Origin of the sequence: Variovorax sp. 54 (assembly GCF_002754375.1) — a bacterium.
GTDB lineage: Bacteria > Pseudomonadota > Gammaproteobacteria > Burkholderiales > Burkholderiaceae_C > Variovorax.
On record NZ_PEFF01000001.1, the window covers coordinates 1,249,207 to 1,472,864 of the forward strand.

General features: G+C 68.1%; 211 protein-coding genes and 1 pseudogene (1 of these 212 running past the window's edge). 117 read left to right on the forward strand and 95 right to left on the reverse strand.

The window, feature by feature from the left end:
- On the forward strand, positions 1-767 hold the 3' portion of the coding sequence (locus CLU95_RS05530) for a sulfatase family protein (protein ID WP_099791167.1). The gene continues 565 nt to the left of window position 1, outside the view; only the last 767 of its 1,332 coding nucleotides appear in the window; its start codon lies beyond the left edge, outside the window; the stop codon is at positions 765-767.
- A 270-nt stretch (positions 768-1,037) separates the two neighbouring features.
- Positions 1,038-6,200, forward strand: coding sequence for a hypothetical protein (locus CLU95_RS05535; RefSeq protein WP_099791169.1), 5,163 nt, complete (start codon positions 1,038-1,040; stop codon positions 6,198-6,200).
- 371 nt (positions 6,201-6,571) lie between these two features.
- Here CLU95_RS05535 and CLU95_RS05540 read toward each other — a convergent pair whose 3' ends face one another.
- The 8 genes from CLU95_RS05540 to CLU95_RS05575 form a co-directional block, all read right to left on the reverse strand.
- On the reverse strand, positions 6,572-6,841 hold the full coding sequence (locus CLU95_RS05540) for a hypothetical protein (protein WP_099791171.1): 270 nt from the start codon (positions 6,839-6,841) through the stop codon (positions 6,572-6,574).
- A 489-nt stretch (positions 6,842-7,330) separates the two neighbouring features.
- Positions 7,331-8,992, reverse strand: coding sequence for a sensor histidine kinase (locus tag CLU95_RS05545; protein WP_099791173.1), 1,662 nt, complete (start codon positions 8,990-8,992; stop codon positions 7,331-7,333).
- Between the two features lie 296 nt (positions 8,993-9,288).
- Positions 9,289-9,759: a hypothetical protein gene (locus CLU95_RS05550; protein WP_099791175.1), complete on the reverse strand. Its 471-nt coding sequence runs from the start codon at positions 9,757-9,759 to the stop codon at positions 9,289-9,291.
- A complete protein-coding gene (gene bamE / locus CLU95_RS05555) occupies positions 9,735-10,178 on the reverse strand; it encodes an outer membrane protein assembly factor BamE domain-containing protein (protein ID WP_099791177.1) in 444 nt (147 codons plus the stop codon). Before bamE ends, CLU95_RS05550 begins: the two co-directional genes overlap by 25 nt.
- 66 nt (positions 10,179-10,244) lie before the next feature.
- Positions 10,245-11,492, reverse strand: a complete 1,248-nt coding sequence (locus CLU95_RS05560; protein ID WP_099791179.1) for an HlyD family efflux transporter periplasmic adaptor subunit — start codon at positions 11,490-11,492, stop codon at positions 10,245-10,247.
- Positions 11,489-13,681, reverse strand: coding sequence for a type I secretion system permease/ATPase (locus CLU95_RS05565; protein ID WP_099791181.1), 2,193 nt, complete (start codon positions 13,679-13,681; stop codon positions 11,489-11,491). The genes CLU95_RS05560 and CLU95_RS05565 overlap by 4 nt, the downstream gene beginning before the upstream one ends.
- Entirely contained in the window at positions 13,678-15,012 is a 1,335-nt protein-coding gene (locus CLU95_RS05570) for a TolC family outer membrane protein (RefSeq protein ID WP_099791183.1), read from the reverse strand. The genes CLU95_RS05565 and CLU95_RS05570 overlap by 4 nt, the downstream gene beginning before the upstream one ends.
- Before the next feature lie 58 nt (positions 15,013-15,070).
- On the reverse strand, positions 15,071-21,364 hold the full coding sequence (locus tag CLU95_RS05575) for a tandem-95 repeat protein (protein WP_099791185.1): 6,294 nt from the start codon (positions 21,362-21,364) through the stop codon (positions 15,071-15,073).
- Between the two features lie 693 nt (positions 21,365-22,057).
- Between CLU95_RS05575 and CLU95_RS05580 the strand changes: the two genes are divergently transcribed.
- The 4 genes from CLU95_RS05580 to CLU95_RS05595 all read left to right on the forward strand — a co-directional run bounded on the left by CLU95_RS05580 (position 22,058) and on the right by CLU95_RS05595 (position 26,733).
- Positions 22,058-22,840 carry a response regulator transcription factor gene (locus CLU95_RS05580; protein ID WP_306512262.1) on the forward strand — a complete coding sequence of 261 codons (783 nt, stop codon included), beginning with the start codon at positions 22,058-22,060 and terminating at the stop codon, positions 22,838-22,840.
- A gap of 6 nt (positions 22,841-22,846) precedes the next feature.
- Positions 22,847-25,174 carry a sensor histidine kinase gene (locus CLU95_RS05585; protein WP_099791187.1) on the forward strand — a complete coding sequence of 776 codons (2,328 nt, stop codon included), beginning with the start codon at positions 22,847-22,849 and terminating at the stop codon, positions 25,172-25,174.
- Positions 25,175-25,291: 117 nt separating this feature from the next.
- The gene (locus CLU95_RS05590; RefSeq protein ID WP_099791189.1) at positions 25,292-25,879 is read left to right on the forward strand and encodes a PadR family transcriptional regulator; all 588 of its coding nucleotides are present in this window, start codon (positions 25,292-25,294) and stop codon (positions 25,877-25,879) included.
- Positions 25,880-25,893: 14 nt separating this feature from the next.
- The gene (locus CLU95_RS05595) at positions 25,894-26,733 is read left to right on the forward strand and encodes a siderophore-interacting protein (protein WP_099791191.1); all 840 of its coding nucleotides are present in this window, start codon (positions 25,894-25,896) and stop codon (positions 26,731-26,733) included.
- A 139-nt stretch (positions 26,734-26,872) separates the two neighbouring features.
- On the opposite strand, the gene corA is transcribed toward CLU95_RS05595, so the two are convergent.
- The 3 genes from corA to CLU95_RS05610 all read right to left on the reverse strand — a co-directional run bounded on the left by corA (position 26,873) and on the right by CLU95_RS05610 (position 28,823).
- Positions 26,873-27,856 (reverse strand): magnesium/cobalt transporter CorA, encoded by a 984-nt coding sequence (corA, locus tag CLU95_RS05600; RefSeq protein WP_099791193.1) that lies wholly within the window; start codon positions 27,854-27,856, stop codon positions 26,873-26,875.
- 33 nt (positions 27,857-27,889) lie between these two features.
- Positions 27,890-28,459: a hypothetical protein gene (locus CLU95_RS05605; RefSeq protein WP_257214541.1), complete on the reverse strand. Its 570-nt coding sequence runs from the start codon at positions 28,457-28,459 to the stop codon at positions 27,890-27,892.
- 142 nt (positions 28,460-28,601) lie between these two features.
- A complete protein-coding gene (locus CLU95_RS05610; protein ID WP_257214542.1) occupies positions 28,602-28,823 on the reverse strand; it encodes a polysaccharide deacetylase in 222 nt (73 codons plus the stop codon).
- 222 nt (positions 28,824-29,045) lie between these two features.
- On the opposite strand from CLU95_RS05610, the gene mutS reads away from it, so the two are divergent.
- Genes mutS through CLU95_RS05625 form a run of 3 tightly spaced genes read left to right on the forward strand, consistent with a single transcriptional unit; the run spans position 29,046 to position 33,389 of the window.
- Positions 29,046-31,712 carry a DNA mismatch repair protein MutS gene (gene mutS / locus CLU95_RS05615; RefSeq protein ID WP_180288553.1) on the forward strand — a complete coding sequence of 889 codons (2,667 nt, stop codon included), beginning with the start codon at positions 29,046-29,048 and terminating at the stop codon, positions 31,710-31,712.
- Between the two features lie 28 nt (positions 31,713-31,740).
- On the forward strand, positions 31,741-32,580 hold the full coding sequence (locus CLU95_RS05620; protein ID WP_099791202.1) for a proteasome-type protease: 840 nt from the start codon (positions 31,741-31,743) through the stop codon (positions 32,578-32,580).
- 2 nt (positions 32,581-32,582) lie between these two features.
- Positions 32,583-33,389: an alpha/beta fold hydrolase gene (locus CLU95_RS05625; protein ID WP_180288720.1), complete on the forward strand. Its 807-nt coding sequence runs from the start codon at positions 32,583-32,585 to the stop codon at positions 33,387-33,389.
- Between the two features lie 7 nt (positions 33,390-33,396).
- Here the strand turns inward: CLU95_RS05625 and CLU95_RS05630 are convergent, their stop codons facing one another.
- Entirely contained in the window at positions 33,397-33,927 is a 531-nt protein-coding gene (locus CLU95_RS05630; RefSeq protein WP_099797132.1) for an MOSC domain-containing protein, read from the reverse strand.
- A 122-nt stretch (positions 33,928-34,049) separates the two neighbouring features.
- Between CLU95_RS05630 and CLU95_RS05635 the strand changes: the two genes are divergently transcribed.
- From CLU95_RS05635 to CLU95_RS05660, 6 genes are all read left to right on the forward strand, one after another.
- A complete protein-coding gene (locus tag CLU95_RS05635) occupies positions 34,050-35,357 on the forward strand; it encodes an RNA polymerase sigma factor (RefSeq protein WP_099791206.1) in 1,308 nt (435 codons plus the stop codon).
- Positions 35,339-35,719: a YciI family protein gene (locus CLU95_RS05640; protein WP_099791208.1), complete on the forward strand. Its 381-nt coding sequence runs from the start codon at positions 35,339-35,341 to the stop codon at positions 35,717-35,719. Before CLU95_RS05635 ends, CLU95_RS05640 begins: the two co-directional genes overlap by 19 nt.
- Positions 35,720-35,814: 95 nt before the next feature.
- Positions 35,815-36,627 carry an SDR family NAD(P)-dependent oxidoreductase gene (locus CLU95_RS05645; protein WP_099791210.1) on the forward strand — a complete coding sequence of 271 codons (813 nt, stop codon included), beginning with the start codon at positions 35,815-35,817 and terminating at the stop codon, positions 36,625-36,627.
- A gap of 114 nt (positions 36,628-36,741) precedes the next feature.
- Positions 36,742-37,443 (forward strand): response regulator transcription factor, encoded by a 702-nt coding sequence (locus CLU95_RS05650; RefSeq protein WP_099791212.1) that lies wholly within the window; start codon positions 36,742-36,744, stop codon positions 37,441-37,443.
- Positions 37,353-39,278, forward strand: a complete 1,926-nt coding sequence (locus CLU95_RS05655) for a sensor histidine kinase (protein ID WP_099791214.1) — start codon at positions 37,353-37,355, stop codon at positions 39,276-39,278. The genes CLU95_RS05650 and CLU95_RS05655 overlap by 91 nt, the downstream gene beginning before the upstream one ends.
- Positions 39,279-39,410: 132 nt before the next feature.
- Entirely contained in the window at positions 39,411-39,815 is a 405-nt protein-coding gene (locus CLU95_RS05660; protein ID WP_099791216.1) for a group III truncated hemoglobin, read from the forward strand.
- A gap of 30 nt (positions 39,816-39,845) precedes the next feature.
- Here the strand turns inward: CLU95_RS05660 and azu are convergent, their stop codons facing one another.
- The 3 genes from azu to CLU95_RS05675 all read right to left on the reverse strand — a co-directional run bounded on the left by azu (position 39,846) and on the right by CLU95_RS05675 (position 43,741).
- On the reverse strand, positions 39,846-40,298 hold the full coding sequence (gene azu, locus CLU95_RS05665; protein WP_099791218.1) for an azurin: 453 nt from the start codon (positions 40,296-40,298) through the stop codon (positions 39,846-39,848).
- Positions 40,299-40,398: 100 nt separating this feature from the next.
- Positions 40,399-42,747 (reverse strand): cytochrome P450/oxidoreductase, encoded by a 2,349-nt coding sequence (locus CLU95_RS05670; protein ID WP_099791220.1) that lies wholly within the window; start codon positions 42,745-42,747, stop codon positions 40,399-40,401.
- Between the two features lie 10 nt (positions 42,748-42,757).
- A complete protein-coding gene (locus CLU95_RS05675) occupies positions 42,758-43,741 on the reverse strand; it encodes a Bug family tripartite tricarboxylate transporter substrate binding protein (protein WP_099791222.1) in 984 nt (327 codons plus the stop codon).
- 112 nt (positions 43,742-43,853) lie between these two features.
- Between CLU95_RS05675 and CLU95_RS05680 the strand changes: the two genes are divergently transcribed.
- Positions 43,854-44,663 (forward strand): IclR family transcriptional regulator, encoded by an 810-nt coding sequence (locus CLU95_RS05680; protein WP_099791224.1) that lies wholly within the window; start codon positions 43,854-43,856, stop codon positions 44,661-44,663.
- A gap of 10 nt (positions 44,664-44,673) precedes the next feature.
- Here the strand turns inward: CLU95_RS05680 and CLU95_RS05685 are convergent, their stop codons facing one another.
- Positions 44,674-45,498 carry an undecaprenyl-diphosphate phosphatase gene (locus CLU95_RS05685; RefSeq protein ID WP_099791226.1) on the reverse strand — a complete coding sequence of 275 codons (825 nt, stop codon included), beginning with the start codon at positions 45,496-45,498 and terminating at the stop codon, positions 44,674-44,676.
- 182 nt (positions 45,499-45,680) lie between these two features.
- Between CLU95_RS05685 and CLU95_RS05690 the strand changes: the two genes are divergently transcribed.
- Positions 45,681-46,538 carry a hypothetical protein gene (locus tag CLU95_RS05690; RefSeq protein ID WP_099791228.1) on the forward strand — a complete coding sequence of 286 codons (858 nt, stop codon included), beginning with the start codon at positions 45,681-45,683 and terminating at the stop codon, positions 46,536-46,538.
- On the opposite strand, the gene CLU95_RS05695 is transcribed toward CLU95_RS05690, so the two are convergent.
- From CLU95_RS05695 to CLU95_RS05705, 3 genes are all read right to left on the reverse strand, one after another.
- On the reverse strand, positions 46,530-47,174 hold the full coding sequence (locus tag CLU95_RS05695; protein ID WP_099791230.1) for an aspartate/glutamate racemase family protein: 645 nt from the start codon (positions 47,172-47,174) through the stop codon (positions 46,530-46,532). The two genes, CLU95_RS05690 and CLU95_RS05695, sit on opposite strands and share 9 nt — an antisense overlap.
- A 182-nt stretch (positions 47,175-47,356) precedes the next feature.
- Complete coding sequence (locus CLU95_RS05700) at positions 47,357-48,274, reverse strand: transporter substrate-binding domain-containing protein (RefSeq protein ID WP_099791232.1); 918 nt, start codon at positions 48,272-48,274, stop codon at positions 47,357-47,359.
- A gap of 45 nt (positions 48,275-48,319) precedes the next feature.
- Positions 48,320-49,654, reverse strand: coding sequence for an aspartate aminotransferase family protein (locus CLU95_RS05705; RefSeq protein WP_099791234.1), 1,335 nt, complete (start codon positions 49,652-49,654; stop codon positions 48,320-48,322).
- Positions 49,655-49,856: 202 nt separating this feature from the next.
- On the opposite strand from CLU95_RS05705, the gene CLU95_RS05710 reads away from it, so the two are divergent.
- Entirely contained in the window at positions 49,857-50,723 is an 867-nt protein-coding gene (locus CLU95_RS05710; RefSeq protein ID WP_099791236.1) for a MurR/RpiR family transcriptional regulator, read from the forward strand.
- A 9-nt stretch (positions 50,724-50,732) separates the two neighbouring features.
- Here the strand turns inward: CLU95_RS05710 and CLU95_RS05715 are convergent, their stop codons facing one another.
- From CLU95_RS05715 to CLU95_RS05730, 4 genes are all read right to left on the reverse strand, one after another.
- The gene (locus tag CLU95_RS05715; RefSeq protein WP_099791238.1) at positions 50,733-51,464 is read right to left on the reverse strand and encodes a GntR family transcriptional regulator; all 732 of its coding nucleotides are present in this window, start codon (positions 51,462-51,464) and stop codon (positions 50,733-50,735) included.
- Between the two features lie 164 nt (positions 51,465-51,628).
- Positions 51,629-52,096: a (2Fe-2S)-binding protein gene (locus CLU95_RS05720; protein ID WP_099791240.1), complete on the reverse strand. Its 468-nt coding sequence runs from the start codon at positions 52,094-52,096 to the stop codon at positions 51,629-51,631.
- A gap of 27 nt (positions 52,097-52,123) precedes the next feature.
- Positions 52,124-54,403: a xanthine dehydrogenase family protein molybdopterin-binding subunit gene (locus tag CLU95_RS05725; RefSeq protein ID WP_099791242.1), complete on the reverse strand. Its 2,280-nt coding sequence runs from the start codon at positions 54,401-54,403 to the stop codon at positions 52,124-52,126.
- Between the two features lie 60 nt (positions 54,404-54,463).
- A complete protein-coding gene (locus tag CLU95_RS05730; protein WP_099791244.1) occupies positions 54,464-55,048 on the reverse strand; it encodes a TetR/AcrR family transcriptional regulator in 585 nt (194 codons plus the stop codon).
- Between the two features lie 146 nt (positions 55,049-55,194).
- Between CLU95_RS05730 and CLU95_RS05735 the strand changes: the two genes are divergently transcribed.
- Positions 55,195-55,560, forward strand: a complete 366-nt coding sequence (locus CLU95_RS05735; protein ID WP_099791246.1) for an SPW repeat protein — start codon at positions 55,195-55,197, stop codon at positions 55,558-55,560.
- Between the two features lie 137 nt (positions 55,561-55,697).
- Here CLU95_RS05735 and CLU95_RS05740 read toward each other — a convergent pair whose 3' ends face one another.
- The 4 genes from CLU95_RS05740 to CLU95_RS05760 all read right to left on the reverse strand — a co-directional run bounded on the left by CLU95_RS05740 (position 55,698) and on the right by CLU95_RS05760 (position 66,004).
- A complete protein-coding gene (locus CLU95_RS05740; protein WP_099797133.1) occupies positions 55,698-57,197 on the reverse strand; it encodes an efflux transporter outer membrane subunit in 1,500 nt (499 codons plus the stop codon).
- A gap of 11 nt (positions 57,198-57,208) precedes the next feature.
- Entirely contained in the window at positions 57,209-60,472 is a 3,264-nt protein-coding gene (locus tag CLU95_RS05745; protein ID WP_099791248.1) for an efflux RND transporter permease subunit, read from the reverse strand.
- A 754-nt stretch (positions 60,473-61,226) separates the two neighbouring features.
- Complete coding sequence (locus CLU95_RS05755; RefSeq protein ID WP_099791252.1) at positions 61,227-64,352, reverse strand: efflux RND transporter permease subunit; 3,126 nt, start codon at positions 64,350-64,352, stop codon at positions 61,227-61,229.
- Positions 64,349-66,004, reverse strand: a complete 1,656-nt coding sequence (locus CLU95_RS05760; protein ID WP_099791254.1) for an efflux RND transporter periplasmic adaptor subunit — start codon at positions 66,002-66,004, stop codon at positions 64,349-64,351. Before CLU95_RS05760 ends, CLU95_RS05755 begins: the two co-directional genes overlap by 4 nt.
- A gap of 291 nt (positions 66,005-66,295) precedes the next feature.
- Here CLU95_RS05760 and CLU95_RS05765 point away from each other — a divergent pair, with 291 nt between their 5' ends.
- From CLU95_RS05765 to CLU95_RS05790, 6 genes are all read left to right on the forward strand, one after another.
- Positions 66,296-66,817: a DUF6622 family protein gene (locus CLU95_RS05765; RefSeq protein ID WP_099791256.1), complete on the forward strand. Its 522-nt coding sequence runs from the start codon at positions 66,296-66,298 to the stop codon at positions 66,815-66,817.
- Positions 66,818-66,865: 48 nt separating this feature from the next.
- Positions 66,866-67,813 (forward strand): sterol desaturase family protein, encoded by a 948-nt coding sequence (locus CLU95_RS05770; RefSeq protein ID WP_099791258.1) that lies wholly within the window; start codon positions 66,866-66,868, stop codon positions 67,811-67,813.
- Between the two features lie 19 nt (positions 67,814-67,832).
- Positions 67,833-68,423, forward strand: coding sequence for a protein-S-isoprenylcysteine O-methyltransferase (locus CLU95_RS05775; RefSeq protein ID WP_257214543.1), 591 nt, complete (start codon positions 67,833-67,835; stop codon positions 68,421-68,423).
- 24 nt (positions 68,424-68,447) lie between these two features.
- Complete coding sequence (locus CLU95_RS05780; protein WP_099791262.1) at positions 68,448-68,747, forward strand: 2TM domain-containing protein; 300 nt, start codon at positions 68,448-68,450, stop codon at positions 68,745-68,747.
- 71 nt (positions 68,748-68,818) lie between these two features.
- On the forward strand, positions 68,819-69,838 hold the full coding sequence (locus tag CLU95_RS05785) for a sensor histidine kinase (RefSeq protein ID WP_099797134.1): 1,020 nt from the start codon (positions 68,819-68,821) through the stop codon (positions 69,836-69,838).
- A gap of 25 nt (positions 69,839-69,863) precedes the next feature.
- The gene (locus tag CLU95_RS05790) at positions 69,864-70,709 is read left to right on the forward strand and encodes a LytR/AlgR family response regulator transcription factor (RefSeq protein ID WP_099797135.1); all 846 of its coding nucleotides are present in this window, start codon (positions 69,864-69,866) and stop codon (positions 70,707-70,709) included.
- An 81-nt stretch (positions 70,710-70,790) separates the two neighbouring features.
- On the opposite strand, the gene CLU95_RS05795 is transcribed toward CLU95_RS05790, so the two are convergent.
- Complete coding sequence (locus CLU95_RS05795; protein ID WP_099791263.1) at positions 70,791-71,150, reverse strand: hypothetical protein; 360 nt, start codon at positions 71,148-71,150, stop codon at positions 70,791-70,793.
- A 137-nt stretch (positions 71,151-71,287) separates the two neighbouring features.
- Here CLU95_RS05795 and CLU95_RS05800 point away from each other — a divergent pair, with 137 nt between their 5' ends.
- The 5 genes from CLU95_RS05800 to CLU95_RS05820 all read left to right on the forward strand — a co-directional run bounded on the left by CLU95_RS05800 (position 71,288) and on the right by CLU95_RS05820 (position 75,386).
- The gene (locus tag CLU95_RS05800; RefSeq protein ID WP_099791265.1) at positions 71,288-73,102 is read left to right on the forward strand and encodes a glutamine--tRNA ligase/YqeY domain fusion protein; all 1,815 of its coding nucleotides are present in this window, start codon (positions 71,288-71,290) and stop codon (positions 73,100-73,102) included.
- A 97-nt stretch (positions 73,103-73,199) separates the two neighbouring features.
- Positions 73,200-73,763: an rRNA large subunit pseudouridine synthase E gene (locus CLU95_RS05805; RefSeq protein WP_099791267.1), complete on the forward strand. Its 564-nt coding sequence runs from the start codon at positions 73,200-73,202 to the stop codon at positions 73,761-73,763.
- Between the two features lie 43 nt (positions 73,764-73,806).
- Entirely contained in the window at positions 73,807-74,706 is a 900-nt protein-coding gene (locus CLU95_RS05810) for a peptidoglycan DD-metalloendopeptidase family protein (RefSeq protein WP_373668326.1), read from the forward strand.
- A gap of 33 nt (positions 74,707-74,739) precedes the next feature.
- On the forward strand, positions 74,740-75,030 hold the full coding sequence (locus CLU95_RS05815) for a nucleotidyltransferase family protein (RefSeq protein WP_099791271.1): 291 nt from the start codon (positions 74,740-74,742) through the stop codon (positions 75,028-75,030).
- The gene (locus CLU95_RS05820; protein WP_099791273.1) at positions 75,027-75,386 is read left to right on the forward strand and encodes a HepT-like ribonuclease domain-containing protein; all 360 of its coding nucleotides are present in this window, start codon (positions 75,027-75,029) and stop codon (positions 75,384-75,386) included. The genes CLU95_RS05815 and CLU95_RS05820 overlap by 4 nt, the downstream gene beginning before the upstream one ends.
- Before the next feature lie 67 nt (positions 75,387-75,453).
- Here the strand turns inward: CLU95_RS05820 and CLU95_RS05825 are convergent, their stop codons facing one another.
- The gene (locus CLU95_RS05825; protein ID WP_099791275.1) at positions 75,454-76,389 is read right to left on the reverse strand and encodes a succinylglutamate desuccinylase/aspartoacylase domain-containing protein; all 936 of its coding nucleotides are present in this window, start codon (positions 76,387-76,389) and stop codon (positions 75,454-75,456) included.
- Positions 76,390-76,529: 140 nt separating this feature from the next.
- On the opposite strand from CLU95_RS05825, the gene CLU95_RS05830 reads away from it, so the two are divergent.
- Complete coding sequence (locus CLU95_RS05830) at positions 76,530-77,687, forward strand: Fic family protein (protein WP_257214545.1); 1,158 nt, start codon at positions 76,530-76,532, stop codon at positions 77,685-77,687.
- 29 nt (positions 77,688-77,716) lie between these two features.
- On the opposite strand, the gene CLU95_RS05835 is transcribed toward CLU95_RS05830, so the two are convergent.
- Positions 77,717-78,919, reverse strand: coding sequence for an ammonium transporter (locus CLU95_RS05835; protein WP_099791279.1), 1,203 nt, complete (start codon positions 78,917-78,919; stop codon positions 77,717-77,719).
- A gap of 170 nt (positions 78,920-79,089) precedes the next feature.
- The gene (locus tag CLU95_RS05840) at positions 79,090-80,052 is read right to left on the reverse strand and encodes a LytTR family DNA-binding domain-containing protein (protein WP_099791281.1); all 963 of its coding nucleotides are present in this window, start codon (positions 80,050-80,052) and stop codon (positions 79,090-79,092) included.
- Between the two features lie 156 nt (positions 80,053-80,208).
- On the opposite strand from CLU95_RS05840, the gene CLU95_RS05845 reads away from it, so the two are divergent.
- Positions 80,209-81,462, forward strand: a complete 1,254-nt coding sequence (locus CLU95_RS05845; protein WP_099791283.1) for an acyltransferase family protein — start codon at positions 80,209-80,211, stop codon at positions 81,460-81,462.
- On the opposite strand, the gene CLU95_RS05850 is transcribed toward CLU95_RS05845, so the two are convergent.
- The gene (locus tag CLU95_RS05850; RefSeq protein WP_099791285.1) at positions 81,383-81,826 is read right to left on the reverse strand and encodes a PaaI family thioesterase; all 444 of its coding nucleotides are present in this window, start codon (positions 81,824-81,826) and stop codon (positions 81,383-81,385) included. The genes CLU95_RS05845 and CLU95_RS05850 overlap by 80 nt on opposite strands.
- A 237-nt stretch (positions 81,827-82,063) precedes the next feature.
- On the opposite strand from CLU95_RS05850, the gene CLU95_RS05855 reads away from it, so the two are divergent.
- Entirely contained in the window at positions 82,064-83,695 is a 1,632-nt protein-coding gene (locus CLU95_RS05855; RefSeq protein ID WP_099791287.1) for a DUF4139 domain-containing protein, read from the forward strand.
- A 282-nt stretch (positions 83,696-83,977) separates the two neighbouring features.
- Here the strand turns inward: CLU95_RS05855 and CLU95_RS05860 are convergent, their stop codons facing one another.
- From CLU95_RS05860 to ylqF, 7 genes are all read right to left on the reverse strand, one after another.
- Positions 83,978-86,164: a TonB-dependent receptor gene (locus CLU95_RS05860; protein WP_099791289.1), complete on the reverse strand. Its 2,187-nt coding sequence runs from the start codon at positions 86,162-86,164 to the stop codon at positions 83,978-83,980.
- A 37-nt stretch (positions 86,165-86,201) separates the two neighbouring features.
- Positions 86,202-87,677 (reverse strand): ABC transporter permease subunit, encoded by a 1,476-nt coding sequence (locus tag CLU95_RS05865; protein ID WP_099791291.1) that lies wholly within the window; start codon positions 87,675-87,677, stop codon positions 86,202-86,204.
- Between the two features lie 15 nt (positions 87,678-87,692).
- Positions 87,693-89,093 (reverse strand): ABC transporter permease subunit, encoded by a 1,401-nt coding sequence (locus CLU95_RS05870; protein ID WP_180288554.1) that lies wholly within the window; start codon positions 89,091-89,093, stop codon positions 87,693-87,695.
- A gap of 4 nt (positions 89,094-89,097) precedes the next feature.
- Positions 89,098-89,802, reverse strand: a complete 705-nt coding sequence (locus tag CLU95_RS05875) for an ABC transporter ATP-binding protein (RefSeq protein ID WP_099791293.1) — start codon at positions 89,800-89,802, stop codon at positions 89,098-89,100.
- Positions 89,803-89,920: 118 nt separating this feature from the next.
- Complete coding sequence (ykgO, locus tag CLU95_RS05880) at positions 89,921-90,070, reverse strand: type B 50S ribosomal protein L36 (RefSeq protein WP_013542562.1); 150 nt, start codon at positions 90,068-90,070, stop codon at positions 89,921-89,923.
- Positions 90,071-90,171: 101 nt separating this feature from the next.
- Positions 90,172-90,636, reverse strand: a complete 465-nt coding sequence (locus tag CLU95_RS05885; protein WP_099791295.1) for a Fur family transcriptional regulator — start codon at positions 90,634-90,636, stop codon at positions 90,172-90,174.
- A gap of 54 nt (positions 90,637-90,690) precedes the next feature.
- Entirely contained in the window at positions 90,691-91,668 is a 978-nt protein-coding gene (gene ylqF / locus CLU95_RS05890) for a ribosome biogenesis GTPase YlqF (protein ID WP_099791297.1), read from the reverse strand.
- 217 nt (positions 91,669-91,885) lie between these two features.
- On the opposite strand from ylqF, the gene CLU95_RS05895 reads away from it, so the two are divergent.
- From CLU95_RS05895 to CLU95_RS05905, 3 genes are all read left to right on the forward strand, one after another.
- Positions 91,886-92,488, forward strand: coding sequence for an outer membrane protein assembly factor BamE (locus tag CLU95_RS05895; RefSeq protein WP_099791299.1), 603 nt, complete (start codon positions 91,886-91,888; stop codon positions 92,486-92,488).
- Positions 92,489-92,660: 172 nt separating this feature from the next.
- Positions 92,661-93,089 (forward strand): CBS domain-containing protein, encoded by a 429-nt coding sequence (locus CLU95_RS05900; RefSeq protein ID WP_099791301.1) that lies wholly within the window; start codon positions 92,661-92,663, stop codon positions 93,087-93,089.
- Positions 93,090-93,195: 106 nt separating this feature from the next.
- Positions 93,196-93,555 carry an HPF/RaiA family ribosome-associated protein gene (locus CLU95_RS05905; RefSeq protein WP_099791303.1) on the forward strand — a complete coding sequence of 120 codons (360 nt, stop codon included), beginning with the start codon at positions 93,196-93,198 and terminating at the stop codon, positions 93,553-93,555.
- A gap of 67 nt (positions 93,556-93,622) precedes the next feature.
- Here the strand turns inward: CLU95_RS05905 and CLU95_RS05910 are convergent, their stop codons facing one another.
- The 5 genes from CLU95_RS05910 to CLU95_RS05930 all read right to left on the reverse strand — a co-directional run bounded on the left by CLU95_RS05910 (position 93,623) and on the right by CLU95_RS05930 (position 97,967).
- Positions 93,623-94,549 carry an SDR family NAD(P)-dependent oxidoreductase gene (locus CLU95_RS05910; protein ID WP_099791304.1) on the reverse strand — a complete coding sequence of 309 codons (927 nt, stop codon included), beginning with the start codon at positions 94,547-94,549 and terminating at the stop codon, positions 93,623-93,625.
- Between the two features lie 122 nt (positions 94,550-94,671).
- Positions 94,672-95,052: a response regulator gene (locus tag CLU95_RS05915; RefSeq protein ID WP_099791306.1), complete on the reverse strand. Its 381-nt coding sequence runs from the start codon at positions 95,050-95,052 to the stop codon at positions 94,672-94,674.
- Between the two features lie 151 nt (positions 95,053-95,203).
- On the reverse strand, positions 95,204-96,760 hold the full coding sequence (gene gshA, locus CLU95_RS05920) for a glutamate--cysteine ligase (protein WP_099791307.1): 1,557 nt from the start codon (positions 96,758-96,760) through the stop codon (positions 95,204-95,206).
- Positions 96,761-96,925: 165 nt separating this feature from the next.
- A complete protein-coding gene (locus CLU95_RS05925) occupies positions 96,926-97,243 on the reverse strand; it encodes a putative quinol monooxygenase (RefSeq protein WP_099791309.1) in 318 nt (105 codons plus the stop codon).
- A 61-nt stretch (positions 97,244-97,304) separates the two neighbouring features.
- Positions 97,305-97,967, reverse strand: a complete 663-nt coding sequence (locus CLU95_RS05930; protein WP_099791311.1) for an alpha/beta hydrolase — start codon at positions 97,965-97,967, stop codon at positions 97,305-97,307.
- Positions 97,968-98,133: 166 nt separating this feature from the next.
- On the opposite strand from CLU95_RS05930, the gene CLU95_RS05935 reads away from it, so the two are divergent.
- Positions 98,134-98,610 carry a Fur family transcriptional regulator gene (locus tag CLU95_RS05935; RefSeq protein WP_099797137.1) on the forward strand — a complete coding sequence of 159 codons (477 nt, stop codon included), beginning with the start codon at positions 98,134-98,136 and terminating at the stop codon, positions 98,608-98,610.
- A gap of 16 nt (positions 98,611-98,626) precedes the next feature.
- Entirely contained in the window at positions 98,627-99,280 is a 654-nt protein-coding gene (locus CLU95_RS05940; RefSeq protein ID WP_099791313.1) for an FMN-binding negative transcriptional regulator, read from the forward strand.
- Positions 99,281-99,293: 13 nt separating this feature from the next.
- Here the strand turns inward: CLU95_RS05940 and zigA are convergent, their stop codons facing one another.
- Positions 99,294-100,487, reverse strand: coding sequence for a zinc metallochaperone GTPase ZigA (gene zigA / locus CLU95_RS05945; RefSeq protein ID WP_099791315.1), 1,194 nt, complete (start codon positions 100,485-100,487; stop codon positions 99,294-99,296).
- Positions 100,488-100,600: 113 nt separating this feature from the next.
- On the opposite strand from zigA, the gene CLU95_RS05950 reads away from it, so the two are divergent.
- The gene (locus CLU95_RS05950; protein ID WP_099791317.1) at positions 100,601-101,017 is read left to right on the forward strand and encodes a hypothetical protein; all 417 of its coding nucleotides are present in this window, start codon (positions 100,601-100,603) and stop codon (positions 101,015-101,017) included.
- A 25-nt stretch (positions 101,018-101,042) separates the two neighbouring features.
- Positions 101,043-101,621: a GNAT family N-acetyltransferase gene (locus CLU95_RS05955; RefSeq protein ID WP_099791319.1), complete on the forward strand. Its 579-nt coding sequence runs from the start codon at positions 101,043-101,045 to the stop codon at positions 101,619-101,621.
- 6 nt (positions 101,622-101,627) lie between these two features.
- Here the strand turns inward: CLU95_RS05955 and CLU95_RS05960 are convergent, their stop codons facing one another.
- Positions 101,628-102,539 carry an SDR family oxidoreductase gene (locus CLU95_RS05960; RefSeq protein ID WP_099791321.1) on the reverse strand — a complete coding sequence of 304 codons (912 nt, stop codon included), beginning with the start codon at positions 102,537-102,539 and terminating at the stop codon, positions 101,628-101,630.
- A 65-nt stretch (positions 102,540-102,604) separates the two neighbouring features.
- A complete protein-coding gene (locus tag CLU95_RS05965; protein WP_099791323.1) occupies positions 102,605-103,477 on the reverse strand; it encodes a helix-turn-helix transcriptional regulator in 873 nt (290 codons plus the stop codon).
- Between the two features lie 91 nt (positions 103,478-103,568).
- Here CLU95_RS05965 and CLU95_RS05970 point away from each other — a divergent pair, with 91 nt between their 5' ends.
- Positions 103,569-104,228 (forward strand): glutathione S-transferase, encoded by a 660-nt coding sequence (locus CLU95_RS05970; protein WP_099791325.1) that lies wholly within the window; start codon positions 103,569-103,571, stop codon positions 104,226-104,228.
- Here CLU95_RS05970 and CLU95_RS05975 read toward each other — a convergent pair whose 3' ends face one another.
- Together CLU95_RS05975 and CLU95_RS05980 are read right to left on the reverse strand one after the other, a co-directional pair.
- Positions 104,229-106,637, reverse strand: coding sequence for a PepSY domain-containing protein (locus CLU95_RS05975; protein ID WP_099791327.1), 2,409 nt, complete (start codon positions 106,635-106,637; stop codon positions 104,229-104,231).
- Between the two features lie 74 nt (positions 106,638-106,711).
- A complete protein-coding gene (locus CLU95_RS05980) occupies positions 106,712-108,823 on the reverse strand; it encodes a TonB-dependent siderophore receptor (RefSeq protein ID WP_099791329.1) in 2,112 nt (703 codons plus the stop codon).
- A gap of 256 nt (positions 108,824-109,079) precedes the next feature.
- Here CLU95_RS05980 and CLU95_RS05985 point away from each other — a divergent pair, with 256 nt between their 5' ends.
- A complete protein-coding gene (locus tag CLU95_RS05985) occupies positions 109,080-109,397 on the forward strand; it encodes a hypothetical protein (protein WP_099791331.1) in 318 nt (105 codons plus the stop codon).
- A 19-nt stretch (positions 109,398-109,416) separates the two neighbouring features.
- Here the strand turns inward: CLU95_RS05985 and CLU95_RS05990 are convergent, their stop codons facing one another.
- Positions 109,417-110,319 carry a LysR family transcriptional regulator gene (locus CLU95_RS05990; protein ID WP_099791333.1) on the reverse strand — a complete coding sequence of 301 codons (903 nt, stop codon included), beginning with the start codon at positions 110,317-110,319 and terminating at the stop codon, positions 109,417-109,419.
- A 130-nt stretch (positions 110,320-110,449) separates the two neighbouring features.
- On the opposite strand from CLU95_RS05990, the gene CLU95_RS05995 reads away from it, so the two are divergent.
- Both CLU95_RS05995 and CLU95_RS06000 read left to right on the forward strand, forming a co-directional pair.
- Positions 110,450-111,781, forward strand: coding sequence for an MFS transporter (locus tag CLU95_RS05995; protein ID WP_099791335.1), 1,332 nt, complete (start codon positions 110,450-110,452; stop codon positions 111,779-111,781).
- Between the two features lie 46 nt (positions 111,782-111,827).
- The gene (locus tag CLU95_RS06000; protein ID WP_099791337.1) at positions 111,828-112,931 is read left to right on the forward strand and encodes a M14 family metallopeptidase; all 1,104 of its coding nucleotides are present in this window, start codon (positions 111,828-111,830) and stop codon (positions 112,929-112,931) included.
- Positions 112,932-112,950: 19 nt separating this feature from the next.
- Here the strand turns inward: CLU95_RS06000 and CLU95_RS06005 are convergent, their stop codons facing one another.
- Positions 112,951-113,748 carry an enoyl-CoA hydratase/isomerase family protein gene (locus tag CLU95_RS06005; protein ID WP_099791339.1) on the reverse strand — a complete coding sequence of 266 codons (798 nt, stop codon included), beginning with the start codon at positions 113,746-113,748 and terminating at the stop codon, positions 112,951-112,953.
- Positions 113,749-113,826: 78 nt separating this feature from the next.
- Complete coding sequence (locus CLU95_RS06010; protein WP_257214547.1) at positions 113,827-114,261, reverse strand: hypothetical protein; 435 nt, start codon at positions 114,259-114,261, stop codon at positions 113,827-113,829.
- Positions 114,262-114,397: 136 nt separating this feature from the next.
- Here CLU95_RS06010 and CLU95_RS06015 point away from each other — a divergent pair, with 136 nt between their 5' ends.
- On the forward strand, positions 114,398-114,613 hold the full coding sequence (locus tag CLU95_RS06015) for a hypothetical protein (protein WP_099791341.1): 216 nt from the start codon (positions 114,398-114,400) through the stop codon (positions 114,611-114,613).
- Positions 114,614-114,635: 22 nt separating this feature from the next.
- On the opposite strand, the gene CLU95_RS06020 is transcribed toward CLU95_RS06015, so the two are convergent.
- Positions 114,636-115,550, reverse strand: coding sequence for a DUF808 domain-containing protein (locus CLU95_RS06020; protein WP_099791343.1), 915 nt, complete (start codon positions 115,548-115,550; stop codon positions 114,636-114,638).
- Positions 115,551-115,640: 90 nt separating this feature from the next.
- Positions 115,641-116,159 carry a GNAT family N-acetyltransferase gene (locus CLU95_RS06025; protein WP_099791345.1) on the reverse strand — a complete coding sequence of 173 codons (519 nt, stop codon included), beginning with the start codon at positions 116,157-116,159 and terminating at the stop codon, positions 115,641-115,643.
- Between the two features lie 87 nt (positions 116,160-116,246).
- On the opposite strand from CLU95_RS06025, the gene CLU95_RS30850 reads away from it, so the two are divergent.
- The 3 genes from CLU95_RS30850 to CLU95_RS06035 are packed head-to-tail and all read left to right on the forward strand — an operon-like array spanning position 116,247 to position 116,967.
- The gene (locus CLU95_RS30850) at positions 116,247-116,393 is read left to right on the forward strand and encodes a hypothetical protein (protein WP_180288555.1); all 147 of its coding nucleotides are present in this window, start codon (positions 116,247-116,249) and stop codon (positions 116,391-116,393) included.
- Positions 116,390-116,686 (forward strand): VF530 family DNA-binding protein, encoded by a 297-nt coding sequence (locus CLU95_RS06030; RefSeq protein ID WP_099791347.1) that lies wholly within the window; start codon positions 116,390-116,392, stop codon positions 116,684-116,686. Before CLU95_RS30850 ends, CLU95_RS06030 begins: the two co-directional genes overlap by 4 nt.
- Complete coding sequence (locus tag CLU95_RS06035; RefSeq protein ID WP_099791349.1) at positions 116,683-116,967, forward strand: 2Fe-2S iron-sulfur cluster-binding protein; 285 nt, start codon at positions 116,683-116,685, stop codon at positions 116,965-116,967. Before CLU95_RS06030 ends, CLU95_RS06035 begins: the two co-directional genes overlap by 4 nt.
- A gap of 7 nt (positions 116,968-116,974) precedes the next feature.
- On the opposite strand, the gene CLU95_RS06040 is transcribed toward CLU95_RS06035, so the two are convergent.
- On the reverse strand, positions 116,975-118,234 hold the full coding sequence (locus tag CLU95_RS06040) for an MFS transporter (protein WP_099791351.1): 1,260 nt from the start codon (positions 118,232-118,234) through the stop codon (positions 116,975-116,977).
- 62 nt (positions 118,235-118,296) lie between these two features.
- Here CLU95_RS06040 and CLU95_RS06045 point away from each other — a divergent pair, with 62 nt between their 5' ends.
- Positions 118,297-118,977 carry an RluA family pseudouridine synthase gene (locus tag CLU95_RS06045; RefSeq protein WP_099791353.1) on the forward strand — a complete coding sequence of 227 codons (681 nt, stop codon included), beginning with the start codon at positions 118,297-118,299 and terminating at the stop codon, positions 118,975-118,977.
- On the opposite strand, the gene CLU95_RS06050 is transcribed toward CLU95_RS06045, so the two are convergent.
- From CLU95_RS06050 to CLU95_RS06065, 4 genes are all read right to left on the reverse strand, one after another.
- Positions 118,964-119,404 carry a universal stress protein gene (locus CLU95_RS06050; RefSeq protein ID WP_056579296.1) on the reverse strand — a complete coding sequence of 147 codons (441 nt, stop codon included), beginning with the start codon at positions 119,402-119,404 and terminating at the stop codon, positions 118,964-118,966. The genes CLU95_RS06045 and CLU95_RS06050 overlap by 14 nt on opposite strands.
- A gap of 130 nt (positions 119,405-119,534) precedes the next feature.
- Positions 119,535-120,284 carry a 2OG-Fe dioxygenase family protein gene (locus tag CLU95_RS06055; RefSeq protein ID WP_099791355.1) on the reverse strand — a complete coding sequence of 250 codons (750 nt, stop codon included), beginning with the start codon at positions 120,282-120,284 and terminating at the stop codon, positions 119,535-119,537.
- Complete coding sequence (locus CLU95_RS06060; RefSeq protein ID WP_099791357.1) at positions 120,281-120,565, reverse strand: DUF427 domain-containing protein; 285 nt, start codon at positions 120,563-120,565, stop codon at positions 120,281-120,283. Before CLU95_RS06060 ends, CLU95_RS06055 begins: the two co-directional genes overlap by 4 nt.
- Before the next feature lie 140 nt (positions 120,566-120,705).
- Positions 120,706-121,632, reverse strand: a complete 927-nt coding sequence (locus tag CLU95_RS06065; protein ID WP_099791359.1) for a LysR family transcriptional regulator — start codon at positions 121,630-121,632, stop codon at positions 120,706-120,708.
- Between the two features lie 235 nt (positions 121,633-121,867).
- Between CLU95_RS06065 and CLU95_RS06070 the strand changes: the two genes are divergently transcribed.
- From CLU95_RS06070 to CLU95_RS31400, 11 genes are all read left to right on the forward strand, one after another.
- Positions 121,868-122,644, forward strand: coding sequence for a 5-oxoprolinase subunit PxpA (locus CLU95_RS06070; RefSeq protein ID WP_099791361.1), 777 nt, complete (start codon positions 121,868-121,870; stop codon positions 122,642-122,644).
- Positions 122,645-122,684: 40 nt separating this feature from the next.
- Positions 122,685-122,933, forward strand: coding sequence for an acetyl-CoA carboxylase (locus tag CLU95_RS06075; RefSeq protein ID WP_070062539.1), 249 nt, complete (start codon positions 122,685-122,687; stop codon positions 122,931-122,933).
- Positions 122,934-122,944: 11 nt separating this feature from the next.
- On the forward strand, positions 122,945-124,336 hold the full coding sequence (locus CLU95_RS06080; protein WP_099791363.1) for an acetyl-CoA carboxylase biotin carboxylase subunit: 1,392 nt from the start codon (positions 122,945-122,947) through the stop codon (positions 124,334-124,336).
- 61 nt (positions 124,337-124,397) lie between these two features.
- Entirely contained in the window at positions 124,398-125,294 is an 897-nt protein-coding gene (locus CLU95_RS06085; RefSeq protein ID WP_099791365.1) for a 5-oxoprolinase subunit B family protein, read from the forward strand.
- Positions 125,284-126,261, forward strand: coding sequence for a biotin-dependent carboxyltransferase family protein (locus CLU95_RS06090; protein WP_099791367.1), 978 nt, complete (start codon positions 125,284-125,286; stop codon positions 126,259-126,261). The genes CLU95_RS06085 and CLU95_RS06090 overlap by 11 nt, the downstream gene beginning before the upstream one ends.
- Positions 126,262-126,311: 50 nt before the next feature.
- Positions 126,312-127,394, forward strand: a complete 1,083-nt coding sequence (gene torT / locus CLU95_RS06095) for a TMAO reductase system periplasmic protein TorT (RefSeq protein WP_099791369.1) — start codon at positions 126,312-126,314, stop codon at positions 127,392-127,394.
- Between the two features lie 7 nt (positions 127,395-127,401).
- Positions 127,402-128,910 (forward strand): sugar ABC transporter ATP-binding protein, encoded by a 1,509-nt coding sequence (locus CLU95_RS06100; RefSeq protein WP_099791371.1) that lies wholly within the window; start codon positions 127,402-127,404, stop codon positions 128,908-128,910.
- Complete coding sequence (locus CLU95_RS06105; protein ID WP_099791373.1) at positions 128,907-129,953, forward strand: ABC transporter permease; 1,047 nt, start codon at positions 128,907-128,909, stop codon at positions 129,951-129,953. The genes CLU95_RS06100 and CLU95_RS06105 overlap by 4 nt, the downstream gene beginning before the upstream one ends.
- A gap of 35 nt (positions 129,954-129,988) precedes the next feature.
- The gene (gabT, locus tag CLU95_RS06110) at positions 129,989-131,260 is read left to right on the forward strand and encodes a 4-aminobutyrate--2-oxoglutarate transaminase (protein ID WP_099791375.1); all 1,272 of its coding nucleotides are present in this window, start codon (positions 129,989-129,991) and stop codon (positions 131,258-131,260) included.
- Positions 131,261-131,272: 12 nt separating this feature from the next.
- Positions 131,273-132,736: an NAD-dependent succinate-semialdehyde dehydrogenase gene (locus tag CLU95_RS06115; RefSeq protein ID WP_099791377.1), complete on the forward strand. Its 1,464-nt coding sequence runs from the start codon at positions 131,273-131,275 to the stop codon at positions 132,734-132,736.
- Positions 132,737-132,756: 20 nt separating this feature from the next.
- On the forward strand, positions 132,757-133,137 hold the full coding sequence (locus CLU95_RS31400) for a GFA family protein (protein ID WP_099791379.1): 381 nt from the start codon (positions 132,757-132,759) through the stop codon (positions 133,135-133,137).
- 19 nt (positions 133,138-133,156) lie between these two features.
- Here the strand turns inward: CLU95_RS31400 and egtD are convergent, their stop codons facing one another.
- Complete coding sequence (egtD, locus tag CLU95_RS06125) at positions 133,157-134,053, reverse strand: L-histidine N(alpha)-methyltransferase (protein ID WP_257214794.1); 897 nt, start codon at positions 134,051-134,053, stop codon at positions 133,157-133,159.
- Between the two features lie 132 nt (positions 134,054-134,185).
- Positions 134,186-135,451, reverse strand: a complete 1,266-nt coding sequence (gene egtB, locus CLU95_RS06130) for an ergothioneine biosynthesis protein EgtB (protein ID WP_099791381.1) — start codon at positions 135,449-135,451, stop codon at positions 134,186-134,188.
- Between the two features lie 311 nt (positions 135,452-135,762).
- On the opposite strand from egtB, the gene CLU95_RS06135 reads away from it, so the two are divergent.
- The gene (locus tag CLU95_RS06135; RefSeq protein WP_099797140.1) at positions 135,763-137,109 is read left to right on the forward strand and encodes an NAD(P)/FAD-dependent oxidoreductase; all 1,347 of its coding nucleotides are present in this window, start codon (positions 135,763-135,765) and stop codon (positions 137,107-137,109) included.
- Between the two features lie 22 nt (positions 137,110-137,131).
- On the forward strand, positions 137,132-137,383 hold the full coding sequence (locus CLU95_RS06140) for a hypothetical protein (protein WP_099791383.1): 252 nt from the start codon (positions 137,132-137,134) through the stop codon (positions 137,381-137,383).
- Positions 137,384-137,414: 31 nt separating this feature from the next.
- On the opposite strand, the gene CLU95_RS06145 is transcribed toward CLU95_RS06140, so the two are convergent.
- Together CLU95_RS06145 and CLU95_RS06150 are read right to left on the reverse strand one after the other, a co-directional pair.
- Positions 137,415-137,981 carry a thermonuclease family protein gene (locus CLU95_RS06145; protein WP_099791385.1) on the reverse strand — a complete coding sequence of 189 codons (567 nt, stop codon included), beginning with the start codon at positions 137,979-137,981 and terminating at the stop codon, positions 137,415-137,417.
- Positions 137,982-138,078: 97 nt separating this feature from the next.
- Entirely contained in the window at positions 138,079-139,110 is a 1,032-nt protein-coding gene (locus tag CLU95_RS06150) for a LacI family DNA-binding transcriptional regulator (protein ID WP_099791387.1), read from the reverse strand.
- Positions 139,111-139,240: 130 nt separating this feature from the next.
- Between CLU95_RS06150 and CLU95_RS06155 the strand changes: the two genes are divergently transcribed.
- The 6 genes from CLU95_RS06155 to CLU95_RS06180 all read left to right on the forward strand — a co-directional run bounded on the left by CLU95_RS06155 (position 139,241) and on the right by CLU95_RS06180 (position 144,235).
- Positions 139,241-140,107, forward strand: coding sequence for a dioxygenase family protein (locus CLU95_RS06155; protein ID WP_099791389.1), 867 nt, complete (start codon positions 139,241-139,243; stop codon positions 140,105-140,107).
- A 31-nt stretch (positions 140,108-140,138) separates the two neighbouring features.
- Positions 140,139-140,903, forward strand: coding sequence for an SDR family NAD(P)-dependent oxidoreductase (locus CLU95_RS06160; RefSeq protein WP_099791391.1), 765 nt, complete (start codon positions 140,139-140,141; stop codon positions 140,901-140,903).
- Entirely contained in the window at positions 140,900-141,808 is a 909-nt protein-coding gene (locus tag CLU95_RS06165) for a 3-keto-5-aminohexanoate cleavage protein (protein ID WP_099791393.1), read from the forward strand. Before CLU95_RS06160 ends, CLU95_RS06165 begins: the two co-directional genes overlap by 4 nt.
- On the forward strand, positions 141,805-142,800 hold the full coding sequence (locus tag CLU95_RS06170) for a quinone oxidoreductase family protein (protein ID WP_099791395.1): 996 nt from the start codon (positions 141,805-141,807) through the stop codon (positions 142,798-142,800). The genes CLU95_RS06165 and CLU95_RS06170 overlap by 4 nt, the downstream gene beginning before the upstream one ends.
- A 22-nt stretch (positions 142,801-142,822) precedes the next feature.
- Complete coding sequence (locus tag CLU95_RS06175) at positions 142,823-143,179, forward strand: cupin domain-containing protein (RefSeq protein ID WP_099791397.1); 357 nt, start codon at positions 142,823-142,825, stop codon at positions 143,177-143,179.
- A gap of 66 nt (positions 143,180-143,245) precedes the next feature.
- A complete protein-coding gene (locus CLU95_RS06180) occupies positions 143,246-144,235 on the forward strand; it encodes a Bug family tripartite tricarboxylate transporter substrate binding protein (protein WP_099791399.1) in 990 nt (329 codons plus the stop codon).
- An 18-nt stretch (positions 144,236-144,253) separates the two neighbouring features.
- Here the strand turns inward: CLU95_RS06180 and CLU95_RS06185 are convergent, their stop codons facing one another.
- The 4 genes from CLU95_RS06185 to CLU95_RS06200 all read right to left on the reverse strand — a co-directional run bounded on the left by CLU95_RS06185 (position 144,254) and on the right by CLU95_RS06200 (position 148,509).
- On the reverse strand, positions 144,254-144,616 hold the full coding sequence (locus tag CLU95_RS06185; RefSeq protein ID WP_099791401.1) for a DUF3325 domain-containing protein: 363 nt from the start codon (positions 144,614-144,616) through the stop codon (positions 144,254-144,256).
- Complete coding sequence (locus CLU95_RS06190; RefSeq protein ID WP_099791403.1) at positions 144,613-146,238, reverse strand: PepSY-associated TM helix domain-containing protein; 1,626 nt, start codon at positions 146,236-146,238, stop codon at positions 144,613-144,615. The genes CLU95_RS06185 and CLU95_RS06190 overlap by 4 nt, the downstream gene beginning before the upstream one ends.
- The gene (locus tag CLU95_RS06195; protein WP_099791405.1) at positions 146,235-146,537 is read right to left on the reverse strand and encodes a DUF3649 domain-containing protein; all 303 of its coding nucleotides are present in this window, start codon (positions 146,535-146,537) and stop codon (positions 146,235-146,237) included. The genes CLU95_RS06190 and CLU95_RS06195 overlap by 4 nt, the downstream gene beginning before the upstream one ends.
- Positions 146,538-146,811: 274 nt before the next feature.
- Positions 146,812-148,509: a long-chain fatty acid--CoA ligase gene (locus CLU95_RS06200; protein ID WP_099791407.1), complete on the reverse strand. Its 1,698-nt coding sequence runs from the start codon at positions 148,507-148,509 to the stop codon at positions 146,812-146,814.
- A gap of 312 nt (positions 148,510-148,821) precedes the next feature.
- Between CLU95_RS06200 and CLU95_RS06205 the strand changes: the two genes are divergently transcribed.
- Positions 148,822-149,271 carry a CHRD domain-containing protein gene (locus CLU95_RS06205; RefSeq protein ID WP_180288556.1) on the forward strand — a complete coding sequence of 150 codons (450 nt, stop codon included), beginning with the start codon at positions 148,822-148,824 and terminating at the stop codon, positions 149,269-149,271.
- A 16-nt stretch (positions 149,272-149,287) separates the two neighbouring features.
- Here the strand turns inward: CLU95_RS06205 and CLU95_RS06210 are convergent, their stop codons facing one another.
- Positions 149,288-150,010: a Crp/Fnr family transcriptional regulator gene (locus tag CLU95_RS06210; protein WP_099791411.1), complete on the reverse strand. Its 723-nt coding sequence runs from the start codon at positions 150,008-150,010 to the stop codon at positions 149,288-149,290.
- A 142-nt stretch (positions 150,011-150,152) separates the two neighbouring features.
- Here CLU95_RS06210 and CLU95_RS06215 point away from each other — a divergent pair, with 142 nt between their 5' ends.
- The 9 genes from CLU95_RS06215 (at position 150,153) to CLU95_RS06255 (ending at position 157,887) form a co-directional block, all read left to right on the forward strand.
- On the forward strand, positions 150,153-150,653 hold the full coding sequence (locus tag CLU95_RS06215; RefSeq protein WP_099791413.1) for an ester cyclase: 501 nt from the start codon (positions 150,153-150,155) through the stop codon (positions 150,651-150,653).
- Positions 150,650-151,423 (forward strand): SDR family NAD(P)-dependent oxidoreductase, encoded by a 774-nt coding sequence (locus CLU95_RS06220; RefSeq protein WP_099791415.1) that lies wholly within the window; start codon positions 150,650-150,652, stop codon positions 151,421-151,423. Before CLU95_RS06215 ends, CLU95_RS06220 begins: the two co-directional genes overlap by 4 nt.
- A 229-nt stretch (positions 151,424-151,652) precedes the next feature.
- A complete protein-coding gene (locus tag CLU95_RS06225; RefSeq protein ID WP_099791417.1) occupies positions 151,653-152,726 on the forward strand; it encodes a hypothetical protein in 1,074 nt (357 codons plus the stop codon).
- 45 nt (positions 152,727-152,771) lie between these two features.
- Positions 152,772-154,106: an MFS transporter gene (locus CLU95_RS06230; RefSeq protein WP_099791419.1), complete on the forward strand. Its 1,335-nt coding sequence runs from the start codon at positions 152,772-152,774 to the stop codon at positions 154,104-154,106.
- 88 nt (positions 154,107-154,194) lie between these two features.
- Positions 154,195-154,956, forward strand: coding sequence for a GntR family transcriptional regulator (locus CLU95_RS06235; RefSeq protein ID WP_099791421.1), 762 nt, complete (start codon positions 154,195-154,197; stop codon positions 154,954-154,956).
- On the forward strand, positions 154,953-155,759 hold the full coding sequence (locus CLU95_RS06240) for a transporter substrate-binding domain-containing protein (protein ID WP_099791423.1): 807 nt from the start codon (positions 154,953-154,955) through the stop codon (positions 155,757-155,759). Before CLU95_RS06235 ends, CLU95_RS06240 begins: the two co-directional genes overlap by 4 nt.
- Before the next feature lie 15 nt (positions 155,760-155,774).
- Positions 155,775-156,437 (forward strand): amino acid ABC transporter permease, encoded by a 663-nt coding sequence (locus tag CLU95_RS06245; RefSeq protein WP_099791425.1) that lies wholly within the window; start codon positions 155,775-155,777, stop codon positions 156,435-156,437.
- 18 nt (positions 156,438-156,455) lie between these two features.
- Complete coding sequence (locus CLU95_RS06250) at positions 156,456-157,109, forward strand: amino acid ABC transporter permease (protein ID WP_099791427.1); 654 nt, start codon at positions 156,456-156,458, stop codon at positions 157,107-157,109.
- Positions 157,093-157,887 (forward strand): amino acid ABC transporter ATP-binding protein, encoded by a 795-nt coding sequence (locus CLU95_RS06255; RefSeq protein WP_099791429.1) that lies wholly within the window; start codon positions 157,093-157,095, stop codon positions 157,885-157,887. The genes CLU95_RS06250 and CLU95_RS06255 overlap by 17 nt, the downstream gene beginning before the upstream one ends.
- 31 nt (positions 157,888-157,918) lie before the next feature.
- Here CLU95_RS06255 and CLU95_RS06260 read toward each other — a convergent pair whose 3' ends face one another.
- A complete protein-coding gene (locus CLU95_RS06260; RefSeq protein WP_099791431.1) occupies positions 157,919-158,239 on the reverse strand; it encodes a LysR family transcriptional regulator in 321 nt (106 codons plus the stop codon).
- 366 nt (positions 158,240-158,605) lie between these two features.
- Positions 158,606-159,151 (reverse strand): isopentenyl-diphosphate Delta-isomerase, encoded by a 546-nt coding sequence (gene idi, locus CLU95_RS06265; RefSeq protein WP_099791433.1) that lies wholly within the window; start codon positions 159,149-159,151, stop codon positions 158,606-158,608.
- A gap of 481 nt (positions 159,152-159,632) precedes the next feature.
- Between idi and CLU95_RS06270 the strand changes: the two genes are divergently transcribed.
- From CLU95_RS06270 to pabB, 14 genes and pseudogenes are all read left to right on the forward strand, one after another.
- Complete coding sequence (locus tag CLU95_RS06270; protein ID WP_099791435.1) at positions 159,633-160,145, forward strand: AAA family ATPase; 513 nt, start codon at positions 159,633-159,635, stop codon at positions 160,143-160,145.
- Positions 160,146-160,156: 11 nt separating this feature from the next.
- Positions 160,157-160,645, forward strand: a complete 489-nt coding sequence (locus tag CLU95_RS06275) for a GNAT family N-acetyltransferase (protein WP_099791437.1) — start codon at positions 160,157-160,159, stop codon at positions 160,643-160,645.
- A 72-nt stretch (positions 160,646-160,717) separates the two neighbouring features.
- Positions 160,718-161,299 carry a DUF1439 domain-containing protein gene (locus CLU95_RS06280; protein ID WP_099791439.1) on the forward strand — a complete coding sequence of 194 codons (582 nt, stop codon included), beginning with the start codon at positions 160,718-160,720 and terminating at the stop codon, positions 161,297-161,299.
- Positions 161,296-162,303, forward strand: a complete 1,008-nt coding sequence (locus tag CLU95_RS06285) for a glycerophosphodiester phosphodiesterase (RefSeq protein ID WP_099791441.1) — start codon at positions 161,296-161,298, stop codon at positions 162,301-162,303. The genes CLU95_RS06280 and CLU95_RS06285 overlap by 4 nt, the downstream gene beginning before the upstream one ends.
- Entirely contained in the window at positions 162,300-162,575 is a 276-nt protein-coding gene (locus CLU95_RS06290) for a hypothetical protein (RefSeq protein ID WP_099791443.1), read from the forward strand. The genes CLU95_RS06285 and CLU95_RS06290 overlap by 4 nt, the downstream gene beginning before the upstream one ends.
- 39 nt (positions 162,576-162,614) lie before the next feature.
- A complete protein-coding gene (locus CLU95_RS06295; protein WP_099791445.1) occupies positions 162,615-163,025 on the forward strand; it encodes a hypothetical protein in 411 nt (136 codons plus the stop codon).
- Positions 163,026-163,102: 77 nt separating this feature from the next.
- Positions 163,103-164,605 carry a TolC family protein gene (locus CLU95_RS06300; protein ID WP_099791447.1) on the forward strand — a complete coding sequence of 501 codons (1,503 nt, stop codon included), beginning with the start codon at positions 163,103-163,105 and terminating at the stop codon, positions 164,603-164,605.
- 1 nt (position 164,606) lies between these two features.
- Complete coding sequence (locus CLU95_RS06305; protein ID WP_099791449.1) at positions 164,607-165,995, forward strand: multicopper oxidase family protein; 1,389 nt, start codon at positions 164,607-164,609, stop codon at positions 165,993-165,995.
- Positions 165,996-166,026: 31 nt separating this feature from the next.
- Positions 166,027-166,545, forward strand: a complete 519-nt coding sequence (locus tag CLU95_RS06310; protein ID WP_099791451.1) for a cupredoxin domain-containing protein — start codon at positions 166,027-166,029, stop codon at positions 166,543-166,545.
- A 40-nt stretch (positions 166,546-166,585) separates the two neighbouring features.
- Positions 166,586-167,035, forward strand: coding sequence for a DUF411 domain-containing protein (locus tag CLU95_RS06315; RefSeq protein WP_099791453.1), 450 nt, complete (start codon positions 166,586-166,588; stop codon positions 167,033-167,035).
- 53 nt (positions 167,036-167,088) lie between these two features.
- Complete coding sequence (locus CLU95_RS06320; protein ID WP_099797141.1) at positions 167,089-167,382, forward strand: copper-binding protein; 294 nt, start codon at positions 167,089-167,091, stop codon at positions 167,380-167,382.
- Positions 167,383-167,475: 93 nt separating this feature from the next.
- The gene (locus CLU95_RS06325; RefSeq protein WP_099791455.1) at positions 167,476-168,525 is read left to right on the forward strand and encodes a P1 family peptidase; all 1,050 of its coding nucleotides are present in this window, start codon (positions 167,476-167,478) and stop codon (positions 168,523-168,525) included.
- Between the two features lie 27 nt (positions 168,526-168,552).
- Positions 168,553-169,932: a TAXI family TRAP transporter solute-binding subunit gene (locus tag CLU95_RS06330; RefSeq protein ID WP_099791457.1), complete on the forward strand. Its 1,380-nt coding sequence runs from the start codon at positions 168,553-168,555 to the stop codon at positions 169,930-169,932.
- Positions 169,919-171,720: pseudogene (gene pabB, locus CLU95_RS06335) on the forward strand (aminodeoxychorismate synthase component I). The gene CLU95_RS06330 and the pseudogene pabB overlap by 14 nt, the downstream one beginning before the upstream one ends.
- A gap of 126 nt (positions 171,721-171,846) precedes the next feature.
- Here pabB and ettA read toward each other — a convergent pair.
- Positions 171,847-173,508, reverse strand: coding sequence for an energy-dependent translational throttle protein EttA (ettA, locus tag CLU95_RS06340; RefSeq protein WP_099791459.1), 1,662 nt, complete (start codon positions 173,506-173,508; stop codon positions 171,847-171,849).
- 289 nt (positions 173,509-173,797) lie between these two features.
- On the opposite strand from ettA, the gene CLU95_RS06345 reads away from it, so the two are divergent.
- Both CLU95_RS06345 and CLU95_RS06350 read left to right on the forward strand, forming a co-directional pair.
- Positions 173,798-175,630 (forward strand): DEAD/DEAH box helicase, encoded by a 1,833-nt coding sequence (locus CLU95_RS06345; protein ID WP_099791461.1) that lies wholly within the window; start codon positions 173,798-173,800, stop codon positions 175,628-175,630.
- Between the two features lie 113 nt (positions 175,631-175,743).
- Positions 175,744-176,796: an endonuclease/exonuclease/phosphatase family protein gene (locus CLU95_RS06350; protein ID WP_099791463.1), complete on the forward strand. Its 1,053-nt coding sequence runs from the start codon at positions 175,744-175,746 to the stop codon at positions 176,794-176,796.
- A gap of 12 nt (positions 176,797-176,808) precedes the next feature.
- On the opposite strand, the gene CLU95_RS06355 is transcribed toward CLU95_RS06350, so the two are convergent.
- The 5 genes from CLU95_RS06355 to CLU95_RS06375 all read right to left on the reverse strand — a co-directional run bounded on the left by CLU95_RS06355 (position 176,809) and on the right by CLU95_RS06375 (position 181,857).
- Positions 176,809-178,008 (reverse strand): mandelate racemase/muconate lactonizing enzyme family protein, encoded by a 1,200-nt coding sequence (locus CLU95_RS06355; protein ID WP_099791465.1) that lies wholly within the window; start codon positions 178,006-178,008, stop codon positions 176,809-176,811.
- A gap of 83 nt (positions 178,009-178,091) precedes the next feature.
- Positions 178,092-179,102, reverse strand: a complete 1,011-nt coding sequence (locus CLU95_RS06360) for a TRAP transporter substrate-binding protein (RefSeq protein WP_099791467.1) — start codon at positions 179,100-179,102, stop codon at positions 178,092-178,094.
- A 78-nt stretch (positions 179,103-179,180) separates the two neighbouring features.
- Complete coding sequence (locus CLU95_RS06365) at positions 179,181-180,482, reverse strand: TRAP transporter large permease (protein WP_099791469.1); 1,302 nt, start codon at positions 180,480-180,482, stop codon at positions 179,181-179,183.
- Complete coding sequence (locus CLU95_RS06370) at positions 180,479-181,024, reverse strand: TRAP transporter small permease (RefSeq protein ID WP_099797142.1); 546 nt, start codon at positions 181,022-181,024, stop codon at positions 180,479-180,481. The genes CLU95_RS06365 and CLU95_RS06370 overlap by 4 nt, the downstream gene beginning before the upstream one ends.
- 83 nt (positions 181,025-181,107) lie before the next feature.
- Positions 181,108-181,857 carry a FadR/GntR family transcriptional regulator gene (locus CLU95_RS06375; protein WP_099791471.1) on the reverse strand — a complete coding sequence of 250 codons (750 nt, stop codon included), beginning with the start codon at positions 181,855-181,857 and terminating at the stop codon, positions 181,108-181,110.
- Between the two features lie 201 nt (positions 181,858-182,058).
- Between CLU95_RS06375 and CLU95_RS06380 the strand changes: the two genes are divergently transcribed.
- The 5 genes from CLU95_RS06380 to CLU95_RS06400 all read left to right on the forward strand — a co-directional run bounded on the left by CLU95_RS06380 (position 182,059) and on the right by CLU95_RS06400 (position 186,860).
- On the forward strand, positions 182,059-183,798 hold the full coding sequence (locus tag CLU95_RS06380; RefSeq protein ID WP_099791473.1) for an IlvD/Edd family dehydratase: 1,740 nt from the start codon (positions 182,059-182,061) through the stop codon (positions 183,796-183,798).
- Positions 183,799-184,085: 287 nt separating this feature from the next.
- The gene (locus CLU95_RS06385; protein WP_099791475.1) at positions 184,086-184,997 is read left to right on the forward strand and encodes a 2-dehydro-3-deoxygalactonokinase; all 912 of its coding nucleotides are present in this window, start codon (positions 184,086-184,088) and stop codon (positions 184,995-184,997) included.
- Positions 184,994-185,635: a 2-dehydro-3-deoxy-6-phosphogalactonate aldolase gene (locus CLU95_RS06390; protein ID WP_099791477.1), complete on the forward strand. Its 642-nt coding sequence runs from the start codon at positions 184,994-184,996 to the stop codon at positions 185,633-185,635. The genes CLU95_RS06385 and CLU95_RS06390 overlap by 4 nt, the downstream gene beginning before the upstream one ends.
- Before the next feature lie 17 nt (positions 185,636-185,652).
- The gene (locus tag CLU95_RS06395; protein ID WP_257214795.1) at positions 185,653-186,417 is read left to right on the forward strand and encodes an aldolase; all 765 of its coding nucleotides are present in this window, start codon (positions 185,653-185,655) and stop codon (positions 186,415-186,417) included.
- A 113-nt stretch (positions 186,418-186,530) separates the two neighbouring features.
- A complete protein-coding gene (locus tag CLU95_RS06400; RefSeq protein ID WP_099791481.1) occupies positions 186,531-186,860 on the forward strand; it encodes a hypothetical protein in 330 nt (109 codons plus the stop codon).
- Between the two features lie 9 nt (positions 186,861-186,869).
- On the opposite strand, the gene CLU95_RS06405 is transcribed toward CLU95_RS06400, so the two are convergent.
- From CLU95_RS06405 to CLU95_RS06420, 4 genes are all read right to left on the reverse strand, one after another.
- Positions 186,870-187,577 carry an SDR family oxidoreductase gene (locus CLU95_RS06405; RefSeq protein WP_099791483.1) on the reverse strand — a complete coding sequence of 236 codons (708 nt, stop codon included), beginning with the start codon at positions 187,575-187,577 and terminating at the stop codon, positions 186,870-186,872.
- 35 nt (positions 187,578-187,612) lie between these two features.
- Entirely contained in the window at positions 187,613-189,034 is a 1,422-nt protein-coding gene (locus CLU95_RS06410) for an MATE family efflux transporter (RefSeq protein WP_099791485.1), read from the reverse strand.
- Positions 189,035-189,049: 15 nt separating this feature from the next.
- A complete protein-coding gene (locus CLU95_RS06415) occupies positions 189,050-190,366 on the reverse strand; it encodes an MFS transporter (RefSeq protein ID WP_099791487.1) in 1,317 nt (438 codons plus the stop codon).
- A gap of 130 nt (positions 190,367-190,496) precedes the next feature.
- Positions 190,497-190,952 carry a MarR family winged helix-turn-helix transcriptional regulator gene (locus tag CLU95_RS06420; protein ID WP_099791489.1) on the reverse strand — a complete coding sequence of 152 codons (456 nt, stop codon included), beginning with the start codon at positions 190,950-190,952 and terminating at the stop codon, positions 190,497-190,499.
- A gap of 75 nt (positions 190,953-191,027) precedes the next feature.
- Here CLU95_RS06420 and CLU95_RS06425 point away from each other — a divergent pair, with 75 nt between their 5' ends.
- The 9 genes from CLU95_RS06425 to CLU95_RS06465 all read left to right on the forward strand — a co-directional run bounded on the left by CLU95_RS06425 (position 191,028) and on the right by CLU95_RS06465 (position 199,344).
- Positions 191,028-191,594 carry a PaaI family thioesterase gene (locus tag CLU95_RS06425; RefSeq protein WP_099791491.1) on the forward strand — a complete coding sequence of 189 codons (567 nt, stop codon included), beginning with the start codon at positions 191,028-191,030 and terminating at the stop codon, positions 191,592-191,594.
- Between the two features lie 113 nt (positions 191,595-191,707).
- Positions 191,708-192,583 carry a methyltransferase, TIGR04325 family gene (locus tag CLU95_RS06430; RefSeq protein WP_143605965.1) on the forward strand — a complete coding sequence of 292 codons (876 nt, stop codon included), beginning with the start codon at positions 191,708-191,710 and terminating at the stop codon, positions 192,581-192,583.
- A 182-nt stretch (positions 192,584-192,765) separates the two neighbouring features.
- A complete protein-coding gene (locus CLU95_RS06435) occupies positions 192,766-193,827 on the forward strand; it encodes a Fe(3+) ABC transporter substrate-binding protein (RefSeq protein ID WP_099791495.1) in 1,062 nt (353 codons plus the stop codon).
- A 34-nt stretch (positions 193,828-193,861) separates the two neighbouring features.
- A complete protein-coding gene (locus CLU95_RS06440) occupies positions 193,862-195,547 on the forward strand; it encodes an ABC transporter permease (protein ID WP_099791497.1) in 1,686 nt (561 codons plus the stop codon).
- Positions 195,544-196,227, forward strand: a complete 684-nt coding sequence (locus tag CLU95_RS06445; RefSeq protein WP_099791499.1) for an ABC transporter ATP-binding protein — start codon at positions 195,544-195,546, stop codon at positions 196,225-196,227. Before CLU95_RS06440 ends, CLU95_RS06445 begins: the two co-directional genes overlap by 4 nt.
- Positions 196,228-196,241: 14 nt before the next feature.
- Positions 196,242-197,498, forward strand: coding sequence for a hypothetical protein (locus CLU95_RS06450; RefSeq protein WP_143605966.1), 1,257 nt, complete (start codon positions 196,242-196,244; stop codon positions 197,496-197,498).
- 102 nt (positions 197,499-197,600) lie between these two features.
- Positions 197,601-198,281, forward strand: a complete 681-nt coding sequence (locus tag CLU95_RS06455; protein WP_099791503.1) for a glutathione S-transferase family protein — start codon at positions 197,601-197,603, stop codon at positions 198,279-198,281.
- A 57-nt stretch (positions 198,282-198,338) separates the two neighbouring features.
- Positions 198,339-198,752 carry a lactoylglutathione lyase gene (gloA, locus tag CLU95_RS06460; protein WP_099791505.1) on the forward strand — a complete coding sequence of 138 codons (414 nt, stop codon included), beginning with the start codon at positions 198,339-198,341 and terminating at the stop codon, positions 198,750-198,752.
- A gap of 28 nt (positions 198,753-198,780) precedes the next feature.
- A complete protein-coding gene (locus tag CLU95_RS06465; RefSeq protein WP_099791507.1) occupies positions 198,781-199,344 on the forward strand; it encodes a DUF1697 domain-containing protein in 564 nt (187 codons plus the stop codon).
- Between the two features lie 16 nt (positions 199,345-199,360).
- Here CLU95_RS06465 and CLU95_RS06470 read toward each other — a convergent pair whose 3' ends face one another.
- The 7 genes from CLU95_RS06470 to CLU95_RS06500 all read right to left on the reverse strand — a co-directional run bounded on the left by CLU95_RS06470 (position 199,361) and on the right by CLU95_RS06500 (position 206,122).
- Entirely contained in the window at positions 199,361-200,089 is a 729-nt protein-coding gene (locus CLU95_RS06470) for a haloacid dehalogenase type II (RefSeq protein ID WP_099791509.1), read from the reverse strand.
- Positions 200,090-200,091: 2 nt separating this feature from the next.
- Complete coding sequence (gene eda / locus CLU95_RS06475; protein ID WP_099791511.1) at positions 200,092-200,727, reverse strand: bifunctional 4-hydroxy-2-oxoglutarate aldolase/2-dehydro-3-deoxy-phosphogluconate aldolase; 636 nt, start codon at positions 200,725-200,727, stop codon at positions 200,092-200,094.
- 55 nt (positions 200,728-200,782) lie between these two features.
- Positions 200,783-202,609, reverse strand: a complete 1,827-nt coding sequence (gene edd / locus CLU95_RS06480; protein WP_099791513.1) for a phosphogluconate dehydratase — start codon at positions 202,607-202,609, stop codon at positions 200,783-200,785.
- A 115-nt stretch (positions 202,610-202,724) separates the two neighbouring features.
- A complete protein-coding gene (locus CLU95_RS06485) occupies positions 202,725-203,732 on the reverse strand; it encodes a TRAP transporter substrate-binding protein (protein ID WP_099791515.1) in 1,008 nt (335 codons plus the stop codon).
- A gap of 59 nt (positions 203,733-203,791) precedes the next feature.
- Complete coding sequence (locus tag CLU95_RS06490) at positions 203,792-205,072, reverse strand: TRAP transporter large permease (RefSeq protein WP_099791517.1); 1,281 nt, start codon at positions 205,070-205,072, stop codon at positions 203,792-203,794.
- 10 nt (positions 205,073-205,082) lie between these two features.
- Positions 205,083-205,598 carry a TRAP transporter small permease gene (locus CLU95_RS06495; protein ID WP_099791519.1) on the reverse strand — a complete coding sequence of 172 codons (516 nt, stop codon included), beginning with the start codon at positions 205,596-205,598 and terminating at the stop codon, positions 205,083-205,085.
- A complete protein-coding gene (locus CLU95_RS06500; protein WP_099791521.1) occupies positions 205,595-206,122 on the reverse strand; it encodes a gluconokinase in 528 nt (175 codons plus the stop codon). Before CLU95_RS06500 ends, CLU95_RS06495 begins: the two co-directional genes overlap by 4 nt.
- 227 nt (positions 206,123-206,349) lie before the next feature.
- Between CLU95_RS06500 and CLU95_RS06505 the strand changes: the two genes are divergently transcribed.
- Positions 206,350-207,378, forward strand: a complete 1,029-nt coding sequence (locus CLU95_RS06505) for a LacI family DNA-binding transcriptional regulator (protein WP_099791523.1) — start codon at positions 206,350-206,352, stop codon at positions 207,376-207,378.
- 52 nt (positions 207,379-207,430) lie between these two features.
- On the opposite strand, the gene CLU95_RS06510 is transcribed toward CLU95_RS06505, so the two are convergent.
- A complete protein-coding gene (locus CLU95_RS06510; RefSeq protein ID WP_099791524.1) occupies positions 207,431-207,982 on the reverse strand; it encodes an OmpA family protein in 552 nt (183 codons plus the stop codon).
- 135 nt (positions 207,983-208,117) lie between these two features.
- Here CLU95_RS06510 and CLU95_RS06515 point away from each other — a divergent pair, with 135 nt between their 5' ends.
- The 3 genes from CLU95_RS06515 to CLU95_RS06525 all read left to right on the forward strand — a co-directional run bounded on the left by CLU95_RS06515 (position 208,118) and on the right by CLU95_RS06525 (position 211,523).
- On the forward strand, positions 208,118-208,810 hold the full coding sequence (locus tag CLU95_RS06515; RefSeq protein ID WP_099791526.1) for a gamma-glutamylcyclotransferase: 693 nt from the start codon (positions 208,118-208,120) through the stop codon (positions 208,808-208,810).
- A complete protein-coding gene (locus CLU95_RS06520) occupies positions 208,807-209,346 on the forward strand; it encodes a superoxide dismutase family protein (RefSeq protein ID WP_099791528.1) in 540 nt (179 codons plus the stop codon). The genes CLU95_RS06515 and CLU95_RS06520 overlap by 4 nt, the downstream gene beginning before the upstream one ends.
- Positions 209,347-209,414: 68 nt before the next feature.
- The gene (locus CLU95_RS06525; RefSeq protein ID WP_099791530.1) at positions 209,415-211,523 is read left to right on the forward strand and encodes a DUF6630 family protein; all 2,109 of its coding nucleotides are present in this window, start codon (positions 209,415-209,417) and stop codon (positions 211,521-211,523) included.
- 47 nt (positions 211,524-211,570) lie between these two features.
- On the opposite strand, the gene CLU95_RS06530 is transcribed toward CLU95_RS06525, so the two are convergent.
- The gene (locus CLU95_RS06530; RefSeq protein ID WP_099791532.1) at positions 211,571-212,140 is read right to left on the reverse strand and encodes a nucleotidyltransferase family protein; all 570 of its coding nucleotides are present in this window, start codon (positions 212,138-212,140) and stop codon (positions 211,571-211,573) included.
- 29 nt (positions 212,141-212,169) lie between these two features.
- Here CLU95_RS06530 and pdxH point away from each other — a divergent pair, with 29 nt between their 5' ends.
- Positions 212,170-212,826 carry a pyridoxamine 5'-phosphate oxidase gene (pdxH, locus tag CLU95_RS06535; RefSeq protein WP_099791534.1) on the forward strand — a complete coding sequence of 219 codons (657 nt, stop codon included), beginning with the start codon at positions 212,170-212,172 and terminating at the stop codon, positions 212,824-212,826.
- Positions 212,827-212,931: 105 nt separating this feature from the next.
- Here the strand turns inward: pdxH and CLU95_RS06540 are convergent, their stop codons facing one another.
- The 4 genes from CLU95_RS06540 to msrA all read right to left on the reverse strand — a co-directional run bounded on the left by CLU95_RS06540 (position 212,932) and on the right by msrA (position 217,199).
- A complete protein-coding gene (locus CLU95_RS06540; protein ID WP_099791536.1) occupies positions 212,932-213,882 on the reverse strand; it encodes an AEC family transporter in 951 nt (316 codons plus the stop codon).
- A 163-nt stretch (positions 213,883-214,045) separates the two neighbouring features.
- Positions 214,046-216,148: a TonB-dependent receptor gene (locus CLU95_RS06545; RefSeq protein ID WP_099791538.1), complete on the reverse strand. Its 2,103-nt coding sequence runs from the start codon at positions 216,146-216,148 to the stop codon at positions 214,046-214,048.
- 84 nt (positions 216,149-216,232) lie between these two features.
- Entirely contained in the window at positions 216,233-216,595 is a 363-nt protein-coding gene (locus tag CLU95_RS06550; protein WP_099791539.1) for a hypothetical protein, read from the reverse strand.
- A gap of 52 nt (positions 216,596-216,647) precedes the next feature.
- Positions 216,648-217,199, reverse strand: a complete 552-nt coding sequence (gene msrA / locus CLU95_RS06555; protein ID WP_099791541.1) for a peptide-methionine (S)-S-oxide reductase MsrA — start codon at positions 217,197-217,199, stop codon at positions 216,648-216,650.
- A 104-nt stretch (positions 217,200-217,303) separates the two neighbouring features.
- Here msrA and CLU95_RS06560 point away from each other — a divergent pair, with 104 nt between their 5' ends.
- The 4 genes from CLU95_RS06560 (at position 217,304) to CLU95_RS06575 (ending at position 220,677) form a co-directional block, all read left to right on the forward strand.
- The gene (locus CLU95_RS06560) at positions 217,304-217,981 is read left to right on the forward strand and encodes a TetR/AcrR family transcriptional regulator (RefSeq protein ID WP_099791543.1); all 678 of its coding nucleotides are present in this window, start codon (positions 217,304-217,306) and stop codon (positions 217,979-217,981) included.
- A gap of 94 nt (positions 217,982-218,075) precedes the next feature.
- Complete coding sequence (locus tag CLU95_RS06565; RefSeq protein ID WP_099791545.1) at positions 218,076-218,753, forward strand: protein-L-isoaspartate O-methyltransferase family protein; 678 nt, start codon at positions 218,076-218,078, stop codon at positions 218,751-218,753.
- 16 nt (positions 218,754-218,769) lie between these two features.
- Positions 218,770-219,123, forward strand: a complete 354-nt coding sequence (locus CLU95_RS06570; protein ID WP_099791547.1) for a rhodanese-like domain-containing protein — start codon at positions 218,770-218,772, stop codon at positions 219,121-219,123.
- A 24-nt stretch (positions 219,124-219,147) separates the two neighbouring features.
- A complete protein-coding gene (locus tag CLU95_RS06575) occupies positions 219,148-220,677 on the forward strand; it encodes a TolC family outer membrane protein (protein ID WP_099791549.1) in 1,530 nt (509 codons plus the stop codon).
- A 60-nt stretch (positions 220,678-220,737) separates the two neighbouring features.
- Here the strand turns inward: CLU95_RS06575 and CLU95_RS30580 are convergent, their stop codons facing one another.
- Entirely contained in the window at positions 220,738-221,178 is a 441-nt protein-coding gene (locus tag CLU95_RS30580; protein ID WP_143605967.1) for a hypothetical protein, read from the reverse strand.
- 11 nt (positions 221,179-221,189) lie between these two features.
- Complete coding sequence (locus tag CLU95_RS30585; RefSeq protein ID WP_143605968.1) at positions 221,190-223,577, reverse strand: M23 family metallopeptidase; 2,388 nt, start codon at positions 223,575-223,577, stop codon at positions 221,190-221,192.
- Positions 223,578-223,658: the final 81 nt, after the last annotated feature.

The window sequence follows — 223,658 nt, forward strand, 5'->3', positions numbered from 1 at the left end:
TGGCCACGCAAGAGGCGCCCTTCTTCCTGAGCCTGCACTACACCGCCCCCCACTGGCCGTGGGAAACCCGCGACGACGCCGACAAGGCGCCGCTCGTGAAGGACAACCTGTTCGACCTGTCGGGCGGCAACATTCATGTGTACCGCCGCATGATCCATCACATGGACGAAGGCATCGGCTGGATCATGGCCGCGCTCGAAAAGCACGGCATGGCCGACAACACGCTCGTCGTGTTCACCAGCGACAACGGCGGCGAGCGTTTCTCGGACAACTGGCCGCTGGTCGGCGGCAAGATGGACTTGACCGAAGGCGGCATCCGCGTGCCATGGATTGCGCACTGGCCGAAGGTGATCGCCAAGGGCAGCGAGAGCACCCAGCTGTGCATGACCATGGACTGGTCGGCCACCATGCTCGACGCCGCCGGCGTGAAGGGCGACGCCGCGTACCCGCTCGATGGCGTGTCGCTCATGCCCGTGCTGAAAGACGCCACCCAAAGCTTCCGCCGCCCCCTGCACTGGCGCATGAACCACCGCGGCCAGGAAGCGATGCGCGACGGCGACTGGAAGTACCTGAAGGTCGACGGCAACGAGTACCTGTTCAACATTCCGGCCGATGAGCGCGAGCGTGCGAACCTGGGGAAGAAGGAGCCGCAGCGGCTGGAGGCGATGCGGGCGCAGTGGCAGGCTTGGAACGCGACGATGCCGGGGATTCCGGAGGATGCGACTGTGAGCCTTGGGTATTCGGTTAAGGACATGCCGCAGAGGTGAAGCGCGAGTGCAGGAAATCTATCGGGTGCGCGCCGTAGCACCTCGGAATACTCTTGGTGTGGCCGGGTGTCGACGCAAGCGGTTCCAGGGTAGGGACTCACCGAGCGGCGCTATCCTCCCAGGATGACTTCCGCCGCTCCTACGCCCTCTCCTGCACAGAAGCCCGACGAGCCCAAGCCGTTGGGAGAGCTACTGCCATCCGCGGCAAGCCCCGAACTCACTGGGGGCGCTGGATTCACCTACGAAGACGGAGTCGCAGCGTCCTACGTCGTGGCGTTGTTGGCCGAGGCGACAGCTCAAGGGGTGCCCGGCCGCATAGTCAAGAAGGTATCGATTCAACAGGGGGCAGTGGGCCAGCCCCTTGACGATGTGATCGTTGAAGCGGAGGGGCAGGATAGCGTCGGCATGCGCTTGAGTCTCCAGGTCAAGCGCAGTCTGCGAATCAGCGATGCCAGGACGAACTCGGACTTCCGCGAAACAATCATCCGTGCGTATGCCACTGTGGTCTCGAATGGTTTTCAAGCCACGATAGACCGCGTCGGCGCTATCACGGACGAGATTGCCGAAGGCGCCAGACGTGACTTCGAGACACTCTGCGAGTGGGCGCGGATGGATCCAGTCCCTGCCAGTCTTGCGACCAAATTGAACACGGAGGGAGTCGGAGGGGCGAAAACTGGTCAGTACGCCGCTGTCAAGAACATCCTATCTGGCATCGCCGAAATATCTGACCTTGATGCAGCAACGCACAAGCTTCTCGCTCACTTCGTATTAATGCGAGTGGACATGCTCCATGAGGGCTCTGCGACCCAGGCTAGCGCCGTCGCATCGCTGGCAAACGTATTGCAACCGCAGGACCGCGCACGAGCTGATGACCTCTGGCAACGACTTCTCACCCTCGTCAGGGCGAGCGAGGGTGGAGCGGGCGTGTTTGATCGCAAGACGCTCGTTAGCAGGCTCAATGGGTCATTCAGACTCTCTGGCTCAGCAGTTCTACAGAGCACGCTCGCGTTTATTCGGGAGGAGTCTGTCCGTGGAGTGGCCGAAATCGGCAACCAAGTAGATGGCTTTGGGGTCGCACGTGCGCATCTGGTGGCTGAAGCGACTACGGCGATTGGTGCACATCTGTTCGTTCAACTTACCGGTATGCCCGGCACCGGCAAATCAGCAGTCCTTCGAGCGCTAGTAGAACGGGCGATCACCCAAGGGACGACGCTTTTCTTGAAAGCCGATCGCCTTGCGGGAGGAACTTGGACGCAGTACCTCGCCGCGAACGGGATTGCACCGTCCTCCATCGAGGACCTGCTTGTTGAAATCGAGGCGTTGGGGGTTCCGACGCTTTTCGTCGACGGGCTAGATCGAATTGAAATCGAAAATCGAGGCATCCTCACCGATCTTCTGAAGGTCATCCTTCAGTCACCACTACTCAAGGGCTGGAAGATCGTGGCCGCGTTGCGGGACAACGGCATTGAGCCGTTGAGAACTTGGCTACCTCCAGAACTACTTAGGAAGGGTGCAGCCACTCTCTCCGTCGGGGAGTTTAGCGAGGAAGAATCCGAAGCCTTGGCGAATGCCCGCCCCTCGCTACGACCGATGCTTTTCGGGTCACCCGACGTGCGAGCCATCGTCAGGCGGCCGTTCTTCGCCGCCGTCCTAAGCGCTGGGCACACCGATGGCGATAGTGTGCCGATGTCTGAAATCGAGCTAGCAAGCGCTTGGTGGGAACGCGGTGGGTACAGTGCAGAAGCCGCGGCGGCCGGTCGCAGGCGACAGGCACTGGTGCAACTCGCTCGCAAAGGTGCATTTGCATTGGGGCGCAAGATCCCTGCTCTAGATGTTGATGCTCGGGCACTGCATGAGCTGCAAATAGATGGGGTGGTACGGCCATTACGAGCTGGCCAGACCTGGCGATTCGCGCACGACATCTTTTTTGAATGGGCGTTCTTGCAGCTCCTCATCTCAAACGGTGAGGATTGGCTGACTACGGTTCAGGAAGCAGGGGAGCCGCCAGCACTTGGCCGAGTCGTCGAACTGCTCTCGCAATCCGAGATCAAGGACGGGGATGATTGGGCGAAGCAACTTGAGCGGCTCGAGGAGGTCAGTGGGGCTCGGACTCAGTGGCTCCGTGCGTGGATGACAGGGCCACTGGGCCTACCTCAGTTCACCTCAGTTCAGGCTACCTACGAGGCAGCCATGCTAGTCGACGGCGGCAGGCGCGTCTCGAAGCTCTCTGTCTGGTTCCAGGCAGAGAAAAGCAAGGCCAATCCGAACTTTCTCGATGCGGCTCAGTTTCCACAGTTGAGTCCGGAACAGCGCCTCCGATACGCCGATGCCATGGCTTGGCCGTCAGACGTCGACACTTGGCGAAGACTCTGCAACTGGCTCTTGACATGCGTTGAGAGCCTTGACCCCAAATACTGGGGCAACGTCTTGACAGTATTCGAGGTGTGGCAGAACCTGGGGCGGGACTTCAGGAATAAGGTCTCGAAGAGCATTGTCGACATCGTCGCCAAGTGGACTGTTCAGATTGATGCGGGAGAAGAGGACTGGCGACGACTCCGAGGCGAAGCGGATCTAACGAAGGCACCAAGACCACCATCTTCGCTATCCGAGCGGCTTCGATCGTTGATATTGATTGCTTCCCCGGCCTATCCAGAGGTAGCGAAGGCCTACATGAGACATCTACTGGCGCTGGAGCATCTTCCACAAGGGGCTTTCGAGGGAATCTTGACGTTTAGCCCGAGGCTAGGCGCATCGTGTCCTAAGGAACTCGTCGATTTCATCATTGTGACCACGAAAAACGATCTGCCGAAGGAAGAGAAGCGACACGAGTTTTACAGCGGTCCGGACACCCAGGCCTGGCACGACCTGGGCCTTGATGACCATCAAGCTTACTTGCCGCCAGCCCCATCTCGTGAGCCATTTCCGTCAGTCTTTAAGGCCGCCCCGGGTGAAGGACGGCGCTTAGTGCGATCGTTGGCGAATCGCGCTATTGAAGCTTGGCAACAGCTCTGCGAATTCGATCGACAAGGCCCTCGAAAACCACTGTCTCTGAAGCTGATCTTTCCCTGGGGAGAGCAAGAGTTTTGGGGCGATGGCCAAGTCTATCAATGGTTCAGGGGCGCTCATGGCTCCTACTTAGCGGACTCCGCGTTGATGGCGCTCGAGTCTTGGGCGTTCGAGCACGTAGATGCAGGCACTTCAGTTGACGAGGTTATTGCCCTGGTGCTGGATGGTCATCACTCCGTCGCTGCCCTAGGCATTGCGGTTTCCATCGCTCTCGAGAAGAACCATGTGTCCGCGACCACTTTGCCGCTAATTACTAGCCAGCGACTTTGGAAGTGGGACATCAAGAGGATGGTCTCCGAAAACGGTTTCCTACTAGGCGCCGGAAGTTTTAATTCGGCTGATGAAAGGCACACGCAGGCAGCGCATGAGACAGGCAAGAGGCGCGCGCGAAAGGTCGAGTTGCGATGGCTCGCCTCTTTGGCCGTTCTGCAGGGTGGGGAATTCGCACAACAGGCCTCGAAGGAGATCGCGGATTTTCCGCATGCCCTTCCTTTCGACTACGTCGACGAAACGAAGAATGCAAGTCTCATATCAAGTCTGCGAAGAACGGCTGAAATCTGGGCTGAGGTCGGAAAGGCCGAGAACTACGAGGCGAAGACAACGGACGATGGCAAGGGAGCGCTGATCTCCCTGAATAACCCAAAGGCAGTCGGGCCGGACATTGATGCCATCAACGAGCGTCAGGCCACCATGGTCTTGCACATGAGAGTGAATCAATGGGCAGAGAAGACCTTGGAGGCAGGCGTCATAGATGATGAAGCAGAGTTTATAAATGCACTCAATACGGCTAGACAGCTAGACGCGGCCGATCTGTTCAGCCAAGGGTACGACCACATCAGCTCTGAGCACTCGCGACAGTCGCTGGTCGCAGGCGTCGCAGCGGTCATTCTTTCGCTTCCAACCTCCATCGATGTGGACACGCGCGAGTGGGCCTCGAATGTGTGCTTTCGCGCTTGGCGGACTGCGGAAGTGGGGAGCAATTACACGTACCGAGACTCACAGTTGGTATTTCATCCGGTGTTGTTCGCAACCCAAGGGCTCGCCGGCATTTTGCGAGCGGATCGCTCTCGTCATGACGCGCTAGAGGCGCTGCTGCAGCTATTTAGCCACCCATATACTCAGATCGAAGGGGTAGCGATGCAGGGTCTAATCGGACTCTGGGATGCTGCGCCCGATGCTGCATGGCTGGGACTTCGACTTGGGATATCCCTGTCGATCCTTGAACGTTCGCAGTACATGGTGGTCAAGAAGGATCGCCTTCAGCACGAGCAAGATCGCATCAACGCGAGCGTGCGTTGGGCCTTGGATGAAATCGCGGAGCTCGACGCACCTCCAGTTGCCCTGCCGGCGGTCCCCGATGCATGGGATCAGGTCGAGCCAAGCGGCTCAGACGTCGCTGAGGAAGGCGGCCAACCTGCGAAATGGCGACCGGCCGAGCGTGATCTCGACTGGCGTCATCTGTCGCGAGTGATAGCAGCGATTCCCTTGGAAGCCGTGGTGAATGACGAACACCGGTTCCGGTTTGTTCTGGATTGGCTCGAAGGCCTTGAACGATGGACTATCGATCGGTTCAATCCGCCTTCGACTCGAGACCGCCCCGGAAAGAGACCTCGTGATGAAAAGCCCACGGAGTTGTATCAGTGGCGCATCACGCTCTTTTCTTTCCTCGCTCTGGTCAGTGCCCGGTTGGAGCCGACCGAGGCCCTTCGGCGCTTCGTGAATCCGATTCTTTCCTTGGACGACGAGACCTTCGTTTCGTTTGCTGATCCATTCGCATCGCCTTTGGTGGCAAACATTGTGGATGCACCGGATCTCCCCGCAAAAGTCCTCGAGTTGCTTGCTGCCTTGATGCCCAGAGTTACGAGCCATTCCGCATGGAAAAGAAGTTCTTGGCGTGATGAAGGAATGAGAAATAACGAACTTGAAAGAATCCTCCGATCCGTGTTTTTTATTAAGTGGGGAGACCTTCCTAGAACCGCGCGGTTCGCCAACGGTAACTGGCAAGAACTGGGTCAGGTTCTTGATCTGGTCGCTCCTCTTCTTCGCGCGCATGGAAGCGATGCAACATTGGCTGCGATCTGGGCAACCTTGTGCGAGCGCGCGTTCGAACACTACCCGATTGAATCTTTTGTTGAGCACCTGGAGCTGGTTCTGCATAGCACAGCCGCGCCGACTGGCTGGAATAGCGCGCTCGTGCCGCCGCGGGTCGCGAGTCTCATCCAGCGTTTCTCAGAGCGAGGCGTAGAGCTTCCCGAACCCATCGCACGAAAATTATTGCGAGCGCTCGATAGCCTCGTCGATATGGGTGACAGACGTGCTGCTGCGATTCAGACGAGCGAGGTCTTCCGGCGAGTCAAGCTTGCTTAGCTCGGAATGAGGCTCGGATGTGACGTACTCCTGTGTTGCCTTGCGGCAATCCGAAGTACTGCGATGGGGCGACAGCACCAGTTCGCGCCTCAACACAGCGGACGTTCACGAAGCAACCGCACTTCGGCGCGCCGCCGATTTCAGGTACGCATCTAGAACCCGTCATCGGTGCGGCGACGATACTTTCGCCTGAATGACCGGTTTGGAGCTGAGACCGCAAGCTCTATCTCTGAGGGCCACCGACCGCAACCTCTGCAAAGCGGTCAACCCCTGATCGGGAAGCCGACGACACCAGCCCTTTGCCATATTGCTGGAGATAAGAAAATGAACCGCCGCCGGTCACAAAGACACGGCGGCGGACCAGCAATCCCCTACCCCCTCCCACTCTCCCCCAACAACCTCTCCGCCTCCCTCGCCAGATCCGCCGCGATCCACAGCATGTGATCCCGGTGTTTCTCTCCGGCTTCCTCGAACCATCCGTTGCCGTCGCCGTAGCAGCACCACAGCAGGGAGTTCAGCTGGGCCAGTTTGATTTCGAGGAGGTCTCGGGCGTCTTCGCCCGTGGGAGTGACAGAGGCCGCGCCGCTCTTGCGGCGGGAAGATTTGGGCGTTGAATGCCCAGCGATAATTTGCTCAGCCATTTGGTGTGCTCGCTTTCGAAAGTTAGTGCACGTCATGTGGTTAGACGGTCAGGGTGTTCACGCACCCTGGCCGTCGCCTTTTGTGCCTCACATTCGTGTCTCTGCTTCACAAAGAGGCATCGACACCCGCCGTGAGGCAAGGCGGTTCATTCACTCGCTCGTCAATCGATCAATGGATGCATGGGAGAAGGCGTTTCCTTTCACGGGGTTCGTCGGCCGCTACAGCGGGCCGTCTTGTCGCGGGGGCATTCACTGTAGAGAAGCGAAGCCGCGCAAGAGAAAAGAATTCGTCGAGGATTCCTCGAATCGACGAGATATCTGAGGTGCGCCGGTTTTTGGGCTTCACCGGAGACGAGGCGAAGCGAGGTTCGGCTCGGGGCCGACCGCCAAGGAGGGCCTTATATGGGCGCCGCCCTAGGTCTCGGCTTGCGCCTCAGACAGAGCACCTTCGGCACATGCTCCGGCGAGTCATGGAGGCGCATGTCTGATTCATGTATTCGGATCACTTCTGCCACTCAACGCCAACCCGTGAATCCCGCGGAAGTCCAACCGCTCCAGCAAGTCAAGAAGCCGGGCAATGAACGCAGCATGGGCGACTTGATCGGCATGGTGGGCAACCCAATGCTCAATATCGGTGAAGCGTCCCTGGAGCGCCAGGCCTGCGAGCTCGTCCAGAGCTCGATCCTCCGGCATGAGATTTCGGGGCATAGCGGGCATCGATGAAGACCCAACGGGTTCTATCTCCCGCTGCTCGACGACGACCCAATCTGCGTCAGCTTCGTCGGCAGGAACCGAGAGCACGAAAGAAAACGTAGCACCTTCGCCGTAGACACTGGTCACGCTCAGAGACCCACCCATGGCCTCGACAATGCGCCGCACGATGAACAGGCCCAGCCCGCTGCTGCCACTTGCGGCTTGTACTTGCTGGAACGCGGAAAAAATATCGGCATTCTGGTTCAGGTCGACGCCAATGCCTGTGTCACTGACAGCGAAATTCAAGGCACAGGTTGCCCCCTCTTTCCGGGCCGTGACCGAGAGAGTCACCAGACCATCGCGCGTGAACTTGGCGGCGTTGGACAACAGATTCAACAGCACCTGCTGCAAGCGCTTCCCGTCTATGTTGATCCGTTGGGGAATTTGAGTTGAGGGCTGATAGCGGAAGCCGTTGTTCTGTTGTGAACACAGGGCGACTCCGTATTCGGAGATGTTGTCCAGCAGGAGCGGCAGGTCGGCAGTGACAGGTTGAATAGCCAAAGGTTGCAGTTCGGCCTTGGCATATCCCAGCAGTTCGTCAATCAGGTTGAGTTGATATTTGACGCCGCGCTGGATGGCTAGCAGATGCTTGCGTTGCCCTTGGTTCGCGTTGGCGAGCAAGAGCGAGGAGTAGCCGCTGATCGTCGCAAGCGGTGCGCGCAAGTCATGGCTGACGTAGCCCAAAATTTCAACTTTCTGTCGGCCCTTTGCCTCGGCGTCCGCGAGTGCCTTTCGCAGTTCTTCATGCAACGCGGACGCGTGCATGTTGCCGAACGCAATGGCATACCCAACGTGAATCAACTGAAGACCGAAGGCAAACAAGACCTGGAAATCCCCTGCTGCGAGAAAATCTTGCGGCACAGGAAAAAATGGCGTACCGACCAAGCGTGTGCTGTGAGCCACCAGTGCCGCCAATGCCACCAAAGCTACAGCGGCGACTTCCGGCTTGAAGCGCTCTCCTCGTCCACGATTCACTGTGAACAGTGTCTGAAGCGTCATCAGGGCGATCAGTACCTGGGCCGCTCCATACGCGTACACACGTGCCGAGGTGTCGTATGTAACGTAGGAGTAGTAAGCCAGCAGTGCGGTCTCCAAGATCAATATTCCGACCATCCACGGCAGCCACGCCCGGCGTCGATCGAAGAACACGCAGATACCTGCGTAGAGCAGGACCGAGCTCAGTGTTGTGCAGAGATTCCCGACAAGGATCGAGAAGAAATCCGGGATTCTTCCCCGCAGCGTGAGCAGCAAAGCGCCGACGCCGAAGACGAAGAATCCGAAGCCCCAATGAATGAGATAGCGGGCTCTTCCCCTCGCCCACAACGCCCACATGCCGGCGGCAAGGACAGCTTCCAACAGCGCAGTGAAGAAGGCCGCGGTTCCCAGACTCAAGTTCATTTTTTTCTTTTCCGATCGGCTAGTCGTTCATATGAGGGACTCAGCCTGGCCAGATAGCCAGCATGATCGGTACTTCAGCCCATCAGCACGCCAATCGCCAGGGCAGCGACGAGACCGAGGAACAGCCACAGCGCGATGCTGCTCAATCGGTAAAGGTTTCTGCGAAAGCGCTTCGTGCGGCGGATCACGGCGCGCCTCCCGAGGCGGCCGTGCGGGCGTCGTCGTCGTTCAACGCAAGAAGAAGACACAGCCCCCTGCAGCGGGCCGCATCCACCGCGACGGCCGCGTCGTCCACGTCAGCCATGGGGCATGCGGTGGTACAGGCCCGGCAGAAAGCCGCCGGGCGCGGTGAGGCGCGACTTGAGCCGCACGACCAGGTGCAGGTCGTCCACCAGATGAATGTCGCCGCCGCGGTTGGTGAGCTGCAGCTTCACGGCCAGCAGGCCCTGCAGTTTGGCGCGGTGCCATTCGGCGGCGTCGGTGATCTGCGCGCGCGTCATGGCCGGGATGCCGATGCCGTGTTCCAGCTCGGCGGCGCGCAGGCAGGCCACGACGCGGTCGACGCTCTTCAGCGTGCCCTCGATCACCTCCAGGCAACGCTCGGCCAACCGCGTCGGCTCGTCGGCGGAGTTGCCGTACACGAAGGCCTCGTAGGGACGGGGCGTGCGCGTGGCGTCGCGAAGCATGGGCTGCTGCTGACCAATGTTGCTGTTGTTGTTGCTGCTGCTGTTGCCGATGGGGCTCAGCGCGGCAACAGGTCCAGGCATTGGCGGCGGCGCCACACGGCGCTGCGCACGGCCTGGCTGTCGTCGAACACGACCTTGTACTGGCACACGAGGTAGTTGGCCGACTGGGGCATCTGGAACTTGAAGTGGTAGTCCCACTCGGTGCCGAGCGCACCGCGCTGCTGCTTCAGCGCTTGGCCGAGCACGGCGAGCACCTGGGCCTGGTTGAGGCCGGGCTTGATCTCGCGAAAGCGCTCGGGCCGCGACACGACGCCGTCGCGCAGAAAGGGTTCCTTGAAGTCGGGGCGGCGCGCCTCGACGTCGCGGTAGTCCAGCTTGTCGGGGTTGCTGACGGGGTCGACGGGGTTGTCGCGGGCCACGGCGGTGGTGGCGGCGCCGAGCAGCGCGGCGGCGAGCACGAAGGTGGCAACGGCGGGTGATGCGTGCGGGGTCTTGGTCATGGCTAGCGTCCTCTTGGGTCAGATGGGTGTCGGATGGGCTTGTGGGGAAAGATGAGCGCGCGCGGGTCAGCGCTCGCGCATGGCTTCGCGCGCCTTGTTCAGCGGCTTGGTCAGGTAGTCCCACACGGTCTTGCGGCCGGTGCGGATGTCGGCGGTGGTCACCATGCCGGGCACGATGGGCATGCGGCGGCCGGCCTTGTCGGTGAGTGCGTCGGAGTCGGTGCGCACGAGCACGGGGTAGTACACGATCTCGGGCTTGACCTCGTCGCGCTGGGTATCGGGCGCGATGGTCACGACGCGGCCCTTGAGGCCGCCGTACACGGCGTAGTCGTAGGCGGTGATCTTGATCTGCGCCTCCTGCCCGGGCCGCATGAAGGCGATGTCGCGCGGCGAGATGCGCGCCTCGACCAACAACTGGTCGTCCAGCGGCACGAGGGTCAGGAGCGAGCCGTTGGGCGGCACGACGCCGCCGATGGTGGTGACCTGCAAGCTCTTGACGATGCCGCGCACGGGCGAGTTCAAGGTGAGCCGCTCGAGCGAGTCGGCGCGCCCGCGCACCACGGACGACAAAGACTTCACCTCGGCATCGGCCTTGGCGAGTTCTTCGCGGCTGCGCACCATGTAGTTCGATCGCGCCTCGGAAATCTTCAGCTCCAGGTCGGCGGCCTGGCGTTGCAGGCGGATGAGTTCGACATTGCTGGCCGCGCCGCTCACCTGCAGCGAACGCGTGATGTCGAGCTCTTTGCGCACGAGCGAAAGCGCCTGGCCCAGGCCGGCCGTGGTGTCGCGCAGGCTGCCCTGCCGCGAGCGGAAGAACGCGCTTTCGGAGTCGACCAGCTGCGCGTGCGCCTTCAGCTCGGCGGGGAACTGCAGGCTGCTGCGCCCTTCGACCTCGGCGCGCAGGCGCACGCTGCTGGCCAGTGCGGCGCGGTAGCGCGCGGCGGTTTCTTCCACGCTCGATTCGCCGCGTGTCGGGTCGAGCTGCGCGAGCACCTGGCCCTTCTCGACGATCTGGCCTTCGTGCACGCGCAGCTCGGCGAGGATGCCGCCTTCGAGCGACTGGATGCGCTGCTCGCGCGAGCTGGGAATCACCTTGCCCATGCCGCTGGACACTTCGTCGATCTCGAAGCACCAGGCCCACACGAAGAACACGAGCAGAAAGAGCGCGACGAACCACACGACGCGCGCGGAGCCGCTGGCGCGGGCTTCGTCGAAGTCGTCGGCGCCGCCGGGGCCCCACACGGTGGCGGTGGATACGGCGGGTGCCTGCACCGGTGCCTGCGCTTGTGCCTTGGTCAATGTCACGGCGTTCATGCCTGCGTCTCCTTGCCACGGCCTGCGGGGGCGGTGGTCTCGCGCGATGCCGCCGCGCCCTGGCGCAGCCGCGCCATCACCTGCTCGCGCGGCCCGTCGAGCACGACGGTGCCGCCGTCCACCACGAGGATGCGGTCGACCGCTTCGAGCACGGCCGGACGGTGCGTGGCCAGCACCAGCGTGCGGCCTGCGGACAGCGCGCGCAGGTGTTCGATCACTTCGCGTTCGGCCACTTCGTCGAGCGAAGCGGTGGGCTCGTCGAGCAGCAGCACGCAGGGGCGGCGCAGCATGAGCCGCGCGAGCAGCAGGCTCTGACGCTGTCCGCCCGAGAGGCCGCGCCCGCCTTCCAGCAGCGGATGGTCCAGCCCGGTGGGCAGGCGGCGCACGAAGGCCCAGGCGCCGGTGGCTTGCAGGGCGGTGATCAGTTCGGCGTCGGTGGCGTGGGGCGTGCCCATCTGCAGGTTCTCGCGCAGGGTGCCGTGGAACAGGCGCGCGTCTTGCGCGAGCAGCCCGACGTCGCGGCGCACGTCGGCGGGGTCGATGTGCGCCATCGACACGCCGTCGAGCAGCACGCTGCCCGCACGCGGTTCGAGGAGGCCCGACAGCGCCTGCAGCAGCGTCGACTTGCCCGCGCCGTTGCGCCCGAGCACGGCAATGCGTTCGCCGGCGCCGATGTGCAGCGCCTTCACGTGCAGCGCGGTGGTCTGGCCGTCGTGGCTGAAGACGGCGTCGCGCAGCGTGTAGTCGCCTTGCACGGCGGGCCGGTGCACGCGCGTCTCGTGGGGCGGGTGATCGACCGGGAGCTTCATGAGCTGGTCGAGCGACTCGCCGGCCACCTTGGCCTGCTGCCAGCGGTTGAGCACCTGCGTCACGCCGGCCAGTGGCGCGAGCATGCGGGTCGACAAGATCGATGCAGCCACGAGCACGCCGGTGCTCATGTGGCCGTCCATCACCAGCGGCGCGCCGAAGAACACGACAAAGGCAAAGGCGCCGCCCTGCACGGTCTGCGTCCAGTTGCTCAGGGTGTTGAGCAGCGCGCGCAGTTGCAGGCCCGAGTCGGCGTTGACGGCGTTGTAGTGGTTCCACTGGTTCTGGAACCGCGGCTCGGCCTGCAGCACCTTGATGTCGTCGATGCCCTGCACGGCCTCGACCAGCATGGCGTTGCGCAGCGACGATTCGCGCATGCCCGCCTGGGCCAGCGCGCGCAGGCGCGGCTGCGCCAGCAGGCTGGGCACGAGCAGCAGCACGCACGCGGCCAGCGGCACGAGCACGAGCCAGCCGGCAATGAACCAGAAGAGCACGCAGAACACGAAGAAGAACGGCAGGTCGGCCACGGCCGCCACGGTGGTCGACGTGAGCATTTCGCGCACGGGCTCCAGCTCGCGCAGCTGCGAGATGAAGGTGCCGGTGGCGCGCGGGCGTGCCGAGCCGCGCACGCGCAGCGCGTGGCCGAACACGCGGTCAGAAATGCGCAGATCGGCACGCTTGCCCACCACGTCGGTGATGCGCATGCGCGCACCGCGCATGACCCAGCTGAACGCGATGGACAGCAGCACGCCGCCGAACAGCACATGCAGCGTGGGCAGCGACTGCGCGGGCACGACGCGGTCGTACACCTGCATCGAGAACAAGGTGCCGGCCAGCGCCATCAGGTTGTAGGCGAGCGACGCGACAAGGATGTGCGCGTAGGGCCGCCAGTCGGCCAGCACGATCTGGCGCAGCCAGTGCGGCTCGACGGGGCGGATGTAGGCATCGACGCGCGAGTCGGGTGCCGATTGCGCGGGCCGCAGCACGGCCATGGTTTCGAGCGCGGGTTGCAGCTCGTCGATCGTGCAGACGGTTTCTGCGCCCTGGTCGCCACCGAGCATCACGCGCAGGCCCTGCGCCGAGATGGCGGTGACCACGGCCACCTGCCCGTCGCGCAGTTGCAGCACCACGGGCAGGCGCCAGGGGCTCAGGGTGTCCAGGCGCGGCGCGACCTGGCGCACGGTGAGCCCGGCCTGGCGGGCCATCTGTCGCACGCGCTCGCCGATGTCTTCGTGGTCGCTCCATGCGGCAGCGCCGCGGATGCGCTCGCGCGAGGTGTCGAGGTGGTAGTGGGCGGCCACGGCGAGCAAGGCATCGACCCAGCCGCTCAGCAGTTCGGGGCCGCGCGCGGCAGAAAGCTCGGGCATGGTAGTGGCGGTCATGGCTGGCCTCCGGCGACGAGGTCGCCCGCATCGACCAGCCCGAAGGCCTCGCGCAGACGGCCCGACTGGTACAGGCACTCGACCGCGAGCCGCTGCACTTCGTGCGCACTCTCGGCCTGCTCGAAGCGCGCGCCGTGGAACTCTTGCTCGGCATTGAGCAGGTCGAGCAGCGAGCGCGTGCCCAGCTGCAGGTACTGCTCGCGGTACAGGTCGCGCGTGCGCTGGGTGCTGTGCACGCGCGCGGCGAGTACGGGCAGGCGCTGCGCGTGGCCTTGCGATTGCACGCGCGCGTCTTCGAGCCGCTGCCGCACGCTGAGCTGTGCATAGCCCAGCGCGGCCTCGGCCGCTTCGACGGCGTGCACGGCGGCGCGCTGGCGGGCCTGGCTGCGCCCGCCTTCGTACAGCGGCGCAGAGAAGTTGACGGTGAGCGTGCTTTCGGTGGCAGGCTGGCCGGCAAGCCGCGCGCCCGATTCGAGCCCCCGGTTGACGCCGGCGTTGAGCGACAGCGTGGGCAGCAGTTGCGCATCGGCACCGCGCAGCGCGGCCTGTGCCATGTCGCGCTCGGCCTGTGCCATCTGCACGGTCGGTGCGGGCAAGGCCGTCTGCGGGTGCGCGGCGCAGGCGCTCGCGAGCGGCGCCGACGCTTCGCCGGCAATGTCGGCCGGCATCCGGCCCTGGGTCAGATGCATGAGATTGAGGCGCCAGCGCTCGGCCTGCGACGCGGTGTTGAGTTGCTGGGCGCGCGCGGCCTCCAGGCGCGACTGCGCCTGCGCCACGTCGGACTGGCTGGTGGCGCCCTTGGCCTGGCGCTCGCTCACGAGGCCGGCCAGCGACTGCACGCCCTTCACCTGGGCCTGCGCAATCTCGCCGAGCGCCTGCTGGCGATGCACTTCGATCCATGCCTGCGCGGTGTCGCGCACCACGTCGTCGACCGCCACGAGCAGCTTGGCGCGCGCGGCCGTGGCCGAAGCCTCGGCCTCGTTCACGGCGCTCGACACCTTGCCGAAGTCGTACAGCAGCTGGGTCACCGACAGCGAGGCCTGGTGCACCTGGCGGCGACCGTCGGCCTGCAGCTGGCGGTTGCCCGTGCGCGCGCTGACGCCGGCGCTGACCTGCGGGTAGTAGCCCGAGCGCGCGGCCGCAATGCCCTCGCCCGCCTGCAGGGCCTGCCCGACCGCGTTGCGCACGGTCGGGTGCGAGGTGGCGGCCAGACGCACGGCCTCGGTCATGCCCAGCGGGGTGGCGGTGCTTGCTTGCGCAAGCGCCGCCGTGCCGGCGAGCAGGAAGAAAAGGCCCGCAGTGGCGGACGGAAGATGACGAGAAAGAAGCATGCGTGAAGGCTTGCGAACAAGGTGCCGACGCCACCAACGGCGCCGACACTCAGGTCACTCAGTGGTGAAGCGCGAGGCCCTGGTGAAGCTCGTCGTCGAGCGAAGGGGCCACGGGCGGTGCGTAGGCCGCGAGCGAGTCGGCCGACGACGCCAGGGCCAGCACCGAAGGCGATGCCTGCGCGGCTGCGAAGGGCGGCGGGAACGCAGCCTGCAGCAGCGCATGCAGCGACTCGGCAGCGCCGAAGCCCTGCAGCATGTCGGACAGCTGCATGCCTCCCCATGGGCTGTCGCCGAAGGGGAAATGCGGCGCATCGTGCTGTTGTTGCTGCTGCTGCTCGATCGACACCGTCACCTCGTCGACACCGGCCAGCCCCAGCGAATCGGGCGAGGTGAAGAGCGCCGCCACCCCTGCTGCAGGCGTGTAATTGACGTGCAGCGTCTGCGTGGCCACGTTGCTCGCGTCGCCGTCGCGGTCGACCACCTGGTAGCTGAGGGTCTCGTCGTAGTTGTGCGAGCTGCTGGTGCGCGGTGCCACCTGGTAGCTGAACTCGCCCGAGTCGAAGTCCACGACCAGCTTGCCGCCCTGCGCCGTGGCAATGGTGACCTGGTGCGTCGCCGGGTTGTAGCTGTAGTCGCTGCCGGTGGCGGGGCCGGTCTTCGTCATCAGGCCCGCGCTGCTGTCGAAGGCGTAGGTGGTGCCGTCGATGCTCAGCGTGGACACATGGCCGCCGTCGGCGCCAAAGCCCGACGAGCCACCGAGGCCGCCGGTCAGCAGGTTGCTGACCGTGGGCGGCACGCTGATCGTGCCTTGCAGCATGTCGTTCAGCTGGCTCGTGTCGGTGACGATCTGGCCGTGGGTGTTCGTGCCGGTGTTGCCGTTGTAGGCGATGGGGTCGATGAAAGCTTGCGCCGCCGCGTTCAGGCTGGACCCCAGGCCCAGTGCGAACGAGTTGATCTGGTGGGTGGTGAGGAAGTTCTTCCAGAGCGTTTCTTCCGCTGCCTGGATACCGTTGTCGGACGAGTTGTTGTTGTTCTGGTTGTTCAACTGGCCGGTGTTGCCGTCACCCTGGGTCGGCTCGCCGTCCGTGAGGAAGTACGAGACGTTCTGGGCACCCTGCAACTTGCCGGTCGCCGAGAAGCCACTCATCGCTTGCGCCAGGGCAGCGTCGTAATTGGTACCGCCCCCAGCCTGCAGGTTCTGCACCAGCGTCTTGGCCTCTGCCGCCGTCATCCAGGCCTGCTGCGCCGCCCCGGTGCTGCTGAAAGTGACGAGCTGCACTCTCACGTCCCCGTACAGGTCGTAGCCGTCGATCAGGTTCTGGACAGCCTCTTTCGCACGGCTGAGGCGTGTCGGGGTTTCCTGCCCCATGCTCCCGGAAAGGTCCAGGATCACCATCAGGTTCGTGTTGATCGGCGCCACGTCGACGGACTGCTCGCCGTTCACGAGCACCGGCGCATCGTCCTTGACGGGCACATCGAAGCTCACTGGCGCAGCAGCGGTCTGGCCGTCGGTCACATGCGCCTGGAATTGCAGGTTCGACACGCCCTCGCCGTTGCCAGCCGGGTGGTCGATCGGCGCCTTCAGCGTGACGGTGTAGCCCGCCTCGAACTGCCCCGCGCCCGTGGCGGTGACGTTGCCCACGGCCACGGTCATCACATCGGTGGTGACGCCGCCGACGGTGACGCTGCCCGTGAGGGTGTGCGTGCCCGCGTCCCAGGTCCACGTCACCGGCTGGCCGCCGGAGGTGACGCCGTTGGGGCCGCTGAGCGACACAGCCAGATCGCTGGCCGCGCTGTCCGGGTCCGCGATGGAAATGGTGCCGGTCGATTGCACCGGCGGTTCTCCTGCAGCCGGAATGCCGCCGGGCAGGCTGCCTTCGGAGACGGCATCGGGCGCGCTCACCGTGACCGACGGCGCATCGTTCACCGGAGTGACGGTCACGTTCACCGTGCTGGTGGTCGTGCCGCCGTGGCCGTCGCTCACCGTGACGGTGAAACTGTCGGTGCCGTTGAAGTTGGGGCCGGGAACGTAGGTGTAGGTGCCGTTGGCGTTCACCGTCACCGTGCCGTTCGACGGGTTGCTGCCCTTGGCGTAGGTGAGCGTGTCGCCGTCGACGTCGCTGCCGACGATCTGGCCGCTGACCGGCGTGTCTTCGTTCGTGGTCTTGGTGTCGTCGGGCGCCGTTGGTGCTTCGTTGACGTTTTGCTCGTTGAGCGTGACGGGGATGTTCGTCGTGACCGTGCCGTCGCTCGCGCCGACCACCAGCGCGTGCGCGTTGGCGCCTGCTTCGTAGTCGTTGACGAAGGCTGCAGCGCCTGCCGGCGTGAGGCTGATCGCGCCCGTGACCGGATCGATGGCGAAGTAGCCGTTGTCGTTGCCCGAGAGGATGCTGTAGGTGACGTTCGCGCTGTCCACATCGGTGGCGCGGACGGTGCCAAGTACGGTGCCTGCGGGGCGGTTTTCGTCGTAGCCGAAGACGTAGCCGTCGGCTGTGTTCACCGGTGTTCCGCCGCTATCGACGAACACGGGGGCGTCGTTGACGGGGTTGATCGTCACGTTCACGGTGCTGGTGGTCGTGCCGCCGTGGCCGTCGCTCACCGTGACGGTGAAGCTGTCGGTGCCGTTAAAGTTGGCGCCGGGCGTGTACGTGTAGGTGCCGTCGGCGTTGACCGTGACCGTGCCGTGCGCTGGGTTGCTGCCCTTCGCGTAGGTCAGTGCGTCGCCATCGACGTCGCTTCCGATGACCTGGCCGCTGACGGGCGTGTCTTCGTCAGTCGTCTTGTTGTAGTTGGGCACCGTCGGTGCGTCGTTGATGTTCTGCTCGTTGAGCGTGACGGGGATATTCGTCGTGACCGTGCCGTCGCTCGCACCGACCACCAGCGAGTGCGCGTTGGCGCCCGCTTCGTAGTCGTTGACGAACGCCGCAGCGCCTGCAGCCGTGAGGCTGATCGCGCCCGTGACCGGGTCGATGGCGAAGTAGCCGTTGTCGTTGCCCGAGAGGATGCTGTAGGTGACGGTCGCGCTGTCGACGTCGGTGGCGCGGACGGTGCCGAGTACGGTGCCTGCGGGGCGGTTTTCGTTGTAGCCGAAGACATAGCCGTCCGCTGTGTTCACCGGTGTTCCGCCGCCATCGACGAACACGGGGGCGTCGTTGACGGGGTTGATCGTCACGTTCACGGTGCTGGTGGTCGTGCCGCCGTGGCCATCACTCACCGTGACGGTGAAGCTGTCGGTGCCGTTGAAGTTGGCGCCGGGGACGTAGGTGTACGTGCCGTCGGGGTTGACCGTGACCGTGCCGTGCGCTGGGTCGCTGCCCTTCACGTACGTGAGCGTGTCGCCGTCGACGTCGGTGCCGACGACCTGGCCGCTGACGGGCGTGTCTTCGTCGGTCGTCTCGTTGTAGTCGGGCACCGTGGGCACGTCGTTCACGGGGTCGATCGTGACCGTCACGGTGCTCGTCGTCGTGCCGCCGTGACCGTCACTGACCGTGACGGTGAAGCTGTCGGTGCCGTTGAAGTTGGCGCTCGGCGTGTAGGTGTACGTGCCGTCGGTATTGACCGTGACGGTGCCGTGAGCTGGATCGCTGCCCTTCGTATAGGTCAGTGCGTCGCCGTCCAGATCAGTGCCAGTCACCTTGCCGCTGACCGGGGTGTCTTCGTTCGTGGTCTCGGTGTAGTTCGGGACCGTGGGCGCATCGTTCACCGGATCGACAGTCACCGTGATGGTGCTCGTCGTCGTGCCGCCATGGCCATCGCTCACCGTGACGGTGAACGTGTCGGCGCCGTTGAAGTTGGGGTTCGGGGTGTACGTGTAGGTGCCGTCGGGGTTGACGACCACGGTGCCATTTGAGGGATTGCTGCCCTTCGTGTAGGTCAGCGCGTCACCGTCCAGGTCAGTGCCCGTCACCTTGCCGCTGACTGGCGTGTCTTCGTTCGTGGTCTCGGCGTAGTTCGGGACCGTGGGGAGATCGTTCACCGGATCGACGGTGACCGTGATGGAGCTCGTCGTCGTGCCGCCGTGGCCGTCGCTGACTGTGACGGTGAACGTGTCGGTGCCGTTGAAGTTGGGGTTCGGCGTGTACGTGTAGGTGCCATCGGGGTTGACCGTGACGGTGCCGTTCGCTGGATTGCTGCCCTTTGTGTAGGTCAGAGCGTCACCGTCCAGGTCAACGCCCGTCACCTTGCCGCTGACTGGCGTGTCTTCGTTCGTGGTCTCGGTGTAGTTCGGCGCCGTCGGTGCGTCGTTCACCGGGTTGACGGTCACGTTCACCGCGCTGGTGGTCGTGCCGCCGTGGCCGTCGCTCACCGTCACGGTGAAGCTGTCAGTGCCATTGAAGTTGGCGCCCGGGACGTAGGTGTAGGTGCCATCAGCGTTGACCGTCACAGTGCCGTGCGCCGGATCGCTGCCCTTCGCGTACGTCAGTGCGTCGCCATCGACGTCGCTGCCGATCACCTTCCCGCTGACGGGCGTGTCTTCGTTCGTGGTCTCGGTGTAGTTCGGCGCCGTCGGCGCGTCGTTCACCGGGTTGACAGTCACGTTCACCGTGCTGGTGGTCGTGCCGCCATGGCCGTCGCTGACCGTCACGGTGAAGCTGTCAGTGCCATTGAAGTTGGCACCGGGGGTGTACGTGTAGGTGCCGTCAGCGTTGACCGTCACCGTGCCATGCGTTGGGTCACTGCCCTTCGTATAGGTCAGCGCATCGCCATCAACGTCGCTGCCGATCACCTTCCCGCTAACCGGCGTGTCCTCGTTCGTGGTCTCGGTGTAGTTCGGCGCTGTCGGTGCATCGTTCACCGGGTTCACGGTCACGTTCACCGTACTGGTGGTCGTGCCGCCGTGGCCGTCGCTCACCGTCACGGTGAAGCTGTCGGTGCCGTTGAAGTTGGCGCCAGGGACGTAGGTGTACGTGCCATCGGGGTTGACCGTGACCGTGCCGTGCGCGGGATCACTGCCTTTGGTGTACGTCAGCGTGTCGCCATCGATATCGCTGCCGATCACCTTGCCACTGACGGGCGTGTCTTCGTTCGTGGTCTTGCTGTAGTCAGGCACCGTGGGCACGTCGTTCACCGGATCGACCGTCACGGTCACCGTGCTCGTCGTCGTGCCACCTTGGCCATCGCTCACCGTCACGGTGAACGTGTCGGTGCCGTTGAAGTTCGGGTTCGGCGTGTAGACGTACGTGCCATCGGGATTGACCGTGACCGTGCCGTTTTCCGGATCGCTGCCCTTCACATACGTCAGCGCATCGCCATCGACGTCGGTGCCGACCACGCTTCCGTTGATCGGCGTGTCTTCGTTCGTCGTCTCGGCGTAGTCAGGTGCCACAGGTGCGTCATTGACGGGTGAGACCGTCACCGTCACCGTGCTCGTCGTCGTCCCACCATTGCCATCACTCACCGTCACCGTAAAGCTGTCCGTGCCATGGAAGTCCGGGTTCGGCGTGTACGTGTACGTGCCATCGGGATTGACCGTGACCGTGCCATGCGACGGATCAGTGCCCTTGCTGTAGGTCAACGTGTCGCCGCTATCAATGTCGCTGCCGGTCACGCGACCGCTCACGGGCTTGTCTTCGTTCGTGGTCTCGGTGTAGTCCGGCGCCGTAGGCGCGTCGTTGACGGGCGAGACGGTCACGGGCACCTTCACGGTGGTGGTGCCGCCCTTGCCGTCGCTGACGGTCACTTCGAAACTGTCGGGGCCTTCGTAGCCGGGCTTGGGCGTGTAGACGAACTGGCCCGTGGACGGATCGACGGTGACGGTGCCGTGCTCGGGGCCCTTGGCGACGGTGTAGTTCAACGTGTCGCGGTCGGGGTCGGTGGCCTGCACCTGGCCCTGCACGGGCTTGTCCTGCTCGGTGACGACGGGCTCGGCCTTGCCTTCGGGGCCGCGGTTCTGCGGGGGGAGCAACGGCGGGATGAAGGCCGGGCCACCACCGCCGCCGCCGCCACCACCGCTCGCGGCGGCGCCGACGCCCAGCACGCCGAGCGCGCCCAGCAGCCAGCCGGGGACACCGTCGGGCAACAGCGCGCCGCCGGCGTCGTTCCATTCGATCTCGGTGAAGTGGAAGTCTTTCCAGGGCGCGGTGTACTGGCCCCACCACTGCACGCCGGCGCCGTCTTCGAGCACGAGGTCGTTGCGGCCGCCGTCGGGGTACTCGGCGAAGAAGCCGCGCACGGCGACTTCCTGGCCGTCGCGCATCACGAGCACGAGGTCGTCGCCGCGGCGCTCGAACTTGAGCACGCTCTCGGGCGCGATCTTCAGCGAGACGATCGACGGGCGATCCAGAACCAGAGGGGTCTCTGCTGTCGCCGCTTTGCGGGACGACGCGCCACCAGACTTGTAAACAGCTTCCATGATTTGCCTTTGCTCCTTGACTCCGGACCTCGGGCGCGCCGTCGCTCTCGACGAACAGCCCGGGCCGCACACAGTGGGAAATCTCGAGCGCTGTGGGTGCCTCTCGAGGACTTGCCGGCGAGACCCGGTGCGCGGGTCTCACACAGGCTTGCGCTTGCATGGGGCGGGATTCTTGGTGCGGGGGGCGGCCCGGGCTTTTGCCGGACAGGCCGTGGCCTTTGCCGTGGCAGACAACTGTTCACAAACGTGTGCGAACGTCGAATACTTCACACGAATGGCGAGAGAAATTCGTTAATTCGCGGGTTAGGGAAAGCGGGCAAGGGCGGCCTTTTGACTTATTGGCCTTTGCCAGACCGTCCATTTCTTTTGATGGACGGAATCGGCTTGGCTATTTCCGGCAATGCCGGAAATACCGGATCCGCCCGCTTCCAGCGCCCCGTTTTCCCTCTGACAGAGGCCGTTTCAGAGGCCGCCTCATGGCGCGCGTTGAGGGCCATCGGCGCGAATGGCAAGCAACCCAATCAGGAATGAATGGCAGTCATTGGATGAATTTGCAATTTTTGTGACAATGATTACCAAATTAATTCCTTGGTTACATTGATTCGATTGCAGGGCGTGCCAAACGCCGTGCTGTCGTTCTTTCCTTTCATGTCCTATTGGTCCTCTCCGGAGCCCCGGAGCGCTCATCTTCTGGTGGTCGACGACAACGTCGACGAGCTCAAGCTCTTGCTGGAAACGCTGCGGGGCACCGGCTACCGCATCACGCTCGCTTTCGACGCGATGGAGGGCTACCGGCGCGCGACGACGCTGCAGATGGACCTGGTGCTGCTGGACGTGCGCCTGGGCGGCACCGACGGGTTTGCTGTCTGCCGCCTGCTGAAGGCCGACCCGGCCACGGCGGACATTCCGGTGATCTTCGTGACCTCGTCGGCCAGCGTGGAAGAGCGCCTGACGGGCCTGCGGGCCGGCGCGGTCGACTACATCGTGAAGCCCTTCGACCCGGCCGAGGTGATGGCCCGCGTCGAGATTCACCTGGCGCTAGCGGAATCCCGCAGGGCGCGCACCGCGCCTGCCACGGAACCTGCGCCCCCGCCCGACCGCCCTGCGGCCAACGACGGCGGCGCGCCGGGCTCGGGCATGGACCGCGCGCTCATGCAGGCGGCGGAACGACTCATCCTGGCCGACCTGAGCCGCGTGCTGCCGCTGCGCGAGCTGGCGGCGCGCGTGGGCACGCACGAGAAGCGCCTGTCGCGCGTGTTCAAGGAGCTGGCGAACCGCACGGTGTTCGAGTTCGTGCGCGAGGCGCGGCTGCACGAGGCGCAGCGCCTGCTGCTCGAATCGGCGATGCGCATCGAAGAGATCGCCGCGGCGGTGGGGTTCTCGAGCGCCGCGAATTTTGCGACGGCGTTCCGCGAGTACTTCGACTGCACGCCCTCGGCCTGCCGCCAGGCCGGCGTGGGCCGGTCGGGCACCTGACGCGCGATGCATCCGGTGCGCGTGCCCCGATGGGCGAGCTGCTGGCTGCTCGGCCTGGCCTTGTGGCTGTGGGCCTTCTCGGCCAGCGCAGTGGAAGCGGTCAAGTTCAGCGCGCTGGCCCGAGGCAACATCGCCGTCGCGCAAGCCGTCGAGGTGCTGGAAGATCCCACCGCCCGCCTGTCGGCCAGCGAGGTGCTCGCCCTGCCGACCGGCGGTGCGAACGGGTTCGTGCCCGCCACGCCCGACCAGCTGATGCGCGGGTTCTCGACATCGGCGGTCTGGCTGCGCCTGTCGCTGGTCAACGATGCGCAAGAGACGCGCACGGCGCGGTTCGGGCTCAACGTGACGTGGCTGCGGCATGTCGAATTTCACCTGCTGCGCACGCGCGACGGGCAGCCCGCGTGGACGCATGCGCAGGCCGGCGTGTCCGACCCGATGGACGCCACGCACCGCTACGACCGCGTGCCGCAACTGAAGATCGACCTGCAGCCGGGCGAGTCGGTGCAGGTGCTGGTACGCGTGATGAGCACGGGCCAGATCAAGCTGGTGCTGGAGCTGCACACCGACGAGGCCTGGCATCACATCGAACGCAACCATGCGCTGCTCAGCGGCCTGCTGATCGGCGGGCTGCTGGCCTTCGCGGTGTATTCGGCCGCGCTGTGGTGGATTTCGCGCGCGCCGATGCTCGCGTTCCAGGCCGGGAGCTTTGCGCTGCTGGCGCTGTACGAGGCCACGTACCGGGGCTATGCACGCATTGCGCTGTGGCCAAACAGCACCGACTGGAGCTACCGCGGGCACAGCGTGATGGTGGCGGCCACGGTGCTGTGCCTGCTGCTGTACTTTCACGAGCGCAGCCGCCAGAGCCCCGTGCGCGTGCCGGGGCGCCCGCTGCTGTACGTGCTGGCCGGTGTCGAGATCGTCGTGCTGCTGGGCACCTTGCTCGGGCCCTACGCGACCTTCGCGTCCATCGGCATCGTGAACGCGCCGCTGATCGTGCTCACGCTGACGGTCTGCACCTTCATCTACCAACGGCGCGCCGGCCCGGGCGGACGGCTGTCGCTGCTGGTGATGCTCGTGATCTGCGTGGGCGCGCTGATGCGCATGTCGGCGCTGATGTTCGCGGAGCGCTCGATGTCCGACTTCGACCACTATGCGCTGGCGTTCCCGGGCATGCTGGTCGGCGCGTTCGCGATCACGGCGTGGTCGTTCCAGGAAACGCGCCAGCGCAACGCGGCGCAGCAGACGCTGCTGGCGTGGCAGGCCCAGGAGCAGCTGCGGCTCGAAGAAGAAGTGGTGCGCAAGACCCGCGCCCTGAGCGAGGCACTGGGCCAGGCCGAACAGCGCACGCGCGAGCAGAAGGAGCTGCTGGCCTACATCAGCCACGACCTGCGCGCGCCGGTGGCCACCATCCTCGGCAACCTGAGGCTCATGCAGGACGCCGGCGACACGCCCGCGCCCACGCGGCTCGCCACCATCGAGCGCAGCGCGGCCTACCAGCTGGAGCTGATCGATGACCTCGTCGACTACGCCAAGGGCGAGCTGGCGCCGCTGGCCGTCGAGGCGCAACCGGTGCAGCTGCGCACGCTGGTCGACAACATCGCACAGTACGCGGACGCGCTCGCGCAGCGCCAGCACAACAGCTTCGAACTGACGATCGACGGCGCGCTGCCGGCCATGGTCCACCTGGACGGCAAGCGGCTGCAGCAGGTGGTGCTGAACCTGCTGTCGAACGCGGCCAAGTTCACGCGCAATGGAACGATCGCACTGCGCGTGCACGCCCTGCCCGCCGCCGTTGGCGATGCCTGGCAGCTGCATTTCGAGGTGACCGACAGCGGCACGGGCATCGATACAGACACGCTCGACCGCATGACCCGCCTGCTAGCCGACAACGCCCCCAGCATGGCGGGCGGCGGCCTCGGGCTGGTGATTGCGCAGCGCATCGTGCAGCGGATGGGCGGGCAGTTGGCAATCCACAGCGGCATGGGCACGGGGACGCGGGTGGTCTTTTCGCTGTCGACCGAGCCGGCGCCTTCGTCGGATGCGCCGTCTGCGCCGCCGCCACCGGAACCCATCGCCGCGCCCGCCCCGCGTGCGAAGCCCCGGGCGCGTGGGCGGCCGCTGCCGGTGCTGACGCCGCTGTCGCCGACGCAGAAGGACGAGCTCGAAGCGCTGGCCCGCGACGGGCGATGGAGCGACCTGCACGAATGGGTGAACCGGCTGGCCACGGACGCGCACAGCCAGCCGATGGTGCTGACGCTTCGCCAGGCGCTGGACCGGCTGGATTTCGAGCAGATCCGCCTGATGGCGCGCGCGGCGCCCGTGCGCGCGCTGTAGCCCGCCGGGCTGCGTTGCCAGAGCCCATGCGACCGCCAGGGTCGTCTCAGCGGGTGGCTATCGCTTTCTATTTCGATATATCTAGAATAGTCTCGACACCTTCCAGAAAGACAGCCCATGCGCCACCTTCACCACGCTCCGCACCACCATCACCACCGCCACGCCCCGCGCGGCGAACACGAAGACGGCCTCTCGGGGGGCGGTCGCGGGCTGCGCGGCGGGCGCGGTGGCGGCGCGGGCCGGGTGTTCGGCCACGGCGGTTTGCGCTTCGTGCTGCTCCAGCTCATTGCCGACAAGCCCTCGCACGGCTATGAACTCATCAAGGCCATCGAAGACCGCCTGGGCGGCACCTACGCGCCGAGCCCCGGCGTGGTCTACCCCACGCTCACGCTGCTGGAAGAGCTGGGCTACCTGAGCGTGGAAACCGCCGACGTCGGCGGTCGCAAGCGCTACAGCATCACGCCGAGCGGCCAGGAGTTCCTGGCCGCCAACCGCGAGACGGCCGACGCCATGATGGCCCGCATGGCGGGCGGCGTGGACGGCGCCGGCCCGCGCGCCGGACGGCCCCCGCAAGTCACCCGCGCCATCGAGAACCTCAAGCTCGCGATGCGCCTGCGCCTCGGCGGCGCCCCCCTCACCGAACAACAAGCCCACGAATTCGCCGCGGTGCTCGACAGCGCCGCACAACAGCTGGAACGCATCTGAACCCAACTCTGCAAATGACTGACTTCACTACGACTCCTTCTTCCAACACGCCCGACCGCACGCCGCGCCGCGTGCGCCACGAACTGCGCTTTCGCCAACTCACGGTGAAGACCGTGCAGCGCGTGACGCCGCACCTGATTCGCATCACGCTGACCGGCGACGCGCTCGAAGGCTTCACGAGCCCCGGCTTCGACGACCACGCGAAGCTGTTCTTTCCCGACGCCGCCACCGGCCAGCTCACGCTGCCGACCGCCGGTCCCGACGGCCCGGTGTGGCCCGAAGGCGGGCGCCCGGCCATGCGCGACTACACGCCGCGCCGCCACGATGCGCAAGCGAACACGCTCGAGATCGACTTCGCTCTACACGACGCCGGCCCCGCCACGCAGTGGGCCGAGCAGGCCAAGCCCGGCGACATCGTCGGCGTGGGCGGTCCGCGCGGCTCGTTCATCGTGCCGACCGAATTCGACTGGCACCTGCTGATCGGCGACGACACCGCCCTGCCCGCCATCTCGCGCCGCCTGGCCGAACTGCCCGCCGGTGCGCGCGTGGTGGTGCTGGCGGAAGTCGACAGCAAAGCCGACGAGATTCCCTTCGAGACGCAGGCCGACCTCACGCTGCGCTGGGTGCACCGCCAAGGCGCCGCGCCGGGCCTGAGCCCGGTGCTGGTCGACACGCTGAAAGCGATGACGCTGCCGGCCGGCGACTTCCATGCGTGGGTGGGATGCGAATCGGCGATTGCGAAGGCGCTGCGCGCGCACCTCGTGGGTGAGCGCGGCGCGAACCCGAAGTGGGTTCGGGCGTCGGGTTACTGGCGCCGCGGTGCCGTGGCGACGCACGACACGCACGACGAGTAAACGTCGCGGATGGTATTGCTCCTTCCCCTCCCGGGGGAAGGCTGGGATGGGGGCAAGCGGCCTCAAGAAAGCCGCTGATGGTTGAGAGGCCGCGAGCCCCCACCCCCGCCCTCCCCCGGAAGGGGAGGGAGAAAGTCGCTCAAAGCCAGCCGACGCGCTTGAACCGGTAATACAGATAGCCGCAGGTACTGACGATCAGCCCCAGCGCCATCGCATACCCATAGCGGAATTTCAGCTCAGGCATCTGCTCGAAATTCATCCCCCAGATGCCCGCGAACGCAGTACACACCGCAAAGATGCTGGCCCAGGCGGCCAGCCGCTTGGTCACTTCGCTCTCTTCGATGGTGACCATCGAAAGATTCACCTGCACTGCCGTGGCGATGGTGTCGCGCACCGCATCGATCGAGCCGTTGATGCGCACCAGGTGGTCGCCCACGTCGCGAAAGTACTCCTGCGTGCCCATGCAGATCTGCGGCACCCGCCCGCCGTGCAGCTTGCCCCCCGCCTCCACCAGCGGCGCCACCGCGCGCTTGAGCGTGAGGCTGCGGCGCTTCAGGTCGTACAGCTGCTTGATCTTGTCGCGCGCCGCGCCACCCTGCGCAAAGATTTGCTGCTCGATGGATTCGAGTTCCACTTCGAGCGCATCGATCACCGGAAAGTAGCGGTCGACCACCGCGTCCATCAGCGCATACAGCACAAAGCCCGCGCCGTTGCGCAGCAGGTCGGGCTCGCGCTCGCAACGCTCGCGCACGCCCAGGAAGCCCTGCTGGCTGCGGTTGCGCACCGACAGCACGTAGTTCTTGCCGACGAACACGTTGACCTCGCCCACGTTCACGCTGTGCTCGCCGTCGGCTTCGGTCGAAGGCTCGACCAGGTGCATCACGACGAACAGCGAGTCGCCGTACTCCTCCACCTTGGGCCGCTGGTGGCCGTGCTGGGCGTCTTCAACGGCCAGCGGGTGCAGGTCGAACTCCTTCTGCATCTCGGCCAGCTCTTCGGGCGTGGCGTCGCTCAGCGCCACCCACACGAAGCAGCCGGCGCGGGAGATGTACTCGCTGATGTCCTCGACGGGAATGTCGGCGAGCTTGGCGCCGTTTTCATAGGCCACGCAGTTGATCAGCATTGGGACGCTTCCCTCTTCGAACTTGGAATGAACTCAGGCCGACGCATCGGTCGATGCGGTCGCGGCCAGGGCGGCGGTCTCGACCAGCGAGGCCTCGATGGCCTGCGTCTCGCGGCCAAGCAGGGCCAGCCCCTGGTCGGCCAATGCGCGGTGGCTGGCCACATCGGCCCACAGGCTCGCCGCGGCTTCGGCGCACGTCAGCGACGTGAAGCGGATGCGCCCCTTGGCCAGCGCGACGAAGCGCTGCTCGCGCAACGGGTCGGCCCGGTCCCAGGCGCCGCCGATGAGCACGCGCTTGCCGCGCTTGATGCGGGGCTCGCGCTCGGCGAAGAAAGGCAGCTTGGCGCTGACCCAGCCGAGCAGGCCGGTGTTCAGCGCAGTGTCGAAGGCGGAGGGGGCCGCGTTCGCCTTGGCAAATTCGCGCAGCGTGCCGAGCTGGTAGAGCGCCGGGTCCTTGGCGCCGCCTGTGCCTTCCACGGGCCGGATGACGGACGGGCCGCTGTTGCCCGTGCCCGGGCGCCCTTCGGGCCGTTTCGACTTGCGCAGGTCCGCCAGCTGGGCGGGCGACATGCACAGATACAGCGCCGCGAGTTCAGCGGGCAAGGTGGCGGTGTCCGGGAGCGCGTCCGCTGCAGGGCCTTTGATTTCATCCGACGGGGCCATGGGCGCCTTTGTTCTTCACGCGGGGTTTGCGCCGGGGGATTTTAGGAGGGGCCGTGCAGGCCGCCGCCCGCGCCCGGCCGCGTCAGTGCCCAGGGCCGGCCTGCCCGTCCGGCTCGGGCGCCTGGGCCGGCAGCCATTGCAGCTCGTCCGGCAGGTAGGGCCGCGACCAGTTCATGCCATCCAGCCGCACGCGCAGCGTGAGCCCTCGCACGGTGGTCACGGTGCCGGGCTGCCCGTGCACCAGCACCCTGGCGCCCTTGCGGGCAGGCACATGAAATCGTTTCCGGATGTCCTCGTAGCTCACTGGGGTCTCCATCAAGAAAAAGTCGCGTGCGCTCGCGTAGTCATGCGCATGCGCATGACTACGCGCGGGGGGAAGCTTCTGGATTCAAGGCAATGCGGCCAAAGTGGACGCTGCGGGGGATTCGGTGCGAGGAGGCCGGCGCACACGCCGATGGCCGTCCCCGATAATGACCCGATCCCCGGGATGCGTAACGCGCACCCTCTTTTCTTCTCCACGGATTCAATGACCTTACCGGTGAAAAGCACCAAAGATCAAGCCCCCTCGGCTGGCGACTTCGCCGGGCACACGCCCATGATGGCGCAATATCTAGGCCTCAAAGCCGACCATCCGGACACCCTGCTGTTCTACCGGATGGGCGATTTCTACGAACTGTTCTGGGCCGACGCCGAAAAGGCCTCGCGCCTGCTCGACATCACGCTCACCCAGCGCGGCCAGTCGGCCGGGCAGCCGGTGCTGATGTGCGGCGTGCCCTTCCACTCGGTCGACACCTACCTCGCGCGGCTCATCAAGCTCGGCGAATCCGTGGCCATCTGCGAGCAGGTGGGCGAGGTCGGCGCCAGCAAAGGGCCGGTCGAGCGCAAGGTGGTGCGGGTGGTCACGCCCGGCACACTGACCGATTCGGAACTGCTCAACGACAAGAGCGATTCGCTGCTGCTCGCCGTGCATGCGGGCACGCGCAATTTCTGCGGCCTGGCCTGGCTCAGCGTGACGGGCGCCGAGCTGCGGTTGGCCGAGTGCCCGGCCGATGCGCTCGAAGCCTGGATCGCGCGCATCGCGCCGAGCGAGCTGCTGTACAGCGCCGAGGTCACGCCCGCTTTCGAGCAGCGCCTGAAGGCCGCGCGTGCGGCCGTGCCGTTCACGCTGTCGCTGCGTCCGGCGTGGCAGTTCGATCCCGGCCTGGGCGAGCGCAAGCTCAGCGAGCAGATGGGCAGCCACAGCCTCGCGGCGTGGAACGCCGAATCGCTGGGCAATGCGCACGCCGCCGCCGCCGCGCTGCTGGGCTATGCCGAGCACACGCAAGGCCGCGCGCTGTCGCATGTGCAGCGGCTGTCGGTGGAGCGCGACGGCGACCTGATCGAGCTGCCGCCCACCACGCGCCGCAACCTCGAGCTGGTGCAGACGCTGCGCGGCGAAGACTCGCCCACGATGTTCTCGCTGCTCGACACCTGCATGACGGGCATGGGCAGCCGCCTGCTCAAGCGCTGGCTGCTCTCGCCGCGCCGCGACCGCAGCGAAGCCCAGGGCCGGCTCGACGCCATTGGTGCGCTGCAATCCCCCGGGCCCGGCGCCACCGCCGCGCCCTGGCGCACGCTGCGCGAGCAGCTCAAGAACACGAGCGACGTGGAACGCATCGCGGCGCGCATCGCGCTTCGCCAGGTGCGCCCGCGCGAACTCGTGGCGTTGCAGCTCGCGCTGTCGAAGGCCGAGCAGCTGGCGCCGCTGCTGCCGGGCGCCGCGGCGCTGCTGGCACAGATCACCGAACGCCTCGCACCGCCGCCGGGCTGCGCCGACCTGCTGGTGCGCGCGGTCAAGCCCGACCCGTCGGCGCTGGTGCGCGACGGCGGCGTGATTGCCACCGGCCATGACGCCGAGCTCGACGAGCTGCGCGAGATCAGCGAGAACTGCGACGACTTTCTGCTCAAGCTCGAGATCAGCGAGCGCGAGCGCACCGGCATCAGCAACCTGCGCGTGCAGTTCAACCGCGTGCACGGTTTCTACATCGAGGTGACGCAAAGCGCGCTCTCGAAGGTCCCCGACAACTACCGCCGCCGCCAGACGCTGAAGAACGCCGAGCGCTTCATCACGCCCGAGCTGAAGACCTTCGAAGACAAGGCACTGAGCGCGCAAGACCGCGCACTGGCGCGCGAGAAGTGGCTGTACGAACAACTGCTCGACGCACTGCAGCCGTCGGTGCCCGCGCTCACGCAGCTGGCCGGCGGCATCGCCGCGCTCGACGCGCTCTGCGCGCTGGCCGAGCGCTCGCACACGCTGAACTGGCGCGCGCCGACGTTCGTGTCGCACCCGTGCATCGAGATCCAGCAGGGCCGCCACCCGGTGGTGGAGGCGCGGCTGGCCGAGAAGTCGTCGGGCGGCTTCATTGCCAACGACACGCAGATGGGGCCGCAGCAGCGCATGCAGATCATCACCGGCCCGAACATGGGCGGTAAGTCGACCTACATGCGGCAGGTGGCCATCGTGGTGCTGCTGGCGTCCATCGGCTCGCACGTGCCGGCCACGGCCTGCCGGCTCGGGCCGATCGACGCGATTCACACGCGCATCGGCGCGGCCGACGACCTGGCCAACGCGCAGTCGACCTTCATGCTCGAGATGACCGAGGCCGCGCAAATCTTGCACAGCGCCACGGCGCAGTCGCTGGTGCTGATGGACGAAATCGGCCGTGGCACCAGCACCTTCGACGGCCTGGCGCTGGCGGCCGGCATCGCGGCGCAGCTGCACGACCGCAGCAAGGCCTTCACGCTGTTCGCGACCCACTACTTCGAGCTGACCGAGTTCCCGGCCACGCACCACGGCGCGGTGAACATGCACGTGAGCGCCACCGAGTCGGGTCGCGACATCGTGTTCCTGCACGAGATGCAGCCAGGCCCGGCCAGCAAGAGCTACGGCATCCAGGTGGCACGCCTCGCAGGCATGCCCGCTGCGGTGGTCAACCATGCGCGACAGGCGCTCGATGCACTCGAATCGCAGCATGCGCAAACGCGTGCACAGGTCGACCTGTTCGCGCCCCCGCCCGCCGCCGAAACCCCCATGGTCAGCGCCGTAGAATCCGCGCTGGCTGCCCTCGACCCGGACACCATGAGCCCGCGCGAAGCCCTCGACGCGCTCTATGCCCTCCAGAAACTGAACGCACGTGAACGCAGTACCGCATGAGCGGGCCCAGTTCCTGCAAGGCGAACCCATGACTTATTGCGTAGGCATCAAACTCAACGCCGGCCTGGTGTTTCTCTCCGACTCGCGCACGAACGCGGGCGTGGACCACATCAGCACCTTCCGCAAGATGATCGTCTACGAACAGCCGGGCGACCGCGTCATGGTGCTGCTGTCGTCGGGCAACCTGAGCATCTCGCAGTCGGTGCGCGAAATTTTGCAGATCGAAGAGCTGCGCGAAACGCGCGAAGACGGCTCGCAGGGCGACCCCATCACCATCTGGAACGCCAAGAGCATGTTCGACGCCGCGCGCGTGCTGGGCTCGGCCGTGCGCCACGTGTACGACCGCGACGCCGAGGCGCTCAAGCATGCGGGCCTGGACTTCAACGTGTCGTTCATCTTCGGCGGACAGGTCAAGGGCGAAGGCATGCGCCTGTTTTTGGTCTACGCCGCGGGCAACTTCATCGAAGCGACCACCGAGACGCCCTACTTCCAGGTGGGCGAATCGAAGTACGGCAAGCCCGTGCTCGACCGTGTGCTCACGCCCGAGACGCCGCTCGACGAAGCCGCCAAGTGCGCGCTGGTGTCGATGGACTCGACCATGAAGTCGAACCTGTCGGTGGGCCTGCCGCTCGACCTGGTGGTGTACGAGGCCAACAAGCTCGAGACCGATCGCGTGATCTGCATCGATGCCGACAACCCCTACTACCGCATGATGCACAACAGCTGGGGCCAGAAGCTGCGCGAAGTGTTCGACAGCATCGAAGACCCGGTGTGGGACGGCAGCGCCACCGACCACCCGCTGCGGATGCCGGCCACGCGCCACAGCCCGTTGCGAAAAATCTCGACCCCCGACGAAAAGCTCATCTGAAACTGTCCGTGCCTCCTGTCATCTTTTCGCACGGCAACAGCTTCCCGGCGAGCACCTACCGCGTCGTTCTCGACAGCCTTCGCAACCGGGGCTTCGAGGTCGACGCCATCGAAAAATTCGGGCACGACCCGAAGTACCCCGTCACCGACAACTGGCCGCACCTGGTGCAGCAGCTGGCCGACTTCGCCAAGCTGCGCGCCGACCGCGCGGGCGGCCCGGTGTTCCTCATCGGCCATTCGCTGGGCGGCTTCCTGAGCCTGATGTGCGCGGCGCGCCACCCCGAGCTGGCGCGCGGCGTGCTGCTGATCGATTCGCCGATCCTCGGCGGCTGGCGCGCGAACACGCTCAACGTGGTCAAGCGCACGCCGTTCATGAAGAGCATGTCGCCCGGCGCCACCAGCCGCAAGCGCCGCAACAGCTGGGAGCACCGCGAAGCCGTGTTCGAGCACTTCCGCAGCAAGAAGGCGTTCGCGAAGTGGGACGAGCAGGTGCTGCACGACTACATCGACCACGGCACCTTCGACAGCGAAGACGCGCGCGCCCTGAGCTTCGATCGCGACGTGGAAACTGCCATCTACAACACCCTGCCCCACACGCTGGGCGGGCTGCTGCGCCGCCATCCGCTCAAGTGCAAGGTGGCCTTCATCGGCGGACGCCAGTCGGTCGAGATGAAGCAGGTGGGCATGGCGATGACCGAGCAGGTCACCAAGGGCCGCATCACGATGCTCGACGGCAGCCACCTGTTTCCGATGGAAAAGCCGCTGGCCACGGCGGCAGCCATCGAAGCTTCGCTGCGCAACCTGACGTAGGGGGCGCTCAGGCGGTGCTGCTGCTGCTGCCCACGCGGCAGGCGACCGCGTCGCCAACACGCAGCACACCGCCGCGCAGCACCCGCGCCGTCACGCCGCCATGCCCGCGCATGGCGTTGTAGCCACCGGCGCCCAGCAGTTCTTCCATGCGCGAGCAGGACTCGCAAGGCCCGGTGATCTCGAGCAGCACCTCGGGCCCGAGCGCGAGCACCAGCGGCTGGTCGCGAAACAGCGAGCGCGCCGCCAGCAGGTTGAGGCCCGACACGACGAGGTTGCGGCGCAGCAAGCTGGCGTCGACACCTTCCACGCGCTGCGCGAGCGCCGCGACAACCGGCAGGTGCTCCGCCTGGATCAACGTGACTTGCCGCTTGCCACCACCGCGCCCGGCGCTGCTGCGGTCGCCCGCCAGGCCCTGCGCTTCGATCGCCAGCACCTCCTCCACCGACTCGACAGGTGTGCGCCGCGCGGGGCGCAGCAGGAGGGCGTCGAGGCGGCCGGGGTGCGGGAACTGCCGGGTCAGGGCGTGAAGGTCGGGCATGCGCCGCATTGTCCACGCGGACTTTTTTTGCGCGCCGCTGTCGGCCCGCCGCATACTGGCGCGTCCTTGGGGTTGAACAGACCTCCGTCGAAGGAACAGAAGCGACACGCACCGCGCCGACGATGACCACCACCGAGCTGAGCTGGATCGCCACCACGCTGATCGCCGCGCGTCCGCGCGCGGTGGCCGCGCTGCTGCGCTACTTCCGCGACCTGGACACGGCCGAGGAAGGTTTCCAGGAAGCCAGCCTGCGCGCGCTGCGCCACTGGCCCGAGCAGGGCCCGCCCGACGATCCGCTGGCATGGCTGATCCTCGTGGGACGCAACGCGGCGCTCGACGAACTGCGGCGGCGCGACCGGCACGATCCGTTGCCTGAAGGCGATGACGGCGACGCGGACGCTGCCCTCGATACAGACCTCGCCGAACAGCTCGACCAGTCGCACTACCGCGACGACGTGCTGCGCCTGCTTTTTGTCTGCTGCCACCCCGCGCTGCCGCTCGCGCAACAGATCGCACTCGCGCTGCGCATCGTCTCGGGCCTGTCGGCGCCGGAGATCGCGCGCGCCTTTCTCGTCGGCGAGCGTGCGATGGAACAGCGCATCACGCGCGCCAAGCAGCGCGTGGCCGCGGCCGGCCTGCCCTTCGGTGCGCCCGGGGTGCGCGAACGCGGCGAGCGGCTGGCGGCCGTGGGCGCGGTGGTCTACCTGCTGTTCAACGAAGGCTATGCAGCCAGCGGCGGCACGGCGTATGTGCGCGTCGCGCTATGCGAAGAGGCGATCCGCCTCGCGCGCCTGCTGTGCGAACTGTTTCCCGACGAACCCGAGCCCGCCGGCCTGTGCGCCCTGCTGCTGTTGCAGCACGCGCGCGCCGATGCACGGCTCGACGCCGATGGCATGGTCGTGCTGCTCGAAGACCAGGACCGCACGCGCTGGCACCGCGCAGCGATCGACGAAGGCCTGGCCCTGCTCGATGCCGCGCTGCGCCAGCGCCGCATCGGGCCGTACCAACTGCAGGCAGCCATCGCGGCCACGCACGCACGGGCCGCCTGCGCGGCCGACACCGACTGGGCCGAGATCGATCGGCTCTACGCCGGGCTCGAACGGCTGCGGCCCTCGCCCGTGGTGACGCTCAACCGCGCGGTGGCCGTGGCGAAGGTGCGCGGACCCGAGGCGGCGCTGGCGATGGTCGATGCACTGGCAGGGCCGCTGTCGGCGTACTTTCATTTCCACGGCCTGCGCGGCGGCCTGCTGACGCAGCTGGGCCGCGCCGACGAGGCGCGCCGAGCCTTTGCCGACACGCTCGCGCTGGCCCGCACCGCCGCCGAGGCCGCGCACATCCGCCTGCTGCTCGACCGCCTCGAAGCCCACGGCAATGGTGCCTCTTCCGACACCCTCCACGCAAAGGACGAACGATGCTCTATTCCATCCTGATCTACGGTTCCGAAGCTGCGGCGGCCGGCTGGGCGCCCGAGGTCGAAGACGAGATGCTCGAGCGCCACACCGACCTGCGCGACGAGCTGCAGGCTGCCGGCCGGCTCGGCACCGTGCTGCGCCTGATGCCCGACACCGCCACCACGGTGCGGCACGCCGGCGCTGCCCATCCGCTGGTGACCGACGGGCCCTTCGCCGAGACGAAGGAACAGCTGATGGGCCTCTACATCGTCGAGTGCGAGTCGCTCGAAGAGGCGCGGCATGCGGCGCGGCGGCTGGACTTCGAGGGCGGCGTGTTCGAGATCCGCCCGGTGACCTGGTACGACCCGGGCGTGATCGCGCCGCGCATTCCGCAAGTCTGAAAAAAGCTCGCCGCACTGTCGGATCGGTGGGGCCTGCGCCGTCCTTGGAACGAGCGCCTGCATGTCGCAGGTCGCCACGCCAAGGAGAAGCGTCCATGCCCTCGACCATTCAGTCTTTGAAAGACCGCTGCGCCGTGATCCACGGCGGCAGCGGTGCCCTCGGCGGCGCGGTGGCCCGCGCCTTTGCGCGCGAAGGCGCCCGCGTGTTCGTCACCGGCCGCAGCCGCGACAAGCTCGATGCGGTGGTGCAAGACATCACCGCCGCCGGCGGCCGCGCACAGGCCGCGGTGGTCGATGCGCTGGACGAAACCGCGATGCTGCGCCACGCGGCCGAGGTCGCCGAACAGGCCGGCGGCATCGACCTCGCGTTCAACGCCGTCGGCATCTTCCACGTGCAGGGCCGGCCGCTGGCCGAGCTGTCGCTCGAGGACTACTTCCTCCCGGTCCACGCCTACACGCGCAGCAACTTCCTCACCGCCAAGGCCGTGGCGCCTCACATGGCGGCGCGCGGCGGCGGCGTGATCCTGTCGGTGTCGACGCCCGCCTCGCGCCTGCCCGGCCCCGGGTACCTCGGCCATGCCGTGGCCTGCGCCGGCGTGGAGGGGCTCGCGCGCCACATGGCGGGCGAGCTGGCGGCCTTTCGCATCCGCACCGCCTGCATCCGCTCGCACGCGATTCCCGAAGCGGTGGCTGCGGGCTCGCACAGCGGCGAGGTGTTTCGGCCGGTCGCCGAGCGCATGGGGCTCACGGTCGAGCAGATGCTGGCCGAGCGGCCCGAGGGCCTGCTGGTGGAACGCCTGCCCTCGCTGGACCAGTTCGCGGCCACCGCCGTGTTCCTGGCCTCGCCGCTGGCCGGCGCCATGACCGGGGCAATAGTCAACCTCAGCGGTGGGGTCATCCTCGACTAGGTCCGGCTCGCGCTTTGAATTAACATCAAGATACAAATAGGAACTTTAGAAACAGTCGTTTCATTTAAGAAAAAACGTTGCACCACGTACACCACGGCTCAAAAATGTCGCCCTATGTCTGCCCCTCTCCTGGAAGACGTTGAAGCTGTCTCGCTGAGCCCTGCGCTGGTGGTCGAAGACGATCCGGCGATGCGGGAGCGCCTGGCGTACGTGCTGTCCACGCTCGGCTGCGACGAGCCGCAGATCGCCTGGGCCGACAGCGTGGCCGCGGCCCGCTCGCTGCTGGAGCAGCAGCATTTCGGCGTCGCGCTGGTCGACATCGGCCTGCCCGACGGCAGCGGCGTCGACCTGATCGAGTGGATGCATGTGCACCACCGGCTGGTGCCCGCGGTGGTGATTTCGGCCTGGCGAACCGAAGCCGTGATCTTTGCCGCGCTGCGTGCCGGCGCCATCGGCTACCTGCTGAAGGAACGCGACGACCTCGAGCTCAGCATCGCGCTGCGCAGCATCGAGCAAGGCGGCGCGCCGATCGACCCGGCCATCGCGCGCCGCATCCTCGGCTGGGTGGCGTCGCAGCTGCCCGCCGCACCGCCGCCCTCCGACGATCCGGCACCGGCCCCCGTCGCGCTGACGCCGCGCGAGCGCAAAATCCTCGAGCTCGTTTCGCAGGGGATGAGCAACCGCGACATGGCGGAGGCACTGTCGATCTCCAGACTGACCGTGGAATGCCACACCAAGAACATCTACCGCAAGCTGGCCGTCAACTCGCGCACCGAGGCCATCTACCAGGGTCGAAGGCAAGGCCTGCTGCGCTGAGGTTCGTCTTTGCGGGCCTCCTGCTGTGGGCCCTGTGGCTGCTGCTCTCGACGGGCAGCGCGCACGCACAAACCCCTGGGGTTCCTGAACTGCGCGCCGAAGCCGCACGCGGCACCGGCTGGGACGACACGACCCCACCCGCCGACGGCTGGACGCCCGTCACCCTGCCCGACAGCTGGGCCACGCGCTGGCCCGGTTTCGACGGCGTGGTCTGGTACCGGCTCACCTGGGAGCAGCCCGTGCCGGTGACCGAATCCGGGCTGCTGCTGCACTACCTGAACATGGCCGGCGAGGTCTCGCTCAACGGCACGACGATCTGGCGCGACCGCAGCCTGATCGAGCCGCTCACGCGCGCGTGGAACTCGTCGCGCTACTGGTTGTTGGCCGCGCCGCAGCTGCGCGCCGGCACCAACACGTTACTGGTGCGCGTGTCGGGCCTGTCGGCCTACCAGGCCGGGCTGGGGCCAGTGAGCCTGGGCACGCCCGCCGCCCTGCAGGCGGAGTTCGACCGCGAACAGCTCATGCGGCGCGACCTGCAGGTGTTCGGCCTGGCGACCAGTGCGGCGGTGTCGGCCTTCTTCGCGGCGTGGTGGCTGCTGCGCCGGCGCGAGACGGCCTACGGCTGGTTCGCCGCGATGTCGGTGCTGTGGCTGTTCTTTGGCTACAACCAGATCGCCACCAGCCCCTGGCCCTTTGCCAGCAACCACAGCTGGCAGGCGCTGAACACCTCGCTGCTGCTGTTCTTCAGCGTCTCGTATGGGGTGTTCGTGCTGCGCTTCGCGGGGCGGCGCCTGCCGCGCCTCGAAATCGCGGCGTTCGCGCTGGCGGCGATCGGCGTGCTCGACCTGTGGTTCGCGGGCACCGCGAACCTGCCCACGCACCGCGCGATCTGGACCCTGGTGGGCGGCCTCACGATCATCGTCGTGAACAGCAGCGGCATCGTCCACGCGCTGCGCCACCGGGGCAGCCCGATGCGTTCGCTCGCGCCGTTCATGGCGCTGTCGGCGCTCACGGGCGCGCACGACCTGCTGGTGTTCACGCAGGTGATCGACAGCAACATCTACTACACGACCATGTCCTCGTACGTGCTGCTGCTGGGCATGGCGCTGACGCAGGCCGGGCGCTTCGTGCAGAGCCTGCGGCGCATCGAGAACTTCAACACCGAGCTGATCGAGGAAGTGAACGCCGCCAAGGCCGAGCTCGCGGCCACGCTCGCACAGCAGCACGCCCTCGAGCTTGCGCACGCGCGCATCGGCGAGCGCGTGAACCTCGTGAGCGACCTGCACGACGGCCTGGGCGGCATGCTGGTGGGCAGCATCGCGACGCTGGAGCGCACACCCGACCATCTCAGCGCGCCGCAGCTGCTGGCCATGCTCAAGAGCCTGCGCGACGACCTGCGGCTGATCATCGACGCCACCGGCCGCGACGACGGTGCGCGCGCACTCGGCGAGCTGCTCGCGCCGCTGCGCTACCGCAGCGCGCAGCTGCTGGACGCGAACGGCATCGACTGCCGCTGGAAGGTCTCGGGCATCGACACGCTCGAACTCGCACCCTCGCAGAGCCTGGACCTGATGCGTTTCCTGCAGGAGGCGCTGACCAATGTGCTCAAGCACAGCGCGGGCCGCCGCGTGGACGTGACGGTGGCGCGCGCAGGCGCCGAACTGCAGCTCAGCGTGCGCGACGACGGCCGCGGCTTCGCGGTGGCCGGCGTGAGCGGCGGCGCGGGGCTGCGCAACCTGCACACGCGGGCGCGCCGTTTGGGTGCTGAACTGCAGCTGCAATCGCGCCCCGGCGACACGCAGGTGGTGCTGCGCATGCCGCTCGCCAGCCGGTGACGCGCACAGCGCCCCCGGGATTTGACGCAGATCAATCGGCCCTGCACCTCGGGTGGCGATATTGCGGAACCGACAAGGCATTCGACTTCAAACTCTTGAAGTCTGTCGTCGGCCAGCCAGGAGTGACCATCGATGGCCAGCAAGGCGTTGTGCAGCGAGGACGAAATCTCTCGCCTGGTTCATGCGTTCTACGCGCGGGTGCGCAAGGACGAGGTGCTCGGCCCCTTCTTCGACAGGCACATCAGCGACTGGGATGGCCACCTGGTGAAGCTGGTCGACTTCTGGTCGTCCATGCTCCTGCGCACCGGACGCTTCAGCGGCGCGCCCATGCCCAAGCATGTGGTCTTGCCCGGTTTGACGGCCGAGTTGTTCCAGCACTGGCTGGTCTTGTTTCGCGAGACCGCCGCCGCCCAGCCGAATCAGGCGATGGCCGGGCAAGCGGTGGTCATGGCCGAGCGCATCGCGCGCAGCCTGTGGATGGGCTACCAGATGAGCCGCCATCCCGACGCGCCGCCCGCCACGCTTGTTCACGGCTGAACCGCTGCGCGCCGGCGTGGCCGGGCAGGACTACTTGACCAGCGTCAGCGTGCCCTTCATGAGCGATGCGTGGCCCGGGAACGAGCAGAACCACGCATAGCTGTCTCCCGCCTTGAGCTTGGCCACGTCGAAGCTCACGGCATCGGTCTCGCCGCCGCCGATGACCTTCGAATGGGCAATGACACGGGCATCGCCCGGTTTCACATAGGCCTTGTCCAACCCTGCGCCGATGCCGTCCGTCGCCACGCCTGGTGCGTCAGCGGCCTTGCTCAACACCCAGTTGTGGCCCATCGAAGCCTTGGGCAGCTTGCCGACGTGCTTGAGCTTCACGGTGAACTGCTTGCAGCTGGCCGGCACCGCGATGGCAGTCTTGTTGAACTGCATCGCGTCGTTGCCTTCGATTTCGATGTCGCAGGTGGCGGCCAGCACGGGGCCGGCGAGCAGCGCCGTGAAAAGCAGGGCCGCGGTGGTTCTCGTCTTCATCACATGGTTCCTTCGGTGAGGTGCCGATTCGGCACGCCCCACTGTGCGATGGGCGTGACGCGCCACACTTGCGATGGATCAATGCGCCCTGCGAAAGGACTCAAAGTTCGAGCACCAGCCGCCCGTCGCACGCGCGAGAACAGCAAGCCATCATCTTCGTGTTCGCATCCCGCTCGCTGCGCGTGAGCACCACGTCGCGGTGATCGACCTTGCCGGCCAGCACACGCACTTCGCACGAGCCGCACAGGCCCTCTTCGCAGTCGCTCTGCACATCGACATTCGCCGCGCGCAGCGCCGTCAGCAAGGTCTGGCCGGGCGGCACGGTGATCACGAGGCCGGAGTCTTTCAGCTCCACCTCGAAGGCATGTTCCTTCGACGGGTCGAGCGTGGCCAGCGTCGATTCGAAATGCTCGACGCGCAACGCGCCTTCAGGCCATGCGGCGCAGCAGTCTTCGAGCGCTTCGAGCATGCGCAGCGGGCCGCAGGCATAGACCTGTGCGCCGGGCACGGGCGTTGCCAGCAACGCACGCAGGTCGTTGCGTCGGCCTTCATCGGCCGCATGCACGTGCAGGCGCTCACCGTGCATCGCGGCCAGCTCGTCGACGAAGGCCATGGTGGCGCGGCTGCGACCGCTGTAGTGCAGCGCGTAGTCCATGCCCAGCGCCTTCGCGCGCCGCGCCATCGCGCTCACGGGCGTGATGCCGATGCCGCCGGCGATGAAGATCGCCTTCGGCAACGACTCGTCGAGCCGGAAGTGGTTGCGCGGGCCGCGGATGCGCAGGCGGTCGCCCACCTTCACGTTCGCATGCACCCAGGCCGAACCGCCGCGGCCTTCGGGTTCGTGCAGCACGGCGATCTCCAGCGCGTGGGCTTCGTCGGGGTCGCCGCACAGCGAGTACTGGCGCGACAGCTCGGGCGTGCCGCATTCCACGTCGATGTGCGAGCCCGGCGTCCAGCGCGGCAGCGGCTTGCCGTCGGGCGACACCAGGCGCAACCGCACGATGCCGTCGGCCACCGGCGTCACGCGCTCGACCACCACGGGCCGCGCGATGGCGTGCGCCGACGGCTCGCCGATGCGCACCGGCACCTGCACGTCGCGCAGGCCCGCGTTGGCGCGCTCGGGGTTGGCGCGCGCGTCCCACTCGACCCACAGGTGCTCAGGGCCGCGGAACGAGGTGTTGGGCACGTAGCTGAAGCGCTGCTCCGACAGGCGCATGTGCGGCAGGCGGCGCGTGAACTCCTCCAGGAAGATCTGCATCTCCATGCGCGCCAGGTTCTTGCCCATGCACTGGTGCGAGCCGTAGCCGAAGGTCAGGTGGTCGCTGGCGTTGTCGCGGCGGATGTCGAACAGGTCAGCATCGGCGAAGTGGCCTTCGTCGTGGTTGGCCGACGAGGTGACGATCAGCAGGCGCGAGCCCGCCGGCAGGTCGACGCCGCCGACCTGCGTGTCTGTCGTGACGAGCCGGCGCCAGGCGGCCACCGAGCCGTTGTGGCGCAGGCACTCTTCCACCGCGTTGGGAATGAGGCCCGGGTCGTCGCACAGCTCCTGCCACACCTGCGGGTGCTGCAGCAGCAGCTTCACGGCGTTGGCGGTGGCGTTGGCGGTGGTCTCGTGCGCGGCGACGATGCCGGCCATCATCATCGAGTGCAGGTACGAGTCGGTGACGACCTCGGGGTGCTGCATCTGCTTGCGGATGCCGTACTGCATCCAGCCGGGCGCGTCGGGGTCTTGGCGCATCTTGTCGAGCACCTTGCCGGCGTACTGCCAGAAGTTGCCGACGGCGTGCGCCACGGCCACCTGCTCCTCGGGCTTGGGGCGGCCCCAGGTGTTGACGGTGTGCGCGATGGAGTATTTGCGCAGCGTGTCCATGTCTTCCTCGGGCACGCCAAGAAAGTGCAGCGCCACGGTGAGCGGAATTTCCCACAGCATCTGGTCGACGAGGTCGGCGCGGCCGTCGTCGATGAAGCGGTCGACATAGCTGCGCGCGAGTTCGCGCACGAGCGGCTCGTGGTGCTTCAGCGCCTCGGGCGTGAACGGGTCCATGAGCGCGCGGCGGCGCGGCATGTGGGCCGGCTCGTCCTCGTTCACCAGCGTGCGGTTGAGCGCAAAGCCGTAGCTTGCGAGCACGGCGTTGGCTTCGTCGCCGGTGGGCGTGATCTTCTCCAGCGCGTTCGACGGGCTGAAGGTGAGGTTGTCGCGGAACACCGCCTTGATGTCGTCGTAGCGCGTGATCACCCAGTAGCCCAGCTTGGGGCTGTAGAAGATCGGCTCCTGCTCGCGGGCCCAGCGCACGTACTCGGGCGGGTCTTGCTGGTAGCCGTCTTCGAAGGGATCGAACTCGGCGGCGCGCTGGCTCACGGGGCAGCCGGTGGGCGTGCTGTGCGAGGACAAGGCTCCGTGCGCGACGGGGCAACCTGAAGTGCGCGATGGCATGGCGGTATCGGACATGGCAGCAGACTCAGTCGAGCGTGATCTTCAGGTCGCGGATCAGCTTGTGCCAGCGCGCGGTCTCGGCCTTGAGCAGCTCGGTGTACTGCGCGGGCGTGTTGCCCACGGGCTCGACACCGAAGTCGACCATGCGCTTGTTCACCGAAGGCTCGTGGATGGCGGCCACCAGTTGGCGGTTGAGCGTGTTCACCACGTCGGCCGGCGTGGCTGCGGGCACCACCACGCCGACCAGCGCGGCGGCTTCGACGTTCTTGTAGCCGAGCTCGGCGAAGGTGGGCACATCGGGCAGTTGCGGCAGGCGCGTGGGGTTGGCCACGGCCAGCGGGCGCACCTTGCCGCCCTTGATGAAGCCGGCGCCGGCGGCCATGTCGACCATCATGGCCGGCAACTGCCCGCCGACCACGTCGGCCAGCGCGGGCGCTGCGCCGCGGTACGGCACGTGGACCATGAAGAGCTTGGCCTCGACCTTCAGCAGCTCCATCGCCAGGTGGTGCGGGCTGCCCGCGCCGGCCGAGGCGTAGTTGATGCCGCCCGGCTTGGCCTTGGCCTGCGCTATGAAGTCCTTGGCGGTGGCAAAGCCCGAGTTGGCGCCGACCACCAGGATCATGGGGAACTTGCCCATCAGCGTGACGGGCGCCAGGTCTTTGGTGGGGCTGTAGCTCAGCGACTTGTACAGCGCCGGGTTGAACACCAGCGTGCCGTTGTCGGCCGAGAGCACGGTGTAGCCGTCGGCCGGGGCGCGTGCGGTTTCGGCGGCGGCCAGCGCGGTGTTGCCGCCCGGCTTGTTGTCCACCAGCACCGGCTGGCCGACCTGGGTCGACAGCGTCTGGGCGACGGTGCGCGCGAGGAAGTCGGAGCCGCCGCCGGCCGCATAGGGCACGAGCCAGCGGATCGGCTTGGCGGGGAATGCGGTCTGGGCAGTCTGGGCGCTGGCGGCGGTGGCCAGGGCAGCGAGGGACAGGACCGCAAGGCCGCGGGCGAAGTGCATCTTCATCGGGTGTCTCCGGAGTGGATATTGTGTATTGCGTAATTATCATACGCATTGCGTAATCACCAATCCACGGGTTTACCCGGCCACCTGGGCCGCCACCTAAGATGCCGACGACATGACCTCCCCCGCCGAAGCACCTTCTTCCCCTCCCCGCGAGCGCCGCCAGCGCGTGCAGTCCGCCGAGACCGGCATGGCCGTGCTCAAGGGCCTGGCGCACTTGGGCGGGCGCAGCAGCCTCACGGCCCTGGCCACCCACGTGGGCGAGAGCCCGGCCAAGGTGCACCGCTACCTCGCGAGCCTGATGGAAGAAAGCCTGGTGCGCCAGGACACCGCCTCGCAGCACTACTACCTGGGCCCCGAGGCGATCCAGATCGGGCTGGCCGCCATGCGCCAGGCCGACCCGATCCGCGCGGCCGAGCCCTGCCTGATCCGCCTGCGCGAATCGCTGGAGGTGACCTGCTTCGTCGCGGTGATGGGCAACAAGGGCCCGACCATCGTGCGCTTCGAGGAGCCGGGCCTGCCGGTGACGGTGAACGTGCGCGCCGGCTCGGTGATGTCGATGCTGTGGTCGGCCACCGGCCGCGCCTTCCTGGGCCTGCTCGACGAGTCGCGCGTGGTGGCGCTGGCCGAGCAGGAACTGGCCGACGCCACCGAGGACATGCGTGCGCTGCTCGACGCGGCCGACCCCATCGGCACCCTGCGCCGCGAGGTGCAGCAGGCGCACTGCGCCATCGTGAAGGACACCTACCTGCGCGGCATCAGCGCCGTGGCGGCGCCGGTGTACGACTACGCGGGAAGGGTGTGCGCCGTGATCACTGCACTGGGTGCCACGGGCGGGTTCGACCCGTCGATCGACGGGCCGATCGCCATCGCCGTGCGGCGGGAGGCGAAGGCCGCCGGCGCGCTGCTGGGCGCGGCGGCCTGAAGCTGCGGGCTTATTCCGCCCAGACCACCGCGCCGGTCCACGCCGTGGCCAGCACCACGATGCCGAAGGCGATGCGATACCACGCGAACGGAATGAAGTTGTGCGTGCTGATGTACTTCAGCAGCCAGCGCACACACAGCCACGCGCTGATGAACGAGAAGGCCAGGCCCACCGTGAACAGCGGAATGTCGGCCACCGACAGCAGCGCGCGCTCCTTGTAGAGGCTGTACACGCCCGCGCCGATGAGCGTCGGAATCGCCAGGAAGAACGAGAAGTCGGTCGCCGCCTGGCGCGACAGGCCCAGCAGCATGCCGCCGATGATGGTCGAGCCGCTGCGGCTGGTGCCGGGGATCATCGCGAAGCACTGCACCAGGCCGACCTTGAGCGCGTCCCAGGGTGTCATGTCGTCCACGTGCTCGACGCGCACCGAGCCCGGCGGGCGCTTCTCGGCCCACAGGATGATGAAGCCGCCGATGATGAAAGTGCTGGCCACCACGGTCGGAATGAACAGGTGCGCCTTGATCATCTTGCCGAACAAGAGGCCCAGCACCACCGCGGGCAGGAAGCCGATGACGATGTTCAGCGCCAGGCGGCGCGCCTTGGGCTGGCGCGGCAGCGCCACCACGGTCGAATGGATCTTCTGCCAATAGACCAGGATCACCGCGAAGATCGCGCCGGTCTGGATGGCGATGTCGAACACCTTGGCCTTGGCATCGTCGAAGCCCAGCAGCGAGCCCGCAAGAATGAGGTGGCCGGTCGACGAGATCGGCAGGAACTCGGTCAGACCCTCCACGATGCCCATGACAGCGGCCTTGGCCAGCAAAACGATATCCACGCGTACTCCTTGAAAGAGCGGCAATTATGGCGAGCCCCTCGGTCAGGCCCTGTTCAGGCGCCGTTCAGCCGACGGAACACAAGGCAGCCGACCCACGGAAATACCTAGTTCAGGTGATGTTCGACCCCGGCGCGTTAATACATATTGATAACAGTTATTCATCTGCGTCCGAAGGAGCATCCATGTCAACGTTCACCACCGGGAGTGAACTCGAGGCGTGCGTCGCTGAAGAACGCCCCTCGACGCTCGACGACCATGTCGAAGACCGTCTCAAGAGCCCCTGCCAGCGGGAGCGGGAGCAGTGCCACGGCATGCTGCGCGTGGCCGAAGCCACCGGCGCCTCGACCCACGAGCTGCGCCAGCTGACGCAGCGCCTGGCCGACATCGACCACTGCGGCGCCAGCGCCTGCATCGTCGCGCAGGGCCACGTGGAGGCCGACCGCATGGCCTCCGGCCTGCAGGCCGACGCCGCCCTGTGCATCGACTTCCGGCTGCTGGAGCCGCTGGGCCCCGCCCACGACAAGAAATGGTTTGCGCGCTGGAAGTTCTGGAGCTTCCTGCTCGGCGCGGCCGGCCCGGTGGCCGCGCTCACGCTGCAGGGCCTGGCGCTGCGCCCGGCCGAACCGCACGACGCGCACGCCGACCTGGTCGCCAAGTCGCGCAAGGTGCTCGAAAGCTGGCGCCGCACCTCCGACACCCTCTTCTGGCACGCGGTGGAAGACTACGTGCGCCAGCAGGCCTTCTCGCTCGAGACGCAGGCCTACCTGATGCACTGCGTGGCGTCGGTTTTCGCCGCCGATGCACCCATGCTGACTGACGCGCAGCGCGAACGGCTGGCCGCCGTGCTCACCGACACCTACTGCGACGCGCTCGGCACCGCGGCGACCATGCCCTCGTCGGACATCTACCGGCGCCTGGCGCAGGGCCTGGAAACCGACAGCGGCAACGCCGGCCCGGGCCGTCCGCTGGGGCGCGGCGAAGCAGCCCAGGTGGCGATGACCACGCTGGTCACGGTCGTCGGCAACGGCGGCTCACACTGAGGCACGGCGGCGCAGCGCGCGCACCGCGCTGTCGACCGTCGTGAGCACCGGCAGGCCGCTCGCCGCCTCGCAGGCGCCACGCGCCCGCGCCATGCTGAACTGAGCCAGGGCGATGCGCGTGCAGCCACGCGCACGCAAGGCGGCCGCCTGTTCGGCGATGAGCGCATCGTGGCGCTGCGTGTCGCCCGCATCGAGCGCGGCCAGCGCGCCCTCGGCCATTGCCAGCTCGAGCGCCATGCCCGAAGGAAACTCCGGTGGCATCGATTCCAGCGTGCGCGCAAAGGTCGCGATCAGGCCCAGGCGGCCTTCGCCCTGCACGGCCTCTTCGATCATGGCCTCGTTGGGCTTGAGCACCGGAATGCCCGCGTGCCGCTGCGCCACCGCCTCGATGCACGGCCCGAAGGCCGAGCAGGTGAAGAGGATGCCGCGCGCACCCGTGTCCACCGCGTACTGCGCCAGCCGCTGGAAGCGCTCGTGCATCACTGCGTCGAGCCCCTTGCCGTCGCGCGCAAGGTCGGCCGAGAGGCTGTCGTCCAGCAGGTTCATGCGCACAGCCTCGGGCCAGTCGCGTGCGAAGGCTTCGTTGATGGGGGCGACGGAGTGCGAGAGGGCGTGGATGAGGGCGATGCGTGTCATGAAGTCAGAAATCGAAACGCTCAGAAGGTGTGAATGAATCCGGCGTGGCCGAGCAGCCCGCCCAGGCGCGTCCCCTCAAGGCGCAAAGCGCAGGCATAGCTTGGGCTATGGCGAGCATTTGCAACGCCGAGGGGGCGTGTCTGGGCGGGATGAGCGGACATGGCGGGTTCGTTCGCACCTTCTCATATGCCTTTGGACGACGGGTTGGCGAACGCCTCCTTCGTCTCGGCATTGAGCGGGTAGTTGATGTTGATGCCCTTGGGCGGAATCGGCGACATGAACCACTTGCTGTAGAGCTTGTCCATCTCGCCGGACTTCATCATGCCCGAGACCACACGGTCCACCAGCGCCTTGAAGGCCGGGTCGTCCTTGCGGAACATCAGCGACTGGTTCTCGGTGCGCAGGCTCTCGCCGGTGATGACGAAATCCTTCGGGTTGCGGGCGTTGGCGATCTGGCCCGCGAGCAGGATGTCGTCGAGCACGAAGGCCTGCGCACGGCCGCTCTCGACCAGCAGGAACGAGTCGGTGTGGTCCTTGCCCGAGAGCTGGTTGACCTCGAGGCTGCGGCCCTTGTCGGCCGCGCGCAGCAGGCGGAACGACGTGGTGCCGGCGGTGGTGACCACGGTCTTGCCCTGCAGGTCGGCGATGCTCTTGATGCCCGAATCGGCCTTCACCAAGGTGCGCACGTTGTAGCGGAAGATGTCCGGTGAGAAGGCCACCTGTGACTGGCGCTCGACCAGGTTGGTGGTGGAGCCGCACTCGATGTCCACCGTGCCGTTCTGCACCAGCGGAATGCGGTTGGCCGAGGTCACGGCCTGGTACTTGATGTCGAGGGCGGGCAGCTTCAGCTCGGTCTTCACCGCCTCGACGATGCGGTTGCAGATCTCGATGCTGTAGCCCACCGGCTTCAGGTTGCCGTCCAGGTACGAGAAGCCGAACGAGGCCTCGCGGTAGCCGAAGGTGATGGCGCCGCTGGCCTTGATTTTGGCGAGCGTGTCGTTGGCGGCCTGCGCCTGCGCGGCGGTGGTCGGCAGCAATGCGGCAAAGGCCAGCGCGAAAGCGGCGGCGGCGATGGAAAGCGACGGACGAAGCTGGGGCATGGAACGCTCCTCGGAACGGCGGTTGAAGAAAAAGGGGGCGGTGGCTCAGCGCGTCGCGCCGCGCGTGACCGCATCGACCGAGGCCGTGAGCCGCGCGACGATCTCCTGCAGGTGGTCGCGCGTCGCGATATACGGCGGTGCCAGCAGCACGTGGTCGCCCTGGCGCCCGTCCACCGTGCCGCCGAAGGGGTAGCACAGCAGGCCGCGCGCCATCGCGTCTTGCTTGAGGCGCGCGTTGACGGCCAGGGACGGATCGAAGGGCCGCTTGCTCGCGCGGTCGGCCACCAGCTCGACGCCCCAGAAGAAGCCGCGCCCGCGGATGTCGCCCACGTGCGGGTGGTCGCCCAGCGCCGCGGCCAGCATCGCGCCGAAGGCGACGCCGTCGTCGCGCACCTTGGCGACCAGGCCGTCGCGGCGGATCACCTGCTGCACCGCGAGCGCCGCCGCGCAGGCCATCGGATGGCCCAGGTAGGTGTGACCGTGCTGGAAGAAGCCGCTGCCCTTGGACATGGCCTCGACGATGCGGCGCTGCGCCAGCACCGCGCCGATCGGCTGGTAGCCGCCGCCCAGGCCCTTGGCGATGGTCATCAGGTCGGGCGCCACGCCCTCCTGCTCGCAGGCATGCAGCGAGCCGGTGCGGCCCATGCCGCACATCACCTCGTCGAGGATCAGCAGCACGCCGTACGTGTCGCACACGGCGCGCACCGCCTTGAAGTAACCCGGCACGGGCGTGAGCACGCCGGCGGTGGCGCCGCCCACGGTCTCGGCCACGAAGGCGATCACGCGGTCGGCGCCCTGCGCGACGATAGCCGCCTCCAGCTCGGCCGCCAGGCGAAGGCCGTACTGCTCGGCGCTTTCGTCGGCGCGCTGCTCGCGGTACGGATAGCACGGCGACACATGCGTGGCCGGCACGAGGATGGGCGCGAAGGGCTCGCGCCGCCAGGCGTTGCCGCCCACCGCGAGCGCGCCCAGCGTGTTGCCGTGGTAGCTCTGGCGGCGCGCGATGAAGTGGGTGCGCTGCGGCTGGCCGATTTCCACGAAGTACTGGCGCGCCATCTTCAGCGCCGACTCCACGGCCTCCGAGCCGCCGCTCACCAGGTACACGTGGCTCATGCCGCCGGGGGCGGAACCGATGAGCTCGTCGGCCAACTGCTCGGCCACCTCGCTCGTGAAGAAGCTGGTGTGGGCGTAGGCCAGCCGGTCGATCTGCGCGTGCATGGCGGCCATCACCTCGGGGTGGCCATGGCCGAGCGAGGACACGGCCGCGCCGCCCGAAGCGTCGAGGTACTCGCGCCCGTCGGCGTCGCGGATGAACATGCCCTGCGCGCTGGTGGCAACGGGCGGGGTCTGGCGAAGGTGGCGGTGGAAGACGTGCGTCATGTCGGCTGGCAACTGGATTCGGTTTTGGAACTAACGTTTCGGCCGAATTATTGTTTGGAACATTTGTTCCGTCAACTCCCGGGGTTTCCCTGCTCCGGTACATTCGTTCCAGACACCGCACGAAAAGAGACACCGCCATGAGCGCCGCGCCGGGCCGCCCCAAGCAAGCTCGCACCGCAGTGCGAAGCACGAAGGTATTTGGATGAACACCCGAGAACTGATCCGCCAACGCTTCAACGACCTGAGCCCTGCCCTGCAGCAGGTCGCGCGCTACGTGCTCGACCACCCCAACGAAGTGGTCACGGGCTCGATGCGCAACGTCGGCACGCGCGCGCAGAGCACGCCGGCCACGCTGGTGCGCTTCGCCCAGCACCTGGGCTTCGACGGCTGGCCGCAGCTCAAGGAGGCCTTCGCCGCCGACATGGGCCTGGGCACCGAAACGTATGGCGTGCGCGCCAAGCAGCTGGTGGGCCGCGCCGCCGACCAGGGCCTGACGGGCGAGATGTTCGAGGTGCAGCGGCGCAACCTGGAACTCACGCACCAGCAGAGCGGGCCGGCGCTGCTCAAGGCCTGCGTGCTGCTCGAGAAAGCGCCGACCGTGCATGCGGCGGGCTTTCGCGCGTGCTTTCCGATCGCGTTCTCGTTCGTGTATGTGTACCGGCTCTTTCGCACCAGCGTGCACCTGGTCGACGGCCAGGGCGGTTCGCTCGAGATGCAGCAGCGCGCTTTCGCCAAGGGCGACGCACTGGTGGTGGCGAGCTTTGCGCCCTACTCGCGCGAGGCGCTGCAGGTGGCCGAAGCCGCGAAGGCGGCCGGCTGCCGCATCGTGGCGATCACCGACAGCGTGACCTCGCCGCTGTCGCTGCTGGCGGACGAGACGCTGCTCTTCACCATCCACAGCCCGTCGTTCTTCCCATCGGTGGCGGCCGGCGTGGCCGTGACGGAAGCGCTGGTCGAACTGCTCGCAAGCCGCGCGGGCAAGCCGGTGATCCGGCGCATCGACCAGGCCGAGGCGCAGCTGTTCGAGTCGGGGGCGTACCTCATGGCGCCGGTGGCGCGCGGCGGCTAAGGGGCTGGATCAGGCCAGCGCGCGGGTGCGACCGGCGCTCTGGCGCAGGTAGAGCACCAAGAGGTCGCGGTTGGCGTTGATGTGCTCGCGCATGGCCGCTTCGGCGCTGGCGGCTTCCTGCCGGCCCAGCGCCTCGACGATGCAGCGGTGCTCTTCCAGCGCCTGCAGGGCCTGGCCGTGCCGGTACATCAGCATGGCGGCGTCGCGCTTATGCGGACGCGCGCGGCTGTCGAAGATCACGGGCAGCTGGCAGGCGCGCTCCACGGCCTCGCTGAGCCAGCGGTTGTCGGCCAGCGACAGCAGCTTGCGGTGGAAAGCCTGGTTCAGGTCCTGCCACTGGTCGGCCCGCTCGTCGGTCCAGTCGCCGTCGGCGTGCAGCAGCGCGTGCTGCTCGTCGACCATGTCCGTCAGGTCGGCCAGCGCCTCGCCGCCCAGACCGCGCTCGCTGAGCAGGCGGCAGCCCATGCCTTCAAGCGTGGCGCGCACGCTGAAGGCGTCGAACACGTCCTTGGCGTCGAAACGGCGCACCTGGAAACCCCGCTGCGGGTGGTAGACCAGCAGCCCCTCGTCGGCCAGCCGCGCCATCGCGCCGCGCACAGGGGTGCGCGACACGCCAAGCTCGTTGGCGAGCGAAATCTCCATCAGGTGGGCGCCGGGGGCAATCGCACCATCGAAGATGCGGGTGCGCAGCGTGTCGGCCACGGACAGCACGCGCGTCCGCGAGGGATCTGGGGGGGTCATCGAACGTCGGAAACAGGGGACGGCCCGAAGCGGGCCGCGCGCATGGTACGGCGGCGTATCGAAGCTTCATATCCCCGATTTCCGTAAAAATACCGTTCTGGCGACTTTTTCGAGAATTACGGCAAAATTATTAACTTCTGTAAACAAACACCCCGGTTTCCGCGTTACCGCCCCGCCGTTTCGGCCGCCAAGTGGATCGCGGCGCGAATCCGGGGGTAGGTGCCGCAGCGACAAATGTTGCCGCGCATGGCGTCCGAGACCTGGTCGTCGCTGGGTTGGGGCGTGGCCTTGAGCAGTGCGCAGGCCGACATGAGCTGGCCGCTCTGGCAGTAGCCGCACTGCACCACGTCGACCTCGGTCCAGGCCTGGCGCAGGGCGTCGGCCTCCCGGCCCTTCAGGCCCTCGATGGTGGTGACCTCACGCGTGCCCACGGCTTCGAGCGGGGTGACGCAGGAGCGCACGGCCTGGCCGTCCAGGTGCACGGTGCAGGCGCCGCACAGCGCCTTGCCGCAGCCGAACTTGGTGCCGACGAGCTTCATTTCGCCGCGCAGCACCCACAGCAGCGGGGTGTCGGGCTCGGCGCTCACGGTGGCGGTCTGGCCGTTGATCTTCAGCGTGGTGGTCGTGGTCATGGGGATGTCCTTCTAGTTCTCGAGGGGTCAGGCCAGCCGCAAAGGCAGGCTGCGCAGGCGCTGGCCGGTCAGCGCGAACACGGCGTTGGCCACGGCGGGCGCGATGGGCGGCGTGCCCGGCTCGCCGACGCCGCCGGGCGGCACCTCGACGCCGGTGCCGGCGAGGATGTCGACCTCGATGACCGGGCACTCGTCGATGCGCAGCGGCGTGTAGTCGTGGAAGTTGCTCTGCTGCACCTGGCCGCGCACCACGGTGATCTCACCGCGCAGCGCCGCCGACAGGCCGAACACGATGCCGCCTTCCATCTGCTGGCGGATCAGGTTGGGGTTCACCGGCAGGCCGCAGTCGATCACGCACACCACGCGGTGCACGCGGATCTGCCGCTCGGGCGTCACCGACACCTCGGCCACCTGCGCCACGATGCTGCCGAAGGCGCGATGAATGGCCACGCCGCGCGCGCGCTTCGTGCCGTCGGGCCCGTCGGCCAACGGCTCGCCCCACTTCGAGAGCTCGGCCACGCGCTTGAGCACCGCCAGGTGGCGCGCGTCCTTGGCGAGCAGGCCGGCGCGGAAGGCGACCGGGTCCTTGCCGGCGGCCACGGCGCATTCGTCGATGAAGCTCTCGACGAAGAAGCCGTTCTGCGAATGCGCCACCGAGCGCCAGATGCCGGTGGTGACCGCCGATTCGACGGGCACGTGCGCCACGCGGGCCTGCGGGAAGTCGTAGGCGGTGTTCCAGGCGCCGTCGGTCGAGTTGTCCATGAACGACGGCGCGCCCAGGCTGGAGCCGGCGCTGGTGGTCTGCCACGCGACCAGCGCGCCCGCCGCGTCGAAGCCGGCCTTGCACAGCGCCACGTAGGCCGGGCGGTAGAAGTCGTGCGTCATGTCTTCCTCGCGCGACCAGATCAGCTGCACCGGTGCGCCGCCGGCCTCGCGCGCGAGCTGCGCGGCCTGCACCAAGAAGTCGATGAAGTAGCGCCGCCCGAAACCGCCGCCCAGGTAAGTCACGTGCAGCGTGACCTTCTCTGCGTCGATGCCCAGCGTCTTGGCGACCGCGGCGCGCGCGAAGCCCGGCGCCTGCGTCGGCGCCCAGACGGTGGCGGCGCCGTCCTTGAACTGCACGGTGCAGTTCATCGGCTCCATGGTGGCGTGCGCCAGGAAGGGCACGCGGTACTCGACCTCGATCGTGTGCGCGGCGGACTTCAGCGCCGCCGCCACGCCGCCGGTATCGAGGCGGGCGTTGCCCGCGTCGGCGTCGAGCGTGCGCGCGAGGCGGTCGATCATCTCGGCGCTCGACAGGCTCGCGGCCGGGCCGTGGTCCCAGGTGATGTCGACCTTCTTCAGCGCGCGCATCGCGTGGTACGGCGTGTCGGCGATCACGGCCACGCCGCCCGCCGTGCTGCCGGTGCCGACGAGGCTCGCGGCCACGGGCTCCAGCGCCATCACCTTGCGCACGCCGGGCAGCGCCTCGGCGGCTTTGCCATCGAAGTTCGCGACGCGGCCGGCCAGCGTCGGGCACATGGCGATGCTGGCGTACAGCAGGCCCGGCGGCAGCACGTCGATGCCGTAGGTGGCGGTGCCGTTGAGCTTGCCGGCGTTGTCGATGCGCCGCTGCGGCTGGCCGATGACGCGGAAGTCGGCTGGCGCCTTGAGCTTCACCGCCGTGGGCAGCGGCTGCTGCGCGGCCTGCGCCGCGAGTTCGCCGAAGCGCGCGCTGCGGTTCGAAGCCGGGTGCAGCACGCGGCCGGCCTCGGTGCGGCATTCGCCCGCGGGCACCTGCCACTGCGCCGCCGCCGCGCCCACCAGCATGAGGCGCGCCGAGGCCCCGGCCTCGCGCACCGGGCCCCACTGGTCGGTGACGCTCGACGAGCCGCCCGTGCCCGAGAGCCCCGGGATCGTGCGCAGCAGCTTGCCCACCACCTGGTGCGCCGCGCGCTTGCCGAAGCCCTCGTCGCCGGGCTTGAAGGGCAGCGCGTCGAGGATCACGGCCTGGTTGTTGTAGATGGCATCGAAGCCGGCCTGCTCGAGCCGCACCTGCGACATCGAGGCGTCCATCTCTTCGGCCAGCAGCATCGCCAGGCCGGTGTGGGTGCCCTGCCCCATTTCCGATTGCGTCATGACCAGCGTGACCGTGTCGTCGCTGCCCACCTTGACCCAGCCGTTGAGCGCGACCTGCCCGTTGCCCGCCGGCAGCGGCGCACCGGGCACGAGGCGCGACGCGGCCGGTGTGGCAGCCCAGCCGACGACCAGGGCGCCGGCGGCCCCGAGGGTGCCGAGCACGAAGTGGCGGCGTTTGAGTTGAGGCATGGTGGTCTTTCTTCGGTGGGGTCTTGCTTGTCGTTCGCGCGGAAAAAGTCGTCGCCGTCGTCAGGGCGGCACGGCGATGCCTCGCCAGAAAATCTCGAAGCCGGCTTCGGCGTAGTCGAAGGCCTCTGGGTCGTCACCGGCCTGCGCGATGTAGCCGACGGTGGTCTCGGCCATGGCGGTCAACATCGCGCCCAGGAACTCCATCGGACGCTCGACGACTTCGCCGCGCCGCATGCACTCGTGCGCTGCCGCCTCCAGCCGCGCGAACGGCGCCATGCCGGCGACGCGGCTCTCGTTGCTCAGTTCGTCGGACACCTTGAGTTGCGCGAGCACGCGCAGCTTGCCGGGGTGCGCCACGCCCCAGCGCACGTAGCGGTCCCAGATGTGGTGGAACTGGGCGCGCGGGTCGGCCGCTTCGGGCCAGTCGGCCAGCATCACGCCGGCCAGCTCGGTCTTCAGCACGCGGTACAGCGCGTCGGTCAGCAGCGCCTTGCTCGCGAAGTAGGTGAACAGCGTGCCCTCGGCCACGCCCGCGGTGCGCGAGATCGCCGAGGTCGGCGTGGCCCACACGCCGCGCCGGCCGAACTCGACCAGCGCCGCCTCGAGGATCGCGTTGTGCTTGTCTGCGCTGCGGGGTCGGGCCATGCGTCGATGGTCTCCATCGTTCGTTTAAATGAGTGCGCACTCAAGTATAGGAACGCAGCGCCGATCCGCAAGCCCCGTGGAACCACGGTGTAACGCGGTAGTCCAACCAGCGTCGTGGCGTCGTGCTGCGACAGGAGGTAACGACCATGAAGCATGTGAAGCATTGGCAGGACCCCGTCAACGCCGTCGCCGGTGTGTGGCTGATCGTCTCGCCATGGGTACTGGGCTTTCAGGGCAATTCGCTCGCCATGTGGACCATGGTGGCGACCGGCATCCTGCTGGGCGCCGTGGCCTTGGGCGCGACCTTCGTGCCGCACCAGTGGGAAGAGTGGACCGAAGTGGCGCTGGCAGCCTGGCTGGCGGTGTCGCCCTGGTTGCTCAACTTCCGCATGGTCGAGCCGGCGCTGGTCAACGCGGTGCTTGTCGCCGCGCTGATCATGGTGCTCGCCCTCTGGGTCCTGGTGACCGACAAGGACTACCTGGGCGGTGCCATCGACCGTCCGGCGCACTGATCACTGATGGGGAGAGAGCGATAGTGTGAGCCGAGCGGCGACCACCGCCGCGAAGCGACGACGCCCGGTCCGGTGTTCGCGCCGGACCGGGCCGACGGGCCAGGCAGGTTCCCATGCCCGCCCGCGACGCCCGCCCCTTACGGTGTGCGGGAAGCGGCGTTGTTGTTTGAAGTGCTGTTGCCGGCCGGGCGGGCATCGCCCATCCAGTCGGCCTGCCAGCCGCCGCCCATGGCCTGGATCAGCGCGATTGCCGCGGCCTGGCGATTGACCTGAAGCTGCACGAGCGCGCGCCGCGCGCTCAGTGCAGCGGCCTGCGCCTGCACCACATCGGTGTAGCTCACCTGCCCCGCACGATACCGGTTGAGCAACTGCTGCTCGGTCTTGTCGGCCGCTGCCGTGGCCTCGCGGCGCAGGCCTTCCTGCTGCGCCAGCGTGGCGCCGGTCGTCAGCTGGTCTTCGACGGTCTGGAACGCGGCCAGTACGGTCTGCCGGTAGCGCGCCACGCTGGCCTCGTGGCCGGCCTTGGCGGCATCGACGCTGGCGCTGATCGCCCCCGCATCGAACACCACCTGCGCCACCGACAGGCCCAGCCCCCACAGCGTGTTGGCCGAACCGAAGAGGTCTTTCACGCGGCTCGCGTTGCTGCCGACCGAGGCCGTGAGCGAGATGTTCGGGTAGTAGGCCGAACGCGCCACGCCGATCTGCGCATTGGCCGCGGCCACCGCGCGCTCCGCCGCCGCGATGTCGGGCCGGCGCTGCAGCAGCGTCGAAGGCACGCCGGTCGGCACGCCGGGCACCGTGGGCGTCCAGCGCGCGGGCGGCAGGCTGAAGTCGGCCGGCGCCACGCCCACCAGCATCGCAATCGCGTGCTCCAGCGTGGCGCGCGTGCGCTGCAGGCCCACGCGGTCGGCCTTGGCGTTCACCAGCTGCGTCTGCGCCTGCAGCACGTCGGTCTGCGCGGCGATGCCGGCGGCGTAGCGGTTGCTCGTGATCTCGAAGGCGCGCTGGTAGCCGAGGATGGTTTCGTCGAGCAGCACGATCTCGGCGTCGGCCTCGCGCAGAGAAAAGTAGTGGGTGGCGAGGTCGCCGACGGCCGACAGCCGCGCCGAGGCCAGGTCGGCCTCGCTGGCCTGTGCATTGGCCTGCGCGCTGTTCACGGTTTCGCGCAGGCGGCCCCACACATCGGGCGTCCAGCTCGCGCCCAGTGTGGCGCCGAAGGCATTCGACGGGCTGGCCGAGGCGTTGCCGCCCAGCGTGCCCGAGCGCTTGCCGCTGCCGTCGAACGACACCGACGGGAACAGCCCCGCGCGCTGCTCGCGCACCAGTGCCTGGGCCTGCGTGTAGTTGGCGACGGCGGCGGCGATGTTCTGGTTCGACACTTGCACGCGCCCCGCGAGCTCGTCGAGCGTGGCGTCGCCGAAGAGCTTCCACCACTCGCCGCGGTCGAGCGCGTCGGCCGGCGCGGCGGGCAGCCAGCCGTCGGCGGCGGGCTGTTCCTTCCAGCCGGCGGGCGCAGCGGAGGCGGGCAACTGGTAGGTCGGGCCGACGGCGCAGCCGGCGAGCACGGCGGCCAGCGCGAGCGTGCTCAGCGCGAAGAAGCGCCGTGAACTGTCAAAGGGAAAAGCAGAGGCATTCATGGTCATGGGTCTCAGACGGCCGGAGCGCGGCTCAGCGCGTGTTCGTTCTTGCCGCGGCGGCGCAGCTTGTCGAGCAGCAGATACACCACCGGCGTGGTGAGCAGCGTCAGCAGCTGGCTCGCGATGAGCCCGCCGATGATCGCCACGCCCAGCGGCCGGCGCAGCTCCGCGCCCTCGCCGAAGCCGATGGCCAGCGGCAGCGCGCCGAGCGCGGCGGCCAGCGTGGTCATCAGGATCGGACGGAAGCGCAACAGGCAGGCCTCGCGCACCGCCTCGAGCGGGCTGAGGCCGCGCGAGCGTTCGGCCTCCAGCGCGAAGTCGATGATCAAGATGGCGTTCTTCTTCACGATGCCGATCAGCAGGAACACGCCGATCAGCGCGATGATGGAAAACTCCATGCGGAACATCAAGAGCGCCAGCACCGCGCCCACGCCGGCCGAGGGCAGCGTCGACAGCACCGTCACCGGATGCACCAGGCTCTCGTACAGGATGCCCAGCACGATGTAGATCACCACCAGCGCCGCCACGATCAGCATCGCCTGCTGGCCCTGCGACTGCTGCGCGCTCAGCGCGGTGCCAGCAAAGGCGCCGCGCACATTCGTCGGCATCGCGATGTTGGCCTCGGCCTTGGCGATGGCCTCGCGCGCGTCGCCCAGGTTGGCGCCTTCGGCCAGGTTGAACGAGATGGTGGTGGCCAGCTCGCCGTCTTCATGGCTCACCGAGGTCGCGACCGATTGCTCCTCGAATTTCGCCACCGCCGACAGCGGCACCAGCGTGGTCGCCGTGTTGCTCAGCACATTGCCCGTCGAGGCGTTGCGCAGGCCGGCGTTGGCCGACACCGGCACCGTCGCGGCGGCGCTGGTGGAGGCCGCCTTGCTGCCCGTGGATGTCGTGGTCGTTGCCGCCACCTGCGTGGTCACGGCCTGCCCCCCGATCACCGAGGTCTTGGTGGCGGGCACGTACACGTCGCGCAGCGCGTTCGGGCTGCTCGTGTAGGCCGGCGCCCACTCCATCACCACGTGGTATTGGTTGAGCTCGGTGTAGATCGTGGCCACCTGCCGTTGGCCGAAGGCGTTGTACAGCGCGTTGTCGATGGCGGTGGACGTCAGCCCCAGGCGCCGCGCGCTGTCGGGGTCGACCTTGGCCACTGTCTCCACGCCGTTCTGGTCCTGGTCGGTGTCGATGTCGGTCAGCGTGGGCTGCTGCTTCATCTCGTCGGCCAGCTTCACGGCCCAGGTGCGCAGGTCGGACAGGCTGTCGCTCTTGAGCGTGTACTGGTAGGTGGAGTTGCTGGAGCGCCCGCCCGAGCGCACGTCCTGCACCGGGCCGAGGAACACGCGCAGCCCCGTCACCTGCGCCAGCTGCGGGCGCAGCCGCGCGATCACCGCCAGGCCGCTGTCCTTGCGCTGGCTGGCCGGCTTCAGGTTGACGAACATGAAGCCGCCCCCCGCACGCCCGCCGCCGGTGAAGCCCACCACGGTGTCGACCGCCTCGTCCTTGCGGATGATGTCGACCACCTCGCGCAGCTTGGCGCCCATGGCCTGCGACGAAATGCTCTGGTCGGCGCGCAGGCCGCCGTTTAGCTGGCCGCTGTCCTGCTGCGGGAAGAAGCCTTTCGGCGCCGCGCTGAACAGGTAGACATTGAGCCCCACCACCGCCAGCAGCACGAACATGACGATCGCCTTGCTGTCGAGTGCCCAATCGAGCGCGCTTTCGTAGCGCTTGAGCATCCAGTCGTAGCTGCGCGCCGCCGCGCGGCCGAGGCGACCTTGCGGCTTGTTCTTGTCGTGCTCGCCGCCCGGCTTGAGCATCCACGCGCACATCATCGGCGTGGTCGTGAGCGAGATGACCAGCGAGATCAGCACCGCCGCCGACAGCGTCACCGCGAACTCGCGGAACAGCCGCCCCACCTGCCCGCCCATGAACAGCAACGGAATGAACACCGCCACCAGCGACACGCTGATCGACAGCACCGTGAAACCGACCTCTTGCGCGCCGAGCAGCGCCGCCTTCATGCGCGACATGCCCGCCTCGATGTGGCGGCTGGTGTTCTCGAGCACCACGATGGCGTCGTCCACCACGAAGCCCGTGGCCACCGTGAGCGCCATCAGGCTCAGGTTGTTGAGGCTGAAGCCCAGCAGGTGCATCACCCCGAACGTACCCAAGAGCGCCACCACCGTCGCCACCGCCGGCACCACGGTCGCGCGCACGCTGCGCAGGAACAGGCTGACCACCAGCACCACCAGCAGCACCGCAATGACCAGCGTCATCTCCACCTCGCGCAGCGAGCTGCGGATCGAGTTGGTGCTGTCCGACGCGACCTGCAGCGTCACGTCCGGCGGCAGTTGCGCCTGCAGCTCGGGCAGCAGCGCGCGCACGTTGTCGACCGTCTCGATGATGTTGGCCGAAGGCTGCCGCGTGATCAGCACGATGATCGCCGGCTCGCCGTTGAACAGGCCCAGCGTGCGCGTGTCTTCCACGCCATCGATCACGTCGGCCACCTCGCGCAGCCGCACCGCCGCGCCGTTGCGCCAGGCCACGACCATCGAGGCGTAGTCGCTTGCGCGCAGCGCCGGGGTCTGGGTGTAGATCTGCAGCTTGCGGCCATCGCCTTGCACCATGCCTTTGGGGCGGTTGGCGTTGGACGCTTGAATTGCGGCGCGCACGTCGTCGGTGCTGATGCCGTAGCGGTTGAGTGCGAAGGGGAGCAACTCGATGCGCACGGCGGGGAGCGAGCCGCCGCCGATTTCCACGTCGCCTACGCCGTCGACTTGGGACAGGCGCTGGCTGACGATGTTGGAGACGGCGTCGTAGATCTGGCCCGGGGTCTTTGTCTTTGACGTGAGGGCCAGGATGATGACGGGGGAGGCTGCGGGGTTGGCTTTGCGGTAGGTTGGGTTGCTTCTTAAGGTGGCAGGCAGGTCTACGCGGCTGGCGTTGATGGCGGCCTGGACTTCTCTGGCGGCGCCGTCGATGTTGCGGCTTAGGTCGAATTGCAGCGTGACGCGGGATGAACCCACGGAGCTGGTGGACGTCATTTCGTTGACGCCGGCGATTGTTCCCAGGTGTCGTTCCAGCGGGGTTGCGACGCTGGTTGCCATCGTCTCGGGGCTTGCGCCTGGGATCGAGGCTCTTACTGAGATGACTGGGTAGTCGACTTGGGGGAGCGGGGAGACTGGGAGGACGAAGAACGCGGCTATGCCTGCCAGGGCGATGCCTATGGTCAGGAGGACTGTGCCTATGGGGCGCCGGACGAAGGGGCGCGACAGGTTCATCGCAGTGCCTCTTTTTGCTTCCCGAGGCCGGGTCTCGCCCCGGCGGGCGACCTACTTTTCTTTGCTTCGCCAAAGAAACGTAGGCAAAAGAAAGGCGACCCTGCTGTCTGCGTCCCTCCGCTTCGCTGCGGGCAACCTGCGGTGCTCACGTTTCGCGGGGTCTCGCCCAAACTCGCTCCGCTCAAACAAGGGCGAGCCCTGATCCGCGAAACGCTGCGCTCCTCGGCGCATACAGAAGGGCTTTGGATACCAACGGGCCATCGCTTCGCTCGGCACCTGAACACCTCACGAGCCTTCGCTTCGCTCGGCTTGCATTGCTCCCTCTCCCCTTGGGGAGAGGGTTGGGGTGAGGGTCCGCGGCACAGAAACACCGCCTCGCGCGCATGAAGGCCGATGCCCTCACCCCCGCCCTCTCCCCAAGGGGAGAGGGAGCAAGTCCGCCCGCCGAGCGAAGCAAAGGCCCGATCCCAGGCCGAGCGAAGCGACGGCCCGCCCGGTATCGAAGCCCCTCTGTATGCGCCGAGGAGCGCAGCGTTTCGCGGATCAGGGCTCGCAGCTGTTTGAGCGAAGCGAGTTCTGCAAGACCCCGCGAAACGCGAGCACCGCAGGTTGCCCGTAGCGAAGCGGAGGGACGCAGACAGTGGGGTCGCCTTTCTTTTGCCTACGTTTCTTTGGCGAAGCAAAGAAAAGTAGGTCGCCTGCCGGGGCGAGACCCGGCCCCGGAAAACAAACAAGCAACAGGAGATGAACCAGATCAAGCCGTCTCCTCCTCAAGCTCCGAAGAAGACCGCCGACCACTCCCCCCACCCAACCGATCAAACGCCAAATAAATAACCGGCGTAGTAAACAAAGTCAGCAGCTGACTAACGATCAACCCACCAAAGATGGCAAGCCCCAGAGGACGCCTCAACTCAGCCCCATCCCCAAAACTCAACATCAAAGGCACAGCAGCAAACAAAGCCGCCAGCGTAGTCATCAAGATCGGACGAAACCGCAACAGAGCAGCTTGATGAATGGCTTCACGCGCTGACTTCCCCTGCGTCCTCTCAGCATCGATAGCAAAGTCGATCATCATGATCGCGTTCTTCTTCACGATGCCGATCAGCAGAATGATCCCGATGATCCCGATCACCCCCAGGTCATTGCCGGTAATCATCAGCGCCAACAAAGCCCCAACCCCAGCAGAAGGCAACGTAGACAAAATCGTCAACGGATGCACATAGCTCTCGTACAGCACCCCCAACACGATGTACACGCAAACCACCGCCGCCAGAATCAACCACAGCTGATTCGACAAAGACTTCTCATAAGCCCCCGAAGCCCCCAGAAAAGTCATCGTCACACTGCCCGGCAACCCGATCTCTTTCGCAGCCGCGCGAATCGCCGCAACAGAACCACCGAGCGCCACCCCCGGCGCCGTATCGAAGTTCAACGTGCTCGCCGGGTACTGCGCCACGTGCGTGATCTGCAACGGCGCCTGCCGCTCGCTGATCTCCGCAAAGGCCGACAGCGGCGTCGCCGTGCCCGAGCCCGCAATGAGGTTCAACTGCCCCAGCGTCTGCGGCGTGTTCACCATGCCGGGCTGCGCCTCCAGAATCACGCGGTACTGATTCGTCTCCGTAAAAATGGTCGACACGATGCGCTGGCCGAAGGCGCTGTACAGCGCGTCGTCCACCGAACTCGCAGTGATCGACAGCCGCGATGCCGTGTCGCGGTTCACGTTCACATACGCAGCCAGGCCTTGCGCGCCGGCATCGCTGCTCACGTTGCGCACCTTGTCCGACTCCTGCAGCTTCGCCACGAGCTTCTGCATCCACTCGGTGACGAGCGCGCTGTTCACGCCTTCCAGCGACACGCGGTACTCGGTCGGGCCGGTCTCGGCATCGATGGTCAGGTCTTGCGTGGGCTGCAGGTACAGCGTGAGGCCTGCCACCTTCTGCACGCGCTCGCGCAGGCGGCCCATCACCTCCTGCTGGTTGTCGTGGCTCTTGGTCAGGTTGATGAGCATGCTGCCGGTGTGCAGCATCGTGTTGTTGGCCGCGTCCACGCCGACAAACGAACTCAGATTCTCGACGTCATGGTCTTCAAGAATGGCGCGCGCAGCTTGCTGCTGTAGTTGCGCCATGCGCTCGAAAGAGACGTCTTGCGCGGCCTGCACGCGGGCCTGCAACTGGCCGGTGTCCTGCGTGGGGAACAGGCCCTTGGGAATCGTGAGGTACAGCACCACGGTCAGCACCATGGTGAGCAGCGCCACCAGCAGCGTGAGCGGCTGGTGCGCGATCACCCAGTGCAGCGAGCGGTCGTAGCGCACCATCACGCCGTCGAAGAAACGCTGGGCGCGCGCGCCGAAGCCGGTGCCCGACGCGTCTTTCTTCGGCTCGTGCTTGAGCCAGCGCGCGGACATCATCGGCACCAGCGTGAGCGAGACCACGCCCGAGATCAGGATGGTGATCGCCAGCGTCACGGCGAACTCGCGGAACAGGCGGCCCACCACGTCGCCCATGAACAGCAACGGGATCAGCACGGCGATGAGCGACACAGTCAGCGAGATGATGGTGAAGCCGATCTGCGCCGCGCCCTTGAACGCGGCCTGCAGCGGCTTCTCGCCCTCCTCGATGTAGCGCGCGATGTTCTCGATCATGACGATCGCGTCGTCCACCACGAAGCCGGTGGCGATGGTCAGCGCCATCAGGCTCAGGTTGTTCAGGCTGTAGCCCAGCAGGTACATCAGGCCGAAGCTGCCGATGAGCGAGATCGGCACGGCGATGCTGGCGATGACGGTGGCGCGCAGGCTGCCCAGGAACGCAAAGATCACCAGCACCACGAGCACCACGGCCAGCACCAGTTCCATCTCGACGTGCTGCACCGACGAGCGGATGCCGGCGGTGCGGTCGCTCAGCACCTCGATCTGCAGGCCCGCGGGCAGGCCGGCCTGCAGTTCGGGCAGCTGCTTCTTGATGGCGTTGACGGTGGCGATCACGTTGGCGCCGGGCTGGCGCTGCACGTTCAGGATGATGGCCGGCGTGAGCTGCACTTCGCCATCGACCTTGCGCCCGGACCAGGCGCCCAGCTGTGCGTTCTCGGCGCTGTTGACCACGCGCGCCACATCGACCATGCGGATCGGCGCGCCGTTCTTGTAGCTGACGATGAGGTTCTTGTAGTCGTCGACCGTGAGCAGCTGGTCGTTCGAGTTGATGGTGTAGGCGCGCTTGGGGCCGTCGAAGCTGCCCTTGGCGCCATTGGAGTTGGCCGCGCTGATCGCGGTGCGCAGCGAATCCAGCCCGATGCCGTTGGCCGCCAGCGCCTGCGTGTTGGCCTGGATGCGCACGGCCGGGCGCTGCCCGCCGCTGAGCGACACGAGGCCCACGCCCGAGACCTGGCTGATCTTCTGCGCGAGCCGGGTGTTCACGAGGTTCTGCACCTCGGTGAGCGGCAGCGTGTCGGAGGTGATGGCCAGCGTGAGCACCGGCGCGTCGGCCGGGTTGACCTTGGCATACACCGGCGGCGCGGGCAGGTCGGCCGGCAGCAGCGAGCCGCCGGCGTTGATGGCGGCCTGCACTTCCTGTTCGGCGACGTCGAGCGTCTGGCCCAGCGAGAACTGCAGCGTGATGATCGACACGCCCGCCGCGCTGGTCGAGCTCATGCGGTCGAGCCCCGACATCTGGCCGAACTGGCGCTCCAGCGGCGCGGTGACGGTGTTGCTCATGACCTCGGGGCTGGCCCCGGGGTAGAGCGTCTGGACCTGGATGGTCGGGTAGTCGACCTGCGGCAGCGCCGCCAGCGGCAGGAAGCGAAACGCCACCAAGCCGGCCAGCACGATGGCCAGCATCAGCAGCGAGGTGGCGACCGGCCGCAGGATGAACGGGCGCGAGGGGCTCATGGACTGCGCCGTCCCTCACCGCCGCGTTCGCCGCCGGCACCGCCGCGCTCGGACTGACGTTGCCAGCGCTCCAGCGCGGCGGGGTCGCCGCGGTCGAGGGCTTCGAGGAAACGCTTGCGGCGTTCAAGCTGTTCGGGGTCGTCCTTGGCCGCGTCGAGCATGCGCTGGCGCTGCTCGGGGGTGGGGAGCTTGGCGGGTGTGGCTGCGGGTGCAGGGGCTGCTGCAGGTGCAGGCGTTGTTGCCGCTGGCGCTGCAGCCGGCGCCGCCGCTTCGGCCGGACGGGCACCGCCGCCTTGCGCACCACCCGCACCGCCGGCGCCTTCCTGCCGACGTCCTCCACGCCGTCCACCCGGCGCTGCTGCGCCGGAGGCCGCACCGGCCGGCCGGTCGACCGTGGTCTGCACGCGTGCGCCGTCCTTCAGGCGGTCGCCGCCTTCGGTCACCACGGTTTCTCCGGGCTGCAGGCCCTTGGTGATCGAGGCGAATTCGACGCTCGATTCACCGCGCGTCACCGGCCGCTGCGACGCCGTGTTCTCGGCCGTCACCACGTACACGTAGTCGCCGTTCGGGCCGTACCGCAGCGCCGTGACCGGCACCACCACCGCGCTGCTCACGGTGCGCAGCAGCAGCCGCAGGTTGACGAACTGGTTCGGGAACAGTGCGCCGTCGGCGTTGGTGAAGCGCGCCTTGGCCTTCACGGTGCCGGTCTGCGTGTCGACCATGTTGTCGAGCGTGGAAAAACTGCCCTCGGCCAGCCGGCGTGTGCGCGTGCGGTCGAAGGCGGTGGTAGCGAGCGTGGCGCCCTGCCCCAGCCGCTCCTGCACCTCGGGCACGCGGTCTTGCGGAATGGCGAACTCGACGTCGATGGGCGCGATCTGCGTGATGGTGGCCACGCCGCCCGTGCTGCCGGTCGAGATGTAGTTGCCCGCGTCCACCGGCCGCAGGCCGATGCGCCCGCTCACCGGCGCCGTGATGCGGCTCCAGGTCAGGTTGAGCTTGGCGGTGTTTTCGTTGGCGCGGTCGATGGCCACGGTGCCTTCGAGCTGCTTGACCAGCGCGGCCTGGGTGTCGACGTCCTGGCGGGCGATGGAGTCTTGCCCGAGCAGCGTCTGGTAGCGCTGCAGCGTGACGCGCGCCGCGGCCAGCTGCGCCTCGTCGCGCTGGCGTGCACCGGCGGCCTGCGCCAGCGCGTTCTCGAAGGGCTGCGGGTCGATGGTGGCGAGCACGTCGCCCTTCTTGACCATCTGGCCTTCCTTGAACAGCACGGCCGTGAGCACGCCCGACACCTGCGGCTGCACCGTCACATTGGCCAGCGGCGTGACCGTGCCCAGCGCTTCGAGCTGCACCGGAATGTCGGCCTGCCGCGCGATGGCGGTGCCGACGGTGCTGGAGGCCGCGCCGCCGCCGCCACCACCCGCTCGCCCACCCGGACCACCGCCGCCGGGCCGTCCTGCGCCACCACCTGGTCCTCGAGGTCCACCCGCGCCGGGCGTCGGTGCTTTGGAACGCTGGATCAAATACCAGGCACCGCCCCCGAGGGCCACCAGCAGAAGCAGGGCCATCAGGCTCCCGAACCAGCGGCGCCGGCGCGCCGGAGGATGGGTCGGCGACACGACGGGTGGCAGGGGCTCGGGGGGCGTTTGGGAATCCATGGGCGGTGCGTGCGAAGGGGTGCGAAAAGGCAGCCGGAAGGGAGGCGGTCTAGAGTACAGCGCGAAATATCACTCCCCAAGTTTTCCGTGCCGTAAAGCGACGGTAAAGCTTCCGTTTGCATACATCTGTCGCGACCTTCCGCCCGCCATTCACGCCGGCGGCCGGCACTTCACGCCGCCCACCCGCATTTCGTCGCATGGCCGTGGCGGGGGCCGGACGGCATCGGCACAGTCCGCTCCATCGATTCCCTGCCCCCTTTGTCTTCTTCTTCCAACCGAACGGAGCCTCCCATGCTGATGCAAATCCTTCTTCACACCCCGAAGTGGGTGTTCGCCGTGTTCGTCCTGCTGGCCTGGCTCGGCGGCCGGCAGCTCGTGGCCAACCGCCTCGGCCTGAACCGCGTGCTGGTGATGCCGGTCGCGATGGCCGGCCTGTCGTTCTTCGGCGTGGTGTCGGTGTTCGGCGACTCGGCCGGCGCCCTGCTCGGCTGGGCCGTGGCGGCGCTGCTGCTCGTGGCGCTGGTGCTGCGCCGTCCGTTGCCTGCGACCACGCGCTACGACGCGGCGGCCCGCCAGTTCGAGGTGGCCGGCACCGCGGTGCCGCTGATGCTCATGATGGGCATCTTCTTCACCAAATACGTGGTGGGCGTGTCGCTGGCCATGCACCCCGAGCTGCGCCACCACGTGGCCTTCGCCCTGGGCGTGCCCGCGCTGTACGGCGCCTTCAGCGGCATCTTCGCGGCCCGTGCCGCGCGCCTGTGGCGGCTGGCCGCGGCGTCGGGTGCGATGGTCAGCGGCGCCCGCGCGGCCTAAGATTCCGCCCAACTCAGCCCCGCCTGCCCTTAGACGCCAGGAACCGCCATGACCGTGCTCGTGTTGATCCTCAAGATTTCCGTCACGGTGGTGCTGCTCGCCTCGCTGGCCGAAGCGCTGGTGCTGTCCTGGCGCAACGGCTGGCGCAGCTACGACTGGAAGGCGGCCGGCATTTCGGTGTTCGACTTTCTGGTGCGCGAATACCCGCTGCGCTGGCTGCTGCCGCTGGCCTTCTGGGTCGGCGCGATGGACTGGCTCTACGCCCACCGGCTCTTCACGCTGCCGATGGACCACTGGACCGGCTGGCTCGCCTGCTTCATCGGGCAGGAGTTCTGCTACTACTGGTACCACCGCGCCGCGCACCGCGTGCGCTGGTTCTGGTGCACCCACGCCGTGCACCATTCGCCGAACGAGCTGAACCTGTCGGCTGCCTACCGCTTCGGCTGGACCGGCCGGCTCACCGGCACCCTGGCCTTCTTCCTGCTCGCGCCGCTCCTGGGCATGCCGCCGCGGATCATCTTGCTGATGCTCACGCTGAACCTGCTCTACCAGTTCTGGATTCACGCGACCTGGATTCCGAAGCTCGGCCCGCTTGAATGGGTGCTCAACACGCCCTCGGCCCACCGCGTGCACCACGCCTCGAACCTGGAGTACCTGGACGGCAACTACGGCGGCGTGCTGATCGTGTTCGATCGCCTGTTCGGCACCTACATCCCCGAGCGCGCCGACCTGCCCTGCCGCTACGGTCTGGTGAAGCCGATCACCTCGTACAACCTGTTCGAGATCGAGTTCAGCCAGTGGCGCGACCTGTGGCGCGACCTGCGTTCGGCGCGTTCGCTGCGTGCCTTCGTCGGTTATCTGGTGAAGCCGCCGGGCTGGCGGCCGGACGGGCCGGGCGAAACCACCGAAGAGCTGCGCCAGCGCGCGGCATTGACCGCGGAACCCGAGCCTGCCGACGGCCCACTCGTGGCCGGCCTGGGCATCGAGCGCTCCTGAGAACGACCGAAAGACGTCCGTGAACCTTCAACCCTCTCATCTGGCATTTGCCGCCGGCACCGTCGCCTACATGGTGATCCGCGCCATGTTCCAGCGCCACGGCGCATCCGGCGCCAAGGCGCACAGCCGGGCCGATGCACGCGACCGCCTGCTGATCGTGACCGTGGGCCTCGGCCAGATCGGACTGCCCGCCGTCCTGATGCTGACGCCCTGGCTGGATGCCGCCCACTACGCCCGGCCCGAGGCGCTGGCCTGGGTCGGCGCCGTGGTGATGGCGGCTGGACTGTGGCTGTTCTGGCGCTCGCACGCCGACCTGGGCGCCAGCTGGTCGGTCACGCTGGAACTCAACCCCAACCACCGCCTCGTCACACAGGGCGTCTACCGCCGCATCCGGCACCCGATGTACGCCTCGTTCTTCGCCATGGCGATCGGCCAGGCCCTGCTGCTGAACAACTGGATCGCCGGCGGCGCCGCGCTGCTGGCCGTCGGCCTGCTCTACGCCGTGCGTACGCCGCGGGAGGAGCGAATGATGCTCGAGTCCTTCGGCGACGAATACCGCACCTACATGCGGCGCACCGGCGGCATCCTGCCGCGCGCCACCACATCCTGACCCGCCCACATGAGGAGAACTGTCATGAACACATCCACCCCGTCGAACCGCGCCGACGCCGACCTTGAAAAGCGCGCCCGCCGCCGCGCCGGCGCCAAGATGGGCTGGTTCATCCATGCTTTCGTCTACGTGGTCGTCAACGTCGGGCTGGTCGGGCTCGCCGCCTCGCGCGGCCACAACTGGGCCGTCTACCCGCTCATGGGCTGGGGCCTGGGCCTGCTGATCCATGGCGCCGTGGTCTGGCTCATTGCGCCCGGTGGCGGCCTGTACGACCGGCTGCTGGAACGCGAGCGCCGCGCGCTGGGCGGCGGGGACCGCCGGTGAGCCTGAGCCCGTCGCTGTCGCCCCTTGCCACCGGGTTCAGTGCCCGGTTCAGCGCCACCAACGTCCAGTCCATGCTGCGGCATGGGCTGATCACCGCCGTCTTCAACTGCCTCATTGCGAGCGCGCTGACCATCGCGGGCGCCGGCGACTGGGCCGACAACCTGGTCTATTCGCTGGCGATCGGCACCGCGAGCTGGCTTTTCATCGATGGCGGCCGGCTCCTCATCACCGGACACCGCGACGCCCTCTGGCCGAAATCGCCGTGGGGCCCGCTGCTGGTCGTGGCGGGTGTGACCTTCGGCTTCTTCATCGGCAACCTCATCGGCGACGCCTGGCGCGGTGCGCCCGCCTTCACCTTCCTCGACCTGCGAGGCCACAAGCTGGCCACGGGCGTCGTCATCACGATCATCGCGGGGTCCGTCATCTGCTTTCTCTTCTACAGCTTCGGCAAGAGCAAGTACATGCAGAGCCAGGTCGAACTGGCCCAACGCAATGCCACCGAAGCGCGGCTCAAGCTGCTCGAAACCCAGCTCGAACCGCACATGCTCTTCAACACGCTGGCCAACCTGCGCGTGCTGATCACCGTCGACCCGCCGCGTGCTGTGGCCATGCTCGACCGCCTCAACAGTTATCTGCGCATGACGCTCAGCGGCTCGCGCGCGTTGTCGCATCCGTTGTCGGCCGAGTTCGATCGGCTGGGTGACTACCTCGAACTGATGTCGGTGCGCATGGGCGAACGCCTGCGCTACACGCTCGACCTGCCCGACGACCTGCGCGACACGCCGGTGCCGCCGCTGCTGCTGCAGCCGTTGGTCGAGAACAGCATCCGCCACGGGCTCGAGCCCCAGGTCGAAGGCGGCGAGATCGCCGTGCGCGCGCGCCGCGAAGCGGGCCAGTTGGTCATCGAGGTGAGCGACACCGGCGTCGGGCTCGATGCGACACAGCAGCCCTCGGAAGGCGGCGGCTTCGGACTCGAACAGGTGCGCGAGCGGCTGGCCACCGTGTACGGCGAGCAAGGCCGCCTGAGCTTGCGCCCCGCGGCCTCGGGCGGCGGTACGTGCGTCACCCTGAACCTTCCCCTGCCTGCCTGACATGCCCCAAGACGACAAGAAGACGATGCCCCTCACCGCCCTCATCGCCGAAGACGAACCCCTGCTGGCCCAGGCCCTGCAGGCCGAACTGGCCGCCGCCTGGCCCGAGCTGCGCGTGGTCGCCATCGCCCGCGACGGCCACAGCGCCGTGCGCGAGGCGCTGAGGCTGCTGCCGCAGGTGCTGTTCTTCGACATCCGCATGCCCGGCCTCGACGGCCTGGCCGCCGCCGCCGAACTGGCCGACAGCTGGCCCACCGACGAGGCGCCGATGCCGCAGCTGGTGTTCGTGACCGCCTACGACGAGTACGCCGCACGCGCCTTCGAGGCCGAGGCCATCGACTACGTGCTCAAGCCCGTGCAGCCCGAGCGCCTGCGCAAGACCGTGGCGCGGCTGCGGCAGGCATTGGCAGCGGCTGCGCCGTCGATGACGCCACCTGTTCCGGCCGACGAGGCGCTGGAGCGCACCCTCGCCCAGTGGCGCCAGGTGCTGGGCGCTGCTGGTGGGACGGGCGGGGCCCCGTCGGCCTCGTCGTCGTCAGCGCCGCTGCGCATGATTGCCGCCAGCGACGCCGGCGGCGCGACCGTGCGCATGGTGCCGATCGACGAGGTGCTGTATTTCGAGGCCGCCGACAAATACCTGCGCGTGCTCACCGCCACGCAGGAATACCTGATTCGCACGCCGCTCAAGCAGCTGCTGCCCCAGCTCGACCCCGACACCTTCTGGCAGGTGCACCGGGCGGTGGTGGTGCGCAGCGCGGCCATCGAGGCGGTGCACCGCGACGAAGTCGGCAAGCTGCACCTCGCGCTGCGCGGGCGGGCCGAGAAGATCCCGGTCAGCCGGCTCTACGCCCATCTGTTTCGCGCCATGTGAAATTTGCGCACCCAGCGCCCAGCAAAAAGCCGGCCTTTTCGGGGCCGGCTTTTTTCATTCAGTCACGAATGGCGTTGTAAATCAGCGCCAGTGGCCGTGCCCATGGCCATGACCGCGGTAGTAGCCGCGACCGTAATAGCGCGGGCCGTAATAGGCCGGCGGCGGTGCGTAGTAGACCGGTGCCGGGCGGTAGTACACCGGCGGCGGCGGGCGGTAGTAGACCGGGGGCGGCGGTGCGTAATACACCGGGGCCGGCGGTGCATAGACCGGGGCCGGGTAGTAGGCGGGAGCGCCCACGCCGACCGCCACGCCGGGCACGCCGACGCCGATCGACCAGCTCACGTCGCCGCGGGCGCTGGCCGAGGTGGCCGCAAACAGGGCACCGAAGGCCACCGCACCGGCGGCGGCCCATTTGAAGAGGGTGGAACGTGTGACGCTCATGATGTGGAACTCCTTGTTGAGGGGGCGTTGTGGGCCCATGTGTGTATTGAACGCCCCAAATGCAAACCGCGTGGACGCTGCAATGTGAAGAGCGTTGCCAAAAGTAACCCCCGCAGGCCCCCCTCTAGAATGACGCGATGACCTCCCCGACCGACAAAAGCGGCACCAAAACGACCGCTGCACCGAGCAATTTCCTGCGCCATGTGATCGAGAACGACCTCGCACAGGGTGCCTACGCAGGCCGCACCTGGGGCGGTTCCCCGGGCGACGCCGCCCACCACGCCCAGGGCATGCCCGACCCCGCCAAGGTCCGCATGCGCTTTCCGCCCGAGCCCAACGGCTACCTGCACATCGGCCATGCCAAGAGCATCTGGCTGAATTTCCAGCTGGCCAAGGAATACGGCGGCGTGTGCCACCTGCGCTTCGACGACACCAACCCCGAGAAGGAAGAGCAGGAGTACGTCGATTCCATCCGCGACGCCGTGAAGTGGCTCGGCTACGAAACCTACCTGGCCGACCGCCCCAGCGCGCCCGGCACGCTGCAGGAACACGAGTACTTCGCCAGCAACTACTTCGACTTCATGTACGAAGCCGCCGAGTACCTGATCGGCGCCGGCCTGGCGTATGTCGACGAGCAGACGCCCGAAGAAATGCGCGCCAACCGCGGCGACTTCAACACGCCCGGCACCGACAGCCGCTTTCGCAGCCGCAGCTCGCAAGAAAACCTGGTGCGTTTTCGCGAGATGCGCGATGGCAAGCTCGCCGACGGCGCCGCCATCCTGCGCGCCAAGATCGACATGGCGAGCCCCAACATCAACATGCGCGACCCCGCGCTGTACCGCATCCGCCGGGCCACCCACCACAACACGGGCGACAAGTGGTGCATCTACCCGATGTACACCTACGCGCACCCCATCGAAGACGCGCTGGAGCAGATCACCCACTCCATCTGCACGCTCGAATTCGAAGACCAGCGCCCCTTCTACGACTGGCTGCTCGACCGCCTGGCCGAAGGCGGCCTGGTCGCCAGCCCGCACCCGCGCCAGTACGAGTTCGCCCGCCTGAACGTGACCCACGTGATGACCAGCAAGCGCAAGCTGCGCCAGTTGGTCGAAGAAAAGCACGTCGACGGCTGGGACGACCCCCGCATGCCCACCATCGCCGGCCTGCGCCGCCGCGGCTACACGCCCGCCGCGCTGCAGCTGTTCTGCGAACGCAGCGGCACCACCAAGTCGGGCGGCTGGATCGAGTACGCCAGCCTCGAGGCTGCGCTGCGCGACACCCTCGAGCCCGTCGCGCCGCGTGCGATGGCCGTGCTCGACCCGGTGAAACTGGTCATCACGAATTGGGGCGAGCTGATGGGCGGCGACGACGTTCTCGACGACTGCTCCGCCCCCGTGCACCCGCACCACCCTGAGATGGGCAAGCGCGAGTTCAAGCTCGGCCGCGAAGTCTGGATCGAGCGCACCGACTACGAAGACGTGCAGCCCAAGGGCTTCTTCCGCCTGTTCCCCGGCAACAAGGTGCGCCTGAAGTACGGCCACGTCATCGAATGCACCGGCGCCACGCGCGACGCCGACGGCAAGCTCCTCGAAGTGCAGGCCACGCTGGTGCCCGACACCAAGAGCGGCACGCCGGGTGCGGACGCGATCAAGGTGAAGGGGAACATCACCTGGGTGGCCGCGGCCGATGCCGTGCAGGCCGAGGTGCGGCTGTACGAGCGCCTGTTCGCCGAAGCCAACCCGGGCAGCGGCGAGCTGCTGGATGAGCTGAACAAGCACAGCCTCGAGGTGTGCACGGCATTCGTCGAGCCGTCGCTGGCGAAGGCGGAAGCTGGCGTGGGCATCCAGTTCGAGCGGCATGGCTACTTCGTGCGCGACGCGAAAGGCGGCGCAGAAGGCAAGCCCGTGTTCAACCGCGCGGCGGGGATGCGGGACAGCTGGGCCAAGTAAGGCCGCTTGCCGCGTTCTCCCGCGAAGCCGGGGCCGTTGTGGCTCCGGCTTTTTTCATGCGCCGGGCGCTTGCAGACCCCGGCTATCCTGTCGGTTCATGAACGCTCCGAGCTCTTCTTCCCGCCTCATCCGCTTCAACAAACCCTACGGCGTCCTCAGCCAGTTCACGCCCGAGGGCCGTTGGCGCGGCCTGAAGGACTTCATCGACCTCCCCGGTGTCTACGTCGCCGGCCGGCTCGATGCCGACAGCGAAGGCCTGCTGCTGCTCACCGACGACGGCAAGCTCCAGGCGCGCATCGCCGATCCGCGCTTCAAGATGGAGAAGACCTACTGGGTGCAGGTGGAGGGCGTGCCGACCGACGAGGCGCTGGCGGCGCTGCGCAACGGCGTGCAGCTCAACGACGGCCCCACACGCCCCGCAACAGCGCGCCTGCTCGATCCGCCGCCCGCCGTGTGGAACCGCGAGCCCCCCATCCGCGAGCGCAAGCTCATTCCCACCGCGTGGCTGGAGCTGGCGATCAGCGAAGGCCGCAACCGCCAGGTGCGGCGCATGACGGCGGCCGTGGGGCTGCCGACGTTGCGCCTCATCCGCGCCGCCATCGGGCCTTACACGCTCGACGGACTGGCGCCCGGAACCTGGCTGGAACAGAACGGCGGCTGAGCCGCCGCACCACCAACTCTTCATTCGAATCCTGTCCATGCACATGAACCTTCCTTTCTCCGACCTCCCCTCCTCTGCCGCATTGAACCGTCGCAGCGCCGTGCTCGGCGCCCTCGGCTTGCTGGCGCTGCCGGCCGGTGCCGCGACCCCGGCCAAGAAAAACAACAAGCCGCAGTCGCCCGACGTCTGGCCGCATGCCTTGCTGGTGCCCGGCGGCGTTGCCCGCCTGTCGCTCGGCCCGGCGGCCACGCGCCCCAAGGCCTTTGCCGGTGACGTGCCCGTGTTGGTGCTCGGCGATCCGATCGAATGGACCGCGCTGGTCGGCATTCCGCTCGCCACCTCACCCGGCGAAGCCAGCATCAGCGTGCGCGCCGAGGGCAAGCCCGATCGCCAGATCGCCTACACCGTGGCCCCGAAGCAGTACCGCGAACAACGCCTGACGGTGGCGCCGCGCAGGGTCGACCTGTCGCCCGAGGACCAGGCCCGCTACAACAAGGAGCGCGATCACCTGACCGGCGTGATGGCCACGCTCACCGACCTGCGCCCCGACACCGCGCTGCAGATGCGCGTGCCCGTGCCGGGCCGCCGCTCCAGCTCGTTCGGCCTGCGCCGCGTGTTCAACGGCCAGTCGCGCAATCCGCACAGCGGCATGGACATCGCGGCCGGCACCGGCACGCCCGTGCTCGCGCCGCTGGCCGGCAGGGTGATCGACACCGGCGACTACCTCTTGCCCGGCGGCACCGTCTGGCTCGACCACGGCGGCGGCCTGCTGACGATGTACTGCCACCTGAGCCGCTGGGACGTGAAGGTCGGCGACGTGCTCAAGGCCGGCGAGCCGCTGGCCGCTGTGGGCGCGACGGGACGGGTGACCGGGCCGCACCTGCATTGGGGGGTGATGCTGAATCGGACGATGGTGGACCCGGCGTTGTTCGTTGCGGGTTGAGACTGAAGAATCACCGGCACTACACTGCGCAAGATGCGCCCCTCCGAAGCTCTGTCCCGCCATCGCGATCGCATTCGCGAGATTGCGCTGAGCCACCATGTCAGCGACGTCCGGGTCTTCGGATCGGCCCTGCGAGGTGACGACGGGGTCGACAGCGACCTCGATCTGCTGGTGGAGCCCACGGCGCAGACCACGCTCATGGACATCGGGGCCATCCGCCATGAGCTGAAGTGCCTGCTGGGCATGGAAGTGGATGTGCTCACGCCCAACGGCTTGCCGCCGAAGTTTCGCGACCAGGTGCTGCGCGAGGCTGTGCCCGTATGAGTCGGGGCGATCCGCTGCGGGTGCCGGACTACCTAGGCCACATCCTGCAGGCCATCGACAACGCCCAGGACTACACGCAAGGTGCCACACTCGATGGCTACCTCGCGGATCGCCGAACACAGGATGCCGTGGTGCGGAACCTGGAAGTCATCGGTGCTGCGTGCAACAACGTCGTCAAGCACCATGCCGACTTCGCCGCAGCGCATTCAGACATCCCGTGGCGCTTCGCCTACGAGATGCGCAATGCGCTCGCGCACGGCTACTTCACGGTCGATCACGCCATCGTCTGGCAAACCATCCTGCGCGATCTGCCGCCGCTGCGGGAACAGATCGAAAAACTCCTGACGTCTTCGTAGCGCCGGGGGCGACAGCACCGCGGAAACACCGCGGCACCTGCTGATCTGCTGAAGAAGAACGCCGCCCTCAGAGTGGCTTGGTCAGATACACCGCCTCGCGCCCCACGATCGTTCGCTGCGCCGGCATGAAGATCGTGCAGTCGTCGCACGGCGCGCGGATTTCGTCCGGGCCGTTGGTGGCGATCAGCTCGCCCTTGGCAAAGGTCTCGAAGCCGATCAGCGGGCGCACGAAGGCGAAGTCTTCCGACTTGATGACGTGCGTCTGCAGCAGCTCGAAGCGGCGCTGCTCGCCGGGCGCGGGCACGGCCGGGTCCTTGTCGATGAGGCCGAAGTGCGCCAGAAAGTCGAGCGAAATGGCGGTGGCCAGCTCGGAGGCCGAGCGCAGGAAATGCTGGCCGCACTCGGCCACCAGCGCCACGCCCTTGCCGTCGGCCTTGCCATGCTGGCCGTGTTGGATCAGCGGCGTGCCCGAGCCCAGGCCGTCGGGCATCACCAGGTGCACCGACGGGCGGCCGATGGCCATGGCGGCCTCGGCGTTGCGGTCGAAGGCCGGGTACACCCAGAACGGGATCACGGGCTGGCTCGTGGAATGGATGTCGAGGATGTGGTCGGCCGCGCTCACCACCGGGCGCAGCACGCGGGCACGGCTCAGCTCGGGGCTGTCCTCGCTGCCGTCGAGCCATTCGGGCGACCACACGCGGTTGAGGTTGTGCACCAGCTGGCGGCTGTCGAAGGGCAGCGCCTCGTTGAAGGACTCGTAGGCCGCCACGTTGGCAAAGCTGATGGTGAGCGTGCCGATCTTCGGGCGCACGCCGGTGTCGAGCAGGTGCGTGGCGGCGGTCATGCCGCAGATCTCGTTGCCGTGCGTCAGCGCATTGATCAGCACGTGCGGGCCGGGCTTGCCGGACTCGAAGCGGTGCACGTAGTCGATGCCGACGTTGCCCTCGCGGTAGGCGGACAGGTCGCGGGGGAGGACTTCGAGGGCGGGGGGCGATTGGGTCATGGGGGATGGAATGGAATGAGCGGCCGGACGAGTTTGCTACAGGTCACAGATTTGTGCCTTTCTTCCCAAAAACAGCGCCCTGAGCCGCAAATTCACATTTGCGAATCATTTTTTGAGCCGATTTATCTAAAATGCGGCTCATGGCCACCTTCGCCCCGCTCTACATCTGGCAGCAGCCCGACTGGCCGCAGCTTCGATTCGAGCTGTCCGAAGCCAGCCCGGCCCTGCTCCGCGCGCGTGAACTCCGAGGGGAAGTGAACGGCATGGCGCGAGCCATCGGCCGGGAAGGGTTGGTCGGCGTCGAGCAGGAACTGTGGACGCAGGAAGCCGTGGCCACCGCCGCCATCGAAGGCGAGCGGCTGGACCTTGCCGCGGTGCGTTCGTCGGTCATGCGGCGCCTCGGCACCGACGATGCCGGCCCGACCGACCGGTACATCGACGGGTTGGTCGAAGTCATCCATGACGCCACGACGAACTTCGATGCACCACTCGACACAGACCGGCTGTGCCGTTGGCAATCGGCGCTCTTTCCGGGCGGCACGACCGGCATCCGGCGCATCGCGGTCGGCCGTTACCGGGATCACGCCGATGCCATGCAGATCGTGAGCGGCCTGCCCGGCAAGGAGGTGGTGCACTACACGGCGCCTCCTTCTTCCACCGTCCCGCGCGAAATGGACGCCTTCCTCGCATGGTTTGCACAGACACGGCACGCGGGCATGGACGGCATTGCGCGCGCCGCCATCGCGCACCTGTGGTTCGAAACCATCCACCCGTTCGAAGATGGCAACGGTCGCGTCGGCCGCGCGGTGGCCGACATGGCGTTGGCACAGGACACAGGCGCTTCCACACGGCTCTTCAGCCTGTCGAGGCAACTGCTCAAAGACCGCAAGGGCTACTACGACGCGTTGGCCGTGGGCCAGTCGGGCGACGCAGACGTCACCCCCTTCGTGCAGTGGTTCGCGCAAGCGTTCGGCGAGGCCTGCATCGCGTCGAGCCAGGTGATCCAGTCGTCACTCGAGCGCTCCCGCTTCTGGGCACGGCATGCACAGCACCCGCTCAACGAGCGGCAACGGGCCTTGCTGCGCCGGCTGCTCGAGGCCGGCGATGGAGGCTTTCTCGGCGGCCTCAATGTGGAGAAGTATCTGAAGATGGTGCGGGTGTCGAAGGCGACAGCCACGCGGGATCTCTCGGAGCTCGTGCAGAACGGCATGCTGTACACCATGGGTCAGGGCAAGGCGGTGCGCTACTACCTTGCCATGCCCGGGTGGACGCACGGTGTCGCGGCCAAAGCCAGCTGAATCCGCTGCGCCCATACCGACTCATCAATTCACCAATTCACCTCACGCTCCGGCGTCGCAGAAATGTGGTGAATCGACAGATCCGCCCCGTCGTATTCCTCTTCCTGCGACAGCCGCAGCCCCATCGTCGCCTTGAGCACGCCGTACACCACGGCACCGCCGATCAGCGCCCAGACCACGCCGAGCAAGGTGCCGATGAGCTGCGCCCACAGGTTCACGCCGCCGATGCCGCCCAGCGCCTGGGTGCCGAAAATGCCGGCCGCGATGCCGCCCCAGGTGCCGCACAGGCCGTGCAGCGGCCACACGCCGAGCACGTCGTCGATCTTCCATTTGTTCTGGGTGCGCGTGAACATGAAGACGAAGATGGCGCCGGCCACGCCGCCCGCCACGAGCGCGCCCAGCGGGTGCATGAGGTCGGAGCCGGCGCACACGGCCACGAGGCCGGCGAGCGGGCCGTTGTAGACGAAGCCGGGGTCGTTCTTGCCCATGGCCAGCGCCACCAGCGTGCCGCCGACCATCGCCATCAGCGAGTTGACGGCGACGAGGCCCGAGATCTTGTCGATGCTCTGCGCGCTCATCACGTTGAAGCCGAACCAGCCCACGCACAGCACCCACGCGCCCAGCGCCAGGAACGGGATGTTCGACGGCGGGTGTGCGCTCAGCGAGCCGTCGCCGCGGTAGCGGTTGCGGCGCGCGCCCAACAAGAGCACAGCCGGCAGCGCGAGCCAGCCGCCCACGGCGTGCACGACGACCGAGCCGGCGAAGTCATGGAACTCATGACCCGTGACCGAAGCGATCCAGGCCTGGATGCCGAAGGCCTTGTTCCAGGCAATGCCCTCGTACAGCGGGTAGACGAAACCGACGATGACCGCGGTGGCGATCAGCTGCGGCCAGAACTTGGCGCGCTCGGCGATGCCGCCCGAGATGATGGCCGGAATGGCCGCTGCGAAGGTCAGCAGGAAGAAGAACTTCACCAGCTCGTAGCCGCTTCTTGCCGACAGTTCGGTGGCGCTGACGAAGAAATGCGTGCCGTAGGCCACGCCGTAGCCCACCAGGAAGTACACGATGGTCGACACCGAGAAGTCGACCAGGATCTTGACCAGCGCATTGACCTGGTTCTTCTTGCGCACGGTGCCCAGTTCCAGAAAGGCAAAGCCGGCATGCATGGCCAGGACCATGATGGCGCCGAGAAGGATGAACAGCGCATCAGCGCCCTGTTTGAGTGCGTCCATGAGAGCTTCTTGCAGGTTTTTGGTTTGATTTGGTGCGTCGCACCCGAACGGCTCGGGGCGCCGGCGCAAGAAAGCAAAAATGGTGCCTGGAGGCTCTTTGATGGTGCGAAACGACCCAAGAATGGGCCGATTCCGCAGGGCGCGCACCGGATCGGAACGCGCCGAAGCGCTCAGCCCGCGCCGCCGCGCAGCGCGTCGCGATAGCGCCGGCTGCAGGGCACGGTCGTGCCGTCGTGCATGTGCAGCCGGGCATCGCCGCCGTCGAGCGGCTCGATCTCCTTGATGCGGCCCAGGTTCACCGCGTGGCTGCGGTGCACGCGCACGAAGGTGGCGGGGTCGAGCTGGGTCAGGAAGTCGGTGAGCGTGGCGCGCAGCAGGTAGTCGTGGCCGTTGACGTGCAGGCCGACGTAGTTGCCCTCGGCCTGCAGCCAGTCGATGTCGGTGGCGGCGATGAGGAATTCGCGGCGCAGCTTGCGCACGAGAAAACGTTCGGGGCGGGCAACAACGGACAGTGGCGCCGGCGGCGCTTCGACAGCGGGCGCGGGAGGCATGGCAGCGTCGGTGGGCGGCCCGGCTGCCACCAGCGGCACCGCGGCCTCGGCCGCCCCTGCGTCCTCCGGCGCATCGAGCACCCGTGCCTCCCCCTGCAGCCGCAGCATGAACAGCCGATAGGCCCAGATGCCGAAGACCATCGACGCGTACGCGCGCACGTCCTTCAGGTATTCGTAGCCCCACTGGCCGCGCCAGTCCGCGAAGTCGTAGCGCTCGCCGACCGCTGCGTAGGCCAGCGCGCGCAGCGCGAACATGGCCACCACGTGCACCACGCTGAAGACCACGCTGGCCACCGCATGCCCCACCAGGTAGCGCAGCAGGTGCCTGCGCGGCAGCGGCGACAGCCAGCGCTCGACCGCCACGATGCCCGGCACCAGCGCCAGCAGCACGAGGTGGCTGGAACCCTCCCACACCAGAATCTCCCAGGTGGCGTGCGGCACGGCGCGCCGCCCTGCATCGACCAGCGCCACCGAGGTGTTGAACACGGCCTGCACCGCCATGACCACGATCCAGAAACCCACCTCCACGTACCGTCGGATCGGCTCGTAGCGTTCGTACAGGTTCTTGTGCGGGTCTCGCATGCGGGGAATTCTCGCGAAAACAGGCCCCCGGGGTCGGCCCATTTCGTCCCTGCGGGGCACCGCTCGTCACAAAGCGGGGGCGATCCGTCCCCTCACCGACCCCAGCCGGGGCTGCGGACCCGAGCATCGCGGCTTCTTCGCTTCGAGGCGCTTGCAATGACCACCGCACCCACCCACCCGGCCGACCCGCGCCGCCACGACATCGACGCCCTGCGCGCCCTCGCCTTCCTGCTCGTCATCGTCTATCACGTGGGCATGTACTACGTGGCCGACTGGCCCTGGCACCTGAAAAGCCCGCACGCGGCCGAGTGGCTGCCGTGGCCGATGCGGGTGCTGAACCTGTGGCGCATGGACCTGGTGTTTCTCATCTCGGGCGTGTCACTGGGCTTCCTGAGCCGAGGCCAGGGCACCTGGGGGCTGCTGCGCAGCCGGGGCCTGCGGTTGATGCTGCCGCTGGCCTTCGGCATGGCGGTGGTCGTGCCCTACCAGGCCTATGCCGAAGGCGTGGCGCGCGGGCTGGTGGCGCCGGGCTTCGGCGCCTTCCTGCTGCGCTACCTGTCGATGGGTGCGCCGTGGCCCAAGGGGGCGTTCGCGGGGGCGGAGTTCGGCATCACCTGGAACCACCTCTGGTACCTGCCCTACCTGTTTCTCTACACGGCGCTGGTCGCGCTGATGCTGCCGCTGTGGCGCTCGGCCGCCGGGCAGTGGGTGCGCCAGCGCTTCAACGGGCTGCGCGGCTGGCAGCTGCTGGTGCTGCCCGCGCTGCCGCTCGTGGTGTGGACGGTGCTGTTGGCCCGGCACTTCCCGGCCACGCACAACCTGGTGTGGGACTTCCACCTGCACAGCATCTACTTCACCGTGTTCCTCTACGGCTACTGGATGGGCGTGGACACGGGTATCTGGCGCGAGCTCGAACGGCTGCGCCGCGTGTCGCTGCTGCTGGCGGTGGCGGCGATCGGCACGTTCATCGCGCTGCGCGTCGGGGCCAAGGCGCCGCCCACGGGGCTGTTGATGGACGTGCTGCGCAATGCCTACCTGTGGCTCGCGGTCGCCACCATCCTGGGCCATGGCCACCGCTACCTGAACCGCCCCTGGCCGTGGCTGCGCTGGGCCAACGAGTCGGTCTACCCCTGGTACGTGCTGCACCAGACGCTGATCGTCGCGGGCGTGGCGCTGCTGGCACCGCTCGCGCTGGGCCCGGTGTGGGAGCCGATGGTGCTGGTCGCCGTGACGATCGCCGGCTGCTGGTTGTTGACCGACGGGCTGATCCGCCGCGTCGGCTGGCTGCGGCCGTTGTTCGGGCTCAAACGCAAGCCCGAGCCGATGGTGGTTACGCAGCAGCCTGCTTCGGCGTCGTCGACGCCTCGTCCACCGGCACCAGGATGGCATTCGCCGTCGCCACGAGCTTGAGCGCGTCGTCGCCCTGACCGGCAGGCTGCGCGAACAACTCAGCCCCGACGAACACCTGCTTGCGACCCGCCCTCACCACACGCCCGCGCGCCACGAAGGCCTCGCCAATGGCGGGCGAGATGCAGTTGACCGAGAAGTGCGAGGCCAGCACGCGGCCCGCCACGGTGGCGGCCGCGAAGCCGCTCACGGTGTCGAGCAGCGCGGCGATCATGCCCGCGTGCAGGAAGCCGGTGTACTGGCCCATGTCTTCCTCGCGCCATTGCATGCGCAGTTCGGCCTGCCCGTCGGCGGCCTGTGTGACGTCGAAGCCGGCCCAGCGGTTGAAGGCGGCCGAACGGTTGATGGCCTGGATCGTGTCGAGCATGGTGCGTGTCCTCTCAGATGAATCAATGGATGGAAAGTGAGGCCGACTCTAGAAAGCCGGGCCGCCGCGCGCCGTCTCTTGGGTGACCGATTCGCCGCCGGCAGATGCATGCGCGACAGCAGCACGCCCGCGTCACATCGGCGTCACCAAAAAAACTTGGCAACGCCTTAACCCCGTTCGCCCGCCTCGTCCGTAGAAGCAGAGATTCGTCACTGACTTTCTTCCGGAAGGCTTTCCATGCACACACCGTTCTCCGCCCGTCCCCTCCTGCGCGCCACCGCCATCGCCGCCCTCTGGCTGACCGCGGGCGCCGGCGCCCACGCGCAGCTGCAGGCCGATGCCTCGCGCATCACGCAGGTCAAGGTCTACCCCGGCAGTGCCACGGTGGAGCGCGTGGCGCGCGTCGCGGCCGGCAGCCGCTCGGTCACTTTTGCCTGCCTGCCGGCCGGGCTCGACGTGCAGAGCCTGCAGGTGTCCGCCGGCGCGGCGGTGCGCGTGGGCGAGACCTCGGTGCTCAGCGAGGCGCGCGAGCTTTCGGCGAACTGCGCCACCAGCGCGCTCGACGGCCGCATCCGCGAGCTCGAAGACCAGAAGGCCGCGCTGCAGGCCGAGACCGATGCGCTGGGCATGGTCACGGGTTATCTCAAGGGACTGTCGGGTGGCGAGTCGGGCCCCGGCGCGCGTGCGCCGATGGACGCGCGCAACCTCACGGCCGTGACCGACGCGATGCGCCGTTCGGGCCAGGACGCGCTGCTCAAGCAGCACCAGATCCAGCGCCGCCAGACCGACCTCGACCGCCAGCTCAAGCCGCTGCTGGCCGAGCGTGGCCGCACGCAGGGCCAGGGTGCGCAGGTGACGGCGGTGACCGTCACGCTGGCCGCGAGTGCCGACGCCGAGGTGAAGCTCAGCTACCAGGTCAACGGCCCGGGCTGGACGCCGAGCTACCGCGCGCTGCTCGACACCACGACGCGCAAGGTGCGCATCGAGCGCCAGGCGCTGGTGGCGCAGGCCACGGGCGAAGACTGGCGCGGCGTGAAGCTGGTGCTCTCCACCGGCCAGCCGCGCCGCGAGACCACGGGGCGCACGCCGAGCGCATGGCGCATCGGCATCGAGCCGCCGCCGCGCACGAACGCCGACATGGCGTACATGGCCGCGCCGATGCCCGCCGCCGCGCCGGCCGCCATCGCCGCCGACCGCAAGATGGCCATGGAGCGCGCCCGCGAGCCGCTGTTCGACGTGAGCGTGTTCGACAACAGCTTCGCCACCGAATTTGCCGTGCCGCAAAGCATCGACATTCCTTCCAACGGCCAGCGCGTGACGCTGGCGCTGGGCCAGCACGAAGACACGGCGCAGCTCGCTGCACGCACCAGCCCGCGCGTGGACCCGAGCGCCTTCCTGGTCGCCGAGATGGCACAGCCCACGGGCGTGTGGCCGGCCGGCCCGATGCAGCTGTACCGCGACGGCAACTTCGTCGGCCAGGGTCGCTGGAATGCGCCGAGCGACGCGAAGCTCACGCTCTCGTTCGGCCGCGACGAACTGGTGCGCGTGCAGGTCGAGCCCGAGCGCGACAACCAGGGTTCGGGCGGCTTCGCCGGCTCGCGCGCCGAGCGTCAGGTGCAGCGCGCCTACGTGGTCGAGAACCGTCACCGCACGCCGATCGCCGTGCAGGTGCTGGAGGCCGCGCCGGTGTCGGTCGACGAGCAGGTGCGGGTGACCACGCGCTTTGCACCGCAACCTGCCGATCAGGCGTGGAACAAGCAGCCGGGTCTGGCGATGTGGCGCTTCGACCTCGACGCGGGGCAGACGGCGCGCGTGTCGGCGGACTACACGATCGGGTATCCGAAGGATGCGCGGTTGCAGATGCGCTGATGGCGTGTGTTCAGGGCGTGTGCACAGGCCACCGGGTACTTCCCTCCGCGAATGTCCCCCGGGGCTTCGCCCCTCCTCCTTGATTTCGCTGCGGGAAGCACCCAGTGCCCTGCGCACGGGACGCAGCGCTGGTGTTCAGCCGATCAACGACTGCACTGTCCACCGCTCACGTCGATGGGGTGCCTTGCGCAGCGAAATCAAGGAGGAGGGGCGAAGCCCCGGGGGACATTCGCGGAGCAAGGCTCCCCGTCGGCGGGAGCGCCGCCCTGAACACTCAGCCCTTCAAAAATCAAACTTCGCTGACACCTCGAAGGTCCGCCGCGGCGCCAGCAACACCTGGCTCGCGGCACGACCAGTCCATGTCGCGTAGAGCCGGTCCGTCAGATTGCGCACACGAAAACTCAGCAGCGCATTCTTCAAGCGATAGCTCACGGCCGCATCCACCGTCGTGAAGCCGTTGATGCGGATCTGGTTGGCGTTGTCGGTGTACATCGGCCCCGTGTGGTTCAACGACGCGAAGTACTCGAACTTCGAGCCGTCGGGCCGGTAGGTGGCGAAGATGTTGGCCATGCGCTCGGGCACGTTCGGCGGGGTCTTTCCTACGCGCGAGACGTTGCCGGCTTCGACCAGCGTGTCGAAGCGCGCATCGAGCGCCGCGAGGTTGCCCGCCAGCGTCCATTCGCGCGTGGGCTTCCACACGGCCGACAGCTCGAGGCCGCGCGACGACTGGCGGCCATTGTTCACGGTGGTGGCGGCGTTGTTCGGGTCGCGCGAGAGCACGTTGTCGAGTTCGATCTTGTACAGCGCCGCGGTCCACTCCAGGTTGGCTGCGGGCAGGCTCTGCTTGAAGCCCACCTCGGCCTGCTTGCCGCGCGACATCGGGAACGCGGCGTTCGACGCCGAGAGCAGGAACAGCGAACCCACCGGCAGCGTGGCGTTGGTGTACTGCGCGTACAGGCTCGACTGCGGCGACAGGTCGTACACCGCGCCGATGCGCCCCGAGGTGGCGCGGTAGCTCGCGCCGAAGCGCGCGACGCTGCCCGCGTTCAGGTCCCAGATGCGGCGGTCGACCTCGGTGCGGTCGTGGCGCAGGCCGCCGACCAGCGTGAGGTCGCGCATCGGCTTGAGCGCGTCTTCCACGAAGACCGAGGCGACCTTCACGCGCGAGAAGGTGTCGGCGCGGTTGCCCGCGCCGGTGGTCAGCGCGGGGTTGTCGTCGAAGTAGCCGGTGTACGGGTCGAACACCGGCACGCGCAGTTGCATGGCGGTGGCGGCGCTGCTGTTCGAGAAGCGGCGCTGGCTGCCGAAGCGCGTCTCGCTGTACTCGCCGCCGACGACGAAGCGGTTGTCCAGCCCGGCGATCTTTCCCTTGTGCGTGGCGTCGAAGCGGTCGAGCCAGAAGTCCTGGTCGTGCGTGATGAGCGTCTGGTCGCGCGCGATGCTGGCCGGCGGCACGAAGGTGGCGCTTTCGGAATTGCGGAACATGCGCTTCGACTGGTTGGCCGAGAACTCGTTGCGCCACGACCAGCCGCTGTTTAGCTGACCCGTGAGGCGTGCGCGCAGCCAGTAGGTTTCTGAGGAGTTCTCGTCGTCGCGCACGTTGTAGTTGGTGCGCGCCATGCGCCGGTCGATCACGCGGCCGTCGGGCGTGCTGACGACGTTGGTGGGTTGCGTGGCGAAGCTGCGCGGCACGAGCGGCGTGCCCCAGTAGGCGTCGTTGTCGTCGCGCAGGTAGTCGAACGACAGGTCGAGCTTCACCGAGCCGCCCAGGTCCACCAGCAGGCCGCTCGTGAAGTGGTCGATGCGCTCGCCGTTGCGGTCGATGGTGCCCACCTGGGTGTCGTTGCGGCTGTAGTCGAGCCGGTAGGCGCTGGCCTCGCCCAGCGCGCCGCCGAAGCCGAAGGCCGCGCGCGTGGAGCCGTAGCTGCCGTACGAGAGCAGCGCTTCCTTGTGCGGGTTGCTGCGGTCGGGCCGCTTGGTCACGAAGTTGACGATGCCGCCGATGGCGCCCTCGCCGTCGAGCACCGAGGCCGGGCCCTTGAGCACTTCGATGCGCTCGTAGTTCCAGGTGTCCTGCACGCGGTTGGTGACGCCCGCACCCGAACTGCGCACGCCGTCGTAGAGGTACATGAGGCTGGTGAAGCCGCGCAGCGACAGCGTGGTCGGCGACGAGGGCGGACCGCCGCCCGACAGGCCCGCCATGCCGCGCAGCGCTTCGCTGAAGGTGCGCGCGCCGCGCTGCTGGATCGCGTCCTGCGACAGGATCTCGACCGAGGCCGGCGTCTCGCGCACCGACAGGCCCAGGCGCGAGGCGGTGCTGCTCGAATCATCGAGGTGCAGGCTGTTCGCGTCGCGGCTGCCTTCGATGGTGACGGTGCCGAGTTCGGCATTGCTGCTGCCTTGTGCGGAGGCAACCTGGAAAGCGGTGAAGGCGGCCAGCGCGACGGCGGTGCGGGTGAACGGGGTCATGGAACGGTGCAGTGAAGGAAATGGAAAAGGCGATGCATCAGGCGACCGAGAAACGCCGCAGCCGCCAGGCCGCGAGGCCGAACAGCAGCAGGCTCGGCACCAGCAGTTGCAGCACGGCCAGCGCGGCCTGCCCGCGCACGAGGTCGGCGGGCTCCTCGTGCCATGCGAAAGTGGGCATGCGGTCGAAGTCGGCCGGCACGAGTGCGTCGCGCGCATCGATGCGCGGGAAGAAGAAACCCTTCCACGCGTCGTGGTGCGCCACGGTCTGCGCGTCGAAGCGCGCATGGCGGCGCGCGCCGTTGCCGGCCAGCGCGGTCATGCCTTCGTAGGCCACGGCCGCTGGCGACACGGCGCCGAAGCGGCCCAGCAGCGCCTGCTGTTGCGCCTGCTGTGCATCGAAGCGCGCGAGCGCGGGGCGGATCGCCTCATCGACCTCGCGCTGGATGCGGTAGTTGGCCAGCGAGCGGCCGGCGATCTCGATCTTGCCGTCGCGCGGCACGAGGATGGCGCCCTGCCCTACGTGCTGGTACTCGGTGCCCAGCAGGTCCTGGTAGCGTTTCATCGCCTCGGCCGTGACCACGCGCTGGCGCGTGGCCAGCTCGGTGCGCGAGGGCGCGGGGCTGGCCTGCGTGACGGCCAGGTTGAGCAGCACCGGCGCGACCAGCACCAGCAGCACCCAGGCGATGACCAGCACCATCGCGTTCGTCGCCGACGAGGCGCCGAAGGCATTCACCGCCACCACCAGCGCAAACCAGAACAGCGCGTAGGCGCCGACCAGCAGCGCCCACCACAGCGTGGTGCTGCCCGCGTCGCCCGCCGTGAGCCCTGCATAGCGCGCGATCCACAGCACCGCCACCGGCAGCAGCACGGCCGGCCCCAGCAGCACCGCCGCGCGCACCGTGAGCTTGCCCGCGAGCAACGTGCGCAGCCGCAGCGGTTGCGACAGCAGCAGGCGCAAGGTGCCGTTCTCGCGCTCGGCCGACAGCAGGTTGTAGCTGAGCGCAAAGATCAAGAGCGGCAGCAGGTAGACGATGACGAAGGCCAAGTCGAAATGCCCGCTCAACAGGTGCCACGGGTTCTCGATGTCGCTGGGGTTCATGAACACGACACGGCTCTGGTTCGTGACCTTGTACTGACTCGGGAACAGGTCGCTCTGCCCCAGCGCGACCGGGCCCAGCGGCGCGGTCGGCAGCAGCACGTGCTGGCCGCCGTAGCCGCTCGCCATGCGCGACGGGTCGGCCGGGTTCTCGAAGGGCGTGGGCTGTGCGGTGCCGGCGAAGATGGCTTCGAGCAGCGTGCGCTGCGCGGTGCGGGTGTCGCGGTCGGCCTGCGCCACCGCCGCCTGCGCGCGGTCGCGCTTGGCGGTCTGCAGCAGGCCGTTGCCCAACGCATAGGCCACGAGCAAAAGGAACAGCGCGCCGACGACCCAGAGGCCGCGTTCGGTGAGCATCAAACGGACTTCCTGGCGCATCACGGCCAGCAGGCGACGGCCTTGGGGAGGATGGATGGACATGGGTGGCATCCCCTCTCAGAGCGCGCGCTGGCGCAGGGTGGCGAAGGCCGCGAACGCCGCCGCGAGCAGCAGGCCGACGCACAGCACGAGAAAGCTGCGCGCCTGGTGCCGCAGCGCCCACCCCGCCCCGGGCGGGTGGTAGTCGAAGGGCGGCACGGTGGCCCAGAGGTCGGCCGTGGCCTGGTAGGAAAAGTGGCGGTCGCCGAGCGGATCGGCATGCGCCACGAGGTCCTTGCTCATCAGGTCCTGGATGTTGCGGCGGTGCAGTTCGGCCGCCGTGGTGAAGCGGCGGTGGTGCGAGAAGTCGGTGCCCGCCATGCCCATCGAGAAGCTGCGCACGGCGAGCAGCGGCAGCAGCAGGCCGCTCCACTCCTGCACTTTCTGCTGCTGTTCCCAGGTGTCCCACAGGCGGCCGTAGTGGCGGTCGTACACGGGGTACGAGGCCTGGTCGTCCAGGCGCAGCGCAATGCCCCATTTGCTCAGCGGCACGTCGCGCCCCCAGCGTTCGGTGGTGCCGAAGTTCTGCTGCCAGACCTGGTTCGACACGGCCTTGAGCTCCGCACCGAGCGCTTTGTTGAACTCGAGCCGCGTCGGGCTCGGGAACCACGTGCGCGAGAGTTCGGAGAGCACGCGCGGCGCCATCACAGCCTGCCCGATCCACAGCGCGAGCAGCACGGTGATCGCCATGCGCGAGGTGGCCGACAGCGCCGACACGCCCAGCACGAGGAACACGAAGATGCCGAGGTACACCGCGTAGCCCAGCGACCACGCGCCCAGCCGCAGCAGCGCATCGATGCGCCCGCCCGGTTCCGCGCCCACCGCCACGGCAACGGCCGCGACCAGCGCCGCCGGCACCAACAGCACCGCAAGCAGCGCCGACAGCGCAAGCGCCTTGCCGGCCAGCAACCGCAGCGGCGCCACACCCAGGCTCAGCGTCTGGCGCAGGATGCCCTGCTCGCGCTCGCCCGCGAAGGCATTGAAGCCCAGCACGATCACCAGCAGCGGGCCGAGCACCTGCAATATCCAGCCCACCGACAGGTTGCCGAAGCGCTGCAGGCCGGTCGCGTCCTGCGCGGCATTGAACTTGACCTCGCTCTGGCGGTGCGCCTGCAGCCACACGGTGCTGCCGATGTAGGGGTTGATGCCCGCATCGACCATCGACAGCGGCGGCTCGGGCTTGAAGGCATGCATGCCCTGGTGCGCGGCGTCGTGCGGGTGGCGCTTGTCCTGGTGCAGCCAGTCGCGGTAGTCCATGGCCTGTGCGGCGACCTGCTCGGCATGCGCGCCGCGCTGGTGCGCCCAGCCGACGGCCAGTGCGGTGAAGAGCAGCACGGCCACGAGACCGCCGGCCCAGTACAGGCGGCCGTCGCGCAGGCGTTCGGTGAATTCGCGTCGGGCGATCCAGTGCATCAGCATCTGATCAGGCCCTCATGTGTTGCAGGTAGAGCGACTGCAGGTCGGTCTGGCCGATCTGCGCGCCTTCGAGGCTTTCGACCAGCCGGCCGCGCTTCATGATTCCGACGCGCGTGGCGGTCTGCTGTGCGTGGAACAGGTCGTGCGTGGTGGTGAGCACGGCCACGCCGCGGTCGGCCGCGCGGCGCAGCAGGTCGGAGAACTCGGCGGCGGCGTGCGGGTCGAGCCCCGAGGTGGGCTCGTCGAGCAGCAGCGCCTTGGCCTGCTTGGCGAGCGCCACCGCGATCCACACCTTCTGCCGCATGCCCTTGGAGTACATGCTGACGCGCTTGTCGGCAGCCGCGTGGTCGAGCCCCACCTCGGTCATCAGCGCGAGCAGGCGATCGCGCGGCAGCTCGTGGCCCAGTGCGAGGCCGGCGAAGAAGCGCAGATTTTCCAGGCCCGAGAGCGTGCCGTACAGCGTGACCTGCTCGGGGATGTACGCCACGTCCTGCTTGGTCGCAACCGGATGGCGCGTGACGTCGGTGCCGTTGATCTCCACCGTGCCGTCGGTCGGTGCGATGAAGTTCAGGAACAGGTTGATGGTCGTCGTCTTGCCCGCGCCGTTGGCACCCAGCAGGCAGTAGATGTCGCCGCCGCGAATGTCGAGGTCGAGACGGTCGAGCGCGGTGTGCGCGCCGTAGCGTTTGGTGAGGCCGGAGGCTCGGAGCATGGCGGAGGGATTCCGATGGAAGAAGAAAAGGAAAAGGCGCGCGCAGGCACGCCCCGGCGTGGGCACGCCGATGCGGTCATCGAGGGGGGATGGAAGGTGGCTGCTGGGCCGCCGCGCGTCAGCGCTTGTTCTTGTTCTTTGCGCCGCCCTGCCGCGCCTTGAAGCGCGGGTTGGACTTGCAGATGACGTAGGTGCGGCCGCGCCGCGTCACCACCTGGCAATCGCGGTGGCGCTTCTTGGCTTCTTTGAGCGAGGACAGGACTTGCATGGACGTGACCAGGGAGTTCGTTCGGACACGCGAATATACGTTATTGAGAATTCATTCTCAATAACTTTGTGAACTGCCCGGCACCCGAGCTCCTGTCGTCGTCAGTGCGGCGGATGCGCCTTGGGGGCTTTCGCTCCGGCCTCGACGCACACCGCGCACAGGCCGTGCAGCGTCACCTCGTGGTGCGTCACCTGGAAACCCTTGGGCGCCAGGTCGTGCATCGGCCCCGGGCAGGCGTGCAGCAGGAACACCTGCCCGCAGTGCGAGCAATGGAAGTAGTGATGGTGGTGATGCCCTGCATCGCCGCCCTCGCCTGCACCGTGCGAAGGGTGGTCGTGCGGGTCGGTCTTGCAGGCCACTTCGTAGCGCGCCGGCTCGCCCGGCAGTTCGACCTTGGCGATCTCGCCGTCAGCCAGCAGCAGCGCGACCTGGCGGTACACCGTCGACAGGCTGATCTCGGGCACGATGGCCCGTGCGTGTTCAAGAATCTGGGGGGCGGTCAGCACGCGACCGGCGTCGCTGAAGGCGGAGAAAACGGCGTTGCGCTGGCGCGTGAGACGTTGCATGTCTCGATGATAGAGGTGGCCCGCGCAGCGTTCAGCGCGCTGCGCGCAAGACCTTCACTCGTCCGCCGTGCGACTGCCGTCCGCAGGCGCGGCCTCGGGCTTCTGCTTGCCCTTCTTGCCACGCGCCGCCTTCTTCGCGGCGCGCTCGGCGTCGGCGCGCTGGCCGGCGGCCAGCCATTGGGCGAACTCTTCGGGCGTCTCGAGCGTGATGCGTCCCAGGTTGCCGGCGCGGAACTCGTGCATCACGATCTCGGCGGCCTTCTGCAGGTTGACCTTGCCCTTGCCCAGCAGCGCGCCGCGCTTGCGGCCGATGGTGTCGAGCACGTCCTCGTCTTTCATGTCAGCCAGGGTGGCGGCATCGAGTTCGGTGAGCTTGAAGCGCGCGACAAGGCCCTCGGCGTAGTTCGCCTTGAGGTAGTCCAGCAGCTCCAGCGCCACCTCTTCCTCGTCGAACGCATTGCGCCCCACCGCGCCGCTGGCCGCGAGGTTGTAGCCGCTCTTGGGCACGATGATGCGCGGCCACAGCATGCCGGGCGTGTCCCACAGGTAGAAGTCGTCGGCCAGCGTGATGCGCTGTTCGAGCTTGGTGATGCCGGCCTCGTCGCCGGTCTTGGCCTTGCGACCGCCGGTGAGCGTGTTGATGAGGGTCGACTTGCCCACGTTGGGAATGCCGCAGATCAGCACGCGCATCGGCTTGGCCATGCCGCCGCGGTTGGGCGAGAGCTCGTGGCAGGCCTTCACGATCTGCTGCGCGGGCGTGGTCAGGCTCGCATCGAGCCCGATGGCGCGCGTGGCGGGCAGCGCGTTGTAGTGCGCGAGCCAGAGCTTCGTGCGCTCGGGGTCGGCCAGGTCCTGCTTGTTGAGCACCTTGAGCGTGGGCCGCCCGGCCGTGAGCTCGGCCAGCATCGGGTTGGCGCTGGAGCCGGGCAGGCGCGCGTCGAGCAGCTCGATCACCACGTCGATGTCCTTCACCCGCTCGGTGATGGCCTTCTGGGTCGAATACATGTGACCGGGGAACCACTGGATCGCCATCGATGGATGCTCTTTCTTTCGCGCTGTCTGGAAGGGGACCGGCCTCGCAGGCCGGGTGCGCATTGTGAACCGGGAACGGTACCGATTTCTCGATGCTGCGCTTTTGATAGCAACAACTGGCGTATTTACTGGCCTGATGACCGCAGGATCACCCCTAGAATCCGCGCGCTGCGCCACGCAGCTGTTTCAAGAAGTCACAACGAGGGAGATTCCTTTCATGGTCCAGCGCCTTGCCGCCGCCGCCCTGCTCGCGGCCACCACCATCCTGTCCGCCACCGCGGTGCACGCCCAGCGCCCGTCGCCCCCGCCCGGCCCGCTGACCGACGGTTTCCTGTGCTGCAACATGCGCACGTACGGCGACTCGATCAGCGACATCAACTACGACGAACAGGGCACGCGCATCGTCGCCGTGGGCACGCCGGCGCGCATCACGGCTTACGACTTCCGCTTCTTCAACGTCGATCTCGCGGGCAAGCCCCAGCGCATCAAGAACGACTACAGCCGCAACATCACGCTGATCGACTTCGCCAAGCGCTACGTGGTCACCGAAGACCCGAAGCGCAAGATCGCGAGCTTCCCGCCCGCTGTGGGCGCGGCCATCGTCGCGGGCAAGGTGATGCCCGGCATGACGCGCGAACAGGTGCTCATGGCCATCGGCTACCCGGTGGCCAGCGAGAACCCGAGCCTGGACGCGTCGGTGTGGCGCTACTGGCGCGACAGCTGGTCGGAGTTCCAGGTGAACTTCGACGAGAAGGGCCTCGTGAAGACCGTCGCGGGCAACGCCGTGGCACTGAGCCGCGTGCTCGCCACGACGCCCTGAGCACCCCTGATCACCCGTTGGGGACACCCCGGGTTCGTGTGCGCGGCATGACACGCGCAACACCCGGGAGGGTTTTGCATCGCGCAGGGCGATTCCGCCCCTATGATTTGTCCGAAGCACGGCGCCGCCTCGTGCGTCGGCCGGATCGAAACCCCTGAATGGAGTGCCTGCGATGAAACCCGTCTCCGAACTGCTCAAGCGCCACGATTCCGCCGCCTGGCGCACCTCGCCCGACACCAGCGTGTTCGACGCACTGGCCACGCTGGCGCATTTCGAAGTGGGCGCGCTCATGGTGATGGACGGCGAGAAGCTCGTGGGCTTTCTCTCTGAACGCGACTACACCCGCAAGGTGGCGCTGCAGGGCAAGAACTCCAAGGAGGTGAAGGTCTCCGAGATCATGACGCCCGACGTGATGACCGTCACCCCACAGACCCAGACCCACGCCTGCATGGCGCTCATGAGCCAGCGCAAGTTCCGCCACCTGCCCGTGGTCGACGGCGACAAGGTGGTCGGCATGATCTCGATCCAAGACCTGATGGACGACATCATTTCCGAGCACGAGCAGACCATCACGCAGCTGACCTCGTACATCCAAAGTTGACGCGACGGCCTGATGCCCGGTCTGATAAGGGCATCGCACCTACGCACAGGGGTACTCTTAAGGTGCACAGTGAAGGCTCGTTCACCATCCAGCAGGGACATACGCAATGCAGATCCAGGTCAACACGAGCAATGGCATCACCAACAAGGACACGCTGGAGCGCTGGGCAGACACCGAGATCAAGCAGCACCTGAGCCGTTTCGTCGCAGACGTGACGCGCGTCGAGGTGCACCTGAGCGACGAGAACCACGACAAGGCCGGCGGCGGCGACAAGTGCTGCGTGATGGAAGCGCGCCTGGCGCACCACCAGCCGCTCGCGGTGACACAGCACGCCGCCAGCCTCGACGAGGCCTTCCGCGGCGCGGCCGACAAGCTCAAGCGCCTGCTCGACAACACGCTGGGCCGCCTCAACCACCGCGCCCGCGATTCGATCCGCAAGGACGGCGAGGGCTTCGTCGCCGAATAGGTCGGCACTTCACGGCACTTTACGCAAGGCCCGCATGCACTGCGGGCCTTCGCTGCTGGCCTGAGGCTCAGCCCCGGCCGGCGTTCGCCATGCCCTTGGCGACTTCGTTCGCACCCTGAGCCGCACCGCTCTGCGGCACGGCCTCGCCTTCACGCTCGGTCACTTCGGACAGGCGCGCGGCCAGCTGCTCGGGCGTGTCGGCGGCAATGCCCAGCCACGCGCCCTGCGTGAGCGTGATGTGCGCGGCCTCGAAGGTGCCGGCGCCGGCACAGAGGATGGTGCGGTTGGGCGCGTCCTGCGCGGCCAGCACCAGCATCGCGGGCACCACGGCCTCGGGGCGGAAGGCCTCGAGCATTTCCTTGGGGAACAGGTCTTCGGTCATGCGCGTGGCGGCGGTGGGTGCCAGGCAGTTCACGCGGATGTCGTTCTTGGCGCCTTCGATGCTCAACGTCTGCATGAGGCCCACCAGCGCCAGCTTGGCGGCGCCGTAGTTGCTCTGGCCGAAGTTGCCGTACAGGCCCGACGACGAGGTGGTCATCACGATGCGGCCGTACTTCTGCTCGTTCATGAGCGCCCAGACGGCCTTGGTGCAGTTCACGGCACCCATCAGGTGCACGTCGACCACGAGCTTGAAGTCGTCCAGCTCCATCTTGGAAAAGCTCTTGTCGCGCAGGATGCCGGCGTTGTTGATCAGGACGTCGACACGGCCCCAGGCATCGACCGCCTGCTTGACCATGGCCTGCACGGCCTCGAAATCGGTCACCGAGGCGCCGTTGGCGATCGCCTCGCCGCCGGCCGCCTTGATCTCGTCGACCACCGCCTGTGCGGCGCTCACCGAGCCGCCGGAGCCGTCGCGCGCGCCGCCCAGATCGTTGACCACCACCTTGGCGCCGCGCGCCGCCAACGCCAGCGCATGCTGGCGGCCCAGGCCGCCGCCCGCGCCGGTCACGATGGCCACGCGGCCCTTGAAGTCGATGGAGGTGCTGTTGCTCATGGGTCTCTGCTCGCTGTCTGTAGGGAGTTGGAAAGGCTGGGAAAGGGGGTGCCGACGGGCGGCAACCCGGCGTTTTACCTCAGTTCCCCGCCCCGTTTGCCCTCGGGCGCCCCTCGCGGGAGTCACCCATGCGACGGCTGGACCGTGGCGCAGTACGCGACCAGCTGGTCGAGCTCGGCCGATTTGTCGAAGAAGGCATCGGCGCCCAGCTGCTGCGAGCGCAGGCGCATGTCGGCGGTGGCGTAGTTGCTGAGCACCACCACCTTCTGGTGCGGCGAGCGCTGGCGGCAGGCGCTCAGCACGGCCAGGCCGTTGCCGCGCTGCAGGAACAGGTCGACGATGGCCAGGTCCCAGTCGGTCTTGTGATCGCGCAGCCAGTCGAGTGCCTCGTCGGCGGTGCTGGCCGAGGCCACCACATGCGCCTGGGCCACGTCTTCGAGAAAGTCGACCAGGTTCTCGCGGATCACGGGACTGTCCTCGACCAGATAGGCATGGAGCGTCATGGTGAGTGTCCCGGGTCCGAAGCTTGGCAGCGCATGGCGCCATCTTCCGGGCTGCGTGCTGCGCCGCGGTGGGCCGGACAGGCCAACGGCTGTAGGCCATCGGCCAGCGGCGCTGTCAGCGCGCGCCGCCCGGCGCCGCTCTATCGCAGCCTCAGGCCGCGACCGGCAGGCGGCCCGGGGCCATGCCCAGGCGCGCCGGCGAGACGTACTGCTCGCGGTAGATCTCGAAGGGCATGGTGTCGGCCGCCTCGATGCGCTTCTGTTCCTGGATCGACGCGGCCGTCATCTGCTCGAAACCGGTCTGCTGCGCGGCCGTGAACGGCAACGCGAGCAGTGCGGCGCGGGTCTGCTCCGACTGGGCGCGCACGAAGCCGACGAACGAGTTGCCGTGCTGCTGCTCGATCGCCGCGAGCACGCGCGCCGACGGCAGGCTGTCGGGGTTCTCGAGACCGGCCTTGGCGGCGCGCACCGCGTCGACGTGCTGCGTGCCGCCCTGCGCCGCATCGAGCGCGGCGGCGATGGGCATGCATTGCTCGATGAGTTCCAGGCCCCAGTCGGTCAGGCCGACCTCGCGCCCGTCGCGGCGCAGCTTCAACCCCGGCTCGCGGCCGCGCGCGGCCGTGAGGTGCTGGTTCTGCGCCAGGTCGGCAATTTCTTGTGGCGTGTCGTCGGGGCTGTCACTCAGCAGGCAGTGCAGCAGGAACACGTCGATGAAGCGCATGGTCTGCGCATTGATGCCGACGGTCTCGAAGGGGTCGAGGTCCATCAGGCGCACTTCGACGTACTCCACGCCGCGCTCGCGCAGCGCATGCAGCGGGCGCTCGCCGGGGTGAATCACGCGCTTGGGGCGGATGGTGCCGTAGAACTCGTTCTCGATCTGCAGCAGGCTGGTGCCCAGCTGGTTGTAGTCGCCGCCGAGGTTGCGGATGCCGATGGCCTCGTAGGCCGGCCACGGGCGCGTGAGCGCGTCCTGCAGCGAGGCACCGTAGCCTTCCAGGCTGTTGTAGCTCACGGCCAGCGACGCCTGCGCCTCGCTCTGGTAGCCCAGGGGGCCCATGCGCAGCGAAGTGCCGTGCGGCATGTACATGCTGCCGTCGCCCAAGGGCTGCAGCTCGTGCGGGCGGCCCGCGACAAAGCTCGAACACAGGGCCGGCGAGGCGCCGAACAGGTACAGCAGCAAAAAGGCCTGGCGGCGGAAGTTGCGGATGAGTGCGAAATACTCTTCACTCGACACATCCGGCAGCGACCAGTTGTAGTGGATGCCCGAAATGGTCTGCATGCGGCGGCCATAGCGGTGGCTCAGGCCCATGCGGTACACGCTCTTGGCGCGGCCCACGTTCGACGAGCCGTAGCGGCCGATCGGAATGGTCTCGTCGGTCGGCAGGCCGCAGGGCATGCTCGACACCCACAGGCGCTCGTCGCCGAGCTGGTCGAGCACGCGGTAGGTGAACTGATGCACCCGCGTGAGCTCTTCAATGGCCGACTCCACGCCCGCGTGCACGCCCGTGATGAGTTCGAGCTGCGACTCGCTGAAGTCGGTCGTGATGTGCGGATGCGTGAGCGCAGAGCCCAGCGCCAGCGGATGCGGCGTGAGGGCCAGCTTGCCGTCGGGCAACGCGCGCAGGCTTTCCTTCTCGATGCCGCGGCGCATGCCCTTCAATCGCGCGGCCGGAAGTGCGCCCAGCCTCTCCTGCAATCTGTTGCTCATGTTCTTATGACCCATCAATCTTCTGTGGGGCTGGAAGGTAGCACGGGCGGACAGGCACTGCTGAAGCAGGGAATCCCGCATCCGGCTATGCTGTTTTTTGCTACGCTTTTCATAGCTACCCTCTCAAATGCCACGCGCATTCCAGTGCGGAACGGGGGTCAAACCTCAGGCCTTGGCGCGGCCCGCCGACAGGTCGATCTCTTCCGACTGGTAGACATGGATCGACGGCACGCCATCGGCCATGGCGGCCAGCGCCTTGCCGAAAGCACGCGACGCATCGACGCGAAAGTGCACCTGCAGCGCCGCCATGTCGCTCCAGCGCTCCACGAAGGTGAGCCGCAACGGGTCTTGCACGTCGGTGGTGACCTCATGCGAAATGCAGCCGGGCTCGGCGCGCGAGCGCAGCACGTGCTCCACGCTGATGGCCAGCATCGCCTGCAGGGTGTCGGCCTTGGCCAGCGCGTGTCCGATGACGAGGATCATGGGCTGTCTCCTTCTGTGTCTCTGTCTGTCTCGTGGGTTGCCGCAGCGGCCCGCTTGTGCTTCAGCGCAGCACGCGCAGCAAAAAGGCGTTCAGGTCGGCCACTTCTTCCATGCAGACCGAATGCGCCATCGCGTACTCGTGCCATTCGACGGTGTAGCCCAGGGCGGCGAGCGCGTCGCGCGATTGCGTGGCGCGTGCCAGGGGCACCATCGGGTCTTGCCGGCCATGGCCGAGGAACACCGGCGTGTCGTGGTTGGCGGCATGGCGCTCGGCCGCGGTGCTGGCCGCCAGCGGCAGCCAGCCCGACAGGCCGACGATGCCGGCCAGGCGCTCGGTATGGCGCAGGCCGGTCAGCAGCGCCATGGCGCAGCCCTGCGAAAAGCCGGCCACCACGATGCGGCTGGCGGCAATGCCGCGGGCCTTTTCATTCGCGATCACGGCCTCGATGGTGGCCTGCGAGCGGCGCAGGCCTGCGGCGTCTTCCTGCACATTGAAATCGGCACCGGCAATGTCGAACCACGCCGGCATCTGGTAGCCGCTGTTCAGCGTGACCGGAATCACCGGCGCATTGGGGAACACGAAGCGCACCGGGCCCACGGCCGACAGGTCGAGTTCGCCGGCAATCGGCACGAAGTCGTTGCCGTCGGCACCCAGGCCGTGCATCAGGACCACCGTGGCGGTGGGGTTCGGGGCGGTTTCGATTTCGATGGGAGGACGGGACATGGTCGACAAAGGTATTCAGGAATGCGAATGCCCAGACCTTAGCGCATTCGGGCGACCCGGGCCGCCGCGAAACGGCCGGTTGGCTGACTTGCACCTCGCAACATCCGGGCCCCGGCTGTCCTTGCCGTCGCAAGGGGGCGCCGGATGCAACACAATGGCGTTTCGCATGAAGACCCCCACCCCGCCCCTGAAAACCTCGCCGCCCCGCCCCGCCTTCGACAGCGAGGCGCTGCTGCGCGGCAGCGGGCTGCGCGTGACGCGCGCCGCCCAGACCGTGCTCGAGTTGCTCGAACACGGCTCGCAGCCGCTGACCCACGAGGAAGTGGCCGGCGCCTACACCGCCGCCACGGGCGAGCCGCCCGACCGCGTCACGCTCTACCGCGTGCTCGACCGGCTGGTCGAAGCCGGCCTGTGCGACCGCCGCGTGGCCGCCGACCGGGTCAACCGCTTCGCACGGCACGTCGACACCGCCTCGGGCAACACCTTCGAATGCGACCAGTGCCACAAGGTGCTGGCGCTGCCCTCCGACCCCGAGCTGCCCAAGGTGATGGGCCGCCTCGGCAAGGCGCTGCGCAAACAGGGCATCGACACGCGGCACACGGCGCTCACGCTGCACGGCATGTGCGGCGACTGCGCGCGATAGCTTCATCGCGCTGCGCGTGTACGTCTCCCGGCACCACCGCCAGCCCGACCTCGGCGCGAGCCACGCGCTGATCGACGCCCATCCGCTGGGCGCCTGGGTCGTGCCCGGCACCGACGGGCTGGTCGCCAACCACCTGCCCTTTCTGCTCGACCGCTCGCGCGGCCCGTTCGGCACACTGCTCGGCCACGTGTCGCGCGCGAACCCGGTGTGGCGCCAGCTCGATGCGCCGGCCCCCTCGGTCGTGATGTTCCAGGGGCCGCAGGCCTACATCACGCCTGGCTGGTACCCCGGCAAGGCCGAGCACGGCCAGGTGGTGCCGACCTGGAACTACGCCGTCGCGCATGCGCACGGCATCGCACGCGCCATCGACGACGAGGCCTGGCTGCTCGACCTGCTCGCGCGCCTCACCGCGGCGAACGAGGCCGGCCAGCCCGTGCCCTGGCAGACCACGGACGCGCCCGAGACCTTCATCCGCAAGCTGGCGCACGCCGTGGTGGGCATCGAGATCCCCATCGACCGCCTCGAAGGCAAGCTCAAGGCCAGCCAGGACGAGGCCCTGCAGGACCGTCAAGGCACCGTGCAGGGGCTGGCCGCCGTGGGCAGCGAGAACGCCTCGGCCATGGCGCGGCTGGTGCAGCAGGCGATGCAGTCCGGCAGCGCCGGCGACTGAACCGCCCGCGCCCCTACGCGTTCCACGACGGAAACGGATCGGGCAGGTTCTGCCACCACGAAGCACCGAAGCGCATTTCGTTCGGCGTGAGCAGGCAGGCGTCGAGCCGCGCGCGCAGTGCCGTTTCGTCCATGCCGATGCCGATCAGCACCAGCTCCTGACGCGCGTCGCCGGTGGCATCGTCCCAGTTCTTGCGGATCAGCTCGAGCCCATCGGGGTCGGTCGGCCAGTGTTCGCGCGGCACGGCCGCCCACCACAGGCCCGCCGCGCCGTAGCGGCAGGCACCGCCGGCCTGCGACCACGTGCCGGCGCGGGTCGGGCGGCTCGCGAGCCAGAAGAAGCCCTTGGAGCGCACCACGCCCTCCCACTCGCTCTGCACCAGGTCCCAGAAACGCTTCGGATGGAACGGCAGGCGCGACCGGTACACAAAGCTGCGAATGCCGTAGGCCTCGCTCTCGGGCACATGCTCGCCGCGCAGTTCGGCCAGCCAGCCGGGCGCCTGCTCGGCCTGATCGAAATCGAACAGGCCCGTGTCGAGCACGCGGTCGAGCGCGACGCGGCCGAACTCCGACTCCTCGATGCGCGCACGCGGGTTGAGGCTGCGCAAGATCGCCATCAGCCGCTCTCGCTCTTCCGCCGTCACGAGGTCGGTCTTGTTGACCACGAGCACGTCGCAGAACTCGATCTGCTCGATCAGCAGGTCGACCACCGTGCGCGTGTCTTCGTCGCCCAGCGACTGGCCGCGCTGGCCCAGGCTTTCGGCCGAGCCGTAGTCGCGCAGGAAGTTGAAGGCATCGACCACCGTGACCATGGTGTCCAGCCGCGCCACGTCGGCCAGGCTCTGGCCGTCTTCGCCCGCGAAGGTGAAGGTTTCGGCCACGGGCAGCGGCTCGGAGATGCCGGTCGACTCGATCACGAGCTGGTCGAAGCGCCCTTCCTTGGCGAGCCGCTTCACCTCGATCAGCAGGTCTTCGCGCAGCGTGCAGCAGATGCAACCGTTGCTCATCTCGATGAGCTTCTCGTCGGTGCGCGACAGGGCGGCGCCGCCCTCGCGCACCAGCGCGGCGTCGATGTTGACCTCGCTCATGTCGTTGACGATCACCGCCACGCGGCGGCCCTCGCGGTTGTGCAGGATGTGGTTGAGCAGCGTGGTCTTGCCGGCGCCCAGGAAGCCGGACAGCACGGTAACGGGAAGGCGATCGGCCATGAGAGACTCGTTCTTCAAATGCAATGGAGTTGCATTATATGGATTGTCGCAACTGGGTTGCATTTATATCGCCTCGCACAGGCTGATCGCACGCTCGCCTTACCATCCGACGCATGACCGACTTTTCTGCCTTCGTCGCCCCGCCGCCCTCCGACGCACCGCACGCTGCCGTCGTCGAGGCCGCATCGACCTGCCTCGACCGCTTCACGGCCGCCTTCAACGCCTCGGACACGCGCGGCATGGACGCCGAGCTGCACTTTCCGCACACCATGCTCTCGGGCGCACGGCGGCTCGACTGGCCCGCGCCCGGCCAGCACCCGGCCGATTTCTTCGAGACGCTCAAGGCCGGCGGCTGGGCCTCCACGCAGTACGAGAAGAAGGAGCCGGTGCTCGTGAGCCACGACAAGGTGCACTTCGTCGTGCACTACACGCGGCGTGATGCGGCCGGCGCGGTGCTCAGCACGCATGCCAACCTCTGGATCGTCGTGCAGGCCGAGGGGCGCTGGGGCATCGCCCTGCGTTCGTACTGATCTCAAAAAACCAGGACTGTCACCCATGTCCCTTTCCGCACTGCAACTCGTCTGGCCGTCGCCCGAGCATCTTCCCGGCTACATCGCCGCGCTGGAGCGCGGCTGGTCGCCCAACAACCTGCGGGCCGAAGCCGGCCGCGAAGAGCTGGCGCTGATCCGCACCGACCCCGATGGCTTTCTCGCCGGCCAGGTTGATCGCGAAGCCAAGGGCCCGCCCATCGCGCTGCCCACCGGCGGCACCGTGCCGCGGCTGCCGGGCTACCGGCGCTGGCTGTGGGACGGCGAGTTCTGCGGCAGCATCCAGCTGCGCTGGCAGCCGGGCACCAACGCCCTGCCCTCTTACTGCCTCGGCCACATCGGCTACGGCGTGGTGCCGTGGAAAAGCGGTCGGGGCTACGCCACCGCCGCGCTGCGTGCGCTGCTGCCCGATGCACGCGCCATCGGCCTGGACCATGTCGAGATCACGACCAGCCCCGACAACCTCGCCTCGCAGCGCGTGATCCGCGCCAACGGCGGCGTGCTGGTCGAAGAGTTCATCACCGAGCCCGGGCTCGGCGGTGCGCCCGAGTTGCGCTTTCGCATCGACGTGCGCGCACTGTCGTAGCTCGGCCTACATCTCGAACGGCTCGACCTGCCGCCCGTCGACGTCGGTGAAGCCGTAGGCACGCGCGAGGTCGCCCACGCGCAGCACCTGGCCGGTCTTGTCGAGCACCTGCGCATCGCCCGCCAGTGCGGCCACGGCGCGGCCCAGGTAGCGCGGCGACTCGGTGCGTGCCAGCGCGGGGCGTTCCTGCCAGTGCGCCTCGTCGGTCTTGTGGCCCGCGAGCACGAACTCGGTGCGCATCCAGCCCGGCGATACGGCCACCGAGGCCACGCCGTGCGGCTGCAGTTCCTGCGCGATGCCGAAGGCCAGCCGCGTCATCGACGCCTTGGCGAGGTCGTAGAACAGGTTGCCGCGCAGGTAGTGGCCGCGGTCCCAGAAGGTGGTGGTGACGATCAGGCCCTGCTTGTGCGCCACCATGAACGGCGCGGCGCAGCGGCTGGCCACGAGGTGGTTGCGCACGCCGCGGTCGAACATCGAATCCCAGTGGGACAGCGGGTGCTCCCAGAACGGCGCCTCGAAGACACCCGTGAAGGTTTCGTGGCCGCCCCAGGCGTTGTTCACGAGCAGGTCGAGCCGGCCTTGCTCGCGTTCGACGCGCGCGAACAGCGCCGCCACCTCGTCTTCCTTCGTGTGGTCGCAGGCCACGGCAATGCCGCGCCCGCCGAGCCGCGTGACCTCGTCGGCGGTGTCGTCGATGGTGCCGGGCAAGGCAGCCAGCTCGGACAGCGCGAGCAGCTGCCCGTAGCTGTCGGCCGGCCGCGCGCGGGTGCTGCGCCCGGTCACGTACACGGTGGCGCCGGCCGCGCCCAGTTCCTGCGCGATGCCACGGCCCGCGCCGCGGCTGGCGCCGGTCACCACGGCCACGCGGCCCGCCAGCGGACGGTGAGCGGCGTCAGGGGTGGAGGGGGCTGCTGTCATTTTTTCGTTGCTCCTTCGTTCGGTGAGAGTCCCTTGGCAGGACAAGCCGCCACGATAGGCCGGCCTCAGCCCGCCGTCTTGGAAGAAACCGAAACCCTGCGCCCGAGGAACTCGGTGGGCGTCACGCCGCACAGGGCGCGGAACTCGTTGACGAGGTGCGACTGGTCGTAGAACCCGTGGTCCAGCGCCATGTCGGCCCAGGCCGGCGCGCTGTGCAAGCGCAGCGCGCGCAGGCAGGCATGCAGCCGCGCGAGCCGGCCCCAGGCGCGCGGCGACAGCCCGACGTGCGCATGAAAGAGCTGCTGCAGCCGGCGCTCGCCCACGCCGACCGCCTGCGCCACCTCGCGCAGCGCCTGGCGCCCGTCGGCGGCGGCGATGAGCCGCGCGGCATGCACCGCAGCGGCCGGTGGCGCGCTGTCGCCGGCTTTCTGCAACCGCTTCATCAGCGCCTGCTGCAGCAGGTCGGCGCGTGCGACATCGCCGCGCGCTTCGGCCATGCGCGCGAGCAGCGTCGTGCCCTCCCCGCCCCAGAGTTCGTCGAGGTGCACCGCGCGGCCCGCGATCTCGCCGGCCGGCACGCCGAGCAGCGCGGCCGCCGCACCGGGGCGCAGCGCCACCGACAGGCCCTCCACCGTATCGCGCATCCGCACCACGGCCGGCGCGGCAAACGCGCCGATGGCTTCGACCGCCTGCCCGGGCGCGTCGTCGGCCGAAGGCGCGTCACCGAAGTTGAAGACCAGCCGGATCGCGCCGTCGGGCAGCACGCGCTCGCGCATCTCGTGGCCGGGCGCGAAGGTCTCGCGGTACATCAGCAGGTGCGAGACATGCGACTGCAGGGCCGGCGCAATCGGCAACACGTGCAGCGTGCCGTCGGGCACGCCCGATTCCGGCCCGTGCAGCGGGTCGTCGTGGAGCCGGAGGAAAAGACGTTCGCCCATGGCGGTCGATTGTGAGGAAAAACCCGCCGCCGCGCGACCCGGCCCGATGGTTCGACAATCGGCTGGCTCCCCCTGTTCATCTTTCGTTCGCATGCCCGATTCCGCCCTCCCTGTGCTCTATTCGTTCCGCCGCTGTCCCTACGCGATGCGAGCCCGGCTCGCACTGGTGGCGAGCGAGCAGCGCTGCGTGCTGCGCGAGATCGAGCTGAAGCGCAAACCCGCCGAGATGCTCGCGGCCTCGCCCAAGGGCACTGTCCCCGTGCTGGTGCTCGACGGCGGCGCGGCGGTGCTGGAGCAGAGCCTGGACGTGATGCTGTGGGCGCTGCGCCGCCACGATCCGCTGCGCTGGCTGGCCCCGGAGCGCGGCACGCTCGATGACCTGCTCGTGCTGATCGCCGCCTGCGACAACGACTTCAAGCCGCTGCTCGACCGCTACAAATATCCGGCGCGCTACCCCGCATCGGAAGGCTCGGCACGCGACGACGGCGCGCGCTTCCTGCAAGGGCTTGAAGACCGGCTCGCGATGTCAGCGCAGCTGGCCGGCGCGCACGCCACGCTGGCCGATGCGGCGCTGATGCCCTTCGTGCGCCAGTTCGCGATGGTCGACCAAGTCTGGTTCGACCCGCAGCCTTGGCCGCGCCTGCAGGCCTGGCTCACGGGCTGGACCGCGTCGGAGCTGTTCACGCGCGTCATGACCAAGTACGTGCCCTGGCAGCCGGGTGAGCCAGCGGCGGACTTTCCGCCCGCCTGATCAGTACACGTCGCGGCGGTAGCGCCCTTCGGCGATGAGTGCGTCCATGCCGCTCTCGCCCAGCACCTCGGTGAGCGCCGCGTCCACGCCCGGCGCCATGCCTTCCAGGCTGCCGCACACGAAGACGATCGCGCCCTCTTCCTCCACCCACTGCTTCAGCGCTTCGGCGGCGTCGCGCAGGCAGTCCTGCACGTACACGCGCTGCGCCTGGTCGCGCGAGTAGACGAAGTCGGCGCGCGCCACGAGGCCGCCGGCTTGCCATGCCGCGACTTCCTCCGCACCGAAGCCGTCGTGCGCCGCCTGCCGTTCGCCGAACACCAGCCAGTTGCGGCCATGCCCGCGGCGAGCACGCTCGCGCAGCAGCGCGCGCAGGCCCGCAAAGCCTGAGCCGTTGCCGATGAAGACGCAGGGCCGCGCATCGTCGGGCAGCGCGAAGCCCGGGTTGGCGACGAGGCGCAGCGCGAGTTCCGCGCCCATCGGCGCGCCGACCGTGAGCCAGCCCGAGGCCACGCCCAGGCCGTTGTCGTGCCGCGCCTGCCGCACCAGCAACTGGACGGCGCCGTCGGACGGAATCGACGCGACCGAGTAGCTGCGCGGCGCGGGCGCCGAGGCGCCGTCGTCGTGCATCTGGCGCGGCACGATCTCGACCAATGCGCCGGGCGCCCAGTTCACCGTGTCGCTGCCATCGGCGCGCCGCAGTTCGATCTCGAACAGCGGGTCGCCCTGGCTGCCCGCGTTGAGCAGGCGGCGGCCGTCGAGCCGCCAGGCGTCGAAGGCCGGTGCGGGTGCTGCGTCGGATGCAGGCCACGCCGCATCGCGCACGCCGAAGGTCTCGCGCAGCGCGTCGTGCCAACGCGCGAGCGCCACCGGGTCTTCGCCGTCCACTTCGATCATCGGGAACATCGGCTGCGCGCCCTGGTTGTGCAGGTCGTGATCGAGCTTGCGGCCGAAGCCGCAGAAGGTCGCGTAGTGGCTGTCGCCGAGCGCGAGCAAGCCGTAGCGCAGGTGGCGCAGACCCGGACCGCTCTGCCGCGCGAACGCACGGGCAAAGGCGCGCGCGCTGTCGGGCGGATCGCCCTCGCCGAAGCTGCTCGCGACCCACAGCACCTGCCGGAAATGCAACAGCGCATCGGCACTCAGTGCGGACACAGGCCGCACCACCGCCGCGACACCGGCGGCCTGCAGCGCACCGGCCGTCTGCAGCGCGAGGCGCTCGGCATGGCCGGTCTGGCTCGCGAAGGCGACCAGCACCTGCCCCGCATCACCCGAGGTGGCGGGCACGGCAACCGCATCGAGCCGCGCACGTTCGGCGCGCACGGCCTTCGCGGTGCGGCGGCGGCCGAGATACATCATCCAGCCGCTGATTGCGAAGAGCGCGAGCCCCAGACTGGTGAACATCATCACGATGCGCCCCGGCAGGCCCCAGTAGGTGCCCATGTGCAGCGGGTAGATGCTGTTCACGAGACGGCCGGCGAGCGGTTTGTCGGCGTAGCGTTCGTGGCGCAGCGTCTCGCCGGTCGCGGCGTGCAGGTACAGGCGGTTGCGTGCGCGCTCGTGCTCGGGGTGCGTGCGCAGGTAGTTGGCCTCGACCTGCGCCCCGTTGCGCGCCGGCAGCCGCAGCGTGACCAGGGCCCAGTCGCCGCCCGTGGTGTCGACGAACGCTTGCCAGACGCGCGCCAGGTCGAGCGTCACCGGGGGGGCATCGGCCGGTGCACGCTCCGCGCGCACCACGCGGCCCTCGCCCGCCGCGCCGTCGACCACCTTGCGCAGCCCGTCGAAGGCCCAGTACATGCCGGTGGTGGTCGACACCACGTACGCCAGCAGCGCGACGGTGCCGACCACGGCATGCAGGTTCCACAGGAAGGCACGGCCGCGCAGCGCGAAGTCGATGCGCAGCCACTGGCGCCACGCGAAGGGGCGGCGCGGCCAACGCAGGTACAGGCCCGACAACGCAAGCAGCAGCAACAGGCCGGCCAGCGAGCCGGTGATGGGCTTGCCGTCGTCGCGCGGCAGCAGCAGCCAGCGGTGCAACTCCTCGACGAACTCGAAGAAATGCTCGCCCACGGGCTCGGGCAGCAGCGCGCCGGTGGCGGGATCGGCGAAGCGCGTCTCGCCGCGCCGCTCGCCGGTCGGCGGCGCGAAGCCAATGCGCGCGGCGCGCCCGGGCTCGGTCGACACGGCCACGGTCGCGATGCGCCGCCCGGGCATCTCGGCCTGCACGCGCGCGACGAGCGCAGGCGGTGCCAATGCGGGTGCGGCCGAGGCCGCCGGGGTCGGGTTCAGCAGGTCGGTGATCTCGGCGCGGAACGACAGCGTCGCGCCGCTCAGGCCGATGACGACCAGCACGCTGCCCGCCGTGATGCCGATGAACCAATGGATCTGGAACCAGACGCGACGCAGCAAGGCCATGAAAAACAGACAGCAGAAAGAAGGGGAAGCGAAAAACAGGAAGCCCCGCCGCGGCAGGGGCCTCACCCAAGGATTCAAAGATCGATCTTGACCAGGGCCTTGATCGTACGCGGCGTGCCCACCGCCAGCCGCGTGCCGGCCGCCGACCAGTAGCGCTTGTCGCCCACGTTGTCGATGTTCAGCTGAAAGGTGGTGCGCTTGCCCATGAGCTGCGCCACGTAGCGCGCGCCGAGGCCGAAGACCGTCGCACCGCCGATGAAGCCCTGGTTCAGGTCGTCGATGGGGCGGCGTCCCGTGAAGTACGCACCGCCGTTGACCGACAGCCCCGGCACCGCCGCGATGTCGTACGAGAGAAAGGCGCTCGCCGTGGTGCGCGCCGTGTTCTCGGGCCGCTTGCCGTCGTACTGCGCGTTGATGCGGCGGAATTCGGCGTCGAGCCACTGGCCCGAGAGCTGCCACGCCAGCGTGGGCGTGAGCCGCCCCTGCGCCGACACCTCGAAGCCGCGGTAGCGCTGGCGCCCGCTGGCCACGAAGGTGTTGGCGCTGTCGGTGTAGGCGCCGGGCCGCTCGATATCGAACAGCGCGCCCGAGAGCAGCGTGCCGCTGCCGGTCAGCCAGCGCAGGCCGACTTCCTTCTGCCGGCTCACGCCCGGCGGCATGCGCGTGTTCTGGTTGGCCGTGCCCGCCGGCGCGACTTCGCCCTCTTCCACACCCTGCGAGTACGACACGTAGGCCATGAGGTCGGGCGTGAACTTGTAGCTCAGCGCCGCCAGCGGCGTGGTCTTGCGCACGCTGTAGTCGAGAGCAGGCAGCGTGGCGCTCGCGCCCTGCCAGCTCTGGTAGCGCGTGTGGCGCAGGCCGGCCACCAGCTGCCACTGCGGCGAGAAGGTGATGCGGTCGAGCGCATACAGGCCCAGCTCTTCGCTGTCTTGCGCGCCCGAAGTGGGCCGCGAGGGCATCGCGCTCAATGCCAGCGCGCCGATGGGCACGGGGTTGTAGAGATTCTGCAGCGTGGTCGCGCCGCCGTAGTTGCGCTGGAAGACGGGCGCCTGCGTCTTGTCGCTGCGCGCCGCGCCGAGCGTCAGCTCGTGCTGCAGCGCGCCGGTGGCGAAGGTGCCGAACAGCTCGGTGCGCAGCAGGTCGGAACGCTGTTCCAGGTACTGCACGTTGCCCGTGAGACGGCCAATGCCGGTGCGCACGTTGTAGTTGCCGAACTGCGCCAGGCGCCGGTCGCGCTCGGCCTCGGAATGGCCGGCTTCCACGCTGAGCGCCCACTGGTCGCTCAAGGCGTAGTCGGCACGCAGCTGGGTGTTGGTGACCTCGGCCTCGAACTCGGCCCAAGGCGGCGCCAGCAGCTTGTGCGGATCGGGCAGCGCCGGCAGCGCGATGACGCCGTTCACGGCCGCGAGCCGTGCGATGCCGGCCTGCTCGGTGATGCGCTTGCGGTAGTGCTCGATGTCGGCCTTGAGCGTGAGCCGCCGGTTCACACGCCAGTCGAGTGCGGCCGAGACGAAGGTGCGGTTGCCGTCGACACCATCGATCGTCGAGCCCAGCTGGCCGCCGGCCGCGTTCAGGCGCAGGCCGAACTGGTCGTTCTCGCCGAACTGGCGGCCGATGTCGACCTGCCCCTGCAGCCCGCCCTGGTTGTCGACGCTCATCCCGAGCGAGGTGACGGGCGTGCGCCCCGCGCGCTTGGTGACGAAGTTGATGACCCCCGCCGGCGTGGTGAAGCCGTAGTACAGCGCCGACGCGCCCTTGAGCACCTCGACGCGCTCCTTGTTCTCCATCGGAATCTCGGACACGTTGGGAATCGCGAGCGCGCCGTTGAGCCGGTAGTTGGTGCGGTTCTCCACGGCGATGCCGCGGATGACGAGCTGGTCGAAGGTGTCACCGCCGTTCTGCTGGCGCGTCACGCCGGCCGTGTTGCGCAGCACGTCGTACACGCCGGTGGCGCCCTGCAGCTCGATCACCTCGCGCGTCACGGTGTTGACCGTGGCCGGCACGTCCATGACCGACGCGCCCCGGAACGTTCCCGCCTCGACCGTCTCGGCCAGGAAGCCGTTGGCGCGCGAGGCTTCGACGTTGACGGTGCTCAACTCACTCGCTTCGGCAGCGGACGCAGGCACGGATTGCGCCTGTGCAGCCTGCACGGCGGCGAGCGCGAGGCTCACACAAACTCTCTTCATTCAAAACCCTTGGATGTTCTGGCGGCGCACCTCCCGGCGGCCTGATGGCACTTCCGGTGTGCGGAAGCGGGAGGGGATTATGAATGAGAGAAATTCTCATTTGATGGCCATCGCGAGCCCTCGCCGATAGGATCAGGCGTCAGAGCGTTCCATTCGAAACGCCATCACGGAGGAAATTCATGACTGCCCCTCAGAAATCGACCGGACGGGAACCGGCGCATCCCATCGTCCACTGCGTCGAGAGCGAGGCCCTGCCATGAAGACGGCGAAACGCCTTGCGCTCGGCGTGCTCGCCTGGGTCACCGTGGTCCCGCTGGTGGAACTTCTCTTCCTGTGGCTGGGCACCTCGGTCTTTGCTTCCCCCGAAGCCTCACGCGTCATCCTGTATGTGATCGGGGCATTCAACATCGGCATGGCCGCGCTGCTCTACTGGTATTGCGTACCCAGCGTGCCGCACTGGGGCCGACGCACGGCCTACTTCGTCGGCTTCGTGGCGCTGCTGATGGTCGCCAGCGCCGTCGTTGTCTTCGGCGTTCAACTGCTGGTCGCGATGCTGTTGATGTTCTGGCGTTGAGCAAAGGCCCGGCGCGCCGTTACCCCTTCACCGCCGCAGCCGAAGCCCGCTGAATGCACTCGATGAAGTGCTGCGCCGCCGGCGTCGACGGCTGCCCGCGCCGGCGCACCACGCACACGTTCAGTATCGGCATCGTCTCGCGCACGTCGACGCGCCGGATGCCGTGGCGCTTGAAGCTGAGCCCGGCGAGCGGCTCGACGAAGAGGCCGATCAGATCCATGTGGCCCACCAGCGCAAGCGCCACGGTGACCGAGTGGCCCTGCAGCACGCGCGTGGGCGGCGACAACCCGAGCGGCGTGAACAGCGGCGCCACGGCGTTGGTGCCGCCATGGTCGTCGCCCGGCAGGACCCATTCGGCGGCATAGAGATCGTGCAGCGAGCGCGCATTGCGCAGCGGATGGCGCTCGCGCAGGCCGACCACCAGTTGCACCGGGAACAGCTCCAGCGCCTCGAACTGCGGATCGAGCGTGCCGGGTACGACGTGGGCCACCGCGAAGTCGAGGTACCCGTCGCGCAGCCGCGCGAGCATCCACGGCAGCACGGCCTCGTTGAACTGCACGTCGACCGCCGGCAGGCGCGTGTGGAAGTCCTTGAAGGCGGCGGGCAGCACGGTGAGCGCGAACGAGGCGCTCACGGCCAGCGAGACCGAGCCGGTGGCGCCGTCGCGAATCTGCGCAATCTCGTCGCGGGCGCGTTCCATGTCGGCCAGCAGCAGCCGCGCGCGCGGCGCGAAGGCCAGGCCGAACTGCGTGAGGCGCACGCCCTTGACGCTGCGCTCCACCAGCGGCGCGCCGACCTCGCGCTCCAGCTCGCGCACGATCTTGGTCACGGCGGGCTGCGAAATGCCGAGCACGCGCGCGGCGGCGCGGATGCTCATCTGCTCGACCACCGCCACGAAGGCATGCAACTGATTGGGCTTCATCTTTGGAGTGACAACCAAAAGTTATCGTTGACGCCCAATTATTGTCTTTTCATGACAGCTGCGAGTCTCTAGCATCCGCCGCGGTCAAGGCCCGACGCGGCCTGCGCCCTTGAGAACACACAGGAGACACATGAACACCCGCGCTTCCCAGCCCTCGCCCACCTCTTCGTCTTCGCCCGCACGCCGGCGCCAGACCATCGTGGCCACGACCATCGGCAACGGGCTGGAGTTCTTCGACTTCACGGTCTACGGCTTTCTGGCACTGGTGATCGGCAAGCTGTTCTTCCCGACCTTCAGCTCCTACGGCCAGCTGCTGCTGACGGTGGCGAGCTTCGGCGTCGGTTTCATCATGCGGCCGCTGGGCGGCATCATCATCGGCGCGTACGCCGACCGCGCGGGCCGCAAGAAGGCGATGACGCTCACGATCTTTTTGATGGCCCTGGGCTGCGCGCTGATCGCCTTCACGCCGACCTACGCGAGCATCGGCGTCGCGGCGCCCGTCGTCATCGTGCTGGCGCGGCTGATCCAGGGCTTCTCGGCCGGCGGCGAGGTGGGCGCATCGACCACGCTGCTGGTGGAGCACGCCACGCCGGCCAACCGCGGCTACATGGCGAGCTGGCAGTTCGCGAGCCAGGGCCTGGGCGTGATGCTCGGCGCCGTGGTGGTGGGCGCGCTCACCTTCTCGCTGACGCCCGAAGCCATGCAGAGCTGGGGCTGGCGCGTGCCGTTCGTGCTCGGCATGCTGATCGCGCCGGTGGGCATGTACATCCGCCGCCACCTCGAAGAGTCGCTGCACATCTCGCCCGAAGACGCCAAGGCGCCGCGCGAGAGCAGCCTGAAGATCGTCTGCACGCAGCACGGCAAGACGGTGCTGGCCGCCATCCTCGCGCTGGTGGGCGGCACCACGGCAGCGTATGTGGTCACCTTCTACATGCCGACCTACGCGGTGCGCGAGCTGGGCCTCACGCCGTCGGTGGCGCTGTTCGGCGCGGCGCTCACGGGCCTGCTGTCGTTCGCGCTCGCGCCGTTCGTGGGCAAGCTCTCGGACGTTGTGGGCCGCAAGCCGCTCATCCTCTGGAGCCGCATCGTGATGGCGATCCTGATCTACCCGTGCTTTCTGTGGCTCAACGCCTCGCCCACGCCCGTGGTGCTGTTCACCGTGCTCGGCGTGCTGAGCATCGGCCTGGTCGTGCAGACGGTGCCGGGCATCACGATGCTGCCGGAGATGTTTCCCAAGCGCGTGCGCGCGAGCGGCATGTCGCTGGTCTACAGCGTGGGCGTGGCGCTGTTCGGCGGCTTCGCGCCCTTCATCAGCACCTGGCTGGTCAACGCCACCGGCAGCAAGCTCGCGCCGGCCTGGTACTTGGTGGCGATGACGCTGGTGTCGCTACTGGGCCTGCTCTGGCTGCGCGACCACACGGGCCGCGACATTGACGCCGCCAACGCCCACGCGCCCGCCTGATACCGTCTTCAATCTTCCCGCCTTCATGCACAGGAGTCCTCCCGCCATGTCCCAGCCTGCCACCGCCGCCACGCGCCATTTCTCGGGCACGTATGTCGAAGCCCGCGCCAAGTTCCTCGAGGCCGCCGCGGCGCGCGGCGCCAGCATCGAGTCGTTCGTGCACCCCACGCACCGCGGCGCACTCGGCGAAGAACTCGCCACCGACGTCGCACTGATCGGCGCGGCCGACGCCAAGAAGGTGCTGCTCGTCACCTCGGGCACGCACGGCCCCGAGGGCTTCTGCGGCTCGGGCGCGCAGGTCGCCACGCTGAACGACGCCGACCTGCTCGCGCGCCTCGAACGCGCGGGTGTCGCGCTGCTGCTGGTGCATGCGGTGAACCCGCACGGCTTTTCGCACCTGCACCGCACCAACGAAGACAACATCGACCTGAACCGCAACCACATCGACTTCAGCGCGCCGCTGCCGGTGAACGCCGCGTACGCCGACGTGGAGCCGCTGGTGCTGCCCGCCAGCTGGCCGCCGACACCCGCCGACGACGCGGCCGTGGCCGGCTACATCGCCACGCACGGCATGACCGCCTTCCGCGCCGCTGTCACGCGCGGCCAGTACACCTCGCCCGACGGCCTGTTCTACGGCGGCACCGCGCCGTCGTGGAGCAACCGCACCATCCGCGCGATCTTGCGCGGCTACGCGGCCTCGGCCACGCACCTGGGCTGGATCGACGTGCACACCGGCCTGGGCCCCTACGGCCACGGCGAAAAGATCTACCCGGGCCGCAACACGCCCGAAGACCTCGCGCTGGCCCACGCCTGGTGGGGCGCCGACGTGTTCGCGCCCTTCGCAGGCGATTCGGCCTCGGCCGACGTGTCGGGCCCGGTGATCTCGACCGCCTACGACGAATGCCCGAACGCGCGCGTCGCGCCCATGGGCCTGGAGTTCGGCACGCTGCCCGACCTGGAAGTGCTCGACCGCCTGCGCGCCGACACCTGGCTGCGCCGCCATCCCGAGGCGCCCGAATCGCAGAAGCGCGAGATCCGTCAGCGCCTGCGCGACGCGTTCTACTGCGACAACGACGAGTGGAAGGGCATGGTGCTCGGACAGACGCGCGTCGTTCTGCTGCAGACCCTGCAGGGCCTCAAGAACGCCTGACCCGGCGAGCTTCGGTTCTTCAGCCGAAGTTCGGCGCGCGCTTCTCGCGCAGCGAGGCCACGCCTTCGCGCACGTCGGCGCCCGCGAAGCCCATGAACTCGAGTGCCAGCGAGGCGTCGAAGGTCGGCCCGGCCTGGCGCAGCCAGTTGTTCAGCGCGTACTTGGTGAAGCGGATCGCGCTCTGGCTGCCGGCCGCGAGGCGGTCGGCGATCTCGTAGGCGCGCGGCAGCAGGTCGGCCTCGTCCACGGCCAGCGACACCAGGCCGATGCGCTCGGCCTCCTCGCCGCTCACCGGCTCGCACAGCAGCAGGTGGTACTTGGCCTTGGCCATGCCGCACAACAGCGGCCACACGATGGCTGCATGGTCGCCCGCCGCCACGCCCAGGCGCGTGTGGCCGTCGACGATCTTCGCGTTCTTCGTGGCGATGGAAATGTCGGCCAGCAGCCCCGCCACCAGCCCCGCGCCCACGGCCGGGCCGTGCATGGCGCTCACGATGGGCTTGTCGCAGTTGATGAGGTTGTAGACGAGGTCGCGCGCTTCTTTCCACACGCGCTGGCGCACGGTGTCGTCGGTGGTCATGTCCTGCACCATGCCCAGGTCGCCGCCGCCCGAGAAGCCCATGCCCTCGCCGCGCAGCACGGTGCAGCGCACCGTGTCGTCGGCCGCCACGTCGCGCCAGATTTCGGCCAGCTCGCGGTGGCCGTCATGGCCGGCCGTGGGCAGCTTGCCGTTGGTGGCGCGCATCTGGATGTCGAGCACCGCGCCGTTCGCGCCGCGGCGCGTGAGGGCGAGGGTCTGGTAGCGGGTGTAGTCCATGCGTGTGTCTCCGCCCCGCACGCACGGCCATGGCGCGGGGACTTCGTTCGATGAAGGAGAAGAAGAAAGGCCGGAGGCCTATTTTTGCGCGGCCAGCTCGCGGCAGCGCTTCAGGTTCGCGTCGAAACGCGGCGCCAGGCCCGGCTCGCAGACGTCATCGGCGGGGTTCAGCTTGCACATGCCGACCACGGCGTAGTCCATGACGGCCGCGGTGCACATCGGGTAGGCGGCCAGCTCGGGGTTGGCCTTGGCCTTGAAGCCCCAGCGCTCGGAGAACTGCACCATGCGCGTCATCGCGCCGAGGAAGAAGCTGCGGTCCTTCGCGGCGACGGCTGCTTCCATGCGCGGCAGCTCCTCGTTGAGGTAGCCGACCGAGTCCATCGGAAAGCCGGCGGGGTCGGGCTGCGGCTGCGCGAACGCCGTGGCGGCCAGCAGGGCCAGCGAGGCGCCCACGCAGGCGCGTCGGAACGGGAGGAAGAAGGCGGAACCGGTGGGCAGGTGGCGGTGTGGCATGGCTTGCGATTCTGCAACGTTTGGAAGCATTTTTGCGCGCCCACCGATGCGCGCACGCGACGTTTTCAGGCAGCTACCGGCCTCCCCGCGCGGCGCGGGACAATGGCCGCTTCCGTTTTCCCTTGCAAAGACCCCCATGGCCCGACGCCCCCAACGACAGCTGCGCACCATCGAGCGCGGCATCCTCTGCCTCCTGATCGGCGCCGCCGTGCTGCTGGGCCCGCGCTTCCTGCAGGGCACGCGCTGGTTCGACATGGTGGCCGGCGCGCACATCGTCGGCTGGTTCGCGCTCGCGCTGGGGGTGGCGCTGGTCGGCGTCGGCCTGTTCCAGCGCGGCAAGCCGGACCGCTGAGGCCCGGCTCTCACTCAAACGCTCAGTGCGCGGCTTTCTTGCCGCGCAGCTTGCCGACGAGTTCCACCACGGCCAGCACGACGGCACCGGCCACGATGCCGACGACCGCGTTGACGCCCATCGAGCCCAGCGTGCCGAACACGCCGCCCGTGGCCTTGGCCCAGTCTTCGACCGCATGGCCGAACGCCGGCACGCCGTGCACCAGGATGCCGCCGCCCACGAGGAACATGGCGGCCGTGCCGGCCACCGACAGGCCCTTCATGAGCCACGGCGCCGTCGCCAGGATGCCGCGGCCCAGGCTGCGCGCCGCCGCGCTGCTGCGCTGGCTCAGGTACAGGCCCGCGTCGTCCAGCTTCACGATGCCGGCCACGAGGCCGTACACGCCCACCGTCATGATCAGCGCGATGCCGACCAGCACGCTGAGCTGCGTCGTGAACGGCTGGCCCTGCACGGTGCCCAGCGTGATGGCGATGATTTCGGCGGAGAGGATGAAGTCGGTGCGCACCGCGCCCTTGATCTTGTCCTTCTCGACCGCGACCACGTCGACCGCAGTGTCGGCCACGGCCTGCTGGTGGCGCGCGGTGTCGGCCTCGTGTTCCTTCTTGTGCAGGAACTTGTGGGCCAGCTTCTCGGCACCCTCGAAGCACAGGAACGCGCCGCCCACCATGAGCAGCGGCGTCACCAGCCAGGGCAGCCAGGTGCCGATGGCCAGCGCGGCCGGCACCAGGATGGCCTTGTTGACGAGGGAGCCCTTGCACACGGCCCACACCACCGGCAGCTCGCGCTCGGTGCGCACGCCGGAGACCTGCTGCGCGTTCAGCGCCAGGTCGTCGCCGAGCACCCCGGCGGTCTTCTTGGCAGCAACTTTGGTGAGGACGGAGACGTCATCGAGCACGGTGGCGATGTCGTCGAGCAGCAGAAGCAGGCTGGTGGCCATGGGCGAAAGTCAGGCTGTGGAAGAAGCGGCGAGCTTATCCGCAGCCAGAGTCGCTGCCGTTGAAGACCGTACGGTGCGACCGGGGGTGGATCAGTCCACCACGCGCTTGAGGCGGATCTCTTCGACGCGCACGGTGCCGAGCGCCGTGGTCTTGGCGGTCTTCATCTCGCGCTTGAAGCCGGCGAGTTCGTGGAAGCGCATGGCGCGGTCGTTGCGCAGCGGCACCCAGATGGTGACCGTGGTGCAGCCTTCTTCGGCCAGGCCTTCGCGGGCGGCGTCCCAGAGGGCCACGCCGGCGCCCTTGCCCCAGTGCTCGGGCTTGACGTAGATGGCCCAGATTTCGCCCGTGGTGGGCGGCGTCTTGGGGTCGCGCGAGCGGTCGAAGCCGACGAAACCGACGATCTCGCTGCCGTGCGTCACCACATGGACCTGGGGTTCGCTGAATTCGATGGCCTCGCGCCACTTGGCCTCGCGCGAGGCGGGCGCCAGCACCCGCAGGTCGTCTTCGGACAGGATGCCTTCGTAGGCAGCCTTGGCAGACAGGGCATGGACTTCGGCGACGGCCTTGGCGTCGCGCATCGTGGCGGGGCGAACTTCGTAATCGGACATGAAAGCGGAAAAACGTGTGGAACCGGCTATTGTCGCCGCACCGCTAAACTGCCGGCTGCATCCGCACGTATCAACTGGAGAAAGCATATGGCCAAGGGTCAGCAACGCACCAACAAGGAAGCCAAGAAACCGAGGAAGGACACTTCGCCGCCGAAGGCCCCCACCGGCGGCATCGAGCCCGTGCGCACCGTCACCACGGCGGTGATTCCGCGCGGCAAGCTCAAGAACAAGTGACCGACGCCCCCGCGCCCGCCCCCAAGCCGGCGCAGCCGCGCAACCCCTTGCACGGCCTCACGCTGGAGGCTGTCGTGACCGCGCTGGCCGACTACTATGGCTGGGAGCAGCTGGGGCACCTGGTGCCGATCCGCTGCTTCATCAGCGAGCCCAGCGTGGGTTCCAGCCTCAAATTCTTGCGCAAGACGCCGTGGGCGCGCGACAAGGTCGAGAGCCTGTATCTCTTCATGCTGCGCGAGCAACGCCGCGAACAGCAGCAACAACAGCCACCCCAAGATCCTCCCACGCGATGAAGGTCCGCCTCGAACCGTCGGGCCTCGAATTCGAGGCCGAGGCGGGCGTCACGCTGCTGCAAGCGGCGGAGGCGGCCGGCATCGAGCTGCCGAGTTCGTGCCGCAACGGCACCTGCCGCACCTGCATCTGCCAGCGGCTTTCCGGCGAGAGCCGCCACCTCATCGAATGGCCGGGCCTGAGCTTCGACGAGAAGATCGACGGCTGGATTCTTCCGTGCGTGGCCGAGGCACTGAGCGACCTCACGCTCGACACGCCGCAGGCCCGCGCCCTCTTCGACTGACGAACGGCTAAGGCCGCACCGAAGCCGGCGGTGCCACCACCATCCGGTCGCGCTGCGCGAGCGACGGGAACAGCCGGAACCACGTCAGCGCCACCAGCATCGTTCCCACGCCGCCGAGCACCACCGAGCCGACCGGCCCCAGCAGCGCCGCCGTGGCGCCCGATTCGAACTCGCCGAGCTGGTTGCTCGCGCCGATGAAGATCGAGTTGACCGCGCTCACCCGCCCGCGCATGGCGTCGGGCGTTTCCAGCTGCACCAGCGTCTGGCGGATCACGACGTTGACCATGTCGGCCCCGCCCGATACCGCGAGCGCAATGAGCGAAACCAAAAAGCTCTTCGACAGCCCGAACACCACCATGCACAGCCCGAACGCCCCGACGGCCAGCAGCAGCGTGCGCCCCACGTTGCGCTCGACCGGCCGGCGCGTGAGCGCAATCGACATCACCAGCGCGCCCACCGCCGGTGCGCTGCGCAGCAGGCCCAGGCCCCACGGCCCGGTGTGCAGGATGTCCTTGGCATAGATCGGCAGCAGCGCCACCGCGCCGCCCAGCAGCACCGCGAACAGGTCGAGCGACACCGCGCCCAGCACCGGCTTGCGCAGCCAGATGAAATTGACCCCCGCGAACACCGTGGCCAGGGTGACCGGCTCGCGCGCGGCCGGTGCGTGGTCGTAGCGCAGCCGCAGCACCAGCACGCAGGCGATCACGAAGCACAGCACGCTCGCGCCGTAGACCACCGCCATGCCCGCCACGAACAGCAGCCCGCCGAGCGCCGGCCCGCCGATGATCGCGCCCTGCATGCCGGCCGAGCTGAACGCCATCGCACGCGACAGCAGCAGCGGCGGCACCAGCAACGGCGTGAGCGCCTGCTGCGCCGGCATCTGGAAGGCGCGCACCGCGCCGAGCACCAGCGACAGCCCGAGCAGCAGCCCGCGCGTGTCGTTCCTGTGCAGCACCGCGAACAGCAGCGCCAGTGCCACGGTGCCCTGCACCGCGAAGCACACCGCCACGATGCGGGCACGGTGGTGCCGGTCCACCACATGGCCGGCCAGCAGCGCCAGCAGCAGCGCGGGCACGAACTGGTACAGCCCGACCAGGCCCAGGTCCCACGCGCTGCCGGTGAGCTCGTACATGTGCCAGCCGATGGCCACGAGCATCATCTGCGAGGCGGCGGTGCCGAACAGGCGCGCCACCCACAGCTGCATGAAGGGTCGCTCGCGCCTCAGGTCGGAGAAAGAAGGAGACGAGGAAGAAGCGGCGCCGGGCATATCGGTCGAGGATAGCCGAGGCTTCTTCTGCCTTTCCGAGCCTCTCTACACTCGTTGTCCCCATGACCGCCTCGCCCCCCGACCTGCGCCCCATTCACGAAGACGCCCACCTGCTGGTGCTCGACAAGCCCGCCGGCCTGCTGTGCGTGCCCGGTCGCGGCGACGACAAGCAGGACTGCCTGAGCGCGCGCGCCCAGCGCCAGTGGCCCGACGCGCTCATCGTGCACCGGCTCGACATGGGCACCAGCGGCCTCGTGGTGATGGCGCGCGGCCTGGAGATGCAACGCGCCCTGAGCACGGCCTTTGCCGACCGCGAGGTGCACAAGCGCTACGAAGCCGTGGTCGACGGCGTGATGCCGCAGCAGGGCGACTGGTCAGTCATCGACGCGCCACTGATGGCCGACTGGCCGCGCCGGCCGCTGCAGAAAATCGATCCTGCGGGCAAGCCCAGCCTCACGCGCTGGCGCGCGCTGGCCAGCGTGTCGCCGCCCGGTGGCCCTGCCGCCACGCATGTGCTGCTGGAGCCGCTCACCGGCCGCACACACCAGCTGCGGGTTCACCTGCTGTCGATCGGGCACCCGATTTTGGGCGATGCGCTGTACGGCGATGCCGCGCTGCAGGCACGCGCACCGCGCCTGCTGCTGCATGCCAGGGAATTGGGGTTCGTGCATCCCGCGACGCGGGAGCCGTTGCACTTCGAATGTACGGCGGGGTTCGCTGCGGAGTGGCTCAGCGACCTTTGACGACGAGCACCGGCATGGTCGCGTCCTGCAGCACGCGCTGCGTCACGCTGCCCAGCAGCAGTTTCTCGATGCCGCTGCGGCCGTGCGAGCCCATCACGATCAGGTCGGCCGCGATGGCGATGGCGGTGTCCACGATGCCTTCGTGCACCACGTGGCCGTCGATCACGCGCTGGTCGCTGTGCAGGCCTTCGGCCGCCAGGGCGGCCACGCCGCGTGCGAGCGCCGCATTGGCGCTGGCGGTGGCTGCCGCGAGGTATTCGTTCTGGCCGAGCGCGTAGTCCGCGCCCACGCCGATGAAGGGGTAGTTGTCGATCACGTGGATCAGCGTGATGCGGCTGCCGAAGGCCAGGGCGAGACCGCTGGCCTTGCTGACCGCGAGCATGGAAGTTTCGGAGCCGTCGATGGGGACCAGGATGTGATTGAACATGGCGGGACCTCGCTTAGCGTTCGCAGACAGACAGACTGACGGACCCGGTTCGCACCGGGTCGGGCCCCGAATTTAACCGCTCTGCAGAACCCGCCCTGTAGGACTCCGACCAGCGAAGCCCGCAGGCGTCTCAATCCCCCTGGAAACCCTCGGACCGGCAGGTGACGACGAGCGTGTCGCGCCACCCATCGCCGCCCTCTTCCAGCGGCTGGATCGGCGTCGATTCGTGGATCACGCGTGCATCGTCGAGCAGCAGGAGCGTCCACGGTTCGGTCATGGTGAAGCGCTCGCCGCGCCGGCCGTTGGCCTCGAACACGCGCGTCTCGCCGCCCTTGATGCCCTGGCGCCCGATGAGCGCCACGGCCACCAGGTCGACACCGTCGCGGTGCGCGCCTTCAGGCGTCGGGCGGCCGATGCCGCCGGCGGTGTCGATGCGGAACTGGTGCGCTTCCACGAACCAGCGCTGCGGTGCGCCGCGCATGTCGCTGCTGACCTGGCCGAGCTGCTGCATCAGCCGCTGCCACACGGGCTGAGCCACCGTGGCGTCGAGCATCGGCGCAAACCAGCGCTGCATGCCGCCGTGCAACGCGTTGTATTCGACCGGCTGCCAGTGCGCGCGGTGCGGCACTGGCGCCATCGCGGCGTCGGCATCGACCGTGAAGCAGGCGTGGCGCCGCGTGCGATAGCGACCGCCGTCCTTCAGGTACTCGTCGGGCGGCAGGTCGTTCCAGTCGGCGTGCAGCGCTTCGAGCTGCGCCAGCGGCACGCCGAGCCACTCGCACACGCCCTGCGGGCTCAGCACCGCATAACCGTGTTCGCGCAGCGCGCCGGCCAGTTCGGCCGGCGGCGTGAACGGGGGAGCGAAGGCGGTGGTGCTCACTGGGCGCTGACCTTCACGTCCTTCCAGAACGCGACGCGGTCACGAATTTCTTCGGCTTCGGGCTTCGGGTCGGGGTAGTACCAGGCGGCGTCGGCGTGGAGTTCGCCGTTGACCAGCAGCGAGTAATAGTTCGCCGAGCCCTTCCACGGGCAGGTAGTCTTGTGGTTGCTGAAGGTGACCGCATCGCGATTGAGCGAACTCATCGGGAAGTAGTGGTTGCCTTCGACGAGCACGGTGTCGTCGCTTTCGGCGATGGTGACGCCGTTCCAGGTTGCTTTCATGGGATCGATCTCCGGGGGAGGTGCAAGGTGCCGATGCCGCGTTGCGCGCTCGGGACAGTGACTATTGTGACGCTGGCGCGAGGTGCTTTCCTTGCGCCGGGTCATCCCGGCCCGATGCCGGCAGGGTTTCCCTGGCCGTGTCAGCCCCGACCGCGCCCCGTGCGCCCCGATGCCGGCTCGAGAAACAGCTGCCGAAAATAATTGCGGAACGCCGTCATCGCCGGCGAAAACTCGACGCCCTGTTTCCACCCCAGGCCGATGTTCATGGTCGGCACCGCGTCGCGCAGGTTGATGGTCTCGATGCGCTTGCCTTCCAGCGACCACGGGCGGTAGACCATGTCCGACAGCACCGTCACGCCCAGCCCGTTGGCCACCGTGCTGCGCACCGCCTCCACCGAACTCGTGCGCAGCCGTATCTGCGGCTGGTGCGGCGTCTTGCTCCAGTACTTGAGCGCGGTGGCCGCGGCCTCGTCGACCGTGAGCATGATGTAGGGCTCGGCCGCCACGTCGGCCAGCGTCACTTCGGCCTTGTCGAGCAGCGGATGCTTGGCCGGCACCCAGAGCCGGCGCTGCGAGCCGAAGAAAGTTTCGAGCGACAGCTCGCGCAGCACCACGTTCGACGTGAGCACCACGCCGATGTCGTAGCGCTGCGTGATCAGGCCCTCTTCGATGGCCTCGCGCGCCACCTCGTGCACCTTCACCGTCACCTGCGGATGCAGCTGCTCGAAGCGCTGCAGATGGTGCGGCAGGAAGTAGCCCAGCACCGTGTAGCTGGCGGCAATGGTGAGCGAGCCCTCGACGTTCTCGCCCTCGTGCGGCATGCGCACCGCTTCGTCGGCCGCCGACAGCACTGCATAGGCGTGGCTCAGGAAACGGCGCCCGGCCTTGGTGAGTTCCACGCCGTGCGGGTGCCGCTCGAAGAGCTGCTGCCCCATCATCTCTTCGAGCTCGCGGATCGCGGTGGTCACGGCCGACTGCGAGATGTTCAGTTGCAACGCCGCGTGCGAGATGCGCCCCACCTCGGCCACCGCAGAGAAGTACTTGAGCTGGCGAAGGGTCAGGGACATGGCGCCGTCTTCCTAGGGTATTTACGGATACGCGCTGCCTGCCTCGGGCGAAAACCCGATACCGCGCGATCGCTTCCCTCCAGCGTAGCGCCCATTCCAGCGGCTTGCAGCATCTGTTTTTCAGATATCGACCCGCCTGAAAACAATGCTTTTCGGCCTGTCGACCGCTGGCTAACCTTCGCGCCAACCTGCACCGCCCCTCGGCGATGCACACCACACACAAAGGCGGGACGACGTGACGAAGACAACGCGGATCGATCTGAATTCCGACATGGGCGAAGGCTTCGGCCCCTGGACCATCGGCGATGGCGTCGACGAGCAGCTCATGCCGCTGATCAGCTCGGCCAACATCGCGACCGGTTTCCATGCCGGCGACCCGAACATCATGCGCAGGATGGTGCAGCTGGCCCGCACGCACGGCGTGGGCATCGGCGCGCACCCGGGCTTTCGCGACCTCGTGGGTTTCGGGCGCCGCCACATCAACGCACCGGCCGACGAGCTGGTGAACGACATGGTCTACCAGCTCGGTGCACTGCGCGAGTTCGCGCGCCTGGCCGGCATGACGCTGCAACACATCAAGCCGCACGGCGCGCTCTACATGCATGCGTCGCGCGACGAGGCGCTGTCGCGCGCACTCGTCACCGCGCTGCAGCAGATCGAACCGACGCTGCGCCTGTTCTGCATGGAATCGTCCGTCACCTTCCAGGTGGCGCGCGAACTCGGTCAACCGGTGGTGCGCGAGTTCTATGCCGACCGCGACTACGACCTGAGCGGCTCCATCGTCTTCACGCGCCGCGTCGGCGCGCTCGACCCCGAGGCCGTGGCCGCCAAGGTGCTGCGCGCTTGCACCGAGGGTGTGGTGCGCACGGTCGAAGGAGAAGACATTGCGATCGGCTTCGACTCGGTCTGCATCCACAGCGACACGCCCGGCGCGCTCGCGCTCGTGCAGGCCACGCGGCGCGCCCTTGCTGCGCACGGCATCGAAGTTGCAGGCCTCGCCAGGCCAGCCTGAGTTTTTTCACCTTTCCCGATCTTGTTCCAGGAGTGCCCCGATGCCCGCTACCCATGAAGTCCTGAGCCCGCTGCCGGGCACCTTCTACCGCCGCTCGGCGCCCGACGCGCCGCCGTTCAAGGCCGAAGGCGACACCGTGGCCGTGGGCGACGTGCTCGGCCTGGTCGAGGTGATGAAGCAGTTCAGCGAAGTCACGGCCGACGCGGCCGGGCGCCTGGCCAGCTTCGCCGTCGAGAACGGCGAGCCGGTCGATCCGGGCCAGCTGCTGGCCGTCATCGAAACGGCGTGAGACACCTGCCCATGACCGCCGCATTCGACACACTGCTGATTGCCAACCGGGGCGAGATCGCGGTGCGCATCATCCGCGCCGCGAAAGAGCTGGGGCTGAAGACCGTCGCCGTCTACAGCGACGCCGACGCGCAGAGCCTCGCCCTGCAGATGGCCGACAAGGCCGTGCGCATCGGCCCGGCGCACGCCACCAAGAGTTACCTGAGCATCGACGCCATCCTGCAGGCCGCCGCCGACAGCGGCGCCGGCGCGGTGCACCCGGGCTACGGATTCCTTTCGGAGAACGCCGAGTTCGCCGAGCGCATCGAGGCTGCGGGCCTGGTGTTCGTGGGCCCGACGCCGCATGCGATCCGCACCATGGGCGACAAGGCCGCGGCGCGCGCCGCCGCCATGCGCGCCGGCGTGCCCACCGTGCCCGGCAGCGCGGGCGTGGTGACCGACCCGGACACGGCCGTCGAAGTCGCGAAGGACATCGGCTACCCGATCATGATCAAGGCCTCGGCCGGTGGCGGCGGGCGCGGCATCCGCGTGGCGCACGACGAGGCCGAGCTGCGCCAGCAGTTCGCCACCGCCACCGCCGAAGCGCAGGCGGCCTTCGGCAACGGCGAGGTGTACCTCGAACGTTTCATCCGCCAGGCGCGCCACATCGAGGTGCAAATTTTGGGCGACGGCCAGCGCGTGGTGCACTGCTTCGAGCGCGAATGCTCGCTGCAGCGGCGCCGCCAGAAGGTCTGGGAAGAAGCACCCTCGGCCGCCATCAGCGAGGCCACGCGCGCCGCGCTGTGCGAATCGGCACTGCGGCTCGCGAGCGCCGTGGCCTACCGCGGCGCGGGCACGCTCGAGTATTTGTACGACGACGACACGCGCGAGTTCTTCTTCATCGAGATGAACACGCGCATCCAGGTCGAGCACCCGATCACCGAGATGATCACCGGCGTCGACCTCGTGAAGGAGATGCTGCGCATCGCGCTCGGCCAGCCGCTGCGCCTGCAGCAGGAAGACATCCGCCTGACCGGTGCGGCCATCGAGGTGCGCATCAACGCCGAGAACGCGGCAAAGAACTTCATGCCGAGCCCCGGCCTCGTGTCACAGCTCGTGGTGCCGGGCGGCCCCGGCGTGCGCTTCGACACTTTCCTGTTCCCCGGCTACACCGTGCCCGCGTACTACGACTCGCTGCTCGGCAAGCTCATCGTGCACGACACCGACCGCGCCAGTGCCCTGGCCCGCATGCGCCGTGCACTCGGCGAGCTGCAGGTGGAAGGCATCCACACGACGATCCCGCTGCACCGCGCGCTGTGCGAGGACGCCGACGTGGCGAAGGCCGCGTTCCACACGGGCTTTCTCGAAACCTGGCTCGCGGCCAATCCATTGCCCGACGCCCCTGCCTTGAAGGTGGCCGCATGAGCGCCGCGCCGGGCCGCCCCAAGCAAGCTCGCACCGCAGTGCGAAGCACGGAGGTTTTTGAATGACTGCCAGCACCCTCCCCGCCCAGGCCCGCTACAGCTTCGGCGGCGACGAGCACCTGTTCGTCGAGATCAGCGAAGAGATGTCGCTGCCGGCCTTCTTCAAGGGCATGGCGATCTGCAACGAGCTGCGCCGCCGCGCCCTGCCCGGCGTGACCGAGATCTGCCCGGCCAACGCCGCGTACCTCGTGCGCTTCGACCCCGACACCATCGCGCCCGACGCGCTGCTCGCCACGCTGAAGGAGATCGAGGCGGGCCTGGGCGATGCCGACCTGCAGATGCAGACGCGCATCGTCGAGATTCCGGTGCTCTACAACGACCCGTGGACGCATGAGACGCTGATGCGTTTTCGCGAGCGGCACCAGGACCCGTCGAGCACCGACATCGAGTACGCCGCGCGCATCAACGGCCACGCCTCGGTCGAGGCCTTCATCGAGGCGCACTCGTCGGCGCCCTGGTTCGTGTCGATGGTCGGCTTCGTGGCCGGCCTGCCCTTCCTGTTCCAGATGGTCGAGCGCCAGCGCCAGATCCAGGTGCCCAAGTACCTGAGCCCGCGCACCGACACGCCCAAGCTCACGCTGGGCCACGGCGGCTGCTTCAGCTGCATCTACTCGGTGCGCGGCGCGGGCGGCTACCAGATGTTCGGCGTCACGCCCGCACCGATCTTCGACCCGGCGCAACGGCTGTCGTACCTCAAGGAGCTGATGGTGTTCTTCCAGCCCGGCGACATCGTCAAGTGGAAGCCCATCGACCGCGCCGAGTACGACCGCCAGATCGCGCAGGTCGAGGCCGGCACCTACGCGCTGCGCATCGCGCCGGTGTCGTTCTCGCTCAACGAATTTTTGGCCGACCCCGACGGCTACAACCAACAGCTCCTGAAGGTGCTCCATGGCGATTGAAGTGCTCAAGCCCGGCCTCGCGACCAGCGTGCAGGACGCCGGCCGCCCCGGCTACTACCACCTGGGCATTCCGCTGTCGGGCGCGCTCGACCAGCAAAGCCTGGTGCTCGCGAACCTGCTGGTCGGCAACGACGAAGGCGCGGCCGTCATCGAAAGCACGCTGCTCGGGCCCGAGCTGCAATTCGACGCGCCCACGCTGGTGGCCGTGACCGGTGCCGACGCGAAGGTCAAGCTCAACGGCAACGAGGTGCCGCGCAACACATCGTTCGCGGTGCAGGCCGGCGACAAGCTCGCCTTCGACTTCATGAAGCTCGGCGCGCGCATGTGCATCGCCGTGGCCGGTGGCATCGACGTGCCGGTGGTGCTGGGCAGCCGCTCGACCTACGGCCTGGGCGCGTTCGGCGGCTTCAACGGCCGCAAGCTGCTGGCCGGCGACACGCTGCCCGTGGGCACGCCCGCTGCCCACGCCCGCGCGGGCCGCACGATCGATACCGCGCTGCTGCCGGTGCTTGAGAAGGAAGTGGCCCTGCGCGTGCTGCCGGGCATCTACTTCCACCGCCTGCAGGAGGTGTCGGTGCAGAGCTTCTTCGCCGACACCTGGACCGTCGGCTCCGAGGCCGACCGCATCGGCTACCGCTACAAGCACGGCACGCCTCTGAAGTTCCAGGACCGCACGCCGCCCTTCGGCGCGGGCGACGACCCGTCGAACATCGTCGATGCGGGCTATCCGTACGGCTCCATCCAGGTGCCGGGCGGGCGCGAGCCGATCATCCTGCACCGCGATGCGGTCTCGGGTGGCGGCTACGCGATGGTCGGCACCGTCATCAGCGCCGACATGGACCTCATCGCCCAGATGCAGCCCAACCACAAGGCGCGCTTCGTCGAGGTCGACATGGCGCAGGCGCTCGAAGCCCGCGCCGAACGCCGACGACGGCTCGACCGCCTGCGGGCCGCACTCGCGGCCTGACGCGTTCCCCTTTCCCCTTTTCTTCACCGCTGTCACCCAAGGAGTTCTTCATGAACAGCTCGCCCCTGCGCGTTTCATTGATCGCCGCTTCGCTCGCCACCGCCCTGGCGTGGCACGCCCCGGCCTCGGCCGCCGACTGGTTTCCCTACAAGGCCGAGGCCACCGAGCCTGCCTTCTCGGCCGAGGGCACGAAGAAACCCATCGACTACACGCCGCTGGCCAAGGCCGCGAAGAAGTGGGACATCTGCGTGTCGTTCCCGCACATGAAGGACGCCTACTGGCTCGGCGTGGACTACGGCGTGATCGAAGAGGCGCGCCGCCTGGGCGTGAAGCTGCAGGTGGTCGACGCAGGCGGCTACACCAACCTGGGCAAGCAGGTCTCGCAGATCGAAGACTGCGTGGCGCGCGGCGCCAACGCGGTGATCATCGGCGCGATCTCGGGCGACGGGCTGAACAACGTCATCAAGGCCACGGCCGCCAGGAAGGTGCCGGTGATCGACCTGGTGAACGGCATCAGCTCGCCCGACCTGTCGGCCAAGTCGCTGGTGTCGTTCTACACGATGGGCCAGTCGACCGGCGAGTACCTCGCCAAGAAGCACCCTGCAGGCTCGCCGGCGGTGAAGGTCGGCTGGTTCCCCGGCCCGGCCGGCGCAGGCTGGGTCGAGGCCGCGCACAAGGGCTTCATGGAAGCGATCAAGGGCAGCGCCGTGACGGCGCTCGACCCGAAGTACGGCGACACCGGCAAGGAGGCGCAGGCCAAGCTGGTCGAAGACGTGCTGCAGGGCAACCCCGACCTCGCCTATGTGGCCGGCACCGCCGTGACGGCCGAAGCCGCCACCGGCATCCTGCGCGCGCGCAACCTCGACAAGAAGGTGCAGGTGCTCTCGTTCTACATGACACCCGGCGTCTACGAAGGCATCCAGAAGGGCCGCATCGTGGCCTCGCCGGCCGACTCGATGGTGATCCAGGGCCGCATCGCGGTCGACCAGGCCGTGCGCCTGCTGGAGAACAAGGACGTGGTGAAGCACGTCGGCCCGAAGATCTTCGTGGTCGACAGCAGCAACATCAAGAGCGTGAAGCAGGCCGATATCCTGCCGCCGACCGGCTTCAAGCCGGTGTTCGAGGTCAAGTAAGCCGGCCATGGCACCTGTGCTGCTGCAGACCCTCGGCCTGGGCAAACGCTACCCCGGCGTGCTGGCGCTCGATGCGGTGGACTTCGAGCTGCGCGCCGGCGAGGTGCACGTGCTGTTCGGCGAGAACGGCGCCGGCAAGTCGACGCTGATCTCGCTGCTGGCCGGTGCCAACGTGCCGACGGCGGGCGAGATCCGCATGCACGGCGCGCCGGTGAAGTTCTCGAACGTGCACGACGCGCGGCGCCACGGCATCAGCGCGGTGTTCCAGGAGTTCTCGCTGATCCCCACGCTGTCGGTGGCGCAGAACCTGAGCCTGGGCGAAGAGCCGTGCAAGGGCGGCCTGCTCGACCGCGCGGCGGTGCGCGAGCGCGCCCGCACGATGCTGGCCGACCTGGGTTTCGAGATCGACGTCGACGCGCCCGTGGCGGGCCTCACGCGCGCGCAGCAGCAGATGGTGGAAATTGCCAAGGGCCTGCGCGGCGATGTGTCGGTGCTGATCCTCGACGAGCCCACGGCCTCGCTCACCGACACCGAGACGCAGCGCCTGTTCGAACTGGTGGCGCGGCTGAAGGCGCGCGGCGTCGGCATCGTCTACATCTCGCACCGCATGCAGGAGATCGCGCAGATCGCCGACCGCATCACGGTGCTGCGCGACGGCCGCAAGGTCACGACCGTGGAAGCCCACGCCGCGAGCGCCGACCGGCTCATCGAACTGATGAGCGGGCGGGCCATCGAAAACATCTACCCGCGCATCACCGCCAACCCCGGCGAGGTGGTGCTGCAGGTCGAAGGACTGGCTTCGCCCAACGGCGTGCGCCATGCCAGCCTCATGGTGCGGCGCGGCGAAGTGGTCGGGTTCGCGGGCCTCGTGGGCTGCGGCAAGTCGGAGCTGTTCCGCGCGATCTACGGGCTCGACCCCGTGAGCGAAGGCCGCGTGCTGTTCAAGGGCCAGCCGCGCACCGGCGCCACGGTGCGCCAGCTGCTCGACGATGGCCTTTTCTATCTGCCGCCCGACCGCAAGGGCGAAGGGCTGGTGCTCGGCTTCACGTCGCGCGCCAACATCACCTTGCCGCTGGTGCACGGGCCGCTGCGCGGTCGCGGTGGCTGGCTGCGCAAGCGCCTTGGGCGGCGGCTTGCGACGACGGCCGCCGAGCGCGTCGAACTCGCGCCGCGCAACCTCGAACGGCCCGTGGGCCTGCTCTCGGGCGGCAACCAGCAGAAAGTGCTGTTCGGCAAGGGCATGACGCGCGACGCCGCGCTCTACGTGTTCGACGAGCCCACGGTCGGCGTGGACGTCGGCACCCGCAGCGCGCTGTACGAGGTGATCCGCAAGCTCTGCGAAGGCGGCGCGGCGGTGGTCGTGATTTCGTCCGACCTGCCCGAGGTGCTGCACCTGAGTCACCGCGTGTACGTGATGTGCCGCGGCGAAATCGCCGGCGAGCTGCACGGCGACGCCATCCAGGAAACCGCCGTGCTCAACCTGTTTTTCGGCCCCAGCGAGAACCCATCCTCATGACTTCGCCTTCCCTCACTGCCGCCCCGACGGCTCCCACGCCCAGCCTGGCCGGGCGTGCCCTCGGCCTGCTGCGCGGCCTCTTTTTGCGCCTGGGCGTGCTGCCCTTCATGCTGGTGATTGCCTGCGTGGTGTTCGCCACGCTGTCCGACCAGTTCCTCACCGCGCAGAACCTCGTGAACCTGCTGCGCCAGTCGGTCTACCTGATCCTCGTGTCGATGGGCCAGATGCTGGCGCTGGTCACCGGCGGCTTCGACCTCTCGGTGGGCACCGTGATGGCGATCACCTCGGTGGTCTCCGCGCTCGCCATGCAGGCGCTGGGCGTGGCCTTTCCCGACGCGGCCTGGATGGTGGTGCTCGTCGGCTGCGCCTGCGGCATGCTCGCCGGGCTGGTGGTGGGCCTCGTCAACGGCTTCGGCGTGGCGGTGATCGGCGTGTCGCCCTTCATCGTGACGCTGGGCGTGCAGTCGATCGGTTTCGGCTTTGCGCTGTTCCTCACGGGCGGCGTGCCGGTGTCGGGCATGCCGGCGGAGTTCAGCGAGCTGTTCGGCTTCGGCACGGTGCTCGGCGTGCCGGTGCCGATCCTCGTCACGGCCGTGTGCGTGGTCGGCATGGGCGTGCTCATGGGCCGCCTGCCGACCGGCACGCACCTGCTCGCGGTGGGCGGCAACGCCAAGGCCGCGGCGTTGTCGGGCATCGACACGCGCCGCGTGCTGCTCATGGCCTACCTGCTGTGCGCGGGCCTGGCCGCGGTGAGCGGCCTGCTGCTCACCGCGCGCGTGGAAACTGGCGAGGCCAACCTCGGCGGCACCGTGGCGCTCGAATCGATTGCCGCCTGCGTGATCGCCGGCGTGAGCCTGCGCGGCGGCATCGGCCGCGTGCCCAACGTGGTGATGGGTGCGATCTTCATCGGCTTGGTGCAGAACGGCATGAACCTGGCCAGCGTGGGCTCGTACCTGCAGATGGTGGTGCTGGGCGCGCTGCTGATCGTGGCCGTGGTCGCCGACCAGATCCGCCATCGCATGGTGGCACCGGGCAGCCACTGAGCTGCCACCCAACACAAGCAACGAAGGAATCTCTCATGACAACCAAGACCAACGCCGCCATCGACGCGCGCCGCATCGCCGCCACGCCGCGCGGCATCGGCATCGGCTTTCCCATCTATGCCGAGCGCGCGCTCAACGCCGAGCTGTGGGACGTCGAAGGCCGGCGCTACATCGACTTCGGCTCGGGCATCGCGGTGCTCAACACCGGCCACCGGCATCCGCGCGTGGTCGAGGCCATTCGCGCGCAGCTCGATTGCTTCACCCACACCGCCTACCAGGTGGTGCCGTATGAAAGCGTGGTGTCGCTGGCCGAGCGCCTGAACCGCCTCACGCCCGGCACCCACGCCAAGAAGACCGCCTTCTTCACGACCGGCGCCGAGGCGGTCGAGAACGCCATCAAGATCGCGCGCGCCGCCACGCGCCGGCCCGGCGTGATCGCACTGGGCGGCGGCTTTCACGGCCGCACCTTCATGGGCATGGCGCTCACGGGCAAGGTGGTGCCGTACAAGACCGGCTTCGGTCCCTTCCCCGGCAGCATCTTCCACGTGCCCGCGCCGATCGCGCTGCACGGCGTGTCGGTGGACGATTCGCTGCGCGCCATCGAGCAGCTGTTCAAGGCCGACATCGAGCCCGAGCAGGTGGCGGCCATCATCCTGGAGCCCGTGCAGGGCGAAGGCGGCTTCTATGCCGCGCCGCCCGAGTTCATGCGCGCGCTGCGCGAGATCTGCGACCGCTACGGCATCCTGCTGATCGCCGACGAAATCCAGACCGGCTTCGCGCGCACCGGCAAGTGGTTTGCCATGGACCACTACGACGTGGTGCCCGACCTCATGACCATGGCCAAGAGCCTGGCCGGCGGCACGCCGCTGTCGGCCGTGTGCGGGCGCGCCGAGATCATGGACGCACCCGCGCCCGGCGGGCTCGGCGGCACCTACGCCGCCAACGCACTGGCCATTGCAGCGGCGCATGCGGTGCTCGACGTGATCGAGGCCGAACGGCTGTGCGAGCGCGCGCAGATACTGGGCGACCGGCTCAAGGCGCGCCTCGAAGGGTTGCGTGCGAAGGTGCCGCAGATTTCGGACGTGCGCGGCCTGGGCGCGATGGTGGCGGTCGAGTTCGCGGGGGCCGACGGCACGCCCGATGCCGCGTTCACGAAGCAGGTGCAAACCCGAGCGCGCGACGCGGGTTTGCTGCTGCTGACTTGCGGCGTGCACGCCAATGTGGTCCGCTTCCTTTTCCCCCTGACCATCGAAGACGCGGTGCTCGGCGAAGGCCTCGACATCCTCGCCGCCGTGCTGCAAGCCTGAGACACACCCGCCATGCCATTGAAGCTCCAAGACCCGACCCTGCTGCGCGAGCAGGCCTGCATCGCCGGCGCCTGGGTGAATGCCGACAACGGCACCACCGTCGCCGTCACCAACCCCGCCACCGGCGAGCACATCGGCACCGTGCCGATGTGCGGCACCGAAGAAACCGTTCGCGCCATCGCCGCCGCCGAAAAGGCCCAGAAGGCCTGGGCCAAGGTTCCCGCCAAGGAACGCTCGGCCATCCTGCGCAAGCTCAACGACCTGATGCTCGCGAACGTGGACGACCTTGCGCTGATCATGACCACCGAGCAGGGCAAGCCCCTGGCCGAAAGCCGCGGCGAGATCGCCTACGCGGCCTCGTTCATCGAGTGGTTCGCCGAAGAAGCGCGCCGCGTGTACGGCGACACCATTCCCGCGCCGCAAGCCGACCGCCGCATCCTCGCGCTGAAGCAGCCCGTGGGCGTCACCGCCGCCATCACGCCCTGGAACTTCCCCACCGCCATGCTCACGCGCAAGGCCGGCCCCGCGCTCGCGGCCGGTTGCGCGATGGTGGTGAAGCCGGCCACGCAGACGCCGTTCTCGGCGCTGGCCTTTGCCGTGCTCGCCGAACGCGCGGGCGTGCCCAAGGGGTTGCTGTCGGTGCTCACCGGCTCGGCCAGCCAGATCGGCGGCGAGATGACGCGCAGCCCCATCGTGCGCAAGCTCACCTTCACCGGCTCAACCGAGGTGGGCCGCACGCTCATGAAGCAGTCGGCCGACACCATCAAGAAGCTGTCGCTCGAACTCGGCGGCAACGCGCCCTTCATCGTGTTCGACGATGCCGATGTCGATGCGGCCGTCGAAGGTGCGATGGTCTCCAAGTACCGCAACACCGGCCAGACCTGCGTGTGCGCCAACCGCTTGTACGTGCAGCGCGGCGTGCTCGAGGCCTTCACGCAGAAGCTCGTGGCCAAGGTCAACGCGCTGAAGGTCGGCAACGGCACCGAGGCCGGCGTGAACCAGGGTCCGCTGATCGACGCCAAGGCGGTCGAGAAGATCGAGGAGCACGTGGCCGATGCCGTCGCCAAGGGCGGCACCGTGCTCGCAGGCGGCAAGCGCCATGCGCTGGGCGGCCTGTTCTACGAGCCGACCGTGATCGGCGGCGCCACGCCCGACATGCTGTTCGCGCGCGAGGAAACCTTCGGCCCGCTGGCGCCGATCTTCGCGTTCGACACCGAGGCCGAAGCCATCGCCGCGGCCAACGACACTGAGTTCGGCCTGGCCGCGTACTTCTACAGCCGCGACATCGGCCGCATCATGCGCGTGGCCGAGGCGCTCGAATCGGGCATCGTGGGCGTGAACACCGGGTTGGTGTCCACGGCCGAAGCGCCGTTCGGCGGCGTCAAGCAATCGGGGCTGGGGCGCGAGGGCTCGAAGTACGGGCTCGACGACTTCCTCGAGATCAAGTACGTCTGCCTTGCGGGGCTGGATACATAGGCTGCGAAAATTCGCAGCCTATGAGAACGTACCAAGGGTCTTGCCACTGCGGTGCATGCCGCTTCGAGGTCGATACCGACCTCGACCATGTCCGCAGTTGCAACTGCTCCGTGTGCCGGCGCCGGGGCGCGCTGATTCACCGAGTGCCCGAATCGGCGCTTCGCATGCTCACTCCGCTGGAAGACCTGACGATCTATCAGTGGCACTCACGCACCGCGCGAGACTACTTTTGCCCCACCTGCGGAATCATGCCGTTCCGAATCCCCAGCGCGCCCACCGCGCAAGAGACAGCCGAAGGCAAGCTGCCGTTCACGGGATGGGCCATCAATGCGCGCTGTCTTGAAGACGTCGATCTGGCCAGCGTGCCGGTCCGGCTCGTGAACGGCGCCGATCTGTCCTGAGCGCCAAGGGCGGTGGCGTTCAACTCACCAGCCAGTGCACGCTGAACAGCCGCTCGGGATCGGTCCATACCGCCCCGACGCGGAAGCCCGCGCGCACCGCGAGCCCCTGCAGGCCTTCGACGGTGAACTTGTGCGAGTACTCGGTGTGGATGGTCTCGCCTTCCTCGAACGAGAAGCGCTCCCCGCGCATCTGCACGCTCTGCGCGCGCCGGCTCACGAGGTGCATCTCGATGCGGCGCATCGGCGCGTTGTAGAAGGCCGCGTGCGAGAAGCCGTCGAGGTCGAAGTCGGCCGACAGCTCCGCGTTCGCGCGCCGCAGCAGGTTGAGGTTGAACGCCGCCGTCACGCCCTGCGCATCGTTGTAGGCCGCGTGCAGCCGGTCGGGGTCTTTCACCAGGTCGACGCCGATCAGCAGGCCGCCGCCGCGCAGCATGCGCGCCGCGAGCTGCAGGAACGCCAGCGCCTCGTCGGGCTCGAAGTTGCCGATGGTCGAGCCCGGAAAGAAGCCCACGCGACGGCCCGCCCCGGCCATCGGCGCGGGCAGCACGAGCGGCATGGTGTAGTCGGCCGCGATGGGCTGTACGGCCAGCGCCGGGTAGTCGGCCTTGAGGCGCGCCGCCGCAGCTTCGAGGTGCTCGCCCGAGATGTCGATCGGCAGGTAGCGCTTGGGTGAGTCGAGCGCGTCGAGCAGCAGCCGCACCTTGGTGAGCGAGCCGGCGCCGAACTCGACGATCTCGGCGTTCGGCCCGACCTGCGCGGCGATCTCGCCGGCGCAGGCGCCGAGAATGCCCAGCTCGGTGCGCGTGGGGTAGTACTCGGGCAGCTCGCAGATGCGGTCGAACAGCTGCGAGCCGGCCACGTCATAGAAGAACTTGGGCGAAATGTGGCGCGGCGTGCGCGCCAGGCCCGCCTGCATGGCGCGGCCGAACTCGGACCACGGGGCGGTGTCGGGCGGGGTCGCTTCTTCCTCGCGTTGCAGATGGCTGGCGAGGGCGAACGAAGAAGAGGTGGTCGGGTTGCGCATGGTGCTCGGCTCCATCGAGGTCGGTCAAAGGTCTTTCGCGAGCCGCAGCCCCGAGAACTGCCAGCGTGCCGCCGGCGGAAAGAAATTGCGGTAGCTCGGCCGCGTATGGCCGGCCGGCGTGGCCACGCTGCCGCCGCGCAGCACCAGCTGCCCCACCATGAACTTGCCGTTGTATTCGGCCGCGATGCCGGGCAGCGGACGAAAGCCGGGGTACGGGTCGTACGACGAACGCGTCCATTGCCAGACGTGGCCGCTCATCTGCGCGATGCCGGGCGCGTCGAAGGCGGCTTCCCATTCGAACTCGGTCGGCAGCCGCGCGCCGGCCCATTCGGCGTAGGCGGCGGCTTCGTAGAAGCTCAGCTGTGCCACAGGCGCATCGGCCTCCATCGGCCGCACGCCGTGCAGGCCGAACACCTGCCAGCCGGCGGGCGCCGCATGGCCGCCGCCTGCGCCTAGGGTGGCGATGCGCGGGTCGTCGGCTTCGAGCCAGTAGGCCGGATGGCGCCAGCCCTGGGCCTGCACCGTGGCCCAGCCGTCGGAGAGCCACAGCTCGGGCCGCCGGTAGCCGCCGTCGGCAATGAACTGCGCGTAGTCGCCGCAGTTCACCAGCCGGTCGGCGATGGCGTAGGGGCGCAGCAAGGCGGCGTGGCGCGGCGTCTCGTTGTCGAAGCAGAAGCCGTCGCCCGTATGACCGACCTCGACCGTGCCGCCCGGCTGCGCCAGCCAGCGCACCTCGGCCGGCACGGCGGCCAGCCGCAGCGCGGGGCCGCTTGCGGGCTTGCAGGCCGGCAGCAGCGGGTTGCACGACAGCGCATGCAGGATGTCGGTGAGCAGCAGCTCCTGGTGCTGCTGCTCGTGGTTCAGGCCGAGCGCAATGATGGGCTCGATGGCCGCCCAGTCGAGCGCCTGCGGCGCCGCGAGCAGCGCGAGCACCGCTTCGTCGACGTGGCGGCGGTAGGCGTGCACTTCATCCAGCGACGGCCGCGTGAGCAAGCCGCGCTGCGGCCGCGGGTGGCGCGGCCCGAGCGCCTCGTAGTAGGAGTTGAAAAGGTAATGAAAGCGCGCATCGAACGGCCGGTAGTCCGCCGCATGCGGCTGCAGCAGCACCGTCTCGAAGAACCACGTCGTGTGCGCCAGGTGCCACTTGGTCGGGCTGGCGTCGGGCATCGACTGGATGCACTGGTCCTCGGCGGACAGCGGCGCGGCGAGCGCCAGGCTGGCGGCGCGCACCGTGCGGAATCGCTCGCGCAAGGCGTTCGCCACGGGGGCGATCGGCCGGGAAAACGTCATGGTGTCTCCAGTTCGAAGGTGTGAATGAATCCGCCGTGTCCGAGCAGCCCGCGCAGGCGTGTGCCATCAAGGCGCAAAGCGCAGTCGCAGCTTGGGCTGCGGCGAGCATTTGCAACGCCGAGGGCGCGCGTCTGCGTGGGATGAGCGGGCATGGCGGGTTCGTTCATACCTTCTCAGATCAGCCAGAAGTTTTAGCCCATCCTGATGACAGGGCCTCGTAGGACAAGACGCCGCCGCCGCGCCGCCGCAGGAGCCCGTCCTGCGCGCAAGCGGCCCCGGAACGCCTCGGGCCGCTGCGTATGATTCGGACGATGCAAACCCCCTCTCCTTCGGCCAGGCCCCACGTTGTCATCATCGGCTGCGGTTTCGGCGGACTCGAGGCAGCGCGCAAGCTGCAGCGGGCCGACGTCGATGTGACGGTGATCGACAAGACCAACCACCACCTGTTCCAGCCCCTGCTCTACCAGGTGGCGACCGCAGGGCTCGCGGCGCCGTCGATCGCGGCGCCGGTGCGCGCCCTGTTCCGCAAGCAGGCCAACGTGACCACGCTGCTGGCTGAAGTGACGGGCATCGACCCGGCCGCGCACAGCATCCAGCTGGCCGACGGCAGCCACGTGGCCTACGACCACCTGATCGTCGCGGCCGGCGCCACGCACAGCTATTTCGGGCACGACGAGTGGGCGCCCGCCGCGCCGGGCCTGAAGACGCTGGCCGACGCCTTCGAGATCCGCCGCCGCGTGCTGATGTCCTTCGAGACGGCCGAGACCACCACCGACCCCGAGCGCCGCCGCGCGCTGCTCACCTTCGTGGTGATCGGCGCCGGCCCGACCGGCGTCGAGATGGCCGGCACGCTGGCCGAGATCGCCAAGCACACGCTCGCGGGCGAGTTCCGCCGCATCGACCCCGGCAGCGCGCAGGTGCTGCTGGTCGAGGGCGGTCCGCGCGTGCTGCAGGCCATGCCCGAAAGCCTGAGCCAGAAGGCGCTCGAACAACTGGAACGACTCGGCGTCGAGGTGCGGCTGAACGCGCGCGTCACCGCCATCGACAACACCGGCCTCGAAGTGCAGACCGGTGGCGGCCCCGACGGCGCGCCGCTGCAGAGCTACCGCATTCCCAGCAGCTGCGTGGTGTGGGCGGCCGGTGTCGCGGCCTCGCCGCTGGGCCGGCTGCTCGGCAATGCCACGGGCGTCGAGTGCGACCGTGCGGGCCGCATCAAGGTCGAGCCCGACCTGAGCCTGGCGGGCCATCCCGAGATCAGCGTGGTGGGCGACCTGGCCGCCGCCATGAGCCACGCGCCCGGCAAGCCGCCCAAGCCGGTGCCCGGCGTGTCGCCCGGCGCCAAGCAGGCCGGCCGCGCGGCGGCGGCGAACATCCTGCGCCGCCTGGCGGGCCAGCCGACGGTGCCGTTCCGCTACGCCGACTACGGCAACCTGGCCACCATCGGGCGCAACTCGGCGGTGGTCGACCTGGGCACGCCCTTCGGGCCGCTGCGCTTCAGCGGCCGGCCCGCATGGCTGTTCTGGCTGTTCGCGCACGCGTACTTCCTGATCGGCTTTCGCAACCGCGTGGTCGTGATGTGGGACTGGGCCAGCGCCTACTGGAGCTTCCAGCGCAACGCGCGCGTGGTGGCCGACGTGCAGGGCCGCAGCGAGTCGTAAATAGGCACCCTCACGCCGCGCGATGACCTTGCTCTGGTGGGTGGTCTTTCATGCGCTTGATGCGCTGTTCTGGCTCTGGATCCTGCGCTGGGGCGGCGCGGCCTGGCTCGAGGGCACTTTTCTCTCGGGCTTTCTCGTGAACATCTTCGCGCCGCGCTGGGGCGCCGAGGGCCTGCGCATGTTCGCGCTGCTGATGCTGATCGTGTGTGCCATCAGCTTCGTCTGGGGCCTGTTCATGCCTGAGGTGCGGTGCTGGTATTCGGGCCACTGCTGACCCGTTGATTCCGCAAGGCGCCGTCAGGCGCTCATGACAGGGGTTCGAAGCGCACGTCGCCCCACGGCTGCGAACCACCGCCACCATGGCGCGGCTGCTCCCGCCGTTCGCGCCGCCAGTCCCACGGCGGCGTGGGCGCCGTGTCGGCCCACAGGCCCAGGTGTTGCGCGCGCGCCGTGGCCTCGAGCCGGAACAGGTCGCCGCCGCGCTTCTTCACGATGCCGTGGTAGTCGTACACCCAGGCCCAGCCTTCGGCCACCATGCGGCGGCCGGCGTCTTCGCCGTTGCAGCGCACGTCGGCCACGGTGCGGCCGTAGCGGTCGGTGTCGCGCTCGGTGATGACGGCCTTCTCGGCGTAGCACAGGCGGCTCAGCGCCTGGCGGCTGCGCTGGCCGTAGGGCTGCGCTTTCTCCGGCGCGTCGATGGCGGCGATGCGCACCTTGATCTGCTCATAGGCGCCAATGCGACCGCAGCGCGCGGTGAGCGTGTCGCCGTCGCTCACGCCGACGACGAGGCAGGTGCGCGACGACGCGGCGTGGGTCAGCAGCGGGAGCGAAAGACCGAGGGACAGAAGCAGGAAGACGGGGCGAAGGCGCATTCGAAAAAGGAACGAAACACGGGGCCGGGAATGGCCGACGATTCTCGGCGCGAAGTGCGCGCGCCGCCCTTCGGATGCATTTGTTTTCGTCTTCGCTTCAGCGCGCGGCGGGTGCGCCCGTCGACTTGCGCACCACCAGCTCCGGCCGCAGCACCACGGTGGAGGCTGACAGCGCCTGCCCGTCGATTTCGGCGAACAGCATCTCGGCCGCGCGCCAGCCGAGTTCGCGGTGCGGCAGGCGGATGGTGGTGAGCGGCGGATCGACCATGTCCACCAGCGGCATGTCGTTGTGGCCGGTGACCGAAATATCTTTCGGCACGCGCAGGCCGGCCTCGCGCAGCGCGTCGTAGGCGCCCAGTGCCACGAGGTCGTTGCAACAGACCACGGCCTGCGGCGCGGTACCGGCCGCAAGCATCTGCTTCATCGCGACCGCGCCTGCTTCGCGGCTGTAGCTCGTGCACTCGACGATGCGGGCCGGCTTCATGCGGTGGTCGCGCAGGGCCTGCTCCACGCCCAGCAAGCGGCCCACGCCGGTCGGGATGGTCTGCGGCCCCGCAAGGTGCGCGATGCGCTTGTGGCCCAGGCCCACGAGGTGATCGACCGCGAGCTTCATTGCCAGCCGGTCGTCGCTCACCACGGCGGGCAGGCGGCCGGTTTCGTCGGCGCGATTGACCAGCACGGACTTCATGCCGGCCTTGGCGACAAAGTCGACCAGCGGATCGTCGCGCGTGGCGGTGGCCAGGATCACGCCGTCCACGCGCTGCGCCAGCATGCGCTCGAGCACCGGCCGCGCGAGCGCCGGGTCGACCACGTTGGTGACGAACACGAAGTAGCCGCGCGCGGCGGCGCTGGCCTCGATGCCTTGCAGGATCGGCGGGAACACCGCGTTCGTGATGTCGGGCACCAGCACGCCGATGGTGTGGGTGCGGCCCGTGCGCAACGCTGAGGCCGCACGGTTGGGCCGGTAGCCCAGGCGCTGCGCGGCCTCCTCGACCACGCGCAACACCTCGTCGCTGATCAGCGAGCGCTTCTCGGGGCTGAGCGCGCGCGACACGGTCGACACGTGCACGCCGGCGGCGCGGGCGACGTCGCGGATGGTGACGGGGCTGGAAGGCGGTTGGGCGCTCATTGGTGCAAACGATTGTTGGATATCCGGCAGGCCATGGCGGGCGAATTCCCATTCTGGCACCTCGGATACCCACCATTTTACTTTTCCGGAATTTGACTTACTATCGTGCAAACGATTGCAAAGACCCACCATGAACATCGCCACCTCCCCCGATTCGGTGCTCGGCTTCGCGCTCGACGCCATGCAACGCACGCCCGATCCGCGGCTGCGCACCGTGATGGACGCGCTCACGCGCCACCTGCATGCCTTCGTCCAGGAGGTGAAGCTCACCGAAGAAGAGTTCGAGCAGGCGCTCGAATTCATCGTCGCCATCGGCCACGCCACCGGCGAGACCAAGAACGAGGTGGTGCTGGCGGCCGACATCCTCGGCGTGTCGACCGTGGTGGCGCTGCAGAACAACCAGGACCCGCACGGCGAATCGCCGGCCGCGCTGCTCGGCCCCTTCTGGCGCGCCAACTCGCCGGCCTGCGCAACGGGCGACAGCATCGCGCGCTCGGGCACGCCCGGCACGCCGCTCGAGGTGACCGGCACCGTGCGCGACGTGCGCGGGCAGCCGATGGCCGGCGTCACGGTCGACGTGTGGCAGGCCTCGCCGGTCGGGCTCTACGAGAACCAGGACCCGGAACAGGACGACATGAACCTGCGCGGGCGCTTCACCACCGACGCGCAAGGCCGCTTTCATTTCCGCAGCGTGCGCCCCGCCGGCTACCCGGTGCCCACCGACGGGCCCTGCGGCGTGCTGCTGCGCGCGCAGCAGCGCCACCCGAACCGTCCCGCGCACCTGCACTTCATGCTGAGCAAGCCGGGCCACAAGGTGCTGATCACGCAGGTGTTCGCCGACGACGACGAGAACCTGGAAAGCGACCCGACCTTCGGCGTGACGCGGCAACTGATCGGCCGCTTCGCGCTCGCGCCCGATGGACAGCGCGCCACGCTGCAGTACGACTTTCAGCTCGAGCCCGGCGAGATGAAGTTCCCCCGCCCTCCGATCCCCTGACCTTTCCGCTCCCACAACGCCTCTTCATCCCATGAGCTTCGATCCCCAACCCCAACTCCACGGCAAGATCGCCGTCATCACCGGCGGCCTCGGCGCCATCGGCTACGCCACGGCCACGCGCCTGGCCGCGCTGGGCGCCACCTGCGTGCTGCTGCACCGCAGCGGCGACGACGGTGCCGCGCGCGCCGCCGCCCTGCCCTCGGACAGCGGCCAGCACCACGGCGCGATCCGCGCCGACATCGTCGACACACCGAGCCTGCAAGCCGCCGCCGCCGAGGTGAAGGCCGCGCACGGGCGCTGCGACATCCTGGTCAACAGCGCGGGCCACACGCAGCCCATTGCGGCCGGCGACCTCGATGCGCTGACCGACGAACTCATCGACGACCTGCTGCGCGCCAACTTCCGCGGCGTGTTCGCCACCATCCGCGCCTTCGCGCCGATGCTCAAGGCGACCGGCGACGGACTGGTGGTCAACATCTCGTCCATCGCCGGCTTCACGGGCGTGGGCAGCAACCTCGCGTACGTGGCGGCCAAGGCCGGGCTCGACGTGGTGGGCGATGCGCTGGCCAAGGCGCTGGCGCCGGCGGTGCGCGTGGTGTCGGTGTCGCCGGGCGCGGTCGAGTCGGGCTTCGTGCCCGGGCGCGGCGCCGAGTTCGCCGACAAGATGGCCAGCACCACGCCGCTCGGACGCATCGGCAAGCCCGACGACGTGGCCGCCACCGTGGAAGCGCTCGCCACCACGCTGCGCTTCGTCACCGGCACGCGCATCGTGGTCGACGGAGGGCGCCACCTGTGAACAACGCCAAGACGCTCATCACCTGCGCGGTCACGGGCAACCTCGTGAAGCCCGAGCAGACGCCGCACCTGCCGATCACGCCGGTGCAGATCGCCGACGAATGCCTGGCCGCCGCCGAAGCCGGCGCGAGCCAAGTGCACATCCACGTGCGCCACCCCGAGACTGGCAAGCCCTCGATGGAGGTCGATCTGTACCGCGAGGTGGTCGACCGCATCCGCCGCGAGAACCGCGAACTCATCGTGAACCTCACGACCGGGCCGGGCGGGCGCTTCATTCCGAGCGAGGACGATCCGAAGATCGCCGCACCCGGCACCACGCTGCTGCCGCCCGAGAAGCGCGTGGAGCACATCGCGCTCATCCGGCCCGACGTGTGCTCGCTCGACCTCAACACCATGAACTCCGGCCCCGACGTGGTGATCAACACGCCGAAGAACGTGCGCCGCATGGCGAAGGTGATGCGCGAGGCCGGCGTGAAACCCGAGCTGGAGATCTTCGACTCGGGCGACATCCACCTGGCGCTGGACCTCATCGCCGACGGCACGCTCGACGGCCCTGCGATGTGGACCTTCGTGCTCGGCGTGAAGTACGGCTTCGCGCCCACGCCCGAGACGCTGCTCTACGCGCGCAACCTGCTGCCGCGCGGCGCCTTCTGGAGCGCCTTCGGCATCGGCCGCACGGAGTTCCCGATCGTCGCGCAATCATGGCTGCTGGGCGGCCACGTGCGCGTGGGCATGGAAGACAACATCTACCTCGAGAAAGGCGTGCTGGCCGAGAGCAATGCGCAGCTCGTGGCGAAGGCGCGCGACATCCTGCGCAGCCTGGGCGGCGACGTCGCCAACCCGCGCGAGGCCCGCGCGATGCTGGGACTGGCCGACACCCGCACCGTTCAAGGAGCCGCACGATGAGCGCCATCCTTCATGAACCGCGCGCACTGCGCGTGAACGGCAAGGCCGCCAACCTCGAGGCGCTGCACCTGGACGCCGCGCCGCAGCCCGAGCCCGCCGCGCCGCCCGGCCATGCCGTGGTGCGCGTGGCCGCCGCCGCCGTGAACCCGAGCGACGTGAAGGCCGCGCTGGGCCTCATGCCGCAAGCGGTCTGGCCGCGCACGCCGGGCCGCGACTTCGCGGGCACCGTCGTGAGCGGGCCCACGGAATGGATCGGCCGCGAGGTCTACGGCTCGGGCGGCGACATCGGCATCACGCGCGACGGCTCGCATGCACGCTACCTCGTGCTGCCCGAAGCGGCCCTGCGCGCCAAGCCGAAGGGCATCTCGATGGACGAGGCCGGCGCCGTGGGCGTGCCCTTCGTCACGGCCTACGAGGGCTTCCGCCGCAGCGGCATGCCGCAGGCGGGCCAGACGGTGCTGGTGCTGGGCGCCAACGGCAAGGTCGGGCAGGCGGCGGTACAGCTCGCCGCGCAGGCCGGCGCGCGCGTGATCGCGGTGCAGCGCGGCCCCGGGCCGTTCGCGGGGTTCGCGAGCGCGCCGGTCGACGTGGTCGATGCGCGCCACCACGCCGACGTGGGCGCACAGGTGCGCGAGCTCACCGACGGGCGCGGCGCGCACATCGTCTACAACACCGTGGGCAGCGCCTACTTCGAGGCCGCCAACAAGGCGATGGCCAAGGGCGCCACGCAGATCTTCATCGCCACGCACGACCGCGCGGTGCCCTTCGACATCTTCGCGTTCTACCGCGGCATGCACACCTACGTGGGCATCGACTCGCTGGCAATGGACTGCGTCGCCTCCACCGCGCAGCTCGACGCGATGCGCGAAGGCTTCGAGCGCGGCACGCTGAAACCCTTTCCCGTGGCACGCCACTTCGCGCTCGACGAAGCGATCGACGCCTACCGGCTGGTGCTGTCGGGCAGCACCGACCGCGTCGTGCTGCGCCCCTGACACCGAGAGAAGGAACATCGCCATGCACGTCACCCGTTTCAGCGAGGCGCCGCACTACGAGGCGCCCAACCACTTCGACATGCGCTGCCTGCGCCTGCAGGGCAAGGAAGCCGGCCCCTCGACGCAGATGTGGATGGGCATGAGCCAGATCCTGCCCGGTGGTCGCACCGGGCTCGACGGTTCGCCGATGGAAAAGCTCTACCTCGTGCTCGAGGGCGAGCTGCACATCGTCGGCGAACTCGAGGGCGCGCACCAGGAAGACGTGCTCCTGCCCTACGACAGCTGCCGCTTCGCGCCCGGCGAGAAGCGCCAGCTGGAGAACCGCAGCAACCGCCCGGTGCTGGTGGCGCTGGTGATGGCGAACGCACCGCCCGGCTGACGCTCGCTCTCCTTTCCCAGTCAGTCATTCATTGCTCGCACCCACAAATCAACGGAGACAAGACGCATGAAGAAGACATTCCCCTGGAGCCGCCGACAGGCGCTCACGATCGCTGCAGCACTCGCGGCCTGCACGCTCGGCGGCGCGCACGCACAAGGCCCGTGGCCGGGCACGCAACCGATCAAGCTGGTCGTGCCCTTCACGGCGGGCAGCGGTACCGACATCGTCGCGCGCCTCGTGGCCGAGAAGCTGGGGCCCGCGCTGGGCACCAGCGTGATCGTCGACAACCGCCCCGGCGCGGGCGGCACGCTGGGCGCGGCCATCGCCGCCAAGGCGCCGGCCGACGGCTACACGTTGCTGGTGCATTCGGCCGGCCACCTCGTGAACCCGTGGATCTACAAGGGCCTGTCGTACGACACGCTGAAAGACTTCACGGGCGTGACGCCGATGGCCAGCCTGCCCAACGTGCTGGTGACCGCGCCCTCGCACTTCACCGATGTGAAAGACCTCGTGGCCAAGGCAAAGGCCAAGCCCGGCGGTCTGAACTACGGCTCCGCGGGCAACGGTTCGGCCACGCACATGAATGCCGAGGTGTTCCGCCTCGCGGCCAGCGTCGATGCACAGCATGTGCCCTTTCGCGGCACGCCCGAGGCCATGACCGAGGTGATGGCCGGACGCGTCGACTGGTTCTTCGCGCCGATGGTGTCGGCGCTGCCGCTGATCAAGAGCGGCAAGCTGAAGGCGCTGGCCGTGGGCACCGCCGGTCGCTCGTCCGCCCTGCCCGATGCGCCCACCACCGTGGAGGCCGGCGTGCCGGGCTCGGCCTACCTGTTCTGGGTCGGCCTGTTCGCGCCCGCCAAAACGCCGCAGCCCGTGGTGGAACGACTGCAGGCCGAGGTCGCGAAGATCATGGGGTCGCCCGAGCTGAAGGACCGGCTGGAGAAGCTCGGCGCCGAACCCTTCACCATGCCCACGGCGCAGTTCAACAAGTTCATCGCCGACGAGACCGCGAAGGCACAGCAGGTGGTCAAGGCCGCGGGCATCAAGGTGGACTGACGGCGGGCGCCGCGCGACTCAGCGCAGCAGCCCCGCCAGCACCGGCACAAGCCCCGCACCACCGCCCACGGCGGCAGCACCGGCGCCCCACGCCACGGCGCGTGGGCGGTACGGCAACAGCAAGGCCACCGGCAACGCACCCGCCGACAGGAAGCCCAGCCACGCGACCGTCCCGACCGAGGCGCCCCACGCCATCACGCAGGGCACGACGGCTGCGGCCAGCAGCACCGCGCCGATCACGCGCAAGCCCATGCGCCGACGCGTCGGCACCTCACGTCCACGCGTCAGCTGCTCGTGGTGCCGGTCCATGGCAAAGCTCAGGCACGACATGCCCGCATACGCCAGCGCGAAGCCGAGCAACGAAGCCCACACCGTCGTCATCGCGCCACCTTCCGCCGCAGATGGCGCAGCGCGCCCAGCGCCGCAAGGCCGAAGGCCACCACGCCCAGTTCGACACCGAGGCTTTCCCAATCACTGCGCAACAGCTGCGCCAGCAGGTGATCGCCCGTGGTCACGAAGTTCAGCACCGGCAGCAGCAGGCACAGCGCGGCCAGCGCGCCGAGCTGCTCGCGCCACGCACGCGCCGGCTGGCGCACGAAGGCATGCACCAGCGCCAGCGCCCACAGCGCGAAGAAGACCTGCAGTTCGCGGTCCGCGCGGTGCCCGATACCGACCGGCACCAGCCGGTTGGCCCACAGATAACCCACGCAGGCGATGGCGAGACCGGCGATGGCTGCAACGTTCAGCGCCTCGATGAGCCGGTAGACCCGCGCCGTCGCGCCGCCGAACTCGCCGAGGTGTTTCTGCCGGCGCTTCACGATGAACAGCACCGCGCCCGAACCCATCATCGCGGTGCCCGCGAGCCCGCACAGGAAGTAGAGCCATTTCATCGGCCAGCCGCCGAAGGTGACCATGTGCAGCCCGCTCATGGCCGACTGCGCGAGCATGGCCGCGCCGCCGTCTGCGGCGCCCGGCAGGCGCACGCGCTGCACTTCGCCGGTGGCGGCCGAGAACTGCACCATGCCGGTGGTGGCGCTGAGCCGGCGCGCCGATTCGTCGTCGCCGTTCCATCCGTACACGCCGATGCGCGCGCCCGCGTCGCCCGGGTGGTCGATGACGACCGCGCGCACGGGCTGGCCCATGCGCTCCTGGCCGCGCGCGGCGAAGGATTCGAGCACCGGCACGGGCATCGCGCGGCCGGTGGCCGCGGGCTTGTCGCTGTCGCCCAACTCGGACACGAAGCGCACCTGCGCCGACGGGCCCGTGCCGTAGTGCAGCACCTTGCTCGCCGGCATGAAGGTGGTGCCCGAGATCACGAGGCCGGTGTAGGCAATCATGAACTGGAAGGGCAGCGTCAGCACCGCCACGGCGTTGTGCGCGTCGAGCCAGCTGCGCTGGCCCTTCTTGGGCCGGAAGGTGAAGAAGTCCTTGAAGATGCGCTTGTGCGTGATGACGCCCGACACCAGCGCCACCAGCATCGCCATCGCGGCGATGCCGACGATCCACAGGCCGACGGTGCCGGCGTGCAGCTCGTAGTGAAAGTCGACGAAGTGATGGCCCCCGAGCGTGGCGCGCGCCGCGTGGCCGCCTTCTTCTGTCAGCAGCTTGCCGGTGGCGGGGTCGAGCGCAACGCCCGCGTACTGGCGGTTGGCGTCGAACCAGAACACGCGCAGCTCGCCGCCGCCCTGTGCATCCGAAGGCCACAGCTCCCACATCGAGGCGCCCGGGTGGTGCTCGGCCATGTAGGCCATGCCCCAGGCCAGGCGCTGCGCGCGGTCGCCCGTGGGCTCGCCCTTCTCTTTTTTGGCTGCGGCGGCGGCTTCCTCGGCGTGGTGCTCCGGGGTCATCCAGTGGGTGATCGGCTCGTCGAACACGGCCAGCGTGCCGGTGAGGAACACCGCGAACAGCAGCCACGAGAACCACAGGCCGCACCAGGTGTGCAGCCAGGCCTGGGCCTGGCGGAAACCGCCTTGCGACGGCACCTTGGTTGCCTTCGTGCTCATGCGCCGCCTCCCGCGCCGCGCAAGGCCAGGCCGAGCCCGGCCAGCACCACGGCCGGCAGCAGCAGGCCGGCCCAGGCGCGCGGCAGCGACACGGGCGCAAACGCCCAGATCACGGCGACGGTGTAGATCGCGAAGCTGAACTGCATGCCCCCGAGCGCGGCCTCGGCGGGGCCAGCCGGCAGCACGGCGGCCAGGAAGACGGCGGCGGCCGAGGCCAGCGCGTAGCCGCCGAACACGGCGGCCGCGACGCGGGACAGCAGCCGCAGGGCGGGAGAAAAGGTGGAGGTGCGGGTGTTCATCGGGGACCGGAAAACGGGGCGCGAACATGCGCCCCTCCCCTACATGACAAACGAGAACGAAAAAAGGGTCATGCCCCCGCCTTTTTTCCGGTCAAAACGCGTCACCGCGCGTTGCCACCGCGTTGCGCGGCGTGCCCCGTCAACTCGGGCCTTGAGGCTGGGTGCGGCGGAGAAGTTGAAGACGGCCGAGGCTTCGGCGTCACCTCGCATCAGCCTTGATGATTACCTTGGATGGTCGGGCGGACCTGCGACCCAAGCGGTCGCCTCCTGACAATCACGCCGCCGGTTGCTCGGCTTCCTGCAGCAACCGCCACATCACCTTGCCACTCCCGCTCTTCGGCAGCGCATCGACGAACTGCACCTTGCGTGGAATCTTGTAGACCGCCATGTTCTCGCGGCACCAGTCGATGATCTGCTGCTCGGTCGTGTCCTTGTGCGTGGCGCGCAGCACCACCACGGCCTTGACCGATTCGCCGCGGTAGTCGTCCTTGGTCGAGATCACGCAGGCTTCCTGGATCGCGGGGTGGCGGAACATCAGCAGCTCGACCTCGGCCGGCCACACCTTGAAGCCGCTCGCGTTGATCATGCGTTTCAAGCGGTCGGTGATGAAGAAGTAGCCCTCCTCGTCCATGCGGCCCATGTCGCCCGAGCGGAAGAAGCGCTTGCCCTCGAACTCGACAAAAGCAGACTTGGTGGCATCGGGGCGCTTCCAGTAGCCCTGGAACACCTCGGGGCCGTGGATGATGATTTCGCCCGATTCGCCGATGGGCATCTCTTGCAGCGTGTCGGGGTCGACCACGCGTGCGTCGGTGCTCATGAACGGAATGCCCAGGCACTGCTGCTTGGGATGGTCCGAGGGGTTGGTGTGCGAGGGCGCGGCGGTTTCGGTGAGGCCGTAGCCTTCCTGGTACTTCAGGCCGTACTGCTCGAACAGGCGCTGCGCCACGGCCTGCGGCATGGCGGCGCCGCCGCCGCCGATGTGGGTCATGCTCGTGAGGTCGTAGCTCGCGAAGTTGGGGCTGGCCATGAGGTCGATCACCATGGTCGGGATGTTGGTCCAGCTCGTGACCTTCCAGCGCGAGATGAGCCGGCCCGCCACGTCGCGGTCCCAGCGCGGCATGATGACCAGCGTGGCCGCCGCGAGGATCGAGGTGTGCATCATGCTCACCACACCGGTGATGTGGAACATCGGCACCACGGCCAGCACGACCGCCTCCGACGTCGCCTGGCCCCAGAGCTGGCCGGCCATCGCGTTGTGCATGAGGCTCGAGTGGTGGTGCACGCAGCCCTTGGGCAGGCCGGTGGTGCCGCTGGTATAGGGCAGCAGCGCCATGTCGTTGGCGCCCACCACATGCGCGGGCGCCGGGTGGCCGGCCGCGAGCGCGTCGGTCCACGCCGTCACCTGGCCGCCGGCCAGCGCGGGCAGCGGGTGGCGCGTGCCGAGCCAGTCGGCCCAGGCCGGCGCGGGGGCGTCGTCGCCGGTCACGCCGGCATCGAAGGCGTCGGTGAACTGGGTCACGATGAGGTGCGACAGGCGCTGCTCAGCGGGCAGTGCCTCGCTGGCCTTGGCCAGCTCGGCCGCGAGGTCGCCGGTGGTGATCGCCACCTTGGCGTCGGGGTCGGTGATGTAGTGCTTGAGCTCTTCGGCCCGGTTCATCGGGTTGACCGGCACCACGACGGCGTTGGCGCGCAGGATCGCGAAATGCGCGATCACCAGCTGCGGGCAGTTCTGCATGTTCAGCACCACGCGGTCGCCGCGCTGCACGCCCAGCGCATGCAGCGCGCCGGCCAGCCGCTCGACCTGGTCGGCCATGTCGCGGTAGCTCAGCACGCGGCCGAAAAAGACCAGCGCGGCCTTCTCGGGGTAGCGCGCCGCCGAGGTCGCGAGGTTGTGCCACAGCGAGGTGGCGGGGACGGTGATCGAATGCGGGAGGCGCTTGGGCCAGAACTTGTAATGCGGGCGTGGTTGCATGGTCTGTGAACAGGCGGAGGAGGAAGGAGAGGGGAAAGAAGAAAGCGGTGCGAAAAGGCGCAATGCGCCAGCCTAAGCCGCCCTGGCCGCCGCTCCCATCGGGGAAGCCCCCGGGGGCGTCACCTTGGCGACGCCCATTAGTCGTACGTCGGTCGTGCGGATGCATCGGCTATCGTGCAGGCTCCGCTTCACCTGCGCCTGTCTGCCATGCCCGATCCCGCCCGCACCACCCTCCGCCGACGCATCGTTCTCTTCGGTGCCGCCGTGGCCGCGCTGGTCGCAGCGGGCTGCTCGCGGGTCCCACGCTTCGGCATGTCTGACCCCGCGACGGAGCCGCAGTCCAAGGAGCCGCCGACATGGTTCATCGCCGACTGCTGGCTCGGAACCGAGGACGTGGTCCCGCCGCACAAGGGCAAGGCCGGCGGCTCGGCGGCCGGCACGCTGACGCTGGCCACCGGGGTGTTCGAATGGCGCGTGAACGCCGCACGCCTGAGCGGGCCGGCGACGATCGTGGGCTTTTACGGCCCCGCAGCCAAGGGCAGCAACGGCCCGCTGGCGATCCAGCTGCCGCTGCACAGCGAGGGGGAGCAACGCGACGACGGCGCCGGCTACGCGCGGACCGGCACGAGCCGGTTGACGACCGCCCAGATGGCCGACCTGATGGCGGGCCTCTGGTATGTGAGCGTGTCGACGCAGGCCTGGCCGGGCGGCGAGGTCCGGGGTCAGTTGAAGAGCAGCACCTGGGGCGTGCACGGCGGCTGACGCCTGCTGCCCGTTGTCAGGGCGGCGTGGCCGCGTGCTGCTCCAGCTGTGCGCGGTCGAGCAGCTCGATGCTGCGGTAGCGCACGCGCAGCGTGCCGTCTTCTTCCCACAGCTTGAGCTGGCGGTTCACGCTCTGGCGCGACACGCCGAGCATGAACGACAGGTCTTCCTGCGACACGCCCAGCAGCGTGCCGCCGCCCTCCTCCGCGGGCGCGACCGCGCGCGCATCGAGCGTCAGCAGCCGGTGCGCGAGCCGCACGGGCAGCGGCATCAGGATCACGTCGTCGATCCAGGCCAGCGCCTGGCGCAACCGCAGGCACACGAGCCGGGTGAAGGCCATGTGCACATCGGGATGGTCGGCCACCAGCCGGTGGAAGTCGGCCGCCGCGACCACGGCCATCTCGGTGGTGTCGACTGCGCAGGTGTCGTAGACGCGCTCGCGCCCCACCAGCAGCGAGACCTCGCCGAACCAGTGGCCCGGCTCCAGCATCGCGATCACCGCTTCGCGCCCGCCCGGGGCGACCACGCTCACGCGCAATGAGCCGCTGACCACGCCGAACAACGCATCGGGCGACGAGCCCTTGTGGAACAGCGATTCGCCGCGCACCAGCGTGCGCCGGTGCGCCACCGCGAGCAGCCGCTGTTGCACGTCGTCGGCCAGCCGCATGTCGCTGTTGTGCACCGGCGAAGGCTGCGCATCCGGCTCGGCGGGGCTGGAAGAAAGGGAGGAGCGTGGCATCGCGGGTTTGTCCGGGGCATCGATTGCCAACACCGGACAGTCTGGGTTCGAGGGGCTGTCGATAGTACGCAGGCCACCCGGGTCGACGCATTCGCGGCAACCCGATGTCCCCTGTCATCCCTGTCACATGGAGCACACCCCGATGAACACACTGAACGACCTGCAAGCCCGCCGCGAGCGCCTCGTGCTCGACCATTTCGCCGACGAGACGCGGCAGGATTTCGACGCGGTGCTCGGCAGCTTTCCGCATCCGCACTACGAGCTGATTCCCAGCGGCGAGGTGCACGACGGCATCGCCGACGTGCGCCAGTACTACACCGACACGCGCCGCGCCTTCCCCGACCAGCGGCACGAGATCATCCAGCTGCGCCATGCCGACGATTCGGTGATCGTCGAGTTCTGGCTGCTCGGCACGCACCGCGGCCCGCTCAAGGGCCTGCCGCCGACGGACAACAGCTTTCGCTGCCGCATGAACGCCTTCTTCATCTTCGAGGGCGACCGGCTGGTCTGCGAACGCGTGTACTTCGACACGCTGACGATGCTGCGCCAGTTGCTCGTGGGTGTGCCCGCGGAGATGGTGGGCGGGCTCGTTGCCGGACTGCTCGGCCAGCCGGCTCCGCAAGCCGAGGCCGCCACGGCATGACCGACACGCTCGCCCGGCCGCTTGAAGGGCGCCACGCGATCGTGACCGGCGGTGCGCGCGGCATCGGGCTGGCCATCGCGCGGCGCTGCCTCGCGAACGGTGCGAGCGTCGCGTTGTGGGACGTCGAGGCCGCGACGCTGGCGGATGCGGTGGATCAACTGGCGCCGCTGGGCACCGTGGTCACTGCGCTGGTGGATGTGCGCGACGAAGACCAGATCGCCCGTGCGGCTTCGCAGTCGCAGGAGCGCTTCGGCCGCATCGACATCCTCGTCAACAACGCGGGCGTGCTCGGGCCGACCGTGCCCGCATGGGAGCACACGCCCGCGCAATGGCGCAACGTGCTCGACATCAACCTCACGGGGGCCTGGTTGTGCTGCCGCGCGATTGCGCCGGTGATGCTTGCGCAGCGACGCGGGCGCATCGTCAACATCGCCTCGGTCGCGGGCAAGGAAGGCAATGGGCTCAACGCGGCCTACTCGGCCTCGAAGGCCGGGCTCATCTCGTTGACCAAGTCGCTCGGCAAGGAGCTGGCGTCGTCGGGCGTGCTGGTGAACTGCATCACGCCGTCGGCCGCCGACACCGCGGTCTTCGCGGGCGTGCCCGCCGAGCACCGCGAACAGCTGCGCACCGCCCTGCTCTCGCGCGTGCCGATGGGGCGCTTTGTCGAAGTCGACGAGGTGGCGGCGATGGCGGCCTGGCTTGCTTCGGACGAGTGCTCGTTCAGTACGGGCGCGGTGTTCGATATCTCTGGAGGGCGCTCGATGTACTGAGCGATGAATTTCAGGCCTTGTTCAGGGCGCGTGCACAGGACACCGGGTGCTCGCCGATCAACGACCACGGCTAACGACGATCACGCTGATGGGGTGCCTTGCGCAGCGAAATCAAGGAGGAGCCCGAAGGGCGGGGGACATTCGCGGAGCAAGGTGCCCCGTCGGCGTGATCGCACCCTGAACAACGCAGCACATCGAAAACCAACGCGTCCCAAAACAGGAAAAAACCATGACCCGAGACCCCGACCCCACCGGCTTCGCGCAGATCACCGAACTCGACGGCACGCGCAGCGCTGCCATGCCGCAAGACCGCCTGCGCGCCATCCGCCACGGCGCCGAAGCCTTGCGCGAGCGTTTGCTCGACGCACCGCCCGTTCACTTCGCGCGCAGCTTCAACCTGCTGCGCATTCCGTACCCTGCGTGGTTCGCCTTCACCGGCGTGTACTCTCAGCAGCTGCTCAAGCCGCACATGGTGCATCTGCTGGCACGCACCGTGCTCCTCCAGTACGACGACTTCGAAGGCCGCTTGCGCACGCTGCTCTTCACGCCGGCCGACTTCGAGGCCGGCAACGAAACGCCCTACTTCAAGCGCCTGAGCGAGCAGACGCCGAAGTTCCTGCACAAGGCCATCGCGCCGGTCTACCAGACGGTGCTGCAGGCACTCGCCAGCTGCGGCGTGGCGCCCGAACAGATCGACTACATCACCTACGACCACCTGCACACGCAGGACGTGCGCCGCTGGCTCGGCCGCGCGAGCGCGCCGGGCCTGCTGCCGAACGCGAAGCTGCTGGTGCATCGCCAGGAACTCGCGAACGTGCACGGCCTCTTGCCCGTGCAGGCGGAGTGGTACTGCCCGCACGGCCTGGACGGGGTGCCCACCGAACGCATCGTCGCCTTCGACGGCAGCCTGCAACTCGGCCAGGGCGTCGCACTGGTCCACACGCCAGGGCACACCGAAGGCAACCATTCACTGGTCTACCGCAGCGCCGACGGCCTGCGCGTGAGCAGCGAGAACGGCGTGGCGGCCGACAGCTGGGCGCCGCTGCAGTCGCGCCACAACGGCATCCGCCGCTATGCACAAGCCACGGGCGCGGAGGTGATCCTCAACGGCAACACGCAGGAGAGCAGCAACGACCAGTACCTGTCGATGGTGCTCGAGAAGACGCTCGCGGGCACCTCGGCGCTGCACGGGTTCAGCAACGTCGTGCCGTCGGCCGAGTGCTCGCCGCACTGGCTGTTTCCGGGCGCGCCGACCAGCCATCTGTGGGGCGAAACCAGCTTCGGCGCGCTCGTGCGGGCCTGAGCTGCCGGCACACGCAAAACAGCCCAAAAAGAAGGAGACACCCCGATGAACACCGCCACCCTCGATGCCGCCGATGCGCGCACGCCGACCTCGGCCGATGCGCGCGAAGACGCCGCGCTCTTCCGCAAGATCACCTGGCGGCTGATGCCGCTGCTGTGCGCCTGCTACGTGCTGAACTACCTGGACCGCACCAACGTCGGCTATGCGCAGCTGCAGATGAAGGACCAGCTGGGCTTCAGCGATGCGGTGTTCGGCCTGGGCGCCGGCATCTTCTTTCTGGGCTATGCGGTGTTCGAGATCCCGAGCAACCTGATGCTCGCGAAGATCGGCGTGCGCGCCACGCTGCTGCGCATCATGGGCCTGTGGGGCCTGGCCTCGGCAGCGATGATGTTCGCCACCACGCCCACGCAGTTCTACGTGCTGCGCTTTCTCATCGGCGTGTTCGAGGCCGGCTTTGCACCGGGCGTGCTGTTCTACCTGACGCTGTGGTTCCCCTCGCGCCGCCGCGCGCAGGCCACCGCGCTGTTCTTCATGGCCTTCGGCGCGGCGCCCATCGTCGCGGGGCCGATCGCCGGGCTCACGATGACCTACCTCGACGGCATGCTGGCGCTGCGCGGCTGGCAGTGGCTGTTCCTGCTCGAAGGCCTGCCGAGCGTGCTGCTGGGCGTCATGGCTTTCCGCTTTCTGTCGAACAGCCCGGCGCAGGCGCCGTGGCTCTCCGCAGCCGAGAAGCAGCGCGTGGCGCGCCTGCTGGCCGAGGACCAGGCCGCGCACGGCGCCACCGGGCGCCACACCTTCGGCGCGGCGATGCGCGACGGGCGCGTGTGGCTGATCGGCTTCATGTCCTTCCTGATCATCCTGGGCATCTATGCGCTGTCGTTCTGGCAGCCGACGATCCTCAAGTCGATGGGGCTCAGCGTGCTGCAGATCGGTTTCTATTCGGTGATTCCCGCCATCGCGGGCATTGCGGCCAACATCGTCGTGGGGCGCCACTCCGACCGGCACCAGGAACGTCGCTGGCACTTCGCGCTGGGCGCGCTCGCGGGCGCGGCCGGGCTGGCGCTGACCACGTTCTTCATGCAGAGCCCCGTGGCCGCCGTGCTGTGCCTGGCGCTCGCGTCGATGGGCATCTCGAGTGCCTTCACCGTGCTGTGGGCGATTCCCGGCAGCTTCATGTCCAAGAGCGCCGCGGCGGCGGGCATTGCGCTCATCAGCACCATCGGCGGCAGCGCGGGGCTGGTGGCGCCAATGATGGTGGGCGCGCTCAAGACGCGCACGGGCGGCTTCACGGCCAGCCTGTATGTGCTGAGTGGTGCGCTGGTGCTGTCGGCGCTGCTCATGCTGCTGGCCCTGCCCCGCAGCGCACTCGGCAAGCGCTAGCGCGCACCGCCGGCGATGCCCGGCCAGCCCATTTCGGTGCACACAGCTTGCATACCAGTTGGCACAGAAGCTGCTGATATGCAGGCCTATGGCCATCTCCGCATCCGAAATCAGTGCACGCATCGTCGAAGCGGTGATGGCGCAGAAGCTCGCGCCCGGCGCGCGCCTGGGCGAGCAGCCACTCGCGATGCTGTTCGACTGCAGCCGCACCATCGTGCGCGAGGCGCTCACGCGACTGGCGGCGCGCGGCATCGTCACGGTGAGCGCGCGGCGCGGCTGGTTCGTCATCGAGCCGTCGCAGGACGAGGCGCGCGAGGCCTTCGAGGCGCGGCGCGTGATCGAGCTGGGGCTTATTCGCAGTACGGGCAGCACGGGCAGGATCGACAAGAGTGCCCTGCGCCAATTGAAGGCGCACCTTCAGCGTGAAAAGGCCGCACTGAAAGAGAGCGACGTCGGTCACCGCAGCTTTCTGCTGGGCGACTTCCATGTGTGCCTGGCCGAGTGCCTGGGCAACACGCTGCTGGCCGACACGCTGCGCGACTTCACCGCGCGCACCACGCTGATCGCCATGCTCTACCAGAGCACGCACGATGCGGTGCAGTCGTGCGAAGACCACGTGCAGATCGTCGCGGCGCTGGAGCGCGGCGACCACGCCGCCGCCGAGGCGCTGATGGCCGAACACATCGGCACGGTGCAGTCGGCACTGCGCGTGCAGGCGCCCACCGACCCGCTCGCGCAGTTGCGCGATGCCTTGGCACCACTGAACACCACCACGCCTAAGCGCCGTCGCAAGACAGCGCCTGCCGACGACGCCACCGATTCATCGACCTACCTAGGAGCCCTGCTATGACCACGTTCACCACTTCCGCATCCCGTCGCCTTGCCCTCGCATTGGCCTCCGCCGCCCTGCTCGCCGCCACCGGCGCCGCGCAGGCACAGAACGCGCTCGACAACGTGCTCAAGGCCAAGACCATCAAGATCGCGGTGCCCACCGACTACCCGCCGTATGGCTCGGTCGATCGCAACATGCAGCCGCAGGGCCTCGACGTCGAGATGGCACAGCTCATCGCCGCCAAGCTCGGCGTGAAGGTCGAGCTGGTGCCGGTGACCAGCGCGAACCGCATTCCCTACCTGCAGACACGCAAGGCCGACCTCGTGATCTCCACGCTCGGCAAGAACGTCGAGCGCGAGAAGGTGATCGATTTCAGCGCGGCCTACGCGCCCTTCTTCCAGGCCGTGTATGCGGCCAAGAGCATGAAGCTCACCAGCTTTTCCGACATGGCCGGCAAGACCGTCGCCGTGACGCGCGGCGCTATGGAAGACCAGGAACTGAACAAGGTGGCGCCGTCGAACGTCGACTACCGCCGCTTCGAGGACAACAACGCGACGATCGCGGCCTTCGTGGCCGGCCAGACGCAGACCATCGCCACCAGCGCGGCGGTGGCCGGCGACATGCTCGCCAAGAATCCGAAGGTGAGCGCCGAGTTCAAGCTGCTGCTGAAGGACAGCCCCTGCTTCATCGGCATCGCGAAGGGCGAAGCCGCCTTGAAGACGCGCGTCAACGAGATCATTGCTGCCGCCAAGAAGGACGGCACGCTCGACGCGATGTCCAAGAAGTGGCTCGGCAAGGTGGCCGGCGACCTGCCGGTCTGATCGAAAGACGCGGCCATGGGCATTGAATTCGACTTCGGCGCCGTGCTCGCCGAGTGGCCGCTGCTGCTGCGCGGCGTGGCGTGGACCCTCGGCCTCACGGCCGTGGGCACCGTGCTCGGGCTGGCCGTGGGCACGCTGTGCGCGTGGGCGCGGTCGGGCGGGCCGACGTGGCTGCGCGTACTCGCCAGCACCTACGTGGAGCTGATCCGCAACACGCCCTTCATCGTGCAGTTGTTCTTCATCTTCTTCGGCCTGCCGGCCGCCGGCGTGAAGCTCTCGCCCGAGGTGGCGTCGATCATCGCGATGGTGATGAACCTCGGCGCGTACTCCACCGAAATCATCCGCGCCGGCATCGAAGCCACGCCCAAGGGGCAGATCGAGGCGGCCGTGAGCCTGGCGCTCAGCAAGGCGCAGGTGTTCCTGCGCGTGGTGCTGCCGCCGGCGCTCAAGAAGGTGTGGCCCGCGATGGTGAGCCAGATCGTCATCGTGATGCTGGGCTCGGCGGTGTGCGGGCAGATCTCGACCGAGGAGCTGAGCTACGCGGCCAACCTGATCCAGAGCCGCAACTTCCGCGCTTTTGAATCCTTCATCGTCGCCACGCTGATCTACCTCGCGCTGGCCGTGGCGCTGCGCCGGTTGCTCAACTGGGCCGGGCCGCGCTTCTTCTTCGGCCGCTGACCGCGAGGCACTTTCACCATGGTCGATTTTTCTCTGTGGGACATCCTGCGCAACCTGCTGATGGCGCTGCGCTGGACCGTCGTGCTCTCGCTCATCGCCTTCGTCGGTGGCGGGCTCGTGGGCGCACTGCTGCTGTTCGCGCGGCTGCGCGGCGGCAAGGCAGCGGCGCGGGCCGTGGGCCTGTACGTGCAACTGTTCCAGGGTACGCCGCTGCTGATGCAGCTGTTTCTCGCCTACTTCGGCATCGCGCTGTTCGGCATCGACGTGTCGGCGTGGACGGCCGCGAGCGTGGCGCTCACGCTGTACACCAGCGCCTTTCTCACCGAGATCTGGCGCGGCTGCGTGGCCTCGATTCCGAAGGGCCAGTGGGAAGCCTCGGGCAGTCTCGCGCTGAGCTTCGGCGAGCAGATGCGCCACGTGATCCTGCCGCAGGCCGTGACGATCGCGATTGCACCCACCGTCGGTTTCCTGGTGCAGGTGATCAAGGGCACGGCGCTGGCGTCGGTGATCGGCTTTGTCGAACTCACCAAGGCCGGCAGCATGATTTCGAACGCCACCTTCCAGCCCTTCGTGGTGTTCAGCTGCGTGGCCCTGCTTTACTTCGTGCTGTGCTTCCCCGTGAGCCTGTACGCCAAGACCCTCGAGAGGAAGACCCATGGCCGCCGTGCTTGAACAAGCCCAAACCCAAACCCAACCCGAAGCCGCATCGTTCGCCGCGCCCATCGTGCGCATCACGGCGCTGCGCAAGTCCTACGGCACGAACGAGGTGCTCAAGGGCATCGACCTCGACGTGAAGCGCGGCGAGGTGATCGCCATCATCGGCAAGAGCGGCTCGGGCAAGAGCACGCTGCTGCGTTGCATCAACGGGCTCGAGGTGTTCCAGGAAGGCGCGCTCACGGTCGACGGCAAGCCGCTGCTGCACGAGAGCGCGATGGCCATGCGCACGCTGCGTCAGCGCGTGGGCATGATCTTCCAGGGCTTCAACCTGTTCCCGCACCTCACGGTCGGCAAGAACGTGATGCTCGCGCCCACGCTGGTGAAAAAACGCTCGTCGATGGAAGCCGCTTCGCAGGCGCGCAAGCTGCTCGAACGCGTGGGCCTGGCCGAGAAATTCGATGCGATGCCCGACCAGCTGTCGGGCGGCCAGCAGCAGCGCGTGGCCATTGCGCGCGCGCTGGCGATGGAGCCGGCCGTGCTGCTGTGCGACGAGATCACCTCGGCGCTCGACCCCGAGCTGGTGGGCGAGGTGCTGCGCGTGGTGGAGTCGCTGGCCGACGAGGGCATGACGCTGTTGATGGTCACGCACGAGATGAGCTTTGCGCGCAAGGTCAGCGACCGCGTGATCTTCATGCACCAGGGCCGCGTGCACGAGATGGGTCCGCCGGCGGCGCTGTTCGGTGCGCCGCAGACGCCGGAGCTGAAGCAGTTTCTGTCGTCGCTGCACGACTGACTTGGCCCTTGCGGGCTTGCCGGCTTGCCGGCTACGGGCGCTGCGATTCGTCGATGCTGATCCGCAACTCTGCGGCCAGCGGCGGCAGGCGCTGCGAACCGTGCTTCTCGACCTCTTCGCCCGCCTCCAGCAGGTGCTGCACCTGCTGGAACAATTCACCCCCGGCCGGGGTCAGTTGCACGCCCTGCTGGCTGCGGGCGAACAGGGCGTGCCCGAGGATGCCCTCGAGCTCCCTCACGCGGGCCGTGATGGCCGGCTGGCTGACGAAGAGGTGGCGGGCCGCCGCGTTGACGGAGCCCAGTGTTGCAGCCCAGTGAAAGGCCTCCAGCTGCCGGAAGGTGATGCGAAGCACCGCAACCGCCTCTCAGCCGGGAGGCGCGGTGGATGTGGCGGTGCGCATCGGGGCCTGTTCGCGCTTGTGCTTCATGTCTGCCTTCTTTCAAAGCAATTCAATCGCATCGAATGGCGAAGGGCCATGCAACGGGGAACTCCAATTGCGTGAATTCCCAATAATTTCAAAAACCCAGCCAATTCAAGATTGAGATTTTTTCACATTCAATTCCAAAATCGACTGTCACTCTCAAATACGAGCAGCCATTGCGCCTGAATTTCAAATTTAGTGCATTCGCAATTGTAGTTAAAGTCAGAATTTTTAATATCCAACTTTTTCATTACATGTGATTCGTCGAATGAACCACGGCAATCCGTGGCACCAGCGTCACGGCGCCGCCATGGCCTGCGCCCGCCAGGACTGCAAGCCCTCCGCCCCGAAGCGTTCCGCGATCCGGTGCAGCCAGATGGTGAAGTGCGCCGGGGCCCGCGCCAGTTCGTGGTGCAGATCGGGCAACGCCAGCCATCGCCACTCGCGCACCTCGCGGGGGTCGGGCTGCGGCAGGTCGCGCGCGATGCCGACGAACACGTGGTCGTACTCGTGCTCGATCAGTTCTTTCGACACCGCCTCCCGGTAGAGAAAAGCCGCCACCGGCTGCAGTGCGCACTGCAGGCCCAGCTCCTCGTGCAGGCGGCGCACGGCGGCGGCGCCGGTCTCTTCGTCGGGGCGCGGATGCCCGCAACAGCTGTTGCTCCACAGGCCGGGAGAGTGGTACTTGCCCAGTGCGCGCTGCTGCAGCAGCACCTGGCCCTGCGTGTCGAAGAGGAAGATCGAAAACGCCCGATGTAGGACGCCCTCGCGATGCGCATTCATCTTCTCGACCGCGTGCAGGGGACGGTCTTCGGCGTCCACCGCGATCAGAAACTCTTTCATGAGGTGCTCCAGAAGTGCGGGCCGGGGAACCCGGCGAGCCCCCTCGTTTCAGCGTGCGGGGGGCGCCGGGACATCGAGCCGGTTCTTTAGCATGGATCGGATTCCGGATCGCCATAAGGAATTCAAATTAAAACAAAACAACTACATCAATGAGAGCGCCTGAGAATTGAATACATACAAATAATTACATAGATAACAATAATATCGATGCCGGTTTATCAATGCTTTCAATATTTTCCTGAAAGACGCTCCGCACATTTCAAACCGCAGTTCCTGGTTCACCTTCGTGCCCCGACAGGCCCCCGGTCGGGTTACCCTCGACCCCATGGCCCGCGTTCGCACCGCATCGATCATTCGCCCGCTCTCGCGAGAGCGGGTGGGTTAGCGCACGGTTCGACACCACGCCATCCAACCCGCCCCAGGAGGCGGGTTTTTCTTGTCCGTCTCCCGAGGTTCTTTCCCCCAACCTGCAGGAGATCGAATGACGCCGACACCACCCACACTTTCCTCGCCCGTGCTGCACATGGTCTGCGGCAAGATCGGCGCCGGAAAGTCCACGCTGACCCGGCGCCTGACGCAGACGCCCGCCACCGTGTGCATCAGCGAGGACACCTGGCTCGCGGCGCTCTACCCCGATGAAATCCACACGCTGCCCGACTACGTGCGCGCCTCGGGCCGGCTGAAGCAGGCGATGGGCGACCACGTCTGCGCGCTGCTCGGCGCCGGCGTGTCGGTGGTGCTCGACTTTCCGGCCAACACCCTGAGCCACCGGGCCTGGGCGCGCAGCCTCTTCGAGCAGGCCGGCGCGGCGCACCAGCTGCACTTTCTCGATGTGCCGGACGACATCTGCAAGGCGCGGCTGCGTGCGCGCAATGCGGCGGGCGCGCACCCGTTCGAAACCTCCGACGCCGAGTTCGACCTGATCACCCGCCACTTCGCGCCCCCGACGGCCGAGGAAGGGTTCCATGTGATCCGCCACGGCCAAGGCTTGTAAGCTGCCCGCCGATGCACATCGAACCCGCCCTTTCCACCGAAGCGCCCGCCGTCGCGGCCGTGCTGACCGAAGCCGCGCAATGGCTCGCCGAGGGCGGACGCCCGCTCTGGAGCGCCGCCGACACCGGCCTCGAACGCATCCAGCGCGACACCGACGACGGCCGCTACGTCATGGCGAAAGAGAACGGCGAGACGGCCGGCGTGATGCGGCTCGACCTGGAAGACCCGTTGTTCTGGCCCGAGATCGCGCCCGGCAGCTCGCTGTTCGTCCACAAGCTGGCCGTGCGCCGCGCCTGGGCGGGCCGGGGCGTGTCGCGTGCGCTGCTGGGCCATGCGCGCGACCACGCCCGCGCGCTCGGGCGCCCCTGGCTGCGGCTGGACTGCGTGGCCGACCGCGCGGCGCTGCGCACGCTGTACGAGGGCTTCGGCTTCACGCTGCACAGCTGCATCGACCTGCGCGGCAGGGCGTTTGCGCGCTACGAACTGCGCGTGAACGGCTGACCGTCCGACACGCCGGCGCGCCTCCTTGGCGCTGGCGGGAACACAAGCGCCTGTGGCAAGCTCGGAAGCTTCATGACCGACCGCATCCTGCCCTCTCATTTCCGCCGTCAGGTGCTGCGCGCGCTGCTGGGCGCCGCCGCCCTGCCCGCGCCGTTCGCGGCGCTGGCCGGCTTCAACTTCTTCACCAACGAGTACACCGCCACGCGCGAAGAGCTGCAGACGCAGATCGCCAAGCGCTTTCCGGTGGCCGAGCGCTATGCCGAGATCTTCATGGTCGGGCTGCGCGACCCGCAGCTGGGCCTCGACGCGCGCACCAACCGCGCGGCCATCACGGCCACGCTGACCATCGCCAGTCCGCTGCTGGCGGCCTCGCCGGTGCAAGGCGTGGTGTCGGTGAGCAGCGCGCTGCGCTACGACGTGGCGGCGCGCGCGCTGCGGCTCGACCAGCCGAAGGCCGAGCGGCTCACGCTGCAAGGCGTGGAGGGCCTCGATGCCGAGCGCCTGCAGAAGGTCGGCGCGGTGGTCGCTCAGGAACTGCTGCAGGGACAGATCCTGCGCAGCTTCACGGCCGACGAACTCACCGTGGGCCGCAAGACCTACGAGGTGGGCGACATCACGGTGCAAGACAACGGCATCAAAGTGCAACTCAAATGAAACATCGCGCCGCCCTTCTTCTCCTCATCGCCGCTGCGCTTGCCGGCGCCGGCTGTGCCGCCATCGCCCCGAAGGTGAAGCAGCACTTCGACCTGCAGGCCCACCGCGGCGGACGCGGCCTGGCGCCCGAGAACACGCTGGCCGCGTTCTCGAACGCAATGAACCTGGGCGTGACCACGCTCGAACTCGACATCGGGCTCTCGGCCGACGGCGTGGTGGTGATCTCGCACGACACGGCGCTCAACGCCGACCACACACGCGACGCGCGCGGTGCCTGGCTCACCGCCCAACCCGCCCCTTCCGTGCGTTCGCTCACGCTGGCGCAGTTGCAGACCTACGACGTGGGCCGCCTCAACCCCGCGAGCAACTACGGCAAGCAGTTCGCGCTGCAACAGCCGCGCGACGGCGAGCGCATTCCCACGCTGGCCGCGCTGTTCGCGCAGGTGCAGTCGCGCGGCGCCGATGCCGCGCGGGTGCACTTCAACATCGAGACCAAGATCGACCCGACCAAGCCCGACGAGACGGCCGCGCCCGAGCCCATGGTGCGCGCGCTGCTGGCCGAGATCGACAAGGCGAAGATGGCCGACCGCGTGACCATCCAGAGCTTCGACTGGCGCACGCTCGCACTGGTCGGCCAGCTCGCGCCGCAGCTGTCGCGCGCCTACCTCACCACGCCCCGCACGCTGAAGGACAGCCGCTGGACCGCCGGCCTCGACGCCGCGAGCTTCGCTTCAGTGCCGCAGCTCGTGAAGGCTGCGGCCGGTGCATCGGCCGGGCCGCTGATCTGGTCGCCCGCGCATGCCGACCTGGGCGCCCCCGCGATCCGCGAGGCGCAGAAGCTCGGCATGAAGGTCGTGCCCTGGACCGTGAACCAGCGCGCGGACATGGTCCGGCTCATGGACGCGGGCGCCGATGGCCTGATCACCGACTACCCCGACGTGCTGCGCGACCTCATGCGCGAACGGGGTCTGGCGCTGCCGGCGCCGGCGAAGGCTGCGTCATGAGCGCCGTGACGCAACTCGACGCCATCGCGTCGGGCATCGCCGCATTGCAAGGCGGCAACGGCTCGGTCACCACGCTGTCCACGGCCGCGCGCGCCAGCGCCGCGCTGCTCGGCGCCCTGCCGCCGCGCTACGGCGAGGTGCTGCTGAACCTGCTGGACCGCCTCGAATCGAGCGCGCTCTTCAGCGAGGAAAGCTGCTCGTTCAGCCAGAAAGACCTGCTCGACAACCTGCAGGTGTGGGTCGACAAGGCCCGCGGCCAACTGGTGTCTTGAGGCGCCGAGGCCCCACCCCGGTTTATCATCGCGGCCACCATGCGCACCCTGTTGCTCGCCCTCATGATCGCCCTGCTGCCCATCCGCGGCTGGCTCGGCGACGCCATGGCGGTCGAGATGGTGCGGCATTCGCTGCCTGCCGCCGAGGCGGTGGTGTCCGCAGCGTCAGGCATCGCCGAGTCGCATTGCCATGAAGCCACCATGGAGGCCGACACCGGCCACGACATGGCAGCGATGCACGACAACAGCAGCGACTCGCAGCAGTCAAACGACACCGACCACGCGAACTGCGGCACCTGTGTCGCCTGCCAGGTCTGCCACACGGTGGCGCTCGGCGGCATGCCGCTGGTCGACACCCCGCATGCGGCGCCCCAGGCGCCGCCGGCCGCACATGCGGCCCGCTTTGCAAGCGCCGAGCCCGTCCTGGGCCTCAAGCCGCCCATTTCCTGATCTTCCTGCCCGTAGTCCGTCCGCAGTGAGCCCTTGCCGGCTCGCAGCGCTCGCTGTATTGCCCATGGAGATCGCTCGTGAATTCCCTTGCTCGCCGGCCGTATGCCGGCATCCCGCGCTATCTAAAAGATAGCCCGCCCCCCGGGCGAAAAAGTCACCTCTCATTCATCAGAACCGCCGCCGCGCTGGCCGCCGCGCTGGTGCTCGCCGGCTGCGCCAGCCTGTCGCCTGACGGCGGCGCCGGCGACGTGCAGGCGCTGGTCGACGGCAACCCGCTCATGGCGGGCGCTGCAGCCCAGCGCAAGCCGGACGATGCCTCGCAGAAGAGCGTCGACGCGCTGCTGTCCAAGCCGCTGGACGCCGAAGCCGCCGTGCGCATCGCGCTCGTCAACAGCCCGCGCGTGCAGGACGCCTTTGCCACGCTGCAACTGAGCGACGCCGACCGCGTGCAGGCCGCGAGCCTGCCGAACCCGGTGCTGTCTTTCAGCCGCCTGGCGCAGGGCAGCGAGCGCGAGTTCGAGCGCATGCTGACGTTCAACGTGGTGGGCCTGCTCACGCTGCCGTGGCAGGCGCGCTGGGCCGGCCAGCGGCACGAATCGGCCAAGCTGCAGGCCGCGCAAAGCGTGCTGCTGCTGGCCGCCGACACGCGTCGCGCCTGGGTACGCGCGGTGGCCGCACAGCAGAGCGTGAGCTACCTGCGCGATGCGAAGGAAGCGACCGAAGCCGGTGCCGAACTGGCGCACCGCATGGCCAAGGTCGGCAACTGGAGCGCGCTGCAGCGCACGCGCGAACAGCTGCTGCTGGCCGACGCGTCCGCGCAACTCGCGCGCGCCGAACAGGCAGCGGTCGCCAGCCGCGAACAGCTCACGCGCCTGCTGGGCCTGAGCGGCACACGCACCGCCTACACCCTGCCCGACCGCCTGCCGCCGCTGCCGAAGGCCGCGCCCGAGCTCGGCGACGTGCAGGCGCTGGCGCTGCGCGACCGGCTCGACGTGCGCTCGGCGCAAGCGCAGAACACGGCCGTGGCCGGCTCGCTCGGCCTGACGCACGCCACCCGTGTGATCAACGCGATGGAGCTGGGCGTGGTGCGCAACACCACCTTCGAGAACGATGCCGATCGCTCGAAATCGACCACGCGCGGCTTCGAGCTCGAGCTGCCGATTCCGATCTTCGACTGGGGCCAGGCCCGCAGCGGACGCGCCGAGGCGCAGTACCTGCAATCGGCGGCGCGCGTGCGCGACGTGGGCGTGCTCGCGGCCAGCGAAGCGCGCGAAGCCTGGCAAGGCTGGAACACCGCCTACGCCCTCGCCCGCCGCTACCGCGACGAGGTGCTGCCGCTGCGCAAGCAGGTGAACGAAGAGATGGTGCTGCGCTACAACGGCATGCTCGCCAGCGTGTGGGAGCTGCTCGGCGAAACGCGCGCCAGCGTGCTCGCCGTGAACGCCGGCATGGAGGCCCAGCGCGACTTCTGGCTGGCGGACACCGATCTGCAGCTGGTGCTCACGGGCAGCTCGCCCGGTGGAATGACGGCCGCGCAGACCGCGTCGGCCGGTGACGCCCCCGCCACGGGAGGCCATTGAAATGAACCGTCGCAACTTCTTCGCAGGCGCAGCCACGGCCGTCGCCGCCACCACCGTGAGCCGCGTGAGCATGGCCGCGCTGCCCGAGCCGGTGACGCAAGCATCGACCGCCACCGCGCCGCCGCTGGTGCCGCCGAACGGCCGCCCCTACAACCCCGTCGTCACGCTCAACGGCTGGACGCTGCCGTGGCGCATGAACGCCGGCGTCAAGGAGTTCCACCTCGTCGCCGAACCCGTCGTGCGCGAGATGGCCCCGGGCTTCAAGGTCAACATGTGGGGCTACAACGGCCAGTCGCCGGGCCCGACCATCGAGGTGGTCGAAGGCGATCGCGTGCGCATCTTCGTGACCAACAAGCTGCCCGAGCACACGACCGTGCACTGGCACGGCCAGCGCCTGCCCAACGGCATGGACGGCGTGGGCGGCATCACGCAGCCGCACATTCCGCCAGGCAAGACCTTCGTCTACGAGTTCACCGCACGGCGTCCCGGCACCTTCATGTACCACCCGCACGCCGACGAGATGGTGCAGATGGCGATGGGGATGATGGGCTTCTGGGTCACGCACCCGAAGGCGGAGCACCCGCTCATCGAGCCGGTGCAGCGCGACTTCTGCTTTTTGCTCGGCAGCTTCGACGTGGAACCCGGCAGCGCCACGCCCAAGGTCAACACCATGACCGACTTCAACATCTGGAGCTTCAACAGCCGCGTGTTCCCGGCCATCGACACGCTCAACGTGCGCAAGGGCGACCGGGTGCGCATCCGCGTGGGCAACCTCACGATGACCAACCACCCGATCCACATCCACGGCCACGAGTTCGAGGTCACGGGCACCGACGGCGGCCCCGTGCCGCGCACCGCGCGCTGGCCCGAGGTATCGGTCGACGTGGCGGTGGGCCAGATGCGGCAGATGGAGTTCATTGCCGACGAGGAGGGCGACTGGTCGCTGCACTGCCACAAGGCGCACCACACGATGGGTCCGATGGGCCACGACGTGCCGACCATGATCGGCGTGGACCACAAGGGCGTGGCCGAGAAGATCAAGAAGCTCGTGCCCGACTACATGGTGATGGGCGACAAGGGCATGGCCGACATGGGCGAGATGGAGATGCCCATTCCCGAGAACACGATGCCGATGATGACCGGCACCGGCCCCTTCGGTTCGGCCGAGATGGGCGGCATGTTCACGCTGCTCAAGGTGCGGCGCGACCAGAAGCCGGGCGACTACCGCGACCCGGGCTGGTTCAAGCACCCGCCCGGCACGGTCGCACGCGAGGTGTCGGCCATCGGTGCGCCGGTGGCGCCGCGCAAGACAGGCACAGCACCCGCGAGCCCCGACAGCGGCAGCGCCACCGTGCGCAAGCCCTCGGGCCATGGTGCCCACAACCACTGACCGCACTCACTCCCTTTTTGAAATTCGAGCCATGAACACCCGTTTCTCCACCCTCGTCGCCGGCCTTGCACTCGCAGCCGTCACCCCATTCGCCACGGCCCACGAAAGCCACGCACCCAAGGCCGGCACCGCCGCTGCCACGCTCGCGCCCGAGCAGAAAGCCTGGGGCATCGCCGGCAAGGCCAGCGCCGTGAAGCGCACCATCGACATCGCGATGGCCGACGACATGACCTTCACGCCCTCGGTCCTCGAGGTGCGCGAAGGCGACACCATTCGCCTGCGGTTGAAGAACCGCGGCAAGGACCTGCACGAGCTCGTGCTGGGCACCACCGCCGTCATCGAGGACCACGCCGCGATGATGAAGAAGCACCCCGGCATGGAACACGACGAGCCCTGGATGGCACACGTGCAGCCTGGCAAGACCGGTGAGCTGATCTGGACCTTCAACCGCGCCGGCGACTTCGACTTCGCCTGCCTCGTGAAGGACCACTACGAACTCGGCATGGCCGGCCGCGTGCGCGTGCGGGCCGCTGCCGCCCCTGCCAAATGAATCCGATGAATCCGATGAATCGCATGAAAGGAACCTGACCATGCAACGACGCACCCTTCTGAAACTCGCCGCCGCCACCGCGTCCCTGCCGCTCGCCGCGCAGGCCGCCGCACCGATGGTCGAGATCTGGAAAGACCCGAACTGCGGCTGCTGCCAGGACTGGGTCAAGCACCTCAACAAGAACGGCTTTGCCACGCGCGTGCACGACGAGGGCAACGGCCCGGCGCGCGAGCGGCTCGGCATTCCGGCCAAGCTGGGCTCGTGCCACACGGGCCGCGTCGGTGGCTACGCCATCGAGGGCCATGTGCCCGCGCGCGAGATGCATCGCCTGCTGAAGGAAAAGCCCAAGGCCGTCGGCCTCGCCGTGCCCGGCATGCCCATCGGCTCGCCCGGCATGGACGGCCCGGCCTACGGCGACCAGCGCGACGCCTACGACGTGCTGCTGGTGCTGGCCGACGGCAGCACACGCGTCTTCCAGAGCTACCGCTGAGCTTTAGTCCCCCCTTTGCAACCCCTCGCAACCCGGAAGGAACACCGACCATGATGAAGAAGATCTTCACTGCCCTCTCCACCCTCGTGCTCGCCGCCGCGGCGTTCGCACAGGCCACGCTGCCCCCCGTCGACGGCGAAGTCCGCAAGGTCGACACCGACGCGAAGAAGATCACCCTGCGCCACGGCGACATCCCGAACCTCGAGATGACCGGCATGACCATGGTGTTCCGCGTGAGCGACCCGGCACTGCTCGCCAAGGTGAAGGCCGGCGACAAGGTGCGCTTCACGGTCGACAAGGTCGACGGTGCCATCACCGTGATGTCGATCGACCCCGTGGCGGAATGAACGCGGCATCGCGGGCGCTCCCGTGCCCGCGATGAAACGTCTTGCAACCCTCGGCGCCCAAGGCGCCGGGGCGCGGTCCCATAATCGGCCGCCATGTCCGCTGCGTCTTCATCCTCCTCCTCGTCCCTCTCTTCTTACGCCGGTGCCATCACCGACGTCGCCGGCATCGAAGTCGGCCATTTTTCTGACACGCGCCGCCCCACCGGCTGCACCGTGATCCTCGCGCGCGAAGGCGCCGTGGCCGGTGTCGATGTGCGCGGCGCCGCGCCCGGCACGCGCGAGACCGACCTGCTCTCGCCCGGCAACCTCGTGCAGGAAGTGCACGCCGTCATGCTCGCCGGCGGCAGCGCCTGGGGCCTGGCCGCCGCCGAAGGCGCGATGCGCTGGCTCGAAGAGCGCGGCGTCGGCATGGACGTGCGCTTCGGCACCCTGCCCATCGTGCCGGCCGCCGTGCTGTTCGACCTGCCGATGGGCGACGCGCGCATCCGCCCCGACGCGGCTGCGGGCTACGCCGCCTGCGAAGCCGCCTCGACCGATGCGCCCGCCGAAGGCAACGTGGGCGCGGGCACCGGCGCGCTGGTGGGCAAGCTCTTCGGCGTGCACCGCGCGATGAAGGGCGGCATCGGCACCGCCTCGGTCACCGTCGGCGGCGTGACCGTCGGCGCGCTCATCGCGGTCAATTCGCTGGGCGACGTGATCGACCCCGACACCGCGCTGCCCGTGGCCGGCGCGCGCACCGAAGACGGCAGCGCCCTGCTCGACACGCGCCGCGCACTGCTGCGCGGCGAGCTGCCCAAGCCGCTGCTGGCGGGCACCAACACCACCATCGGCGTGATCGCCACCGACGCGGTGCTGACCAAGGTGCAGGCCAACCGGCTTGCCATGGTGGCGCACGACGGCCTGGCGCGCGCCATCAACCCGGTGCACACCATGAGCGACGGCGACACGCTGTTCGCACTGGCCACCGGCCGCGTGCCGCTCGAAGGCGATGCGCCGGGCATGACCGTGCTGAGCACCATGGCCGCCGAGGCCACCGCCATCGCCACCGTGCGTGCAGTGCGCGCCGCGCGTGCGGTGACCGTGGGCGAGCTGCACATTCCCTGCGCCGCTGACCTGGCCGATCTGGCCGCGCCGCGCGGCTGACGCGCGCACCGCACGACGAGGCACCCCATGGCGTTTCCCCGCACCCTGAAGTTGATCCTGCTGTCGATCCGCGACCTGATCGCCTCGGCCGGCCCGATCGTGTTCATCGTCATCGGCCTGCTGATTGCGGCCTACTGGTGGCTGCAGCCGCAGCCGCCCAAGCACGTGACGCTGGCCACCGGCCCCACGGGCAGCGCCTATGCGCAGTTCGGCAAGCGCTACGCCGACGCCTTGAAGCACAGCGGCATCACCGTCGAACTCAAGGCCACCTCGGGCTCGACCGAGAACCTGCAACTGCTGCGCAGCGGCGGTGCCGACGTGGCCTTCGTGCGCGGCGGCAGCGCCGACCCGGTGGCCGACGAAGAGGCCGGTCTGCGTTCGCTGGGCGCGCTGTTCTACGAGCCGATCTGGCTCTTCTACCGCGCCGACGTCGCGCAGAAGATCGACCGCAAGACCGGCACGCTGACCTCGCTCACGCAGCTGCGCGGCCTGCGCGTGAACGTCGACCTCCCCGGCAGCGGGCTGCCCGAGATCATGGAACGGCTGCTCAAGGCCAACCGGCTCGGGCCCGACGACCTGCTGCTGTCGAACCTCGAACAGGCCGCCGCCGCCGAAGCGCTGCAGGCCGGGCTGCTCGACGCCATCGTGCTGTTCTCGGCGCCGCAGTCACCGCAGGTGCAGCGCCTGCTGCGCGCCGGCGATATCCAGCTCATGGACTTCGGCCAGGCCGAGGCCTACACGCGGCGCTTTCCGTTCCTCTCGGCCGTGACGCTGCCGCGCGGCGTGGTCGATCTGTCGAAAGACCTGCCACTGCACGACGTGTCGCTGCTCGCCGCCACCACCTCGCTGCTGTCGCGCGACGAAACCCACCCAGCCCTGCGCCAGCTGTTCGCGCAGGCCGCGCAGACCGTGCACAGCGACGCCGGCTGGTTCAACCGTGCGCGCGACTTCCCCAACACCCGCACCAGCGAACTGCCGGTGAGCCCCGAGGGCGACCGCGCCATCAACGGCACGCCGCCGTTCTGGCAGCGCTACCTGCCGTTCTGGGCCAGCAACCTGGTCGAGCGCATGTGGCTGGTGCTGGGCGGCATGCTGGTGCTGATGCTGCCGCTGAGCCGCGTGATCCCGCCGCTGTACCAGTTCCGCGTGCGCCGCCGCGTGTTCCGCTGGTACGCACGGCTGCGCGACATCGAGGCCAAGGTGGACGCCGGCCAGAGCCTGGCCGAGCGCGACAAGCTGCTGGAAGAACTCGACGCGCTCGACCGCGTGGTCAACAAGGTGGCGGTGCCGCTGTCGTACGCCGACGAGCTCTACGCGCTGCGCAACAACATCTACGCGGTGCGCAAGCGTGCGCTCGCGGGCTCGGCCAGCGCAGCGACCGCCGCGCCGGTCCGTGCGGCCACCTGACAAGGGACCGGGCGCGCGCTTGCTGTCCACGCTGATCGATTTCGCCGACCCGCGCACCGACGGGGCGACCCGGCTGCGCGCCGCCTTCGGTGCGCCCGTGCGCGTACTCGTCGCCCATGCGGCGCACGAGGTGCGCCCCGTGCTCGAAGCCGTCGAGGCGCTGGCCCGCGAAGGCCGCTGGTGCGTCGGCCACCTGCGCTACGAGGCCGCCGCGGCTTTCGACCCGGCATTCGACGTGCATGCGTCCGACGGGCCGCTGGCCTGGTTCGGCGTGCATGACGAAGTGCTGCCATGGCCTGATGCGCCGGCGACCGCCGTGGCGCCCGTCGCGTGGACGGCCGATCTGTCGCGCGAAGCCTTCGACCGCAACATGGCCGCGATCCACCGCGCTATCGCCGACGGCGTGCTGTACCAGCTCAACTACACGGCGCCGCTGCGCGCGGCCTTCGACGGCGACGCGCAGGCCTGGTTCCACGCGCTGCGGCAGGCGCAGCCCAACGGCTACGGCGCCTTCATCGACACCGGCGACGAGCAGGTGCTGTCGGTGTCGCCCGAGCTGTTCTTCGACCGCGACGGCGACCGCATCCTCGTGCGCCCCATGAAGGGCACCGCGCCGCGCGGCGCCACGCCCGCCGAGGACGCCGCCCACGCGCTGCGGCTGCGCACCGTGCCCAAGGAGCGCGCCGAGAACGTGATGATCGTGGACCTGATCCGCAACGACCTCTCGCGCGTGGCCCAGCCCTTCTCAGTGCGCGTGCCGCGCCTCTTTCACACCGAGGCGCTGCCCACCGTGTGGCAGATGACCTCCGACGTGGAAGCCCGGCTGCGCGAGGGCACCACGCTGGCCGACCTGTTCGCGGCGCTGTTCCCCTGCGGCTCCATCACGGGTGCGCCCAAGGTGAGCGCCATGCGCATGATCCGCGCGCTGGAGCCCGAGGCGCGCGGCGTGTACTGCGGCGCCGTGGGCGTGGTGCGGCCCGGCGGGCACGCGACCTTCAACGTGCCGATCCGCACCGTCACGCTGCGCGACGGCGCCGCGCGCTGCGGCATCGGCAGCGGCATCACGGCCGATGCACGGGCGGATGCGGAGTGGGACGAGTGGCGGCACAAGCGCGCCTTTCTCGCGGGCGTCGGCGCGGCTGTATCGTCGCAACCATGACCTCCTTCGAGCTGCTCGAAACCCTGGCGCTGGCCGACGGCACGCTGCGCGATGCGCCCGCGCACCTGGCGCGCATGCATCGTGCGGCTGCGCACTTCGGCTATCCGTGGCACGAAGCGCACGTGGCGGCCTGCCTGGACCAGTTGCGCACAACGCATGCCGCAGGCACATGGCGCGTGCGCCTGCTGCTCGACGCACAAGGCCAACCGCGCGCCGAGGCCTTCGCCATGGACGCCCCACCGCTGCGCGTGCGCCTGCAGCGGGCCCCGCGCGCCTTCGACGAAGCCGACAGCGAGTTCTCGCGCTTCAAGACCACGCGCCGTGCGCACTACGAAGCATTCGCGCCCACCGAGCCGGGCGTGTTCGACACGCTGCTGTGGAACCGCGGGGGCGAGATCACCGAATGCACGCGCGGCAACATCGCGCTGCGGCTCGACGGCCACTGGGTCACGCCGCCGCTGCGCTGCGGGCTGCTCGACGGCATCGGGCGTGCCCGCCGGCTGCGCGAAGGGCAACTGACCGAGGCGGTCGTGCGCGTGGACGACCTGCCGCGTGTCGAAACGCTGGCCTTCGTCAACAGCCTGCGCGGCTGGCTCGACGCGGACCTCGTCGACCACGACGCTCCCTGAACGACAAAGCGCGCGGCCCCTTGCGGAACCGCGCGCTCTGGTCGACAGGGCTTGGGGCCTGATCGGGGGCCGTCAGGCCCCCAACCCCAACCCTCCCCCGGAAGGGGAGGGAGAAAAACCCAGGCCTTACTTGAGGGCCTTGTAGCGCATGCGCTTGGGCTTGGCGCCTTCTTCGCCGAGGCGCTTCTTCTTGTCGGCTTCGTACTCCTGGTAGTTGCCGTCGAAGAAGGTCCACTGGCTGTCGCCTTCGGCCGCGAGGATGTGCGTGGCGATGCGGTCGAGGAACCAGCGGTCGTGGCTGATGACCATCACGGTGCCGGCGAACTCGAGCAGTGCGTCTTCCAGCGCGCGCAGGGTTTCCACGTCCAGGTCGTTCGACGGTTCGTCCAGCATCAGCACGTTGCCGCCCGCGATCAGCGTCTTGGCCAGGTGCAGGCGGCCGCGTTCACCGCCCGACAGCGTGCCGACCTTCTTCTGCTGGTCGGCGCCGTTGAAGTTGAAGCGGCCCGCATACGCACGGCTGGCCATCTGGAACTTGCCGACGTTGATGATGTCCAGGCCGTTCGAGATGTCTTCCCACACGGTCTTCTGGTTGGCGAGCTCGTCACGGTGCTGGTCGACGAAGGCTGCACGCACGGTCGAGCCGATGACGACTTCGCCGCTGTCCGGCAGCTCCTTGCCCGCGAGCAGCTTGAACAGCGTCGACTTGCCGGCGCCGTTCGGGCCGATGATGCCGACGATGGCGCCCGGCGGCACGGTGAAGCTCAGGTTGTCGATCAGCATGCGGTCGCCGAAGGACTTGCTGACGCCGTGGAACTCGAACACCTGCTGGCCCAGCCGCTCGGCCACAGGAATGAAGATTTCCTGCGTTTCGTTGCGCTTCTGGTATTCCATGTCGCTCAGCTCTTCGAAGCGGGCCAGGCGCGATTTGCTCTTGGCCTGGCGTGCCTTCGGGTTCTGGCGCGACCACTCCAGTTCCTTCTTCAGGGCCTTGGCGTGGGCTTCTTCGCTCTTCTGCTCCTGCGCCAGGCGTTCGCCCTTCTGCTCGAGCCAGGTGCTGTAGTTGCCCTTCCATGGAATGCCGCGACCACGGTCCATTTCCAGGATCCACTCGGCGGCGTTGTCCAGGAAGTAGCGATCGTGGGTGATGGCCACCACGGTGCCCGTGAAGCGCTGCAGGAACACTTCGAGCCACTCGACCGATTCGGCGTCCAGGTGGTTGGTCGGTTCGTCGAGCAGCAGCATGTCGGGCTTGGAGAGCAGCAGGCGGCACAGCGCCACGCGACGCTTTTCGCCGCCCGACAGCAGGCCGATCTTGGCGTCCCACGGCGGCAGGCGCAGCGCGTCGGCGGCGATTTCCAGCTGGTGCTCGGAATCGGTGCCGGCGGTGGCGATGATGGCTTCGAGCTGGGCCTGTTCGGCCGCCAGCGCGTCGAAGTCGGCGTCTTCGGCGCCGTAGGCGATGTACACCTCTTCGAGGCGCGCCTTGGCCGCGAACACCGCGCCCATCGATTCTTCAACCGATTCGCGCACCGTGTGCTCGTTGTTGAGCTTGGGTTCCTGCTCCAGATAGCCGATCGTCATCCCCGGCATGGGCAGGGCCTCGCCCTCGAATTCCTTGTCCACACCCGCCATGATCTTGAGCAGCGTGGACTTGCCCGAGCCGTTCAGGCCGAGCACGCCAATCTTGGCGCCGGGGAAGAAAGAGAGCGAAATGTCCTTCAAGAGCTGCCGCTTGGGCGGCACGGTCTTGCTGACGCGGTTCATCGAATAGACGTATTGAGCCATCTGTGAATGATTACCTCGGGTAGCTTGGGGATTTGCGTAAAAGCACGGTCGTCCGGAGAGTGATCCGGGCGCGGCGAACCCATGATTATCGACTCATGCGACAATAGTCCTCGTTGCCGGGTCCAGTTGCCCGCAAACCGGCTCTCTGCCGGGGACGAAGAAACCCCTCATCACAACGGGTTTTCCGGCTCCCACCCCTGACCTTCATCTGCCTTGACTGGCTCGGCGTCGCCAAGACGCCAAGCGGGCCGATGCCACTGCGCCGTGTATGGCGCTTGTTGTTTCCACAATGAATTTTGACGAACTGAAGCTGGCTCCGGCCATCTTGAAGGCTGTGCTCGAACACGGCTACGACACCCCTACGCCCATCCAGGCACAAGCCATTCCCGTGGTCCTCGACGGCCACGACCTGTTGGGCGGCGCCCAGACCGGCACCGGAAAGACCGCGGCCTTCACCCTGCCGATGCTGCACAAGCTCACCATGAGCCGCAGTGCCACCAACAAGTTCGGCGGCATCGGCATCCGTGCCCTCGTGCTGACCCCCACGCGTGAACTCGCGGCCCAGGTCGAAGAGTCGGTGCGTACGTACGGCAAGTACCTGCAGCTCGACTCCACCGTGATCTTCGGCGGCGTGGGCATGAACCCGCAGATCAGCAAGCTCAAGAAGGGCGTCGACATCCTCGTGGCCACCCCCGGCCGCCTGCTCGACCTGCAGCAGCAAGGCATGCTCGACCTGAGCCAGGTCCAGATGCTGATCCTGGACGAAGCCGACCGCATGCTGGACATGGGCTTCATCCACGACGTGAAGAAGATCCTGGCCCTGGTGCCCAAGGAAAAGCAGAGCCTGCTGTTCTCGGCCACCTTCAGCGACGAGATCCGCGACCTCGCCGGCTCGCTGCTCAAGAACCCGCAGAGCATCCAGGTCACGCCGCGCAACACCACGGTGCAGCGCATCACGCAGGTGATCCACCCCGTGGGCCGCGGCAAGAAGAAGGCGCTGCTTGCGCACATCATCAACGAGCACAAGTGGAGCCAGGTGCTCGTGTTCACACGCACCAAGTTCGGTGCCAACAGCGTGGCCGAATTCCTCACCAAGAACGGCATCGAGGCGATGGCGCTGCACGGCAACAAGAGCCAGAGCGCGCGCACGCAGGCGCTGGCCGGCTTCAAGAGCGGCGACATCCGCGCGCTGGTGGCCACCGACATCGCGGCCCGCGGCATCGACATCGACGAGCTGCCGCACGTCGTGAACTACGAAATCCCGAACGTCAGCGAAGACTACGTGCACCGCATCGGCCGCACCGGCCGCGCCGGTTCGAGCGGCGAGGCCGTGAGCTTCGTGTGCCTGGACGAAGAAGGCTTCATGCAGGAAATCGAACGCTTCACGAAGCAGACGATTCCGGTGCAGAAGGTCGAGGGCTTCGGTCCTGAAGAAGGCGAACGCGCCGAGCCGATCGCCATGGGTCGCCAGACGATCTGGGGCGGCGCCGGCCGTCCGCCGAGCCGCGAAGTCATGCAGGCAGCCGCCAAGGCCGCCCGCACCGAAATGATGTCGCGCATCCGCGAGAACAAGGCCGGCCAGGGCGGCGGCAACGGCGGTGGTGGTGGTGGTGGCGGCAATGGCGGCGGTCAACGCCGCGGTGGCGGCCAGGGCGGCGGCGGTCAAGGCCGCAATGCCAACGGTGGCGGCCAAGGCCAAGGCCAGGGCCCGCGCGGCCCGGGCGCAGCCCGTCCCGCACAAGGTCGCGGCCCGCAACAAGGCCAGCCGCGCGCACCGCAGCAGCCGCATCACCACACGCCGCATGAAGAGCGCCAACCGCGCCATCACGGCAACAGCCACAGCCCGACGCAAGCCAACCAGGTCGCGCACCTGCGCGCTGAAGCCGTCGCAGGCGGCGGTGCAGCCGGCCAGCCGGATCCGTTGCGCACGAGCGTCGACCACATGGGTGGTCGCGGTCGCGGCGGTCGCCCGGGTGGCGGCGGCGGTGGTGGCGGCTACGGCGGCAACCGTTCGGGTGGCGGTGGCCGCTCGGGTGGTGGCGGTGGCTACGGCGGTGGCGGCGGCGGCGGTGGTGGCGGCAACCGCTCCGGCGGCGGCGGCGGTCGTTCGTTCGGTCGCTGAAACGCACACACGCGTTGATTCCACAAAGGGCACTTCGGTGCCCTTTTTCGTTTCTGCCGGCTGGCGGGCGCGGCAGGTTCGTTGACACCGTCTCAGGACACAATGTGCGGGCCATGCCCTCCTACATCCCGCCCAACTACGCCGCGCTCTTCGTCGCGACCTGCAACCTGCTCAACCTCGCGAACCCGAACCGCGTGTACTACGAGAACCAGGACGCCTACAACGAGCGCGAATACGAACGCAAGATCGACTGGATCGGCGAGCGCATCCATGCGCTCAACGCTGACGTGCTCGCGGTGCAGGAGGTGTGGGACGAAGCGGCGCTGAAAGCCGCCATCGGACGCAGCGGGCTGCGCTACGACTTCGTCTCGGTGCCGGGCGCAGAGAACACGCCGCCGCCCGCGAGCCCGCCGGGCACGCCCGGTCGGCCAGGCGCACAAGGCACGCCGCGCGTCGGCATCGTGACGCGGCTGCAGGTGGAAAGCACGCAGTCCTTCGTCGACTTTCCGCCGGGCTTCGGCGTCGACGTGCCGGGCCTCGGCCCGCACACGCGCTTCGAGCGCCCGCCCCTGCTGGTCACCGTGCGCATGAAGCACGGCCAGCAGGTGCATGTGCTGACGGTGCACCTGAAGTCCAAACGCCCCAAGTTCCTGCAGGACGCGCAAGGCAACCCCCTCGAAGACCGCGACGACCGCAAGATCGGCGCCATGGCCTCGCTGCGCTCGCTGCTGATGCGCGGCGCCGAGGCCGCGGCCCTGCGCTGCATCGTGATCGACCTGCTGCAGGGCACCAACGTGCCGCTGGTGGTGATGGGTGACTTCAACGACAACCCGCACAGCGTGACCACGCAGCTGGTGGCCGCCACCTCCGAGGTGGCCTACGACAAGGCCGCGCGCGACGTGGCGCTGTTCAACGCCTACGAGATGCAGGGCGAGTCGGCGCTGAAGAAGGACGTGGCCTATTCGCACATCCACCAGGGCTTTCCGGATGTGCTCGACCAGATCCTCGTGAGCGAGGAGTTCGTCGCCAGCAGCCGCCACAGCCTGGGCGACGTGCGCCGCGTCGACTACTTCAACGACCACCTGCACGAAGGCCGCGACCGCTCGCGCTCGGACCACGGCTTTGTGCGCGCGCTGCTGCGGCTGCGCACCGACGACAACCGCTGACGAACGACGGCGCTACGCCGCTTTCGACACCCGCACGATCGCGTCGGCGCGCTTGTGCAGGTCGGGCAGCAGCTCCAGGCCGAGGCCGGGCTTGTCGTTGAGACTGATCATCCCGTTCTCGACCTTCGGCAGCTCGGTGACGAGTTCCTTGTACCAACCGGTGAAGAAGGCGCGCACGCTCTCCTGAATGAGCGCATTGGGCGCATGCAGGCTCAGGTGCGTGGACGCGGCCCAGACCACCGGCCCCGTGCAATCGTGCGGTGCCACGGGCAGTTGCCAGGCGTCGGCCATGGCGGCGATCTTGCGTGCCTCGGTGAGGCCGCCGCACCAGCTCAGGTCGAGCATCGCGACCCCGGCCACGCCGGTCTGCAGGTAGTCCTTGAAGCCCCACTTGTAGCTCAGCGTCTCGCTCGCGCAGACGAGCGCCTGGCAGTCCTTCGCGTACTGCTTGAGCAGGTCGAGGCTGTCCATGCGAATCGCGTCTTCGTGCCAGAAGGTGTCGAACTCCTGCAGCGCACGCGCGATCTTCTGCGCCATCGGCAGCCGCCACAGGCTGTGGAACTCGACCATGATGTCCATCTTGCCGCCCACCGCCTTGCGGATCTTGCGGAAGGGCTCGAGCGCGGTGTCGAGGTCGGCATGGCTGATGTACTGCCCGTGGCTCTTCTCCGCCGCCGGGTCGAAGGGCCAGATCTTCATGGCCGTGATGCCTTCGGACAGCAGCGACTCGGCCAGTTCGTCGGCATGGTGCAGGAAACCCTGCAGGTCTTCGTAGGGACCGTTGTTGTTCGCCAAGCCCCAGTTCGAGCTGGTCTGGTTGGTGGCGCTGCGGATGTACTGGTAGCCCGCGCAGGTGTTGTAGATGCGGATCGCATCGCGGCTCTTGCCGCCCAGCGCCGTGTGGACAGGCATGTTGGCGGCCTTGCCGAACAGGTCCCACAGCGCGATGTCCACGGCCGAGTTGCCGCGCGTTTCCACGCCCGACCCGCGCCACCCGAGGTAGCCCGTGATGTCTCGGTTGCGCGCCTCGATCTGCAGCGGATCGGTGCCGAGCAGCTTGAACGCCGCCCACTCGTGCAGGTAGGCCTCGACCGCTTCGGCGCCCATGAAGGTCTCGCCGAGGCCGACCAGGCCCTCGTCGGTGTGCAGGCGCACCCACAGGATGTTGGGAAACTCGCCGAGGCGGATGGTTTCAAGGTGCGTGATTTTCATGAGAAGGGTTCCGCAAAAAGAAAAGAGCCGCAGCGGCGAATGCCGCGCGGCTCTTGCACACAGTCAACGCATGGCTGAAAGCCTCAGCCTCCGCGCGCCTTCTTCAGCGCGTCGGTCACCACGCCCACGGCTTCCGTGCCGATGTTGGGCACGTTCTTGTCGTACACGGGCTTGACCTTCTCCAGCATGCGCTTCTGCTCGGCCGCCGAGACTTCGTTCACCGTCATGGTCTTGCGCAGGCTGGCGAGCGACTTCTCGTTGAGCGCGCGGTTGGCTTCGCGCTGGACCTTCTGGCCTTCCTTCGCGGCCTCGCGCAGCACCGCCTGCTCCTGCGGGTTGAGCTGGTCCCACAGCTTCTTGCTGTAGAGGATGAGGAAGGGCGTGTAGGCGTGGCGCGTCACGCTCAGGTACTTCTGGACCTCGCTGAACTTGGAGGTCTCGATGGTCACGAAGGGGTTCTCCTGGCCGTCGATGGTGCGGGTCTCGAGCGCGGTGAACACCTCGCCGAAGGCCATGGGCACGGCGTTGGCGCCCAGCGTCTTGAACGAATCGAGAAAGATGTTGTTCTGCATCACGCGCAGCTTCACGCCTTCGAAGTCCTCGGCCTTCGTGACGGGCTTCTTGCTGTTGGTGAGGTTGCGGAAGCCGTTCTCCCAGTAGGCCAGGTTCACGAGGCCGGCGGCTTCAAGCTTCTTGTTGAAGTACTCGCCCGCAGGGCCGTCGAGCACCGCGTCGGCCTCCTTCTCGTTGGCGAACAGGAACGGCAGGTCGAAGGCGCCGAGTTCCTTCACGATGCCCACCAACGGCGAGCTCGAGGTGCACACCATTTCCTGCGTGCCGGCGCGCAGCGCCTGCGTGGCCGGCAGGTCGCCGCCCGCGGCGCCGCCCCAGAAGGCCGTGATCTTCATCTTGCCGCCGGTCTTGGCAGCGAGCACTTCCTGCATCTTCTTCACGCCCACGCCCACGGGGTGGTCTTCGTTCACGCCGTTGGTGAACTTGATCGTGCGTTCGGCAAATTGCGCGAGGGCGCCGGTCGACGCCAGCAGGCCACCGGCCACGAGGGCGGCGGTCATCAGGGTTCTGCGAAACAACATGCTTGTCTCCTTCGATTCGAGGGGTTGGTTGATTGAACGAACTGACTGACTGACAGGAAAAAGAACAGGAAAGAAAAACTAGCGCCCCATCCACCACTGGAGCGGCACGGTCACGAGCTGCGGGAAGAACACCAGCGTGAACAGCACCACCAGGTGGGCGATGAAGAAGGGCATCACACCCTTGAAGGCATCGTCCATCGAGATGCGCGCCACGCCGCTCACCACGTTGAGCACCGTGCCCACGGGCGGCGTGATAAGGCCGATGGCGTTGTTCATGATGAACAGCACGCCGAAGTACACCGGGTCGATGCCGGCCTTGAGTACCACGGGCATCAGCACGGGCGTGAGGATAAGCACGGTGGGCGTGAAGTCGAGCGCGGTGCCCACGATGACGATCAGCACCATCATCACGAACATCAGCAGGATCTTGTTGCCCAGGAAGGGCTCCAGCAGCGCCACCACCTCGGTCGGGATGTTGGCCACCGTGATGAGCCAGGCGCTCACCATCGCGGCGGCCACGAGGAACATCACCACCGCGGTGGTCTTGCCCGCCGCGAGCGTGAGGCGGTACAGGTCTTTGACCTTGAGCTCGCGGTAGATGAAGAGACCCACCACGAGCGAATAGACGGCCGCGACCACGGCTGCTTCGGTCGGCGTGAAGACGCCGAACTTCATGCCGCCGATGATGATGACCGGCAGCGCCAGCGCCAGGCTGCCCTGCGCCGAGACCTTCAGCCGCTCGCCCCAGGGCACGCGCGGCGAGGACTTCACGTTGTCCTTTCGGGCCACGATCCACCAGGCCACGCCCACCGCCAGCCCCATCAGGATGCCGGGCACGATGCCCGCGAGGAACAGCTTGGTGATCGACACGTTGCCCGCCACGCCGAACACGATGAGCCCGATCGACGGCGGGATCACCGGCGCGATGATGCCGCCCGCGGCAATGAGGCCGGCGGATCGGTTCATCTGGTAGCCGGCGGCCTTCATCATGGGGATGAGGAGCGCGGCCAGCGCAGCCGTGTCGGCCACGGCCGAGCCCGACAGCGACGCCATGATGATCGCCGCCAGCACCGCCACGTAGCCCATGCCGCCGCGGTAGTGGCCAACCCAGGCCATGGCCAGGTTCACGATGCGCCGGCTGAGCCCGCCCGCATTCATGAACTCGCCAGCCAGCAGGAAGAACGGCACCGCGAGCAGCGGGAAGTTGTCGGCACCGTCGACAAAACGCTGCGCAATGATCTGGCTGTCGAAGGCCGGCAGGCCGCCGGTGTAGGCCAGCCAGCCCATCAGCGAGACGCCGCACACCAGCAGCGAGTACGAGATCGGAATGCCCAGTGCCATGGCGCCGAGCAAAGAGACGATGAAGATGGTGACGGTCATGGCGCCACCTTTCCGTGCGCGGCAGCGTCGAGCACCTGGTCTTCGGATTCCATGACCTGGATCAGTTCCTGGTCGGGCACCCTGCCCCGGAACAATCGCCAGAGCTTGTCGATGTTGAAGAGGCCCATCACCACCGACACCACGTAGCCGATGCCGTAGATCCAGATCATCGAGATGCCGACCACGGGCGAGATGTTGGTCACCTGCAGCTCGTGCATTTCGTAGGTGCCCATGAAGAAGAGCACATTGCAGAACAGCATGAGCGACTGGCTCAGGAAGAAGCAGACCTTCTTGCCCATGAGCGGCAGGTGCTTGATGAGCGTGTCGACGCCCAGGTGCGCGCCGTCGCGCATGGCCACCATGGCGCCGATGTAGGTGAGCCAGATGAAGCAATAGCGCGACATCTCGTCCGACACCGAAATGCCCGAATTGAAACCGTAGCGCAGCACCACGTTGCCGAACACCATGACGACCATCGCCACCATGCACACGACGACGAGGAACTCCAGCAGGCGAAAAAACCCGTCGATTGCCCTTTGCATCAGCATCTGCGTCTCCTGACTTTCCAGTGTTGTTTTGGGAGGGAAGAAGGGTCGCTCTGCGCTGTCGTTGGCTTGATTGCCTGCTAGAGCGGAAAGGCCTTGAGCTGTGTCGCCGGCCGGCTGATGCGCGGCAGCTTCTTGCGCGAGGCCAGCACGGTCTCGATGTCGTGGCGCGCGCCGTCGATGAGCACCCGCACGGCTTTTTCGGCAGCGACCGGATCGCGTGCAATCACGGCGTCGAGCACCGCGCGGTGCAGCGGCAGCGAACTCGCGGGCCCGTCCTTGCGGGAGGTCGATATCTCGAAGCTGGTGCGCAGCAGCGCGCCCAGCGCACGGCTCATCTGCACCAGCATGCGGTTGTGGCTGGAACGGATGAGGCCCTGGTGAAAGCGCAGGTCGGGCGTGATGTAGTCGCCGCCGAACTCGATGGCGCGCTTCATGCCCGCGTAGGCGTCTTCCATGTCGGCGATGTCTTCGGCGGTGGCGCGCTGAGCGGCCATAGCCACGGCGGCCGGCTCGACCACGCGGCGCAGGTCCTGCAGGTCGCGCAGGAACTCGGCCGACAGGCCTGCCTGCGTCTGCCACACGATGACGTCGGCATCGAACCAGTTCCACTGGTCGGACGGTTGCACGCGCGTACCCACCTTCGGCCCGCTGGTCACGAGGCCCTTGGCAATGAGCGACTTGATCGATTCGCGCACCACGGTCCGGCTCACGCCGAGCGCTTCGCACAGAAGCGGCTCCGGCGGAATCGACGCGCCGGGCGCATAGCGGCCCGCGACGATGTCGCTGCCGATGCGATCGACCGTGTTGCCGTGGACGTTCTTGATCATGCGGTGGTTCTGGTGGTGTCCGGTGCTTGTTTACCTACCCGTATCGAGGCCGGATTCAGGCGGTTCTGCCTGTGCCGGCCGCTCGAAAACCCTGAATGCGCGACAGCTTGTCACGCTTATCATATGATGATTGAAAGGGGCTTCCGGCAGGAAAAACCCTGAGGATTTCAGCGCCAGATCCACGACAAAGAGACACATCCCATGAGCAACGCTCCGAAGAAAAAACCCGCCAGCGAACTGCGCAGCCAGCAATGGTTCGGCCGCAACGACCGCGACGGTTTCATCTACCGCAGCTGGATGAAAGGCAAGGGCGTGCCGCACGACCAGTTCGACGGTCGGCCGGTCATCGGCATCTGCAACACCTTCAGCGAACTCACGCCCTGCAACTCGCACTTCCGCACGCTCGCCGAGCAGGTGAAGATCGGCGTGTACGAGGCCGGCGGCTTCCCGCTCGAGTTCCCGGTGATGTCGCTCGGCGAGACGCTGCTGCGTCCCACCGCCATGCTGTACCGCAACCTCGCGAGCATGGACGTCGAAGAAAGCATCCGCGGCAACCCGCTCGACGGCGTGGTGCTGCTCATGGGCTGCGACAAGACCACGCCCGCATTGATGATGGGCGCGGCCAGCGTCGACCTGCCGACCATCGGCGTGTCGGGCGGCCCGATGCTCTCGGGCAAGTGGCGCGGGCAGGAGCTGGGCTCGGGCACCGGCGTGTGGCAGATGAGCGAACAGGTGCGCGCCGGCACGCTCAAGCTGCAAGATTTTTTCGAGGCCGAGAGCTGCATGCACCGCAGCCACGGCCACTGCATGACGATGGGCACGGCCAGCACCATGGCCAGCATGGTCGAGTCGCTGGGCATCGGCCTGCCGGGCAATGCGGCCTACCCCGCCGTCGACGGCCGCCGCAACGTGCTCGCGCGGCAAGCCGGCCGGCGCATCGTCGACATGGTGCATGAAGACATGAACATGTCGAAGATCCTCACGCGCGAAGCGATCGAGAACGCGATCAAGGTCAACGCGGCCATCGGCGGCTCGACCAACTTCGTGATCCACCTGCTGGCCATTGCGGGCCGCATGGGCGTCGAGCTCACGCTCGACGACTTCGACCGACTCGCCGCCGACCTGCCCTGCCTCGTGAACCTGCAGCCCTCGGGCCAGTTCCTGATGGAAGACTTCTGCTACGCGGGCGGCCTGCCCGTGGTCATCAAGGAAATCGCCGACCACCTGCACAAGGACATCCTCACCGTCACCGGCCAGAGCGTGTGGGAGAACGTGAAGGACGCCGAGAACTACAACCCGCAGGTCATCCGCACCCAGGCCGAGCCCTTCAAGGACAAGGCCGGCATCTGCGTGCTGCGCGGCAACCTCGCGCCCAACGGCGCCATCATCAAGCCCAGCGCCGCCACGCCCGAGCTGCTGGTGCACAAGGGCCGCGCCGTGGTGTTCGAGAGCGCCGACGACCTGCACAAGCGCATCGACGACGAAAACCTGGACATCGACGAGCACTGCATCATGGTGCTCAAGAACTGCGGCCCCAAGGGCTACCCCGGCATGGCCGAAGCGGGCAACATGCCGCTGCCGCCGAAGGTGCTGCGCAAGGGCATCACGGACATGGTCCGCATCAGCGACGCGCGCATGAGCGGCACCGCCTACGGCACCGTCGTTCTGCACACCGCGCCTGAAGCTGCTGCAGGCGGCCCGCTGGCATTGGTGCAGGACGGCGACATCGTCGAGCTCGACGTGCCGAACCGCAAGCTGCACCTGCATGTGAGCGACGAAGAGCTGGCGAAGCGCCGCGCGAAGTGGGTCGCGCCCAAGGCACCGCTCGACTCGGGGTACTGGAAGCTCTACGTCGACACGGTGCTGCAGGCCGACCAGGGGGCTGACCTGGACTTTCTGCGCGGACGTCGTGGGGCTTTTGTGCCGCGAGACAATCACTAGGAAGAGCTTCAGGGTGCGATCACGCCGACGGCGTACCTTGCTCCGCGAATGTCCCCCGCCCTTCGGGCTCCTCCTTGATTTCGCTGCGCAAGGCACACCGCCAGCGTGATCGTTGTCAGCAGCGGTCGTTGATCGGCGAGCACCCGAAGCGTGCCCTCGTGTACGGGGCACCGGGTGCTCCCCGCAGCGAAATCAAGGAGGAGCGAAGCGGGGGACATTCGCGGAGGGGAGTACCCGATGTCCTGTGCACGTACCTCGAACAGATCCTCAAACGCAAGACGACAGACATGACAAGACTCATCGCCATCGACTGGGGCACAAGCTCGCTACGCGGTGCATTGCTCGACCCGAGCGGGCAAGTCATCGAAGAACGCAGCGACGCCCGCGGCATCCTCACCGTGCCTGAAGGCGGCTTCCCCGCCGTGTTCGAGTCGCTGTTCGGCGACTGGATGCGCCTCGAAGACACGCGCTGCCTGATCTCCGGCATGGCCGGCAGCAAGCAGGGATGGGTCGAAGCGCCCTACTGCCCCTGCCCCGCAGGCCGCGTGGAAGTGGGCCGCAAGATCATCGACATCGATGCCATCCCCGGCGCGCGCATCGCGATCGTGCCGGGCCTCAGCGACGAGCACGCCGGCGTGCCCGACGTGATGCGCGGCGAAGAGGTGCAGATCCTCGGCGCCATGGCGATCACCGGCCTGGACGACGGCGTCTTCGTGCTGCCCGGCACCCACAACAAATGGGCCACGGTCAAGAAAGGCCGCGTCGCGGGCTTTCGCACCTACATGACGGGCGAGTTCTACGCGCTGCTGAGCCAGCACTCGATCCTGGCGCGCACGCTCGATGCCGCTGCGCCGCTCGACGAAGCCGCGTTCCTCGAAGGCGTCACGCGCTCCGAGAACGGCCACGGCCTGCTGCACAACGCCTTCGGCACGCGCACGCTCGCGCTGTTCGAGCGCATGCCGAAAGAGGAGCTGTCGAGCTACCTGTCGGGCCTGCTCATCGGCGAAGAACTGCGCACGCAATCGCTGCAGGCCGTCGGCGAGGTCGTGCTGATCGGCTCCTCCGCCCTCACCCAGCGCTACACCCTGGCCCTGCGCGCCACCGGCGTTGCCACGCGCACGCTCGGCGCCGAAGCCACCTGGGCCGGACTGCACACGCTCTCCGGCTTTCTCGACACCGACAGGACACCCGCCGCATGACCACACCCCTCGATAAATTCAACGCCGCGATGCAGGCCCTGCCGCTCGTGGCCATCCTGCGCGGCCTCTCGCCCGCCGAAGCCGCCGATGTGGGCGATGCCATCGTCGAGCCCGGCTTCCGGCTGCTCGAAGTGCCGCTCAATTCGCCGCAGCCGCTGGAGAGCATCGCGCTCATGCGCCAGCGCTTTCCCACCGCACTGGTCGGCGCGGGCACGGTGCTCGACGCGAAGCAGGTGCGCGAGGTGCAGGCGGCCGGCGGCGAGCTGATCGTGTCGCCCAACTTCAACGCGGAAGTGATCCGCGAGGCGGCGCGCCTGGGCCTGGTCTGCCTGCCCGGCGTGATGACGCCGACCGAGGCCTTCGGCGCGCTCGCGGCCGGTGCCACGGGCCTGAAGCTGTTCCCGGCCGAGCTGGCCTCGCCCGCCGTCGTGAAGGCCCTGCTCGCGGTGCTGCCGGCCGGCACGCCCGTGATGCCCGTGGGCGGCATTTCGCCGGACAACATGGGCACGTGGCGCGCAGCCGGCGCGGCCGGATTCGGCATCGGCTCGTCGCTCTACAAGCCCGGCAAGACCGCCGCCGCCGTGCGCGAAGACGCGCAGCGCTTCGTGGCCGCCTGGGCCGGCCTGATCCGCGCCTGATCCGACACGACTCATCGATCACAAGAAAGAAGGAGACCCCCGCGATGTCCGCCGATTCCGAATACGCCAGCCCCGCCGTGCGCCGGTTGCGCGAAGACCTCGCGCTCGCCTTGCGCGCCGCGGCCCATCACGGGCTGTCCGAAGGTGTGTGCAACCATTTCAGCGTGTTGCTGCCGGGCGCGCAGGACCGCTACCTCATCAACCCGCGCGGGTTGCACTGGAGCGAGATCGGTCCCGACGACATCGTGCTGATCGACGTGCACGGCGAAGTGCTCGCGGGCCGCCACCGCGTGGAGCCCACGGCGCTCTTCATCCACGGCGCGGTGCATCGGCTCACGGGCCATGCCGTGGTGCTGCACTGCCACATGCCCTACGCGACGGCGTTGACGCTCACGGTCGATCGCGCGCTCGATCCGACCGCCAGCCAGAACGCGATGCGCTACATGAACCGCATCGCCATCGACGCCGAGTACAACGGCCTGGCACTCGACGACGCCGAGGGCGAGCGCATCGCGCGCGCCATGGCGGGCAAGGACGTGGCCTTTCTGGCGAACCACGGCGTGATCGTGGCGGGCGGCACCATCGCGCACACCTACGACGACCTGTACTACCTGGAGCGCGCCTGCCTGCACCAGGTGATCGCGCAATCGACCGGCCGCCCGCTGGTGCCCGTCAACGCCCAGTTGGCCGCGCACGTGGCGGCGCAGATCCAGGGCGAGCGGGAACAGTCCGACCTGTTCTTCGAGGCGCTGCGGCGCATGCTGCCGGCCCCGAAACGCTGAAAAGACGAGATCGCAGCGGCTTACAGCTCTTCATGCGATTTCGCTTCCGGCTTACAAGAACTTCACACAATGGCGCGACGATGAGGCATCGCAACCACTCCTCAGGAGTCGCCATGAAAAAGCTGACATTCGCCTTCGGTGCCGCCGCCCTGCTCTCGCTGGCCGCCCTCACCGCACCCGCCCATGCCCAGGCCGGCGGCCCGTTCATCCAGGCCCAGGTGTACGTGACACCCGGCCCGCCGCCGCACCACCCCCGCTACTACGCACCGCCGCCGCCCCCGCGCCACTACCACCCGGGCTACTACGACGGCCCGCGTCGCCATGGCTACTACGACCACGGACGTCGCGACTGGGAAGGCCGCCGCCATGGCCGCCGGGACAACGACGGTGACGGTGTGCCCAACCGTTACGACCGCCGTCCGAACAACCCCTACCGTTATTGACGCACGCGATCAGACCGGCGGGCTCGCATACGCGGGCCGCTCGGTCGACAGGCTCTGCTTGAGCTGGCGCGTGACCTCGTCGGCCAGCACCTCGGGCAGCCCCGCCTCCACGCCTGCCAGCGCCTGTCGCGCCGCGTCGTCGGGGGAGGTCTTGGGGCCGGGCATGCGCGCCGCCATGTCGGTGTCCATGAGCGCCACATGCAGGCTCGTGACCTGCGTTCCCTGCCCCGCCAGCTCGTTGCGCAAGCCGTTGCTCAGCGACCAGGCCGCCGACTTGGTGGCGCTGTAGGTCGCGACGCCGGGGAACGTGGTCCAGGCCAGGGCCGACAGCACGTTGAGGACCGCCCCACCGCCATTCGACGCGAGCACCGGCGCAAAGGCCTGCGTGAGCGCCCAGGGGCCGAAGAAGTTGGTCTCGAACTCGGCGCGCGCCGCGGCCACCGCATCGGGCGAGCCCAGGAAGCTCGATCCGCGCGAGATGCCCGCGTTGTTCACCAGCAGCGTCACGTCGCCGCAGGCACGCACGGCAGCCTCGATCTGCGCGGGCTGTGTCACGTCGAGTGCCACGGGCACGACGCCCGCCAGCGTGATGCTCTTCGGGTCGCGCGCGGCCCCGTAGACCTTGCGCGCGCCGGCCGCGAGTGCCGCCTTGGCAAACGCCAGGCCGAGCCCCCGGTTGGCACCGGTGATGAAGACGACGGAATCCTTGATCTGCATGACGAGCCTTTCGTTGAAAAGAAAACCGAAACGCTTCAGGCCTGTGCCACGCGGCGCAGCAAACCCTGCGTCGTGCGCGGCCAGCCGACGCGGCCGAACCACGCGCCGCCTGCGATGGCCGAAGCGATGACGATGCCGTACACCACCAGCGCCACGCCCTGCGCCGCGAACACGCCGGTGAGCCCGCCGCCCCAGCGCAGCGCCAGCCAGCCGCCCGTGCCCGCCACGGCGAGCCGCGCGATGTTGCCGATCACCGGCCACAGCAGCCGGCCCGCGCCCTGCGAGGCGAAGTACAGCACCAGCCCGACGCCGAAGAAACCATAGAGCGGCCCCACCACGCGCAGGTAGTGTGCGCCGGTCTCGAGCATCACGGGGTCATTGCCGAACAGCATCAGCCACGGACGCGGGAACAGCGCGGCCGCCAGCCCGATGAGCTCGGCCATGGCGAAGGCCAGCGCAGCGCCCGCCCAGGTGGCACGCAGCGCGCGCTCGCGCAGCCCCGCGCCCATGCAGGTGCCGACCATCGCGACCAGCGGCGCGCCCAGGCCGAACACCAGCGGCACCAGCAGGTACTCGAGCCGCGATGCGGTGCCGTAGCCTGCCAATGCGCCCGCACCGAAATGGCCGGTGAGCGCGGTGGCGATGCCGATCGACAGGTTGGTCGCGACGGTCGACACCGTGCCGATCAGGCCGATGCGCAGGATGTCGCGGAACAGCGGCCAGCGCATCTGGAACGCGGCCAGCGAGGGCCGCAGCAGGCTGCGCGGCGAGCGCAGGTAGGCGATGAGCGCGAGCGAACCCAGCAGGTAGTACAGCAAGAGCGCCAGCGCCCCGCCCGCGATGCCCATGCCGCCCCACGGCCCGATGCCGAAGATCAGCAGCGGCGACGCCGGAATGAGGAACACCACGCCCACCACCGTCACGTTGGCCGGCACCGCCATGTTGCCGGTGCCGCGAATGATCGCGGACAGCGAGTTGAAGAGCCACACCAGCACCGCGCCCGCGAACACCCAGTTCGAGTACGTGAGCGCGGCTTCCAGCGCGGCGCCCGAGCCGCCCATCACGCCGTAGAGCCAGCGCCCGCCCAGCAGCAGCGCGAGCGTGAAGCACAGGCCGAAGCCGAGCGCGATGACCACCGCGTGCCACACCAGCGCATCGGCATCGCCCCTGCGACGCGCGCCCAGCGCACGCGCGATCGACGAGGCGATGCCGCCGCCCATCGCGCCGCTGGACGTCATCTGCATCAGCATGACGATGGGGAACACCAGCGCCATGCCGGCCAGCGCGTCGGTGCCGAGCTTGCCGACGAAGTAGGTCTCGATGAGCCCGACGGAGGCCTGCGCCAGCATCACGAGCACATTGGGCGCGGCGAGCCGCAGCAGCGTGGGGATGATGGGCGCTTCGAGCAGGCGGCGCGTGCGCGGGTCGAGGTCGCCGTTGGTTTGCGGGGTGGTCATGCGGGTCTCCGGCGTTCAGGCGCGCGCGGCATTGTTGTTGGCGGCGGCAGCGGGTGCGGCGACCGTCTTGGCGGGGCGGCGAATCGCCATCACGATCACCGCTGCAAGCAGGCAGGCCGCGCCGGCCGTGTACAGCGCGGGCGTGTAGGTCAGCAGCAGCGTGCGCGCAAAGCCCGCGCCGTAGGCTGCGGTGGCCGCGCCCAACTGGTGCGCCGCGAAGATCCAGCCGAACACCAGTCCGACCTTCGCGGGGCCGAAGGCCGCACCCGCGAGCTTGACGGTCGGCGGCACGGTGGCGATCCAGTCCAGGCCGTAGAACATCGCGAACAGGCCCAGGCCGTAGATCGTGAACTCCGAGTGCGGCAGCCAGAACAGCGACAGCCCGCGCAGGCCGTAGTACCAGAACAGCAGCTTGCGGTTGTCGTAGCGGTCGGAGAGCCAGCCCGACAGGATGGTGCCGACGAAGTCGAAGGCGCCCATCATCGCGAGCACCGAGGCGGCGGGCACGGCGCTCATGCCGTAGTCGCCGCACAGCGAGATGAAGTGCGTCTGCACCAGGCCGTTGGTGCTCAGGCCGCAGATGAAGAAGGTGCCGGCCAGGATCAGGAAGGTGCGGTTGGTCGCCACCTCGCGCAGCACGCGGAACGGCGTGGCGAAGTTCATCGTGAAGGCGGGTGCCGGCGCCGGCTGCGTGCCGGGCGCTTCACCGTAGGGCAGCAGGCCGATGTCCGACGGCCGATTGCGCACCAGGCACAGCGCGAGCAGCCCGATCACCACGCTGCCGATCACGATCGGCACGATGGCCGAGCGCCAGCCCCAGTGCTCGATCATCCAGGCCGCCAGCGGCAGGAAGGCCAGCTGGCCGGTGGCCGCGCTGGCCGTGAGCATGCCCACGACCAGGCCACGCCGCGCAACGAACCAGCGGTTGGCCACCACGGCGCCGAGCACCAGCGCCGTCATGCCGGTGCCCAGGCCGAGCATCAGGCTCCACAGCACGAAGAGCTGCCACAGCTGCGAAGCCGTGGTGACCAGCGCCATGCCCAGGCCGACCAGCGTGAGGCCGGCGCACATCACGGCGCGCAGGCCGTAGCGCTCCATCAGCACCGCGGCGAACGGGCCCATGAGACCGAACAGCGCAAAGCGCAGCGCGAGCGCGGACGAGATCTGCTCGGTGCTCCAGCCGAACTCGTCGCCGAGCGGCTTCATCATCGCGCCCGGCAGGCCGAGCGCGGCCGACATGGTGAGCATGGTCAGGAAGGTGACGGCCGCGACGATCCAGCCGTAGTGGATGCCGCGGCGTTGCAGCCATGCGGAGACGTGGGTGGCGAACATGGAACCTCTGCTGTTGGAATTGAATGGAGGAGGAAAAACGGCAACGCAAGCAACGCACTCGCGCGCTCAGCCTCTGCGCGCGGTGAGAAAAATGTCGGGGGTCTCGGTATCGCTCGGGGTGGAAAGACGCTCAGTCTTCGATGGCGGGCTCGTCGTCGGCCCCCAGCAGGTCCATCGCATCGTCGATCAGCTGGTGCAGCGCGAGCACACGCTCCACGCCCAGCAGCGCATTGATCTTCTGCTGCGCCGCCTTCCAGTGCTGCTGCGCTTCGCGGCGCTTGGCCTCGCCCGTTTCGGTGAGCTGCACCAGCAGGCTGCGCGCGTCGGCGCCTGCGCTCTGCGCGATGAAGCCCGCGGCGATCAGCGGCTGCAGGTTGCGGCTCAGGGTCGAAGCGGTCATCTTGAGCTCGCCCGCCAGGTCGACGGGGCGCGAGGGACCGAGCCGTGCCAGGTGCGACAGCAGCGAGTACTGCGTGGTCTTCAGGCCGCTGTGCGACACCTCGGCGTCATAGTGCTGCGACAGGCGGCGCGAAAGCTGTCGCACCTTGAAGCTGGTGCAGCCGCGGGGTTGGGTCGGTGTGTCCATGGGGTATTATTGTATGTGCAACTATTGCATATGCAATCAACCTCTCTCACCAAAGCCCCCAGCAGGAACACAGGCATGACGCAGCAAGCTTCCATCGACACCCCCCTCAACCTGCTCGACGCATGGATCGCCGAAGAGCGGCAGATCGCCGAGCGCCTCGACAACGGCCCCGGCCCCGGCCTCGCGCGCCCCGAACAGGTCGCGGGCAAGACCGGCCTGGAGGTCATGCAGGCGATGCTCAACGGCGAGATTCCGTACGCCGCCATCGCCAAGACGCTGGACTTCACGATCGTCTCGGTCAGCCGCGGCATCGCCATCTTCCAGGGCACGCCGCTGCCGCAGCACCTGAACCCGCTGGGCACCATCCACGGCGGCTGGGTCGCCACGATGCTCGACTCCGCCCTGGGCTGCTCGGTCCACACCATGATGCCGCCCGGTCGCGCCTACACCACCGCCGAACTCAGCGTGAACTACGTCAAGGGCCTCACGCCGAAGGTGCAGCGCGTGCGCGCCGAGGGCAAGGTGATCCACTGCGGCAAGCAGCTCGCCACCGCCGAAGCGCGGCTGGTCGGAGCGGACGGCACGCTGTATGCGCATGCGACGACGACGTGCCTGGTGTTCGAGGTGCCGGCGGGGCGCTGAGACCCTTCCAGGGGGCCTGATGGCCGGAACAGGCAGCGCGCCGCCGGGGTAACCCGGAAACCGCAACTTTCCGGCTGCATGCCAAAACACCAGGGAACTTGGCGCGGTTGCCCTTGGTCGAACAGCGCGGTGGGCGGATCTTCGTTATCTGGATCGATCCAGAGGATGAGGCATTGATGGCCTACCTGAGCGCGTCACAAGTCGTCAGACAAATCTTGGAAGGGCCGGCCACCCGGCCCGCGCTGCTGCGATGGCGGCGCCAGCAGTTTTTTTCCGAAGCCGGTTTCGGCAGCTACTTCGGCCTGTTCGACAACTTTGCCGAGGCGCGAGACTGGCTGCCCGCCAGCCCGGAATTCGACCACGCAGCCCTGGCGGCCGAGTACGTGAACGTTCGCACGAAGCAGGTTTTTGCGTACGACTATCCGGTGATGTGGTGGCTCGAACGCGCGTTCCGGGACGGTTGCACCCAGGTGCTCGACATCGGTGGGTCGGTGGGGGTCCATTTCTACGCGTACCGCCGCTATTTCGAGATGCCGCAAGGCTTGTGCTGGCGCGTCGTCGAAGTGCCTGCGCTGGTTGCCATCGGCCGGGACATGGCCCGCCAGCCCGACGCCGGCGCCCTGCGTTTCACCGAGGACATGGCACAGGCCCTGTCCGGCAACGACATCTGGCTCGCTGCCGGCTCCCTGAACTATGTCGAGGATGCGCGCCCCGGCGATCTGCTGCAGCGTTGCGAGGTACGGCCACGGCATGTCCTGCTGAACAAGCTCCCCCTCCATGACGGCGAGGACTACGTGACGACCCAGAACCTCGGCGCCGGCTGCTTCGCGCCAACCCACGTCTACAACCGCCGGCACTTCATCGAGGCGATCGAAGCGCAGGGCTACACCCTGCGCGACCAGTGGCAGGTTCCCGAGCGTTCGATCTACCTGCCGGGGTTTCCCGAGCGCTGCGTTCCCACGTTCAGCGGCCTCTATTTCACGATTTGAATCGATGCACGCCGATGCGGATCACGGCCACAGCCCGTGGCGTGCTTCGCAAGAAAGCCTTCGGCCTGTAAGTCCTAAGAGGTCAGCCGCCTCCTCTCGTCAGTGATAATTGTTCGCATCGGCACCGCAAGTCGCGGCGCCGATGCTTCCCAGAACACATCACTGCCCCTGGAGGATCTTCCATGACCGAACGCTCCGGCGTCCACGCCCGCGCCGCGCACGCCCTCCTCGGCGTTTCCGCCGCCTGGCTCGCCCTCTGCGCCCTGCCCGCCCACGCCGCCAATGACGAGCTCACGCTCTACACGACGCGCGAGGCCGCGCTGATCCAGCCGCTGATCTCGGCGTTCAGCGCGCAGAGCAAGATCAAGGTGAACACGGTGTTCGTGAAGGACGGCCTGCTGGAACGCGTGAAGGCCGAAGGCGCCCGTTCGCCGGCCGACGTGCTGATGACCGTGGACATCGGCAACCTGATGGACCTGGTCGACGGCGGCGTGACGCAGCCGGTGAAATCGGCCGCGCTCGAGTCGGCCATTCCGGCCAACCTGCGCGGTGCCGACGGCCAGTGGTTCGCGCTCTCGCTGCGCGCCCGCGTGCTGTACGCCGACAAGAACCAGCCGCTGACCAGCTTCCGCTACGAAGACCTGGCCAACCCGAAGTACAAGGGCAAGGTCTGCATCCGCGCCGGCCAGCATCCCTACAACACGGCCCTGGTGGCCGCGATGATCGCGCACGACGGCGAGGCCAAGACCGAGCAGTGGCTGCGCGGCGTCAAGGGCAACCTGGCGCGCAAGGCCACCGGCGGCGACCGCGACGTGGCGCGCGACATCCTCGGCGGCATCTGCGACATCGGCCTGGCCAACTCGTACTACGTGGGCCAGATGAAGAGCGCCAAGGAAGGCACCGATGCGCGCAAGTGGGGCGACGCCATCAAGGTGATCCGCCCGACCTTCGCCAGCGCCAAGAGCGGCGGCACGCACGTGAACATCAGCGGCGCGGCCGTGGCCAAGAACGCACCGCAACGTGCCAACGCGGTCAAGCTGCTCGAGTTCCTGGTGTCGGAACCGGCCCAGGCGCTCTACGCCGACGCCAACTACGAGTACCCGGTGCGCAAGGGCGTGGCCCTCGACCCGATCATCGGCCAGACCATCGGCGAGCTGAAGGTCGATCCGCTGCCGCTGACCGAGATTGCCAAGCACCGCAAGCAGGCCAGCGCCCTGGTCGACAAGGTCGGCTTCGACCAGTGACCTGCATGGCCGGGCACACCGTGCCGGCAACTGAATGCTGATTCCGCGGCGCCAGCCGCCGGGCCTGCGCGCCGCGGGCCCGGCGTGGCGCTGCGCGTCGTTCCTGATCGCACTCGGCGTGCTCGCGCCGGTGCTCACGCTGGCCTGGCTCGCGTTCGGCTCGGGCGTCGGCCACTGGGGGCCGCTGTTCGCGCACGTGCTGCCGCAGGCGGCGCTCAACACGGCGCTGCTGCTCGCGGGCGTCGGCACCTTCGTCCTCGTGATCGGCACCGGCTGCGCCTGGCTGGTCACGGCGCATGACTTTCCCGGCCGCGGCGTGCTCAACTGGGCACTGCTGCTGCCGCTGGCGATGCCGACCTACATCGTCGCTTTTGCCTACCTCGACCTGCTGCATCCCATCGGCCCCGTGCAGGGCGCGATCCGCTGGATGCTGGGCTTCGACAGCCCGCGCCAGTTCCGCCTGCCCGACCTGCGCTCGATGCCGGGCGCGATCTTCGTGCTGGGCTTCGTGCTCTACCCCTACGTCTACATGACGGCGCGCGCGATGTTCATGACCCAGCCGGCGCACCTGATGGAAGCGGCGCGCACGCTGGGCGAGAACCGGCGCGGCGCGTTCTTTCGCGTGGCGCTGCCGCTCGCACGGCCGGCGCTGGCCGTCGGCCTGAGCCTGGCGCTGCTCGAGACGCTCAACGACATCGGCGCCTCCGAATTCCTCGGCGTGAACACGCTCACGGTGGCCGTCTACACCACCTGGATCACGCGCTCCGACCTGGCCGGCGCCGCGCAGATCGCCTGCGCGATGCTGTTCGTGGTGGTGGCGCTGGTCTGGCTCGAACGCAACGGCCGCCAGCACCAGCGCTTCGGGTCCGCACAGCGCATGCGCGCGGTGCAGCCCCGGCGCCTGCACGGCGGCGCGGCTTGGGCGGCGACCGCCACAGCGGCGCTGCCGGTGCTGATCGGCTTCGTCGCCCCCGCGCTGTACCTGGTCTGGGAAAGCGCCAAGCGGCTGCACCAGGGCGGCGGCATTTCGCAGGGCCTCGTGGCCAGCCTCGGCAACACGCTGGCACTCGCAGCCGGCGTGACGGTGGTGGCCGTGGCCGCGGGGCTGGTCGTGGCCTGGGCCTCACGCAGCCAGGGCACGAGCCCCAACCGCGCACGCTGGCAGGCGCGCGCGGCCACGCTGGGCTACGCGGTGCCGGGCACCGTGCTCGCCATCGGCCTGCTGACACCGGCACTGGCCTTCGACGCGGCGCTGGCCGGCGCGATGGGCTGGCAGGGCCTGCCGCTGATGGGCGCGGGCATCGTGCTGGTCGTGGCCTGCGCGATCCGTTTTCTTGCGATGCCCGTGGGTGGCCTCGAGGCCGGGCTGGCGCGCATTCCGCCCGCCATCGAGCAGGCCTCGCGCCTGCTCGGCGAAACCACCGGCGGCACGCTGCGCCGCGTGCACCTTCCGCTGCTGCAGCCCGCCATCGCAGCGGGCGCATTGTTGGTCTTCGTCGATGCCATGAAGGAGCTGCCGGCCACGCTGCTGCTGCGGCCGGCCAACTTCGACACCCTCGCCACCTGGCTCTACGCCGAGGCCGCGCGCGGCACCTACGAGGAAGGCGCGATCGCCGCGCTGGCCATCGTGCTCGCCGGCCTGCTGCCGGTGGTGCTGCTGGCGCGCAACCAGCTCGGTGCGACACCGGCGGTGACGCCTCCCGACACGGACCCTGCATGAGTTCACCGCTTCATCTCGACTCGCTCCAACTCGCGTACGACACGCCGCGTGGCCCGCACACGGTGGTCGACGGCTTCTCGCTGGACCTGCCCGCGGGCGAGATCGCCTGCCTGTTCGGCCCCTCGGGCTGCGGCAAGACCACGGTGCTGCGCGCCATCGCCGGCTTCGAGCCGGTGCGCGCCGGCACCATCCGCCTCGGCGACATGTTGCTGTCGTCGCCCCAGAAGCACCTGCCGCCCGAGCAGCGGCGCGTGGGCATGATGTTCCAGGAGTACGCCTTGTTCCCGCACCTGTCGGCCGCGAAGAACGTGGCCTTCGGCCTGCGCCGATTGGGCCGCGCGGCGCAGCAGGCGCGCGTGGCCGAGATGCTCGCGCTGGTCGGCCTGGCCGAAGCCGGCGAGCGCTATCCGCACGAGCTGTCGGGCGGCCAGCAGCAGCGCATCGCGCTGGCCCGCGCACTGGCGCCCTCGCCCGCCGTGCTGCTGCTGGACGAGCCGTTTTCCAACCTCGACGGCGGCACGCGCGAACGCCTGACCGCCGAAGTGCGCGGCATCCTGAAGAAGGCCGGGCAGACCGCGATCCTGGTCACGCACAACGAGGCCGAGGCGCATGCGATGGCCGACCGCATCGGGGTGATGCACAACGGGCGGATCACGCACTGGCTGGAGACCGCCTCGTAGCGGAAGGCCCCACGATGCGCAACGCGACCCGACTCCTCCTCGCGTGGGCAACGTTGCTCGGGTCGGCGATGCCGGCCCTGGCAGAAGTCCGCACGGTCTACCAAGGCACCCTGGGCACCAGCGAGGTCGTGCTCGAAGTGAATGCCTCCGGCGGCGGGCGGTACTTCTATCGCCGCCACGGTGTCGACATTCCGCTCTCAGGACCGGTGTCGACGCTCGTGGAAGCGATCCCGATCCAGGGCGATGCGATGTACCGCGCGGCACAGGGCGGCAATGCGCCGCTGTTCGAAGATGCGCAGACGCGGCAGCCGGGTCCGACGTGGCGCGGCCAGGTGGCCGGCAACACCTTTACCGGAAGCTGGAGCGATGGCGCCGGCAAGAAGAACGTCGCGTTCGAGCTTCGGCAAGTTCGCCAGTACGACCCGGACAAGCGTCCCGGCACCACCGAGCCGGTGACGCGCGCCATCCCGCCAGGCAACGCCACCGGCGTGGTTTCGGACGCACCGGTTTCCATCGAGACGGCGCCCTACGACTACCTCAAGCTGCAGACCCCGCTCAAGCAAGGCGCGGAGCACGTCAGCGGCCTCATGGCATGGCGCATGGTCATCGATCCGCGCACGCGCTTTTCCTATCCGCGGCTCACCCGGCACCCGGATGCGCGCGTGGTCGAGAAGGTCAACGCCCTCCTCGCGCGCAGGCATGGGCAGCTCAACCTCGCCGCGCTCGAATGCAAGGCCACCCTCTACACCGAGACGCATCCGGCGGCCGGCTCGCTGGGAAACTACGACGCGGAATCGGTGCGCGTCACCTTTCTCAGCCCGACGCTGATGAGCATCGTCGAATCGGGGAGCACCGACTGCGGCGGCGCCCATCCCCACAACCACTACGCGCCCTACACGCTCGATCTGGTCCGCGGCGAATACCTCGACTTCCATCGCCTCTTCCGCGCGTTCACCCAGACACCGGAAGGGTTCGCGCCAAGCAAAACGCTCATGGCGCTGATCGGGAAGAAGCTGAAGGCAGAGGGGCGCGGGCCCGAATCCGCAGCCGCCGCAGACCCGCAGCAGTACGCGGGCTGCGACGAGGTGTGGCCCGAGTACCTGGCGTTGCATTTCGAGCGCTCCCGCGAGCGCGACGCGCTGGCCGTCGCTGTCAGCGGCGTGCCGCATGCGCTCGGCGCCTGCCTCGGCACCACGGTGGCGCTGCCGTTCACCGAACTCAAGCCCCTTCTCAGGCCTGCGGCCGGCGCGTACCTTTTTCCCAAGCCGTAGCAATCAATCGGCGCCCGAATGGGCTTTTCCAGAAAAGGTTGTTCAGGACCGCAAGAATCGCGGCGATCCAGACCACCCATTTCTTCGAGAACGGAAAGCCACATGACCCAGGCCCTCACCCTCGTCAGCCACCTGCTGTGCCCGTACGTGCAACGCGCCGCGATCGCGCTGCACGAGAAAAATGTGCCCTTCGAGCGCGTCGTGATCGATCTCGCGAACAAGCCCCGGTGGTTCCTCGACATCTCGCCGCTCGGCAAGGTGCCGCTGCTGAAGGTGCAGCAGCCCGATGGCACGGAAGCCGTGCTGTTCGAGAGCAACGTGATCTGCGAATACCTCGAGGAGACGCAACCCGGCGCCCGCCTGCACCCCGAAGACCCGCTCGCACGTGCGCAGCACCGTGCATGGATGGAATTCGGCTCGGCCATCCTCGCCGACCTGTGGGGCTACGAAACCACGCAGGACGCCGCCGTGTTCGCGCAAAAGCGCGAGGCACTGGCGGCCAAATTCGAACGCGTCGAGGCCGCGCTGGGGCAAGGCCCCTACTTCGCGGGCGAGGCCTTCAGCCTCGTCGACGCGGTGTTCGCGCCGGTGTTCCGCTACTTCGAGGTGTTCGACGCGATCAACGATTCGCACCTGTTCGATGCGCTGCCCCGGGTGAATGCCTGGCGCCATGCGCTGGCGGCGCGCCCCAGCGTGCGTGCGGCGGTCGTGCCCGAGTACCCGCAGCACCTGATGGATTTCTTGAAGAAGCACCAGGCACACCTGCTGACGCTGGCGGCTTGATCGCCAGGATCAGAGGGCGACAATAGCCCTCCCCCCCATAACGACACGACCCACGAGATGCGACTTCTCCACACCATGCTGCGCGTTGGCAATCTCCAGCGCTCCATCGACTTCTACACGCAGGTGCTCGGCATGACGCTGCTGCGCACGTCGGAAAACCCCGAGTACAAGTACAGCCTCGCTTTCGTCGGCTATGGCAACGGCAACCCCGACCAGGCCGAGATCGAACTCACCTACAACTGGGGCACCGAGAGCTACGAACTCGGCACCGCCTACGGCCACATCGCGCTCGGCGTGCCCGACGCCTACGCGGCCTGCGACAAGATCAAGGCCTCGGGCGGCAACGTGACGCGCGAGGCCGGTCCGGTCAAGGGCGGCACGACGGTGATCGCCTTCGTGACGGACCCCGACGGCTACAAGATTGAATTGATCCAGCGCAACGAGAACGCCGCGGGCGGCGGCCTGCGCTGAGCCGTTTCGGGTTGCACGCAACAACGCCATGGCAAGCCCGAAGAAAAAGCAAGCGCCGCTGACGCGCTACGTCGCCCTGCTGCGCGGCGTGAACGTCAACGGCATCACGATCAAGAGCGCCGACCTGAAGGCGCTGTTCGTCGACGAACTCGGCTTCGGCGCGGTGCGCACGGTGCTCGCCAGCGGCAACGTGCTGTTCGACACCGACGCACCCGACGCCGCCGTGCTGCGCACGCGCATCGAGCAAGCGCTGCGCCAGTGCTTCGGCTACGAGGCGTGGATCGTGCTGCGCACGCAGCAGCAGGTGGCCGACATGGCGGCGGGCTACCCTTTCGAGCGCATCGACGACACGCACCATCCGTACATCGTGTTCGGCTCCGATGCCGCGATGCTCGACGAGATCATCGAGAAGGCCGGCACGGTCGATGCCAAGGTCGAGCAGCTGGTGCGCGGCGATGGCGTGCTGTACTGGCAGTGCCCGCGCGGCGAAAGCCTGGACACGCCGGTGGCCAAGCTGCTGGCGAAGACCCGCTACAAGTCGAGCACCACCACGCGCAACCTGCGCACGGTGGAAAAACTCGTCACGGACTGATCGACACGTCGATCGATCAGCAGCCCAGCCGGTCGGCCAACGCGACGATGTTGCGCACATGCAGGCTGTTGTCCGGCTGCGGCGACACATCCTTCGGCTGGTTGCGGCCGAACTCGTGGGGCCGCTCGATGTACGCCGTCTTCAGGCCGCACACGCGCGCGGCCGCCAGGTCGTCGTGGTGCGCGGCAGCAAGCATCACTTGCCCGGGCGTCGCATCGAACACGCCCGCCACGCCGAGGTAGGTGCGCGGGTCGGGCTTGTAGGCCTTGAACACCTCGGCCGACAGCACGCAGTCCCAGGGCAGGCCGGCGCGCTTGGCCATCTCGGTGAGCAGGCCGATGTTGCCGTTGGAGAGCGTGCAGATGGTGAATTTCTTCTTCAGCCGCGTGAGCCCCTCGACCGCATCGGGCCAGGCCGGCAGGCGGTGCCACGCACGGCTCAGGTCGCGCTTGGCGGTGGTGTCGAGGTGGTCGGCCAGGCTGAAGTCGTGCAGCACCTGTTCGAGCATGCTCAGGTGCAGCTCGTCGAGCAGCGTGAAGCCGCCCTCGCCGGCCGCGATGCGTTCCATCACGGCCTTCATGGCGGGCTGGTAGCCGGCGCGCCAGGCGAGCGCAAAGGCCGCACCGTCCACACCGGGCAGCACGCGCTCGACCTCGGCCGCGATGCCGCTGTGCCAGTCGACCACCGTGCCGAACACGTCGAACGCGATGACCTTGAGGTCGCTCGCGTCGAAATCGGCGCTCATGATCAACGCGGCAGCTGGCTCGCGGCGCGTGCCAGTTGCTCGATGCGGGCCCAGTCGCCGTCGCGGATGGCGTCGGTCGGCACGATCCACGAACCGCCCACGCAGGCCACGTTCGACAGCGCGAGGAACTCGGCCGCGTTGCCCGCATGGATGCCGCCCGTGGGGCAGAAGGTGACGTCGCCGAACGGGCCCTGCCAGGCCTTGAGCATCGGCAGGCCGCCGGCCTGCAGCGCGGGGAAGAACTTCAGCTGGGTGTAGCCGTCTTCCTGCGCCGTCATGATCTCGCTGCCCGTGGCCACGCCGGGCAGCAGCGGCAGGCCGAGGTCGTGGCAGGCCTTGCCGACCGCGCGCGTGTAGCCCGGGCTCACGCCGAACTTGGCGCCGGCCAGCGCCGAGGCCTGCGCGTCGGCCGCGCTGCGGATGGTGCCGGCGCCGGCGACGGCTTCAGGCACTTCCTTGGCGATGGCCTCGATGCATTGCAGCGCCTGCGGCGTGCGCAGCGTGACTTCGAGCATGCGGATGCCGCCGGCCACCAGCGCGCGCGCCAGCGGCACGGCGTGCTTCACGTCGGTCAACACGATGACCGGGATGACCGGCGCGTCGCGCATCACGTCGAGGGGGGTGAGTCTGTCTGTCATGTCATAGCTCCAGTACGTCGTTGCGTTGCGCATCGCTGGCGGGCGATGCTGGTATTCACAGCCAAGAGCAGGCGCCCTCTTCGGCGGCCAGTGCATTGCGGCGCATGCCGGCGAACAGTTCGCGGCCCAGGCCACGTCCGTCGGCGAAGCGCTGCGCTTCGGGTTGCACGGCGGTCTCGCGTGCGGCCCATTCATCGTCGGGCAGCAACACGGCGAGCGTACCCGCTACGGCATCGAGGCGGATCACATCGCCGTCGCGCACCTTGGCGAGCGGCCCGCCGGCCGCCGCTTCGGGCGACACGTGGATGGCGGCCGGGATCTTGCCCGAGGCGCCGCTCATGCGGCCGTCGGTGACCAGCGCCACGCGGAAGCCCTTGCCCTGCAGCACCGACAACGGCGGCGTGAGCTTGTGCAGCTCGGGCATGCCGTTGGCCTGCGGGCCCTGCCAGCGCACCACGCAGACCACGTCGCGCTCCAGTTCGCCGGCCGTGAAGGCCTTCTGCAGCGCGGCCTGCGAGTCGAACACGCGCGCCGGCGCTTCGATGACATGGCGGTCGTCGGGCACCGACGACACCTTGATCACGCTGCGCCCCAGGTTGCCGCCGAGCAGCTTGAGGCCGCCGGTGACGCTGAAGGGGCTGGCAACGGGGCGCGTGACGGCTTCTTTCTGCAGCGGCGCGGCGGGCGTCCATTGCAGCGTGTTCTCGCCGACCAGCGACGGGATGTTCGCGAATTCGCGGATGCCGCCGGCGCGCACGGTGAGCACGTCGGCGTGCATCAGGCCAGCCTCGACCAGTTCGCCGATCACGAAGCCCGGGCCGCCGCAGGCCTGGAACTCGTTCACGTCGGCGCTGCCGTTGGGGTACACGCGCGTGAGCAGCGGCACCACGTCGGACAGCTGGGAGAAGTCGTCCCAGTCGATGAGGATGCCCGCGGCGCGCGCCACGGCCACCCAGTGGATCAGGTGGTTGGTGGAGCCGCCCGTGGCCAGCAGCGCGACCATGGCGTTGACGATGCAGCGCTCGTCGACCATTTCGCCGATGGGCGGACAGTTGAAGGCCGTGTCGCTCGCCTTGCCGAGCACCGAGCGCACCGCCTCGCGCGTGAGCGTTTCGCGCATGGCGTCGCCGGGCTGGATGAAGGCCGTGCCGGGCACGTGCAGGCCCATGGCCTCGAGCAGCATCTGGTTGCTGTTGGCAGTGCCGTAGAAGGTGCAGGTGCCGACCGTGTGGTACGCCGCCATCTCGGCGTCGAGCAGGCCCTGGCGGCCCACGAGGCCCTGCGCGGCCTGCTCGCGCGCCTTCGACTTGGCCGTGTTCGACAGGCCCGAGGGCATCGGCCCGGCGGGCACGAACACGGTGGGCAGGTGCCCGAAGTGCAGCGCACCGATGAGCAGGCCCGGCACGATCTTGTCGCACACGCCGAGCATGAGCGCGCTGTCGAACATGTCGTGCGTGAGCGCGACGGCGGTGCTCATGGCGATGAGGTCGCGGCTGAACAGGCTCAGCTCCATGCCGGGCGTGCCCTGCGTGACGCCGTCGCACATGGCGGGCACGCCGCCGGCCACCTGTGCGGTGGCGCCGTGGCGCCGGGCCTCGTGCTTGATGATGTCCGGGTAGCCCTGGTACGGCGCGTGGGCCGAGAGCATGTCGTTGTAGGCGGTGACGATGCCGATGTTGGGCGCGCGCTCGGCCACCACCTTGAACTTGTCGTTGGCCGGGATGCCCGCCACGGCATGTGCCACGTTGGCGCAGCCCATGCGGTCGGAGCTGCGGTCACGCTGCCCGTAGGCCTCGATCTGCGCAAGGTACGCGGTGCGGGTGGGTGCACTGCGTTCGCGGATGCGTCGGGTGACGGCTTGGACGGTGTCGTGGAGTGGCATGCTTGCTGGGGCTGTGAATGCGCCTGCTGGCTGGGGCCTCATGGTAAACCCCACACCCGGCACGAAAGTGACGAAGGCGGTGCGACACCGCCTTCGCCCGAGGGAATGGGCTGGCTTACTTGCCGCGCACCTGCACGACGGCGGCGTTGACCGCGTCCCAGGTCTCCTGTCCCACGGACTTGGCGATGCCGCTGTTGACGCTGGTGAGCTTCTCGCGCATGCGGTTGGCCTCGGAGGCGGGCAGCTCGTTCACCTGCATGCCCTTGGTGCGCAGTTCGGCCAGGGCCTTGGTGGCTTCCTCGCGGGTGTCCTTGCGCTCGAACTCGCGGCTCTTCACGGCGGCGTCCTGCAGCACCTTCTTCTCGGCCGGGCTCAGCGTGTCCCACCACTTCTTGCTGACCGTGACGATCCAGGGGCTGTAGACGTGGTTGGTCACCGTCAGGTACTTCTGCACTTCGTAGAACTTGCTCGACACCACGGTGTTGAACGGGTTCTCCTGGCCGTCCACGGCGCGCGTTTCCAGGGCGGTGAACAGCTCGGAGAACGGCAGCGGCACGGCGTTGGCGCCCAGCGCCTTGAAGCTGTCGAGGAACACGTTGTTCTGCATCACGCGCAGCTTGATGTCGCCCATGTCTTCGAGCTTGTTGACGGGGCGCTTGCTGTTGGTGAGGTTGCGAAAACCGTTCTCCCAGTAGACCAGGCCGACCATGCCCTTGGGCTCCAGCTTCGCCTTGACCTTCTCGCCCACGGGACCGTCGAGCACGGCGTCGGCTTCCTTCACGTTGGCGAAGAGGAAGGGCGTGTCCCACACGGCCATTTCAGGGACGATGCCCACGAGCGTGGCGGTGGAGCCGACCATCATCTCCTGCGCGCCGCCGATCAGCGCCTGCTGCATCTGGGTGTCGGAGCCGAGCGAGGCGTTGCCGATGCCGCGGACCTTCATCTTGCCGCCGGACGCCTTCTCGACCTCCTGCGCGAACAGGCGCACGGCACGGCCCTGGTTGGAGTTGTCGACCAGGCCGTAGCCGAAGCGCACGATGCGCGGCTTGAAGTCCTGCGCCTGGACGGCGCCGGCGGCGGCGAGTGCGGCCACGAGGCCGGCGAGAGCGAAACGGATGCGCATTGGGAAGTCTCCTGAGTATCGAAAGGGGAACGAGAAGAAAAAAGGAAAGGAATGGCGGGTCAGTGCATCCAGGCCAGCGGCGCCGTGATGAGCGAGGGGAACAGCACGAACAGCACGGCCAGCAGCACGTACATGAGCAGGAACGGCGTGGTGCCCTTGATCACGGTTTCCATGCGCAGCTTGCCGACGCCGGCCACCACGTTCTGCACGGTGCCCACGGGCGGCGTGATCAGCCCGATGCAGCCCACGTAGATGAACATGAAGCCGAAGTACACCGGGTCGATGCCGGCCTTCATGGCCAGCGGCGCGCACACGGGGCCGAAGATCAGGATGGTGGGCGTCAGGTCCATCGCCGTGCCGACCACCAGCAGGAACACCATCATCAGCGCCATGAAGACGACGGGGTCGCCCATCACGCCGGCGAAGCTGTCGGCCAGCAGGTTGGGCAGGTCGGCCAGCGTGATCATGTAGGCGGTCACGGTCGCGGCGCCGCACAGGAACATCACCACGGCCGTGGTCTTGCCCGCGGCGAGGAACACCTCGTACAGGCCGGCCCAGGTCATCTCGCGGTACACGAACATCGAGACGATCAGCGCATACACCGCGGCCACCACGGCGGCTTCGGTCGGCGTGAAGATGCCGCCCTTGAGGCCGCCCAGGATGATGACCGGCATCATCATGGCCCAGAAGCTGTGCAGCAGCGCCTTCATGCGCGCGCCCCATGCCACGCGCGCCATGGCGGGCAGCTTGTGCTTGCGGGCGATCCACCACCAGGCGGCGATCAGGAACAGGCCCATCATCAGGCCGGGGAACACGCCGGCCAGGAACAGCTTGCTGATCGACGTGTTGGTGGTCACGCCGTAGATCACGAACGGCATCGACGGCGGAATGATCGGCGCGATGATGCCGCCCGACGCGAGCAGGCCCGCGCTGTAGCTGGACGGGTACTTCTGCTCACGCATCATGGGCAGCAGGATGGTGGCGAGCGCGGCAGTGTCGGCAATGGCCGATCCGCTCATCGACGCCAGCAGCACGGCCGCGCCGATGGCCACGAAGCCCAGGCCGCCGGGAATGTGCCCGACGAACGCACGGGCCAGGTCGATGATGCGGCGCGACAGGCCGCCCGCGTTCATCAGTTCGCCGGCCAGGATGAAGAAGGGCACGGCCAGCAGCGGGAAGTTGTCGAAGCCGGCCTGCAGGTTCTGCGCGAGCAGCTGCGCATCGAAGAAGTCCAGGTGCCACATGAGCGCGACACCCGTGAGCACCAGCGCATGGGCGATCGGCATGCCGATCACCATGCCGCCGATGAGCACGATCAGGAAGAGAGCGGTGACGATCATCGTGCCGTCCTCACTCGATGTCGCCCGTGGCACCCGAGCCCGCCGGCGGCTCGCCGCGCACGAGGTCGAACACCAGCGCCACCAGCAGGCCGACGGCCAGCACCAGCGTGGCGGCGGCACCGAGCGCCAGCGGATAGCCCAGCACCGTGCTGTAGCTTTCCATGCCGGCGATCACCTGCGCCCAGGCGCCCTTCAGCAGCAGCACCATGCACCCGGCCACCAGCAGCTGGCTCACCCAGAACAGGCCCTTGCGCGAGCCGCCCTTCAGGCGCGAGGTCAGCATGTCGAAGCCCAGGTGCTTGCCCTCGAAGGCCGCGACGATGGTGCCCACGGCCACCAGCCAGACGAACAGCAGGCGCGAGATTTCCTCGTACGACACGATGCTGGTCGCGAACACATAGCGCAGCACGACGTTCACGAAGACCGCGATGACCATGCCGGCCAGCGCCACGACCATGAAGAGTTCGGCCAGGCGCTGCAGCGCCGGCTTGCGCTGTGCCGGCGGCGTGGAGGGAGGTTGGCTCATGCGATGTCTCCGGACGGCGTGTCGCGCCCTGTGGTGGAAGAAGAAGCCGGCGCCGCAGCCCAGGCGACGACGGCGGCGACCAGCTCGGCCATGGGCTGCGTGGCGTCGAGCACCAGCACGCCCGGCTCGCCCACGGGCGATTCGAGCGTGGCGAACTGGTTCGCGACCAGCGCCGGCGAGAAGAAATGGCCCGCGCGCGCCTGCACGCGCGCCAGCGCCTCTTCGTAGTCCAGCGACAGGAACACGAAGCCCAGGCGCGGCACCGCCTGGCGCAGGCGGTCGCGGTAGCGCTTGCGCAGCGCGGAGCAGGTCAGCACCCGGCCGGTGCCTTCGGGCGGGGACGCCAGCAGGTCGGCCAGACGGTCCAGCCAGCCGGCGCGGTCGGCGTCGGTGAGCGGCGTGCCCGCGCGCATCTTGGCGACGCTTTCGGGTGCGTGGTACGCGTCGCCCTCGTGCAGCGTCCAGCCCAGCGCCTCGGCACAGGCCGCCCCGACGCTCGACTTGCCGCATCCGGACACGCCCATGACCACGAGGGCCTGCGGTTGAAATTCTGAGATAGCGCTATCCATTGGAGATCAAAAAAAGGCCCGGGCAGGGGCTCGGGCCATGGCAGTCGTGATTTTCTTCGATTGTCACCCAGAGGGAAACGGCCGCCGTGCAGCCGATTCCTGAACGTTAATTACTTGGTAACTCGCCGAAGGATAGCGCTATCCTATAGAACAATGCCCCTTCCCCTGCTCCGGATTAACCCTTGACCGACGCGCCCCGCCGCACTCGCCGCTCCAGTGGCCGCATCACCCTCGACGACGTGGCGCGCGCCGCGTCCGTCAGCCCGATCACCGTCTCGCGCGCGCTGCGCGGCGAGCGCGGCGTCGACCCGGTGCTGACCCTGCGCGTGCGCGAGGCGGCCGAGCGCCTGGGCTACGTGCCCGACCCCGCGGCCCGCGCCCTGGCCTCGCAGCGCAGCAGCCAGGTGCTGGTGCTGGTGCCGATGCTGTCCAACACCCTGTTCGTGGACCTGCTGGAAGCCGTGCACCGCACGCTCTTTCCCGAGGGCTACCAGCCCTTCATCGGCGTGACGCACTACGACAGCGCCGAAGAGGAACTGCTGCTGCGCACCTACCTGCCCCACCGTCCGGCGGGCCTTCTGGTGACCGGCTTCGACCGCAGCGAGACGGCACGCCAGCTCATCGCGCACAGCGGTGTGCCCTGCGTGCACCTGATGGAAACCAGCACTGCGCCCGGCGTGGCCTGCGTGGGCTTTTCGCAGGTGGACGCAGGGCACGCCGTCACGCGCCATCTGCTGGAACGCGGGCACCGCCGCATCGCCTTCTGCGGCGCGCAGCTCGACCCGCGCGTGCTGCAACGTGCCGAGGGCTATCGCCGCTGCCTGCGCGAGGCGGGCCTGTACGACGCGCGGCTGGAAATGCTCAGCCCCGAGCGCTCGTCGATCGCGCTAGGCGCACGGCTGTTCGAGGAGATGCTGCAACGCATGCCCGACATCGATGCCATCTTCTTCTGCAACGACGACATCGCGCAGGGCGGGCTGCTGGCCGCCAACCGCCTGCAGGTGCCGGTGCCCGGGCGCATCGCCATCGCCGGCTTCAACGACCTGGCGGGCAGCGACCAGATGGTGCCGCCGCTGACCACCATGCGCACGCCGCGCAGCGAGGTCGGCCAGGCCGGCGCCGAGATGCTGCTGGGCCTCATGCGCGGCACGCTGGCGCAGCCCGGCTGCATCGAGCTGGACTACGAACTGGTCGTGCGCGGCAGCACCTGAGGCGCATGAAAAAGCCCGGACATGCCGGGCTCTGCGTGGATGCGGCGGACGCTCAGTCCACCAGCTTCACCTCGACGCGGCGCGCCTCGGCGTTGTTGCCCGACCCGGCGGTGACGGCGGGCTTCTGCAGGTCGATCTTCTCTGCCGGTACGCCCAGGCCGGTGAGCACGTCGCGCACCATCTGCGCGCGGTTCTTCGCGAGTTCCTCGTTCACGGCGGCATCGCCCGTGGCATCGTGGAAGCCCGAGACCACCGCCTTGCGACCGCCCTCGACGCCCTTGATGACCAGGGCCAGCGCCTCGGCGGCGCCCGGTGCGAGGTCGGCGCTGCCGGTCGCGAAGTAGAAGTTCACCACGCCACCGACGACGCGGATGCTGGCGCCGTCGGGGATCACCACGGTGACGGTCTCGGTGACTTCGGTCACCTGCACCGCGCCGCCGGGCGCAGCCGGCGCAGAGACCGCCACGGCGGGCTTGGCCTGCACAGTCGCAGCACCCAGGCCCTTGTGCCAGAAGGCGATGCCGATCACGAACATGATCACGAGCGCGATCAATGCCACCAGGAAGCCGAGGGCGAAATTCTGCTGGCTGTCGTCGTTGTTCATGGAAGCGCGATCTCCGTAGGAAAGGGGTCGGTAAATAATGGTGCGGTGAACCATGATCACGAAATTGTAGGCGCCCCCTCCGACCCCCCCGTGTCAGCCGGCGCGCCGGACCCCGGTCCGCCGGGGCTCGACCCGATGCCTCGTCCGCTGCGCGACCCGCAGCCGATGCTGGAACGCGCGATCGCCGACTGGGGCGGCCGCGACGATCTCTGGCTCTTCGGCTACGGCTCGCTGATCTGGCGGCCCGAGTTCGGCTTTGCGGAACGGCGCGCGGCCACGGTGCAGGGCTGGCACCGCGCGCTCAAGATGTGGAGCCGGGTCAACCGCGGCAGCGTGCAGACGCCGGGTCTGGTGTTCGGCCTGCTCTCGGGCGGCAGCTGCCGCGGCGTGGTGTTCCGCGTGCCCCGCGCCGAGGGCCTCGAAACGCTGAAGCGCCTCTGGCTGCGCGAGATGCCCACTGGGGTGTACGACCCCAAGTGGCTGCAATGCGGCACGGCCGACGGGCCGGTCCGCGCGCTGGCCTTCACGCTCTCGCGGCGCAGCCCCAACTTCACGGGCGAGCTCAGCGACGAGCGCTACCGCCACATCTTCGCGAATGCGGTCGGCCGCTACGGCAGCTCGCTCGACTACGCGCGCCAGACCCTGCTCGAGCTGCAGCGCCACGCGATCCACGACGCGGCGCTGGCCCGGCTGGTGGCGCTGGCCACCGCCGATGCCCCTGCCGCGGCGCCGGCCGATTGCGGCCCGCCGTCGGCTCCGGTATATGTTCCGGGGTCTTCCGACAATTCATCCTCCTCTTCCGCATCGTTCGACAAGGAAAAACCATGAACCATCGCCGCCTCCTCGCCACCGGCACCGCCCTCCTCGCCACCGCCATGCTCGCCGCCTGCGGCAGCATGGGCGGCAAGCCGAGCACCACGGTCGAGCTGACGCCGACCGCCGCCGTCACGCCCAACCCCGCGCGCGGCTCGGTGACGCTCACCGCGCTCGACCACGGCGTGCGCGTGTCCGGTGAAGTGCGCGGCCTGGCGCCGGGCAGCGAGCACGGTTTCCACATCCATGAAAAGGGCGACTGCGGCGACAACGGCAATGCCTCGGGCGGCCACTTCAACCCGGCCGGCGGCACGCACGGCAAGTTCTCCGCGCCCGGCAGCCATGCCGGCGAGCTGCCCAGCCTGGTGGCCGACGCCAGCGGCGTGGCGCGTTTCAGCGTCGAGAACCACGCGATCTCGCTGACCGACGGCGCCGCCAACAACGTGCGCGGCCGTGCCCTCGTGGTGCACCGCGACCGCGACGACTTCACGACGCAGCCTGCCGGCAACTCCGGCCCGCGCGTGCTCTGCGCGGTCGTGCCCAAGGGCTGAGAACCTGGCCTGAGGGGCTGGCCGCCCCACCGGCATGACCCCGCCGGCACCGTGCTACCGTCATCGGGATGCCAAACGCCAGCGTCCTCTTTTCGCTTCACGAATTCCCCGATCACGCGCGCCCGCTCGACGAAGACGCCGGTGATGTGGCCGGGCTCGCCGAATGGTTCGATGCGGTCCCCGCCCTTTTCTCGCTGCTGGTGGGCGAGGGCCAACGGGCCTCCTCCGCCATCGGCAACTGCGACGATGCACAGGTGCTGCTCGCCGCGCCGATGGAGGCCGCGCGAGCCCGTTGGCAACAGTTCCGTGCCCTCGCGGCGGCACTGTTGCCCATGGAAGCGCGCACCGAGATGGACCGCATCCAGGCCGCACTGGACAGCAGCCCCCATCCGTGGCTCGTGCTCGACACGATCGACCTCGCCTGGGACAGCAGCAACCCAGAGGCATTCGGCGCGCACCTGGGCCAACTGCAAGCCGACGGTGCCGCGCTGGTGGCCGCCTTGCAGCCAGGGGGAGCACCGGCGCCCTGCACCGCTGAAACCGAGTTGCCCGAGGTGCTTCGCCCGCTGGTGTCGGATTGGCGCCGCCAGTGGGGCTGGTGGTCCGACCAGGTGATTGCCCGGCTGTGGACGGTCGAGTACGAGACGGAAGACGAACGCGCGCCCTTTCTTCAGGCCCTGACGGTGGACGACTGGCGGCCGGATCTGGCCGCCTATGTGGTGCACCCACCCCATGACGCGAACGGCGGCAAGAAGAAGCGCGCCGAGGCGAACCGCCTCCCACCGGTTGGCTTGGTCACGCCCTACGGCCGCTGGCTGCTCCCGTTCGAAGCGGGAGCGACCTCCGTCTATCAGGGCCGCGCGAGCGGCCCATGGGTGATTGCCCTGCGCGACGACACGGACAAGACGAAAAAGAAAAGTGCGCTTCCTTCCGTCGCCGGCGGGCTGATGGACCGCAACGGCGTCTGGCGCTATCCCGTGGGCAGTCTGGGCTACGCAGACGTCGTCGCTGAAGACTTGCTGTGGGCCGAATTTCCCGGCGAACCGGAGGCGGGGGGACAGTTGGTGCGCATCAGCACCGGGGAAATCCTGCACACCGGCGTGACCTCGGCTTTCCAGAGCGACGACGGCTTGCTGCGTCTGCGCGACGCACAAGAGCGCTCGGCCGTTGCGAGCGCCGACGGCGCACGCATCCTGGTGCCTCACCGCTACGAGGCCGTCAGAAACTTCGACACGCGCAAGCGATGGGCCGTGATGGCGGACTCAAAGGGACTCGAAGGCCTGGTCGCCCTCGATGGCCGGGAACTGATCCCGTGCAAGCACAGGCACATCGCGCGCGGCAACCGCGACGCGCCGCCCAAGGTCTACGGGCGCAACCGTTTCATCGGCCTCGACTTTGCGCCCATGCAGCTCATGCTCTACGACACCGACGGCCGACCGGTGAGCACCGCCATGCACTTCTGGACGGACACAGGCAACCCGATCGTCGAAGGCGATCGCCTGCTGACCCTGAACGAAGGCGGCCCGGATGCGCAGGTTCAGTGGGTCGATTTCGACGGGCGAGTTCTCGAACGCACCGGCATGACCCGGGCCGCGTTCCACGAAGCACGCCGGGAAGGTCGCAGCCCCAATGCGCGGCGCAAGAAGTCGGTCGACGATACCTCCCTGCAGGCGATCTGCGACGAAGCGGCCACAGGCCGGGGCTGGCTGGCGGACCTGATCGGATGCGTCTGGCTTGGCGACAAGGCAGCGGGCCAGGCGGCGCTGCAGGCGCTGCTCGACCAGCTGCGCGCGGCGATGGCGCCCGAAGCCGGCCCCGACGCTGTCACCGCCTTGCTGTGGGGCGTAGACAACCCCAAGGAGGGGCTGGTCTATGCGGTCACCGGCGGTTCGCCCCTCTTCACAACCTTCGACTGGAAAGACAGCGACGCGGTCAAGTCGCTGGCCCTCCCCGTCCCGGGCAATGCCTGGGACGGCTTCCAATGGGAACCGCTGGACAACGGCGATGACATCACGGAGGGCCTGGACGCAGCGCGCAAGCATCTCGCCCCGCACGGCTACGCACTGTATGAGTTGCAGAGTCTGGGCGACTGCTACGCGGTCGGCGCGGTTCGCACCAAGGACCGGAGCCGGTTCAAGAAGCTTGTGGGGCAGGCCGCGCTGCAACTGGTGATCTAGCGTCCTGTCCCGGCGGGACCTGAGCGGTTCCAGCAAGACATGAACGATCAGGCGCCTGCGCGCGCCTGCCAGAGCGCCTCGGCCCGCGCCAGGGCCTCGGGCGTGTCGATGTCGGTCACCACGCCGGCGTCGTCCACCGACAGGTCGATGACCGAATCGATCGCACGCATCGCCCGCAACACGGGCGATGCCCCCAGGTTCCCCTCCAACGCCGCCAGCTGCGCCCCGCAGCCCGCCGCAAAGCCCACCGGATGCCCGCGCTCGCCGCGGTACTGCGGCTGCACGGCATTCACGCGCCCCCCGAGCGCGGCAGCCACCGCGCGCAGCGTGGCGGGCAGCACCAGCGGCAAGTCGCCCGGCAGGATCAGCCAGCCCGCCGCGTCGGGCGTGGCGCGCACGGCGGCGGCAATCGAATCGCCCATGCCGGGGTGACCCGCGTCTTCCAGCCGCCACGGCAGGCCGCTGGCGCGCACGGCGTCGAGCGTGCGCGCGAGCACCGACTTGCCCGCGAGCAGCGCTTTCAGCTTCGAGCCCGTGCCGCCGGCCGCGATGAAGCGCTCGCCGCGGCCCGAGGCCAGCACGATCACGGTCGGGGAGTTCGCCTCTGTCGTCGTCATGGGCCGAGTATGTGCGCAACAATCCCGGCATGACTTCTTCTCCTCTTTCCAAAGACGCGCTGGCCGCGCTGCGCAAGAGCTACGAGCGCGCCGAGCTCGACGAGACCCGCAGCGCCGCCGACCCGCTCCTGCAGTTCGAGCGCTGGCTCACCGAGGCCATCGGCGCGCAAATCCCCGAGCCCAACGCGATGACGCTGTGCACCGTGGGCAGCGACCTGCGGCCTTCGAGCCGCATCGTGCTCATCAAGGGCTACGACGCGCGCGGCATCGTCTGGTACACCAACTACGACAGCCGCAAGGGCCGCGAGCTGTCGGGCAACCCGTATGCCTCGCTGCAGTTCCACTGGGTCGAGCTGGAGCGCGTGGTGCGCATCGAAGGCCGCGTCGAAAGGGTCAGCGCCGAGGAGAGCGACGCCTACTACGCCAGCCGTCCGCTCGATTCACGCATCGGCGCCTGGGCCAGCCCGCAGAGCGAAGTGATCAGCGGGCGCGACGTGCTGGTGAAGAACGCCGCCGTGTACGCCGCCAGGCACCTGCTCTCGCCGCCGCGTCCACCGCACTGGGGCGGCTTCCGCCTGGTGCCCGACCGCTGGGAGTTCTGGCAGGGCCGCAAGAGCCGACTGCACGACCGGCTGCGTTACCGCCTCGAAGGTGCGGACTGGATGCGCGAACGGCTCGCGCCCTGACTTTTCAAGGAACACCGCGGAACCGGCTTTGCCGGGCCGCAGGTGTTGCCCGTGGCTGGAGGTTGGCGCAGCGACACGAAGTGCGCGAAGCCTTGGGGGCGAACTCTATGGCAACCACTGCACCCAGACCATGACCAGCGTGAGCGTGCCCAACGCCAGCACGGTCGACACGGCCACGCTGGCCGTGACCAGGTCTTCGGCGCTGCGGTAGCGCTGCGAAAACAGGAACACGTTGGCGCCAATGGGCAGCGCCGCCGCCACCACCATCACGGTGAGCGGAATGCCCCGCACGCCCAGCAGCCAGCCGATGAGGGCCACCAGCAGCGGGTGCACGAGGTTCTTCACCAGCGCCTGCACCAGCGCGCCGCGCCAGTGGCGCCCGATGGGCGTGAGCGCGAGCGTGATGCCCACCATCACCAGCGCGACCGGTCCGAAGGCCTGGCCGAGCAGCTGGATCGGCTTGTCGATCACCTCGGGCATCACGAGCCCCGTCTGCGCGAACAGCAGGCCCGCAATGATGGGCAGCGGCACCGGATGGATGATGGCGTTGCGCAGCGCGCGCAGCACGGTGCGCGCCATGGAGCGGCGCTCCGCCCCGCTCACCGCCGCATGCTCGCGCGCCACGGCCAACTCGAGCACCACCGTGGCGCTGGTCATGAGCACGAGCGAATGCAGCGAGATCAGCGTGAGCAGCACCACCATGCCGGCCTCGCCATAGGCCAGGCCGATCAACGCGATGCCGATCATCACGGTGTTGCTGTAGGTGTTGGCCAGCGCGAGCACCGCGCCCGTGCGGTTGAAGCCGCGCCACGCGAGCGTGCCCGCGAACAGCAGGCCCGAGGCGATGAAGTACGCCGCCACGGGCTTCAGGCTCAACTCCTGCACGTGCACCGTGCTCATCGCACGGAACAGCAGCGCGGGCGCGAGCAGCAAAAAGATGAGGTTCGACAGGTCCTTCACCGCATTGCCACCGATCCATCGGCGCCGTCCGGCGAGGTAGCCGGCGGCGATGAGAAGGACGACGGGGAAGAGCGAGGAGATGACGAAGGAATTCACCCGGCGAGGATAGCCGAGCGTTTTCGGCCGTTGCCTTGCTCCTTCCCCTCCCCGGGGGAAGGCTGGGATGGGGGCAAGCGGCGCTTGCAGAAGCCACTGCCTCATCACAGGCCGCGAGCCCCCACCCCTGCCCTCCCCCAGCGGGGGAGGGAGCCAGTCAGCATCAGAACGTGACGCGCAAACCCACCTTCAGCGAGCGCCCCGGCAGCGGCGCCTTCGGGAACACCGTCGTCGTCAGGATCGAGGTCGGCGTGTAGGCCAGCTTGTTCCCGATGTTGTCCATGCGCGCGTACCAGGTGAGGTTGGCGCGCTGCACCTTCATGCGGTAGCTGATGGACGCGTTCCACAACGTGTACGCATCCGTCTCGCGCGCGCCCACGTCGGGCACCCGGCGCTGCGCCGCGTTGTAGTCGAAGCCGACACGCCCGGTCCACGGCCCATTGCCGTAGGCCAGCGTGGCGCCCAGGCGCAGCGGTGCGATGCGCGGCAGCGGCTCGCCGGTGTCCAGGTTCTTGGCGCGCACGATGTCGCCGCGCCATTCGAGGTCGAGCGTGCCCGCGTCGGCCATGCGCGCGAAGCCGTCGGTGCCCAGCAGCCGCAGGTTACCGTTGGCCTCGATGCCCGTGAAGCGCGCGCGCATGCCGCCGTAGCGGTACTCGGCCAGCGTGTCGACGGCTTCGGGGTCGGTGACGACCTGCCCTTCTTCATCGAGCGTGCGGCCCGATGCGGTCAGGCCGATGTAGTTGCGAAAGCGCGTGACATACGCATTCACGCGGGCCGTGTTCGGGCCCGACTTCCATTGCGCGCCCAGGTCGAAACCGGCGGACTTTTCCTTGCCCAGGTTCGGGTCGCCCACTTCCCAGGCCGCCGTGGCCACGTGCGGGCCGTTGGCGAGCAGCTCGTAGTCCTTCGGAGCGCGCTCGGTGTAGGCCAGGTTCGAGGTCAGCTGCCACTGCGGCGTGAGGTTGACCAGCGCACCGAACGCCGCGCTGTGCGGATTGAAGGTGCGCTCGCCGATGGCAAAACGCGTCACCGACAGGTCGTCGGGGTAGCCCAACGAGCGCACCGTGACCTTCTCGGTGCGCGCACCGAAGCTCAGGCGGCCCCACGAAGTGCCGAGTTCTTCGTGCAGGAACATCGCGTTGGAACGCGTGCGGCTGTGCGGCGCGAAAGCCTCCGCCCCATCGGCGGCGAAGCGGTTGCTCTCGCGGCTGAAGCCGATCAGGCCTTCGAGGTTGCCGATCTTTTCGTGCCGCGCCTCGATGCGCAGGTCGTTGCTCAGGTTCGAGAAGGTGGTGCCGACCTCGGCACCCTCGAACTCGGTGTGGCGGTAGTCGGTGCGGCTCACCTTGGCGTGGATGCTGCGGATGAAGCCGCCCGGGCGCCACTCGCCCTCCAGCGCGTAGCGGTCGGACTTCATGCCGATGGTCACCGCGTCCTCGGCCACCGTGCCGTAGTTGCTGCGATAAGTGCTGGCCGAGGCGCCGATCCAGCCCTGGCTGAAGAACAGCGTGCCGCCGACCGCGCCGCCGTGCGCCTGGTTCTGCGAGTTGCAGATGCGGCGCGCAAACCCGAGGCGCCCGGGCTTGCTGCATTCGAGGTCGATCGGCACCGACACGTCGGCCGAATCGCGGTTGAAGGCATCGACGTGCAGGGCGAAGCGGTCGTTGCCGCCTTCGAGCAGCACGCCGCCGCTCTTTTCCTTGTTGCCGCTGGCGTAGCCCAGATCGGCACGGCCGCCGAAGCCGTTGATGGGCTCGGTCGGGATGCGGTTGTCGATCACGTTGACCACGCCGCCCGCCGCGCTGCCGCCGTACTGCAGCGCCGACGGGCCGCGCAGCACCTCGATGCGCTCGGTCACCAGCGCATCGACGGGCACCGCGTGGTCGTAGCTCAGCGCCGAAGCGTCGGGCGCGCCGCCGCCGTTCTGCAGGATGCGGATGCGGTCACCGTCCTGGCCGCGAATGCTGGGGCGGCTCGCATTGGGGCCGAAGTAGCTGCTGCTCACGCCGGGCAGGTTGTTCAGCGTTTCGCCGAGCGTCGATTCGGAGCGCAGCAGCAGCTGGTCGCCCGACAGCGAGGTGGTCGGCGCGATCAGGTCGCTCGCGCCCAGCGGGTTGCCGGTGACGGTGACCTCGCGCAGGCTGGAGGGGTCAGCGGCAGTGACAGGGGCAGCAGCGGTGTCGGCGGTCTGGGCCAGGCTCGCCACCGAGGCGAGCGAAAGAACGGCAGCGCCGATGGCGTTGCGACGGAAGTGGGGAGTCATGAAGAAAGAACACTCGTTGAATCGGGGAACGACCGGCCGCCCGCACCCGCGCGAAGCGGGTGCAGCCACCGGAACACAGGGGATTCAGCGAGTGGAAGGCGGGCCGCGCGCGTCGAAGAGCGCGACCCAACGGGCGATGGCTTCGCCCTGCAGATAGGCAAACGTGGCTGCCGGCAGCAGCATCGGCAGCACCACCAGCGGCACACCGGGCACGCCCGTGCCGTGCGCGAGCTGGTCGTACAGGCGGCAGTCGGCGTCGTTGTGCACGCCGAACAGGCTGGCCAGCGTGTGGCCGGTGTCGTGCCGGTGTTCGACTTGCGCCGTCGCGGCTGCGGCTGCCGCCGGAAGGCCCGGCACGTGCAGCGAACGGTGCATCAGCCCCATCGTGCCAGCGAACCAGAGCGCGAACGCCAGCGCGACGACGAGCGCGCGCGTGGTGCGCGTCATGCGGGTCGGGGTCTGGCGGAGGGCGGCGGACACGGGACGTGAGGAAAGAGACTCAGGCCTTGACGCGCGATGCGAAGGTCTTCTGGAACTTCTCGACCTTCGGGCCGACCACAAACGCGCAGTAGCCCTGGTTCGGGTGGTTCAGGAAGTAGTCCTGGTGGTAGGCCTCGGCCGTCGAGTAGTTGGCCAGCGGCGCCACTTCGGTCACCACGGGCGAGCTGTAGGTCTTGCTGGCCTCGATCTCGCGAATCACCGAGTCGGCCACTTCTTTCTGGGCATCGCTCGTGGTGTAGATGCCGCTGCGGTACTGCGTGCCGACGTCGTTGCCCTGGCGGTTGAGCGTGGTGGGGTCGTGCACCACGAAGAAGATCTCGAGCAGCTCGCGCAGGCTGATCTGCGCCGGGTCGAACTTGAGCTTCACGACCTCGGCATGGCCGGTGCGGCCGGCGCAGATCTGCTCGTAGCTCGGATTCACCGTCTGGCCGTTGGTATAGCCCGATTCGACATCGAGCACGCCCTGCACCCGGTCGAACACCGCCTCGGTGCACCAGAAGCAGCCTCCGCCGAGCACGATGGTTTCGGTGGGCGACGGTGAGGAAGACATGGCGCGGCTCCGGGTGGGTTGGAAAAAGCGGGGGACCGGTATTGTCGCGGCTTGACGGGCCGGATGCCGGTCACTACATTACTAACCCGTCAGTCATTAACACCATGCCCTCCCCCCGTTCCCTCGTCGACAAGTTCTGCCCGCTGCCCTCCAAGCGCGCGCGGCGCAAAGAGGCGCGTCCGGGCGAACTGCTGGCTGCGGCGCTCGACCTGTTCGTCGAAAAGGGCTTTGCCGCCACGCGCTCGGAAGAAGTGGCGGTGCGGGCCGGTGTGTCCAAGGGCACCCTCTTTCTTTACTTTCCAAGCAAGGAAGAGCTGTTCAAGGCCGTGGTGATCGAAAACCTCGGCGGCCGTTTCACGGAGTGGAACGCCGAGTTCGAAGCCTTCGAGGGCACCACCGCCGAGATGCTGCGCTACTGCATGAACGTCTGGTGGGAGCGCGTCGGGCTGACCAAGGCCTCGGGCCTGACCAAGCTGATGATGAGCGAAGGCGGCAATTTTCCCGAGCTGGCGGAGTTCTACCGCGAGCAGGTGGTGCGCCCCGGCCACGAGCTGCTGCGCCGCATCCTGCAGCGCGGCATCGACCGCGGCGAGTTCGTGCCCATGGACATCGACCACGCCATCTATTCGGTGGTCGCGCCCATGGTGTTCCTCATGCTCTGGAAGCATTCGGCCATGGTCTGCGTCGACGGCGTCAGCACGCTCGACCCCGAAAAATTCATCGCAACCCAGGCCGAAACCGTGCTTTACGGCCTCTGCGTGCGCCCCGGGAGCCCCGCATGACGGCCGCCGGATGGCCGACTGGCGCGGTGGCGTCATCGGGGCGACCTAAAATTGAAGGTTTGTCCCGTCCAGAGCCTTCAAGGAAAGCCACGTCATGAACCCCACGCCCACCCTCGAGCGCTTGCGCTTCAACATGATCGAACAGCAGATCCGTCCCTGGGACGTGCTGGAGTCGGACATCCTCGAGCTGCTGGCCGAGATTCACCGCGAAGACTACGTGCCCGACGCGCACCGCACGCTGTCCTTCTTCGACATGGAGCTGCCGCTGCTCGACGGCTCGGTGCCCGGCGAATTCATGCTGTCGCCCAAGGTCGAAGCCCGCACCCTGCAGGACCTGCACATCCAGAAGCACGAATCGGTGCTCGAGATCGGCACCGGCTCCGGCTTCATGGCCGCCCTGCTCGGCGCCCGCGCCGCCCAGGTGCTGTCGCTCGAAATCAACCCCGTGCTGGCCGCCCGCGCCGCCGAGACGCTGCGCCTGAACGGCGTGACAAACGTCGAAGTGCGCCACGCCGACGGCGCCGTGCCGCTGGCCAGCGGCCCGAGCTTCGACGTGATCGTGCTCAGCGGCTCGGTCGCGCGCATTCCGCAGAACCTGCTCGGCTCGCTCAAGGTCGGAGGCCGCCTCTCGGCCATCGTCGGCGAGGAGCCCATGATGCGCGCCCATTTCGTGACCCGCACCAGCGAAAGCAAGTGGGACACGATCCAGCCCTGGGACACCGTGGCGCCGCGCCTGCTGAACTTCGCCGAGCCTTCGCGCTTCGCGTTCTGATCGAGCGGCCCACCGAATGATCGATCAAGTCCGCCCCGCCGACCTGGCCGCCTGGTTCGCACAGGACGCCGACGCCGCCCCCGTGCTGCTCGACGTGCGCGAGCCCTGGGAGCTGCAGACGGCGAGCGTCGCGCCGCAGGGTTTCACGCTGGTCGCGATCCCGATGAACGAGATCCCCGGCCGGCTGGCCGAACTCGCCGCCGGCGACGGACAGCCCGCGCTGCGCATCGCCTGCCTGTGCCACCACGGCGCCCGCAGCCAGCGCGTGGCCGCTTTTCTGCACCAGAACGGCTTTGACTCGCTCGCCAATGTGGCGGGGGGCATCGACGCCTGGTCGGCGCAGCACGACCCGAGCGTGCCGCGCTACTGATTCTTTCCCTCCCAAGGACGTTCAATGCCTCCCAGGCCCCGGCTTCTGCCACTTTCCGCAGCCCTCGCAAGCGTCATTGCAGGCCTGCTCGCCCTGCCGGCCCAGGGCCAGACACTGAACGAACTCTACGATTCCGCGCGCGGCTTCGACGCCACCTACCAGGGCGCGCGGGCGCAGTACGAGGCCAACCTGGCGCGTGCGGCGCAGGCCAAGGCCGGCATCCTGCCGGCCGTCGGGCTCACCGCGGGCGTGAACCGCAGCGACCTGGACATCGACACCCTGACCGGCACCGGCCGCGGCAGCAGCGCCTCGCGCGACTTCACCACGCAGAACGTCGGCATCAACGCCACGCAGCCGCTGTACCGCCCCGCCAACTGGGCCACCTACGAGCAGGGCAAGCGCCAGGCCGAAGTGGCGCAGGCGGTGCTCACCATCGCCGAGCAAGACCTCATCGTGCGCGTGAGCCAGGCCTACTTCGACGTGCTCGCCAGCCAGGACAGCCTGGCCCTGGTGCGCGCGCAGAAGGTCGCCGTGGCCGAGCAATTGGCCTCGGCCAAGCGCAACTTCGAGGTCGGCACCTCCACCATCACCGACTCGCGCGAGGCCCAGGCCCGCTACGACCTCGTGATTGCCCAGGAAATCGCCGCCGAGAACGACCTGCAGGTCAAGAAGGTGGTGCTCGACCAGCTGGTCGGCCGCCCGGGCAGCGTGCCCGTGCCGCTGGCCGCGCCGGTCGTGCTGCCGACCGCGCAGCCCGCCGACATCAACGCCTGGGTGGCGCAGGCCGACGAGGTGCATCCGGCGATCCGCCAGGCGCGCCTGGGGCTGGACGTCGCCGGGCTCGAGGTGCAGAAGGCGCAGGCCGGCCACAAGCCCACGCTCGATGCCAACCTGGGCTACAACGTCACGCGCAACCCGACCGGCACGAGCACCAGCACTGTGGGCACGCGCGTCAACGCCGCCACGGTCGGCGTCACCTTCAACCTGCCGCTGTTCGCGGGCTTTGCCACCGAGAACCGCATCAAGGAAACCCTGGCGCTCGAAGACCAGTCGCGCAGCGTGCTCGACGGCACGCGCCGCAGCGTCGCGCAGGCCACGCGCGCGGCCTACCTCGGGCTGGTGTCGGGTGCGGGGCAGGTGAAAGCGCTCGAAGCGGCCGAGTCCTCCAGCCAGAGCGCGCTCGACGCCAACAAGCTGGGCTACCAGGTGGGCGTGCGCATCAACATCGACGTGCTCAATTCGCAAAGCCAGCTGTTCCAGACCAAGCGCGACCTCGCGCAGGCGCGCTACAACGTGCTGCTGGGCAACCTGAAGCTGCGTCAGGCCAACGGCACGCTGACGACCGACGACATGAACGCGATCAACGCGACGCTGGCGCGCAACGGCAGCACGCCTGCAGTGCCTGCCGCGACCACGGGCGCGCCCGTGGTTCCGGTCACGCCGCCGGCCATTCCGGTGGTGCCGCCGGTGCCGGTGCAGCCGTTCAACCCGCCCGCGCCCACGATGCCGGTGGCACCGCCGCCGCCGGTGATCCTGAATGCGCCGGTGCGCTGATCTCGCCGGTCAGTCCTGAGTCGCCTCCACCGAGGCCTGCTCAGGCCTGCGGTCTACAGTTCAATTGGCCCAGTTGCAGCCGGACTCTTCAAAGCCTGCAGTCGGGTCGAGTACGAAATTTCGCACCCTGTTTCCTGCGTAATTTCTGTAGGTCGCCACATATCCAGAGACACCTGCTCCGGCGCCTTCGCGCTTGAGAACATACTCTCCAGTGACTTTTCCACGCCAGATTTCCAACCATTTGGTGGAGGGCTCGTGTATTCCTTCGCCTAAATCACTCGCGGAGGTCGACGAAAAAAATGTTACTGGAATCGACTCCCTTGAGTTTTCATATCTGACGAACCCAGCGCTCCATTTTCGATTTGAATCGTGGTACGTGTGAAATTCAAATCTCACAGACTTTGCGTCGCTAGAAACGTAGCAGGCAGTCTCATTGGTGATCGCAGCCTCGGCAGCAAAAGGCTGGAGACACAGCCCAATCATGATTGCCATGAATTTCATGGTCGCCTTTGTCACGGCTTTTGCCTATCGAGGGGCACCCCAATCGTGTGTTGACCGAGATGGTATTTCATCAAGGGACGCGGTGGATTTCCAGTTGAAACTGCGCGGCCTTGAGCATCCAGAACAGCTTCTTTTCGGCTGTTCCTTCGCCACGCGAAATTGATCATTTCAGTGGCACTGCGAGTCACGTCTTCAAGAAGGACATACTTGAGATAAATAATGCTTTGCAAGCGAGCATCCAACCCATTCAAGTTCTCGATCGACACATAGCCATTGACATCTTTACTTGCTGTGATCGCATCCGTCTGCGAAATACCACCATCCAGGTGATTCAGCATATTTTCTCTCTTTACCAAATAAAAGCACGCACTGTCCACGCAATTTTCAGCGTTGCGTCCACCTCTGTTGTCGCGAGCTATCAGCGTGTCGGGATCCCATCCAAGAGCGGGGAAATTATTCGACGGGAATGTCCTTTTAAAACTTCGAAACTCCCCATATGCTTTGTAATTTTCAAGATGGGTCAACTGAATGAGACCACGCCCGTAGTAAGGACTGTATCGCGCGTTCTCTCCACCACCTTCTTTAACCATACTTAAATTGGCGGTCTCCGGAATTACATGGGCAAACAGATGAAGCAATCTTTGCCTGGATGCGCTGACTCCATACTTCCTTGTCGCCCTGTTGAAGGGAAGCGCCCACTCGTTTGCTCGCGCAATGGCTGTTTGCCAGGTGATCTGCGACGAATTGAAAGAACCGCCATTCAAATGCAATTGTTTTCTCGGAAAACACTGCGCGAGTTCCTGTGTGCTCAACCATCCGCATCGCCGCATGTGCCCCACAAATTCTCTCGGATGAAAACGCCAGTCAGCATCCAGAACCGCTTGGGGTAGTTCAGGAAAGCTGAGCGCTTTCGCATGGTTCACGAATCGGCGCCACTTCTGTGCACTCGTGGCGTCATCGTCGGTCGATTTGGAGTCTCCGATTTCCAGCCATCCGTAGCGCGCCTCAATGCTTGTTTGATCCCATTCGCTGGGGAATCGGCAAATAGCTCGGCGCAGCTTCTTTCTTACTTCGGCCTCTCCCAGCCGGCGCGCCAATTGAGCGACTTGCATGCGCTGGTCGTTCTTGGGGTCGGGATCACGAATCAGCGTTTTCATATGCAGCGAGTCGCATCGCTGATCGGTCGGTGCAGGATCGTCGTCAAAGCAGTTCCAACCCATGACAGGCAGGAAATCCGCATCGCTGAACTTGAAGGTGCCTTGTGCATTGAGGTCCGCCCATATCTCTCCGGAGCTTGTCACGATCTTGCGCCAATGGGCCGCGTTGGCTGGGAGCGGATCGCTTCCCAGGTTGCGACCGAAGCGTAGCAACTCAAACCAGCCGCTGGGACTGCTCGTGGCCTGTGCGGCGGCGTCCAGCGCATCGTGACGATCATTGGAAGCGACGTACAGGTCGTATTCGAAGCTCTGGTTGGCAGTTGTAGAAGCGTTCGCGCGATGAACATAGTCGTCTCGACTGTCGTTCCTCGGTGAACCGACGGCCAAGCCGCGCGTGTCGTAGCTCGTCAGGGTCGCCCGACCTTTTTCGTAGGCGATTTGCACCCACAAAGGGGCGTGCAGCGTGTTGGGCGGGAAGTAGTCCGAGGCAGGGCTTGCCGCACCACCCGGGTTGCCAGCTGAGCGCATGTGATGGGTCGGCCGGCTGGTGCTGGTCGGCGTGCCGGCAGGCAGATAAATATAGAGACTGCCAAAGACACTGTCAGTGCGGCCATTGGCGGCAGGTGGCGTCAGCGCCAATGGGTCGACCCAATCGGGGCCGCGCCTCGTGAGCGACACAAGGTTCGCTTTGTTGCAGCAGATTTCGAAGTGGACCTGCCCATCGTGACCGTAGATCTGCCCCGGTGAACCAAGCTCTTCCTTTCGATAGACGGCATTTCCAACCGACCATGCCACGCCTGTTCTTGGGCAGGCGGCAATGCTGCTCAGATGCATGCAAACGCTGTAGTAGACGACCTCTGTGGCGAGAGTCCCCGCAGCACCGATCTCCGTCTTGTGTTCGATGACAAGGAGCCCGTCGCTGGTCCAGGCGGCGGAAGGCACATCGGTGGGGAGTGGGTTGTAGTTCAGCGGATGATCAAGCTCTGCGTTCCGCGCAGTGGGTGAATGAACAAAGACGACCGTGCCATCGGCGACGGCGCGAACTGGCAAATACGCCCCATCGGCAATGGGTGCCTGGATATGGATGCCGTTGTGCCAAGCCAATTTCAGGCTCAAAGGAAACGAACCCTCAGGTGCGTTGGTGCTCGTCAGGCGAGAGGCAGGTTGCGCCATGGCCGTATCGAGCCATGCATCGTCGGACTGGCCGGCATGATCGGGCAGAAAGGGCGGGCTGATGATCATGTACGCGCCTCACAAGGAGACCCCGTCGAGATCAAGACCGGCGCTGCTCGCCGCAGCAGGAAAAAAGGGAAACACAGGAGA

Coding starts and splice junctions, on each gene's coding strand:
- CLU95_RS05540 (WP_099791171.1), bottom strand. CDS start 6,841: ATGGCTGAGCAAATTATCGCTGGGCATTCAACGCCCAAATCTTCCCGC.
- CLU95_RS05545 (WP_099791173.1), bottom strand. CDS start 8,992: ATGAACTTGAGTCTGGGAACCGCGGCCTTCTTCACTGCGCTGTTGGAA.
- CLU95_RS05550 (WP_099791175.1), bottom strand. CDS start 9,759: ATGCCTGGACCTGTTGCCGCGCTGAGCCCCATCGGCAACAGCAGCAGC.
- bamE (WP_099791177.1), bottom strand. CDS start 10,178: ATGACCAAGACCCCGCACGCATCACCCGCCGTTGCCACCTTCGTGCTC.
- CLU95_RS05560 (WP_099791179.1), bottom strand. CDS start 11,492: ATGAACGCCGTGACATTGACCAAGGCACAAGCGCAGGCACCGGTGCAG.
- CLU95_RS05565 (WP_099791181.1), bottom strand. CDS start 13,681: ATGACCGCCACTACCATGCCCGAGCTTTCTGCCGCGCGCGGCCCCGAA.
- CLU95_RS05570 (WP_099791183.1), bottom strand. CDS start 15,012: ATGCTTCTTTCTCGTCATCTTCCGTCCGCCACTGCGGGCCTTTTCTTC.
- CLU95_RS05575 (WP_099791185.1), bottom strand. CDS start 21,364: ATGGAAGCTGTTTACAAGTCTGGTGGCGCGTCGTCCCGCAAAGCGGCG.
- CLU95_RS05585 (WP_099791187.1), top strand. CDS start 22,847: ATGCATCCGGTGCGCGTGCCCCGATGGGCGAGCTGCTGGCTGCTCGGC.
- CLU95_RS05590 (WP_099791189.1), top strand. CDS start 25,292: ATGCGCCACCTTCACCACGCTCCGCACCACCATCACCACCGCCACGCC.
- CLU95_RS05595 (WP_099791191.1), top strand. CDS start 25,894: ATGACTGACTTCACTACGACTCCTTCTTCCAACACGCCCGACCGCACG.
- corA (WP_099791193.1), bottom strand. CDS start 27,856: ATGCTGATCAACTGCGTGGCCTATGAAAACGGCGCCAAGCTCGCCGAC.
- mutS (WP_180288553.1), top strand. CDS start 29,046: ATGACCTTACCGGTGAAAAGCACCAAAGATCAAGCCCCCTCGGCTGGC.
- CLU95_RS05620 (WP_099791202.1), top strand. CDS start 31,741: ATGACTTATTGCGTAGGCATCAAACTCAACGCCGGCCTGGTGTTTCTC.
- CLU95_RS05630 (WP_099797132.1), bottom strand. CDS start 33,927: ATGCCCGACCTTCACGCCCTGACCCGGCAGTTCCCGCACCCCGGCCGC.
- CLU95_RS05635 (WP_099791206.1), top strand. CDS start 34,050: ATGACCACCACCGAGCTGAGCTGGATCGCCACCACGCTGATCGCCGCG.
- CLU95_RS05640 (WP_099791208.1), top strand. CDS start 35,339: ATGCTCTATTCCATCCTGATCTACGGTTCCGAAGCTGCGGCGGCCGGC.
- CLU95_RS05645 (WP_099791210.1), top strand. CDS start 35,815: ATGCCCTCGACCATTCAGTCTTTGAAAGACCGCTGCGCCGTGATCCAC.
- CLU95_RS05650 (WP_099791212.1), top strand. CDS start 36,742: ATGTCTGCCCCTCTCCTGGAAGACGTTGAAGCTGTCTCGCTGAGCCCT.
- CLU95_RS05655 (WP_099791214.1), top strand. CDS start 37,353: ATGCCACACCAAGAACATCTACCGCAAGCTGGCCGTCAACTCGCGCAC.
- CLU95_RS05660 (WP_099791216.1), top strand. CDS start 39,411: ATGGCCAGCAAGGCGTTGTGCAGCGAGGACGAAATCTCTCGCCTGGTT.
- azu (WP_099791218.1), bottom strand. CDS start 40,298: ATGAAGACGAGAACCACCGCGGCCCTGCTTTTCACGGCGCTGCTCGCC.
- CLU95_RS05670 (WP_099791220.1), bottom strand. CDS start 42,747: ATGTCCGATACCGCCATGCCATCGCGCACTTCAGGTTGCCCCGTCGCG.
- CLU95_RS05675 (WP_099791222.1), bottom strand. CDS start 43,741: ATGAAGATGCACTTCGCCCGCGGCCTTGCGGTCCTGTCCCTCGCTGCC.
- CLU95_RS05680 (WP_099791224.1), top strand. CDS start 43,854: ATGACCTCCCCCGCCGAAGCACCTTCTTCCCCTCCCCGCGAGCGCCGC.
- CLU95_RS05690 (WP_099791228.1), top strand. CDS start 45,681: ATGTCAACGTTCACCACCGGGAGTGAACTCGAGGCGTGCGTCGCTGAA.
- CLU95_RS05695 (WP_099791230.1), bottom strand. CDS start 47,174: ATGACACGCATCGCCCTCATCCACGCCCTCTCGCACTCCGTCGCCCCC.
- CLU95_RS05700 (WP_099791232.1), bottom strand. CDS start 48,274: ATGCCCCAGCTTCGTCCGTCGCTTTCCATCGCCGCCGCCGCTTTCGCG.
- CLU95_RS05705 (WP_099791234.1), bottom strand. CDS start 49,654: ATGACGCACGTCTTCCACCGCCACCTTCGCCAGACCCCGCCCGTTGCC.
- CLU95_RS05710 (WP_099791236.1), top strand. CDS start 49,857: ATGAACACCCGAGAACTGATCCGCCAACGCTTCAACGACCTGAGCCCT.
- CLU95_RS05715 (WP_099791238.1), bottom strand. CDS start 51,464: ATGACCCCCCCAGATCCCTCGCGGACGCGCGTGCTGTCCGTGGCCGAC.
- CLU95_RS05720 (WP_099791240.1), bottom strand. CDS start 52,096: ATGACCACGACCACCACGCTGAAGATCAACGGCCAGACCGCCACCGTG.
- CLU95_RS05725 (WP_099791242.1), bottom strand. CDS start 54,403: ATGCCTCAACTCAAACGCCGCCACTTCGTGCTCGGCACCCTCGGGGCC.
- CLU95_RS05730 (WP_099791244.1), bottom strand. CDS start 55,048: ATGGCCCGACCCCGCAGCGCAGACAAGCACAACGCGATCCTCGAGGCG.
- CLU95_RS05735 (WP_099791246.1), top strand. CDS start 55,195: ATGAAGCATGTGAAGCATTGGCAGGACCCCGTCAACGCCGTCGCCGGT.
- CLU95_RS05740 (WP_099797133.1), bottom strand. CDS start 57,197: ATGAATGCCTCTGCTTTTCCCTTTGACAGTTCACGGCGCTTCTTCGCG.
- CLU95_RS05745 (WP_099791248.1), bottom strand. CDS start 60,472: ATGAACCTGTCGCGCCCCTTCGTCCGGCGCCCCATAGGCACAGTCCTC.
- CLU95_RS05755 (WP_099791252.1), bottom strand. CDS start 64,352: ATGAGCCCCTCGCGCCCGTTCATCCTGCGGCCGGTCGCCACCTCGCTG.
- CLU95_RS05760 (WP_099791254.1), bottom strand. CDS start 66,004: ATGGATTCCCAAACGCCCCCCGAGCCCCTGCCACCCGTCGTGTCGCCG.
- CLU95_RS05765 (WP_099791256.1), top strand. CDS start 66,296: ATGCTGATGCAAATCCTTCTTCACACCCCGAAGTGGGTGTTCGCCGTG.
- CLU95_RS05770 (WP_099791258.1), top strand. CDS start 66,866: ATGACCGTGCTCGTGTTGATCCTCAAGATTTCCGTCACGGTGGTGCTG.
- CLU95_RS05780 (WP_099791262.1), top strand. CDS start 68,448: ATGAACACATCCACCCCGTCGAACCGCGCCGACGCCGACCTTGAAAAG.
- CLU95_RS05785 (WP_099797134.1), top strand. CDS start 68,819: ATGCTGCGGCATGGGCTGATCACCGCCGTCTTCAACTGCCTCATTGCG.
- CLU95_RS05790 (WP_099797135.1), top strand. CDS start 69,864: ATGCCCCTCACCGCCCTCATCGCCGAAGACGAACCCCTGCTGGCCCAG.
- CLU95_RS05795 (WP_099791263.1), bottom strand. CDS start 71,150: ATGAGCGTCACACGTTCCACCCTCTTCAAATGGGCCGCCGCCGGTGCG.
- CLU95_RS05800 (WP_099791265.1), top strand. CDS start 71,288: ATGACCTCCCCGACCGACAAAAGCGGCACCAAAACGACCGCTGCACCG.
- CLU95_RS05805 (WP_099791267.1), top strand. CDS start 73,200: ATGAACGCTCCGAGCTCTTCTTCCCGCCTCATCCGCTTCAACAAACCC.
- CLU95_RS05810 (WP_373668326.1), top strand. CDS start 73,807: ATGAACCTTCCTTTCTCCGACCTCCCCTCCTCTGCCGCATTGAACCGT.
- CLU95_RS05815 (WP_099791271.1), top strand. CDS start 74,740: ATGCGCCCCTCCGAAGCTCTGTCCCGCCATCGCGATCGCATTCGCGAG.
- CLU95_RS05820 (WP_099791273.1), top strand. CDS start 75,027: ATGAGTCGGGGCGATCCGCTGCGGGTGCCGGACTACCTAGGCCACATC.
- CLU95_RS05825 (WP_099791275.1), bottom strand. CDS start 76,389: ATGACCCAATCGCCCCCCGCCCTCGAAGTCCTCCCCCGCGACCTGTCC.
- CLU95_RS05830 (WP_257214545.1), top strand. CDS start 76,530: ATGGCCACCTTCGCCCCGCTCTACATCTGGCAGCAGCCCGACTGGCCG.
- CLU95_RS05835 (WP_099791279.1), bottom strand. CDS start 78,919: ATGGACGCACTCAAACAGGGCGCTGATGCGCTGTTCATCCTTCTCGGC.
- CLU95_RS05840 (WP_099791281.1), bottom strand. CDS start 80,052: ATGCGAGACCCGCACAAGAACCTGTACGAACGCTACGAGCCGATCCGA.
- CLU95_RS05845 (WP_099791283.1), top strand. CDS start 80,209: ATGACCACCGCACCCACCCACCCGGCCGACCCGCGCCGCCACGACATC.
- CLU95_RS05850 (WP_099791285.1), bottom strand. CDS start 81,826: ATGCTCGACACGATCCAGGCCATCAACCGTTCGGCCGCCTTCAACCGC.
- CLU95_RS05855 (WP_099791287.1), top strand. CDS start 82,064: ATGCACACACCGTTCTCCGCCCGTCCCCTCCTGCGCGCCACCGCCATC.
- CLU95_RS05860 (WP_099791289.1), bottom strand. CDS start 86,164: ATGACCCCGTTCACCCGCACCGCCGTCGCGCTGGCCGCCTTCACCGCT.
- CLU95_RS05865 (WP_099791291.1), bottom strand. CDS start 87,677: ATGTCCATCCATCCTCCCCAAGGCCGTCGCCTGCTGGCCGTGATGCGC.
- CLU95_RS05870 (WP_180288554.1), bottom strand. CDS start 89,093: ATGCTGATGCACTGGATCGCCCGACGCGAATTCACCGAACGCCTGCGC.
- CLU95_RS05875 (WP_099791293.1), bottom strand. CDS start 89,802: ATGCTCCGAGCCTCCGGCCTCACCAAACGCTACGGCGCGCACACCGCG.
- ykgO (WP_013542562.1), bottom strand. CDS start 90,070: ATGCAAGTCCTGTCCTCGCTCAAAGAAGCCAAGAAGCGCCACCGCGAT.
- CLU95_RS05885 (WP_099791295.1), bottom strand. CDS start 90,636: ATGCAACGTCTCACGCGCCAGCGCAACGCCGTTTTCTCCGCCTTCAGC.
- ylqF (WP_099791297.1), bottom strand. CDS start 91,668: ATGGCGATCCAGTGGTTCCCCGGTCACATGTATTCGACCCAGAAGGCC.
- CLU95_RS05895 (WP_099791299.1), top strand. CDS start 91,886: ATGGTCCAGCGCCTTGCCGCCGCCGCCCTGCTCGCGGCCACCACCATC.
- CLU95_RS05900 (WP_099791301.1), top strand. CDS start 92,661: ATGAAACCCGTCTCCGAACTGCTCAAGCGCCACGATTCCGCCGCCTGG.
- CLU95_RS05905 (WP_099791303.1), top strand. CDS start 93,196: ATGCAGATCCAGGTCAACACGAGCAATGGCATCACCAACAAGGACACG.
- CLU95_RS05910 (WP_099791304.1), bottom strand. CDS start 94,549: ATGAGCAACAGCACCTCCATCGACTTCAAGGGCCGCGTGGCCATCGTG.
- CLU95_RS05915 (WP_099791306.1), bottom strand. CDS start 95,052: ATGACGCTCCATGCCTATCTGGTCGAGGACAGTCCCGTGATCCGCGAG.
- gshA (WP_099791307.1), bottom strand. CDS start 96,760: ATGAGCAACAGATTGCAGGAGAGGCTGGGCGCACTTCCGGCCGCGCGA.
- CLU95_RS05925 (WP_099791309.1), bottom strand. CDS start 97,243: ATGATCCTCGTCATCGGACACGCGCTGGCCAAGGCCGACACCCTGCAG.
- CLU95_RS05930 (WP_099791311.1), bottom strand. CDS start 97,967: ATGTCCCGTCCTCCCATCGAAATCGAAACCGCCCCGAACCCCACCGCC.
- CLU95_RS05935 (WP_099797137.1), top strand. CDS start 98,134: ATGAAGACCCCCACCCCGCCCCTGAAAACCTCGCCGCCCCGCCCCGCC.
- zigA (WP_099791315.1), bottom strand. CDS start 100,487: ATGGCCGATCGCCTTCCCGTTACCGTGCTGTCCGGCTTCCTGGGCGCC.
- CLU95_RS05950 (WP_099791317.1), top strand. CDS start 100,601: ATGACCGACTTTTCTGCCTTCGTCGCCCCGCCGCCCTCCGACGCACCG.
- CLU95_RS05955 (WP_099791319.1), top strand. CDS start 101,043: ATGTCCCTTTCCGCACTGCAACTCGTCTGGCCGTCGCCCGAGCATCTT.
- CLU95_RS05960 (WP_099791321.1), bottom strand. CDS start 102,539: ATGACAGCAGCCCCCTCCACCCCTGACGCCGCTCACCGTCCGCTGGCG.
- CLU95_RS05965 (WP_099791323.1), bottom strand. CDS start 103,477: ATGGGCGAACGTCTTTTCCTCCGGCTCCACGACGACCCGCTGCACGGG.
- CLU95_RS05970 (WP_099791325.1), top strand. CDS start 103,569: ATGCCCGATTCCGCCCTCCCTGTGCTCTATTCGTTCCGCCGCTGTCCC.
- CLU95_RS05975 (WP_099791327.1), bottom strand. CDS start 106,637: ATGGCCTTGCTGCGTCGCGTCTGGTTCCAGATCCATTGGTTCATCGGC.
- CLU95_RS05980 (WP_099791329.1), bottom strand. CDS start 108,823: ATGAAGAGAGTTTGTGTGAGCCTCGCGCTCGCCGCCGTGCAGGCTGCA.
- CLU95_RS05985 (WP_099791331.1), top strand. CDS start 109,080: ATGAAGACGGCGAAACGCCTTGCGCTCGGCGTGCTCGCCTGGGTCACC.
- CLU95_RS05990 (WP_099791333.1), bottom strand. CDS start 110,319: ATGAAGCCCAATCAGTTGCATGCCTTCGTGGCGGTGGTCGAGCAGATG.
- CLU95_RS05995 (WP_099791335.1), top strand. CDS start 110,450: ATGAACACCCGCGCTTCCCAGCCCTCGCCCACCTCTTCGTCTTCGCCC.
- CLU95_RS06000 (WP_099791337.1), top strand. CDS start 111,828: ATGTCCCAGCCTGCCACCGCCGCCACGCGCCATTTCTCGGGCACGTAT.
- CLU95_RS06005 (WP_099791339.1), bottom strand. CDS start 113,748: ATGGACTACACCCGCTACCAGACCCTCGCCCTCACGCGCCGCGGCGCG.
- CLU95_RS06010 (WP_257214547.1), bottom strand. CDS start 114,261: ATGCCACACCGCCACCTGCCCACCGGTTCCGCCTTCTTCCTCCCGTTC.
- CLU95_RS06015 (WP_099791341.1), top strand. CDS start 114,398: ATGGCCCGACGCCCCCAACGACAGCTGCGCACCATCGAGCGCGGCATC.
- CLU95_RS06020 (WP_099791343.1), bottom strand. CDS start 115,550: ATGGCCACCAGCCTGCTTCTGCTGCTCGACGACATCGCCACCGTGCTC.
- CLU95_RS06025 (WP_099791345.1), bottom strand. CDS start 116,159: ATGTCCGATTACGAAGTTCGCCCCGCCACGATGCGCGACGCCAAGGCC.
- CLU95_RS30850 (WP_180288555.1), top strand. CDS start 116,247: ATGGCCAAGGGTCAGCAACGCACCAACAAGGAAGCCAAGAAACCGAGG.
- CLU95_RS06035 (WP_099791349.1), top strand. CDS start 116,683: ATGAAGGTCCGCCTCGAACCGTCGGGCCTCGAATTCGAGGCCGAGGCG.
- CLU95_RS06040 (WP_099791351.1), bottom strand. CDS start 118,234: ATGCCCGGCGCCGCTTCTTCCTCGTCTCCTTCTTTCTCCGACCTGAGG.
- CLU95_RS06045 (WP_099791353.1), top strand. CDS start 118,297: ATGACCGCCTCGCCCCCCGACCTGCGCCCCATTCACGAAGACGCCCAC.
- CLU95_RS06050 (WP_056579296.1), bottom strand. CDS start 119,404: ATGTTCAATCACATCCTGGTCCCCATCGACGGCTCCGAAACTTCCATG.
- CLU95_RS06060 (WP_099791357.1), bottom strand. CDS start 120,565: ATGAAAGCAACCTGGAACGGCGTCACCATCGCCGAAAGCGACGACACC.
- CLU95_RS06065 (WP_099791359.1), bottom strand. CDS start 121,632: ATGTCCCTGACCCTTCGCCAGCTCAAGTACTTCTCTGCGGTGGCCGAG.
- CLU95_RS06075 (WP_070062539.1), top strand. CDS start 122,685: ATGCCCGCTACCCATGAAGTCCTGAGCCCGCTGCCGGGCACCTTCTAC.
- CLU95_RS06080 (WP_099791363.1), top strand. CDS start 122,945: ATGACCGCCGCATTCGACACACTGCTGATTGCCAACCGGGGCGAGATC.
- CLU95_RS06085 (WP_099791365.1), top strand. CDS start 124,398: ATGACTGCCAGCACCCTCCCCGCCCAGGCCCGCTACAGCTTCGGCGGC.
- CLU95_RS06090 (WP_099791367.1), top strand. CDS start 125,284: ATGGCGATTGAAGTGCTCAAGCCCGGCCTCGCGACCAGCGTGCAGGAC.
- torT (WP_099791369.1), top strand. CDS start 126,312: ATGAACAGCTCGCCCCTGCGCGTTTCATTGATCGCCGCTTCGCTCGCC.
- CLU95_RS06100 (WP_099791371.1), top strand. CDS start 127,402: ATGGCACCTGTGCTGCTGCAGACCCTCGGCCTGGGCAAACGCTACCCC.
- CLU95_RS06105 (WP_099791373.1), top strand. CDS start 128,907: ATGACTTCGCCTTCCCTCACTGCCGCCCCGACGGCTCCCACGCCCAGC.
- gabT (WP_099791375.1), top strand. CDS start 129,989: ATGACAACCAAGACCAACGCCGCCATCGACGCGCGCCGCATCGCCGCC.
- CLU95_RS06115 (WP_099791377.1), top strand. CDS start 131,273: ATGCCATTGAAGCTCCAAGACCCGACCCTGCTGCGCGAGCAGGCCTGC.
- CLU95_RS31400 (WP_099791379.1), top strand. CDS start 132,757: ATGAGAACGTACCAAGGGTCTTGCCACTGCGGTGCATGCCGCTTCGAG.
- egtD (WP_257214794.1), bottom strand. CDS start 134,053: ATGCAGGCGGGCCTGGCGCGCACGCCGCGCCACATTTCGCCCAAGTTC.
- egtB (WP_099791381.1), bottom strand. CDS start 135,451: ATGACGTTTTCCCGGCCGATCGCCCCCGTGGCGAACGCCTTGCGCGAG.
- CLU95_RS06135 (WP_099797140.1), top strand. CDS start 135,763: ATGCAAACCCCCTCTCCTTCGGCCAGGCCCCACGTTGTCATCATCGGC.
- CLU95_RS06140 (WP_099791383.1), top strand. CDS start 137,132: ATGACCTTGCTCTGGTGGGTGGTCTTTCATGCGCTTGATGCGCTGTTC.
- CLU95_RS06145 (WP_099791385.1), bottom strand. CDS start 137,981: ATGCGCCTTCGCCCCGTCTTCCTGCTTCTGTCCCTCGGTCTTTCGCTC.
- CLU95_RS06150 (WP_099791387.1), bottom strand. CDS start 139,110: ATGAGCGCCCAACCGCCTTCCAGCCCCGTCACCATCCGCGACGTCGCC.
- CLU95_RS06155 (WP_099791389.1), top strand. CDS start 139,241: ATGAACATCGCCACCTCCCCCGATTCGGTGCTCGGCTTCGCGCTCGAC.
- CLU95_RS06160 (WP_099791391.1), top strand. CDS start 140,139: ATGAGCTTCGATCCCCAACCCCAACTCCACGGCAAGATCGCCGTCATC.
- CLU95_RS06170 (WP_099791395.1), top strand. CDS start 141,805: ATGAGCGCCATCCTTCATGAACCGCGCGCACTGCGCGTGAACGGCAAG.
- CLU95_RS06175 (WP_099791397.1), top strand. CDS start 142,823: ATGCACGTCACCCGTTTCAGCGAGGCGCCGCACTACGAGGCGCCCAAC.
- CLU95_RS06180 (WP_099791399.1), top strand. CDS start 143,246: ATGAAGAAGACATTCCCCTGGAGCCGCCGACAGGCGCTCACGATCGCT.
- CLU95_RS06185 (WP_099791401.1), bottom strand. CDS start 144,616: ATGACGACGGTGTGGGCTTCGTTGCTCGGCTTCGCGCTGGCGTATGCG.
- CLU95_RS06190 (WP_099791403.1), bottom strand. CDS start 146,238: ATGAGCACGAAGGCAACCAAGGTGCCGTCGCAAGGCGGTTTCCGCCAG.
- CLU95_RS06195 (WP_099791405.1), bottom strand. CDS start 146,537: ATGAACACCCGCACCTCCACCTTTTCTCCCGCCCTGCGGCTGCTGTCC.
- CLU95_RS06200 (WP_099791407.1), bottom strand. CDS start 148,509: ATGCAACCACGCCCGCATTACAAGTTCTGGCCCAAGCGCCTCCCGCAT.
- CLU95_RS06205 (WP_180288556.1), top strand. CDS start 148,822: ATGTCTGACCCCGCGACGGAGCCGCAGTCCAAGGAGCCGCCGACATGG.
- CLU95_RS06210 (WP_099791411.1), bottom strand. CDS start 150,010: ATGCCACGCTCCTCCCTTTCTTCCAGCCCCGCCGAGCCGGATGCGCAG.
- CLU95_RS06215 (WP_099791413.1), top strand. CDS start 150,153: ATGAACACACTGAACGACCTGCAAGCCCGCCGCGAGCGCCTCGTGCTC.
- CLU95_RS06220 (WP_099791415.1), top strand. CDS start 150,650: ATGACCGACACGCTCGCCCGGCCGCTTGAAGGGCGCCACGCGATCGTG.
- CLU95_RS06225 (WP_099791417.1), top strand. CDS start 151,653: ATGACCCGAGACCCCGACCCCACCGGCTTCGCGCAGATCACCGAACTC.
- CLU95_RS06230 (WP_099791419.1), top strand. CDS start 152,772: ATGAACACCGCCACCCTCGATGCCGCCGATGCGCGCACGCCGACCTCG.
- CLU95_RS06235 (WP_099791421.1), top strand. CDS start 154,195: ATGGCCATCTCCGCATCCGAAATCAGTGCACGCATCGTCGAAGCGGTG.
- CLU95_RS06240 (WP_099791423.1), top strand. CDS start 154,953: ATGACCACGTTCACCACTTCCGCATCCCGTCGCCTTGCCCTCGCATTG.
- CLU95_RS06245 (WP_099791425.1), top strand. CDS start 155,775: ATGGGCATTGAATTCGACTTCGGCGCCGTGCTCGCCGAGTGGCCGCTG.
- CLU95_RS06250 (WP_099791427.1), top strand. CDS start 156,456: ATGGTCGATTTTTCTCTGTGGGACATCCTGCGCAACCTGCTGATGGCG.
- CLU95_RS06255 (WP_099791429.1), top strand. CDS start 157,093: ATGGCCGCCGTGCTTGAACAAGCCCAAACCCAAACCCAACCCGAAGCC.
- idi (WP_099791433.1), bottom strand. CDS start 159,151: ATGAAAGAGTTTCTGATCGCGGTGGACGCCGAAGACCGTCCCCTGCAC.
- CLU95_RS06270 (WP_099791435.1), top strand. CDS start 159,633: ATGACGCCGACACCACCCACACTTTCCTCGCCCGTGCTGCACATGGTC.
- CLU95_RS06275 (WP_099791437.1), top strand. CDS start 160,157: ATGCACATCGAACCCGCCCTTTCCACCGAAGCGCCCGCCGTCGCGGCC.
- CLU95_RS06280 (WP_099791439.1), top strand. CDS start 160,718: ATGACCGACCGCATCCTGCCCTCTCATTTCCGCCGTCAGGTGCTGCGC.
- CLU95_RS06285 (WP_099791441.1), top strand. CDS start 161,296: ATGAAACATCGCGCCGCCCTTCTTCTCCTCATCGCCGCTGCGCTTGCC.
- CLU95_RS06290 (WP_099791443.1), top strand. CDS start 162,300: ATGAGCGCCGTGACGCAACTCGACGCCATCGCGTCGGGCATCGCCGCA.
- CLU95_RS06295 (WP_099791445.1), top strand. CDS start 162,615: ATGCGCACCCTGTTGCTCGCCCTCATGATCGCCCTGCTGCCCATCCGC.
- CLU95_RS06305 (WP_099791449.1), top strand. CDS start 164,607: ATGAACCGTCGCAACTTCTTCGCAGGCGCAGCCACGGCCGTCGCCGCC.
- CLU95_RS06310 (WP_099791451.1), top strand. CDS start 166,027: ATGAACACCCGTTTCTCCACCCTCGTCGCCGGCCTTGCACTCGCAGCC.
- CLU95_RS06315 (WP_099791453.1), top strand. CDS start 166,586: ATGCAACGACGCACCCTTCTGAAACTCGCCGCCGCCACCGCGTCCCTG.
- CLU95_RS06320 (WP_099797141.1), top strand. CDS start 167,089: ATGAAGAAGATCTTCACTGCCCTCTCCACCCTCGTGCTCGCCGCCGCG.
- CLU95_RS06325 (WP_099791455.1), top strand. CDS start 167,476: ATGTCCGCTGCGTCTTCATCCTCCTCCTCGTCCCTCTCTTCTTACGCC.
- CLU95_RS06330 (WP_099791457.1), top strand. CDS start 168,553: ATGGCGTTTCCCCGCACCCTGAAGTTGATCCTGCTGTCGATCCGCGAC.
- ettA (WP_099791459.1), bottom strand. CDS start 173,508: ATGGCTCAATACGTCTATTCGATGAACCGCGTCAGCAAGACCGTGCCG.
- CLU95_RS06345 (WP_099791461.1), top strand. CDS start 173,798: ATGAATTTTGACGAACTGAAGCTGGCTCCGGCCATCTTGAAGGCTGTG.
- CLU95_RS06350 (WP_099791463.1), top strand. CDS start 175,744: ATGCCCTCCTACATCCCGCCCAACTACGCCGCGCTCTTCGTCGCGACC.
- CLU95_RS06355 (WP_099791465.1), bottom strand. CDS start 178,008: ATGAAAATCACGCACCTTGAAACCATCCGCCTCGGCGAGTTTCCCAAC.
- CLU95_RS06360 (WP_099791467.1), bottom strand. CDS start 179,102: ATGTTGTTTCGCAGAACCCTGATGACCGCCGCCCTCGTGGCCGGTGGC.
- CLU95_RS06365 (WP_099791469.1), bottom strand. CDS start 180,482: ATGACCGTCACCATCTTCATCGTCTCTTTGCTCGGCGCCATGGCACTG.
- CLU95_RS06370 (WP_099797142.1), bottom strand. CDS start 181,024: ATGCAAAGGGCAATCGACGGGTTTTTTCGCCTGCTGGAGTTCCTCGTC.
- CLU95_RS06375 (WP_099791471.1), bottom strand. CDS start 181,857: ATGATCAAGAACGTCCACGGCAACACGGTCGATCGCATCGGCAGCGAC.
- CLU95_RS06380 (WP_099791473.1), top strand. CDS start 182,059: ATGAGCAACGCTCCGAAGAAAAAACCCGCCAGCGAACTGCGCAGCCAG.
- CLU95_RS06385 (WP_099791475.1), top strand. CDS start 184,086: ATGACAAGACTCATCGCCATCGACTGGGGCACAAGCTCGCTACGCGGT.
- CLU95_RS06390 (WP_099791477.1), top strand. CDS start 184,994: ATGACCACACCCCTCGATAAATTCAACGCCGCGATGCAGGCCCTGCCG.
- CLU95_RS06400 (WP_099791481.1), top strand. CDS start 186,531: ATGAAAAAGCTGACATTCGCCTTCGGTGCCGCCGCCCTGCTCTCGCTG.
- CLU95_RS06405 (WP_099791483.1), bottom strand. CDS start 187,577: ATGCAGATCAAGGATTCCGTCGTCTTCATCACCGGTGCCAACCGGGGG.
- CLU95_RS06410 (WP_099791485.1), bottom strand. CDS start 189,034: ATGACCACCCCGCAAACCAACGGCGACCTCGACCCGCGCACGCGCCGC.
- CLU95_RS06415 (WP_099791487.1), bottom strand. CDS start 190,366: ATGTTCGCCACCCACGTCTCCGCATGGCTGCAACGCCGCGGCATCCAC.
- CLU95_RS06420 (WP_099791489.1), bottom strand. CDS start 190,952: ATGGACACACCGACCCAACCCCGCGGCTGCACCAGCTTCAAGGTGCGA.
- CLU95_RS06425 (WP_099791491.1), top strand. CDS start 191,028: ATGACGCAGCAAGCTTCCATCGACACCCCCCTCAACCTGCTCGACGCA.
- CLU95_RS06435 (WP_099791495.1), top strand. CDS start 192,766: ATGACCGAACGCTCCGGCGTCCACGCCCGCGCCGCGCACGCCCTCCTC.
- CLU95_RS06440 (WP_099791497.1), top strand. CDS start 193,862: ATGCTGATTCCGCGGCGCCAGCCGCCGGGCCTGCGCGCCGCGGGCCCG.
- CLU95_RS06445 (WP_099791499.1), top strand. CDS start 195,544: ATGAGTTCACCGCTTCATCTCGACTCGCTCCAACTCGCGTACGACACG.
- CLU95_RS06450 (WP_143605966.1), top strand. CDS start 196,242: ATGCGCAACGCGACCCGACTCCTCCTCGCGTGGGCAACGTTGCTCGGG.
- CLU95_RS06455 (WP_099791503.1), top strand. CDS start 197,601: ATGACCCAGGCCCTCACCCTCGTCAGCCACCTGCTGTGCCCGTACGTG.
- gloA (WP_099791505.1), top strand. CDS start 198,339: ATGCGACTTCTCCACACCATGCTGCGCGTTGGCAATCTCCAGCGCTCC.
- CLU95_RS06465 (WP_099791507.1), top strand. CDS start 198,781: ATGGCAAGCCCGAAGAAAAAGCAAGCGCCGCTGACGCGCTACGTCGCC.
- CLU95_RS06470 (WP_099791509.1), bottom strand. CDS start 200,089: ATGAGCGCCGATTTCGACGCGAGCGACCTCAAGGTCATCGCGTTCGAC.
- eda (WP_099791511.1), bottom strand. CDS start 200,727: ATGACAGACAGACTCACCCCCCTCGACGTGATGCGCGACGCGCCGGTC.
- edd (WP_099791513.1), bottom strand. CDS start 202,609: ATGCCACTCCACGACACCGTCCAAGCCGTCACCCGACGCATCCGCGAA.
- CLU95_RS06485 (WP_099791515.1), bottom strand. CDS start 203,732: ATGCGCATCCGTTTCGCTCTCGCCGGCCTCGTGGCCGCACTCGCCGCC.
- CLU95_RS06490 (WP_099791517.1), bottom strand. CDS start 205,072: ATGATCGTCACCGCTCTCTTCCTGATCGTGCTCATCGGCGGCATGGTG.
- CLU95_RS06495 (WP_099791519.1), bottom strand. CDS start 205,598: ATGAGCCAACCTCCCTCCACGCCGCCGGCACAGCGCAAGCCGGCGCTG.
- CLU95_RS06500 (WP_099791521.1), bottom strand. CDS start 206,122: ATGGGCGTGTCCGGATGCGGCAAGTCGAGCGTCGGGGCGGCCTGTGCC.
- CLU95_RS06510 (WP_099791524.1), bottom strand. CDS start 207,982: ATGAACAACGACGACAGCCAGCAGAATTTCGCCCTCGGCTTCCTGGTG.
- CLU95_RS06515 (WP_099791526.1), top strand. CDS start 208,118: ATGCCTCGTCCGCTGCGCGACCCGCAGCCGATGCTGGAACGCGCGATC.
- CLU95_RS06520 (WP_099791528.1), top strand. CDS start 208,807: ATGAACCATCGCCGCCTCCTCGCCACCGGCACCGCCCTCCTCGCCACC.
- CLU95_RS06525 (WP_099791530.1), top strand. CDS start 209,415: ATGCCAAACGCCAGCGTCCTCTTTTCGCTTCACGAATTCCCCGATCAC.
- CLU95_RS06530 (WP_099791532.1), bottom strand. CDS start 212,140: ATGACGACGACAGAGGCGAACTCCCCGACCGTGATCGTGCTGGCCTCG.
- pdxH (WP_099791534.1), top strand. CDS start 212,170: ATGACTTCTTCTCCTCTTTCCAAAGACGCGCTGGCCGCGCTGCGCAAG.
- CLU95_RS06545 (WP_099791538.1), bottom strand. CDS start 216,148: ATGACTCCCCACTTCCGTCGCAACGCCATCGGCGCTGCCGTTCTTTCG.
- CLU95_RS06550 (WP_099791539.1), bottom strand. CDS start 216,595: ATGACGCGCACCACGCGCGCGCTCGTCGTCGCGCTGGCGTTCGCGCTC.
- msrA (WP_099791541.1), bottom strand. CDS start 217,199: ATGTCTTCCTCACCGTCGCCCACCGAAACCATCGTGCTCGGCGGAGGC.
- CLU95_RS06560 (WP_099791543.1), top strand. CDS start 217,304: ATGCCCTCCCCCCGTTCCCTCGTCGACAAGTTCTGCCCGCTGCCCTCC.
- CLU95_RS06565 (WP_099791545.1), top strand. CDS start 218,076: ATGAACCCCACGCCCACCCTCGAGCGCTTGCGCTTCAACATGATCGAA.
- CLU95_RS06570 (WP_099791547.1), top strand. CDS start 218,770: ATGATCGATCAAGTCCGCCCCGCCGACCTGGCCGCCTGGTTCGCACAG.
- CLU95_RS06575 (WP_099791549.1), top strand. CDS start 219,148: ATGCCTCCCAGGCCCCGGCTTCTGCCACTTTCCGCAGCCCTCGCAAGC.
- CLU95_RS30580 (WP_143605967.1), bottom strand. CDS start 221,178: ATGAAATTCATGGCAATCATGATTGGGCTGTGTCTCCAGCCTTTTGCT.
- CLU95_RS30585 (WP_143605968.1), bottom strand. CDS start 223,577: ATGATCATCAGCCCGCCCTTTCTGCCCGATCATGCCGGCCAGTCCGAC.